The following is a 164,328-nucleotide window of genomic DNA, read 5'->3' on the forward strand; positions in this document are numbered from 1 at the left end:
CGTATTGACGGAGCCGGCGACGACTTTCCGCACCGGGATCAGCGACGGCATCGCCTCGACACTCGATGTCATCGCCCGGGCGCGGCGGCAGCTTTACATCGAAGCGCAATATCTCGCCTCCTTCCGCGTCGCCGACGCCCTTGCCGCGCGTCTCCAGGAGGAAGATGGCCCCGAGATTGTGGTCATCTGCACGCGCCGTTCGCACGGCCTGATTGAAAAACTCGTCATGGGCGGCAATCGTGACCGCGTCATCCGTCGTCTCAAGCGCGCCGATCGCGCTGATCGGTTCAGGATCTATTATCCCGTCGTGCCCGGGCCGCCAGTGCCCGGACCGCCAGTGCCCGGACCGACAGTGCCCGGGCCGCCAAAGGACGACGGGGTGGACGTGCTCATCCATTCCAAGCTGATCATTGCCGACGAAGAACTGATCCGCATCGGCTCTTCCAATCTCAACAACCGCTCGGAGGGATTGGATTCGGAATGCGACATGCTTCTCGAGGCCGACAATGATGAGCATCGCGGCGGAATCGCGGATCTGCGCCATCGTCTGCTGGCCGAATATCTTGGAACGACCACCGAGACCTTTGCGGCAGCCTTTGCGCAGAGCGGCTCGATCATCCAAGCAATCCACACGCTCAATGATGGGCCTCGGGGCTTGCGGGAATTTGCCATCGATCTATCGGGCAGCATTTCGCCGATAAAGGGCACCGCGTTCTTCGACCCGGCCCGGCCCTTCGGGCTCCTAGATCGACTGGGCCTCGGCGCGCTCTTCCGTCTCCTGGTCCGCCCCGCGTGACTGGCGCCGGAAGATCACTTCGCTGATGATGAGAAGCGTGGTGCCGAGCGCCAGCGGAATGAAGAAATAGCTGCAGCGGAACGCAATCAGCGCACCGATCGACGCTTCCTGCGGCACGACATAGGAGACCGTCGCCTCGAGTACGCCGAGACCACCGGGGACATGCGTTGCAAGGATCGCGGAATTGGCGAGCACGTAAGCCGTCACCGACCTGAAGAAGGCAACGTCGCCGAAAACCGAGAGCATCTGGTGCAGGCATGCGGACACCAGCATGAAGTTGATTGTCCCGACCCCGACCTGGGCGAGCGCGATCGAAAATCGCGGCAGCTGAAACGACCAGTGCCAGAGCCGCAGCCGGCCGCGGATGAAATACGCCAACCCCACATAGACGACCGGCACGACGAGCGCCAGCAGGCCGAATAGGCGGGTGCTCGGCGGGTCGATGCGCAGCAGACGCGCGGCATCGCCGGGATTGACGATCAGTGCAAGGCCGCCGAGCGTGATCAACCCTAAGCCGACGGTGACGCCGCAGAACAGGATGATCTTCGCCACGTCCTCGGCCGTCAGGCCCCAGCGGGAATAATAGCGAAAGCGGAAGGCGCCGCTGCTCAGCCCCGCAAATCCGATATTGTGACCGAGCGAAAGGCTAATGAAGGAGGCAAGCACGATCTTCCGGTAAGACAAGGATTTGCCGAGCGAGCGGATCGCCAGCAAGTCGAAACAGCTCAGGCATAGATAGGATGCCGCCGTAAACAGGAGTGCTGTGCAGAAGCTCGGAAAAGGTATGCTGCGGACCGATTGAACGATCTGCTCCAGGCTGTACTGGCGGAAGATCCGATAGAGAAGAAAGCCCGCGATACAAAGGGCGGCAACGAGCAGTCCATTCCAGATTGCGTTTTTCAGACTCATCGATTGTCCGTTTCGAGGTGCGAGCGCGATAACGCGATCAACTGGAACGATCAAAAGAGTTTTGTGTTCCCCTCGGGGAGAACGAACCCTGTCTCTCGAGGGGAGACCAGCTTTAGCGGGCCAATGCCGGATAGATCGATCAAACTCCTGACCTATAATGTGCACAGCTGCATCGGCAACGACCGGAAGCTCGACCCCGGCCGCATCGCGTCGGTCATTGCCGAGGCTGGAGCGGATATCGTCGCCCTGCAGGAAGTCGATGTGCTGAGACATCGGACCGGCGGCGTCGATCAGGCCCATACGATCGCATCGCTGCTGAAGATGCAGGTGCATTTCCATCCGGCGCTCTCGGTTGCCGAGGAGCAGTATGGCGATGCGATCATCACCGCGCTGCCGACAGGCGCGGTCAAGGCCGGCCCTCTGCCCTCCATCGGCGAACAGCGCGGCGCGCTATCCGTCGAAATCCTGGTCGGCGACAGGAAGCTCCTGGTGATCAACACTCATCTCGGTCTTCGCGGGCGCGAGCGCATCCGGCAGATGACTACGCTGTTGAATACAGGCTGGCTGCGCGGCTCGGCGAACGAACCTCTTCCCTGCATTCTCTGCGGCGATTTCAATGCAATTCCATCATCGGCGACGTACCGACTTGCCGCGCGGTCGTTGAAGGACGCCCAGCTCGCGGGCAAGGCCGCCGCGAAAGCGACCTTTCCCTCCCTCTATCCGCTGATGCGTCTCGACCACATCTTCGTCACCGACGATCTCGTCGTCAAAAAGGCCGCCGTCCTGCAAAATCGGCTGACGCGGATCGCCTCGGACCACCTGCCTCTGCTTGCGGAAATCGGTTTCGCCTGATCGTCGGCGTGGCACATCCGGACAGCATGCCGTGGGCGCCGTGGGGGCTTTTATGCATCGAGCCTGCTTCAGGGGTGGATGGATTGCTCCGTCCTCCAATCCTTGAGCCGTTTTCGTAATCTGCCGGCGGCAACGGCCGAGTTCCTAGCCAATGACGCCGTCACCGCCAGGCTTGCCGATCAAGATCATGCAGATCATCGGCGTCATGGACGACATCGCCTTTCAAACCTGCTCAGGAAGAAACGGACAGGCGTGGCGTGGCCGCTGCCTGAGGGGGAGTCAGTGACGGCTGTAGAGCGGCGGCATCACATCTTCGTCTGCGAGATCGGGATAAAGCTGCCTGCGGGTGCGAGCGAGCGCTTCTGCCTCCCGGCGATTCCGTTCCAGCAGAACGGCGGTGACGTCCTTAAAGGGCCCGCCGTCCGACAAGGCGACGCGGACGGTACCGCCCTGCGAGAGGAAGTCGCAGAAGGACCGCATCGAGCGAAGACGCGTCGTGATCTCGATATAGCGGTCGTCATGTCCAGCCATGTTCATCTCCCTTCCAAACCGTAAGATGGCGCGAACACTTCGGCGAGAAGATGGCGCTCGTTTCAGCTATCCGTCGGACATCAATCTCTGGCAAGCTTCCGATTGATCGCGGCGGCCGCCAGGGGCAGCGCCGCGGTCGCCACAGTCCCGAGCGGCAAACGCCGGAGCCCCCTGGTGACGACGAAGGCTGCCGCAATCGCGCCCGCCAGCTTGAGCCATGGCCGGTCACCGAGTTGGGCATGGGCACTGGCATCGGCCCAGCGAGCATTTTCGGTCAGGACGGTCGCGGCCTGCCGCCGGATCACCTGCAAACGGGCCTGGAGGTTTTCAAACTCTTCCCGCAACTCCCGGAGACGGCCTTCCAGAGCATGTCCTTCGGAGGTCTCGACGGTTTCCGCGACATAGGCGTCGAACGGAATTTCCCCACCAAGCGTGGCGAGATAGGCGCGGTATTCAGCCTCGTTCGCGAAGCCCTCGCGCCGGATGAGGTCAGGATTGATATCCGCCTCTTCTTTATTTGCGAGCGGGATGCCGGCGTCGTCGAGGCTGTTGGTGGCGCTAGTGCCGGATTCGTTCTTGAACATGATGCGTCTCCCGTGTTTCCTCACCGCAGAACGCCTGATGGCTCAAATTGATCCCACTCGCCGACCTGGCCCTGCGGGCCCACGCATGTCGCTGCCGAAAACCGCTGCATACTGTTGCGCGACATGCTTCAATCAAAAAGCTCGCCATGTCCAATCTGTTCACGCTTGCCCGGTACCTCGCTGATGATCGGATCGTCGGCAGGGTCGGGATCTTTTCTGTTGGCCTCGTTCAAAAACCGCGCGGCCTCGAGGAATGCGACCGATATTTCCTCGGTCCCCCATCCGGCTTCATTGGCGGCAGCAATCAGCTTTTCCAAGGCGTCGCGTGCAGCAGCGCTCGCTTCTTGGAAGCGCTGAGCGGGAGCCTCGGCTTTCGGCCGTGGAAAGGTCATCGTCTTCCCTCCATAGACTGGCTATCGAGGATGAACGCAGTTCCCGGGAAATGGATGCACCATGAGGACGATTTAGCTGCGGACGTTCCGATTTTCTCTATCAGATGACCGTTCGCAACAGAAACGGGGAAGGCTCCAGCAGACGCTGGGCAAGGATTCTGAGCATCGCCGAGCCCCTTATGCCGGTCGTGGTGCGCGAGCGGCCATCATGATAGACGACCGTCATGACCTGACCACGAATATCATAGCGTATCTGCGCAATCGTCCGGGTGTGAACCGGAAATATAAATTCGTCGCGCTCGGATGTCTGCCCGGAGGTCTTCAAAGTCATCGCCCATGCCCCAACGATGACAGCGCCCCCTCATGTTCCGCGTTTCAGGCGCACCCCGCCTGGAAATCGGAAGCACCGAACGCCCCAATCAAGCACATATTGCCTCCACGGTCACTTGACATGCCGATCCGTGTGGGAAAACTGTTTTATAACAGCAGCTTACGAAAGCACGAGGCACTGTTTAAATCAATGCAAGGTTTTCTCTAGCCCGTGGGCGTGAACGGCTTGCGACCAGCATTCGACAGTGAGTGCGAGCGACCGGACCGCTTCGTCCACCCCAAAAATCACGTCCCTCAACCGTTCGATCTCACGATTGAGTTCATACACCCCCGCTTCGTCGAGATCATCTCCGTCAAGCAGCCGCCTCGCCGTTTCGATCAAGCGTTCCGCCCGTCCGACGATGGCGAGAGCGCTGCGTATGATGATATCGAGCATCCGATTTTCCCTTGTTGCGTGAGAGAGCCTCGGACAAAATCGGGGTGCTGACAATCCTGAAATCTTGTCAGATCCGCTGGCGCATCCAGTCGTAGAAGTCCCTGACGTCTCGCAAGGCGGACGGCCCGCGACGCGGCGAGGAGACGTGATGTGAGGCAAAGGCGAACACACCCGCGACAGCAGTCACGAGCATAACCGTGGCAAGCGGATAATGTTTGACCACGGCCTCGGTCTGATGGATCGCTTTTCCAGCACTGTCCTTTGCCGATCGCCCGGCCTCCAGCACCTGCTGCTTGAGCATGTCGATCTGTTTCCGCAATGTAGTCAATTCCACGCGCAGGTCCTCTTCGGGCTGCCGGGGGACGCCGACGGATGCGGTGTTGGTATCGATAATCGCTTTCGGCACCGGTTCGCCGAGCTTGGCTCGGCTGGTGTCGAGGGTAGTCGTTTCACTGTTCTTGCGCCGCGGCATTTTGACATCTCCCAAAATCAACGTTCCGACCTCGCGGTCCCTCCATGAGAACTTTTTGATAGTCAATTGACAGCGCATGTCGCGACAACGCGCAACCTGCCTCGCGCTCGCGCCTCAATGATATTGTCAGACGCCTAAAGCTCGTCGCTGCGACGCCTTACCGCGTGCTTCAAAGCCAACAAGTGTCTGCGCCTCTCCAGCATGTAGTCGGCATAACCGACGCAGATAAAAAGCAGTGTCGGGCCGGCGTAGATGACGATGAGAGCCAATGCAACAAGGATGAATGCGGTCGTCATGGTCTGTCTTCCATCATGTTGATCCTATGAAGCGACGGACCTCATCCCTTCGGCTAGTTAGTCCGCCGCCAGTCTGCCCCTCACTTCCGCCGCGGGTCGTGGCCGTGGTGGCGATCATGCTCGCCGCCACCGCCGGAGACCTTTCTTTGCGTGCGTTTGTCCGGCTCTGCTGCCGGCTTCTGAATGTCGAGCGGCTCCTTGGCATTTTCATGCGAAGCGCCCGGACCGCCCTGGCGGATGGTCGCGGCGCTCTTCTTGGACGTGGACATCGATGCCTCCTAGCGGTCCTGGTGATGGCCCTGATGGCTGGTATTGATCTTACTGTTGCCTTGCTGACCCTTCTTATCCGGGTCTTCTACACCGCTTGCCATTGCGGCGTCTTCTGCTTTGGTCTTCATCGGCTTGCCTGCGCCCTTGCTGCTGACGTTGCCGGCTGGAACCGGAGGTAGCTTGCTGCTCATCACGTCTCTCCTCAGTCGGGGTCTCGGTTCGAGCTGTGATCCGAATATTGCTCGGTCTGAACCGTCTTGCCGTCCAGGCCGCGCTCCTTGGAATGTTGTGTCTTGTCGCGGTTCGACAGGACCGTATTTTCAGGAAGCTGCTCTTCTTCGAGATCGGTCAAGGCGCCGCTGCCATCGCCTTTTCCCTTCGCGCCAGTGCCGATATGTTTCCGGTCGGCATGTGCCATGGTTTTCTCCTTGGTCGTATCAAACAATCCAGATCCACCGAGGTTCCGGGATCGAAGGCAAATCAGCCGGATGGACCGCCAGGCCGGCCCTCCCGCTTGTCGAGATGCCGTCGCAACTCGTCCTTCTGGACGAAGCGGTCGGTGTTGCCCGGCTCGTGATCGGGATGCGATATTTCGACATCGAGATCATCGGGAAGCGCGAGCGCCTGCCTGGGGTTCATGATGCCGAGAGGGACGCGCCCTTCTTCGGTATCCACCGCGACTTCGACCAGGTGTTTCTTGGAAATCATCTCGGCGATCCTTTTCCTATCTATTCAGAATCCGCCGGCTTCCTATTCGTTCCCTTGCCATTCGATTTTGCGGCCTTTCCTTGCGCATCGCCTCCGTTACGCGCTGGACGAGCGGGCTCGACATCATGTCCTCGAGCGAAACCGACAGCTTCGGCTTCCAATTCGGATAGCTGTCACTCGTGCCGGGAATATTGGTCGGGTTTTTCTCATCGGTGAGATCGGCAAGGCGAACCGCAACGAGAAGGGATGGGGTTCTGGCGATGAAGCGATAAGCGCTGACGGTCAGCTGCCTCAGCGCCTCCCGACTTGCCCTTGCGTCAAGACGCTTCGGCAAGCCAAAACCGGCGGCTCTGAGCGCCGCCTTCAGGCGTCGCCGCTCGCGCTTGCGGTGTTCGAGATGCTTTTCGATAAGATTCGGCGGCACGATGCCGTGGTCGCGCCGGTCCTGGATGTCGGCGCCGCGCCACCAGCCGGCCAGGGTCTGATGATCGTGCGTCGAAATACACGCTAAGGCAAGAATGGGATAGGCAGCCGCCGGCTTGAAGCCGTGATCGTCCTGTTCATAGGAAAGGATCCGATAAGAGAGAATTCGGGCCGCCGCCAGATCATCGGGCAGGTCCTCGGGGATCATCCCCAAGGCTTCGCCGATGACGAGGCATCGATGCTCGGCCGACGTCTCGGCAAGGATCTGCAGGAGCCGATCCTGGGGATAGCGGACATAGCCGCCGCCCTGCGGGCTGGCGCCGAGCGGCACCAGAAAGAGGCGGCGAAGCGCCGGGGCATGATCGATGCGGATCGCACCCGCATAGCGCATGGCCGCGCTCACCAGACGACGAAAGGGAGAGGTTTCCCTTGATGCGATCATGGAAGGCAGATAGCCGGCAAGATGCCAGTCCTGCCCGTCGACGGCGAAGGGATCGGGAGGACTGCCGACGGTGGCCCCGGAAATATAGACTTCCGGCTCACTCCATGTCGCCGATCCGTCGACTGCTTCGCCGACGGCAAGATCAAGGTAGAGCCCGATCCGCATACCGGCCTTCAGCGCCCGCGCGGCCGCCTGCATCAGCTGCTGGTGGGCGAGCCATTGCAGCCACATATGGAAACGCACATCGTCTTCATGTTTGCGCTCGAATTCGGCGACGGCAGCGCTGTCGGCACGCTGGAAGTCGGACGGCCATTTCTGCCAGCCTGCGCCTGCGCCACGAGCGGTCATGGAAAGCGACAGGCATTCGAAAAGAGCGTGCCGCCGCAGGCTGTCGCCGCCTTGCGCGACGAAGGCGTCGAAATCCTGGGGATCATAGGTCTTGTCGGTCGCCGCTCGCGCCCGCCACTCCGGCCAGAGATCCCGCAGCGCTTGAAGCTTGGTTCGTGCGACGCCGGCGTAATCCACGAGCTCTGTTTGGCGAAGGCGTTGCAATTGCCGCTCGAGGTCGGCATTGCCGGCAAAGCCCGGCACCTTGTCGACGGCGATATGGAGCGGGTTGAGATGCTGGCGGCTCGAGGGCTCATAGGGGCTGCAGCGATCAGGATCGGCGAGAAAAGGCGCGTGAAGCGGGTTGAGACCGATGAAATCGGCGCCAAGCGATCCCGCCAGACCTGTCATAGTGGACAGATCCTCGAAGTCTCCAATGCCCCAGTTGCGCGCCGAGCGAAGCTCGTAAAGCTGCAGGCTGATGCCCCAGACGCGCGTGCCGGAGAGAAAATCCGGGAGGTATGACCTTGGGATCTCCTTGAGCGTCGGCTTCGGCTCCTGCCGCGTCCCGGCTGTCTCGCGATCAGCCGCCGCCGAGAGGTCAACCTTCAGTGCCGAAAGCAGCTTGCGCTTAGTGTCGCTGGAGATCGCCACTTCCCGATTGTCGGGACTGGGCCTTGTCGGGCTAATGCCGTGCCGGCGGGCGAGCCTTTCGATCTCCGCGCGCCTCATGGTTCGATCGCCTTCATCTCAGCCCCTTAAAATTTACTGATGCTCCAGATCACCGTCCAAGGCGCAAGATCGCCATCGTCATTGCGGCCGAGACGGAAGATCGTCTCGCCGCCCTCATGCTGAGCGCCGAGCGTCGCGGCCTCGTCACTGAGATTAGCGCTGAAGTGAAGTCGCCGGTTGCCGGCAAACGTCCAGTCCACCGCCACCGCAGTGCCGGCCGACCGGTAAGCCGCATGTCCGGCTCCGCCTTTCAGCAAGGGGATGATTCTTTGATGTCGCAGATCGAGAAGCATCCTGTAGAAATCAAGGGTCTCCGAGGAGGCGCGTTTCGACCAGTCGAGCTTGGCGGCAGCAAAGGTCGACGCCGTCGTCGGGTCGAGAAGCTCGTCGGCATCGAAGCCCGGCAGGCGCGAAAGCTCCTCGCGCCTGCCTTTGCGGACTTTGTCGTTCAGATCCTCGTCGAAATCGCAGAAAAACGGAAAAGGCTCTTTGGCACCCCATTCCTCGCCCATGAACAGCATCGGGATCTCGGGCGCCAGCAGGTAGATTGATGTGACGGCTTTGATGGCATCGGCCGGGCTCGCGGCCATGATGCGGTCGCCGAGCGCCCGGTTGCCGATCTGGTCATGGTTCTGGATAAAGGACACGAAGGCGGTCGGCGGCAGGTGGCCGCTTGGCCTGCCCCGACTCCCGCCGCGGTAGGGCATATGCTCACCCTGGAACACGAAACCTTCGGCCAACGCGCGGCCGAGCTTATCGGCATCGCCGGCGTAGTCGGCATAATAGCCGAAGGTCTCGCCGGTCGCAGCGATATGCAGCACATGGTGCAGGTCGTCGTTCCACTGGGCGGTGAAAAGCCGGGCCGCACCGTTCTCATCGCGCTGCAGCAGGTCGCTGTCGTTCTCCTCGTTCTCAACGATCAGGTGGACCTGCCGGTCGCCGGCCGCTGCCCTGACACGACGGGCGAGCGCATGCAGAAGATGCTCCCTGCTGTCGTCCTTGATCGCATGGACGGCATCGAAGCGAAAACCATCGAGCCTGAACTCGGTGATCCAATAGATGGCGTTCTCGATGATGAATTCGCGGATCATCTCGGAGCCGTCGCCGTCATAATTGACGCCGTTGCCCCAAGGCGTCCTGTGATGATCGGTAAAGAGCGGCGCGTAGGACGGAATATAGTTTCCATCCGGCCCGAAGTGATTGTAGACCGCGTCGAGGAAGACCGAGATGCCGCGCTCATGCGCCGCATCCACCAGCTCCATCAAATCTTCGGGCTTGCCGTAGCTGCTGTCAGGCGCATAGGGAAGCACGCCGTCATAGCCCCAACTATAGCGGCCCGGGAATTCAGCGACCGGCATGATCTGCAGCGCCGTCACGCCCAGTTCCCGCAGCTGGTCGAGACGCTCGATCGCGGCCTTGAAAGTACCCTGCGGCGTGAAGCAGCCAATGTGCATTTCGTAAATGATCATCTCCTCCCAGGGCCGGCCCTTCCAGGCAATGGTCTTCCAGCGGTAGGCAGAAAGATCGACCACTTCGCTCGGGCCATGCGCATCCTCAGGCTGGAACCGCGAGGCGGGATCGGGGACCTCGAGACCATCCGGCAGCACGAAACGGTAGCGCGCGCCGACGCCGGCTTCCGCGACCACGCAACGATGCCAGCCGTTGTCGTCCGCCTGCATCGGACGGCGATCCGCGCCTACGATCCTCAACGATACGCTTTCATGCAGAGGAGCCCAGAGGCGGAACAGAACGCCGTCTTCGCTGAAAGCGGGGCCGAACATCATTTTGGTCAAGGGAGAGCCTTTGATGAATGGACGGGATCTGGGTAACTGCCATGGGAGCAAAAAGTTTCGTCTGCAAGCGGACGTGGGAAAGCGGCCGCCGTCGGCAGTGTTTGGCCTGAGAAAAAGTAGGATTCTATCCTATCATGTGCGATCAAAGATGCAGAAAGATAGGAGTGCAATCGATGCGTTCGACGCAGCAGATGAGCATCACGTTGCCCGTGGAAATGGCGAAGCTGGTTAAACAGCGAGTGTCCAACGGCGAATACGCCTCAGAGAGCGAAGTCATTCGCGAAGGTTTGAGAGCCTTGCAAGAACGCGAAAACGCTGTCGAGCATTGGCTTCGAACGGAAGTTGCGGCCACCTATGACGCATATAAGGCCGATCCCACTAAGGCTAAACCCCTCGATGAGGTCTGGAGGCGCCTTGAAGCGAGCATGGACGAGATCGATCGGGAAAAGGATTGATGAAGCACTATCATATCCGCCTGACCGATGAGGCGGAGCTGGATTTGGTGCGTATCTATGGCTTCGTTCGTAGGAAATCCGCGTCTGCTACCGTCGCCCGCGATTGAGTGGCCCGCATCAGGACCTTCATGGATGGGTCCGAGATGTAATCCCGAACGTGGCAGCCTCCGTGATCATGTTCGCCCAGGCTTGCGTATAGTCGGCTTTGAGCGCCGGGTAAGCGTAGCGTTCGTCGTCGAGCCTACCGAGGTCATTATCATCCGTATCCTCTACGCCGGCCAGCGGTTTGACGAGGAAAGCTAGCAGCTTCTGGACTAGTCAGAATCACGCGCTGCCCGCCTGTCAAATATGATCCGCCCTGCCGCTCGCTTCGTCGACTACGCCGCAGCGACCTTGTCCCGGAGCGCTTCGTCCATGGCCGCCTGAAGCTGCTCTTGAGTGAACGGCTTCGTCATCCTGAGCATCGGGCCGAGCCCCTGGTCCTCGGTAAGCTCGACATAGCCGGAAGCGAGAATAACGGGCAGGTTGGGGAAAGCTCCACGAAGGTGGCGCGCGAGCTCGGCGCCGGTCATGCCCGGCATGGCGTGATCGGTAATGACAAGATCGCACTCCTGTCCGCCGGCGAAGAATTCCAGAGCCTGGGAAGCGGAAGCCGCTTCCCGCGGCAGGTGTCCAAGGTCCTCCAGCATCGCCACGGTTCCGGTCCTGACGAGCGCATCGTCGTCGACGACAAGAATGGCAAGCGATCGCGACACCGGCTTCACGGGTTCCGCGGCCGCCGGCACTAGCGCGGGCTGCGCCTTGGTGAAGCTCTCGGCGACGGGCAGCCAGAGGGAGACGGTGGTGCCCTTGCCTCTCGCGCTCGAAATCTGGATCGAGCCGCCCGATTGCGCTGCCAGGCCGTGCACCATCGACAGGCCGAGACCGGTACCCTTGCCGATCCCCTTGGTGGTGAAAAATGGCTCGGCAGCACGCAGAACCGTCGCCTCGTCCATCCCCTCGCCATCGTCCGAGACCGATATCTTGATGTAATTCCCGCCCGCAAGGCCGGTCGGTCGTGCCTCTTCCGGCGCCGCGGCGACCGTCACCGCACCGCCGCTTTCGAGCGCATCGCGCGCATTGACGAAGAGGTTGAGCAGCGCTAGCTCCAGCTGGTTGCTGTCCACCAGCAGCGGCTCCAGATCCGCCGGGATGCTCTTTCGAATCTCGACGCGCGGACCGACCGCCTTGGCGAGCAGATCCTCGACATTTTCGAACAGCCGGAGGAAGTCGACCGCCTGCGGCTTCAGCTCCTGTCGGCGGGCGAAGGCGAGCAGGCGCTGGGTGAGCGCCGTGCCGCGCTCGGCGGCCTGGATTGCGTTCGTCACCAGGCGTTCGCTGCGCTCATCGGCCGGCAGCCGCTTCTTCAGCAGGCTGAGGCTGCCGAGCACCGCCATGAGAAGATTGTTGAAATCGTGCGCCACGCCGCCGGTCAAATGGCCGATCGTGTCGAGCTTCTGCGCTTCGAAAAGCTGTGCCAGCGCCTCTTCGCGCTCGCGCGTCCGCTGATCGATCCGGTGCTCGAGTTCTTCATTAAGCTGACGCAATTGCGCCGCCGATGTTTCGAGCTCGGCGGTGCGCTGGTGCACCCTCGCCTCCAGCTCGGCATTCAGGCGTTCGAGTTCCCGCGTCTTCCTGTAGAGATCGGCAAAGACCCTGACCTTGGCCCGCAGCACTTCGGGCACGATCGGGACGGAGACGTAGTCGACGGCGCCGACCGCATAGCCGCGCAGCCGGTCAGGCTCGGCCAGCATAACGGCGGAGACGAAGATGATCGGCGTATTCTGATAGCGCGGATGCTGCCGGATCATGCTGACGAGCTCGAATCCGTCCTGTTCAGGCATGCAGACGTCCACGAGGATTACGGCGATTTCGGTGCGCAGCAGGTGCTCGAAGGCTTCGCGGGCCGACTGCGCCTTGATGAGGTTTTCCTCGAGCTCTTCGAGAATGACTTCGTAGCTCAGGAGCTTCGCTGGCTGGTCGTCGACGAGGAGGATGTTGACGGGGTTCATGGGCCGGATCCTCAGCGGTGCAACCACATGCGCAGAGCCGACAGGAGTTGCTCGGTGTTGACGGGCTTCGCCAGGTAATCCGACGCACCCGCCTCCAGGCATTTCTCCCTGTCACCCTTCATCGCCTTCGCCGTCAGCGCCAGGATCGGCAGACGCCGGAAGCGGGGCTCCGAGCGGATGACCTGCATCGTCTCATAGCCGTCCATCCCGGGCATCATGATGTCCATCAGCACGATCGCAACCGAGGGTTCATTGTTGATGATGTCAATGGCTTCGCTGCCGGTCGTCGCCGTCAGCACCCTCATGCCGCGGCGCTCCAGCACGCTGCTGAGTGCGAAGATGTTGCGGGCATCATCGTCGACAAGCAACACGGTCTCGCCGACAAGATCCTCGTCCGAGCTGTGCAGTTCCTGCAATGTCGCCTGCTTTGCCGCCGGGAGATCGGCGACCACCCTGTGCAGGAACAGTGCCGTCTCGTCGAGAAGCCGCTCGGGGGACTCCACACCCTTGACGACGACGCTGCGGGCCATGCTGTGGAGCGTCGCATCCTCCTCCGCAGAGAGCTCCCTGCCGGTGAAGACGACCACCGGCACCTCGCCGATCTCGGCATCGTCTCGTATCTGCTCCAGCACGTCGAAGCCCGACATATCGGGAAGAGAAAGATCGAGCACGACGCAGTCGGCGGAATTGCTCCGCAAAGCGGCAAGCGCCTCGGATCCCGAGCCGACGCTGGTGATGTCGATATCGTCATGTCCGAGAAGCGCAGTGACGCTCAAGCGCTCCGCCTCGTCGTCCTCCACGAGCAGCAACTGCTTGCGGCGCGGCTCGGCATAGGCCTTCAGACGCGACAGCGCCTTGCCCAAACCCTCCGCCGTCGTCGGCTTGCTCATGAAGGCGAAAGCGCCGCGCGTAAGCCCATGCTGCCGATCCTCGTCCAGACTGATGATCTGCACCGGGATATGCCGCGTCTGCGGGTTCTGCTTGAGCTGGCTTAGCACCGTCCAACCGAGCATATCGGGCAGGAAGATATCGAGCGAAATCGCCGATGGCTTGTAATCCTGCGCCAGCGTCAGCGCGTCGCTGCCGCGCATCGCCACCAGCACCTTGAAACCATTGTCGCGGGCGAGATCGACCAGGACGCGGGCGTAATGCGCATCGTCCTCGACGACCAGCAGCACCGAGTCGCCCGTCGCGATCCGGTGTCGATCGTCTGCGACGTGCTCGGCGGGCTTTTCAGCACGGCGGCTTGCCGCCGCCTCGGCGAATTCGACGACATTCGCCGGCGGAACCGGCCTGGGCGCAACCGCCCCGGCGCCAACATAGGTCAGCGGCAGATAGAGGACGAAGGTACTGCCGACGCCGGGCGTGCTGCGCAGCTGGATCTCGCCGCCGAGCAGGTTTGCCAGTTCGCGGCTGATCGCCAGCCCGAGGCCGGTGCCGCCATATTTGCGGCTCGTCGAGGCGTCCGCCTGCTGGAATGCCTCGAAGATGATACGCTGTTTTTCCGGCGGGATACCTATGCCGGTATCGACGACTTCAAAGGCGATCACCGACGGCGCGTGCCGGAGCGAGGGGTGATCCGACGACCAGCCGCTCGTCGCCGATGCGACGCGAAGTGTCACGCCGCCCTGCGCGGTGAACTTGAAGGCGTTCGACAGCAGGTTCTTGAGGATCTGCTGGAGCCTCTTTGAGTCGGTGATAATGCTCTTTGTGACGTCGGTGCCGACCTCGACCGCGAAGGACAGGTTCCGCGTTTCCGCTTCGTGCCGGAACGGTCGCGCCATCACTTCGAGCAGATTGTTGACGAAGATCTCCTCGGCGTCGACCGAGACCGTACCGGACTCGATCTTGGAGAGATCGAGAATATCGCTGATGAGATTGAGCAGATCAGTGCCGGCGCCGTGGATCGTCTTTGCGAACTCGACCTGCTTGCCCGACAGGTTGCCGTCGGGGTTTTCTCCGAGCTGCTGGCCGAGGATGAGAATGGAGTTCAGCGGCGTGCGCAGCTCATGCGACATGTTGGCGAGGAATTCGGATTTGTATTTCGAGGTCAGCGCCAGTTCGGTCGCCTTTTCCTCCAGCGCCCGCCGCGCCTGCTCGATCTCCTGGTTCTTCGCCTCGACCTCGACGTTGCGTTCCTCGAGCTGCTGCGCCTTCTGCCCGAGCTGCTCGTTGGTCTGCTGCAGTTCGCGCTGCTGGGTCTGCAGCTCGGCGGCGAGCTGCTGGGACTGCTTCAGCAGGCCTTCGGTCTGCATGGTCGCTTCGATCGAGTTGAGAACGATGCCGATCGATGTCGTCAACTGGTCGAGGAAAGAGAGCTGCAGCTCGGTGAATTCGCCTGCGGAGGCGAGCTCGATAACCGCCTTCACCTGCCCCTCGAAATGCACCGGCAGCACGATCGCGCTTCTCGGCAGAGTGGTGAACACGCCGGAGCTGATCGGTACGACGTTATCGGGCAGATCGGTGACGAGGATGCGGCGGGCATCGCTCGCGCATTGGCCGACGAGGCCCTGGCCGAAGTCGAGCCGCGGCGGATGCGCCGCCTCGCCGCCTTGCGCATAGACCGACAGCAGCGACAGGAACGGTTGGCTCTCGTCGGCATCCACTTGGTAGATGACGCCCTGATGGGCGCCGACCAGCGGCGCGAGCTCCGACAGCAGCATCTTGCCAACCAGCGTCAGGTCACGCTGCCCCTGCAGCATGTTGGTAAAGCGCGCTAGGTTCGTCTTCAGCCAGTCCTGCTCGGTGTTGCGCTCGGTGGTGAGCCGCAAATTGTCAATCATCGTGTTGATATTGTCCTTGAGCTCGGCCACTTCGCCCCGCGCATCGACCTTGATCGAGCGCGTCAGGTCGCCCTTGGTGACGGCGGTCGCCACTTCGGCGATGGCGCGCACCTGCGTCGTGAGGTTCGCGGCGAGCAAGTTGACGTTGCCCGTCAGATCCTTCCAGGTGCCGGCCGTGCCCGGCACGTTGGCCTGGCCGCCGAGGCGGCCCTCGACGCCCACCTCGCGCGCCACCGTGGTCACCTGATCGGCGAAGGTGGCAAGCGTGTTGGTCATGTTGTTGATGGTTTCGGCAAGTGCGGCCACTTCGCCCTTGGAGGCGACAGTGAGGTTCTGCTTCAAGTCGCCATTCGCGACCGCCGTCACCACCTTGACGATGCCGCGCACCTGCTCGGTGAGGTTGGCGGCCATGACGTTGACGGTGTCGGTCAGATCCTTCCAGGTACCGGCGACGCCCGGCACCTGAGCCTGGCCGCCGAGCTTGCCCTCAGTGCCGACCTCGCGGGCGACGCGCGTCACTTCGCCGGCAAAGGCGTTGAGTTGGTCGACCATCGTGTTGATGGTGTTCTTCAGCTCGAGGATTTCCCCCTTTACGTCGACGGTGATTTTGCGGGAGAGGTCACCGCGCGCCACGGCGGTCGTCACCTCGGCGATGTTTCGAACCTGGGTCGTAAGATTGGCGGCGAGCAGGTTAACGTTGTCGGTCAGGTCCTTCCAGGTGCCGGCGACGCCGGGAACGACGGCTTGACCGCCAAGGCGACCATCGGTGCCGACTTCGCGCGCCACGCGCGTCACTTCGCCGGCGAAGGAACGAAGCTGGTCAACCATGGTATTCAGCGTGTCCTTCAGGAGCAGGATTTCGCCGCGCACGTCGACGGTGATCTTGCGCGACAAGTCGCCATTGGCGATCGCGGTCGCCACCTCTGCGATGTTGCGCACCTGTGCCGTCAGGTTGCCGGCCATCGAGTTGACGCTGTCGGTCAAATCTTTCCAGGTGCCGGCCACACCGGAGACCTGCGCCTGACCGCCCAGCTTGCCTTCGGTGCCGACTTCGCGGGCCACACGGGTGACTTCACCGGCGAAGGCGTTGAGCTGATCGACCATGGTGTTGATGGTGTTTTTCAGCTCCAGGATTTCCCCCTTCACGTCGACGGTGATCTTGCGCGACAGGTCGCCGCGCGCCACGGCGGTCGTCACTTCGGCGATGTTGCGCACCTGGCCGGTCAGGTTGGAGGCCATGGAATTGACGTTTTCGGTCAGGTCCTTCCACGTGCCGGCGACGCCCGGCACCTGCGCTTGGCCGCCGAGCTTGCCTTCGGTGCCGACTTCGCGGGCGACGCGCGTCACTTCCGAGGCGAAGCGGTTCAGCTGATCCACCATGGTGTTCAGCGTTTCCTTGAGCTCGAGGATTTCGCCCGAGACCGACACCGTGATCTTCTTCGACAGGTCGCCATTGGCGATGGCGGTCGAGACTTCGGCGATGTTGCGCACCTGCGCCGTCAGATTGCCCGCCATCGAGTTGACGCTGTCGGTCAGATCCTTCCAGGTGCCGGCGACGCCGAGCACATTCGCCTGGCCGCCGAGCCGCCCCTCGGTGCCGACCTCGCGGGCGACGCGCGTAACCTCGCCGGCAAAGCCGTTCAGCTGATCGACCATGGTATTGATGGTCTCCTTCAGCTCCAGGATTTCGCCCGAAACCGGGACGGTGATCTTCTTCGACAGGTCGCCCTGGGCGACCGCGGTCGCGACTTCGGCAATGTTACGAACCTGGCCGGTGAGGTTGGAGGCCATGGAATTGACGCTGTCGGTGAGGTCCTTCCAAGTGCCGGCGACACCGCGCACATTGGCCTGGCCGCCGAGCCGGCCTTCCGTGCCGACTTCACGGGCGACGCGCGTCACTTCGCCGGCAAAACCGTTCAACTGGTCGACCATCGTGTTGATGGTTTCCTTCAGCTCCAGGATTTCGCCCGAAACCGGGACGGTGATCTTTTTCGACAGGTCGCCATTGGCAATCGCGGTCGAAACCTCGGCGATGTTGCGCACTTGCGCCGTCAGGTTACCGGCCATCGAGTTGACGTTTTCGGTCAGGTCCTTCCAGGTGCCGGCGACGCCGCGCACATTGGCTTGGCCGCCGAGCCGGCCTTCCGTGCCGACTTCGCGGGCAACGCGCGTCACTTCCGAGGCAAAGGCGTTCAGCTGGTCGACCATCGTATTGATGGTTTCCTTCAGCTCGAGGATTTCGCCGGAGACCGAAACGGTGATCTTCTTCGACAGGTCGCCGTTGGCGATGGCGGTCGAGACTTCGGCGATGTTGCGCACCTGCGCCGTCAGGTTCGAGGCCATCGAATTGACGTTGTCGGTCAGGTCCTTCCAGGTGCCGGCGACGCCCGGCACCTGGGCCTGACCGCCGAGCCGCCCCTCGGTACCGACCTCGCGGGCGACGCGCGTCACCTCACCGGCGAAGCCGTTGAGCTGATCGACCATGGTGTTGATGGTTTCCTTGAGCTCCAGGATTTCGCCCGAGACGTCGACGGTGATCTTGCGCGACAGGTCGCCGCGCGCCACGGCCGTCGTCACCTGGGCGATGTTGCGCACCTGGGCCGTCAGATTGCCGCACATGGCATTGACGCTATCGGTCAGATCCTTCCACGTTCCAGCGACGCCCGGCACCAGCGCCTGGCCGCCGAGCTTGCCTTCGGTGCCGACCTCGCGGGCCACACGCGTCACTTCCGAAGCGAAGGAGCGCAGCTGGTCGACCATGGTGTTGATCGCTTCCTTCAGCTGCAGGATTTCGCCGCGCACGTCGACGGTGATCTTCTTGGAAAGGTCGCCGTTGGCAACGGCGATCGTCACTTCGGCGATGTTGCGCACCTGCGCCGTCAGGTTCGACGCCATCGAGTTCACGCTTTCGGTCAAGTCCTTCCAGACGCCGGTCACCTCGGACACCTGGGCCTGGCCGCCGAGTTTTCCGTCGGTGCCGACCTCGCGGGCGACACGCGTCACCTCGGAGGTGAAAACGCTCAGCTGCTTGATCATTGTGTTGACGATATCGGCCGAGCGCAGGAATTCGCCCTTGAGCGGCCGGCCGTCGACGTCCAGCGGCACGGTCTGCAGCAGGTCACCCTTGGCGACCGCGGTGATCGTGCGCGTCACCGCCGTCGTCGGCCACAGGAGATCGTCGATCAGGCCGTTGATCGATCCTTCCATCTCGGACCAGGACCCATCGGAGAGGCCGAAGCGCACCCGTGTGCTGGTTCGCCCATCGCGGCCGACGACCTGACCGACATGTTCGAGCTGCTGGGCCATACGCTGGTTGGCGGCAATAATGTCATTGAGGGCATCCGCGATCTTGCCGGTGACGCCCGTGAGATCAGAGCGCATTCGCACGGAGAAATCACCGCGCCTGACCGCGACCAGAACCTCAAGGAGCGGGCTGGCATCATCGAACGCCATGGTTTTGTGGTCGTGCCCACTGAGGCTCTCTGCCGCGGCGTTGTCACGCGCGAATTCGCTGATTTGGTTGCTCACGAAAATCCCCTTCTTTGACGACTGGTAATTTAGTGCTCAACTTGGAAAATGGTATGGGCCATCCCCGGTAGAGCTTATCATGGTTTGTCCTTCAAAATGAACTTAGTAGCTGCATAAACCTACGCCCTGTACGAAAGCCGGCTTTGCGGTTTTTTGCGCAGGCTGGAACCGTTCTCCGCCGGCCGTCGTTTCCGTCCTGACAATGGAGAGCGACATGTCGAACGTCTCGAGGACCGGCAAGGAAGAGATCAACAACGCGACCAGCCCGACCACCTTTGGAAAATCGGTCGAAAGCCAGGCGCAGATCCAGGATGCGGCGGAAGCCTCGCGCGATGCCGGCGATGAAATGCTCAACATTTATCGGCTGGAACCGATTGCCGCCCCCGACGATCCGAGATGGGACAATGCCCCCGGCCATGGCATCGTTGTCGTCGCCGCCAGAACGCCTGGCGATGCCAGGATCGTCGCCGCAGCGCGCGAACTCGATTTCATGGAAGTGGATGCGGCGCCCGCCGAGGATGTGACGACGGCCAATGCCAGTGCCTTCCGCGATGACAAGCTCTATACTGTCATCGAGGTCGACCGGAACAGGCGCGATATCAAACGCGGCATCGTCGAGGGTACGGTCTCGGTCGACACGATCCGGTCGGTTGAACCGGATTAGAGCCCGCCTCTTTCATTGGAGTTCTCATGAATACCGCCAATCTGCAGCTCAAGGGCCTGATCATGGCGATGGCGTCCATATGCGACGCGATCGTCGAGAAAGAACTGCTCACCCGCCAGGAACTCAATGCCGCGCTGTCGAAAGCCATGAAGGCCATCGAGGAAGACGACGATCATGAGCTGTCGGACGCCAACCGCGCTGCGATCCTGTTTCCTATCCGTGTCTTGCAGCTTGCCGAGCAGGCTGCCGGAAAAGGCGAGCAGCGGACTTTTTCGGACTATGCCAAGCTCGTGGGGAAGCTGAGCTGAGCGTGTTCGAGGGATCACCCTTGACGCTGTCGACGTCGAGGCCGGCTGCGGCGCGGGGCCGGGCATAATCGTGGCAGCCTAACGGCGTCCGAGGAAAACTTCTCAGCACTTTCCCAGGCGATCCAGGCGTCTCTTGAAACCGTGGATATGTCCAGCGCCGCATGCAGGTTGATTTCGTCTGCGATCAGCCCGCCTCTTCGAAAATCCTTGTTGCAATTCGGTCGCAATTGCAGAATAGATAGATACGAGGCTCATCAGCAATGATTGCAAATGCGTCGCATTTACATCGGTGAACTTGTTATCGGCCGCCGCTGTGCGTGCCGAACGGTTGATGAGGCAAAAGAAGGGAATATTCATGCTTAGTTGCCTAAGACGCAAAGTCATAACCGGGATGGTGGCCGTTGCCGCACTCGGCCTGATGGCCGGCGGTGCCGCCGCGCAGGAGAAATTCAAAGCGGTGACCACCTTCACCGTCATTGCCGACATGGCAAAGAACGTTGCCGGCGATGCCGCGATCGTGGAATCGATCACCAAGCCCGGGGCCGAGATCCACGGCTATCAGCCGACTCCGGGTGATATCCAGCGGGCCCAGGGCGCCCAGATCCTCTTGTCGAACGGCCTCAATCTCGAGCTGTGGTTTCAGAAATTTTACCGGAACCTGAAAGATGTTCCCGACGTCGTGGTCTCCACAGGCGTTGAGCCGATGGGCATCAGCGAAGGCCCCTATAGCGGTAAACCCAATCCGCATGCCTGGATGTCGCCGAAGAACGCGATCATTTATGTCGACAACATCCGCGATGCCTTCGTCAAATATGATCCTGAGAATGCAGAGGTCTATAAGGCCAATGCGGAGGCCTACAAGAAGGAGATCGAGGCGACCATTGCGCCGATCCGCCAGAAGCTGGGTACCATCCCCGAGGACAAGCGCTGGCTTGTATCGAGCGAAGGGGCCTTCTCTTATCTCGCGCGCGACTTCGGCTTGAAGGAACTCTATCTGTGGCCGATCAATGCCGATCAGCAGGGCACGCCGCAACAAGTCCGCAAAGTCGTCGATGCCGTCAGGGCCAATAAGATCCCTGCCGTGTTCAGCGAGAGCACGGTGTCGGACAAGCCGGCCCGGCAGGTCGCCCGTGAAACCGGCGCCCATTATGGCGGCGTGCTCTATGTCGACTCCTTAAGCGAAGCCGACGGCCCCACGCCGACCTATATCGACCTGCTGCGCGTCACCTCCGACACCGTCGTCAAGGGCCTTGCCGAAGGCCTGTCGCAATGAACGCGACTGGTTCCCCTGTTTTCCCCGCATCTTCGGATGCGGGGGCCGGCATTGCTGTGACGGATGCCACGGTCACCTATCGCAACGGCCACACGGCGCTGCGAGACGCCAGCTTCCAGACCCCGACCGGCACCATCACCGCGCTTGTCGGCGTCAACGGTTCCGGCAAGTCGACCCTGTTCAAGGCGATCATGGGCTTCGTGCGCCTCGCCAAGGGCGAGATTTCGGTGCTCGGCATGCCGGTCGAACAAGCGCTGCGGAAAAATCTCGTCGCCTATGTGCCGCAATCGGAAGAGGTCGACTGGAATTTTCCGGTGCTCGTCGAGGACGTCGTCATGATGGGGCGCTACGGCCACATGGGGATGATGCGCATACCGAAAGCGGCCGACCACGACGCTGTGTCCAAGGCGCTCGCCCGCGTCAACATGAGCGAATTCCGCAAGCGCCAGATCGGCGAGCTTTCCGGCGGCCAGAAGAAACGCGTTTTCCTCGCTCGCGCGCTGGCGCAGGACGGTCGCGTCATCCTGCTCGACGAACCCTTCACCGGTGTCGATGTCAAGACCGAAGAGGCCATCGTCAAATTGCTCCACTCGCTACGCGACGAAGGCAGGGTGATGCTGGTCTCGACGCACAATCTCGGCAGCGTGCCGGAATTCTGCGACCGCACAGTGCTGATCAAAGGTACGGTACTGGCCCACGGACCCACAGACGAGACCTTTACACAGGAAAACCTCGAGAAAACCTTCGGCGGCGTGCTTCGCCATCTCGTGTTGAGTGGCTCCGGGGGCAAGCCATATCCCGTCGGCATCCTCACTGACGACGAGCGGCCGCTGGTCCTGCGGGAGGGCAAGCTGCTCGCGCCTGCCTCGGCGGACGGAAGCGGGGACCAAGGCTGATGGCCGCCATTCTTGAACCTTTTACCTATGACTACATGCTGAACGCCATGTGGGTCTCGGCTCTTGTCGGCGGTGTCTGCGCCTTCCTCTCCTGTTATCTGATGCTCAAGGGCTGGTCGCTGATCGGGGACGCACTCTCGCACTCCATCGTGCCGGGTGTCGCCGGCGCCTACATGATCGGACTTCCCTTCTCGATCGGCGCATTCTTCTCCGGCTGCCTTGCCGCCGCGGCGATGCTCTTTCTCAACCAGCGCACCAAACTGAAGGAAGACGCCATCATCGGTCTGATCTTCTCCTCCTTCTTCGGGCTTGGCCTCTTCATGGTATCGCTGAGACCGACTGCAGTGAACATCCAGACGATCGTGCTCGGCAACATCCTGGCAATCACGCCCGAGGACACGTTGCAGCTGGCCATCATCGGCTTCGTTTCGCTCGCCATCCTGCTGGTGAAATGGAAGGACCTGATGGTCGTCTTCTTCGACGAGACCCACGCCCGCTCAATCGGGCTCAATCCAACGCGGCTCAAGATCATGTTTTTCACGCTGCTGTCGGCCTCGACGGTCGCGGCCCTCCAGACAGTCGGCGCCTTTCTCGTCATCTGTATGGTGGTGACGCCGGGCGCGACGGCTTACCTGCTGACGGATCGTTTCCCGCGCCTGCTCGTCATCGCCGTAGCGGTTGGGGCAGCGACCAGCTTCGTCGGAGCCTATGTGAGCTATTTCCTCGACGGCGCGACCGGCGGCATCATCATCGTTTTCCAGACGTTGATCTTCCTTGCCGCCTTCTTCCTGGCGCCCAAGCACGGAATGCTGGCGAGCCGGCGCAGGGCTGCTCAAGCGCTGGGGACATCTCCATGAACGGTCTCGCCGCCTTGCTGGTGCCGTTCCAGTTCGATTTTATGATCAACGCCCTGATCATCTCGGTGCTGATCGCCATCCCGACAGCGCTGCTCTCCTGCTTTCTCGTGCTCAAGGGCTGGGCGCTGATGGGCGACGCCATGAGCCATGCCGTATTCCCGGGCGTGGTGATTGCCTATATCGCCGGCTTTCCTTTCGCGATCGGCGCCTTTGCGGCCGGGATGGTCTGCGCGGTTTCCACCGGATTCCTCAAGAATAACAGCCGCATCAAGCAGGACACAGTGATGGGCATCGTATTTTCGGGAATGTTCGGGTTCGGTCTCGTCCTCTATGTGAAGATCCAGTCCGAGGTGCATCTCGATCACATCCTCTTCGGCGACATGCTCGGCATCGGCTTTCCCGACATCGTGGAAACGGGAGGCGTTGCGCTGCTGACGGCCGCCATCATCGCCATCAAGTGGCGTGACCTGCTGCTGCACGCGTTCGACCCGGCGCAGGCGAGAGCGGTCGGGCTGAGGGTGAACCTGCTTCACTACGGCCTGCTCTGCCTGATTTCATTGACGATCGTGGCAGCGCTTCGGTCGGTCGGCATCATTCTCGCCATCTCGCTGCTGATTGCACCAGGCTCCATCGCCTATCTGCTGACGCGCCGCTTCAGTACGATGCTCGCTTTTTCGGTCGTAATCGCGGTGATCACGGCTTTTGCAGGCGTCTATCTCTCCTTCTTTATCGACAGCGCGCCGGCCCCGACGATCGTACTTCTGTTCGCGATCGCCTTTATTGGAGCCTTCCTCCATGCGACGCGCAAGGCCGCACGGATCGAAACGCAAGAGCCAAGCTGAGGATGAACGATCGCCTGCCTCCGGAACGGAGAGCCTTCGCCGCCGCATGTCCGGCACTGTCGATTTTTGCGATAAGTTGATTTAATCGGTCTTGTTTTCCGGCTGCTCCTGTGGCTATACCCCGGCCGCATAACTCACGCACCGGGGATTTCTTCGTGACCAACCTCAAATCGCTCCTGGCCGCCTGCGGCCTCTCCGCCCTGATCGGCCTTGCCGCAACGCCGTCTCTGGCGGGTTCGACAACCTATCCGCTGACGCTGGAAAACTGCGGCGCAGAGGTGACGTTCAAGAAGGCACCCGAGCGGGCGATCGGCCTCGGCCAGAACAGCGCGGAAATCCTGCTGCTGCTCGGCCTTCAGGACAAGATGGTCGGCACCGCCTTCTGGCCGAGCAAGGTGCTGCCGCAGCTCGCCGAGGCCAATGCCAAGGTCAAGCTTCTGACCGTCGAAATGCCGACCTTTGAATCGATGCTTGCCGAAAATCCCGATTTCGTCGCGGCGGCGCTGCCGAGCCTGATCGGGCCGAACAGTAAGGTCGCCAAGCGCGAGGATTTCGACAAGGTGGGCGTCGCCACCTATCTGTCTCCGAGCACCTGCCTCAGTACCAAGGACGTCAAGGATCAGTACGGCAGTCGCGGCGAGCTGTGGAACATGGATCTTCTCTACAAGGAGATCGACGAGCTCTCGCAGATCTTCGACGTCGCCGACCGCGGCCAGGCGCTGATCTCCGATTTCAAGGCGCGTGAAGCCAAGCTGCGCGGAAGGGTTGCGAAGGACGGCCAGAAACTGTCCTACGTCTTCTGGTTCTCCAGCCCCAGCCCGTCGGCCGATGCCTATGTCGGCGGCAAGAACAGCGCCTCCGGCTTCATCGCCGACCTGCTCGGTGGACGTAATGCAATCGACGCGGCAGCGGAATGGCCCACCATCGGCTGGGAAGGCATCATCGCCTCCAATCCCGATGTCCTCGTCGTCGCCAGCCTCGACCGCAACCGCTGGGAGCTCGACAAGCCGGAGGCAAAGATCAAGTTCCTGAACACCGATCCCGCCGTCAGCCAGATCCCTGCCGTCAAGAACAAGGCGCTGGTCGTCATGGACGGCCAGGCGATGAACCCGACCATCCGCACGATCTACGGCGCCGAACAGGTGGCCGAGCAGCTGAAGGCCCTCGGTCTGCTGAAGTGACCGAGGCAGGCCGTCTCTTCCGGCAGCTGGGAGCAGTCACCGCACTGCTTGTGGCTTCCCTGTGCCTCATCGCTGTCGCCATCGGCGTCAGCGTTGGAATCGGCGATCTGCCGATTCCGCTTGCGACCACATTCTCCGCCGTCACCAACCGGCTCGGCTGGACCGCGGTCGACTTGAACCGCATCCACGAGACCGTCATCTGGGATTATCGCCTGAGCCGAGCGCTTGTCGCCGCCTTCTGCGGCGCCGGGCTGGCGCTTTCGGGCGCCATCATGCAGTCGCTGCTGCGCAACCCGCTTGCCGAACCCTATGTGCTCGGCATCTCCGCCGGGGCTTCCACCGGCGCCGTCGCGATCGTCATCCTGGGGCTCGGTGCCGGCGCGGTGTCGCTGTCTGCCGGCGCCTTTGCCGGCGCGTTTGCAGCTTTCTTCTTCGTGGCGCTGCTCTCGAACGGCACGCGCGGAGGCGCGGACCGCACCATCCTCGCCGGTGTCGCCGCATCGCAGCTCTTCAACGCTTCGACTTCCTATATCGTCACCACCTCGGCCAATGCGCAGCAGGCCCGCGACGTCATGTTCTGGCTGCTCGGCAGTTTCGGCGGCGTGCGCTGGCCGGAATTCGCGTTGGTCTCGATCGTTGTCGGCATCGGTCTCGCCGCCTGCCTGTTCTACGCCCGCGTGCTCGACGCCTTCGCTTTCGGCGACGAAGCCGCCTCCTCGCTCGGCGTCAATGTCGGCCGCGCGCGAATGGCTCTCTTCGCGCTCACCGCGATGATCACGGCGACTATCGTCAGCATGGTCGGCTCGATCGGCTTCGTTGGGCTTGTCGTGCCGCATGTCGCCCGCTTCATCGTCGGGCCGCTTCATATCCGCCTCCTGCCGGCCTGCGCCATTGCAGGGGCGATCTTCATGGTGTTCGCCGATATCGCCGCCCGCGCCCTCATTCCCGGCCAGATCTTGCCGATCGGCGTCGTCACCGCCTTGGTCGGCGTTCCCTTCTTCTCGATCATCCTTTATCGGTTTCAGCGCGCGTCATGAGCATCAAGGCCGACAACCTCACCTGGAAAATTGGCAGGAAGACTATTCTGGACGGCGTTTCCATGGAGGCTCAACCTGGCCGGATGCTCGGACTGCTCGGGCCGAACGGCTCCGGCAAGACCTCACTGCTGCGGCTTCTCGCCGGCCTGAGGCGGCCGCATTCCGGCCGTGTCACGCTCGACCGCAAAGATATCGGCAAGATCAGCCGCCGCTCGATCGCCCGGCGCATCGCCTTCGTCGAGCAGCATGCCACGACCAACGCCAATCTGAAGGTCGTCGATGTCGTCAAGCTGGGCCGCTTCCCGCACCGCTCCATGTTTTCCGGCTGGACCAAGGCCGACGAAGAGGCGGTCGAAGCGGCGCTCGCCCGCGCCGGCATGGCGGAGAAGCGCGACGACCGCTGGCAGAGCCTGTCGGGCGGCGAAAAGCAGCGCGCCCATATCGCCAGGGCGCTCGCCCAGTCGCCGCAGGAGCTGATCCTCGACGAACCGACAAACCATCTCGATATCCAGCACCAGATCGGCCTGATGCGGCTCGTCTCCGGCCTGCCGATCACCAGCATCGTCGCCCTGCACGATCTCAACCACGCCGCCATGTTCTGCGATGAGCTTGTTATCATGCAGCAAGGCAGGATCGTCGCCTGCGGCTCGCCTGAGGACGTGCTGAGCGAAAAGCTTCTGCGCAACGTCTTTTCCGTCGAGGCCCGCATCGAAGCCTCGCCCCATCATTCACGTCCTCACATCCATTATCTCAGATGAGAGCGGCTGAAGCCGCCCTCACGTCACGATCTGCAACGGCAAAGCGGTGGTCTTCTTGATCGTCTTCAGGACGATGCTCGACTTGACCGAGGCCAGATTGTCGGTGACCCGGATCATTCTTTCGAGAAACTGGCTGAGATGGTCGAGGTCGCGGGTCATGACCTTCATCAGAAAATCGGCGTCGCCGGTCTGCGAATAGCATTCCAGGATTTCCGGCGCGGTTTCGATGAAGCGATGGAGCCGCTCGTTTCCTCCCTCCGTATGGGCTCTGAGGCTGACAAGCGTATGAGCGACAACGCTGAAACCCAGTTTCGCGGGGTTGAGAATGGCCACGACGCTCTGGATATATTGCTCCTTGCGCATCCTTTCCAAACGGCGTGCGCATTGGGTGGCGGAGAGATTGACCTTCTGTGACAGCTCGCCCTGTGTCATCTCGCTGTTTTGCTGAAGCGCCGCGAGCAATTTGATATCGAACTGATCAAGCATGACTCACCCGTGTTGAGGGGAATTTCTGCATAATATAGCCGTACGGCGCAGAATGTCTGCATATAAATGCTTGAACAGGGAGAGGATCGCAGAAATTCGCCGCCAAACTCAGTTAATCTCCAAGCAGAGTATAGAACGGAGGTGGACCTATATGTTTGAAGAACTGAAGAACCGGCCGGCTGACAGCCTGCTCGCCCTGATCAAGGCCTTCCAGGCCGATGAACGCGCTGGAAAGATCGACCTCGGCGTCGGCGTCTATCGTGACGCGATGGGCCGCACGCCTGTCATGCGGGCCGTCAAAGCGGCGGAACAGTTTCTTCTGGAAACGCAGGACAGCAAGAAATATCTGGGCCCCGAAGGCGATCTGCAGTTCGTGCGCCTGCTGCAGCCAATCGTTTTCGGGAAATCGCCGACTTTCGTTCAGCGTCTTGTCGGCATTCAAACACCGGGCGGCAGCGGCGCGCTGCGTCTCGGCGCGGAGCTCATCCAGACGGCAAATCCATCGGCGAAGGTCCTGCTCGGCACGCCGAGTTGGCCCAACCACGCCCCGATTTTCGGTTCAGCGCGACTGGGAGTAAAGGAATATCCCTTCCTCGACCTCACCTCGCAGCAGGTGAAATTCGAAAGCGTGATCGAGGCTCTATCTTCTGCCGACCCGGGCGATGTCGTGCTTCTTCACGGCTGCTGCCACAATCCGACCGGCATCGATTTCACCATGGAAGAGTGGCGGCAGATTGCCGAGCTCCTCGTTGCGCGGAAGCTAATGCCCTTCATCGATCTTGCCTACCAGGGGCTCGGCGACGGTCTCGAACACGATGCCGCACCGACACGCATGATCCTGGAGACCGTCGACGAAGCGCTGATCGCCTATTCCTGCGACAAGAATTTCGGCCTCTACCGCGAGCGGGTCGGCGCGCTCTATGCCATGGCCCGCACCGCCGATGACATTGGGAAAGCCGAAAGCAACATGGCCGCCCTTGCCCGCGTCAACTGGTCCATGCCGCCGGACCACGGCGCCGCAATCGTCCGGACCATTCTCGAAAGCGCCGAAATGTCGGCAATGTGGCGTGCCGAGCTCGAAGAAATGTGCGAGCGCGTCAACGACAATCGGGCAGCGCTCGCCGCCGCCGCGCCGGATCTCGCCTTCATCAGCCGGCAGCGCGGCCTGTTTTCCAATCTGGCCATGTCGAGGGAGACGGCGGCGGCGCTTCGCGCCAGGCATGGCATCTACATGGCCGATTCCGGCCGCATGAACCTTGCCGGCATGCAGCCGGCCGATGCCGGCGCCATCATCACCGCACTTCGAGCCGAAGGTTGCTTGAAGCAATAGTGACATAACCGTCTCAAGTCATTGGATTTCCAAATGAGCAGTAAAGAAACGACCGGCCAGGCGATCACCCGTTCGCTCATCGCCCATGGAATCGACACGGTTTTCGGCATTCCGGGCGCCCACATGTATGACTTCAATGACGCTCTTTACGGCGCCGGCGACAAGCTTCGATTCATCCATACAAGGCATGAACAGGGTGCCGGCTATATGGCCTACGGCTATGCGAAGTCTACCGGCCGGATTGGTGCCTATACCGTTGTCCCCGGCCCGGGCGTCCTCAATTCCGGCGCGGCTCTCTGCACCGCATACGGTGCCAATGCGCCGGTGCTCTGCGTCACCGGCAACATCATGTCGCACCTGATCGGGCAAGGCAGAGGACAGTTGCACGAACTGCCGGACCAACTCGCGACGATGCGCGGGATTACCAAGGTTGCGAAGCGCATCAACCATCAGTCAGAAGCCGGTCCCGTCATGTCAGAAGTCGTCAGCAAAATGCTTTCCGGGCGGCAGGGTCCAGGAGCGGTCGAAGCCCCTTGGGATGTGTTCGGGCAAACCGGCCCGGAAACCGATCGACCGCTCGGCACCAAAGCCGCTCATCCGGCCGTCGATCCCGATCGGATCGCGGCAGCGGCGACGCTGATTTCAGGCGCTCGGAATCCAATGGTCATGGTCGGCGGCGGCGCGACGGATGCCGGAGGCGAGATCGCGGCGCTCGCCGAGCTGCTGCAGGCGCCTGTCACTTCCCACCGCTCCGGCAAGGGCATCGTCGCGGATGACCACCCGAACCATCTCAATTTCGTCGCCGCCTATGAATATTGGAAGAAGGTCGATGTGCTGATCGGGATCGGTAGCCGGCTTGAGTTGCAGTTCATGCGATGGAAATGGCTGCCGAAGGGCCTCAAGATCATCCGCATCGATATCGACCCGACCGAGATGGTCCGCCTCAAGCCCGATGTCGGCATCGTCGCGGATGCAAGCGATGGAACGCGGGCGCTCACCGATGCGCTGGCAGGCGCGAGACGTGAGGATCGCACCGGCGAGTTTGCCGAACTCAATACAGACGCACGGTCTCGCTTTCATGCGGTGCAGCCGCAGCTTGCTTATCTAGATTCCATCCGCGAAATCCTGCCGAGAGACGGCTTCTTCGTCGAGGAAATCAGCCAGATGGGCTTCACCGCCCGCTTCGCCTTCCCGGTCTATGGCCCGCGCCAATATGTGACATGCGGCTACCAGGACAATCTCGGTTTCGGCTTCAACACGGCGCTCGGCGTGAAGGTCGCCAATCCCGATAAGGCCGTTATCTCCGTTTCCGGTGACGGCGGCTTCATGTTCGGCGTTCAGGAGCTTGCCACAGCTGTCCAGCACAAGATCGCCGTCGTCGCCATCGTCTTCAACAATTCCGCCTATGGCAATGTGCTGCGCGATCAGAAGCAGACTTACGAAGGCCGCTATCTCGGCTCGGACCTCACCAATCCGGATTTCGTCGCCCTCGGCGAGAGCTTCGGTGTCAAATCCTTTAAGGCGACGAGCCCCGGCGAATTGCGTGAGGTATTGGAAAAGGCGCTCTCGCTCAATGAGCCCGTGCTTATCGAGGTTCCGATCGAAAAAGGATCCGAAGCCAGCCCCTGGCCTTTCATTCATCCGGCTCCGCACGCCGAATGAAGCCTGTCAGGGCGACGGTCCTTTGAGAAAGACCGTCGCCAGCGGCGGCAGCGTCAGTGACAGGGAGACGGGCCGGCCGTGGGCGGGGATGGGTTCACTCGAAACTGCGCCGTTGACGAGACCGGAGCCGCCATACTCCCGCGCATCCGTCGTTATCCGCTCGATCCATACGCCATCGTGGGGCACGCCGATCCTGTAGCCGTAGCGCGGCACCGGCGTGAAATTCGAGACGACGAGGACCGAGGAAGAACGGTCAGGGGCATAACGCAGCATACCGAGAACGGAGTTGACGCTGTCGTCGGCAGTTGCCCATTCGAAACCCTCGGGATGAAAATCGCCGAACTGAAGTGCCGCCTCGTCGCCGTAGAGGCCATTCAGATCCTTCACCAGACGCTGGATGCCCATATGCGCCGGTCGGTCCAGTACGTCCCAATTCACTGAGGCGTCATGGTTCCATTCGCCCGGCTGGGCAACTTCGCCCCCCATGAACAGCAGCTTCTTGCCTGGATGCCCCCACATGAAGGCGAGATAGCTGCGCAAATTGGCGAATTTCTGCCACTCATCGCCCGGCATTTTCGTCAGCAGCGAGCCTTTGCCGTAGACCACCTCGTCATGGGAAATCGGCAGCATGAAACGCTCGGAATAGGCATAGATCATGCCGAAGGTCATCGTGCCATGATGGTAGCTGCGATAGACCGGATCTTTCTCGATGTAACTCAGGCTATCATGCATCCAGCCCATGTTCCATTTGATATCGAAACCAAGCCCGCCCTCTGCCGGCGGCTTGGTGACGCCCGGCCAGGCCGTCGATTCCTCGGCAATGGTCATCGCATGCGGGCAGCGCTCGTGAATGATGCTGTTCAGATGCTTGAAGAACTCCACCGCTTCCAGGTTCTCGCGGCCGCCGTAACGGTTGGGAATCCACTCTCCCTCGTTGCGGCTGTAATCGCGGTAGAGCATCGAGGCGACGGCATCGACGCGCAGTCCGTCAACATGGTAGCGCTCGAGCCATTCGAGCGCGCTGGCAATCAGGAAGCCCTTCACCTCGTTGCGGCCGAGATTGTAGATCAGGGTGTTCCAGTCGCGGTGAAAGCCCTCGCGCGAATCCTCGTGTTCGTAGAGCGCGGTGCCATCGAAGCGAGCAAGACCCCAGACGTCGGTCGGAAAATGCGCCGGCACCCAATCGAGGATGACGCCGATCCCGGCGCCGTGGCAGCGATCGACGAAATAGGCGAAATCTTCAGGCGTGCCGTAGCGGCCAGTCGGAGCGAACAGGCCGAGCGGCTGGTAGCCCCAGGAGCCGCCGAAGGGATGCTCCATGATCGGAAGCAGCTCGATATGGGTAAAACCCATCTCGCGCGCATAAGGAACGAGCCGCTGGCTGAGCTCGACCCAGTCGAGCGACCTGTTGCCGTCCTTCTGCTCGCGCAGCCAGGAGCCGGCATGCACCTCGTAAACGGAAATCGCGCCCTCCAGCCTTTCCTGCCTGGACCGGCCTCTCATCCAGGTATCATCGGTCCATCGAAACGGCGTCGAAGACGCGACGATCGAGGCGGTGGACGGAGCGGCTTCGCTGGCTCTCGCCACCGGATCAGCTTTCTGCGGCAGGCAATTGCCATGCGCGTCGATAATCTCGAACTTGTATCGTTCGCCGGAAGCAAGCCTCGGAATGAACAGCTCCCAGACACCGCCCGACTGTCTCAGCCGCATCGGATTTCGTCGTCCGTCCCAGGCATTGAAATCGCCGACCACCGAGACTCGGCGCGCATTCGGGGCCCAAACGGCGAAACGAACGCCCGCGACACCATCGACCGACATGGCCACTGCTCCGAGCGTCCGGCTCAGGCTGTAATGTGTGCCTTCGGATATCAGGTGAAGATCGAGCTCTCCGAGCAGGAGACCGAAGCTATATGGGTCCTCGGTGATCTGCTCTCCATCCGGCCAGTGGATCCGCAACCGATACCCCATTCTCGAGGCCGTGGCCGCCGCAAACAGGCCGGAGGGGTGAGCGACGCTGAATGGCGTCACCACCCTGCCGCTCGATGCGTCGATGAGATCGACCGCCTCTGCTCCTGGCAAATAGACGCGCACCACAGTCATGCCGCCGATCTCGTGCGGACCGAGGATCGAGAAGGGATCGCCATGGCGACCCTCGATCAGGGCCCAAAGCGCATCGTGTCCGATGCCTGCGAGAAGTTCCGAGCGTTCAACATTCATGCATTAACCCCCGCTAAGCGCGATACGATTTCCGTAAGCCCGGCGAGCGGGATCGGTAGCCACTTCGGCCTGTTGCGGGCTTCATAGGCGACTTCATAGGCGGCCTTCTCCAGGAGAAAAGCGTCGAGCACCCGCCTGCGTTGTTCATCCGGCATGGTAAGCGCCTTCGAGGCCGAGACCGCCTGCCAATAGGCATCGAGAAAGGCTGTCTCGGCATTTTGCCCGAAACGGGCGATGGCATAGCGGCGGACCTCGTTTTCATGTTCGGTGACCGCGTCGTTCTCGAGTTGAGCCGTGGCGACCAAATAACTTAACGACCGCAAAAACCCGGCGACGTCGCGCAGTGGAACCGTCTTAGCTCGACGCTCGGCAAGATTTTTCGCGGGTTCGCCTTCGAAGTCGATGATGACCGCATCTCCCTCGCTGACCAGGATCTGTCCGAGATGAAAGTCGCCATGGGTGCGCGTCATCAACGTGCCGCGGGCGCTATTCGCCAGGCTTGCGCCGAGCTCGACGAGTTCGGTACGGCGCTCTATGAGCGGTGCGGCCAGCAGATCTACCCCGGGATCGGCATTATCCTCGCGTTCTGCAAGCTTCGACATCGCATAGGCCACTTCTCCCGCGACGGCCTTCTTGATTGCTGCAACCTCGTCGTCCCCAGCAACGACGGGGCTGAAAGCTTCATCCGCATTCTCTCCGGCGAGCACAACATGCAACTCGCCCAATCTCATTCCAACCATTCCGACGAAGCTGATCAGTGGCTGGAAGACCTCATCGTCCGGCTCAATTGCCGGGTCATTCAGCACGAATTCGTCGGCCGCGCGGCGCAGATTGTTCAGCATCCAGTTCCAGGCGTCGCCCTGATTGCGGATCGCGCCCTGGACGATGATCAGGGTCGAGCGGCGCCCGCTGGAATCGGTATGCGCGACCTCGCCGAGCAGCGGCGCGGTGTGGTCATAGCCGGCCCGGGTGAGGAATCGCGTCATCTCCACCTCGGGGTGGATACCCGGGAAGATGTGCCGGATCAACTTGATCATGGCGATATCGCCGACGATAAGCGAACTGTTGGATTGCTCGGCCGACAGCCAATGCACCGGCATGTCATCGGTGACCTGCAGCCGATCAAGCCGCTCGGTGCCGAGAAATTCCAGCGTGCCCGTGCGCCCGGTGGTGCGCGAGCGGTCGGCGAGCCCACGCAGGATACCGCGCGCCATCGGCTCCACGGCAAATCCATCCGTCAGAAAGCCGACCCGCCTGCCCTGACGAACCCGCCCGAGCGCCAGCTGTTGGGTCAGCGCCGAGGGATGGGCATCGTCCCATGCGACTGTCAGCGGCAGTTGATAGAATTCGGTATGGTCGGGCAGCACCGCTTCCAATTCGCCGAGAACGACACCGTCGACGAAGGGGATCGGCGTCGCGGAGATCAGCCGCGCCGCCTGAAGCGGCTGGTCCTTCGCCCCGAACCACCGCCGCCGCGAGAGATAGGCAGGCAGGATTTCGTTGCTTAGCATGCGCATATGCGCGGGCTCGTCGACGAGATCGAGCAGGCCGCGGCGAATGACCATCGTCACGAGGTCGGGCAACTGTTCGGGCGGCGCCGTGCGCCATGCGGGCGGATCGGCATCGGCCTCCAGCTGGAACCAGAAGAAGCCGTAGGGCGGCAAGGTCAGGAGATAGGTCAACTGCCCGATCGGCGGAAAAGGCGACATGCCGGTCAGCTCGATCGGCACGCGTCCCTCGAAAGCCGAAAGGTCGAGTTCGACCGCCTGTGGGAGCCGGGAGAGATTGGTGACGCACATCAGCGTCTCGCCGTCATATTCCCTGAGATAAGCGAGGATCTTGCGGTTCTCCGGCGAGAGGAAACGCAGAGAGCCGCGCCCGAAGGCAGGATGGCGGCCGCGCAGCGCCAGCATTTTGCGCGTCCAGTTGAGCAGCGAATGCGCGTCGGTGCTCTGTGCTTCGACGTTGACCGCCTCGAAACCGTAGAGAGGGTCGGCGATCAGCGGCAGGACCAAGCGGGCCGGATCGGTACGCGAGAAACCGCCATTACGATCAGGCGACCATTGCATCGGCGTCCTCACCCCATCCCGGTCGCCGAGATAGATGTTGTCACCCATGCCGATCTCGTCGCCATAATAGATGACAGGCGTGCCAGGCATCGACAGAAGAAGGGCGTTCATCAGCTCGATGCGCCGCCGATCACGCTCCATCAACGGCGCCAGCCGCCGCCGGATGCCGAGATTGATGCGGGCGCGCTTGTCGGAAGCATAGGTCTCCCAGAGATAGTCACGCTCGGCGTCGGTCACCATTTCCAGCGTCAGCTCGTCGTGGTTGCGAAGGAAGATCGCCCACTGGCAATTCTCCGGAATCTCAGGCGTCTGGCGCAGAATATCGGTGATCGGGAACCGGTCCTCCTTGGCGATCGCCATATACATGCGCGGCATCAGCGGGAAGTGGAAGGCCATATGGCATTCGTCGCCGTTGCCAAAATATTCGCGCGTATCCTCCGGCCACTGATTGGCCTCGGCAAGCAGCATCACGCCGGGATGGGTCGCGTCGAGGGCGGCGCGGATGCGCTTGAGGATTCCATGGGTTTCCGGCAGGTTTTCGTTGATCGTCCCCTCGCGCTCTACGAGATAGGGGATCGCGTCAAGACGGAAACCGTCAATGCCGGTCTCCAGCCAGAAGCGCATCACCTTCAGCAGTTCGTCCATGACGAGCGGGCTGTCGAAGTTGAGGTCTGGCTGGTGGGAATAGAAGCGATGCCAGTAATAGGCGCCGGCCACCGCATCCCATGTCCAATTCGACTTTTCTGTATCGAGGAAAATAATGCGCGTTTCCGGAAACTTCTGATCGGTATCCGACCAGACATAGAAGTCGCGCTCGGGTGAACCCGCCGGCGCCTGGCGGGCGCGCTGGAACCAGGGGTGCTGGTCGGAGGTGTGATTGATGACGAGCTCAATAATGACGCGGATATTCCTCTGGTGGGCGGCGTCGACGAACGCCCTGAAATCCTCCAGAGTCCCATAGTCGGGGCTGACATTGCCGTAGTCGGCGATGTCATAGCCGTCATCGCGGCGCGGCGAGGGAAAGAAAGGCAGGAGCCAGATGGCGTTGACGCCGAGCGCCGCGATATGATCGAGTTTGGCGTGCAGACCGGCAAAATCGCCGACGCCATCGCCATTGGCGTCGTAGAACGATTTGATATGCAGCTGGTAGATGATCGCATCCTTGTACCAGAGCAGCGGCTCGGTGTTACCGGATTTCAACGTGTCCATTCATGCCTCCGCTGCGCGAACGCGCCAGATTGCAAAGGGCAGAATGTGAGGATTGAGACTGATCGTCTGCCGCTTGCCGTTCCACCTGAAACGATGCCCACCAACCAGATCCTCGGCGTCGAGCGCGCCGCCGTCCCCGAGCGACCACTTCCAGAGCGGCAGTTCGACGTCGCTCTGCTGGAAATTATGGGGGTCGAGGTTGATCGCGATCAGCAAGACGTTATCGCGCGCGCGACTCGCCTTTTCGAAGAACAGGATGTTGTCATTCCAGGCGTTCAGCAGCGTCAGCCCGAGATGCGAATGCAGCGCGATGTTTTCGTTCCGGATGCGGTTGAGCATCCTGATTTCGGCAATGATGTTGCCCGGTCGGTCGTAGTCCCAGGCGCGGATTTCGTATTTCTCGCTGTCGGCATATTCCTTGCGCTTGGCGTCGGGACGTCCCTCGCAAAGTTCGAAACCGTTATAAACACCCCATAATCCCGAGAGGGTGGCGGCAAGTGCTGCGCGGATGAGGAATGCCGGGCGCGGCGCGTTCTGCAGAAAATCCGGATTGATGTCGTGCGTGTTGACGAAGAAATGCGGGCGAAAGAACTCCTTCGGCGCCGTCTCGGTCAGCTCGCGCATATATTGCTCGAGTTCCCATTTGGTGTTGCGCCAGGTGAAGTAGGTGTAGGACTGGGAGAAGCCGATCTTCGCCAGCCGGTACATCACCTTCGGCCTGGTGAAGGCTTCCGACAGGAAGATGACATCGGGGTGGCGCGCCCTGATATCGCCGATCAGCCATTCCCAAAACGGAAAAGGCTTGGTGTGCGGATTGTCGACGCGAAACAGCTTGACGCCCTGGTCGACCCAGAGCTGGACGATATCCCTCAGCTCCACCCATAGGGAGGGCAAGGCGTCCTTCGTGTAGAAATCGACATTGACGATATCTTCGTATTTCTTCGGCGGGTTCTCGGCATATTTGATCGTGCCGTCCGGGCGCCAGTCGAACCAGCCGGGATGCTCAGTCAGCCAGGGATGATCCGGCGAGGCCTGGATGGCGAGGTCCAGCGCAATCTCCAGCCCATGCCGGCCCGCCTCCTCGACCAGCCGGCCGAAATCCTCGAAATCGCCGAGCTCGGGATGGATGGCGTCATGGCCGCCATCTTCCGAGCCGATGGCATAGGGGCTGCCGGGATCGCCGGGTGCTGCCTTCAGGCTGTTGTTGCGCCCCTTGCGGTTGGTCGAGCCGATCGGGTGAATGGGCGGGAAGTAGAGCACGTCGAAGCCCATGCCGCGAATGTCGGCCAGTCTCGGAATGACGTCGTCGAAGGTGCCGTGCCGGTTGGGATCGCCGCTCTGCGAACGCGGGAAGATCTGGTACCAGCTGGCGAAGGCCGCTTCCTTGCGTTCGGCGTCGACAGCGCTTGCCGTTGAGCGAAACCGGAACGGCCGCCTGTCGGCCTTGTTCATCAGTTCGGACGTCTCTGGATCGAGCAGGATCGCCGTGCGCTCGGGATCGGAAGCGTTTTCGAGACTGTCGATCAGAGCCTGCAATCCGGCGCCGAGCGCTGCCGGCGCTTGCCCCTTGGCGGCGTGAACGAGGTTTAATCCCTCCTGGAGCTCCAGCTTCAGGTCAAGTCTCGCATCGTTCTTCTTGGTCAGCTCGTAACGGAAGATCGCGAACAGGTTCTTCCACGCCTCGACCGCGAATTCGTAGCGCCCCATGCGCTCCAGCAGGAATTCGGCCCGCCAGCGGTCGTTCTCGACCAGTTGCATCGGCGTCTCGTTCCACTCCGCCATGGCGTCATGTGGCCGCCAGAGCAGGACGGCTGCGAGCGGGTCGTGACCATCGGCGAATATATCCGCCTCGACGGTGACGCTCTCGCCGACCACGCGTTTGACAGGAAAGCGTCCGTCATCAACCCGCGGCATGATGTTTTCGATGGCAAGCCGCGCCGACGCCGTCGCCTGCTCGACCTCGAGGGCAGGCCTGGATGTGATCGGCTCCGGCGCCTTGCCTTCAATCACCCGGGTCTCGCCTGCCCGCAGGCGCAGGGCTGCGCCATCGGCGGCGACGGGAAGAAAACCGGAGGCGGCCTCGCGAAGCGCGGTTACCGGCGCAGGCGCGCTTCGCCTGAGGTCACGGTTGAGCAGGATGAAGCGCACATCGGACGCGCTGCGAAGATCCTGCGCCTCGGATTGGACAAGCACCGAAACCGGCCCGCTGGCATTGCGGATCAGCCGAAGCGACGGAGCCCGCGCCTTCCTGGCCTTGCCGATCTCGCTGTTGGCGAGACGGATCTCGGATGAGATGTCGAAGGTGAGATCATGACGGAGCTTGCGCAAGCCCGAGCCATCGCCATGCGTCGGATCAAGCGGCGTCGCCGCACCATATTCGAAACCCATGGGAACCATGAGGCCGCCGCCGAGCGAAGCGGCAAGCCGCAGCGCCCGGACGGCGCGCCGCTCGAGGATTTCGCGGCTCTCGGTCCCATGCGCGATACGCCTGGCGAAGGGCGGCTCGGGAAAGGCGATCTGCCAGCCGAGCGGCTCCTGGATACGATGCTCCTCGACGAACCATCTCTCGTCGAGATCCCACCAGGCCATCGATGAAAAACATCCCGCGAAACCCGCATCGGCGATGGCGCTTCTCACCGCAAAATCGGTACCGGGCGTCCAGGCGAAGAATTGCACCTCGGCCTTCTCTAGCACGCCCGCAATCAGCGATTTGAAAAAGGCCGGTGCCGCCCGATCGATCCCGACCACCCTATATCCTGAGAGGCCGGCGTCGGACAGGCGCTGCAGCCGATCGGTCCATTCCACCAGCAGCTGCGACTGCTGCTCCGCCCCCATCGTGGTCATCGGCTCCGGCGGGTCGAACGGCGAGCGCCGGGGGTCGACGGGGCGATAGCCCGCTTGTGGGTCCCGCGCTTTCCCGTCGAGCATCAGGTCCATCATCAAGCCGACGCCACTCTTGCCGGCGACCTCAGCCAGCCGCGACACTCCATCCGCAGCCGCGCTTTCGAGCTGCAGTTCAGGATCGAGGCGATCAAAGTCTTGAGAGGAAAAGACGCTGCATTCCCCGCCTCTGTTAAAAAGGGGCGCCGTCAGCACATGGTCGAAACCGATATCCGCCGCATGGTCGAAAACCTCGCGCCATGCATCGGTCCCTCGGAGGAGCAGCGGATTGACGTAATAGATCCGGGGTGGGGTGCTGAGTGCACCCTGCTTCACAGAGAATAACATCGGCCGCCGCCTCGCGTTTTCTTTTCAGGCAAACTTCCTTTGGCGGAGGTTGTTCCACTCAACCCGTCAATTTACGGCTGCATGAGACATCGCAGGCCGCGATGAGACGGTGGGAGGTGCATGTTCCTGTGACGCGGAAAACGTATCGAACGTCCAATGGTTGCCGTTGGCGGATGGAAAACTCCACGACGCCCTTGTCGTTGCCGATGAATGTGCAGATTCGCCGTCAGGGCGGCGCGATCGTATTTAGCATTCCTCCCGCCCTGTTGAAAATGCTCGGCGTGGAAGTCGGCTCGGAGTTGACGTTGGTCGTCAGCAATGGAGCGCTTGTCGCAAGGCCAACGCGAGCGAAGAAGAGATATACGCTGGCGGAGCTCCTCGATGGGGCGGATGAGATGTCTGAGCTGAACAAGCAGGCTGCCGCCTGGAACGTCAGCCCGCCTGTCGGTAATGAAGCATCCTGATGGTCCGCAGCAATGTTCCGAAGCGTGGCGACGTCTTTCTGGTCGACCTGAATCCGGTTGTCGGGATAAAGGATGCACATCGATGCGTCGTGATCAGCCCTCGCGAGATCAACCTCGTGGGACTGTGCCTCACCGTCCCCATTATTACGGGAGGAGTGTTTACTCGTAAGGCTGGACTGGCTGTGAACATCTCAGGCCACAAGACGACCGGGGTCGCTCTCTGCAATCAAGTCAGAGCTCTCGACATCATGGAGCGCGTAAGACTTGAAACCGCTCGGCTTGTGGATACGTTGAACACCCCCACGACTGACGAGATCGTCGCCAGAGTGGTCAGCATAATCGAACCCGCGTGATCGCGTCGCCTGCGACTATCAACTGTCATTCGGCGGCGGTTGCTCGATGGAGATTCACAGAACTCGGCAAATTCAGTGCGACTGCAAAGGCGATCAGCGTGAACCCAACGATAGAATTGCACTCCCATCCCGGACTCGACGAGCGGATCGTAATCGTCAGGGCGGGAGACGAAGTGGATGCCGTGTTTGTCAGGACCGAGAGGTTCAACGTCCTGATCGATACGCTCGGCACGCCCGAGCTGTGCCGGAGGGCGCTGGATCTGCTTGAGGAAAAACCCGCGGCCCACCCACTGATCGTCGTCAATTCGCATATGGATTGGGATCACTTCTGGGGAAACGCCGCCATTGCAGGGCGTGCTCCCATTATCGCGCATGCCGCAGCACTCGACCGTCTGCGCGATCCCGCGACACAGCAGGTCCTAACGGACAAAGCGGGCGAGGAATCGCGGTTTCGCGCTGTGCAACTCATCGGCCCCGACATCACTTTCTCCGGCTCGATGGTTCTGAACGGCGGCGATCTGACGCTCGAACTCATTCACACGCCGGGACATACGCCCGACCATCTCGCCGTCTGGATTCCCGAATTGCGCATCTGCCTGGCCGTCGACGCGGTGGAATATCCCATTCCTGAGGTCTGGAGCAGAAGCGCTGATGATCTGCGTCTGATCCGCTCCTCTCTCGAGCGTATCCGCAACCTTGATGCGAGGCTGGTCATCCCCGCACATGGCAGGACGTCCTCTCCTTCGACAGTCGATAAGAACCTCGCCTATTTCGAGACCCTGGCCGATCGTGTCGGATCCATGAGCGAGGGCCAGCTCACGGATCCGCAACTCGGCAGTGAAAGCGGCTTCAGGCTGGAAGACTTCGTTGCCATTCCGGACGACATGCCTTCAGATACTTTAGCGTTCTACCGGAACTGCCATGAGACAAATCTCGGCGCCACGGTTCAGGCTCATATCGAAAAACGAAAATCCGCGTCGCTGCCGCACAGGGAGACCAGGACGTGAAGCTGTTGGAGGGCGGGCGGACCGGGCAGATCTGGCGCGACGGCGATAGCGTGATCAGACCATCAGGCGCATGGACGCCGACGGTGCATCGGTTTTTGCGCCATCTCAGGAATAGAGGCTTCCGGGGGGCGCCGGAGCCCATCGCGATATCAGCCGAAGGCCAGGAAGTCGTCGGCTACGTCGCCGGGCGCGTCTGCGAAGACCTCAGCGATCCCCTTGTAGGATCGGAGCGCATGCTGATATCGGCAGCGAGGCTTCTGCGCGAGTTTCATTCGGCCTCCGAAGGTTTTCTGGAATCGGATGGTGAGATCAAGGCATGGATGCTGCCGCCGCAGGAGCCGCGGGAGATCGTCTGCCATGCAGACTTTGTGCCTTATAACGTCGCCACCGTAGATCACGAGGCTGTCGGGATCATCGACTTCGACACTGCCCATCCCGCGCCGCGCCTCTGGGATCTCGCCTATGCGGTCTATCGCTGGGCGCCCCTCTCCGATCCCGCCAATCCGGCTGTTGCATTCGACCTCGACGAGCAGGTGCGGCGGGCGGAATCTTCTGCACCGCCCATGGGGCGACGGTCGAAGAACGGCGCCGGCTTCCGGATATGATCTGCAGGCGGCTTCAAGCCCTCGTCGACTTCATGCTGGCGCGTGCCGCAGCCGGAGACGAGAGCTTTGCCGAGGATGTCTCGGCGGGAGACGCACGCCTCTATCTGAACGACATCGGCTATCTCGGCATGCACCGAAATCGGCTTTTGAAAAGGCTGTCCTGACTAAAGCCACTTACGCCTGCGGAAGAAGGTGAACAGGCTGAGGCAAAGGACGCAGATGACGCCGAGCACTGCAAAATAGCCGTACTGGAATTTCAGTTCCGGCATATCGTCAAAATTCATGCCGTAGATGCCGGCGATGGCGGTCGGAACGGCGAGGATCGCCGCCCAGGCGGCGAGCTTGCGGGCGATCGCGGTCTGTTCCGTCTGGCCGATCATGACGCTCGCCTCGAAGGCGAAGGCCAGCACCTCACGCAGCGCGTCGATATCCTCCTGAACCCGGCGCACATGATCGGTCACATCGCGAAACAGCGACTGCAGCGTCGGGTCCATGCCGGGGAGGTCGATGTGCTCGTATCGCCGGCAGACATCCACCAGCGGCACCACGGCGTTGCGCAGCCGCAAGAGCTTGCGCCGCAACAGGTAAAGCCGTTCGATGTCGGATTTTTCCAACTGTTCGCGCAGCACCAGATCTTCGAGCTTCTCGACCTCCTCCTGCACGACCTCGATGACGGGCATGTAGTTGTCGACGATGAAATCGAGTATGGAATAAAGGATGTAGTTCTCGCCATGAGCAAGAGCGGCGGGCGTTGCCTCGCATCGCTGCCTGACCGCCAGGTAGGAAGAGGACTCTCCATGGCGAACGGAGACAACATAGCCGCGGCCGACGAACAGATGCGTTTCGCCGAAGATGATCTCGCCATCCTTCATATGGGCAGTGCGGGCGACGATAAACATCGCATCCCCGTAAATCTCCAGCTTCGGGCGCTGATGGGGCTGCGCCGCATCCTCGATCGCCAGCGGATGGAGATTGAACTCTGCCTGCACCTGGTGCAGCAGCACTTCATCCGGCTCATGCAGGCCGATCCAGACGATGGCATTCTCGCTGTTGCGCCATTCGCCGGCTTCTTCGATCCTGATGTCGCGAATGCGCTGCCCGTGCTGATATACGGCGGCAGCCACCACGCCCCGCCGCTCATGCCGCGGCGATGCAGCGCCGCCGCCGGCCTGCGAAGTAACACTTTCCGGATCCTTCAACCGTTCCAAATCCTGCCGTCCTCCATTTCCAGACATAGCCCCACCATGGCCGGCCTCCTCGCCGATCCGTGTCGTTGCGATCATAATGCTATTTCAGCCAATATGCATCCGCCTCGATGGAAGCCGATTCGGCGCAGGACGGCATCAAGTCTCCGTGGAAATATCGTCCCAGTCACGGACGGATGCTGCCGCTCTCGGATCATCTGCTGATGTCGGCACGCCTTCCGACTGAAGCTGAGCAATAGGCCGGGCTTTGCGGGCCTGCGCCTCGTCCGGGCTTTGGGAAACGGCCGCGTGTGCCGGAAGTATCAATGCAAGAAGAGCTGAAAATATGCGCTTCATCATGAACTGGTTCCAGTCATCCCTTACCCACTATCGATAGGCATTTTCCTGTCTGAGCGGGCTCATGAACGCAAGGGGCGGCGAGTTTCCGGAAAATTGGTAAACGGCCTTGTTACCTCCCGGAACACATCGTTAAATTTTTCTCGTTACAAAGGGATCACGTGAAGCCGGTATGAGGCCGGGACCGTTCGATGGGGACTTTAATGCGTCGTCCAAACATAAAATCGAGTTTGCTGTTGATCTTCAGCGGCATCGCCCTGCTTTTTGGTCTTGTCGCTTATCTCGCCGTCGATGGTCTTCGAAATACCAACGGTTCCACCGAGGAGATCGCGACCCGCTGGCTGCCGAGCGTGCAGGCTTCGCAGGCGATCAATCTCAACATGACGAATTTGCGCCTCGCCTACCGCGATCACGTCATCGCGCAGACCGAGGCTGAGAAAAAGACGCGCGAAGAGTCCATTGCCGTCGCCGAGAATGCCATTCGCAAATCGGTGGACGCGTATCTTCCGCTTGCTTCGTCAGACCACGAGCGCGAACTGATCAAGACGATCAAGGAGAGCGTTGAGGGCTATATCGCCAGCAGCTCGCAATTGCTCGCCCTTTCGCGCGCCAACAAGACCGAGGAAGCCGGGCAATACCTGGGCGCGGGGATGCGGTCCTACTCGGACAAGCTGAAGGAAGCGACGACGAGCCTCGTCGAGCTGGATGTCAGCGGCAGCAACGAGGCTGCCGAACTCAGCAAGGAAACCTTCGCCTCGATAGAATTCTACCTTCTTGCCGCGATCGGTTTTGCGGGATTGCTCGTTCTCGGCGCCGTCGCCTTCGTGCTAAAGAGCATCGCCAACCCGATCACTGGCATCACCGTCTCGATGCGGCGCCTGGCCGAGGGCGACACTGGCTCGGAAATCCCCTTTGCCGACCGCGCCGATGAGGTCGGCTCGATGGCTGCGGCAGTAGAGGTCTTCCGCCAAGCGGCGATCACGAACAAGCGACTGGCACTGGAAGCCGAAGAAAACCGCAACAAGGCGGAGGCCGAGCGCGCTGCCGCCCAAAAACGGGCGGAAGAAGACGCTTCGGAGCGGCTGCGCATTGCCACCTCGGGTCTTGCCGCCGGTTTGAAACGGCTCGCCGCGGGCGACCTCGCCTTCCAGCTCAACGAGGCCTTCGCTCCCGACTTCGAGGCGCTGCGCCACGACTTCAACCAGTCGGTAACACAGCTGGGCGCGACGCTGAGAGCAATTTCCGAAAGCATCGGCACGATCGACGAAGGCACGCGGGAAATTTCTTCCGGTGCGAGCGATCTTTCCAAGCGCACGGAGCAGCAGGCCGCCTCGCTCGAGGAGACGGCCGCCGCCCTGGAAGAGATCACCGCCAACGTGTCGAATTCCAGCAAGCGGACCGAGGAGACGCGCACGGTCGCCACCGAGGCAAATCGCAGCGCCGGGATCTCCGCAGAAGTCGTCTCCCATGCAGAGGAAGCGATGGAACGCATCGAGACCTCGTCGCAGCAGATTTCCAACATTATCAGCGTCATCGACGAAATCGCATTCCAGACCAACCTTCTGGCCCTGAATGCCGGCGTCGAGGCGGCGAGAGCCGGTGAGGCCGGCAAGGGTTTTGCCGTCGTTGCCCAGGAAGTGCGCGAACTCGCACAGCGCTCCGCGGGCGCTGCCAAGGAAATCAAGGGCCTGATCCAGAACTCCTCGAAGGAGGTGGAAAGCGGCGTCAGGCTGGTGCGCGATACCGGCCAAGCCTTGAAGACCATCGGCGGCTTCATCACTCAGATCAATCACCATATGGATTCGATCGCCACGTCTGCGAAAGAGCAGTCGATCGGATTGAGCGAAGTCAACGTCGCGGTCAATCAGATGGACCGGACCACACAACAGAACGCGGCGATGGTGGAACAGTCGACGGCGGCATCCGACTCGCTCGCGCAGGAGGCCCAGAAGCTTCGCGAGCTGATCAGCCAGTTCAGGCTCTACGATGCGGCCTACGGCCAGTCGGCAGCTCTTCGCTCGACAGCGAGGACGATGGCGCAACCCACAGCCCGCGCGGCCATCCATACGGTCGCGGCACGTCGCTGAACAGGGGCGAATGACGGACCCCTGCCCTGACGACAGCTCACGCAAATACAATAAGAAGGCGCCCGGCCAATACCGGGCACCCTTCATTTCGTCATGACGCGAAGGCCGGATTGCGCCGCGCGCCCATTCTCAGCACGAAATAGATCGCTCCGCCGATGGCAACGCCGAAGAACCAGCCATAGGTGCCCCACCAATCCGGCAGGATCGAGGTGAAGGTCGGCAGGATCGAGGAGAATAGCGCGCCGACCGCGAATGCGATGAAGGCATTGCCGTGCCATCCGTTCTGGAAGCGGAATTCGCCATCCTCGCGGTAGAGCGCTTCGACGTTCAGCTGGCTCTTCCGAATGAGATAATAGTCGACCATCATGATGCCGAAGATCGGACCCATCGTCGAACCGATGAAGTTGACGAAATGCGCCGCACCCGTCTCCCAGGGGGCAAACGGATAAAGCACGAGAGCGATCAGGGCGGCGATATATCCCCCCCGTTTAAAATTGATCTGGCGTGGGAAGACATTGGCGAAATCGAAGGCCGGCGACACGAAATTCGCCACGACGTTGATGCCGAGCGTGGCGACTGCGAATGTCAAAGCGGCAAGCAGCGCTAGGAACCAGCTATCAAATTTCGCCGAGATCATTTCCGGATGCAGCAGCACCTCGCCGTACACGGTGAAGGCGGCCGTGGTCGTGACGCCTGCGACGAGGCAGAAGGCCAGAAGATTGATCGGCAGGCCCCAAAGATTGCCTTTGCGCAGCGCTTTTTCGCTCGTTGCGTAGCGCGAGAAATCGCAGAAATTCAGATAGAGCGCTGCGAAATAGGTAATCCAGGTGGCGGCGACAGCGGCAAGTGCCGCAATCGAGCCGGGTTCACCCGGCACGCCGGCATCCTTGGTCTTCTCGATCAGCACATCGCGCGGGATTTCCGAACCGAACGAGAAGGTGCCCGACTTGACGACCAGATAGACGGCCAGGATCAGCATCATGATCCAGACGGCGGGGCCGGCCCAATCCTGGAACTTGCGAACCGTTTCCATCCCCCGCTGAATGATCAGCAGCTGCAGCGCCCAGACGATGACGTAGCAGATGAGTTCGAGGGTCGAGTGGCCGAGCATGTGGCTGTTCTGATGGAAGGCGAGCAGGCTCTCGTTCCTGATCAGGAGGGCGACGATGGCGCCGGATGCGGCGGCGGTCTGCGCGCCGTACCAGAAGCAGGCGACCACCGCCCGGACGAGTGCCGGGACATTGGCGCCGAAGGTACCGAAGGAGGCCCGCGCCAGAACCGGAAAGGGTACGCCGGTGCGCACACCGGCATTGCCGACCAGGCTCATCAGGAAGAAGATCACCAGGGAGCCGATGCCGATGGCAATGACGAAATTGACGAAGCTGCCGCACAGCAGGAACAGGCTCGCCGCCAGATAATAGCCCCACAGGCTGTGGACATCAGACGTCCAGACGTTGAAGATGCTGAATGCACCCCATTTGCGCTCCGCGGCGGGTGCAAGGTCCTCGTTATACAACGAGGGAGACGGATCTCGAATGCTCATGAATGCCCTCCCATATCCCCTGTGGCGACTCGACCACGGAAGGAAGTTTGCGCTTCATTTAGGCATCTGACAATTTAATCGTCACATTGTACACAATGCTGATGGCCGCATTGTACAGATCCTCCGGAGCGCGCCCGGGCTGCTCATTACGCCCGACGAAACGTCCGGCCAGGCGAAACGGGCTTGCGACTGCGCGCCGAACTTAGCGAGCGACGCGTAGCGGTCGTGCTCCAGCCCGTCCGACGCCTGGATCGACGTTATGTCGATGATCCGTCCTTAGGGTCGGATAGCTCATTCCCGTGCCCTTCCTGCCGGGAGGGACTGAAAATTCGTACTGTTCATAGGTAAGGGTCTCGGACCATGCGCTCCCGAACTCGCCTCGCATGGCATCAGCGCCCCGGACGCTCACCCGGTCGGAGGTGACTCGGAATGAAGCGCCTCATTCAGATGAACCGGCTTGAGAGCCTCCGGCGACGGCCTTGTGGCGCAACCGGGAACATCGTCAGGGCCATCGCCGGCAGCATCGCCGAACCCACTTTCGGCAGCAATTTCAAACGCCGTTTCACTATCGCCCCCTCCGCTTCGAAGCCGAAGGCGCGTTTCAGTGCGCTCATGTCGAGGTCCCACACGCTGTTCCCGCGTGGGATGGCTTTGCTTGCGCCATCCCACGCATTGCGTTTCGGTCCGTGTTGCAAGCCGCGGAGGCATGAGGGGGCTGTCAAAACCTGTCCTCATGCTTCCGCCGCGGCGTGGGCCCGAACCTGCTCATCTCTCGGGATTCTGAACCATGCGACGTAGAGCGCCGGCAGGAACAGCAGGGTCAGCGCGGTTCCGATGACGATGCCGCCCATCATGGCGTAGGCCATCGGCCCCCAGAAGATCTCGCGCGAGATCGGGATCAGCGCGAGTGTGGCCGCCGCCGCCGTCAGCATGATCGGCCGCATCCGGTGTTCCGTCGCCTCGATGACCGCCTGCCATGCAGCGACACCTTCGGCGCGCAGATGTTCGATCTGCACGACCAGGATGACCGAGTTGCGGATCAGGATGCCGATCAGCGCCAAAATGCCGAGGATCGCGACGAAGCCCATGGGGGCATTGCTCAGCAGGAGCGCCGCGACCACGCCGATCAGCGCCGTCGGCGCCACCGCGAAGACAAGGAAGAGGCGACTGAAGCTCTGCAGCTGGATCATCAGGATCGTCGCCATCGTAAACAGCATCAGCGGCGCCACGGCCGCGATCGGCCCCTGGGCCTCGGCGCTGGATTCAACCGCGCCGCCGATTTCCACCTTGTATCCGACGGGAAGGTTCTTCTGGAACTCTTCGACCTTCGGCTTCAGCTGGTCGACGATCGTGGCCGGCTGCGTCGAGCCGATGACGGCTGCCTTGAGGGTGATGGTGGGTTGCCGGTCGCGACGCCAGATCGTCGGCTGCTCGAGCTCGTAGCGGAAGTTCGCCACCGCCGACAGAGGCACGACCTTGCCGTTGGAGGTGGAGAGCTGCAGGTTCTGCAACGTCTGGATGGAATCGCGCTCAGATGCCCTGGCCCGCCCGACCACGTTGACCAGGTAAATGTCGTCACGGATCTGCGTTGCCGTTGAGCCTTCGACAATGCCGTTGAGAGCGGTTGCAATGTCCTCGGAGGAGACGCCGAGCTGGCGCGCCTTGTCCTGCAGGACATCGACCTTCACCACGCGGGAAGGTTCGTTCCAGTCCAGAACCATATTCGACAGCAGCGGATGCGAACCGACCACGCCGGCAAACTGCTGGGAAATGTCGCGCACCTTCTGAATGTCAGGGCCGCTGATGCGGTACTGGACCGGCTTGCCCACCGGCGGGCCGATGTCGAGAAGCTTGACGAAGGCGTCGGTGCCGGGGAAGGTTTTTGTCAGATAGGCCTGCAGATCGGCCCGTACCTTGTCGCGCACCTCGAGCCCCTTAGTGACGATCACCGTCTGCCCGAACGACACGTCCGGCGTCTGCACGTCAAAGGACAGGATGAAGCGCGGTGCGCCCTGGCCGACATAGGTCGTCCAGTGGTCGATGTCCTTGTTGCCGGCCAGCATATCCTTCTCGAACTTGGCCATCTGCCGGTTGGTCTCGGCAATCGAGCTGTTGTGAGGCAGATTCCAGTCGATGACGAGCTCGGTTCTGTCCGAATTCGGGAAGAACTGCTGCTGCACCAGGCCCATGCCGCCGACTGAAAGGGCGAAGACGCCGACCGTCAGCACGATGGTGATCCAGCGCCAGCGCATCGCGAGCTTCAGCAGCCAGGAGAACACGGCAGCGAAGCGTCCTTTCTTCTCGTGATGCGACTTCATCGTCTTCGGCAGGATGGTGACGCCGAGGAGCGGTGTGAACAGCACTGCCACGATCCAGGAAACGACCAGCGAAACTGCGATCACCACGAACAGCGTGAAGGTGAATTCACCGGCGGCGCTGTTGTTGAGACCGACGGGGATGAAGCCCGCAACGGTGACGAGCGTTCCGGTCAGCATCGGAAAAGCCGTCGATGTATAGACGTGGGTTGCTGCCTTCCTGAGATCGTCGCCCGCCTCCAGGCGTGCCACCATCATCTCGACGGCGATCATGGCGTCGTCGACGAGCAGCCCGAGCGCGATGATGAGTGCACCGAGCGAGATGCGCTGCAGCGAAATGCCGGAATATTCCATCACCACAAAGGTGATGGCGAGCACAAGGGGTATGGAGATCGCCACCACCATGCCGGCGCGCAGGCCGAGGCTGATAAAGCTGATGACGAGAACGATGACGATCGCTTCGAAGAGCGCGCGGGTGAAGCCCGAAACGGCTTCGTCGACGACATGCGGCTGGTCGGATACGCGGTGCACATCGACGCCGATCGGAAGATCGGCAACGACGCGTTTCATCTGCGCGTCGAGCCCCTCGCCGAATTCCAGAAGATTGGCGCCCTGCTTCATGCCGATGGCAAGCCCGATCGCCGGCTCGCCGTTGAAGCGGAACAGCGCCGACGGCGGATCGACGTAGCCGCGGGTGATCGTGGCGACGTCGGTCAGCGGGAAGAAGCGGTCGTTGATGCGCAGGTTGATCGACCGCAGGCTATCCTCGGATGTGAACTGTCCGCTCACCCGCAAGGCGATGCGCTCCGGACCGGCATCGACGAAGCCGGACTGCGTCACGGCATTCTGGGCCTGCAGGGTCTGGATGACCGACTGCTGGTCGATGCCAAGCGCTGCGATCTGGCGGGTGGAGAATTCCAGATAAATCGCCTCGTCCTGCGCGCCGATCACGTCGACCTTGCCGACATCCGGCACCTTCAGAACCTCGGAGCGGGCATTTTCGACAAAATCGCGAAGCTGGCGCTGCGTCAACCCGTCGCTCGTGAAGGCATAGATGTTTCCGAACACGTCGCCGAAGCGGTCATTGAAGAAGGGACCGACGACCCCGCTCGGAAAATCACCCTTGATGTCGGCGATCATGTTGCGGATGCGCAGCCATGTCGGCGCGACATCCCTCGCCTTGGTCGTCGGCAGAAGTTCGACGAAGACCGTCGTTTGGCCGGCAACGGTCTCGCTCTTGGTATAGTCGAGCGATTCCAGTTCCTGCAGCTTCTTCTCGATCCGGTCGGTCACCTGCCGCGTCACCTCTTCGGCCGAGGCGCCGGGCCACTTGGCGGTGATCACCATCGTCTTGATCGTGAAATTGGGATCTTCCTCACGGCCGAGGTTCAAGTACGAAAAGGCGCCTGCGAGAATGAAGACGATCATGAAGTACCAGACGAGCGAACGATGTTCGAGCGCCCAGTCGGAAAGGTTGAAGGACTTCACTGGTTGATCTCCTGATCGATCCTGATGGCCTGGCCATCTTCAAGTTTATGCACGCCGGCCACGACCACCCTGTCTCCGGGGACAAGCCCTTCGGTGACGCGGACAGTGCCGCCGTCGACGACGTCGCCCGCGATCTTCACGGGGCGCAGTGACACCTTCTTGCCGGGCACATCGACGATCCAGACGCTCGGGCCGTCGCTGCCCGCAAGAATGGCCGAGGAAGGCAGCACAATCTCAGGCTCCGCGGCGATGGTTGCAGCGGCAGTGATAACCGAGCCGAGCCGGAACGCTTCAGGCGGATCGGCGAGCGCAATTTTGGTTCTGCTGGTGCGGGTGGCAGTCTCCGCCTCCGGCGCGATCTCGCGAACGGCCCCCGACGCGCGGATTGTCGGATCGAGTTGCAGCGTCACCTCGAAGGGCGCGCCGATCTTCAGTTTCTGAGCGGCTGCCTGCGGCACGTCGACGACGGCGTCGCGTTTGTCGGGCCGGGCGATGGTCACAACCGTCTGGCCGGCCGACACGACCTGCCCGACCTCGGCCGACGTCGCCGTCACAACCCCATCGAATTCCGCCCGCAGCTGCGCATAGCCCAACTGCTCCTTGGCCTTGTCGAGATTGGCCTGTGCCTTGGCGACGGCGGCCGCGGCCGTCCGCCTCGCCTGCTCGGCCTCTTCAAGCGAGGCTGTCGTGCCCGAGCGCGATTCCACCAGCGCGCGCTGGCGCTGCTCCGTGGTCACTGCGTTTCGGAGTTGAGCGTCGCTGTTTTCCACATCGGACTGGGCGCTGCGCACGGCAAGCTCCAGCGCCACCGGATCGATGGCGGCCACGACGTCACCCTTCTTGACGACGTCGCCGACATTGACGTTGCGGGCAATCATTCGCCCGAGAATCCGGAAGCCGAGTTCGGTCTCGATCGTTGGTTCGATCGTTCCAGTCAGGCTGAGGCTCGTGGCGGGCGTCTGCCTGACTGTCATCGACAAAACCGGACGAGGCGTGTCCGTCCTCTCTTCTGCCTTCGGCGCACAAGAGGAGACAAGGGCCGTGCCCAGCATAAGTGCGACTATCTTTAGACGAATACTCACTTGGAAGCTTCCTTGACGTAAGACACGATCTCACCGGGCCTGAGGAACTTGGTGCCGTCGGTCACCACGACCTCTCCTGCCGACACGCCCGACTTCACGACGAAGCTGCCGGTCTCGTAGTCGGCGACCTCAATCGTCCTCGCCGAAACCACGGATGATGTGGGATCGACGATCCAGATGGCCGGCTTGCCGTCCTTCGAGGTCATTGCCGACCAGGGCAGCTGGATGACGTCCTGCGAGAGGTAGTTGAACCGTCCAACGACGGGAGCGCCCAGCGGAATGGGAGCATCGCTCGATATTGCGACTTTCACCTTGATGGTGCCGGTGGAGGAATCGATCGTCGGCGAAATCTCACGAACCTTCGCCGTGATCTTCTGCGTCGGATCCGACAGAAGGGCCACGGTGCCGTCGCCGTCGATCGGACGCAGGAAGGCGCTTTCCACCACTTCGAACACAGCATCGCGGTCGCCATCATGGGCAAGGGTGAAGACGACCTGGGCGGCCTGCGCCACCTGCCCGACCTCGGCATTGCGGGCGGTGATCACCCCGTCGGCGTCCGCCTTCAGCTCTGTGTAGGACAGGCTGTCCTGGGCGGTTTCGAAGAGCGCCTGCGCCGATTTCGTCGATGCCTGCGCTGTCAGAAGTGCCTCCTGTGCTTGGTCGAGCGCCGCGCGGGTCGTCACCTGCGTTCGAAACAGGCTTTGCTGGCGGTCGAATGCAAGCTGGGCCTGGGTCTGCTGCGCCTCGGCCGACTGAAGATTGGCCGCGGCCACATCCAGGTCGGCCTTCTGCTCTTCCGGATCGATGCGCGCGAGAAGCTGCCCCGCTTTCACCGACTGTCCGACCTCGGCCAGCCGTTCGATGATCTTGCCGCTGACGCGGAAGGACAGATCGGTCTGGACACGCGCCCTCACCTCTCCCGTGATCGCACCGCCCTGAACCAGCGGCTCAGGCTTGGCGACAACGACACCGACCTGTCGCGGGGTCGGCTCGGCGGGCCCGCTCTCATCGCTACATGATCCGAGACTGATGGCGCATACGATCGCTGTGGCGATCAGAATGGTTCTCATAGTTGACCTCTTGCTCTCAACGGCAGCTTCTATATAATTGACTAACGCATTAGTCAATGAAACTTTGCGCCGCGGGCGCACGCAACAAGGGACGCAGGAAATGGCAACCCAGAAGAAGCTCACGCGGGCGGAACAGAAGGCCCTGCGGCCCGCCCAGATCCTGGACGCGGCCTTCGAGGAATTTGTCAGAAGCGGCTTCGCCGGCACGCGCGTGGAAGACATCGCCGACAGGGTCGGCGTCACCAAGGGCACGGTCTATGTCTATTTCGAGACGAAGGAAAAGCTCTTCGAAGCCATGATCAACCACTTCTCCGTGCCGTTTCATGAACTGCTCGCGATCGCCGATCGCCTCAGCGGCAGCGCCACCGACAGGCTGATTTCCATTCTCGGCCTGTTCTACGAACAAATTCCCGAGGACCGCGCAACGCGTGAGTTGACGCGGCTGGTCATCTCGGAGGGGCAGCGTTTCCCCGACCTGATCGATCGCCACCACGATCAATTCATTGCGCCGATCATCGCCAAGATCGACGCCCTGATCCTGGAGGGCGTGGAGTCGGGTGAATTTCGCCCAATTCCGGTGGAATTCTCCGACATCGTGGTCGCGCCCATTCTGACGACCACGGTTCTGCGACTGATATTCGACGACCGCCGCGTGCCCACTCCCAACAAGGAGGCCTTCCTGCGCACCTATTTCGACCTTCTGTTCAACGGTCTGCTCGCCAAGCCTCACTAATCGGCAATGGCTGCGCCCGCATTCATCGTTCGATTGCGGCAGCGCTGCAGCCGGTTTTCGCCGAAAGCGGAAAAATAGGCTGCGAGGCACGTAGCTTTTCTGAAGTCGTTATGTGAAAACATTGAGTTAGCTCGTGCCTTCAAAGGCGCCACCTGAACTCGTGACGGAATAAAGTGGAACGCAAAGTCAATCTCAAGGATGTCGCGCGCGACGCGGATGTATCGCTGAGCACGGCCTCGCACGCGTTGAATGGAACCGCACCGCTGACGATCGAAGTGCGCGAAAGGGTTCTGGATTCGGCCAAACGCCTGGGTTACCTCGACCGCCGGAGGAAGAAGGCGACGATTGCCGCCTTGCGCGTCTTGCTTCTCGCCATTCCGGGCGATGCTGCTCCGGAGAGCGACCTCAACCTAGTGAGCTGGACAATCCTCAACGGCCTTAGAAAGGAGTGCGAGCGCCGCGGCATTCGAATCGTGCCCTTCGTCAGCACCGGCCGGCGCATCGACGGCGCTGAGGTCCGGCAGATCGCGCTTGCGGAGCACGCCGACGGCATCGTGGTCCTGAACGACGATCAGCCGGAACTCATCCGCAGTCTCGCATCGGCCGATATGCCCGTCGTCATCGTCAACGGCGAGGATCCGACCATGCTGGTCGATACGGTGACACCCGAAAACCGCTTCGGCGCCCGGCTCGGCATCGAGCACCTGTTGGCGCTAGGACATCGCCGCATCCTGCACCTGACCTGGAAGGGGCGCACGACCATCCAGCGCCGATATGACGGCTTCTCCGATGCCTATTTCGCCGCTCAGCTTCCGGTGCCCGAGGAGATGCTCGTCGAGGCCGAGGGATATGAGCCCCGGCACGGCGAGGCTGCCATCAACGCGCTGCTCGATCGCGATCCGACGATGAAAGGCGCTACCGCCGTCTTCTGCGCCGCCGACAACCTGGCGCTCGGCTGCCTGAAGGCACTGGCTGACCGCGATATCCGCGTGCCGGAAGCAATCTCCGTCCTCGGCTTCGACGACATCGTTCCCGGTGAATTCAGCCGCCCGCCGCTTTCCACGATCCGCGTGCCCACCGACAAGCTCGGCGCTGCGGCGCTCGCGCTTATCGAACAGAGGCTGATCGCCAACGACCCGCAACGGCCGGCTCATCGCCTGGAGCTCGGATGCCATCTCGTCCTGCGCGGCAGCGTCGCACCGCCGCGCTAATGTATGTCGCCCGGAAGTGTGCAGCGGTTCCGGGATAACCAATGCATCAAAGCAGGCGAAAGCGAAGTCGCATGAATAATATTTGACGCGACGCGCTTTAAGCCCCGGAAGGGCCTGGATCTCAAAATCCCAAAATTCCAATCAGCGCAAGCGCTCCGCCCGTAGCCGCGTATCCCGCGGGCTCTCACCAAAGGTGCTGCGGTAGACAATGGAGAACCTGCCCGCATGGGAAAAACCCCATATCGCGCAGATTTCCCGGACGGATTGCTGGTTCGTCGGATCCCGCAACTGCTCGCGGGCGGCCTGCAGCCGGATCGTGCGGAGGTAACCGGCCGGCGAGGTCCCCCGAAAGGCTTTGAAGCCCGTCTGCAGCGCGCGCAGGGAAACACCGACATCATCGGCAACCATCGTCATGGTCAGAGGTTCCGCAATATTGGCATGCATGTAGTCGATGGCCCGTCGGACATGCCAAGGTGCAATCAATGCCACTTTCCTTTTTTCCAGATGGTCGGAAAGACGGTGCCGGCCGAATCGGATCACAAGATGAGCGAGAGTTTCGCTCATCGCCGCAGCGGCAAGGGGTGAAGACGGCAACGGACCGCCGTCCCGCATGCCCTGCACAACCGTCCGGGCCAGATTGCCGATGAGTTGCCCGGGCTGGGTCGAGAGATCCAGGACGGGCTCGAGGTCGAGGGATTCGGAGAGCGGCGTCTCAACCAGCGAAGCGAGCGCTCGCTTTACGACCTTCCAGTCCAGGAACAGGACATCCGAGCGATGCGGCCCACCCTGGATCACGCGATCACCGGCCTCATGGTTGTTGGCCATGAGAAGGTGGCCGGCCCCGCTTTCGACCGTTCTCTTGCCAACTGACAAGCGAAAGGAACCTGTATACGGCATGTAAAACGCAAGATGTTGCGGGCTTTCGTCAAGCGTTCGGATTGTCCAGGAACTCTGATATACGGAATGAAACATCGTGAATGCTTCAGTCCTTCTCAAATCCGCCGCCCAGGCAAAACAACGGTCGTTACTCAGCGGCTGCCCGTCAAAAACCCCATAGCCTGCCGAAAAGGCCTGAACCATCGATTCGAAGTTCGCGCCTTCATGCGTCGGCGCAAAACCGTAACTCTCATGCTCGGGAGCGCGGGCCGTATTCTCAGGTCTCAATGATCTCATGCAACTCGATTCTTTTTCCTTGCCACATGACACGTCATCTCGACTGGTATGACCAATCTCGATGAGGTAAGCAGGACCGGCGAAACCACGGATGACTTCCTTGCCCCGCAGAAGCAAAGCGTCCCCTTCACCTGCTTCACACTAACAGTGTAAATCAATATGATCGGAAAATGAAGTACGTTCCTCTGGACCATGTCGCCCCCCATTTTCTGCAAGATACACAACCGCTGCGGGTGGCTTCTCGCAATGAACGGGACGTCTTGCGGTTGATCTGGAAATCACCCGGCATTGAGCGCTCCGACCTGACCGAGCCGCTCGACCTGACCCAGCAATCCCTGCACAGGATCGTCGGACGCCTTCACGAGCGAGGAATGCTCGTCTTTTCTCAGTCGGAGAACCGGCGGGCCGGACCGCCGAGTCCGGAGCTGACGCTCCGAAAGGATTGGTGTCTTACGCTCGGCATCTCCGTCAACGTCGGCTCCATCGGCCTTTGCCTCATGGGGTTCGGCGAGCCGTTGGAGAATATGGAAATTCCGCAGACCGGCTCCTCGCTATCCGTGGAGATGGACCGAATCGAAGCGGCGGTCGAAGAGATTCTTGCCCGTCGCGGCGCCGGGCGACGCGACGTTCTCGGCGTCGGCCTGGCGGTCGCCGGCCACCGCATGCTGGAGACGGCATTCAACTGTCCGCTGCCGCTCGCCCATTGGTCGCTGATCGATCTGGCGCCCGTGCTTGGAGAGCGCCTTCGTCTGCCGGTCTGGGCTGACAATGTCGCCAGGACTGCTGCTTTGGCGGAAGCAATCTTCGGCGTCGGCCGCGATGTCGCAGATTTCGCCTATATCGCCCACCTTCATGGCTATGGCGGCGGCCTGGTTTGCGGAGGCATGCCATTTCGCGGCAGCTTCGGAAACGCCGGGGAATTCTCCGTTCTCTTCGGGCGTCAGGATTACGACGATCGACCCGCTCTCAACCGACTGCTCGAACATCTTCGCACCAAGGGGCGGCTGGGCCTGACCCTGAAGGACCTGAAGAACGAAAACCTAGTGGATTGGGACGGCGTCGAGGAATGGGTCGACCGTGTCACACCGGCCCACAATCGGGCCATCAATGCGATCTGCGCGATTTTCGATCCGGCCTTGATCGTGCTCGGCGGCGAGCTTCCGCATTCACTTGCAAGAATGCTGATCGAACGGACCGAATTCAATAATCTGCCTCGGCACGGCGCATTGCGCGACGTTCCGCGGCTTGCCGTGGCGCAGATCATCGATGCCCCCGGTGCGATCGGCGCGGCCTTGATCCCGCTCTTCGAAACCGTTTTGTGACTTTCCGGCCACTAGAGAGTGCTGGTTGCGGGCATTGGCTCAAACGTGATCGAAGCGGCTCTGGCGATCAAGCCTGAACCGCTCCTGTTCAAATCGGGAGGTCTCCGCATCTCCACCCCGATTGGGCCTGCTCCGGGACTCGCTCACTTCATTCCGGTGCCGGCAATGCCCGTGGTGATGTATTTCTGCAGGAACAGGAAGACGACGGTGACGGGCAGCAGACTGAGGAAGGTCATGGCCAGGATATAGTGCCACTGGACCGAGAACTCGCCCTGGAAGGCGTTGAGGCCCACCTGCAGGGTGAAATTCTCGCGGCTGTTGAGGACGATCAGCGGCCAGAGGAAGTCGTTCCAGCGCCAGAGCACGGAGAAGATTGCGAGAACCGCGAGAGCCGGCGCCGTCAGCGGCAGGATGATGCGCCAGAAGATGCAGAATTCGCTCGCCGCATCGACGCGCGCCGCCTCGATCAACTCGTCCGGTATTGTCAGCATATATTGCCGCAGCAGGAAGACGGCGGTCGGAGAGGCGATCGTCGGCAAGATGACGCCCCAGAGATTGTCGGCAAGCCCTACCCCCACAATGACGAGATAGGCAGGGACCATGACCACAGCGAGCGGGATCATCAGCGTCGAGATGATGATGACGAAAACCGTCGTGTCGCCGCGAAATTTATATTTCGACAGCGCAAAGGCGGCCATGGCGTTGACGATCAGCGTCAGCAGAGTCGCAACGACTGTGACGAACACCGAATTCTTGAGGAAGGTCAGGAAGTTGAAACGTGTCAGCGGATCGGTGTAGTTTTCGGTCGCAACGGTCATGTGCTGCACCGGGGTGATCCCCTTCACGTCGACGCTGACCGGCTGTCCCGGATTTGCGGGATCGACCATCTGGGCCTTGAGGCCGATGCGCCGGACCATCGCCATTTCACGCTGTTGGCCGTCGATTGTGACCTGCCAGATGCTGAGCGGCTTGTCGAAGCCGGTCACGGTCTGCTCCACGGCGGTGCGCGGCAGCAGCGTCGGCGGAAAGCGGGTGATTTCGGCCGCCGGCTTCAGCGAGGAGAGGCCGGCCCAGAGCACGGGGACGAGCACGGCGAGCGTGCCGCCGATCAGCCAGACCCATGACAGAATATCTGTTATGTCGATGCGTCCGGCCCGGCGCGTGCGCGCCATGAAGCGGATCGGATTCAAAGATCTGTTCATCTCAGGACTCCATTCGCTTGCCGAGGCGCAGCTGTATGAGGGTAAGAACCAGAAGCACCAGCCCCATGAGAACCGAGGCGGCCGAGGCAAGGCCGAAAAGGCGAAGATCGCTGCTGAAGGCCATCTGGTAGATATATTGGACGATGAAGCTGTTGGCCGTGCCCGGACCGCCGCCATTCGTCAAAACCCAAGCTTCGTCGAAGATCTGAACGGACTTGATCATTAGAAGGATGAATACGACAAGCAGGTTCGGCGCAAGCAGCGGCAGCGTGATCCTGAACAGGGTGCGGCGCGGCGAAGCGGCGTCGATGGAGGCTGCCTCGTAGAGTTCCTTCGGGATCGCCTGCAGGCCGGCAAGCAGGATGAGCGTGTAAAAGCCCATGTGGAACCAGACCGAAACCACGACGACGAAGAAGCGCGACCAACCGACATCGAGCAGGAAGATTTCAGGGGGAACGCCGAGCATTTGGAAGAAGGCGTTCAGCAGGCCGTTGCGATCGAGGAACCATTTCCAGATCAGACCGATGACGACGGGCGACAGCAGAACGGGGTAGAAGAACATCGCCCGGAAGAAACCGCGCGCAAAGATCGCCCGGTTGAGGATCAGCGCCGTGATCAACGCGACCAGCAAAGTGGCGGTGACGTTCAATGCGACGAACCAGAGCGTGTTCCACACCGCCGTCCAGAATAGCGATTCCTGGCAGGTTCCCGGCTGCAAGTAATTGCCGCAGGAAAGCAGGGCGCGGAAATTGTCGAAGCCGACGAAGGGCCGCTCCGAGACGAAGAGATTGGTGCCGCCGGTGAAGGCGTAACCGACCGCGATCGCGATCGGAAGGAATGTGAAGATGGCGAAGAGAACGAGGTTCGGCGCCAAAAACAGCCAGGGCATGCGCTTGCGGCCGAAGAGGCGCTCGAACGCATTCATCGGCGCCTCGACCACCTTCATCGCCGTGTCGCCCGCCTGGGAGAGCAATGCAGTAGCAGCCATGGTCAGCGCCTCCCCTGCCCTGAGCGGCGGGCAAAGGCTAAGCCCCTTTCGGGATCGAACAGATGGACGCGGGCCGGATCGGCATCGATCATGATCCGGTCGCCTTGCACGGGCGCGAAATGACCGGCTTCATGGATGATGATCTGCTCCTCCTGCCCGGCAAGATTGCCGTAGACATAGGTCTCGGTGCCGAGTCCTTCGTGATACTGGACGATAAACGGCAGGCCGTTTTCGCTTGAACGGGAGAAATGCGCGGGCCTTATGCCGGCGAGAACCTGCTGGCCCACCGAAATGCCGTTGGGCTCGACATCGCTGACGATCCGGCCGCCGTTGGCGACATCGATGGCGATGCCGCCTTCGGTGATGGCGGCGACCTTGCCCTTGATGATGTTCATGCGCGGCGAACCGAGGAAGCCGGCGACGAAGAGGTTGCGCGGATTGTCGAACAGCTCCAGCGGCGCCCCGACCTGCTCGACCCGTCCGGCGCGCAGCACGACGATCTTGTCGGCCATGGTCATGGCCTCGACCTGGTCGTGGGTGACATAGATCATCGTCGTCTTGATCTCGCGATGGAGCTTGGTGATCTCGGCGCGGGTCTGGACGCGCAGCGCCGCATCGAGGTTGGAAAGCGGCTCATCGAAGAGGAAGATATCGGGTTCGCGCACGATCGCCCGACCGATCGCCACACGCTGGCGCTGGCCGCCCGAAAGTTGCTTCGGACGCCGGTCGAGATAGGGTTCGATCGCCAGCATCCTGGCGGCTTCGGCGATGCGCGCCTCGATCTCGGCGCGCTTGAACTTCAGATTCTCCAGCCCGAAAGCGAGGTTCTTGCGCACGCTCATATGCGGATAGAGCGCATAGGACTGGAAGACCATGGCGATCTTGCGCTCGGCCGGCGAGAGCGCGCTGACGTCACGCCCGCCGATCGCGATCTTGCCTGCCGTGACCTCTTCGAGGCCGGCGATGACGCGAAGCAGGGTCGACTTGCCGCAACCGGACGGGCCGACGAAGACGACGAACTCGCCGTCCTTGATATCGAGTTCGACGTCATGCAGGACTTTGACCGTGCCATACGCCTTGTTGACGGTGGAAAGTTTCAGTTCTGCCATGCCCCACTCCCATCAGGTGCCGCCGTTTCCATGACGACGTCGTTTTCGTTCCAGCCTTGCGGCAACGGTGTCGGCCTATTGATCCACACCTCGTTCATCGTGATGCCGGCGACGTCGGCCACATAGGCGGCCGGCATTCCGCCGGGATAGTCCTGCAGGCCGATCACGCGGCCGTCTGCACCGCGGGTCCAGGCGTTGGCGCGTCCGCCGCCATCGGCCCCCGGCGCGAGATCGGCATTGGTCGGACGCAGGTCGTAGGTCCGCCCGGTGCCGAGCTGCCCGGGCTGCTGATCGATGGCGATCCGGGCGAGCGACACGTTGCGGATGCCCGCCGGAGCGGCCGAGATGATGCTGACCGCCCCTTCCATGCGGCCGGTCACGTCTTCGACGATGAGATTTTCGACGGCGCCCGCAGGCCGCTCGGCGATACGATCGACGACGTTGACGGTCAGCGCCTCGCCCGAGCCCCAGAAACCATCCGGCGTTTCCCGGCACTCTACGGCAATCCGGGAAAACCTGACATTTGATATCCGGCCGCCGTCGCGGGAGAAGATGCCGAGCGCCCTGTTGGAAGAGGAAATGCTGCAATCCTCGAACACGACGTTGCTGATATCTCCATGCGTTTCCGTGCCGATCTTCAGCGCGCAGCTGAGGCTCTGAACAGCGCAGCGGCGCACAAGAATGTTCTCGCATCGCCCGATGGCCATACCGTCAGGCCCGATGCTCGTCTTCAGGCATATGCCGTCGTCGGCCGTCGATATCCTGCAATCTTCGACGACGGCGCCGCGGCAGGCGTCGAGCACGATGCCATCGGTATTGGGAAGGCGGCGGTCGTTTTCGATCGTGACGTTGCGGACCGAAAGATCGGTGCAGCCGACGCAATGCAGCGTCCACATCGGCGAGCGGCTAATGGTGATGGAACTGATCTCGACCTCGTCGCAGTCTTCGAAAACGACGACGCGGGGACGGAATTCGGCAGGGATGAAGGTGCCGACGCTCTCGTCATCGCCGATGATAAAGCTCTCGCAGCCGGCTTCGATGCGCCCTTCTCCGGTCAGGCCGATCCGTCGCACGCCCTTGGCGACGATCATGCCGCGATCGGATTTTTCGGCAATCACCGAAACCGTCGTATGCGCATAGGCCGCATAGTCGGGAATGGGACGCAGGATGGCGCCAGCGGCAAGGTGCAGATCGACTCCGGAGCGCAGGCGAAGCCCCCGGCAGAGGTGGATGCCCGCCAGGATCTCCAGGCGCCCCCCGCCGGAAGCTGAAAGACTGTCGATCGCCGCCTGCAGGCGATCTGTGTTGTCGCCGTCGAATGGCTCGATCGCGACGCGGGAGGAGGCACTCATTGGCGTCGTCCGCTCCCGATCAGCACTTCAGTCAAGAGCAGCATGGTCAGCGCCTGGCCGTAGGGCGTCGGCAGGTTCGGGATGCGCCGGTAGAAATCGAGGTCATGGCCCATCGGCGTGCCGTCCGAAACGCCGTGGACGACGCCCTCCTCGTCGATCTGCGCCAGCACGGCTTTCAGCGCGCGCTCCGCATGGACCTTGTCGCTCTCGTCGAGAATGCCGGCGTCGATGGCGCGCAAAATGCCGTAGGCAATGCCCGCCGTGGCCGAGGTTTCCAGCGGCGAAGAGGGATCGTCGAGCAGCGTCGTGAACATGCCGTCCGGCCGCTGATATGCTTTCAGGGAGCGCACCTGGCTGACGAGGACGTTCGATAGGAACCGCCGGTCCTTCTCGCCGAGCGTCGGCACGAGATCGAAGAGTTCGGGAATGGCGACGGTGATCCAGGCATTGCCGCGGGCCCAGAAGGCATTGGCGAAATTGTGCCGGCCGTTGAAGGTCCAGCCGTGATACCAGAGCCCGCTCACCGGGTCGGAAAGATAGCGGGTGTGGATGACGAACTGGTAGACGGCCTCGTCGATCCAGTCGTTGCGCTTGCAGAGCACGCCGGCCCGCGCAAGGAACAGGCAGGCCATGAACAGCGTGTCGTCCCACAATTCGCCGTCGTTGAGGCGTTCCTTGACGACGTGCTGGAAGCCGCCTTCCTCGGTCTTCGGCAATTCCTTGACGAGCCATTCGGCCCAATCCTCGACGAGGGCGCGGAAATCCGGGCGGTCGACATGCTCGACGAGGATCGCGAGCGGCAGCATCGGCGCGGTGCTGTTGATCTGGCGCGGCGGCAGGCCGCGCTCGATCTGCGCGCTGTACCAGGCAACGAGCTCCTGCAGCGCCTTCTGGTCATTGGCGGAAATCGCGCGCCTGAGGAATCCGTAAAGGCCGACGCCGACTTCCCAGTCCCATTCGTCGAACTGGATACCGGAGGCGGCACTATCGGTCACGAGACCTTCCTTGATGCCCCTAAGCCGGCTGAAAGCCGTCGCCACACGATCGATCGTCGTCAGGAGAGCGGCGTTGTCGACAGATGCTATGTTCATGCTGAAATCCTATGTTTTTCTAGGAGTAAAACGGCCCGTCAGCGGCGTCGCCGGAGGCCGCGCTGTCGTGGGTGAGGATTGGGTGCGGCTGGTCATGCGTGAACGGCCGGGGCTCGCCGGCGATCGAAAGACCGTCGGCATAAGAGAGGGAGATCGCCGGACGGCCCGGCGGCGTCAGGGAGAGACGCCGAAGCACGGGATCGAAAGACACCGCCGTCTGGCACAGGCGCTCGAGGAAGACTTTGAAGGCATCGCCGTTGCCGCATCCAACGATGGCCGCCCAGCCGCAGAGCGGTCCGTAAGAACGCGCCTCGCGGCCGGCCGTCGGGCCGTCGGTAACCAGCTCCAGGCCGTTCGATGCCCAGAGGGCGGCAAATCCTCTGCCCGACCGGGCAATCAGCCACTTGTCTTCGACGATCAGATCATCCAGGCCGTCGCGGCCGATATAGGCATGCGTCCATGCATGCCGTGCGTCACCCGTGTCCTCGATCAGCAGGGCGACATCGCGATGCTGGGCGACGCGCGGCAGGATGCCGTTGCCGGCCCAGTAGGACGGCCTTTGATTGCCCCACGGGTCGTCTTCGCCTGGATGGTTGACCCACAGCCGCGCCATCGGATGGCCGGCGAGTCGGATATCCAAAACGTGCTGCTGATGCCCCTTCCGGCCGGTCTTGTGATCGACCACGGTGGAAAGCTGCGCGGCCTCGTTCTTGAAGAGCACAAGCTTTCCGCTCTCCAGCCCCTGGCTGTAACGCGCCTCGATGCTTCTTCCTCGCGACAGCGAAGCCAGCTCGGCGAGATCGGCCGGCGGCTCATAGCCGCCGGCGGAGAACATGGTCAGCGCCGCAACGCCGTTGTTCAGCCAGCCGGTGCCGAAGGCGACCTGGGCAAAGGGCGCAAGCTCGGTCAGCGGGCCGGCGCGAAGCTCCTTGTCGTAGGCGCGACCCTGTGAGCCGGCGGGAACGCCAGCGAGCGTATGGAGCGCGATCATGCGAAAGATGAGGTCGATCTGGCCGCGGGCTCGATCGGCGATTCCGCTCTCAGCCCAGCGCTCCAGCGCCAGGAGGCCGATGAAATCAATCGGGTAATAGGCGGCCGAATTCCACTCCGCCAGCCCATGGGCCTCAACGCTGTCGAACCAGCGCCCGAGCCGCTGAACGGCGAGTTCCGCCTGCTGCCGTCCGGTGCGGCCCGAGGCCGAGAACACCTCGTCGGGCAGGAGAAGTCCGGCAAGCAGCTGACTCGTATGGAAGCAGAGCACATGGTTCTCGCTCCAGAACCACATCGCGTCATTGCCCGGCTCGTCGACCCAGTAGCGGTAGGAGAGGACGGAATGGCGGATGCGGTCGACCGTTGACTCCGGCATCCGATCGCCATAGGCGCCGAGCAGCCACAGGAGGGGCACCATGATGAAATCGGAGCAATCCTCGCGCGCATCGATGGAGGCGAGCGTCGCATCGATGATGCGGTCGAAGCTTTCCTGGTCGAGATGGCCGGTTTCCATCATCGCGATGAGGCGCCCGGCGCGATTGGCGCCGAAGCGGGCGCTGTATTCCAGCGCCTGGCGCTTGCGCGCGGAAAGCGACGCCTCGGCAGGCAATGGCGAGATGCCGCTCATGAAGGCGGCATCGATGACACGAGTGACCGAGCCGGGCCCAGAGCCGATGGTCACGTGGATGCCGTGATAACCATCGGCAATGCCGCAGACATCCCCAGCGATCAACCGGTCCCGCTGAGCGTGAAGCATCAGTTTCGATTGGGCGAGAACCGGCCTCTCGTGGCCGTGGCCGACCACCTTGATCTCCACCGGCAGGTCGCGTTCTGGTGCGGCATCGAAGATGATCTCCAGCGGCTGGTTGACGAAGACGTCGCGGGCCGGGCGCACGCCGCGCACGAGGGCTTCCAGTTCGCGCACCCCATCCTGATCAAGTGCGACCGGCAGCAGAACTGAGAGCGGCTCCTTGTCCAGCATTTCGAGCTCGACGAACCAGGTCGTGTCGCGCTCGGCGAGGTCTTCGGTATGGACGAGAATCTCGTTATCGCCGGCGTCGAGCGGCAGCGCGATCTCTTTTGCGCTCTCGGTGTTGCGCTTGAACGGCTCGAAACGCACCGACTCCTGCCCATTGACCCATATACGAACGCCACCGCAGGTCTTGAGCGCCAGATTAAGGGTGCGCGGGGCGTCCGTCCTGAACGTGCCCTTCAGCCATCGGCTGACATGTGTCGGCACATGCCAGAAGCTGGTGAATTCGACACGGCGGTTCGAGCCGGGAAGATAGAGGCTTTCGGGCGGCCAGGAAGTGTCGGGGGCGAGCTCGCGACCGACCATGGTGGACCAAAAGGCCTTGCGGCACGGCAGGTCGCCGACATCGACGAAACCGTTGATGAAACGATAGTTCACGCGATCTTCGGCCGGGGCCGGCTGGCCGGGAAAATAGCCCTCGATGAGGGCGGAAACGGCCCATGCCGTGATCGTTTGCCCCTCGGCCACGCTGTAGGCTGGCGCCATGTTGTCCGGCTGCATGATGCTTTCCGATTTCACAGATCGCCTCCTCCGCAATCATATGAAAATATTTTCATTGCGTGAATTTGCGCGCGTTATTTCTGAATATTGCTCAAAAACATCGCTATTCGCCTAGAAAATAGCTTGACGGCACGAATGTCAAGTATATGAAATTCGCTTATCGATGGCTGACGCCGCGATTGATGAAAATATTTTCATGGGAGGATGAAAATGAAAACCTATCTCTCAGGGGCTTTGGCACTGGCGCTGGCCACCTTTTCTTTCGCCTGGTCCAGCGTGGCCATGGCCGAATCCCAGACGATCACCTTTCTCTTTACCGACGACGACCAGGCTTATGTCGAGCGCATGGAAGCGCTGAGCAAGGAATTCGAGACCGCTCATCCCGACATTAAGGTGAATTTCGTCTCGTCGGGCTATGATGCCGTCGCCAAGCAGCTGCCGGTGCAGCTTGCCATCGGCGAAGGGCCCGACGTCGCCAAGATCACCGACTGGCAGCTGGCGCCCTATTACCTCGACATGCGCCCGCTGATGAAGGACCCGGACGGCTTCGCCAAGCTGCACGGCGACAGCCTGAACACGCTTCGCTTCCCCGGCGTCAACGATCCGAACTCGATCAACGGCTATGTCGCCTCGCAGACCTTCAATCTGCCCTTCGTCAACAAGACGCTCTTCGAACAGGCAAACGAACCGCTTCCGAAGCCGAACGCCACGCTGAAGGAGATCGTCGAAGCCTCCGCGCGCGTCGCCAAGGCGACCGGCGCACAGATCCCCTTCACGATGGACCGCTCGGGCCACCGCTTCTCCGGCGCGGCCTTCTCCTACGGTTCGAACTACGTCAAGGACGGCAAGTTCTCGTTCCCGGACGATGCCGCCAAGCGCTACATCACCGACCTCTACAACTGGACGAAGGACGGTTCCTTCCCGAAGGAAATGTGGGGCGCGGCCGGCGGAACCCAGTACAAGAACATGGGTGACGAGTTCGTCAACGGCAACGTCGTGACCTATCTCGCCGGCAACTGGATGGTCAATCCGTTCCAGAAGAAGATCGGCAACGCCTTCGACTGGACGGCGATCAGCGCGCCCTGCGGCGATGCCGGTTGCTATGCGATGCCGGGCGGCACCGCGATCGTCGGCTTCAAGCGTACCAAGCATCCTGAGGCTGTCGCCGCTTTTATCGAGTTCCTCGGCTCTGAAAAGATCCAGCGTGAAATCGCCGAAAACTACGTCATCCTAACCGGCGCCGACATCAAGGATCCGCAGTACAAGCTCGAGAGCCAGAATGCCAAGGACGCCATGGCCGTCTTCCTTTCGGCCCGCAACAGCGCGCCGAAGGCAGCCCGCGACCTCGAACGCCTCAAGGGCTCGTCCGCCATCTATCAGCTCATCGTCCAGCGGATGAGCCAGCTGATCGTAGGCGAACTTTCCCTTGAAGACACCTTCAAGGCGATGAGCGCCGACGTCGACAAGGTCAACGTGGCGCTCGCCGCCAACAAGTAACCGGCCGCGCCTGTCTCCCACAGATTGCGCGCTGCATCAGCCACGGCCTCGCAACGGGCCGTGGCTGATCGTTTTTGGGTGCCTCTGACGATCAGCACCCGCCGCGTCAGATTCGCGCGGATAGAAGGGATGGTTTTTGCCGTCGTGACACGGACTTCGCAAGCGGCTATAGGCGTGTCGGCCTGCGCGGCGCGCCGGCGTCAGGCTCAACTTACTGAAGTCGGCAAACCGGCGGCAGTTCACCCCAATGAGGTGCATTTTCCATGCCACTCGGCTCCGAGCATCCGCTGCGAAGGGAACTTCACAACGAGCTCCATGCGCGCCCGTCGCTTTATTTCGATGGCGATACCGATGTCTGGCACGTCGCAATCGTCGTCGAGAACGGCCCTCCTTCGCTGCCCGGTTCCCTGCCGGGATTGGAAGATGTGACCACGACCGGCGAGGGCAACCACGGCATCGGCCGCGTTGGCGACGGCCGGCTGAAATGGGAAGCCCATACCGAGTTTCTGACCCTCACCTTCGTCGTGCCGGCATCGGCCGAACCCGGCAGCAACCCACCGGAAGCCTTTCGAGCCTGCTGCAGCCAGATCGGCGGCAAGATCATCGCCGCCGTGCGAGTGCTGGTGCGTGACGAAAAGGACGGGCGCATCCTAGAAAAACCCAAGCTCGACTATGTCGCCTCGCGGGTCGGCGGCGGCGACGCCGAGGTGCATTCGAACTTTCGACTGACCGATAGCGGCTTCCTCGAGTTCCTGTTCTTCAACCGCAACCTCAACGCCTATCGCACCGGCCGCATGGTTCGGCGTTTCCTCGAAATCGAGACATATCGGATGATGGCGCTGCTGGCGTTGCCGATGGCGCGCGAGACTGTGTCGAAGCTTTCCGCCTTCGACCAGCGCCTCGATCTCCTGATCGTGCATATGCAGAGCGCCGTCAAAGTCGACAAGGCGCTGCTGTCGGAGGTGACGAGGCTCTCCTCCGATGTGCTCAACTTCTCGGCACTTGCCCGCCACCGCTTCGGAGCAACGAAAGCCTATGCCGAGATCGTAGCGAGCAGACTGTCGGAGCTTCGAGAAGAGCGGGTCGAGCAACGGCAAAGGCTCGGCACCTTCATCGACCGGCGCTTCCAACCGGCTGTCCGCTCGGTCTATGCGGCGGAACGGCGCCTCGATGAACTGGCCGAACGCGTCAGCCTGGCCGGAGACCTGCTCAGAACCACTGTGCAGGTTCAGCTCGAAGATCAGAACGCCTCACTACTGACTTCGATGGAAGAGCGGGCGCGCATCCAGGTTCATATCCAGCAGGCGGTCGAAGGCTTTTCGGTCATTGCCATCACCTATTACACCGTCGGCCTGGCGAAGATCTGTCTCGAGAGCGTCTCCGCCTTGGGTGTCGATCCGCACGTAACGAAGCTCGCCGTTCTCGGAGCCATCCCGCTCGTGCTCTTCGCCGTCTGGACCGCGGTTCGCCATGTCCGCAAAAGCATCACAGGCACGCCACATGCTCCGACATCCGGGAGCCAATGACGCGACGTCAGCCGCTCGCTCACCGACGCCCTTTCGGGCGCCGGTATTTGCTTACCCTGTCTCAGAACGTCAGGACGCCATTGCGTAATGGAGGTGGTTGTCCGATGCCCGGCCGCTGCTCGTCCTGAACCTGCGCAGCAGTTCGGCGAGGCTTTCGGTCTCGTGCGTCAGGCTCTGGGCGGCGGCCGTGGTCTCCTCGACCATTGCGGCGTTCTGCTGGGTCACCTTGTCCATCTGGTCGCCGGCGGCCGAGACCTCGCGCAGGCTGGTGGCCTGCTCGCGGGCGGCAACGGCGATCTCGGCCACGGTCGCGTTCATGGCCGTGACCTGCTCGACGATCTGCTTGAGCGAGAGGCCGGATTCGCCGACGAGTTCAACGCCGGTCTTGACCTGCGCCGAGGAGGTGGAGATCAGCTCCTTGATCTCCCGTGCCGCATTGGCGGAGCGCTGGGCGAGCTCGCGCACTTCCTGGGCGACGACGGCAAAGCCCTTGCCGGCTTCGCCGGCGCGCGCCGCCTCGACGCCGGCATTCAGCGCCAGCAGGTTGGTCTGGAAGGCGATTTCGTCGATGACGCTGATGATGTTGCCGATCTTCGACGACGAGTTCTGGATTTCCGTCATCGCCGCGATGGCGCGGGCGACGATCTCGCCGCCCTTTTCCGCGTTGGTGCGGGCCGTTGCCACGACAGCCTGAGCGCGGCTGGCGCCCTCGGCCGTGCCGTTGACGCCTCGCGTCACGTCGCCCAGCGCCGCGACGGTCTCTTCCAGCGACGCCGCCTGCTGCTCGGTGCGGCGAGCAAGATCGTTGGAGGCGGTTGATATCTCCGCCAGACCGGAGCGGATTGTCGCCACCGCGCGGATGACGGAAGCGACCGCCTCTTCGAGGCTTGCCACCGAATTGTTGAAGTGATCGCGGATCCTCACATAGCGGGCGTCCACCTCGCCGACGCGGACGGAGAGATCGCCCTTCGACAGCGCGTCGAGGCCGACGGAAATCTGCCGGAAGGCATGCTCCATCACCTGCGCATCGCTGAGCCGCTCGGCTTCCTGGCGCAGCCGCTCCTCTTCGGCAGCGAGGCGGGCGCGTTCGGCATTCGCTTCGGCGATCAGCTTGGCGCGTCCGGTCTCCTGGAAAACCTTCACCGAACGCGCCATGGCGCCGAGTTCGTGGCGATGCTCGACCCCAGTGATCACGATCGCGTCGTCGCCACGGGCGAGCCGCTCCATGGACTGCGCCATCCCGCGCACCGCCGAGGAAATCAAACGGCCGACAAAATAGGAGAGAATAAGCCCGATGACGATCAGCAAGCCGCTGATGACCAGCGTCGCGCTCGTCGCGGAGGCAACGGTTGCTTCTACTGAACCGTCCAGCTTCTTCTGCGCGCCGGTCACTGTCTCCTGCAAATCCTTGAATTCGCCTGATATTTTCGGAGCGAGTACGCCAAGCTGCATCTGGCGGATATTGCCGGAAGCCTGCAGCACCTCCTTCATGTCGCCGAGACGGGCGGTGTAATTCTGCATGAGCTGGCCGGCGCCCATCAAGCGCTTCCTCTGCAGCTCGTCTTTCGCGGCCTTGGCGGCGGCATCGTTGAGTGCCACCGCTTCGGCGAGCGCTGCCTGAGCCGTTTCGTAAGCGGCAAAATCCTCGGAATGCACGAAGCGTTCGGAGAAATAGAGGCTGCGATTCAATGCTTCCAGCGTCGCTGCCGTCATATGCAGCAACGCGACATCGTTCTGGCGCCAGGCGCTGCGCATGACATCGTTGAGCGCGATGCTGGTCCAGGGCCCGAATTCGGTGACCTTGGAGATCAACAGGTCGCGCCGGGCCTGAAGGGAGACGATCTGTTCGAAGGCCCTGCCATAGGCAGCGATATCCTGGCGGATGACCGCAAGACCGGATTGCAGGTCCTTGTTGCCAGTAAAACGCGGGTCCTCCACCTCGAAGGCCTTCACGCCGGCGCGGAAGCTGTCGACGACGGCCTGCGTCGGCGTGGTGCGGAAGGCTTCGGCCGACATCTGGATCTCGTGCAGCTGCTCGCTGTAATCCGAGATGGCGAGGCTCTGGCCGGCCGTGGCGCGGTAGGAGGCGAAGATCGACGCGAGCCCGTTCATGCCGGAGATCGCGCTGACGGTCAGGATGCTCATCAACAGGATCAGCGGCACGAAGCCTGCGGTGATCTGCGCGCGAATGCCGAATTTATTCCAGAAATGCAACATTATAGGCCTCTTATGCTCACTGGCTCTTCGGCAGGTATTGGGCAATGTTCTCAGGGGTGACGAGTTCGAAAGGAACGTCGTTCTCGCGCGGGACCTTCTCCCTGTTGACGAGCTTCACGGCAGCCTCGACGGCGGCGGCCCCCTGCCCGACAGCGCTTTGAAGAATGGTCACATCGAGATCGCCAGCGACCATGGCGGCGAGTGCATCGTCGGTCGCGTCGACGCCGGCGACAACGACGTCCTTCATCGGCATGCCGGCCTTCTTCATGGCGCGGATTGCGCCCAGCGCCATCTCATCGTTGTTGGCAATGACGGCATCGAACTTGACGCCGGCCGAAAGCCATTCCTGCATCTGCTCATCGGCGTAGTCACGCGACCAATAAGCCGCCTGCCGCTCGATGATCTCGAGGCCCTTGCATTCCGGTGTGGCGATTACGTCTGAAATGTCCTGGGTGCGGGCGCGGGCTGCGGCGTGGAAGGGTTCGCCCATCAGCACGACGACACGACCCTTGCCCTTGAGAAGCGTGCAGACCTGCTTGGTTTCCAGCGTCCCGGATTCCTTCTCGTTGGAAGCGACCACCACCTGGTTTTCAGGGAGATCGAGAAGGTTGGATGGCACGTTGTTGATATAGACCAGCGGAATGCCGGCATCCGCCGCCATCTTGGTCATCTGCGGCCCGAGATCGCCGTCTGATACCGCCAGGATGATCGCATCGACTTTGTCGGCAATGAGCTTCTGAACCTGCTTCTTCTGCAGTTCATTGTCGCCCTTGGCGTTTTCGGTGACGAGTTTGAGGCCTGAGACCGTCTTCCCATGCGAGACGACTCCGTTGAGCAACGCCGTCCTGAATTTGTCGAGATCGGACATCGAAACGCCGATCGTCTGCGCATTCGCAACAGTGACCGACATCGCCAAGGCGATGGATGCAAGCGTGGCCGTTTTCATGAATTCCCCTGCGCATTCGAATGGAACTGCGTTATTTCAAATCATGGTTAAATTTTACTTTGCGTGCGGAAGAGAGAGGTAACGCGGGGGATATAAATCTTGCAGCGGCACGTGGCCGGATTTGAAAAGGCCAATCCGGATTTGATGCAAACAGCATCAAGTCTTTGTTTTTTAGGTATTACCGCCCGCCGAAGCCAGAGCCGACGGTGATGCCCCTGTAGATCACCCGCTGCAGCACGATCGCGAGAATGATGCCCGGCACCATCGATATTGTCGCGCCGGCCATGATGTAGTTCCAGGAGGTGCCCTGCTGGGTCTGGAACAGAGTGAGCCCGAGCGGCAGCGTGGCTTTGTCGAGGCCGCTGCTGGCAATCAGCGGCCAGAGGAAGCTCTTCCACTGGGCGATGAAGGTGAAGAGCGAGAGCAGGCCGATTGCCGGCATGGCAAGCGGCACGATGACGGTGACCAGGATACGCAGGCGCGAAGCCCCGTCCATCATCGCCGCCTCGTCGAGATCCTTGGGAATGCCGAGGATGAACTGCCGCAGCAGGAAGGTGCCGAAAGACGAGAAGGCGACCGGCAGGATCATGCCATGATAGGTGTTGATCCAGCCGAGCTTGCTGACGACCAGGAAGAGCGGAATGACCAGCATCACCTGCGGGATCATCAGCGTGCTGAGATAGGTGAGCAGCAGCCCCTCGCGGCCGGGAAACCTGAGCCGGGCAAACGCATAGGCCGAAAGGCAGGAGACGACGAGTACGATCGCGGTCACACCGCAGGCGACGATGAAGGAATTCATCAGGAAGGTACCGAAGGGCAGCGAAACCAGCGCCTCGACGAAATTACCCCACTGATATTCCTCAGGCAGGATGCGTACCGGCACGGCCAGCACTTCGGTATTGGAGCGCACCGCGTTCGACACCATCCAGAAAAACGGAAAGAGGAAGAGCAGCGCGACCAGCGAAAGGCCGGCATAGCTGATCAAGGTGCCGATCGGCCGCAGGATGCGCGGCCGGTTCCGGGACTGGGAGTGCGGATACCGTGAGGGCGCGTCAGTCGTCATAATGCACCCATTTGCGCTGCATGTGGAATTGCAGGATGGTGAGGCCCATGATCATGACGAACATCACCCAGGCGAGCGCCGAGGCATAGCCCATCTGGAAATTGGTGAAGCCCTTCTGATAGATGGCGAAGCCGAGTGTCGCGGTCGCCGAGCCGGGACCGCCGCGCGTCATCGCAAAGATCTCGTCGAAGACCTGCAGCGAGGTGATGGCCGTCATCACAGTGGCGAAAAAGATTGTCGGTGAGATGAGTGGCAGGCGGATGCGCCAGAAGCGCCGCCAGGGACCCGCGCCGTCGATCATCGCCGCCTCGAGATAGTGCTTCGGCACCAGGTCGAGCGCGGCGTTGAACATCACGACGTTGTAGCCGACATTGGCCCAGAGCGTGACGAGCACGACCGCCTGCATCGCCCAGCTTGAACTCAGCAGGAAATTCGGCAGGCCGAGGCCGAGCCACCGGATGACGCTGTCGGCCAGGCCGTCCGGCGTGAAGATCAGCAGCCACACCACGGAGGCTGCGATCGTAGGCGTGAAGGTCGGCAGGAAGAAGATCACCCGGAAGATCGCCTTGCCGCGCTTGAGGCTCGATATCCACACCGCCAGCGTCAGCGAGACGATGATGTTCAGAGCCAGATATTCGACCGCGAAGAACAGCGTATTGCCGAGGATGGTGTAGAAGGCTGGATCGACGGTGAAGAGCTTGATATAATTCTGAAAGCCGACGAAGGACGGCGTCGTCAGCAGCTGCCAGTTCGTGAAGGACAGCGCCAGCGACGCCAGGATCGGCAGGGCCATGAAGATCATGAAACCGAGGAAGCTCGGCAGCAGGAACAGCATGGCCGTCTGCGTTTCCGGCTTCAGGAAGCGCCGAGGCTGACCGGGCTGCAGGCTGATTTCGGCAACGGCGCTTTCCGACATCTCTTGCTCCATGGGCGGCAAACCCTGCCGCAGCGCTCTATTGCTGCGCGAGGCTCTGGATGGACTCCATCGTCTGCTTGGCGTCGGCGGTGCCGCCGAAGGCCGGCGGGAAATACTGGTTGAACAGGTTTTCCACCGCCGCCCAGTTGTTGGTGATCACATAAGGCACCGAATGCGCCAGCGAATAATCGAGCGCCTCGCCGCCATTGGTGATGTCCTTGGCTGCCACCTTGTACCATGAGGATTGCGAGGCCGAGCGGGCCGGCAGCGCACGACCCTGCTCGGCGAGATATTGCAGCGCTTCGGGGCTCGTCAGCACCTGGATCGCCTTCCAGGCCGCATCCTTGTTCTTGCTCGTCGTGGCGATACCGAAACCGGAGCCCGCCGTGACGGCGGCAAGGTCCTTATCATTTTCGCGCGGCAGGGTGGTCAGGCCGATCTTGAATTTGGCTTTGTCCTTCATGCCGATGATTGACCAGGGTCCGTCGACATACATGGCGACGTTACCCGAATTGAACCGGCCCTGGATGAATGTGCCGACATCGGCGCTCGACGGCACCAGCGGCGCGATCTTATCCTTGGCGGGAAAGCTGATCACCCTGTCGGCGGCGGCAATGGCGCTGGGATTGGTAAGATCGAGTTCTCCGGCATCGTTGACATATTTATCACCCCAAGCCGCGGCCAGGACGGAATAGTTCTGCGGAGTGATCCCGAAGCCGTACTTGCCGTCTTTCGTCAGCTTCTTGGCGGCGTCGGTAAACTCGGCGAGCGTCCAGCCCGGCTTCGGCAGCGGGATACCTGCTGCTTCAAGTGCATCCTGGTTATAATAGACGACCCAGGGACCAACGTCATAGGGTAGACCATAAAGCTGCCCATCAACCGACATGCCGCCGATGATCGATGGCGTAAAGGCGCCGATGTCGAATTTCTCCGCCTCGATCCGTTCGTTCAGAGGTTCAAGCAAGGAATAGAAATTCGGCATGCGCAGCGACTGCATGGAAACGATGTCGGCGAGCTGCCCTGACGCCGCCAGCACAGGCAGCCGCGTCCAGTAATCGACCCAGCCCGTCGTCGTCAGCGTCACTTTGATATCGGGATATTTGGCGGTCACCATGTCGGCCAGGTGCTGCCAGCCCTTGGTATCGGCCTCGGAACCGGTCCACATCTGCCAGGTCAGATTGATCTGTTCGGCCGATGCTGTTGTGGCAAAGAGGCTGCCGCCGACAGCGGCAAGCGAAAGCGCTTTCTTCAGAACCTTCATGGGTTTCTCCTCCCTCCATGACGCAATGAACACGCGAGTGCGACCGAGTTCACGCCTTGAGGACGATCTCGATCACCGGGACGGTAACGTCAGGTCGCCGGACCGGCAGTTCGAGCGTGATCATGCCCTCCGGCACCATCACGCCGATATTGGAATCCACTTCTTTCGTCTGGCTGAGCCAGCGCACTTCGCTGGCATCGTGCAGGAACTGCGCATAGGCGATCCTGTCGGCGAGGCCTTCGATATGAATGTGGCGGTAGGGCCAGTTGTAGACGTGCAGGTAGAGGCGGTTGCCGCGCTGGGTGTAGCGGCAGCCGGCCGGCACCGGAAATTCGGACGGACCGGCGCCATAGATCGAGCGCCCATTGACCTCCATCCAGTTCTGGTAGACCTCGAGCGCGGCAATGGCGCGGGCGTCAAAGGTGCCGCGGCCGGTCGGGCCGACATTCATCAGGAGGTTGCCACCGAGCGCCACGGAATCGATCAGCAGTTGGATGATCTGCTCCGGGCTCTTCCAGCTGTCCTCGTCGCGGTGATAACCCCAGGAGCCGCTGAAGGTGTGGCAGGCTTCCCAGAGTACCCCCTGGCTGGCGATGGCAGGCGCCACGCGTGGGGTATACTGCTCCGGTGTCGTTACGTCGGGCAGCTTGCCCGGCGGCAGGTCGAGTCGGTTGTTAACGATGATTTCGGGCTGCAACTCACGCACCAGCTCCAGCAACCGCTCGCTCTCCCAGTCCGCGCGCCCCTTGCCGGGCAGGCCGCGATATTCGCGGCGGGGATAGCTGAAATCGAACCAGATGATGTCGATGCGACCGAAGCCGGTCAGAAGCTCGCGCACCTGTTCGCGCATATAGGCGGCGTAAATGGCGATGTTGCGCCCTGAGTTCAGCGCCTTGGCATCGGGATGGTTGCGCAGGGGATGGTGGACGTCGATCGGAAAGTCAGGATGGTGCCAGTCGAGCAGCGAATAATAAAAGCCGATCTTCAGCCCCTCGGCGCGAAACGCTTCGACCAGAGGCGTCAGCAGATCCTTGCCGCGGGGCGTGTTCGGCGCCTTGTAATCGGTGACCTTGCTGTCCCAGAGGCAGAAACCTTCGTGGTGCTTGGTCGTCACCACGACATATTTCATGCCGGCAAGCCGGGCGCGGCGCGCCCAGGCCTTGGGATCGTAGAGGTCGGGATCGAAATTCTCGAAATAACGCTGGTAATGGTCGTCGTTCAGCTCTTCGCGGTTCTTCAACCACTCATGCCGCGCCCCGAGCGCATAAAGGCCCCAATGGATGAACATGCCAAGGCGATCATGGCTGAACCAGGCGTGCTTGGCCGCCCCTCCCGATTCAGGATTTTCCGGTTGGCGTTCCGAACTCGTCACAGGTTTCTCCTCCCTGTTTTCCAGCTCGACATCATATCGAACCGGTTCGGCGATTGATCATCTTGCTTGATCACTTGCCTGTCAAGCTGAAATTCTGAAGTCGTGAAACTCATTGTATCGCCGCACATTCTGACTAATTATGGAGGATAAGTTGCGCAGACGAAAGAAATCTGACAAAAGAAGGGCTTTAGAACCGGTTCGATAAATATGACGACGATACGAGATGTCGCGCGCCTGGCGGGGGTTTCGATCTCGACCGTCTCGCTTGCGCTCAACAGCCCGAAACGGGTCGGCGCCGAGACGCTCGACCGCATTCAGCAGGCGATCAAATCGACCGGCTACCGCATCGATCCGGTGGCCCAGACGCTGGCGCGCGGGCGCAGCTCGCTCATCGGTTTCGTGTCGGCCAATCTCAGCAATATGTTCTTCGGCGATATCCGCCGCGAGATCGAGCACCAGGCGCTCGACCATGGCTATTTCGTCCTGATCGCCGACTCCTCCGGCAGGGCCGATCTCGAACGGGCGCTGTTGGAGCGGATGGAAGCGCAGAAGATTGCCGGCATCGCGCTGGCGACAAACGGCCACGGCGCGGAGTACGCGGCCTTCCTGCGCGACTTCAAGACGCCGATCGTGATGTTCGACCAGAAGGTGGAAGGTGCCGAGCGCGATTTCGTCGGCTCCGACAATCCGCTGACGACCACCATCCTGACCGAGCACCTGCTGCAGCTCGGCCACCGGCGTATCGCCTTTATCTCCGGCCCGAGCGGCCTGCACACCGCCGATGAGCGCCTGAAGGGCTTCATGGATACGATGGCGGCGGCCGGCGTCGATGTCGATCCTTCGCTGGTCACCGAAGGCGGCTATACGAGGACGGGCGGCCACGCGCAGGCGATGCGGCTGCTCACCCGCCGCGACCGGCCGACCGCCATCATCGGCGCCAACAACATGATGGGGCTCGCGACGCTGCAGGTAATGCAGGAAATGGGCTTTCGCTGCCCCGAGGACGTATCGCTGGCGATGGTCGACGACGTGCCCTGGAGCAACGTCATCACGCCGCGCATCACCATGGTGGTGCAAGATGCCCAGAAGCTCGGCGAATTGGCGGCGCAGCGGCTGCTGGCAAGAATATCGAGCTCCGCGGCGGCGGCAGAGCCGCCGCAGGATTTCATCCTGACGCCGAGATTCGTGCGGGGGGAGTCGACCAGGCGGCTGTGAGGACTTGGCACTCGCCATTGAAAGATCCGAGAATTTGTCATACATGTGTGATGAATCGTAAATTTCGGAGTGCCGCCGGCATCCGGATCAAGGTCGACGCAGGGGTGAAGGCGTGGTTATGCAGGGGAAGGAGCGCGGCAGGGGCTCGGGGTCTCTGGTCTCACGGGTCGGCGAAAGCCTTCGGCAAGCCATTTTGAGCGGGCAGTATGCCGCCGGCGACAAGCTTCCGAGCGAGCATGAACTAACCGAAACGCACAGCGTCAGCCGAACCGTGGTGCGCGAGGCCGTCGCCGCGCTGCGGTCCGACGGGTTGGTCGAGGTGCGCCAGGGTGCTGGAATTTTCGTGATCAGCCCCGACCCGGCGCTGGCGGGCCGGAAGGTCGACAAGGCCCGCGTCGCTTCCGATCTCGAAGTGCTCGAAATCCGCACGCCCGTCGAAATCGAGGCAGCAGGACTTGCCGCGCTCCGCCGTTCGCCGGCGCAGGAGGAGGCGATCTTCGAATGCCACCGGAAAATCCTCCATTGCATCGAGGCCGATCAATCCATCCGCGAGGCGGACCTGGAACTCCATGTCGCCATCGCCGAGGCGACGAACAATCCGCTGTTCAAACACTTCCTGGAATCCCAGGGCTCGGCGATCATCCCGCAGTCGAGGCTCGTCCCGGAAACCAGAACTGCCGAGCAGACCGCCTATCGCAAGCTGATCCATCGCGAACATGAAGCGATCATCGTCGCGATCTCCGACAGGGACGATCAGGCGGCGCGCAACGCCATGCGCGAGCATCTGGTCGGCAGCCAGGCGCGATATCGCAATCTGCTGCGGGATCTGCGCAGCTTTACGAGCTGAGGGGCGGCGGGAAGCGCCGCAAGCTCTCCGGGAATCGCGAGGCCAAGCCTTCATCCGGCCGCAGCAAGCGAATCTGCTGGCCGATTGCGTCGCCGAGTCTATTGTAGGGTGCTGCGCAGCCCTATCCGCATGTGGCATGGACGTGCGCTCTACCCGTCCGCGGCTGAAAGCTAGTTGAAAGCTTCGGCGTCATAGGAAAAGGCAGCATCGTGGAGGAGACACGGGTCAAAGGTGGCGAGACGACGATGCGGGTAAACCACTAGGAGGAGTTTTCCATGCGTTCTTCACGCAGCCTTTTTCACACCGTTGCTTTTTCCGCCCTCTTGGCCGCGGCATCGCTGACCACCAGCGCCGCCCACGCGGCCGACAAGATCACTATCATGGTCGGCGGCTACGAGAAGCAGATCTATCTGCCCGCCAAGCTCGCCGAATCCCTCGGCTACTTCAAGGACGAGGGGCTCGATGTCGAGCTTCTGAACGAAGCGGCCGGCGTCGATGCCGAAAACCAGCTGCTGGCGGGCGCCGTCCAGGGTGTTGTCGGCTTCTACGACCATTGCGTCGATCTGCAAGCCAAAGGCAAATTCGTTGAATCCATCGTCCAGTTCAGCCAGGCGCCGGGCGAGGTCGAGATGGTGTCGAGCAAGCATCCGGAGATCAAGTCGCCGGCCGACTTCAAGGGGAAGAGCCTCGGCGTCACCGGTCTCGGCTCCTCGACCAATTTCCTGACCCTTTACATGGCCTCCAAGGCTGGCCTGAAGCCCGGCGATGTCGTCACCATTCCCGTCGGCGCCGGCGGCACCTTCATCGCCGCCATGCAGCAGGATCAGATCCAGGCCGGCATGACGACGGAGCCGACGATCTCCCGGATGATCAAGACAGGCGAAGCGAGCGTTCTCGTCGACATGCGCACTGTGGAAGCGACCCGTCAGGCGCTCGGCGGCACCTATCCGGCCGCCTCGCTCTACATGGAAACGTCCTGGGTCGATGAACACAAGGAAGAGGCGCAGAAGCTCGCCAACGCCTTCGTCAAGACGCTGAAATACATCAACACCCATTCCGCCGCCGAAATCGCCGACAAGATGCCGAAAGATTTCTACGTCGGCGACAAGGACGGCTACATCAAGGCTCTCGAAGAGGGCAAGGGCATGTTCACGCCGGATGGCGTCATGCCGGAAGACGGCCCGAAGACCGTGCTTGCCGTGCTCTCGGAGTTCTCCAAGAACGTCAAGGGAAAGCAGATCGACCTTTCCAAGACCTACACGACGGAATTCGTCAAGAACGTCAAGTAAGTCAGCCGCGCCGCTCCCGGCTCCCAAGCGGGAGCGGCCTCCGTTCGATCATGGGCATTGCGTGCGCGCCCTCAAGCACGCCTCAGGTATCACCATGCAACAGGACAACAAACAGGTCCCGGCGATCGAGCTGATCAATGTCAGCCGCCGCTTCGTCTCGCCGACCGGCAAGTCGCTCACTGCGCTGCGGGATTTCAACATGACGGTCGGCCGCGGCGAGTTCGTCGCCGTCGTCGGCCCCACCGGATGCGGCAAATCGACGACGCTCAATCTCGTGACAGGGCTCGCACGCCCCTCCGCCGGCGAAGTCCGCCTGATGGGCGGGCCGATCACCGGCATCGACCCGCGTGTCGGCTTCGCGTTCCAGACCGACGCGCTCTTTCCCTGGAAGAACGTCATCGACAACGTCATGGCCGGTCCGCTGTTCCGCGGCAAGTCGCGCGCGGAAGCGGAAAAGAGCGCCCGCGATTGGCTGGCCCGCGTCGGCCTGTCGAAATTCCTGCACCACTATCCCCATCAGCTCTCCGGCGGCATGCGCAAGCGCGTCTCCCTGGCGCAGACCTTCATCAACGAACCCGAGATCCTGCTGATGGACGAGCCTTTCTCGGCGCTCGACGTGCAGACCCGCACGGTCATGCACGAGGAACTTCTCAAGCTCTGGGCAGAGCGCAAGGCTTCGGTGGTGTTCGTGACCCACGATCTCGAAGAGGCAGTGGCGCTTGCCGACAAGGTCTATGTGCTGACCGCCGGTCCGGCCACGGTTAAGTCGGTCTATACGATCGATCTGCCTCGGCCGCGCGTGGTGTCGGAGATCCGCTACGAGCAGAGTTTCATCGATTACTGCAAGACGATCTGGGAAGACCTGCGCGAAGAGGTCGAGACCAGCTACCGCCGCGCAAGCGAAGCGGCCTGAGGGAGGATATCATGGCACACATCACGCTCGAGGCCGGTTCGGCCGCTCTCTTTCGCCCGGGCACGTCAGACGCCGAGATCGAAGCCTCCGCACTGAGGGCGATGCGTCGGCGCAACACGCTGGTGCGCTTCTGGCAGATCGCCATCCTGGTCTTCGTCATCGGCATGTGGGAGCTTTCTTCCCACTTGCAGTGGATCGACCCGTTCTTCTATTCGAGCCCGAGCGGCGTTCTCGAGCGCCTTTACGAATGGGCGACGGAGGGCACCACCGAGGGATCGCTCTGGTACAATCTCTGGGTAACGATGGAGGAGGCGCTGATCGGCTTCTTCGCCGGCTCGATCACCGGCGTCTTCGTCGGCATCGGCCTCGGCCGCAACCGCTTCCTGTCGGATATCTTCTCCGTATACATCAAGGCGATCAACTCGATCCCCCGCGTCGTCCTCGCTCCGATTTTCATCATGATCATGGGTCTGGGCCTGCCGTCCAAGGTCGCGCTCGCCTTCATCATGGTGTTCTTCGTCGTCTTTGCCAACGCCTTCCAGGGCGTGCGCGAGGCCGACCGTAACATGATCGCCAATGCCCGCATCCTCGGCGCCTCGGACTGGCAGGTGACCCGCACGGTGGTCATTCCCTCGGCGATGAGCTGGATCTTTGCGAGCCTGCACGTCTCCTTCGGCTTTGCGATCATCGGCGCGATCGTCGGCGAATTCGTCGGCGCCCGTTTCGGCATCGGCCAGCTCATCTCGATCGCCAAGGGCACATTCGATGCAGCCGGCATGTTCGCGGCAATTCTCCTCGTCATGGTCGTAACGCTGGTTGCCGAATACATCATGACGCTGATCGAGAACCGCCTGGCGAAATGGAGGCCGCAGCAGCAGCTCGATACGCAGTAACCAGATCGACCTCCCTCCCAAGGCAGATCGAAGGAAGGCCGGGCGCAAAGCCCGGCCTTCGTGCGTTTGATGGCAAAGTCGGTTCCCCTTCGTCGTGCTCGAGCTTGCCCCGAGCATCTGCCTCCATTCGGTAGGGCAGCAGATCCTCGGCACGAGGCTGCACAAGGCCGAGGATGACGCGGGGTAGAGAGCGAGGAGCGTCATTAACCGGTGGTGGGCGCTATACCCGGCTCTCTTCTATTCGATGAGCCTCCGATCTAAGCAAGCGGAAGCCGCACGGTCACCACCAGACCGCCGCCTTCTGCATCACCAAGCGACACCAAACCTCCGGCGCCTTCGACGACCTCGCGGACGATTGCAAGCCCGAGGCCACTCCCCTCGCTTTCGGTCCCCATGATCCGGTAGAAGCGTTCAAACACCTGGTCGCGCTCACTCTCGGGAATGCCTGGCCCGTTATCCTCGACGGTGATGACTGCGCTTCCGTCCGACTGCGTGACCGAAACAGTCACCCGTCCGTCCGCACCGCTATAGCGGATGGCGTTGTCGATGAGGTTGACCAGCATTTCACGCAGCATGGTGCCGTCGCCCCCGACGATGACGGGGCCGTCCGCTTCCAGGCCGACATCGAGGTTGCTTTTCAGCGCCTCTTCGGCATGCGCTTCCAATATCTCACGGGCGGCCTTGCTGAGATCGGTCCCATCTCTGCGCGGGCGCCGGCTCCCGGGCTCGGCGCGCGACAAAGTCAGGAGCTGGCCGGCGAGGCGGGAAATCTGCCGGGTGCTGGCGCGGAGCGCCGCAAGCGCCTCGTCCCGGCGAGCCGCATCCTCTTCGCGGGCGGCCACGCTCGCTTGCGTCGAAATCAGTGCCAGCGGTGTTCTGAGCTGATGCGCCGCATTCGATACGAACCGCCGCTGCGCGGCCATCTGGTTCTGGACGCGCTCCATATGGTCGTTCAGCGCATGGACGAGCGGGCGCAGCTCGCTCTGCACCATCTCCGGCGGCAGCGGATCGAGACGATTGCGGCCGCGCGCTCGCACGGCGTTCCGCAATCTCAACGCCGGCGCCAGGCCGCGCTGCAGCCCGAGGATGGTCACCAGGCTCGCCAGGAAGACGAGCACGAACTGCTTCGAAAAATCCGAAAGCCACAGCTGCTTTCGCATCGCATATTGGCTGTTATGCGTCACCGCGACGGTCACGGAGATCGTGCCGTCATCGGGAAGTCCGACAACGGGATGGTCGAGCATCAGGACGCGCACATCGGCGCCATGGAAGGCTCGATCCTCGCCGACGCGCTGGGCCGCCGGCAGCGGCAAGTCGGGAAAGCCGCTCACCAGATTGCCCCACACGGTGATGACTTGATAGAAGACGTGGTCGCCGAAACCAGTATCGAACATCTCGAGCGCTGCGGGCGGCACATCGACCTGGACATTGCCGCCCTCGTCGACGCGCACCGCCTCGGCAATGACGCGGGCCGAGGCCAGGAGCGTGCGATCCGTCACCAGTTTCGCCGTCGCATCGGCCGACCAAAAGCTGTCGTAGAGATTGAAGCCGATCGCGCCGAACAGCGTCAGCAGCACCAGCGAAAGCAATTGCACCCTGAGGCTCTGGCTAAGCCGGCCGAAGGCGGCGCCGATCTTGCTGTAGACGCTATTGAACATGTCTGAGGAGATAGCCGAGGCCGCGCAACGTCGCGATCTGCACGGAGCTGGCCTCGAGCTTCTTTCGAAGCCTGTGGACATAGATTTCGATGGCGCTCGGATCCGCCTCGTCGTCGAAACCGAAGACGCTTTCGGAAAGGGCGGCTTTCGAGACCGTATTGCCCAGCTTCATGACCAACTGCTCGAGAACGGCATATTCGCGCGGCGTCAATTGCAGCGGCTCGCCTTCGACGAAGAACTGCCGTGTCCCGCCGGAAAAGCGCAGGTTCCCGACCGTGATCTCGGACGATGCCCGGTCCTGCCCGCGGCGCACCACCGCGCGGATCCTGGCTTCGAGTTCGGCGATTTCGAAGGGTTTGGCGAGATAATCGTCGGCGCCGCTGTCGAGCCCCGCCACGCGGCCGTCCAGGCTTGCATTCGCCGTCAGGATGATGATCGGAAGCTTGTTGCCAGATTGTCTCAACCGCTTCAGAAGCGTCAACCCGTCCAGCTTTGGCAGCGAAAGGTCAAGGATCATCGCCGAATATTCCGCCACCTTGAGCAGATGCTCCGCGTCTTCGCCATCATGGGCGATGTCTATGGCATATTGCGCCTGCCGCAGGGCTTTGCCCAGCCAGGCCGCCAGATCCTTGTTGTCCTCCACCACAAGCAGTCGCATCCGATCCCCTTAGCACGTGCGGAGGGGCTCGCGGAAGCGCGCGCATGGAAGGCCGGCAACATTCGATATCGCCTGCCGCTCGCAGTATCGGACCGCTCTCCACCATGAATGGCGCGAAGTGTCCGCTATTTGTCCGGCGTGTGCATTTTCCTCTGTCCTTAGATCGCCGAATATGGCTTCATGATCAACATCCACGGAGCAAGAAATGTCCGGCCATGATACCATCCTTCTCGTCATCGACGCTCAGGAGTCCTTCCGGCAACGCGATTATTGGGATGAAAGCCTCGCATCCGTCTATATCGATCGCCAGCAGGCTCTGATCGACGGCGCGCAGGCCAAAGGAGTACCCGTCATTCAGATCTTCCATGTCGATGGAAGCGGTCCGTTTTCGGAAAACTCGGGCTTCGTCAGAACGCTCGCTCCGCTGAGGGTCACGCCGAACGTGGTCTTCAAGAAGCGCCGTCACAGCGCCCTCGTCGGTTCGGGGCTCGACGTCTGGCTGACCGAGAATGGCGTGCGTCGCATCATCGTCTCGGGCATCCGCACCGAACAATGCTGCGAGACCACGACCCGCCACGCCTCGGATCTCGGCTATCAGGTTGATTATGTCGGCGAAGCGACCCTGACCTTCCCAATGACCGACGCGGCGGGACGCACCTGGAGCGCCGGGGAAATCCGCAGCCGAACGGAACTTGTCCTGTCGGGTCGTTTCGCCAGGATCGCCACCGTCGAACAGGCGCTGGCGGGGCACGGAGAGCCGCTCGCCGCATGACGGACACCGCGCAGCCCTTCGATATCTCCGTCTTCGTCGTCGTGCCGCCGCGCGTGCTGCTGCTCGACGTCGCCGGCCCGATCGAAGTGCTGCGCAAGGCGAATCTCGAACAGCAGGCAGTGCGCTTCAGCGTCACCTATATCGGCCCGTCGGCAACGGTCGGCAGCTCGATCGGCCTTGCCGTCACCGGTGTCGCCGCCCTGCCGGAGCACCTGCCCGATCGAGCGCTCGTCGTCATCGCTGGCAGCGCCGACGCTCCGATGGAGAACAATCGTCCCTGGGACGAGCAGGAGCGCGCTGCGCAGGCCGCCATCGTCGCGTGGCTGAAGCGCGCCATCCGCCCGGGGATTCGATTGGTCTCGATCTGCTCCGGCGCCCTGCTCGCCGCCGAGGCCGGGATGCTCGACGGCCGAGAATGCACCACGCATCACGGCTGCATGGAGGACCTGGCCAGACTCGCGCCCACCGCGCGCATCCGGGACAACCGGCTCTATGTCGAGGACGGCGAGCGTCTGACGAGCGCCGGCATCACTGCCGGCATAGATCTCATGCTGCATATCGTCGCCGAAGCGGCGGGGCATGCCTGCGCGCTTGCAGTGGCGCGATATCTCGTCGTCTATCTCAGGCGCGGCGGCTCGGACCCGCAGCTTTCGCCCTGGCTCGAAGGCCGCAACCATATCCATCCGGTCATTCACCGTGCCCAGGATGCGGTTGCCGCCGACCCCACTCGCGACTGGTCGGTCGCCTCGCTTGCGCACCTCAGCGGCGCCAGCCCGCGGAACCTCTCGCGGCTGTTCAACGAGCAGACCGGCATGAGCGTTACTGATTTCGTCAACCGCATGCGCGTGGCCCTCGCCCGCGAGATGCTCGCCGGCTCGCGGCTGGATATGGAGGCCGTGGCGATGCGCTCAGGCTTCGGCTCGGCCCGGCAGCTGCGCCGGGCGTGGAACCGGCTGCATGAGAGCCCGCCGAGCGCGGCGCGGCCGAAGCCGGCTTTGGGTTCATAGAGGAAGAGAAAGAGCGGCAGGCCCGGCCCGATCTTCGGCAGCGACGGCTGCGGCGCCAAGCGCCTCCGTCCCCCAGATTTCGATCTGCGTCAGCGCCGGAAAGGGCGAACTGTCCTCGGCCTTGATAAGCCCGTGCAGCTCCACCCATTCGACGGTGCAGGGCTCTATCTGAAAACGCTGCGCCGCGCCGGATTTCACCAGCGGAAAAGCGGAGGTCCTGCCGTTCGAGAAAGTGACGCTCGCCTGCTCCCACCATGAATCATGCGGGAAATCGGCCCTGAGGTAGAAGACGACCTCGTCGATCCGGACCGACCGGCCGAACTCCACCGTCAGTGTAGCCTCGGGATCGCGATTGATGCCCCAGCTGGTGTAGGGCCAGAAGCCGTGGTTGTCGTTGGCCTTTTCGCCGTCGATTGCGTTGCGTGCGGCAAAAACCGCTTCGCCACGGGTTTCGACATTGGCGCGTGCATGCGGAAAGAGCGCCCGGTTGGCGTGATCGTCCCAGGGGTTCAAAGCGAGATTGCGCCGCTGGGCGCCCTCGTCGGGCCGCGCGCTTCGCACCGAAAGCCGGTGGATATCGCCCTTGAAGGCGTTCGGCGAGTAGGATTTGCGCTTGTCGCCGAAGGGCACGGCGAGCGAATAGGCGCTTTCCCTGATATAGACCAAAGCGGGATGGACTGCGCTATCGAGCGCGAGGAAGACATGGCCGGGCTCGGAAGCCTCGACGACGACGCGGTCGCCTTCGCGATAGCTCTGGCGATAGACGAGAAAGGTCTCGTCCCGCCCGGTGGCGCTTCCCAGCACGAACCCATCGGCATCCACGATCTTCAGCGTCAATTCCATGTTCGACCTCCTCAGAGCAATGATGCCGAAAAGTGTAAGCGGTTTCCGGACAACATCATGCTCTAACTTTTCAATTTATCTGCAATTTCAGGCGCTTGCCGGCGAGCGGCAGGCGCAGCCGGTAGAGCTTCTCGGGCCAGGCCGATCTCAGCCTGGCGTCATTCACCTCGATCTCGTCGATTTCGATTTCGCCGGCGCCGTCGACAAAAATGCTGCCGAGATCGGCGAGATCGATCCTGTTCCCGGTGATAACAGGCGCGAAGCACGTCATCAGCGACAGCACCGCCGGCCGGTCGCCGTCATGGGTATCGACGATCTCGAGATGGCGCCCCCGCAGCAGGGATACCGTGCGCCGATAGCTGCGCAGTTGCGCCTCCCCGGGATAGGCGCCTGAAATTTCGAGGGATATGCGCGCGCGCGTCTCGCCGAATTCGACCTCGACATCCCTCGCGCCGAAGGCTTCGCCGGCGGACTGCATGACGCCTTCGAATGTCGGCAGGTTGTGATAGGCCGACTGCATCGTCCAGATCTCGTAGCGCCGCGGCGAGAAGGTCCTGGCGGTATAGGTCTCGACGCCGACGTCGATCAGGAAAGGGCGACCGTTCTTGTAGAGCGTCACACTGCCGACATCGTTGTGATTGTGGGCCTCGCCATTGTTGCCGCCCTTGACCGCAAGCGAAAACTGCCCGTCGCGGGAGACGAACAGGCCGATGCCGGAATAGAAAATATCCTGCGCGGACACGGGATTCGGCTCGACCTCCGGAATTGCCGGCCCAGTCAGCAGCTCCTGCACGCGATACCAGAGGTTCCATTCCTCCGGCAGATGCGGGCTCTCGGCCGCCGCCCGGTCGGCTGCGGCGAAGGCCGCGAGCATTTCGGAGCCGACCGCCTTGCCGAACAAATATTCCCGCGCGCTGCAGGGTTCGACCACGGCGGAGGAATCCGCGAAGTTGAAATAATGGCGGCCGGCCACATGCATGTAGGCGATATATTCGGCCATGTTGCGGATCTTCGGCTGCCGCCAGACTCCGTCGAACAGCCCAGGCGCGACGCTATCGAGCACGGTCAGCGCGCCGTGCAGGCAGAGAGCGGCGTGGCGGTAATAGACCACGCCTTCCTCGCAGGCGCCGTCCTCGGCATAGTCCTTGAGGAAAGCATCGAGGCTGCCGAGCGCCTTTTCGATAACGGCGCGGCGCGTCGGCTGATCGGTCTTCAGCGAGAAGGTGGTCAACAGGATGTTCTGGGTTATCCAGGCGGTCCAGTTGTTCATCCGCTCGTCGCCGCTGCCCATCCACCAGAAATGCCGGTCGAGATAGGGCGTCAGGATGCGGGCCTCGATCTCGCGCTTCACACGCGCGGCAATCTCCGGGCTGATGCCGTCGAGCGGACCGCGGAACAATGCGACGATCGTTGCCAGAAGGGCTGACGTTTCGGCGGCGAAGAGATCGACGACCGGCTGCGAATTATCGGGCAGCGGCAGACGCGTGCCGCCACGCCCATAGGCATTATGCGCCGGAAGCTGCCAGCCACTTTCCTCCGCGATCAGGAAGATGCCGTCGACGATTCGGGGCAGGAATCGCCCGCTCCCTTCGACGAGTTCAGCCAGCACCAGATCGTTGAGCATCCGCCGCCGCGTGAAATAAAGCTCCTCGAAGCGCGAACGATTGCCGGTGGCCGTGTATTCCCGGTAATCCGAGGCGGTGATCAAAGGCCATTCGCGCGGGAGCGCGACCTCGGCGTCGCGGACGACCACGTCCCGCACGGCCTGCGGCACCGCTTTCCATCTCTCACGATCAGAGTAGACGGCTCCCGGCGTGAAATCGCCGAGGATGTCCGGCAACGCGCCTGAAATCTCGCTGAACATGTCCCTCCCCGCACTGGAAAAGCATTGACGGGCGTCTGGCCTTCACTCCCACCTATCATATGTTTTTGGTGCTCGCTATAAAATTTGTATGATCTATTCAGAACTTGTTTGACCAATACCGGAGATGTGCTATGTCCTTGGCAGGAGGAAGAACAGGCGGCACCCATCCGCCCGAACGGCTCTGGATTTAGATTAGGGAAACTCAGAAGCCGCCAGCGGAATGCCCGACCAGGAGGAAGCATCGGTGTCCATATCGAATTCGGTCATCGCTAGGGATGGCGCCCCGGCAACGCCACGCCGGAAGGTCGCGGCCCTATCCAAGCGCCAGCGCAAGATCCGCAGCGCGCTCGTCGCCTATTCCTTCATCGCGCCGAATTTCCTCGGTTTCGCCGTCTTCACACTCGGCCCGATCCTCTTCGCCTTCGCACTCGCTTTCATGCACTGGGACGGCTCGAATGCGATCACATTCGCGGGGCTGGATAATTTCTGGCGGCTGTTCGACGACAAGGCCTTCATCGCGGCCTTCTGGAACACGATCATCTATACGGTCGCCTCGGTGCCGGCGACGCTGCTCTGCGCGCTCGGCCTCGCCGTCCTCCTCAACCAGAAGATCGCGGGGCGCAATTTCTTCCGCACGGCGATGTTCTTCCCCTATGTCGCCTCTCTGGTCGCGGTCGCCGTGGTCTGGAACATGATCTTCAATCCCGAGATGGGACCGGTGAACATGATCCTCTACACGCTCGGCCTCGACCCGAAGAATATGCCGGGATGGGCGGCCGACCGCCACTGGGCGATGGTGACGGTGATCCTCTTCGGCATCTGGAAGAACATGGGCTATTACATGGTCATCTACCTGGCCGGCCTGCAGGGCATCAATTCCGAACTCTACGAGGCCGCCGATCTCGATGGCGCGAATTCCTGGCAGAAATTCATCCATGTCACCGTGCCGCAGCTCGGGCCGACCACTTTCTTCGTCACCGTCATGCTGACGATCCAGTCCTTCAAGGTGTTCGACCAGATCTTCATGATCACCCAAGGCGGCCCTGGCACTTCGACGCTCGTCCTCGTCTACCACATCTATAACGAGGCGTTCATTTCCTGGGATCTCGGCTATTCCAGCATGATTTCGCTGGTGCTGTTCTTCCTCGTGCTCGCGGTCACGGTCTTCCAGTTCCGCCGCCAGAGGGAGGACGAGGCATGAGGATCGCCGGACGTAAGATCACCGTCAAAACGGTCCTCCTCTATGTCATCGTCATCACGGTGACGGTGGTGATGCTGATGCCCTTCGCCTGGATGCTCTCGGCATCGCTGAAGCTCAGCCGCGACGTTTTCGCCTTCCCGATCGAATGGATACCGTCGCAGCCGCAATGGCAGAACTACGTCGACATCTGGACGAAGATCCCGCTTGCGCTCTTCATCTACAACACCTCGAAGCTGACGATCATCGTCACGCTGCTGCAGCTTCTGACGTCGAGCTTTGCCGCCTACGCCTTCGCCAAGCTGAACTTCCCTTATAAGAACACGTTGTTCCTCGGCTATATCGCCACCATCGCCATGCCCTGGCAGGTCTATATGGTGCCGCAATTCCTGCTGATGCGCGAATTCGGCCTCAACAACACGCATCTCGCGCTGATCTGCCTGCAGGCCTTCACCGCCTTCGGCGTTTTCCTGATGCGGCAGTTCTACATGTCGATCCCTACCGAACTTTGCGAGGCGGCCCGCATCGACGGCATGAACGAATACCAGATCTGGGCGCGCATCATGCTGCCGCTGTCGAAGCCGGCGCTCTCGACGCTGACGATCTTCACCTTCGTCAGCACCTGGAACGATTTCCTCGGGCCGATGATCTATCTCACCAAGACCGAGCTGAAGACCGTCCAAATCGGCCTGCGCATGTTCATCTCGCAATATTCGGCCGAATACGGGCTGATCATGGCGGCCTCCGTCGTCGCCCTCGTGCCCGTTCTCATCGTCTTCCTCGCTCTGCAGCGCTTCTTTGTCGAGGGCATCGCCTCGACGGGACTGAAGGGGTAAATCCATGAATGCCGTTTCAACAGTCGCCCCGCAGCCGATCACCGACAAGGAAGTGAACGCCGCGCTCGATCTCGCCGTCGCGCAGGTCAGGCGCAACCTTCCTCAGTTTACTTACGCTGCGCAGAACCATTCGAGCGTCAACAACTTCTATCCCGCCGTTGCCAACGACCAGTGGACGGCCGGCTTCTGGCCGGGGGAGCTCTGGCTCGCCTTCGAGCATAGCGGCGATCCGGTGTTCCGGCATGCCGCGCAGATCCAGGTCCAGTCCTTCCTGCATCGGATCGTCAACCGTATCGAGACCGATCATCACGACATGGGCTTTCTCTATTCGCCCTCCTGCATCGCCGCCTGGAAACTCGTCGGCGACGAGGACGGCCGCAGGGCCGCGATCCTGGCCGCCGACCAGCTGATCGAGCGCTTTCAGCCGATCGGCCAGTTCATCCAGGCCTGGGGCCGCAAGGGCAGACCGGAAGAATACCGCTACATCATCGACTGCCTGTTGAACCTGCCGCTTCTCTATTGGGCCACCCGCGAGACGGGCGACCCAAAATACCGCGAGATCGCGCTGACCCATGCCCGCACCACGCTCGCCAATTCGGTGCGGCCGGACGATTCCACCTATCACACCTTCTACATGGACCCGGTCACCGGCGCGCCTGTGCGCGGCGCCACCAAGCAGGGCTACCGGGACGACAGCGCCTGGGCGCGCGGGCAGGCCTGGGGCGTCGCGGGCATGGCGCTCTCCTACCGCTATGAGCGGATCGAGGAATACCGCCAGACCTTCGACCGGCTGCTTGCCTTCTATCTCAACCGGCTGCCTGCCGACATGGTGCCCTATTGGGATCTCGTCTTTTCCGATGGCGACGGCGAGCCGCGCGACAGCTCGTCCGCTTCGATCACCGCCTGCGGCCTGCTTGAGATGGCCGATCTCGTCGATGCCGATACCGCCGAGCGCTACCGCATGCTCGCGCGGCGCATGGTGAAGAGCCTCGCCGATCACTATGCGGTCAAGGATCCCGCAGTCTCCAACGGACTGGTGCTGCACGCCACCTATTCGAAGAAATCGCCCTTCAACACCTGCCGCGGCGAGGGCGTGGATGAGTGCGTCTCCTGGGGAGATTATTATTACATGGAAGCTTTGACGCGCCTTTCGCGCCGCTGGTCTTCCTATTGGTGACGTCAGGAGAAGCCAATGGCCAGCATTTCGCTTAAAGAGCTGAACAAATCCTACGGCGCGCTCACCGTCGTCCACGATATCGATCTTGAGATCGCCGACAAGGAATTCATCATCCTGGTCGGCCCCTCCGGCTGCGGCAAATCGACGACACTCAGGATGATCGCCGGCCTCGAGGAGATCTCCGGCGGCGAACTCCGGATCGGCGGCGACGTCATGAACGATGTCCCCTCCAAGGACCGGGATATCGCAATGGTCTTCCAGAACTATGCGCTCTATCCGCATATGACCGTCTACAAGAACATGGCCTTCGGCCTGCAGCTGCGCAAAGTGTCGCGTGATTTCATCGACAAGCAGGTGCAGGACGCCGCCAAGATCCTCGACATCACCCACCTCCTGAACCGCAAGCCGAAAGCACTTTCGGGCGGGCAACGCCAGCGCGTGGCGCTCGGCCGCGCCATGGTACGCAATCCTGCCGTCTTCCTGCTCGACGAGCCGCTTTCCAACCTCGACGCCAAGCTGCGCGGCACGATGCGCTCAGAAATTACCAAGCTGCACAAGCGCCTCAACGCCACCTTCATCTACGTCACCCACGACCAGGTGGAAGCCATGACGATGGCCGACCGCATCGTCGTCATGAAGGACGGCCATATCCAGCAGGTCGACACGCCGCAGAACCTCTACGACCGCCCCGTCAACATGTTCGTCGCCGGCTTCATCGGCGCGCCGCAGATGAACATGCTGCCCTCGACCATTCGGCGCCGGGGCGAGCGCTATGTCGCAATCTTCGATGGCCGGGAGCTGCCGCTGCCTGATCATTTCGACAAGAGCAGGATCGCGCCGTATGAGGGCCGCGAACTGGTGCTGGGCATCCGCCCGGAGAATTTCCACGAACTGCCGCCGACCGATATCCCTGCCGAAAATCTGGCGCCAGTTAAGGCAGTGGTCGAGCTTGCCGAACCGATGGGCTCGGAGGTGCATCTGAACATGGTCGCCGGCGGGCGCAATCTCATCGCCCGTGTGTCGCCACGCTTCCGGCCCGATATCGGCGAGGAGGCGACGCTTGTCGCCGACATGAGCAATGCGCAGCTGTTCGACAAGGAAACCGAACGATCGGTTCTCTACTGAGCGCCTGAGGAGACGGCCATGCAGTGGTTGCGGGACATGTGGACAAAGGCGGGGCCGGGCATTCCGAAGGATGCGCCTGCGAAGACCGGCCTTGCCCTGTTCGCCGATATCCTCGCCCGCGAATGGTGGGAGATGGTCAAGCTCAACATCCTGTTCATCCTCACCTCGCTCTTCGTGGTGACGCTGCCGGCAGCACTCGCCGCCATGGCGCGCGTCTCGGTCGCCTTCGCCGAAGATCGCAACACCTATCTACTCAGGGACTTCTTGGAAGCATTCCGGCAATATTTCTGGCGCGCCACCGCCTGGGGCCTGGCCTTGGCAGGCGCGCTTGCGATCGGCGTCCATGCGATCGTCACCTATGCCGCCGGCGCGCGGGGCAATTTGATGCTCGCCGCACCGCTGGCGATCGCGCTCGTCGCGACCGCTTTCCTTGCCGTGCTCGCCTGCCATCTCATCGTGTTGATGGTGATGCGCGACCTGCCGGCGCTGCGGCTCCTTCGCCTCGCCGCCCTCGCCTCCGTCGCCCGCCCGCTCCCGGCGCTTGCCGCGCTCGCGGTCAACACCACGCTGTGGCTGGCGCACATCCTCTTCTATCCGGTTTCCGTGTTCATGCCGGCTACCGTCAATTTTTCACTCGGAATGTTCGCCGTCGCATTCGGCGTCCATCGGGCAGCGGTGTTGGTTCTGGACCTGCCAGAGGCAATGCGGCCGCACCGACGCTTCATAAAATAACTGATCCAGAGACGATCCAGGGAAGGAGAACAGGAATGTATTTGGACAAATTCGGGAGGACGGTGAAACTTGCCGTGGCAGGTATCACTCTGGCCACGACGACGGCTGGCGCAGCGCTTGCTCAAGACGCCGTGACGCTGAAATGGGCTTTGTGGGACTGGGACAAGACCGCCTATTACAAGCCGCTGATCGAGGCCTATCAGGCCAAGCATCCGAACGTGAAGTTCGAGCCGATGGATCTCGGCTCGCAGGACTACCAGCAGATGATTTCGACGCAACTGACCGGCGGCTCGAAAGATATCGACATCGTCACCATCAAAGACGTGCCGGGCTATACCAATCTGGTGCGCGCCGGCAACATCGCCGATCTCAGCGGCTTCGTGACGGATCAGAAGATCGATCCGGCGCCCTATGGCGGCCTGATCGAAGAGCTCACCGTCGACGGCAAGATCTATTCTCTGCCGTTCCGCTCCGACTTCTGGATCGTCTATTACAACAAGGACATCTTCGACAAGGCAGGCGTCCCCTACCCCACCAACGACATGACCTGGGCGCAGTTCGACGAGACCGCCGAGAAGCTCGCAGGCGGCATGGGCACCAACAAGACCTACGGCGCACTGCTGCACACCTGGCGTTCGACCGTCCAGCTTCCCGGCATTCTCGACGGAAAACACACGCTGGTCGATGGCGACTACACCTTTCTGAAGCCCTGGTACGAGCGCGCGCTCACCCTGCAGAAGGATGGCGCCATCCCCTCCTATGCCTTCCTGAAGACGTCGAACACGCACTATTCGGCGCTCTTCTTCAACGGCACGATCGGCATGCTGCCGATGGGCACCTGGTTCGTCGGCACCCAGATCGCCAAGGTCAAGTCGGGTGAATCGAAGAGCAAGAACTGGGGCATCGTGAAGTTCCCGCATCCTGATGGTGTGGCCGCCGGCACCACGGCTGCGCAGATCTCGGGGCTCGCAGTCAACGCCAATTCCGCCCACAAGGATGCCGCGCTCGATTTCATCAAGTTCGTCACCGGCCCGGAGGGCGCGGCCGTCATCGCCTCAACCGGCACCTTCCCGGCGCTGAAGACCGCCGATGTCAGCGCAAAGATCGCGTCGACGCCCGGTTTCCCGCTGGATGAGGCCAGCAAGGAAGCGCTGATACCTGCCAAAGCCTATCTGGAAATGGCCGTCAATCCGAACGCCGCCAAGATCGAGGTGGTGCTCAACCGCGCCCATGACGCGATCATGACCGACAATACCTCCGTTGATGACGGGCTGAAGGAAATGACCGAAGGCGTGAAGGCCATCAAGTAGGTCTCGCAAGATACCGGCGGCCGCGGGTCAACATCGGCCCGCGGCCGAATTTGTTTTACGCAATTCCGAGTTGACGATGATCTATGATCCCAGCAGGGCCAATCCGCTTTCCGGCAATCCCCTGAAGAAACGCGACGATCTGGCAACGGCCGTCATCGACCTCTTCGAGCCGCTCCTGCCCTATTTCTCCGAAGGCGGCGCACGTGTGCGCCTCGGCGCAGCCGGCGCAATCTTCGACCGGGCGGCGGCGGATCTGGAAGGATTTGCGCGGCCGCTCTGGGGCATCGTTCCTCTTGCGGCCGGCGGCGGCCATTTCCCGCATTGGGATCTCTATCGGCGGGGGCTGGCAAACGGCACCAATCCCGCCCATCCCGAATATTGGGGTGCTCTGGCCGATCGCAACCAGCGGCTGGTCGAGCTTGCCGCCGTCGGCTTTGCGTTGGCGCTGGTGCCCGAACATATCTGGGAGCCGCTTGCTGACAACGAGAAGACGACGGTCTCCGCCTATCTTGTCGCCGCGCGGAACCTTGAATTCATTGACAACAACTGGAAATTCTTCCGCGTCCTCATCGATCTCGGGCTGGAGCGTGTCGGTGTGGCGTTCGACCACATCAAAACCGTCGCCTATCTCGACGAATTGGAAGCCCTCGATCTCGGCGACGGCTGGTATCGCGACGGACCGGTCAGGCGGGTCGATCACTACATCCCCTTCGCCATGCATTTCTACGGCCTGATCTACGCCGTGCTGGCGCGCGGCGACGAGGCGCGCAAGGACCGCTTCCGCGATCGCGCAAGGACCTTCGCCGGGGATATCCGCCATTGGTTCGGCCCGGATGGCGCAGCCCTTGCCTTCGGCCGTAGCCAGACCTACCGCTTCGCCGCCGGCGGTTTCTGGGGCGCGCTCGCCTTTGCCGGCGTCGAGGCGCTGCCGTGGGCTGAGATCAAAGGCTATTACATGCGCCATATCCGCTGGTGGTCGGCGATGCCGATCGCCGACCGTGACGGCGTACTCTCCATCGGCTACGGCTATCCGAACCTTCTGATGAGCGAGAGCTATAACTCTCCCGGCTCGCCCTATTGGGCGCTGAAATTCTTCCTGCCGCTCGCCCTTCCTCACGATCACCCCTTCTGGGTCGCCGAAGAGGCGCCACAGCCGGAATTCTCAGCGCCGGTGGCTTTGAAGCCGTCCGGCATGGTCGCCATGCATACGCCGGGAAATGTCGTCGTGCTCTCCTCCGGCCAGCAGCACGACAAGATGCGCGGTGCAAACGAGAAATATTCGAAATTCGCCTACTCCACCCGCTATGCCTTCAACATCGAGGCCGACGACCGGAACTTTGCCGCCGCCAGCTTCGACGGCATGCTCGGCCTTTCCGACGATGGGGTCCACTTCCGCATGCGGGAAACCCTCGAAGAAGCGCTGATAGCGGGCGACCGGCTTTATTCTCGCTGGCGTCCCTGGCAGGACGTCAGCATCGAGACCTGGCTCATTCCCGCAAACCCCTGGCACATCCGCATTCACCGCATAAGCACGCCGCGTGCGCTCAGCACTATAGAGGGTGGTTTTGCGATCGAACGCGCCGATTTCAATGCCGATCTATCCGAACAGGCGGAGGGCCGGGCCGTCTGGTACGGACAGACGGATGTCAGCGCCATCGTGGACCTGTCATCCAGTCCGAGGGCCGGCCACGCGATGAGCCCGATCCCCAACACCAACCTCATCCACGCCAAAACCCTGCTGCCGCAATTGCGCGGCGAACTCGGCCCGGGAATCGCCGTGCTGGTCACCGCGGCGATGGCCCTGCCCAGCCGCGAGAACTGGGCGGAGGCGCTGGGCATTCCGCCACCTAGACCGGACATTGACGAGCTGGAGCGGCACTCCCGTGAAACCGGCGTGCGCGTGCCGGCATTCGACCTCCTGTCGTAGCTTAGTTTTGGCAAGACTCAGGCGGCTAACCAGAGGTAGAAAGAGCAGAAAAGCCAGCCGATCTTTAGGTTCAGCCGCAGGGCTATTCGATAAGGTGAGCCTGGCCATTCTGAAGCCGATAAAATCCGGCTTGCGGCACCGGCAGTTCCAGCATTTCCTCTTGGGACAATCCAAGATACACGCCTCGTATCAGCCTCCCCGTCAGGCCGTGGGATATGGCTATCGTCGTGGAGCGAAGCTGTGACAACCACTCCTTGACGCGTGCGCAAGCTGCATCGAATGTTTCTCCATCCGGCGATCGAAAGAACCAGTTGAAAGCATTGGCGCCTTCGAGCATGCCCGGATATTCCATGTCGATTTCATAATGGCTCATGCCATCCCAGGACCCGGTCGTTACCTCCATCAATCGTAGTTCATCGCGGCTGGCCACGGGTACATAGCGCGAGATGCGCGCCGCTGTTTCCTTTGCGCGGCCCAACGGGCTGACGTGGACATCGATTTCACCGGAATGCCGCTCAAGTTCCCGGCCGAGAAGTTTGCCAGCCTGATCCGCCTGCCACCGCCCTCTTTCCGTAAGCGGGGAATCCTTTTGTCCTTGAAACCGACCTGGTGCATTCCAGATCGTCTCGCCGTGCCGAAGGAGAAAAATTATCGTCAATCCTCTGAACCCTTATGGGGCGCTACTGAAATTTGGCACTATCTTCGCGACCCGCCTGCCTAGCCCGTCGCAACGCGCATCTCGTCCGACGTCTCGGCGCCTATCGGAATCCGGAGGGTAACCGTCGTGCCGTTTCCCCGACTGCTCGCCACCTGGATCGTTCCCCCGTGAAGCTCAACTATCTGCTTGACGAGATTAAGGCCGATGCCGGTGCCGGCAATGCCTGTTGAGCTTCTGGCGCGGAAATAACGCTCGAACATCTTCGGGAGGTCGTCGGCATCGATGCCGATGCCCTCGTCGCGCACGGTGATGCAGACGCTTTCTCCTTCCTGCCATCCTGTGACGTGGACGTTTGGAGATTCCGGCGCGTATTTGACGGCATTCGAGAAGAGGTTGCCGAAGACTTGATCGAGCGCGGGGCGATCGCCATAAATGGTCTGAGGAATCCGATCGAGTTCAAGCAGAAAGCGATGGGATCGCCGAATGCTTTCCTGACGCGCGCTGCAGGTTTCGACGATTTCGGCAATTGAGCACGGCTTGGGCACGATGGTGATCCGGCCATGATCCAGCCGCCCGGCAGCAAGAATGCTTTCCATCGGTTCGAGCACAAATTCCGGAAGAGTTTAGCGCTCGACGCTCCGGTTGCATAGGCCCATCGATGGGGATGACGGGAACACAGTATCTGCCGGTGCGTTCAGCAAAGCCGGCCTCAGGAGGTTCCAATGCCAGCCAACGTTGCCACTTCAGCCTCCGATCTCGAACCCCGCAAGGGCAGTCCCAGCCCGCGGCTCGACGAGCATGAATTCAAGCGGCGCTTTCTCAATCAATTTCAGGATCCAGCCTACGGCAAATTGCAGGAAGAGCTTACGCGGCTCGCTTCGGCAGCCTGGGAAGCCTACGCAAATTCGCGAAAAAGCCCGAAGATCCGCAAGGCCGGCCCCGGCTTCGCCGATCCCGATTATGATCTGGCTGAAGACTGGCTGGCGGCCCGCGATGCCATCCGTGACGCGGAAAAGCGGCATGACGATCCGAATGGGCCAACCCGTTTGCTTCTCGTCAACGGCTCGACACGTAGCGAACACACATGCCCTGGCGAGATTTCGAAGAGCTACCGCATGGTCGATATCGCCAGGGAGGTGCTGGAGCGACAGCGCCATGTGAAGATCGAAATCCTCGATTTGAGCCGGCTCGCCTCGGAATACGGCCGGCAGATCCATCCGTGCAAAGCCTGCTTCTCCACTGCAGCGGCTCTCTGTCATTGGCCCTGTTCCTGTTATCCTAACTATTCGCTCGGACAGATCCATGACTGGATGAACGAGATCTATCCGATGTGGGTCGAGGCGCACGGCATCATGATCGTCACGCCGGTGCATTGGTACCAGGCGCCGTCATCCCTGAAGCTGATGATCGACCGACTTGTCTGTGCCGACGGCGGCAACCCGGATCCGACAAGCACCCACGGAAAAAATGCTGACCAGGCAAAACAGCTAGAGATGGACGGATGGCCCTATACCCGACATTTGGAAGGTCGTCTGTTTTCCGTCGTCGTTCATGGTGATACGGAAGGTTCGGAGGATGTCCGGAGGAACCTCTCGGACTGGCTTAGGTCAATGGATCTTTTACCAGCCGGCCCGCTTGCGGAAATCGACCGCTATATTGGTTACTGGGAACCCTACGCGACAAGCCATGCGGCATACGAGAAAGACCAGGCGATGCAGGAGGAAATCCGCAATGCGGCTCGAACGCTATACGAAGCCGCTGCCGCCAGGCGCCAAGGCCGCCAGATCGCTGCCGGCGCCGGCTTGCGGCAGCCGCGTCAGAAATAGCGACACGAACGGCTCTTACCGGCCGGACCTTCGCTGGAGCCGCCGGATGAGAACACCTACTGTCCGTTCTCTATATCGCGTAGCAGATCCAGGCCGCTTTGATATTTTTGCTTGTCTTTGCCGGCCTGCTCGGCCTGGCGCAGATTGTCTTCGAGGTCGGCCCGCTTGACAGGCAAAGCGAGCGGGTTTGCTGCCGCACGTCTGACGAATTCCTCGTCAGGCTCATCGGGCCGCCGGGTCAACGCATCGACAGCAGAGATGATCGCCGGCGGGAAGCCTTCCTCCTTCAACCTGTCGAGCGTCCAGCCATTTCCCTTTTCGGCGACGTCGTGAAGGTAGGCGACGGTTCGCGCCTCGTCGCCCGGCACGAGAAGCGCGACCCGTTGACAGTGCTCGAAGAAGGGCCGGCCGGTTTTGTCCGTCTGGCCGTCATGTGCCTCCATGGCGATCTGCGTGGCGTGGTCGAGATGCTGCATGACGATTACGGTCCTTCGGTCTCTCTGATCTTCTGCCGGGAAGGCTCCTCCCCCGTGGTTATCTCGATATCGCGCGGAGTCGCCCCGGCACCCTGACCAAGTCCGGGGCGCGGCCGGTCGACATCGCCACTTTCCCCGGCGCCTTGAAGCAGCGCCGCGTCGTCCCTGTCGTCTTGATCGAGCAGGTCCTGCAGCGTCTCATGCTCGTCCTCGCCGGCCAGTTCGTCGCAGGCTTGCATCCAATGACGCAGGTCCGCCCCTTCAGGGCGGCCTTCGGCCTCCCAGATTTCGTAGGCCCGCCGGCGTATCTGTTCGTGTTTGTCTGTGGCCATGATCTTCTCCAGTTCCGACCTGACCTCGCGGTTTGACTTCGCCGTATTTCAAGGCGTGTTGATGGTGGGAAGAAAATCCTCCACCTGCTTACGCTCATCCTTTGAAAGCGTCTCCACCCTCTCCTGCCAGAAGCGCTCGGCCGCCGGCGGATCCTCCTCCCATTGGCGAACAGTGGTGATGTTGTCGTCGATCTTGGACCGGCGGCGTCCTCCGAGGCTCAGATACTCTTTCGCGAGTTTCAGGCTTGGAGTTTCAGTGCCGCTGTCGCGATCCGATGTCGAACTCGCATTGTGCCGGGCTGCGTCCGATGCTCGCTGCCGATCGACCTCGGCGCGCTGCGTGTCGAAGGAGCGCGCGTCGTCAGTTCCGCTTTCGGGTGGCATGTTGGTTTTCGAAGTGGTCATGGATCACCTTTCGATGCTGTGATCCATTAACCTTCGGCAGCTGCCAGAGTTCCGCATGCCGGCGATTGATTTGCGCAGGGCAATCAGTGGACGGCCATGCTTACCATACGATAGGGGTGCACGGCTTCGAACTGCGAGATCATCGCCGTCGCCTCGAGCAAGACGCGCTCGGCATTCTCGGGATCGTCGCGAGCGAGTTCGTCGGCGTTGACGCGGATCGCTTCCGCCATGTTGTTCGACAGTACAGCAAAGTGCATATTGCCCTCGACGAGGGCCTCGCGCGCAGTATCCTCGAGCGTGCGAGCGATATCGACGAAGATTTCCTCGCGTTCCTCAATACTGAGGTCTTTAATTATATTGGTCTTCTCTTCCATGTCACTCACTCCTAAAAGACGTGGGACGGTGATCGAGCTCATCGAGCCTCGATCGCCTGAGAGCTAGGAACGCCGAAATCCGGATTCAAGCCGGAGCACAGTTTTAAACTCGTCTTCGAGACGAGGGGACGACCATCGTCATTAGTTCGAACGCGGGAGCCGGTCTTCTGTTCCCCGCGGGCCATTAGCAGTCGCCGGCAGCGAGTGCTAATTTTTCTGCGCCGCCCCTTGAAATTGAAAAACCATCGAACCAGATCAATCCCGCAAGGCGCGCGACCTTGCACCCGCCCGGACCTCGTCATCCGGTCCGGTCTGGCGAACAACATCATATTGTTTGTCGATGGAGGAAGACATGTCGTTCCGACCGCTTCATGACCGCATTCTCGTCCGCCGCGTCGATTCCGAGGAAAAGACCAAAGGCGGCATCATCATCCCCGACACCGCCAAGGAAAAGCCGCAGGAAGGCGAGGTCATCGCCGTCGGTCCCGGTGCACGCAACGATGCTGGCCAGATCCAGGCGCTCGACGTGGAGGTCGGCGATCGCATCCTGTTCGGCAAGTGGTCCGGCACCGAGATCAAGATCAACGGCGAGGACCTGCTGATCATGAAGGAAAGCGATGTCATGGGTATCATCGAAGCCCGGAGCGAAGGAAAGCAGGCCGCCTGAACCCTCAGGACGTGCTCAATGCCAGCTGCCTATGAAGGAGTGAGGACATGGCTGCTAAAGAAGTTAAATTCAACGTCGAAGCCCGCGAGAAGCTGTTGCGCGGCGTCGACATCCTGGCCAACGCCGTGAAAGTGACCCTTGGCCCTAAGGGCCGTAACGTGGTGATTGACAAGTCCTTCGGCGCGCCGCGCATCACCAAGGACGGCGTTTCCGTCGCCAAGGAAATCGAACTCGAAGACAAGTTCGAAAACATGGGCGCCCAGATGGTCCGCGAAGTCGCTTCGAAGACCAGCGACATCGCCGGCGACGGCACGACGACTGCGACGGTTCTTGCCCAGGCAATCGTCAAGGAAGGCGCCAAGGCTGTTACCTCAGGCATGAACCCGATGGACCTGAAGCGCGGCATCGATCTTGCCGTCGCCGCCATCGTCGCGGAGCTGAAGGCCAACGCCCGCAATATCTCCAACAATTCCGAGATCGCCCAGGTCGGCACGATCTCCGCCAATGGCGATGCCGAAATCGGCCGCTTCCTGGCCGAAGCGATGGAAAAGGTCGGCAATGACGGCGTGATCACGGTTGAAGAAGCCAAGACTGCCGAAACCGAACTCGAAGTCGTCGAAGGCATGCAGTTCGACCGCGGCTATTTGAGCCCCTATTTCGTCACCAATGCGGATAAGATGCGGGTCGAGTTCGAGGATCCCTATATCCTCATCCACGAGAAGAAGCTCTCCAACCTGCAATCGATGCTGCCGATCCTCGAAGCCGTCGTCCAATCCGGCAAGCCGCTCCTGATCATCGCCGAAGACGTCGAAGGCGAAGCCCTCGCAACGCTCGTCGTCAACAAGCTGCGCGGCGGCCTGAAGATCGCTGCCGTCAAGGCCCCCGGCTTCGGCGACCGCCGCAAGGCCATGCTCGAAGACATCGCCGTGCTCACGGCGGGCACCGTTATCTCCGAAGACCTCGGCATTAAGCTCGAATCCGTGACACTCGACATGCTCGGTCGCGCCAAGAAGGTGTCGGTCGAGAAGGAGAACACCACGATCGTCGACGGTTCGGGCGTCAAGTCCGACATCGAAGGCCGTATTGCCCAGATTAAGGCGCAGATCGAAGACACTACCTCCGACTACGACCGCGAAAAGCTGCAGGAACGCCTCGCCAAGCTCGCCGGCGGCGTTGCCGTTATCCGCGTCGGCGGCTCGACCGAAGTCGAAGTGAAGGAAAAGAAGGACCGCGTCGACGACGCGCTTCACGCAACCCGCGCAGCGGTCGAAGAAGGCATCCTGCCGGGCGGCGGCGTGGCGCTGCTGCGCAGCGTCAAGGCGCTTGAAAAAGTCCAGACCGCCAATGACGACCAGCGCGTCGGCGTCGACATCGTCCGCCGTGCACTTGAGACGCCGGCCCGCCAGATCGCCGAGAACGCCGGAGCGGAGGGATCGGTGGTCGTCGGCAAGCTGCGCGAAAAGACCGACTTCTCCTATGGCTGGAACGCCCAGACGGGTGAATATGGCGACCTCTATGCGCAGGGCGTCATCGATCCGGCCAAGGTTGTTCGCACCGCGCTTCAGGATGCCGCCTCCATCGCCGGTCTTCTCGTGACGACGGAAGCCATGGTCGCCGAGAAGCCGAAGAAGGATGCCCCTCCGGCAATGCCGGGCGGACCCGGCATGGACTTCTGAGACGAAAGTCGCCGGCCCGCCCCGACACGATGATGTCCGGGCGGGCTGTTTTCCGAGGGAATTAAGATGGTTCAAACGATCACAAAACGATCGCAGGTGCCGCTGGACTCCCGCGATCTTGCAACCTGCCAGCGCGTCTTCGACAAGCTCAGCACCGATTATGCGATAGCAAGGGACAGCGACGAGGCCGAACGAATGGCGAGCATCATAATCGAACTCTACCGACAGGGCGTGCGCGACCCCAACCACCTACAGTCGATGGTCGAGGCGGCCCGCGGACTCTTCGAAGCGGCCGGCGCCGTCAACCGGTTGGCGGCCACGCCGACCGGTTGACAGGCCGCTGACGACGCCTTCCGATTTTCGGGCCAATGCGCTAGTGACAAGGCTCGAGTGCATTCTGAAGGTTTCGAAATGATCCCACGCCTCCAGCCGAAGGCTCCCATCCCGCTTCCCGCCGCGGGTTTTTTCCAGCGGCTCGTCGAGGCGGGATTTGAGGGCGATATCGAGACCGGTGCGGCGAGCCGGACCGTATATTCAACCGACAATTCCATCTACCAGGTTGAGCCGACCGGCGTCCTCTTCCCAAGAAGCGTCGCAGACTTGCGGGTCGTGGCGGCCGTGCTGTCGGAATCGACCTTCCGGGAGATAAGCATCGCGCCGCGCGGCGGCGGCACCGGCACGAACGGTCAATCCCTGACATCGGGCGTCGTGGTGGACTGTTCGCGGCATATGAAATCCATTCTCGACATCGACCCTGTCCGAAGGATTGCGCGTGTCCAGGCGGGCGTTGTCAAGGATGAGCTGAATCGGGCTCTGAAGCCCTACGGCCTGTTCTTCGCGCCCGAACTTTCCACCTCCAACCGCGCCACGATCGGCGGCATGATCTCAACCGATGCCTGCGGTCAGGGTTCATGCCTCTACGGCAAGACCAGCAACCACGTCCTCGGATTGCGTATCGTCCTGATGGATGGCTCCGATTTCTGGTCGCGCCCGCTCGAAGCGGGGGCGCTCGCGGAGATCGGCGCACGAAAGGATCGCGTTGGTGAGATCCACAGGAGAGTCGAACGGATCGCGCTGGAGAAGCGCGAGCAGATCACCGAGATCTTTCCGAAGCTCAACCGCTATATGACCGGCTACGACCTCGCCCATGTTAGGCGTGACGACGGACGCTTCGACCTCAATGCCGTTCTTTGCGGCTCAGAGGGAACGCTGGCGATGATCGCCGAAGCCGAACTCAACCTTCTGCCGATCCCGGCCCATGCAGCGCTGATAAACATCCGCTACGGCGATTTCAACACCGCCCTGGAGGACGCGCGCAACCTCGTGGCGCTGAAGGTCGCCTCGGTGGAAACGGTCGACGAGAAAGTGCTCGGCCTCGCGAAAGGCGATATCGTCTGGACCGGCATCGCCCGCTTCTTTCCCGACGATCCGGGCAGCGCGACGAACGGCATCAACATCGCCGAAGTGCTTGCCGATAATGAAGACGAACTCGAGCGCAAGCTTGCGCAGGTGACCGCCGCGCTCGACACCGGCACGAATGCGCGCCATGCCGGTTATACGATAGCCCGGGGCCATGTCGATGTCGAGGCGATCTGGTCGATGCGCAAGCGGGCGGTCGGCCTGCTCGGCAATGTTGAAGGGCCGGTCAGGCCCGTCGCTTTCGTCGAGGATACGGCCGTTCCGCCGGAGAATTTGGCGGCCTATATTCGCGAGTTCCGCGCGCTTCTCGATGGCGCCGGCCTCTCCTACGGCATGTTCGGCCATGTCGATGCCGGCGTCCTGCACGTGCGGCCGGCACTCGACCTAACCCGCGACGATCACGTCCGGCTGGTTCGAGAGGTCAGCGACGCCGTTGTGGCGCTTACCCGCAAATATGGTGGCGTGCTCTGGGGAGAGCATGGCAAGGGCGTGCGTTCTGAATATGTGCCGGAGTTTTTCGGCGATCTTTATCCCAGCCTGCAGGAGATCAAGCGGGCTTTTGATCCCGAGAATCGGCTCAATCCGGGCAAGATCGCGACCCCTTCCGCGGAAGTGCTGACGAAGATCGACGACCTTCCACTGCGGGGAGATATCGATCGCATCATCGGCAACGAGATCCGCTCCGCCTTCGACAACGCCGCCTATTGCAACGGCAACGGCGCCTGTTTCGATTTCGATGAATCGAGCCCGATGTGCCCCTCCTATAAGGCGACGCGCGATCGGCGCTTTTCGCCCAAAGGGCGCGCCGCCCTGATGCGGGAATGGCTGAGGCTGCTTGCCGAGAGGGATATCGATCCCCGCCAGGAAGCGACGCGCCTGCGGAGGAGCATTCCGTTCGCCAGCCTGGCGCGGCGCGCCTTCAATTCGCTGAACCCGGCAAACCGCGATGACTTTTCCCACGAGGTGCGCGCGGCGATGGACACGTGTCTGGCCTGCAAGGCCTGCGCGGGGCAGTGTCCGGTGAAGGTCAGCGTGCCGGCCTTCCGCTCGAAATTCCTGGAACTCTATTACGGACGCTACCTCCGCCCGCTGAAGGATCCGCTGGTCGCGGCGATTGAAACCACCCTGCCGCTCGTCCGGCGCATCCGGCCCGCCTATAATATGGTCGTGGGCACGCGCGCGGGCAGAGCGATGATGCGTCTCGCCGGGCTGACCTCCCTGCCGCATCTGCCGCGAATCTCACTCGCCAGGGAAGCCGCCCGCCTCGGCGTGCCGCTTGCGATGCCGCAATTGATCGAGGCCTTGTCGCCGCAGGAAAGGCAGCTGAGCGTGGTTTTCGTCGCCGACGCCTTTACCGCCTATTTCGATCCCGATGTCGCGCTCGCAGCGATCGGGCTCGCCCGGAAAATGGGACTGGCGCCCCTTCTTGCGGCGCCCCACGTCAATGGCAAGGCCCTGCATGTTCATGGCTATCTCGAACGCTTCGAGGCTGCGGCCAAGCGGACCGCGCGTTATCTCCGGCGACTGGATGAAACCGGCGTGGCGCTCGTCGGCCTCGATCCGTCCATGACCCTTGCCTTCCGCAGTGAATATAAGGGATTGCTCAAGGCAACGGTCCTGCTTCCACAGGAATGGCTCGCCGCCAACCTCGACCGGCTCACAGCTTCGCCTTCGGCCACAGAGGGCAGCCGTTTCCGGTTGATGGCGCACTGTACCGAACGCACCAATGCGCCAACCTCCGTCGCACAATGGCAAAAGGTATTCGACAGCCTCGGCGTCGATCTTCAAGTGGCGCAAACCGGTTGTTGCGGCATGGCCGGCACCTTCGGACACGAGGCCCGCAACCGACCGATCTCCGAGCGCCTTTATGCGATGAGCTGGAAACCGGAGCTCGATGCGGCTGGCGATGCCGATAACCTCATGGCGACCGGATATTCCTGCCGCTCCCAAGTGAAGGAAATCGACGGCAGGCGCATTCCGCATCCGCTCCAGGTCATTGCCCGGATAGGGTCGGAAAATCCTCCAATCCCACGGTGACACACGGCGTTCCCACCGAACTGACGACGAAGGCATGTGGCCGTGACGCTAGAGGCCCTGCGGCGGCCGAGCCGCTCCGCGAGGTCATGCCACGGCCGCGATCGCCTCGCCGTCACTCGGCAGCAGCCGCGCCACGGCGCTCAGGAGATCGGTCTGCGATATCAGGCCGAGGATCCGATGATCGTCATCGACAATGATGACGGCATGCGTGCGCCCGTCCGTCAGAACGGGCAGCAGCGACAGAGCGGCGTCCGAAGCTCTCGCCACCGCCGGCTTGGAGATCGCATGCGCGATCGTATCGCCGCTCGCGAACAGCTCCCGCAGGCCGACAGTGCCGACGAGACGGCCCTCCGGATCCCTCACCGGCAACGTCCGGATATTATGCTTCAGGAGAAGGTGCCGTGCGGCGTTCGGTTCCGACGTTTCGCCGATGGCGATCACGTCACGCGACATGATATCGGCACAGCTGATCTTGCCGTTCGAGCGGATGGCCGCCTGCAGTTCGACCTGCTGCAGCAGCCGCCCGAGATCGGCCCGATCGATGTCGAAGGTTTCATCGAGCGCTTCCAGTGCAGCGTCGACATCCTCCTCGCGAAAGCCCACCCGCACCGCAGACGGCAGGTCGACCGTCTGATGGGTATTCTCCGCCGGCTTCGGCACGACATGCGGATAATTGCGCTTGGAAAGCTTGTGGAACAGCAGGCCAAGTCCGACGAGAATGCAGGAGTTCAAGGCGACTGGCACGAAAGGAAAGAGGAACCCCCAACCAGCAACGACGGGACCGCCGAGCACCGCGGTCAGCGCCGCTGCCCCTCCGGGCGGATGGAGGGATCGTGTAAACGACATCGCGCCGATCGCCAGTGAAACTCCGACGCCGGTTGCGATAATCGGGTCGCGAATGAAATAAGCGGCAACGATGCCCATCATGGCAGATATGGTGTTGCCGCCGATGATCGACCAGGGTTGCGCCAGCGGGCTTGCCGGCACCGCGAAAAGCAGCACTGCCGAGGCGCCCATCGGTGCGACGATCAAGGGAAGATGTGGCCCCTGACCGAACAGATAGCCGCTGATGACGCCGGTGAGACCGATGCCCAGCAACGCGCCGAAACAGGCGATCAGCCGCTCTCTTAACGTCGCACCGGCCAGGATGGGCGAAAAAAGGCGAAAGCGGCGAAGACGGCTCTGCCCCATCTTTGGGGAAACGGGATATTGCATGCAAAGACCAATTGTAAGCGAGTATTGTCTGGCGGGCGAAGGAGGAAGACGACGAAACTAGTTTGTCGCCAGCCTCATGTCTCTGCCTTTTGTCGCGCTGAGGACTTCATGGAAGGCGCTGAAGGCGCTGGGGCGGTTATCCCTGCGGGACACCAGCAGCGTCTCGACGGGGCCGAGCTGATGGGTCGGAAGAGCCGCCGGCCAGTACATGAGGTCGAGTACGGATTTCGGCATCACGCCTGCGGTATTGCCGGTCGCTACACTCGCCAGGATCGCGTGGTAGGAGCCGAGTTCGCTCGTCGGCAGGGCGCTCGATTCACGCGCCCAGGTTTCGGCGATCCTGCGATAGGTGCAGCCGGGCTCCAGAGCGGCGAGCGCTCCGACACGCAGGTCGGCGGCGGATTTGATGGCCGGATGCCCGGACGGCAGCACGATCAACAGATCTTCGACGAAGACCGTCTCCATTTCCAGCGCCTTGAGCTCGGCATCAAAATCGCGGTCATCTTCGCGCATCGTCTTCGGCGGCCGGGCAATTAAGGCGCAATCCAGTGCGTCGGCCAGAACATCGCGGGCGAGATCGCGGGACGCGCCCATCGTCAGCTGCAGTGACACGTCGGGCCACATCTGGTTGAACTGCGTGAGCGCCGCCGGCAGCCGGCTTGCCGCCGTGCTCTCCATCGTGCCGACCCGCAATGTTCCTGATGGGGCATGGGGCCGCACGGCTTGGCGCGCTTCGAGTGCAAGGGCCATAAGCCGGTTGGCATAGGTGAGAAACGTCTCGCCTTCCCGCGTCAACGTCATCTTCTTGCCATCGCGGCTGAAGAGGGACACACCAAGATCCTCCTCCAATTGCTGGATGCGCGTCGTCACATTCGACGGCACTCGTCCGACGGCTTTGGCCGCCTTCGTCACGCTGCAATCGCTGGCAACGGCGAGGAATATTACGATTGACGAAAGGTCCAATGAAAAGATCTCGTTTTTGGAATTAAGCTGGAGGATAATTCTCCATATAGAAATCATCACCGCTGCTCAAGTCGTAATGCGATATAATTTGGCCGATCAGGCCAGGCCGGGTACACCTGCCGAAAAAACGGTCGTGACGCCGCGGAAATAGCCAAGCAGAGCTCGCCGCTGGCGTTATCGGACGGTAATTTGAAGGCGTACGGCTGGCACGTCGTTTGCATCTGCAATTCCACCAGCAGATTGATCGGCGACGGCCCCATGTTGCAACCTGTCTTGACCTGTCTTCTCCTTAGCGTCGCCTCAGGCCTGAGCATGCGGCGTTTTCTCCTGCCCTATTTCCCAAGCGGCGATCTGGCGGAGAAGTCCGCTCCCGCAACGATGGTCGCCAGCGCCGTCTTTCTGGCGACGATCGCTTTCACAATCTCCGACCAGGAACTTTGGGCGAAATCAGCCATTCTGATGCTCGGCCTTCTGCTGGCGGCGCTGTTCGACGACGGCAGACCCAAACTGACGATCGCCGTCTCGGCGGTCAGTTTGGCGGCCTATCTCGGACTGCGTTCGATTAACTGAGCGAAGACCGGCGGCGAGAAGCACGCCGCCTTCTCTGTTGTCGAAATCCCGGTCGAGGTGCTGCGCTCGAGACCGTCTACCGGCGGGAATCTTCGGACGGTTTTTGGCAATATCGCTCGTTTCGGCCCGAATGCGAGCGGGCTCAGGCTCTGGCATCGCTGCCCTCTGTCCCGGCGCTTAATTCACCCGAGCGTGTGACTGACGAGCGCATAGGTCTTCGGCTCGTGCATCCCTCGACGTCCCGGAACGGGGAGCCAAGGGTCGCCCAGCGACATGCTCGTCACAATATCATAAATGGGAAGACCGCAGCGGGAGAGGAAATCGGCAAATGTCCCGCCTTTTTCGCGTGTGTCGACGCGCAAGAATGCTCCAGCATGCTCGACCGCATGCGGATGGACGACGGCGATCGCATCGGCGTCATTGCTTGCCACGACCGGACCGATGACATGGCCGCGCCCGAACCTTCGGCAAAGCGAGAAGGCCTCGATCCGGCCGGCGCGGATCAGGACGACTCCCTTGGAATTTGCAAGGAGCCGAGCCAGGAGCAGCGTGCGATCGGTGCCGAAGGCCAAAGAATCCAATGCCGCGATCGCCTCCAGGTCATCGGCTTCCACTGCCCGTATCGCGGCACCTGGCGGCAGTTCCACATCCGGCGGCAAGATCGCTTCGCCGTGGCATTGAAACACAGACGCCTCGCGAACAAAATTCAAGGACAGATAAAGGCGCCGCGCCGCCCGCGTCGCGTTCAGCCCGAGATTGCGTCCGGCAACCTGATCGAGCGCGTGGCCCATCAGCCACTGCCCGGCGCCGTTGGCCTGCAGGCGCGGCGAGGTGATGACCATGCCGATCGTCGCGAATCGGCCGCCATAGGGAAACCACATCGCAGAGCCCAAGATACGGCCGATTTCATCGATCGCCGCAATGCCCTGGCCGAAGTCGCGCAAGAACTGCCAGTCTTCGCGGCGATGCGGCCAGGCGACCGACATTGAGAGCGCATGCAGCTTATCGATATCGACGCTGTCGATGTCGGCGATGCGCGTCTCGAAACTGTCGACAAACCTGGATTCGGATGTCAGTGCGCTCACTCCCGCCCTCCTGCCGCGTTTTCTGGCAAAGTCCCCCAGGGAAAGCTGTCCCACAGAAAACTGCTTTATCGAGATTAGGACAGATCGCGCGATACAATTCACTGGCGACGCCCGCGCAAACACAACAATCGACCAAATCCGATGCGCTTTCAGCAAATAAAGCCTGGGCCGGTCTCTACAGTCATTGGCCAGACCCCAACGGGCCGACGGCGCCGTTGACCGCAAGAGCCCGGTTGTACCCCGACATCCCGTGCCGTGAGGACGCCCATGCAGTCAATTGAAATTCTCGAAACGCTGGTCGGCTTTCCCTCCGTTGTTGGTACGCCGAATGGCGAAATCGTCGCTTGGATCCGGCACTATCTGCAACGTCACGGCATCGCCGCCACCGAGCTTCCCGGCCCCGAGGGTGACCGCTCGAACCTCTTCGCGACGATCGGGCCGGTCGAGGTGCCGGGTTATATCCTCTCCGGCCATATGGACGTGGTTCCCGCCGCCGAGACCGGCTGGAGCAGCGACCCGTTCCGCCTGCGCGCCGACGCGGACCGCTACTACGGCCGCGGCACCACCGACATGAAGGGTTTCCTGGCCGCCGTTCTCGCCGCCGTCCCGATGCTCGCGGCGACGCGGCTCCGCCGGCCCATTCATATTGCCTTGTCCTACGATGAGGAGGCCGGCTGCCGCGGCGTCCCGCACATGATCGCACGGCTGCCGAACCTCTGTGCGCCCCCGCTCGGCGCGATTATCGGCGAGCCGAGCAACATGCGGGCAATCCGCGCCCACAAGGGCAAGGCCGCCGCCCGGCTGACCGTCAGGGGCCGGTCCGGCCATTCCTCCCGCCCGGACCAGGGGCTGAACGCGATCCATGCCATGAGCAGCGTCCTGGCTTGCGCCAATGCCGAAGCCGCCCGGCTCGCGCACGGCCCGTTCGAAGATGTGTTCGAGCCGCCCTATTCGTCTCTTCAGGTCGGCACGCTGAAAGGCGGCCAGGCGGTCAACATCATTCCCGACACCTGCGAGGCCGAGTTCGAGGCGAGAGCCATTGCCGGCGTCGATCCGGCCATACTGCTGGCGCCGCTGCGGACCGCGGCCGAGGCGCTGCCGCAACTGGGCTTCGAGGTGGAATGGCGCGAACTCAGCGCCTATCCGGCACTGTCGCTTGCCGCCGATGCGGCGCTTGCGCGCCTGCTTGGCGAACTGACCGGCATCGAACCGCTTGCCGCCGTCAGCTACGGCACCGAGGCCGGCCTTTTCCAGCGCGCCGGCATCGATGCGATCATCTGCGGGCCGGGCGATATCGGTCGGGCCCACAAGCCGGATGAATTCATTCTCGTTGAAGAACTCCTGGCTTGCCAGGCAATGGTCGAAACCCTCGCCGGCCGCTGCGCCGCCTGACTTGAGATCACGGAGCCGATGCAATGACCTTTCTCTTCAATTCCGACGCAAAGCGCGGCGCCATATTCGCCGAAGCCTTCGCGCGCGAACTGCCCGACATCGCCTTTTCCATGAACCCGGCATCGGTCGAACCAGAGGCTGTGCGCTACCTGATCACCTGGAGCGTGCCCGACGATCTCGCGCGCTACCGCAACCTCGAAATCCTGTTCTCGATCGGCGCCGGCATCGACCAGTTCCACATCGATGCCGTGCCTGCGCGGGTCAAGGTGGTGCGCATGGTCGAGGGCGGGATCGTCAGGATGATGCAGGAATATGCGACGCTCGCCGTCCTTGCGCTCCATCGCGACCTGCCGGCCTATCTCGAGCAGCAGCGACGCGGGATCTGGCAGCCGATCCCACCGGTACAGGCCGCAGAACGCCGCATCGGCGTCCTCGGTCTCGGCATGCTTGGAAGCACGGTGCTGGAACGTTTGCAACCCTTCGGCTTCCCGCTTTCCGGCTGGAGCCGCAGTCCGCGCACGATCGGCGGTGTCCGGTGCCTGAGCGGCGGCGAAGGTCTCGACACCCTGCTTGCAACCACCGACATTCTCGTCTGCCTGCTGCCGCTGACGGAGGAGACCCGCGGCTTCCTGAATGCCGAACTCTTCGCAAGGCTGCCGGCCGGCGCCGGGCTCGTGCATGTCGGCCGCGGCGCGCAACTCGATCATCAGGCGCTCGTCGACACGCTCGATGCCGGGCATCTCTCCGGCGCCGTCGTCGACGTCACCGATCCGGAGCCGCTGCCTGCGGGTCACGCCTTCTGGCGCCATCCGCAAATCCTGCTGACGCCGCATATTGCCAGCGTCACGCAGCCTGAAACCGCCGCGGCGGCGGTGATCGACAATATCAAACGGCATCGCGCGGGGCTTGACCCGATCGGGCTGATCGACCGCAGCCGCGGCTACTGAATCATCCACGCCAAACTTAAACCCCGAAAGGAAAGCCATGTCCCTGCTCAAGACGATCGACACCAACCCATCCGAGGCGCCGCGCGAGTCCGCCCCCCTTCCCGAGCGCCTGATCTCGGGCAGTCCCACCTTCAAGACCTGGGCGCAGGATGTTGCCCGTGCAGAGACGGTTCATACCGGCGTATGGGAGGCAACGCCCGGCGAGACGCGTTCGATCAAGGGCGAGACGTTCGAGTTCTGCCACATCCTTTCCGGCCTGGTCGAGCTCACGCCGGACGACGGCGAGCCGGTGATCTACAAGGCCGGCGACAGTTTTGTCATGAAGCCGGGTTTCGTCGGCGTCTGGAAGACGATCGAGACGGTGCGCAAGATCTACGTGACCGTATCGTGACGCCGATGCCGCGCGCCATGCTCGCCTGCGGCGCAGGCGTTTCCCGACCGCAGACAGCGCGGCAAGGGCGCCGGCCACCCGCCGTAGATTTGACTGGCCGCGGCGGGCAAAACGCAATTTTCGGCCGCCGCAGCGCGATCGGTCGATGCATGCTGCTCGCCTTCCCCGGCTAGGTTTGTCCTCGGTTCATTCCGAGGACGCGCAATGACACTCAGCTTCGATCCGAACACGATCTCCCTGCCCGTCGGACATTTTATCGGCGGCCGACTGGTTCCGGCCAAAGCCGTTATCGACATGCATAGGCCGTCCGACGGCAGGGCCTATGCGGGCTGCCCGCTTGCCGACGAGGCCCTTGTCGACCACGCCGTCGAGACGGCCGGAGCGGCGTTGAAGACCAGTAATTGGGGTGGCGTACGGCCGCGGGAGCGCACTAGCGCACTGCAGCGCTGGGCAGACCTGATCGAAGCCGAGGCGGAAACCCTCGCCAGGCTCGAAGCGCTCTCCTCGACCCGCCCCGTCGGCCAGCTCGTCGCCGGCGATATCGCCGTCACCGCCGAGCAGATCCGCTTCTTCGCCGAATTCGCCGACAAGGAAGGCGGCGACCTCGTCCCGACCGACAATGCGAATTTCGGCATGATCGTGACGGAACCCTATGGCGTCGTCGGCGCCATCACTCCATGGAACTTTCCTTTGTCGATGGCGGGGTGGAAGCTTGCTCCGGCGCTGGCGGCGGGCAATGCGGTGGTGTTGAAGCCATCGGAGATGACGCCGTTTTCGACACTCTATCTTGCTGAACTTTCGGTGCGGGCCGGCCTGCCCGCCGGCCTCGTCAACGTCGTCCTCGGCGACGGTCCGACCACCGGAACCGCCATCACCGGCCATCCGGGAATTTCCAAGATCAGTTTCACCGGCTCGACCGCGGCCGGCTCGGCGATCATGGCCAATATCGCCCGCACGGGTGTGAAGCCGATGACGCTGGAACTCGGCGGCAAGAGCCCGCAGCTGGTCTTCGCGGATGCCGATCTCAATCTCGCGGCAGGCGCCATCGCCGGCAGCATCTTGTCCAATGCCGGTCAGGCCTGCGTTTGCGGATCCCGCCTCATCGTCGAGGCGAAGGTGGCGGATGCGCTTGTGACGGCACTGCTTGCCCGGCTGGCGGCAATCCGCCCCGGTCCCACCTGGGAGGAAACGACCGACTATTCGCCCGTCATCTCCGAACGTCAGATTGCCCGTATGGATGGCATCATCCGCGCCGCGATCGACGGCGGGGCCGAGTGCCTCACAGGTGGCCATCGCCTTGACCGCGACGGCTATTTCTACGCACCGACGCTGATTTCCGGCGTGACGGCAACATCACCGGCGGTTCTCGAGGAAATCTTCGGACCGGTGCTGACGATCCAGACCTTCGACGATGAGGAGGAGGCACTGCAGCTGGCCGATCATCCCGCCTATGGGCTCGCCGCCGGCCTCTTCACCCGCGATCTCTCACGCGCCATCCGCCTCACCCGCCGCCTGCAGGCCGGCACCATCTGGATCAACCGCTATGGCCGCTCGCGCGACCATATCCTGCCGACCGGCGGTTACAAGCAGTCGGGCATCGGCAAGGATCTTGGCCGCGAAGCCTATCACGCCAACCGCAAGAGCAAGAGCGTGCTCATCAGCCTTTAAGGAGCTGCGATGAAGACCTACAATATCGCCCTTCTGCCTGGAGACGGCATCGGCCGCGAAGTGACGGAAGCAGCCTGGACCGTGCTCGAAAAGACGGCCGGATCGAGCGGATTTTCTCTCGAGGCAACCCGCCTCCCCTGGTCCTGCGACTACTATCTCGAAAACGGCAGTATGATGCCGGCCGACGGCATCGAGACGCTGCGGTCTTTCGATGCCATCCTGCTCGGCGCCGTCGGGTGGCCGCAAAAAGTGCCGGATTCCGTATCGCTGCATGGGCTGCTGCTGCCCATCCGCAAGGCCTTCGTGCAATATGCCAATATCCGCCCGCACCGACTGTTGCCCGGCGTACAGGGGCCGTTGCGGTCCGACGGCTTCGACATTCTCTGCATCCGCGAAAACACCGAGGGCGAATATTCCGGCGCCGGCGGCCGCGTCCATCAGGGCACGGACAACGAAGTGGCGATCGAAACCGCGATCTTCACCCGCACAGGGGTCGAGCGCATCCTGCGTTTCGCCTTTGAGCAGGCGCGTCGGCGGCGCGGCAAGCTTGCCTCGGTGACAAAGTCCAACGCGCAGAAATATTCGATGGTCTTCTGGGACGAGATCACCCACGGCCTCGCTGCGGATTATCCCGATGTCGAGGTGACCAGCTACCATATCGACGCCATGGCCGCCCGCATGGTCATGGCGCCCGAAAGCCTTGATGTCGTGGTCGCCTCCAACCTGTTCGGCGATATCCTGACCGACCTTGGCGCCGCGATCCAGGGCGGGCTCGGCTTTGCGGCATCCGCCAACATCAATCCCGATCGGTCGGCGCCCTCCATGTTCGAACCCGTCCACGGTTCGGCGCCAGACATCGCCCATCTCGGGATCGCAAATCCAATCGCCGCCGTATGGTCGGGCGCGATGATGCTGGAACATCTCGGAGAGACGGCCGCCGCCGAAAAGGTGATGGCCGCAATCGAAGCAACGACGGCGCGCGGCATCGGCGCAATTCCCGGCAAGGACAAAACCGACGCGATCACGGCATCGGTGCTTTCCGCACTCGGTTAGCGCGTCGCGCAAACTGGGCAGTAATTTAGAAAAGCTTTGACGAAAGGGGAGAAAATGTACGGATTGAGAGATAGCAACCTGCTTCGCCAGCAAGGGCTCATCGACGGCGAATGGTGCGGGGCTGCGGCCGGCCGCACGATCGAGGTGACCGATCCGGCGACGCAACAGGTGCTGGGCACAGTGCCCGATATGGACGGAGCCGATACGCGGGCCGCAATCGCGGCGGCGGAGAAAGCCTTCGGTCCATGGCGGAAAAGGACCCATGCCGAGCGCGCCGCCTTGTTGGAAGCCTGGCATGATCTGATGCTCGACAATATCGAGGACCTGGCGCTGATCCTTACCAGGGAACAGGGCAAGCCGCTTGCGGAAGCGCGCGGCGAAATCCGCTACGGCGCCTCGTTCGTCAAATGGTTTTCGGAGGAAGCACGCCGCATTGGCGGCACGACCATTCCCTCACCGACAGCAGATCGGCGCATCGTCGTTCTGAAGGAACCCGTCGGGGTATCGGCGATCATCACGCCGTGGAATTTTCCCAATGCGATGATCACCCGCAAGGTCGGACCGGCACTCGCGGCAGGCTGCACTGTTGTCATCAAGCCCTCGGATTTGACCCCGTTTTCGGCGTTGGCGCTCGGCGTCCTGGCGGAGCGCGCCGGCATCCCGAAGGGCGTGATCAATATCGTCACCGGCATGCCGGCCGGCATCGGCGACGAACTGATGGCTAACCAGACCGTGCGCAAAATCTCGTTCACCGGCTCGACCCGCGTCGGTTCGCTGCTGATGCGCGGCGCGGCCGACAGCGTCAAGCGGCTCAGCCTCGAACTCGGCGGCAATGCACCCTTCATCGTTTTCGACGATGCCGATCTCGATCTTGCCGTGGAAGGTGCGATTGCCTCGAAATTCCGCAATGGCGGCCAGACCTGCGTCTGCGCCAACCGCCTTCTCGTCCAGTCCGGCGTCTACGAGGCCTTCGCCGCCAAACTTGGCGCGCGGGTCGCGGCCATGAAGGTCGGGGCCGGGACGGATGCCGGCACGGATATCGGTCCGATGATCAACAAGGCGGCGATCGAAAAGATCAAGCGTCATGTGGACGATGCGGTCGAAAAGGGCGCCAGGATCCTCGCCACGGCGGGGTCGATGCCGGCCGGCGATCAATATGCGGCGCCGATGGTGCTTGGCGGCGCGACGACCGAAATGCAGCTTGCCAGTGAAGAGACATTCGGACCGGTTGCCCCGCTCTTCCGCTTCGACACAGAGGAAGAGGCGATCCGCATCGCCAATGCAACCCCCTTCGGCCTTGCTGCATACTTCTACACCGAGAGCCTGAAACGCTCCTGGCGTGTCGGCGAAGCGCTCGAATTCGGTATGATCGGCCTCAACACCGGCGCTATTTCCACCGAGGTCGCCCCGTTCGGCGGCGTCAAGCAATCCGGCCTTGGCCGCGAGGGCGCGCAGTGCGGCATCGAGGAATATCTGGAAATGAAGAGTTTCCACATCGGCGGGCTTTCCTGACCCGTCAAAAACAAAGGGCGCCGGAAATTTATCCCGGCGCCCCTGCTGCATCTATGTTCTGGAAAGATCGAACCGCGCTCGCGTGCGCGCCGCTTACTTGAAGAGATCAAGCGTCTTGTAATAAAGTCCGACCATCGGCAGGAACCACGGCTTGCCGAAATGACCAGGAACGGCGGGCCATTCGATCCCTTTTACCGGATTGCGGTCCGGCTTGCCCATGATCGCGTCAGCCATGATCATCCCGAGATGGGTGGAGAGTTGTGCGCCGTGGCCGGAATAGCCCATGGCGTACCACACGCCATCGACATAGCCGGCGCGCGGATAGCGGTCCGTGGTCATATCAACGAGCCCGCCCCAGCAATAGTCGATTTCGACGCCGGCAAGCTGCGGGAAGATCTCGGCGAGACTGGCGCGCAGAATATCGCCGCTTTTTGCATCCGATCGCTGATCCGACGTTGCGGAAAAGCGGGCGCGACCGCCGAAGATCAGCCGCTTGTCCGGCGACAGCCGGAAATAGTTGCCGATGTTCATCGAGGTGACACAGGTTCGATTTCCCGGCATCGTCACTGCGATCTCCGCATCGCTGAGCGGACGGGTGGCAATCAGGAAACTGCCAACGGAAATGATCCGGCGACGGAAATAACCGAAGAGCGACGGCGTGTAGGCGCCGGTCGCAACCAGCACGTGGTCGGCGGTGACGGTGCCGCGCGCGGTCTCAAGGCTGTGGCGACCGTTACCCTGCCTGTGAGCGGCCACCGCCGCTTGTTCGAAGATCGTCGCGCCGTGGCGGACGGCCGCGGCGGCAAGTCCGACGACATAACGGCCCATATGCATCATCGCGCTCTTCTTCGAGAGCATGGCGCCGTGAAAGGGCGATCCGACCTCGCTCTTCAGCTCATTTGCCGTCAGAAGCGCCGTGTCCGGATCGACTTCCCTGTGCACGGCCTCGAAATTGCGCGCAATGGCTTCGAAGTGCTGCGGCTTGGAGGCAAGCTTCAGCTTTCCGGCGCGACGGAAACTGCAGTCGATGCCCTCCTCGGCGATAATTGCTTCGATCGTATCGATGGAATCGTCGAACGCCCGATAGAGGGCAACGGCGCGCTCCGTGCCCAGTGCGCTTTTGGCGGCCAGGAAGCTATGCGCAAGTCCGTTGTTTAGATGGCCGCCATTACGTCCCGATGCTCCCCAGCCGACGCGTTCGGCTTCCAGCACGACGACCTTGACGCCGGCCTTTGCGAGCTGGCGCGCGGCTGCAAGCCCGGTGAAACCGGCGCCGATGACGGCCACGTCATAATGTCCTTCGACAGGACCTTTGGCCGCCTCCGCAAAAGGAGGGGCCGTGTCGTGCCAGTAGGATTGGAACTGCATCGGCTTGTCTCCGTCAGAGCCCGACGACGCCCGGCAGGCCCGAAATATGCGGGATTTCGACATAGCCGTAATAGGGGTTGGCCGGCTCGTGACCGCGATTGACCCAGACCTTGTTCTTGATGCCGAGATCATGCGCCGACATCAGATCGTAGCGGAAGGAGGACGAGCAGTGCAGCACGTCCTGCGGTCCGCAGCCCAGCATGTCGAACATATATTCGAAAGCCTGGAAGCGCGGCTTGTAAGCATTGGCCTGCTCAGCGGTATAGACCGCGTGGAAAGGTGCACCGAGCTTTTCGACATTCGACATGATCTGGGCGTTCATGGCGTTGGACAAAATGACCAAAGGAATTTCCTTTGCAACCCTGGCAAGGCCCTCTGGTACGTCGCGATGCGGTCCCCAGGTAGGAACACGCTCATAAACCATTTGCGCTGCTTCGTCGCGAAACGTCACGCCGTTGCGCCTGCATGTCCGCTCGAGCGAATTGTGCACCACCTCGGCATAGGGCTTCCAGGCGCCCATGATCTCGTCAAGGCGATAGGCGGCAAAATTCTTGACGAACTCCGCCATGCGCGGCTCGTCGAGCTGGTCGCCGTAAAGGTCGCGCGCTGCTTCCGCCATCTGGAAGTTGGTCAGCGTGCCGTAGCAATCGAAGGTGATGTATTTCGGACGGAACGTGGTCATCTGCATATCCTCGAGCGATCGGAACCAGGGGAAACCTGTTCACAATCATAGGCACCGCTTTGCCCATGGCTTGCCTGAATCCGCGGCTTAGAAAGCAGAATCTATCGTATCGAAACCGGCGTTTGGCAGAAGGTTGCGCGCTCCCGCAGACGGATCATGCCGTCGAGCTCCGTGATCCTCGAAGCGACAACGGGTTCAATCGTGATCGTGATCGTGATGCGAGGGAAGATCGAGACCGAAGGTCTTGACGAGATCGGCCACCTGCTCCGGGCTGAGGAAGCGGGGATTGAGGTTGCGCAGCAGCAGATAGAGCTTCGCGGTTTCCTCCAGTTCCTCGGTTGCGAAGACCGCCGCCTCCAGGCTATCACCGGCGACGACGGGTCCATGATTGGCCAGAAGCACCGACGAATATTTGCCCGCCAGCCCGCGGATCGCATCGGCCACCGCCGGATCGCCGGGGCGATAATAGGGCACCAGCGCCGTTTCGCCGGCGCGCATGAGATAATATGGCGTCATCGGCGGCAAGGCGGCGCGCGGATCGATCTCCGGCAGCATGGTCAGCGCCACCGCATGGGTGGAATGAAGATGGACGATGGCGCGAGCGCTGCCGCGCGTATCGTAGAGGGCCGTGTGCAGCGGGATTTCCTTGGTCGGTTTGTCGCCAGACAGGAGCCGGCCTTCATCATCGAGCCTTGAAATACGCGCCGGATCGAGAAAACCGAGCGAGGCGTTGGTCGGCGTGACCAGCCAGCCGCCGTCCTCCAGCCGCAACGATATATTGCCCGACGAGCCGGGCGTCAGCCCGCGCTCGAACAGCGAGCGGCCGTATCGGCAAATTTCTTCACGCTGGCGCGCGTCGGACATGACACTTCCTCCAATATCAGGCAGTTGCCCCCTCGATCAGTTCAAAGCCGAGATCGACGGCCTGGGGCGGCGCGTTGGCGACGATCAGCTGCGCGGCTATCTCACCCGTTGCCACGCGCGGCGTTCGGATGGTCGACAAGGGTTGCGGTATCGCCCGGCCGATATCGAGGCCGTTATAGCCGAAAATGGCGAGCTGCGACGGGATCGAAATCCCTTGGGCGAGACAATGAAAATAACCGCCCAACGCCATGTCATCATTGGAAAAATAGACGGCATCCAAGGTCGCCCGTGCAAGCAGTCGCTCCAGCCCCAACCTGCCGTTGTCCACCGAGGAAGGACCGGCAAGAATTTCGTGGGCGACGACTGGGGTGCCGGCGGCATCGAGCGTTTCACAAAAGCTGGAAAAGCGTTTCCCGGCGCGGGTATCACGGTTCAGGTCGTGACCGACATAGCCGATCCGCCGGTAGCCGCGCCTAAGCAGAAAGGCGGCGCTCTCCCGCCCGGCCGCGCGGTTCGAGAAGCCGACCGCGATGTCGAGCGCATCCCCATCCAGATCGAGCAGTTCCACGACCCGGCAGCCGCTGGCGCGCAGCATCTTCGCCGTGCCTTCGGTGTGTTCGAATCCTGCCAACATCACCGCCGCCGGCCGCCAGGCGAGCATCGCAGCGGCGAGCGCTTCCTCCTTGCCCGGATCATAGTCGGTGACCGAAAAAACCGCCTGATATCGGTTTTCCTCCAGAACGGCGCTGGCGCCGCGCAGCACATCTGGAAAGACGATGTTGGACAGCGAAGGAATGACGAAAGCAACGAGGCGCGAACCGGTGGAGGCCAGCGTTCCGGCGATTCGGTTCGGCACATAGCCCAACCGTTCGACGGCGGCCATCACCCGCTCCCGGGTCTTGCCTGAAAACGAGCCATGATTGCGCAGCACGCGCGAGACCGTGCTCTCGCCGACGCCGGCCGCTTCCGCGACCTCTGCAAGGGTCACCGTCGCCTGGTGTTTGAATTCCATAGTCAATTTTGAACCCGACATGAGGCAGCTTCCGGCGCGAAGCGGTCTGACAACACCGTCTCTAGGCCGGCTTCATTTTTCACTACTTCAGGCAATAAGCAAGATTTTTTTGGCAGCGCTGCCAATTTGTAGTTGGCAGCGCTGCCAAAATGAACTAACAAGAATGGCAGCGCTGCCAAAAGGCTGAGCGTGCTGCGGGAGGACCTGTCGGAAACCGCGGCAACGATCGGAGGAGAGAATCATGACGCTGCATACAGAGGCGCCAATCGCTGGCGCGTATCCCGCAGAGGCGACGGAAGACTGGGCCTATGGCAAGGTATTCTGGCGCATCGTGCCGTTTTTGATGTTGTGTTACGTCGTCGCTTATCTCGACCGCGTCAATGTCGGCTTCGCCAAGCTGCAGATGTCGAGCGAGCTCGGCCTCTCGGAAGCAGCCTATGGAATCGGCGCCGGCATTTTCTTCATCGGCTATTTCCTGTTTGAAGTGCCGAGCAATATCATCATGAACAAGGTCGGCGCGCGGGTCTGGATCGCCCGCATCATGATCACCTGGGGCGTCATTTCCGCCGCCTTCATGTTCACCTCGTCGGAAACCGTCTTCTATGTCCTGCGCTTCCTGCTGGGCGTGGCCGAGGCAGGATTTTTCCCCGGCATCATTTTATATCTGACATCCTGGTATCCGGCGCACCGCCGCGCCAAGATCATCACAACCTTCATGTCCGCCATCCCAGTATCCGCCATTTTCGGCAATCCGCTTTCGGGCCTTCTGATGGACAGCTTTCACGGAACGCACGGGCTTTCCGGCTGGCAGTGGATGTTCCTGATCGAAGCCGTTCCGGCCATTCTTTTCGGCGTCGCGACGTTCTTTTATCTTGATGATAGGATCGCTGACGCGACGTGGCTGGATGATGAGGAAAAGCGGGTGCTGACGGCCAATATCGAGGCGGAAAATCAGGCCAAGACGGCAAGCCCGCACAGCATCTCGGGCACGCTGACCGACCGTCACGTCTGGCTGATGTGCCTAATTTATTTCTGCTTCGTGCTCGGGCAATATGGCCTGAATTTCTGGATGCCGACCATCGTGAAGGCCTCGGGCGTCAGCGGAAATCTCAATATCGGCCTCATCTCCGCCATTCCCTATATCTGCACATTCGTCGCCATGCTGGCGCTCGGGCGTTCTGCAGACAGGTTGCGCGAACGCCGGTGGCATCTCGTCGTTCCGGCTCTCATCGCCGCCGGCGGCTTCATTGCCGCAACGATCGCGACGAGCACAACGGTGTCGATCATCTGCCTCTCGCTGGCCGCTGCGGGCGCCATCAGCTGCGCACCGCTTTTCTGGTCGCTTCCGACCGCTTTCCTCGCCGGCACGGGCGCTGCGGCCGGCATCGCCTGGATCAATTCGGTCGGCAATCTCGCCGGGTTCCTCGGACCGTTTCTAGTCGGCTATCTGAAGGACTTCACCGGCACCAACAGCGCCGGCATGTATCTGCTGGCGGCCGCACTGGTCATCGGTTCGCTGGCCGTGTTGACGGTCCCGGCGAAAACCGTCAATCGCTAAATTACAGCCCCTCCGGGACGGCTTCCGGAGGGGCAGGGATCTTTCCTCACGAGACTGGAGAACCTCCTCATGACACCGCTTGCTGAAAACCCGGGCCTTGCCGTCGTCGTGGCCGTTATCGGTCTTGGTTCCATGGGGCTGGGAATGGCCCGATCGATGAAGCGCGCAGGCCTCGACGTCATTGGATATGACATAACCCCGGCAGCGGTGGACCGCTTCGCCACCGAAGGCGGGCGCGGCGCGGCGACCCCAGCCGACGCCGCCAAGGACGCCGATATCGTCGTCTCCGTGGTGGTCAACGGCGCGCAGACCGAGACCGTTCTGTTCGGACCGCAGGGCGCTGCGGATACGATGAAGCCTGGCGCCGTCTTCATCTCGTCGGCAACCATGGATCCAGCTATCGCGCGCGATCTGGCGGGGCGGACGGAGGCCCTCGGCCTGCACTATCTCGACGCGCCGATTTCAGGTGGCGCGGCCAAGGCCGCGCTTGGCGAGCTGACGATCATGGCTTCCGGCTCCAGGCAGGCGTTCGATAGGGCCCGCCCCGCCCTCGATGCCATGGCCGGCAAGGTCTACGAGCTCGGCGACGCCGCCGGAACAGGCGCTGCGTTCAAGATGATCAACCAGCTTCTCGCCGGCGTGCACATCGCAGCCGCATGCGAGGCGATAAGCTTTGCCGCCAAGCAGGGCCTCGACCTCGACATGGTTTATGAGGTCATCACCGCCTCGGCCGGCAATTCCTGGATGTTCGAAAATCGCGTCCCGCATGTGCTGGCCGGGGACTATACGCCGCTCAGCAGCATCGAGATTTTCGTCAAGGATCTCGGCATCGTCCAGGATATGGCCCGTTCGCAACGTTATCCGGCACCGCTCGCGGCAGCGGCCCTGCAAATGTACCTGGCGGCGGCAGGCGCCGGCATGGGCCGTGACGACGATTCCTCGCTCGCCCGGCTCTATGCCCAGCTTTCCGGCGCGCAATTGCCCGCCCCGGCCAAAGAACCGCAGAGCCGATAAGGAATATCGATATGCCCGCTTTCGCCGCCAACCTGACAATGATGTTCAACGAATGGGACTTCCTCGACCGCTTCGACGCCGCAGCCGACGCGGGTTTTTCCGCCGTCGAGTACCTCTTTCCCTACGAGGCTGCACCGGAGGCCATTGCCGAACGGCTTGCCCGCAACAATCTGCGGCAGGCTTTGTTCAATCTGCCGCCGGGCGACTGGAGTGCGGGCGAGCGCGGCATCGCGGCCTTTCCCGGACGGTTCGACGACCTCAAAGCGGATGTCGAGCGGGCATTGGACTATGCGGCGGCGACGCGCGTCAGGCGATTGCACCTGATGGCGGGTATCGCCGATCCACACGATCAGGAGGCCGCCTCTTCCTACCGGCGCTCCGTCGCCTACACTGCCGGCCGGCTTGCGGAAAAAGGCATCGATCTCCTGCTGGAGCCGATCAATGGGCGCAACATGCCGGGATATTTCCTCAACGACTTCGCGATCGCCGAGCGGCTGATCGCCGAATGCGGCCTGCCGAATCTGAAGCTGCAGTTCGACATCTATCACCGTCAGATCCTCCATGGCGACGTCACGATGGCATTGCGGCGGCTGCTGCCGATCACCGGCCACATCCAGATCGCCAGCGTGCCGTCACGCAACGAGCCGGACGGGGAGGAGCTGAACTATCCCTACCTGTTCGGCGAAATCGACCGGCTGGGTTATGACGGCTTCATCGGCTGCGAATATATCCCGCGCGGCCAGACCCTGGACGGCCTTGGGTGGTTCAAACCTTTTGCAAGGAACTAGACGATGGCTATATCGCTTGGATCGATCGCAGACGACTATACGGGCGCGTCGGATCTCGCCAACACGCTGACGAAGAACGGACTGCGCACGGTGCAGACGGTCGGCATTCCCGATCCGTCGCTCGCACTGCCGGATATCGATGCTGTGGTCGTTTCGCTGAAAATCCGCTCCGTTCCGGCTTCGGAGGCCGTGAACGCTGCAACCGAAGCTGAGCGCTGGCTGCGCCAGCAGGGCGCAGGCCATGTGCTTTACAAGATCTGCTCGACCTTCGATTCCACCGATGCCGGCAATATCGGCCCCGTCACCGAGGCTTTGAGCGAGGCGGCGGGCGGCGGCGGCGTGCTGGTTACACCGGCCTTCCCGGAAACAGGGCGCACCGTCTATCTCGGCCACCTCTTCGTCGGCGGCCAGCCATTGAACGAAAGCCCGCTCAAGGACCATCCGCTGAACCCGATGCACGACGCCAATCTCGTGCGCGTTCTTGCCCGGCAATCGCGCGGTGCCGTCGGATTGATCGATCTGGCGGCCATCGCCGCCGGAGCGGCCGCCGCCAAGGCGAAGCTCGATGCCCTTGCCAGGACGGGCGCGACCATGGCTATCGCCGACGCGATTTTCGAACGGGATCTGGAAACGCTGGGCGAAATCGCGCTGGAAACGCCGGTATCCACCGGGGCGTCCGGCCTCGGCCTCGGCCTTGCCCGCGCGCTTGTCCGTTCCGGCCGGATCTCCGGCAGCGCGACAGGTGAAGACGTCATTCGCCCTGTGGGCGGGCTTTCAGCGATCATTGCCGGCAGCTGTTCGAAGGCGACGCTGCGCCAGATCGACGTCGCTGAACGAGTCATGCCCGTGCTGCGGCTTGATCCGGAGCGGCTGCTGGCCGCCGGTCCGGATCAGATCGCCGCGGCGATTTCCTGGGCCGGTGACCGCATTTCTGCTGGCCCGGTCGTGGTCGCCGCGAGCGCGGCACCCGAAACCGTATCCCGGCTGCAATCGCAATATGGGCGGGAGGCCTCCGGCCACGCGATCGAGACCGCCACATCGATCATCGCCGCCGAACTGGTGGAGAGAGGCGTGCGGCGCCTCGTGGTCGCAGGCGGCGAAACCTCGGGAGCCGCAGTCGACAGGCTCGCCATTCCAGCCTTTCTGATCGGCCCCGAAATTGCTCCCGGGGTGCCGGTGCTGCGTACGGTCGGCAATACGCAGGGCGACATGCTGCTGGCGTTGAAATCAGGAAATTTCGGCGGCGAGGATTTCTTCGCCGCTGCGCTGGCGATGATGCGGTGACAAGGTTTGCGAAGGGCTCGGTCCTCCAGCATAAGATGCGGCGACCCGTGATCGCAAAGCCATAAGATACTGCCTCAACCACGGCCTTCAGACGATCTGCCCGCCGGCGCTCCGGCAGACTGGCGGGCAGAACATCAAGGACGGCCCATGCAAACACGTCAAATCGAAATCGCCGCGTTCAGGCCCGACCATCTCGACGCCGCCCTCGCGCTCTCCCGACAGGCAGGCTGGCCGCATCGGGTGGAAGAATGGCAGATGGCCCTCTCCTTGAGCGAGGGGATGGTCGCAATCGAAGACAATAGGGTCGTCGGCACCGTTCTCGTCACGCCATACAAGCAAGATTGCGCGACGATCAACATGGTCATCGTCGACGAAACGATGCGCGGCCGCGGCCTCGGCCGCAGCCTGATGGACGCCGCGCTGCAGATCGCAGGCGATCGGTCGCTGAGGCTAGTCGCGACGACGGCCGGCCTGCCGCTCTATCAAAAGCTTGGTTTTCACGAAACCGGAACCGTGCTGCAGCACCAGGGCCTTGCCGGAGACATTCCTGCGCCGGCCGGCACGGACGTCGCCACTGCCGACGATCTCCGTGCCATCATGGCGCTCGATCATCTTGCCTTCGGCGCCGACCGTGAAGACCTGCTCTCCTATCTCGCCAAAGTCGGCGAATTTGCCGTCATTCGCCGCGACGGCGGCGTTTCAGGCTTTGCCTGCCTGCGTGCCTTCGGGCGCGGCGAGGTGATCGGACCTGTGGTTGCCGCGGATATCGAGGATGCCATGAAGCTCATCGAACATCACATCGCCAGGCGGCCAGGACACTTCCTGAGGGTGGATACCACGGCGAAGACCGGACTCTCTCCGTGGCTCGCGGACCATGGTTTCGTCCATGTCGGCGGTGCTATCGCGATGATAAAACCGTCTGCCCATCACGCCGCCGCCCGGGCCGCCACCACATTTGCCCTTGCCAGCCAGGCATTTGGCTGATCGGAGATCCAATGTACAGCAATTCACTCATCGAACTCGATCGCGCCCATCTCATTCATCCCGTGGCCTCCTACCGCAGTCATGAAAAGCATGGCGTGCGCGTGCTTGCGTCAGCCAAGGGCGCAACAGTCACCGATGCCTCCGGCAAACAGCTGATCGACGGCTTTGCCGGCCTCTGGTGCGTCAATGCCGGTTACGGTCACGAAAGCATCGTCGAAGCGGCGGCCCGGCAGATGCGGGAGCTTCCCTATGCAACCGCCTATTTCGGCCTCGGCTCCGAGCCGGCGATCCGGCTTGCCTCAGAACTCGCCGACCGGGCGCCGGGCGATCTCAACCATGTGTACTTCACGCTCGGCGGCTCCGACGCAGTGGACAGCACGATCCGGTTCATCCGTTACTACTGGAACGCCAAAGGGCAGCCTCGGCGCGATCAGTTCATCTCAGTCGAACAGGGTTATCACGGCTCCTCGACAGTCGGCGCGGGCTTGACCGCCTTGCCTGCCTTCCATGCCGGTTTTGGCATCCCCTTCGACTGGCAGCATAAGATTCCGTCTCATTACGCCTACCGCAACCCTGTCGGTGATGATCCGCAGGCGATCATCGAAGCCTCGCTCGCGGCGCTGAAAAGCAAGGTCGAGGCGATCGGGCCGGAGCGCGTCGCCGCCTTCTATGCGGAACCGATCCAGGGTTCGGGCGGCGTCCTTGTGCCGCCGAAAGGCTGGCTGAAGGCGATGCGCGAATTCTGCCGCGCGCACGACATCCTTTTCGTGGCCGATGAGGTAATCACCGGCTTTGGCCGCACCGGGCCGCTTTTTGCCTGCAGCGATGAAGGGGTCGTGCCGGATTTTATGACCACCGCCAAGGGCCTAACCTCCGGCTACGTCCCGATGGGCGCCGTCTTCATGGCCGACCACGTCTATGAAACGATTGCCGAGGGGGCGGGCGCCACCGCTATCGGTCACGGCTACACCTATTCGGCCCATCCCGTCAGTGCCGCCGTCGGCCTCGAAGTGTTGAAGCTTTACGAAAACGGCCTGCTCGACAATGGCGTCAGGGCCGGGGCGCGGCTGATGCGGGGCCTCCAGTCGCTGAGAGATCACCCGCTCGTGGGCAATGTTCGCGGCCGCGGCATGCTCGCCGCCGTCGAGCTCGTCGTCGACAAAATCGACAAGACGCCGCTGCCGGCATCCGCTGAACCCGCCCGCCGGATCTTCGATCGCGCCTGGGAGAACGGCCTCGTCATCCGCGCCTTCGCCAACGGCGTCCTCGGTTATGCGCCGCCGCTATGCTGCACCGAAACGGAAATCGATGCGATCGTCGAGCGCACGCGCATGACGCTGGACGAGACGCTCGATGACCCGGATGTCCGCCGGGCGCTGCGGGCTTGAGAATACCGCGAAAATGCCAGATTCGGTATTTTGTGCCGCTCCATGGCGTCTTTTCGGAGAATCCGGCGCAGCGCAGGTGACAAACTGAAATCAACGAAAGGCCCGGATCCCGACGAATGCGGGCCTTCCATACAAGAGCGGGACAATGATCCCGCCGGGAACAGAATATCTTCTTTGAGAAGCGTGCTCCCATCGGAGCCGAACACAGGGGAATTCACGTGCGCAAGAGCCTTCCGGAATTCAAGTACCTGACCTTCGACGTCGTCGGCACGCTCATTGATTTCGAGGGCGGCCTCAAGAGTTGTTTCGCCGAGATCGCGGCCGAAACGGGAAATGAAATCGATGGCGAACAGGCGCTCAGCCTCTATCGCGAGGCCCGCTACTGCGACGACGCCGACCTCTTTCCCGACGACCTCGTGCGTGTCTACCTCGCGATCGCGCCGAAGCTCGGCCTGCCCACCGACCGCAAATATGGCGAGCGGCTGCGGGACTCGGCGAAAAGCTGGAAGGGTTTCGCAGACAGCGCCGCAGCCCTGGCAAGGCTCGGGCAAAACTACCGCCTGGTTGCGATGACCAATGCCCGCCGCTGGGCCTTCGCCTTCTTCGAGAAGGAGCTCGGCAATCCCTTCCATGCCGCCTTCACCGCCGACGATACCGGGACCGAGAAACCCGATCCCGCCTTTTTCGAGACGGTCTTCGCCTACATTGCTTCGGAAGGCCATTCGAAGGACGATATCCTGCATGTCGCCCAGAGCCAGTATCACGATATCGGGATATCCAGGAAACTCGGAGTGACCAATTGCTGGATCGAACGGCGGCATGCTGAGAAGGGTTACGGCGGCACGATCGAACCAACCGAGTTTACGACACCCGACTATCATTTCACGTCCATGGCCGGCCTTGCCGATGCCGTGGCCGCCGCGCGCGCCGCCTGACTTTTAAAACCGGATCGGGCTCGCCCAGCAAGGCCGCCCGCCACAGAAGAAAAGGGGAATGAGATGAACGACAAGATCACCAATTGGACCAGATCCGACGACGCCATGGTCGAAACCGCCATCCGTCGTGGCGCCACCCGCCGCGAGCTGCTGCATATGTTGCTCGCGGGCGGCGTCGCCATGTCCGCCGGTGGACTCGTGCTCGGTCGCGCCGGCAAGGCGCTCGCCGCCACGCCCGTTTCCGGCGGCGCGCTGAAGGCGGCCGGCTGGTCGTCCTCCACGGCCGACACGCTCGACCCCGCCAAGGCGTCACTCTCCACCGACTATGTCCGCTGCTGCGCCTTCTACAACCGCCTGACCTATATCCAGTCGGACGGTACGCCGCGGATGGAACTCGCCGAATCTGTCGAAAGCGGCGATGCGAAAGTCTGGACGATCAAGCTGCGCAGCGGCGTAACCTTTCATGACGGCAAGCCGCTCACTGCCGACGATGTGGTCTTCTCGATGAAGCGCCATCTCGACCCGGCGGTCGGCTCCAAAGTCGCCAAGATTGCCAAACAAATGACAGGCTTCAAAGCGGTCGACAAACTGACCGTCGAGATTACCCTGGAAAACCCCAATGCCGATCTGCCGACGATTCTCGGCATGCACCACTTCATGATCGTTGCCGACGGCACAACCGATTTTTCCAAGGGCAATGGTACCGGCGCTTTCGTGCGGGAAGTTTTTGAGCCCGGCGTCCGCTCGATCGGGCTGAAGAACAAAAACTACTGGAAGACCAACCACCCGAACGTTGATTCTTTTGAGTTCTTTGCCATCAGCGAGGACAATGCGCGCATTAATGCGCTGCTCTCGGGCGATATTCACCTCGCCGCAGCCATCAATCCACGATCCGTGCGTCTGATGGACGGCAAAGACGGCTTCTTCCTCTCCAAAACGACGTCCGGCAATTACACGGATCTGAATATCCGTCTGGACATGTCTCCCGGCGACAAGAAGGGCTTCGTGGAGGGCATGAAATATCTGATCAACCGCGAGCAGATTCAGAAATCGGCCTTGCGCGGCTTTGCCGAAATCGGCAATGACCAGCCGATATCGCCGGCCAATTTCTATTACAATGCCGACCTGAAGCCGAAGGCATTCGATCCGGAAAAAGCGAAGTTCCTGTTCGAGAAGGCAGGCCTTCTCGGCCAGTCGATCCCTGTTATTGCCTCCGACGCAGCCAATTCCGCGATCGACATGGCGATGATCGTCCAGGCGGCCGGCGCCGAAATCGGCATGAAGCTCGACGTGCAGCGGGTACCATCCGATGGTTACTGGGACAATTACTGGCTCAAAGCCCCGATCCATTTCGGCAATATTAATCCGCGCCCGACACCCGACATTTTGTTCTCGCTTCTCTATGCGTCTGACGCGCCTTGGAACGAGAGCCAGTACAAGTCAGAGAAGTTCGATCGGATGCTGATCGAGGCCCGCGGCTCGCTCGATCAAGCCAAGCGCCGGGAGATCTACAACGAAATGCAGGTCATGGTGTCGGAAGAAGCCGGCACCATCATACCGGCCTATCTCTCCAACGTCGATGCGGTGTCGTCCAAAGTCAAGGGGCTTGAATCCAACCCGCTCGGCGGAATGATGGGCTATTCCTTCCCGGAATATATCTGGTTGGAATCCTGACGAGGCACCCGGCCGGGAACAGGATTGTTCCCGGTCATTCCTCCCCTTTCGTGATAAGCTGTCGGACTTCGGCCGACGGGGAGCATGAAGATGAACAATCCGATCCTGTCCCTTATAGCAAGCAGGCTGCTGATCGCAGTCGTCACGCTGATTATTGTATCCTTCGCGGTGTTCTTCGCCACGACCATGCTTCCGGGCGATACGGCGTCCATCCTGCTCGGGCAGGCGGCAACGCCAGAGGCCGTCGAAGGACTGCGCAAGGCAATGCATCTCGACCAGCCGGCTTTTCTCCGCTTCGTCTACTGGATGATGGGACTGTTGTCAGGCGACCTCGGCACGTCCTACGCCAACGATATGCCAATCGCTGACCTCATCGGCGGCCGCTTTGCAAATTCGATGAAGCTGGCGGGCATCACCGCCTTGTTTGCGGTGCCGATCGCCCTGACACTCGGCATCACGGCAGCCATGATGCGAGGAACGCTCTATGACCGTGCAGTCACCGTGCTTACGATTGGCGTGATATCGGTGCCTGAATTTATGATCGCGACGTCGGCCGTCCTGTTCTTTGCGGTCTATCTGCAGTGGCTGCCGGCAATCTCCCTGACCAATGAAGCGAAAACCTTCACCGATATGCTACGGGTCTATGCGATGCCGGTAATCACACTGACCTTCGGCGTATCGGCGCAGATGATCCGGATGACGCGGGCTGCCGTGATTGAAACGCTGAACACGCCCTATGCCGAAATGGCGTTGCTGAAAGGCGCCTCGCGCAGTCGCATCGTTTTGAAGCATGCATTGCCGAATGCGCTCGGCCCGATCGTCAATGCGGTTGCACTCTCGCTTTCTTATCTGCTCGGCGGCGTCATCATCGTCGAAACGATCTTCAATTATCCCGGAATTGCCAAGCTGATGGTCGATGCGGTCGCAACGCGCGACCTGCCGCTTGTCCAGACCTGCGCGATGGTCTTCTGCGTCGGTTACCTCATCCTCATCACGCTTGCCGACATTGTTGCCATTCTTTCCAATCCGAGGCTGCGATGACATCCCATATCGAACAACGGCCCGCCGCGGCGCGCCGGCTCAGCTACCGCTTCAATCTCGTCGGGCTCCTGGGGCTTGCCGTCATCCTGTTCTGGGCCTTTATCGCGATCTTCGCGCACACGCTCATCCCCTACCCAGTGGGCGAAATCGTCGATTACGACTATTTCGGCCCGATATCCCATCAGTTTTGGATGGGATCGGATTATCTCGGCCGCGATGTCTTCTCGCGCATCCTGATGGGCGCGCGCTACACGGTCGGCATCTCTCTTGCGGCAGTGACGATCGCCTGCTTCAGCGGCGTCGTACTCGGCATGATAGCGGCCGTCGCCGGTGGTTGGCTCGACACGTTGCTCTCCCGTTTCCTCGATGCCATGAATTCCATTCCGTCCAAGCTCTTCGGCTTAGTCGTGGTCGCAGCAGTCGGATCGTCGATCCCGGTACTGATCCTGACGCTTTCGGTGATTTATATCCCGGGCTCCTATCGTTTCGCTCGGGCTCTCGCCGTGAACGTCAACTCCATGGACTTCATCACTGTCGCCCGCATCCGCGGTGAAAGCACCGTTTATCTGATCCGCTCGGAAATTCTGCCCAACATCGTGGGTCCCGTACTTGCCGATCTCGGGCTCCGCTTCGTCTTCATCGTTCTCCTGCTCTCCGGCCTTTCCTTCCTTGGACTGGGCGTGCAGCCACCGTATGCGGACTGGGGTGCGCTCGTGCGTGAAAACATCGGCGGCCTGCCATTCGGGGCTCCCGCCGTCATGTTCCCATCGCTTGCCATCGCCAGCCTCACGATCAGCGTGAACCTTTTGATAGACAACCTGCCGCAGAAGATCCGCGACCGGAGCGCATCATGAGCAACTTCATTGAAATCCGTGACCTCAAGGTCGAAGCAACCACCGATTCCGGCCGCCGCGTCGAAATCATCAAAGGCGTCAGCCTCGATATTGCCGCGGGCGAGATCGTTGCGCTGATCGGCGAGAGCGGCTCCGGCAAGACCACGATCGCCCTGACCCTGATGGGCCATACCCGGCCGGGCTGTCGCATTTCCGGCGGCAGTGTTTCGGTCGGCGGCAAGGATGTGGTCAGGCTCAGCGAAAAGCAGCGCGCCAAAATACGCGGCACCGAGGTCGCCTATGTGCCGCAATCGGCCGCCGCCGCCTTCAACCCGGCCACATCGATCATGGATCAGGTGATCGAGGTCACCCGTATTCATCAGTTGATGTCGCCGGAAGATGCCCGCGCTCGGGCGATCGAGCTCTTCCGAGCGCTGTCCCTACCCGAACCGGAAACGATCGGCAGCCGTTACCCGCACCAGGTTTCCGGCGGGCAGTTGCAGCGTCTCGCCGCCGCCATGGCGCTGATCGGCGATCCGACACTTGTCATCTTCGACGAGCCGACGACAGCGCTCGATGTAACGACCCAGATCGAAGTCCTGCGCGCTTTCAAATCGGTTATGAAGAAGGGGGGCATATCAGGTGTCTACGTCTCGCACGATCTTGCCGTCGTCGCGCAGATCGCCGACCGCATCGTGGTGTTGAAAGGCGGGGAGACCCAGGAAACCGGCACTACCGAAGAGATCCTCAACAATGCCAAGCATCCCTATACCCGGCAGCTGCTTGCAGCCTTCGAGCCGAAACCGCGCGGCGCGGCAGGCCTTGCCGAGAGTGCGACGGCGCCGCTCCTGAAGATCGAGGATGTCGTTGCGGGTTATGGGCAGCGCCAGGCCGACGGCCTTCCTCTCGTACGCGCGGTCGAGCATGTGAGCCTGACACTGGAAAAGGGACGCAACCTCGGCATCATCGGCGAATCCGGTTGCGGCAAGTCGACTCTCGCACGCGCCATTGCCGGCATTCTGCCGGCCGCAGCCGGCAAGATCGTCTTCGACGGCACGGAGCTGCGCTGCAATGCGCGCGAGCGTTCCCGCGATCAGCTGCGCGAGATGCAGATCGTTTTCCAATATGCCGACACCGCGCTCAATCCGGCAAAATCCGTCGAGGACATCCTCGCCAGGCCTCTGGTTTTTTATCACCGCATGGATCGACAGGCGCGAAACACCAGGATCGATCAACTGCTCGACATGGTGCGCCTTCCCCGCAATCTGCGCCACCGCAGGCCGGGAGAACTCTCGGGCGGACAGAAGCAGCGCGTCAACTTCGCCCGGGCGCTTGCCGCCGATCCGAAGCTGATTCTTTGCGACGAGATTACCTCGGCCCTCGACACCGTTGTCGCTGCCGCCGTCATCGACCTGCTCAAGGAATTGCAGCGCGAACTGGGCCTCTCCTACATCTTCATCAGCCACGACCTCTCGGTGGTGGAGGCGATCTGCGACGAGATCGTCGTGATGTACGGCGGCCGGAAAGTCGAGGAAATCACCCCCTCGAAAGTGAAGGCGCCGCAACATCCCTATTCGCAACTGCTCTTCTCCTCCGTGCCGACACTCGACCCGGCCTGGCTCGACGGGCTCCAGCAGGATCCGGAATTGGTGCGGAGCTATTGCCGGCACTGAAGTCAGACGGCTCGCGGTAAACTGCCTTGTCTAGAGCCGCCCACCTGATGCGCGAGACCTTCTTTGATCGCTGCTTTGAGATCAGGATCGCGCAGCATCAAGCCGGCCTGTTTCGAACCGCTGAAGGCCGGTGAACCGCTGGCTTAACTGTGCGCACTTTCTTCAACGTGGGAGCGCGCTTAGTGCGGAGGACATGTGCAGGACACCAAGCTCAGGGCTAGTAAGTACCGACACCGATGCCTCGCTCATTTTATTGAGAGCATTCGCCATCGACGCTTGAGCAAGGACAACCACGTCGACGCTGCCCACGAGTGCGGCGAGGCCTTCACGTATCATTGCATCATGCGCCGCCCTGTCCCCGCTTCGCAATTTTTCAAAGGCGCCATCACAAAGACGACCGGTCACGGAAACCTTATGCCCCATTCTTTCAGCATGGCGTTCAATTAGCCGGGTTGTAGGATTCATGGTCGTAGGCAGAGTTGCAAGGACGCCAATTCGGTTCCCGCGCCGGATCGCCTCAATCGCCATGCCATCATCTATCCGGAAGAGCGGGACGGGGCAGAGCGGCATTGCCGCATCCGCTGCAGGACCGAGTGAGGAACAGGTGACGAGGACCGCCGAAGCCCCTGCATCCACCGCCGACCAAATGTGACCCGCTAGCCGCCGCATAGTTTGAGGTGACAGCGCGCCTTCGCGAATGGTGTTTCCCAGCAGGCTCTCATCTAACATATTGAACGAGCGCCAACCGGGCAGATGGAGACCGACGAGTTCGTTAGACACGGGTATGATCCCGGGAACCGTATGGATCATAGCAAGCGCAGGGCAATCATTAATTTCCGTAGGCATGGCTTAGATCTCTATTTTGGTTGTGCGCGCTCATCAATTGGAGCCGGCAGCAGTCGGTTGATGTGGCCCTGAACCCGGCATCTGTCGTGCTACGACCGAAGTCGATTCAAAACCGTTGTCGTCAGACGATGCTTTACACCTTACCTGCTCAACGGCGGAAGTTTTGACTGTCATGGCGCCGAACACGGAACATTCCGCCGTACCGGCATTTTCATTCGACGCATGCTCCTCGCCTTCCTCCGGTAGCTTCAGCCGAGTTCACTTCGAGGACGCGCCATGACACCAATCTATGATCCAGGCAGTCGCCCCTGCCCACGGCATTTGCGGCCGGCTCGCACCGCTATTTCAACTCGATACGATAGCCGTCATCGGCTCAGATGCTTCTGCCGGAGGGGCAGAAACAGTGCCGTATAAGTCGGTTCCAAATCAACTCAGGTCAGCCTCCATGTCTCCACTCCTCAAACGAATACACAGCGAAGAATCACTCCCCGCCAAGGCGGACGTCGTGGTCATCGGCGGCGGCATCATTGGCGCAACCGCGGCTTTCTTTCTGGCGGAGCGGGGACTCTCGGTCGCTCTGGTCGAAAAAGGCCATGTCGGCTGCGAGCAGTCGAGCCGCAACTGGGGTTGGTGCCGCCAGCAGAACCGGGATGAGCGGGAGTTGCCGCTCTCGGGCGTGGCGCTGCGGCTCTGGGGTGAGTTTGAATCCAAAATTGGCGAGGACGTCGGTTTCCGTCGATGCGGTTTGCTCTACGCTACCGACAATCCGCGGCAATTGGCGGAATGGGAGGCATGGCGTGAGACGGCCCGCCAGTTCAACGTCAATACGAAGATGCTTGGTGCCGCAGAAGCGGCTGCCACAATCCCGGCAAATGGTCGCCGATGGCTCGGCGGGGTCCATTCCATTGACGATGGCAAGGGCGAGCCCGCCATCGCCGCGCCGACCATCGCTGAGGGCGCTCGCAAACTTGGAGCGACGGTCCATCAAGAGTGCGCAGCGCGGGGTCTTGATCTGGCGAATGGAGCAGTAGCCGGGGTGATCACAGAAAAGGGGCTGATCCGGACCCAAGCCGTTCTCTGCGCCGGCGGTGCCTGGACGTCCATGTTCTGTCGCCAGCACGGGGTTCTGTTCCCGCAGGCGAGCGTGCGCCAGACAGCGGTTCGTACGCGGCCCACAGCGAATGTGGGCGAGGCGATCTATACGCCGGACTGCGCGCTGACTCGCCGGTTGGATGGCAGCTACACGCTTGCGATCAGCGGCAGGGCGATGCTCGACATCACCCCACAAGGCATTCGCTACGCCCGCTGGTTCATGCCGATGTTCATGAAGCGTCTGAAAGCGGTGCAGTTCGGCATCGGCAAATCCTTCCTCCAGGGTCCGGAAGCATTCGGAAGCTTGAGCAAGAGTAAACCATCGGCCTTCGAGCGGATGCGCGTTCTTGACCCGCCACCGAGCCGCCGCACGATTGCGGCTGTTTTGAAACGGGTCACCGAGCAGTTTCCTGCATTGGCGGGAGTCGAACTCGCCGACAGCTGGGGAGCCTACGTGGATTTCACGCCGGACGCAGTGCCGGTCATCTCGCCGGCCGACGGTGTGAGAGGGTTCTATTTGGCCGCGGGCTGTTCCGGCCATGGCTTCGGCCTCGGTCCAGGCATCGGCCGTTTGGCGGCCGACCTCGTTGCCAATGATACACCCTGTGTCGACCCCACCCCCTTCCGCCTGTCGCGCCTCCTTGACGGTTCGAAGGTCAAAGTCGGCGCAATCTGATCGTGAGGCCAAAACCGGAGAAGGCTGTGGGGTGCCTGGGAAAAGCTAGCGCAATGGATTACGACGTAATCGTCATCGGCGGTGGGCTGTTAGGCGTATCGATAGCCTGGGGCCTGTCGAGATGCAGACAAAGGGTCGCAATCGTCGACGAAGGCGACTTGGCAAACAGGGCCGCCCGGGCAAATTTCGGTCTCGTCTGGAGCTCAAGCAAGGGCCTCGGCAATGCCGCCTATTCGCGGTGGTCGCGAACCTCGACGGCGAACTGGCATCGGCTGGCAGCCGAGCTCAAGGCAGAAACCGGCATCGACACCGGTTTTGTCCAATCGGGCGGTTTCTCAATTCGACTCACGCCAACGGAACTGGAGCGCGGCGTCGCATCCATGACGAAGCTCGCCAGCCAGCCGGGAATGGAGGCGGAAGGCACTCCGCCGCTCGAATATGAGATACTCGATCAGGCGGAGACACGCCGCCGCTTGCCACTGGTAGGGGAGACAGTGGCAGGCGCGATTTTCAGTCCTCTCGATGGACACGTCAACCCGCTGCGGCTGTTCCCGGCCTTTCACAAGGCGCTTCAGCAGCGTGGTGTTCATTATCTGCCGCATCGGAAGACGACGGCAATCCGCCATCGGGCCGGCGCGTTCGAATTGACTGGGGATGGGTGGAGGCTGACTTCCGGCAAGATTGTGCTTGCGGCCGGCATCGGCAACACCGCCCTCGCGCCGATGGTTGGGCTGAACGTTCCGCTCTCGCCCAGCCGCGGCCAAATTATCGTCACCGAGCGGCTGAAGCCCTTCCTCAGCCATGCCACCGGCTACCTGCGGCAGACAGACGAGGGCTCAGTGCTGATCGGCGAGAGCAAGGAAGCGACGATCGATCACCAGCGGCCGCGCGGGCCGATTACCGCGGTCCTGGCGGAACGCGCTCTACGCACCTTCCCACTGCTCAAGGACGCCCAGGCGGTGCGGATCTGGGCCGCGTTCCGCGTGATGACGCCGGACGGCTATCCCATTTACGAGCAATCGGAAAGGTTTCCGGGTGCGTTCGCATTCTCCTGCCATTCCGGCGTAACCCTGGCGGCGAACCATGCGCTGATTCTGCCGCGGCAAATTTCGGCCGGCGAGCTCTGCGCAGATCTCTCCGCATTTCATTCCCGGAGGTTCCGTGTTCCGGCGGCTGTCTGACAGAAACGAGAGTTCGATTTCATTCACATTCGATGGCGTGCCGATGACGGCCCGCCAGGGCGACAGCGTTGCTGCCGCGTTATTGGCCGCTGGACATTGCTCCACGCGGCAGACACCGGTAACCGGCGCCGCCCGCGGTCCCTATTGCATGATGGGTGTGTGCTTTGAGTGCCTAGTCAGAATTGATGGCCGTTCAAATCGGCAGGCTTGCATGATCGCTGTCACCAACGGGATGCTTGTCGAAACACAGGATGGCGCAGCTGGAGCGGAAGAATGATGCAAAACATTCACAACGCGGCCGATCTCGCTCCTCACTACGACGTGGTTATCGTTGGTGCGGGACCAGCCGGGCTCTCGGCAGCCATCGAAGCGTCGAACCACGGCCTCGTCGTACTGTTGGCCGATGAAAACCAGTCCCCCGGCGGACAAATTTATCGGTCAGTCGAGCATGCATCAGATGCCGATCTCGGCCGCATGGGGCCGGACTACGCTAACGGTCGGTCGCTCCTCGAACGATTCCGGCGAGCGAAGGTGAGCTATGCCTCCCGCGCGACGGTGTGGAGCGTCGGGCCCGCTGACGAGGAAACCGGCGACGGAGTGCATCCGCTCGAACTCGGCATCTCACTCGGCGGCATAGCTCGGCCGATCGCTGCCCATCGGGTGATCCTCGCAACAGGCGCGCTCGAGCGTCCGTTCCCGATCCCTGGGTGGACCATGCCAGGGGTCATGACGGCGGGGGCGGCGCAGATCCTGATGAAGTCGTCGGGCCTCGTGCCCTCTGGACGAACCATCCTCGCCGGGGCGGGGCCGCTGCTGTACTTGCTGGCAAGCCAACTTCTCCGGGCAGGCGTGTCCGTGACAGCGGTCGTCGACACCACGCCGGTCGAGAACCGGCGCTTGGCAATGCCTCACGTGCTTGGCTTTGCCGCATCCTCCTATGCCCTCAAGGGCCTGAAGCTCCTCTTCGAGGTTCACCGTCGAGCCCGTGTCATCCGCGGGGCGACCGCTCTCGAGGCGGTTGGTTCCGGACAATTCAGCACCTTGCGGCTTCATCGTGGCAACAAGTCCCTGCACATCGAAGGCGACCTGCTCCTTCTGCACCAGGGGATCGTGCCCAACCTCAATCTCACACTGGCAGCCGGTTGCGACTACGTCTGGGACGAGCGCCTGGCAGCCTTCCGCCCGGCCGTCGACATTTGCGGCGCAAGTTCGGTTCCGGGGGTTTCGATCGCCGGCGATGCGGCGGGAATTGTCGGGGCGGCTGCCTCGGCTCACCAAGGAGAGCTGGCGGGCCTGACTGCGGCGCTCGATCTCAATCGAATTGGCCAGGGTGTCTACGAACAGCGCCGCAACGAACTGGCGCGAAAGCTCGCGCGAGCCCTCAAAGGCAGGAGTTTCATCGAGCACCGGTTCCGGCCTGACAAAACCTTTCGTGTGCCGGAGGACGACGTCATCGTCTGCCGCTGCGAGGAGATTACGGCTGGCAAGCTGCGTGAAGTTGCGGCACTCGGCGTACCAGGCCCTAACCAGATGAAGGCGTTCACCCGATGCGGAATGGGACCATGCCAGGGCCGGTTATGCGGCCTGACCGCGGCTGAGCTGCTGGCGCAATGCCGTGGCGTAGCGCCCGGCGAGCTCGGTTACTTTCGGCTGCGCCCACCCATCAAACCCGTGACGCTGGGCGAACTTGCCGCCTTGCCGCACACGGAGGCCGCCATCGTCGCTGTCGCCGGATGGGTGGAACGCGCCGCCGAGGAGCGCAGGACATCGTAAATGGGAGTCGCCAATGAAACATGCCCACAGCTTTTATATCGACGGGGAGTGGGTCGAGCCGTCCGTATCGAAAACACTTGAGGTCATCGATCCCTCGACGGAGCAGCCGATCGGTACGATCGCACTCGGCAGTGCCGCCGACGCGGAAAAGGCGGTCGCGGCTGCGCGGCGGGCCTTTGCCTCCTTCTCGCAGACGTCCAATGGCGAGCGCATCGAACTGCTGAAGCGCATTGTAACGATTCTGAAGCGCCGCAACGATGAGCTCGGCGATGTCATCTCACGGGAAATGGGCGCGCCGCTCGCCATGGCCCGGGCCGAGCAGGCCGGCATCGGCGCTACCCATTTCGAACAGACCATCAAGGCCCTCGAGACCTTTGCCTTCGACTACATGCAGGGGACCACGCGCATCATGCACGAGCCGATCGGGGTCGTCGCGATGATCACGCCGTGGAACTGGCCGATCAACCAGATCGCCTGCAAGGTCGCTCCGGCGCTCGCCACGGGATGCACCATGGTCCTGAAGCCTTCGGAGATCGCTCCCTTCAACGCCGTCATCTTCGCCGAGATCATGGATGAGGCCGGCGTGCCGAAGGGGGTGTTCAACCTCGTTCAGGGGGACGGGCCTACGGTTGGTGCGGTACTGGCCAGCCACCCGGATGTGGACATGGTGTCCTTCACCGGGTCGACCCGCGCCGGCATTGCCGTGGCGCAGGCGGCGGCACCGACCGTCAAGCGGGTGCATCAGGAGCTTGGCGGCAAGTCGCCGAACATCATCCTGCGCAGCGCCGACTTCTCAGCCGCGGTCGCCGCCGGCGTCCGCCGTTGCTTCGGCAACTCCGGCCAGACCTGTACCGCGCCAACGCGGATGCTGGTGCCCATCGAGCGAGTGGACGAAGCAAGCGCGATCGCTGAAAGGGAAGCGGCTGCGCTCGTTGTCGGCCCCGCATCTGACCCTCGCACCAACCTCGGACCAGTCGCAAGCGCTGCGCAGTTCAACAAAATCCAGGTCTTGATCGAACGCGGCATCGCGGAAGGAGCGGACCTCGTCGCGGGTGGCCCTGGCCGCCCGTCGCATCTCAACGCAGGTTACTACGTGCGCCCGACCGTGTTTGCTCGCGTCACCAATCAGATGACAATTGCGCGGGAGGAAATCTTCGGCCCGGTATTGTCGATCATCGGCTATGACAGCGAAGAGGAAGCGGTCGCGATCGCCAACGACACGCCCTATGGCCTGGCAGCCTACATTCAGGGCGATCCGAAGGAGGCGCGTGCGCTCGCAGGCAGGCTGCGCGCCGGAACCGTTCGCCTCAACAGCGCCGCCTGGGACAGTGCCGCCCCTTTCGGTGGCTACAAGCAATCCGGCAACGGTCGGGAATACGGGAAGTTCGGACTGCACGAGTTTACCGAGATCAAGAGCATCGTCGGCTTCTTGGAAGAGTGAAAGTTCAAACTTCGGTATGTCCGTTTCAGGATGTCTCCGCAGGGCGCTCTAGTAACAGTCGGTTGGCGGCGGCAGCGTGCCCTTGGTAAGAACGCGCGGCCCTGACGACAGTCACAACGCGGTATTTGGCTATGCTTCCGTCAGCCAGCAGAGCCGGTTCAGGCTTCTGAAGTCGCCTCATCTGGAATTCTCAGCTGCGCCTTTATTCTAGTGGGCGCACCTGAGTTCTGCTGTCACTCGTAAACACAAACGTAGATTTTGCGTGCGGTCTCGATCGTACGCCAAACCCCGACGAACCCAGCCTTCATGACGAAGCTGTCACCCGCACGATAGGTTTTCGTCTCACCGCCGCTCTCCTCGGCGTTGCCGAATAAGGCCTTGCTTCAGTCGTAAATTTCGGAATCTCTCCACGACCCAGCCACACCTGCCGAGTGTTGCGACAGCTGTCACCGAGGAGGCCAAGTGCGGATCATACATGCCGGCGCAATGCGCGCTCTCTAATGCGGAAACAAAGTGGTCAGCGGCATGTGGGCTTTGGTGATCGGCGATTTCAGGACGACGAAGCTGAAATATTTGTCGATGCCGACGTCCATATCGGTGAGCCGCTCCATGATCGTCTGGTATTCGTCGATTCCGGCCGTGACGAATTTCAAGAGATAATCGTAGCCGCCCGAAACCAGATGGCATTCGATCACCTGGTCGACCTTCTCGATTGCCGCGAGGAAACGGGCGAAGTCGATCTGCCGATGGTTTTTCAGGGTGATCTCGGTGAACACGGTCAGCGTCTGCCCGAGTTTGCTGACATTGATCTGGGCCGAATAGCCTTCGATGTAGCCTTCGGATTGCAGCTTCTTAACGCGCATCAGGCACGGGCTCGGCGACAGATTGACCAGCTCGGCGAGTTCTACATTGGTGACGCGGCCATTCTTCTGCAGTTCGTAGAGGATTTTCATGTCGATCCGGTCGAGTTTCATCACGCGCCTTCGTCTGCTTGAGGTCGCTAACGACGCAGCAGATTATGCTGCGACTTTCCAACGTCGAGCTTAACACATAGCAGCGTGGTGTCGATCAGGTTGAGGCACATGACGAAGCAGAAATGGCTGCCGGACTCCCCACAGGACAGAATCTCCTGCTGTCGCCGGCCGATCTCCGGCAAAGGCGAAACGTCGGATCCGCTAGACTAGGGCATGTCGCGCAAAAGAATGCAGCGGTTTTGCGATAACGACGTGCAAGAACAAAAAGCTAAAGCGCGGGCGACGCGCTTCAGGATCGAAACGGAGACCATGCCATGCCCGCACCGCTCACGCGCGTCGACACCACACAGGAGCTGCCTGCTGCCGCCGATGCGGTGGTGATCGGCGGCGGCATTGTCGGCGTTTTCGCCGCCTATTATCTCGCCCGGCGCGGATTGAAAGTCGCCCTCGTCGAAAAGGGGCTTGTCGGCGCGGAGCAATCGAGCCGCAACTGGGGCTGGTGCCGCCAGCAGAACCGCGACGCCCGTGAATTGCCGATGTCGACGAAGAGCCTCGATTTGTGGGAGCGCTTCGCGGCCGAAACCGGCGAGGACACCGGCTTCCGCCGCTGCGGTCTCTTCTATCTCAGCAACAGCGACGAGGAGCTTTCCGGCTGGGCCCGCTGGGGCGAATTCGCCCGGTCGGTCGGCGTCACGACGCATATGCTGAGCAGCGCGGAGGCAACCGAACGCGGGCGTGCGACCGGCGCCGTGTGGAAAGGCGGGGTATTTTCACCGACCGACGGCACCGCCGATCCGGCAAATGCGGCGCCGGCCGTCGCGCGTGCAATCGTCAAGCTCGGCGGCACGGTGCATCAGTCTTGTGCGGCCCGCGGCGTTGACATCGAAGGCGGCAGGCTTGCGGGCGTCGTTACCGAGCATGGCACGATCCGGACAAAGGTCGCGATCCTGGCGGGTGGCGCCTGGGCTTCCTCCTTCTGCCGCCAGCTTGGCATTCGTTTCCCACAAGCCTCGATCCGCTCGTCGATCCTTTCTGTGTCACCAGGTGCGAGCGGCCTGCCGGATGCGCTGCATACATCGGCGGTTTCCGTGACGCGTCGCGGCGATGGCGGTTACACTTTGGCGATCAGCGGCCGCGGCCGCGTCGATCCCACTGCACAGCAGTTCCGTTTCGCGCCCCAATTCCTGCCGATGTTCGCCCGGCGCTGGCGGAGCCTCGCGCCAGGCGGATTGGAGGGAATTCGTTCCGGCCATGAATCCCTGGCGCGCTGGCGGCTCGACGGCCAGACGCCGATGGAGCGCATGCGCATCCTCGACCCGGCGGTCGATGCGGCCACCATTGCCCTGACACATGCGCGGGCGCTCGAGCTTCTGCCTGCCTTGAGGGATAGCGGCATCAGTGCAGCCTGGGCGGGTTATATCGACAGCACGCCCGACGGCGTGCCTGGGATCGGTGAGATCGCCACCCTCCCCGGCTTCATCCTCGCTGCGGGCTTCAGCGGACATGGCTTCGGCATCGGACCCGGCGCCGGTCATCTGATTGCCGACATCGTCACCGGCGATGAGCCGATCGTCGATCCGCGGCCCTACCATCCCAGCCGCTTCGCGGCGTCCGCCTGGGGCAAAGTCGCCGATTTCTAAAGAGGCGCGCCCCAGGGGAAAGACATAGACGCCGTTCAGGAGGCTAGGGCGATCCGCTGGCTGGCGGCCGTTGACGCCCTGCGGCTGTCAGCGGTCTGAAAGCGGGAGATGCGCTCGTTCAGCAGTTCCACCTGCTGCCGCAACCGGTGAATTTCGGCGGTGTTTTCCTCGACCATGGCGGCATTATGCTGGGTGATATGCTCGATGTCACGAACGGCGTTGTTGACCTCGTCGATCCCCTTGTACTGAGTGCTCGTGGCCGTCGAAATGACCTGCACCAGTCCGTTGATCGAGGTGAAGTGCTCCATGATCGCCTCCAGCGCCTCGCCGGTCTCCTCGACGAGCTTGACGCCCGCGCCGACCTGCGATGCGCTGTTGGAGATAAGACCCTTGATCTCGCGCGCAGCGGTGGCGCAACGCTGTGCGAGCTCGCGCACCTCTTGTGCGACAACGGCAAAGCCCCTGCCCGCCTCTCCAGCCCGGGCCGCCTCGACACCGGCATTGAGTGCGAGAAGATTGGTCTGGAAGGCGATCTCGTCAATTACACCGATGATGCTGGAGACCTTGTCCGACGACCGGTTGATGGCATCCATGGCGTCGACCGCCTTGGCGACGACGGCCGCGGAATGCTCCGCCTGCCGATGCGCCTCAGCGACGGAAACCGATGTCTGGCGCGCATTTTCCGCCGTCGTACGGACGCTGGCGGTCAGCTCGCCGAGCACGCGTGAACTGTCTTCGAGAGCGGCTGCCTGCTGTTCCGTGCGCCGCGCCAGATCGTCGGCCGCACCCGAAAGATTGGTGCTCCCCTCGGCGATTTCATAGGTGGTGTTGCGGACCTCGGCGAGTGTGCGGCGCAACGCATCGATCGCCTGGTTGTAGGTCCTGGCCATCGCGACATAATCGGCAGCCAGCTCCTCGCTCATTACAGCAGTGAGGTTGCCGTCGGCGAGTTTGCCGAGCATGTCGGAGAGAGCCTCCAGGGCCTCACCCTGCTCGGCTTCGATGCGTGCCTGCTCGGCTGCGCGGCGGGCCTGCTCCTGTTCTTCCCTCGCCCTGTTCGCTTCAGCGACCTCTTCGAGCCTCGTCTTTTCGAGCGCCTGGTCGCGGAAGACCGTCACGGAGCGGATCATATCGCCGATTTCATCGCCGCGCTTGCCATCGCCGATCGGAACATTGAGATCGCCGGCAGCAAGTCTGGTCATCGTCTGGGTGATCCGCTTCAGCGGTCCGCGCAGCGTCTCGATCAACATCAGTCCGCCGATGATGGCAAGCACCGTGCCGGCAATCATGGCCGAGAGCGACATCGTGGCCGAGCGCTGGCTGATTTCCTTGCCGCTCTCCTGCGCCGTGCTGACGAACTGTTCGAGCGTGTGACTTGCGGCCGCCACCAGCTCGGTCGCCGCCTGCTTATTGCCCTGCCACTGATCCGCGATCGATATCAGTGCCGAGGTCCCCTTTTCGATCAAGGCAAGGGAAGGCTCGATCTTCTTGGCAAGATCCTTCAAAGCGGCGTTCTTGCCGCTCAAGGGCTCGAGCTTTGCAGCGCTTTCGCGCAAGGCTTTCAGATCGACCAGAACCGCATCGCGTGACTCGGCGTCGACGCGCCTGTTCAGTTCGCTCAGGTGCAGTCGCAGATCGTCGATCGATTTGAAAGCAGCATTGACGATCGCCACCATCGAGCGAAGCGTTGCTATGCTCACATCCATGCCGGCAAACCGCTCGATCGCAGTATCCGCATTGCCGGAAGCAAGCTTTGCAAACTGCTCCTCGAGACGCTGCAGATCCTGGTCGACGGGAGTATAGCCTTCGAGCGACAGGTTGGCGCTGTCTTTCGCCATCGCGGCAAGCTTGTCCAGAACCGGCTTCAGCGAAGCGATCTGGCTTTTCGCCTTATCGGAGCCAAGCGCCTCGCTCTCGCCGACTTCCTTGACGAGCGGCGGCAGAAGGCTGCCGATGGCCTGGGCCAGCTTCTGAGGGTCGGCTGCGCCTGCGGTCGCCTTGCGCAATTTCGCAATCCGGCCCGCGACATTTTTGTAGGCCGAGGCGTCGAGAAGCAGTGCCCGGACGAAGGCCTCCTTGCCATCAGCCTGGTCCTGAAGAACATCGAGCTGCTTGCGCGCGGTCTGGCTTTCCTTGAAAAGTTGCGCCACCGCCCCATCGATCGTAAGTTCGGTATTGGCACGCTCCTGCGCCACCGCCCAGAGCGCGTCGGCGCCGCCCTGCATCTTGCCGCCGAGTTCACGCACGGCGGAAATCTGCTGTTTCTGGGCGGGATCGATCAACATGGCATCGAGCGTCGCCGCACCCTTCTGCTGATCGCCGATGCTGGCGACCAGCCGATCACGCGTCGCCGGTGTCGGAAGATCGGTAAAGGCGGTCAGCGACGAGCGCAGCTGCTGGAAGCTGGAAAGCGTATCGATCGTCTGCCGGGTCAGAGTCATCTGGCCATTCAGCGTACCAGCCGTGAAATAACCGAACAGGCCGATGCCCGCGATGAGGATGACGAGAGGCACCACGAAGAAGAGGACCTTCGTCACGATCCGCATACGCTGCAACAGACGATCAATCAACGACATGAAATGGTGGCCCCGCTCAGAAATTCGGCTCTTCACTCCGGCGCCCACCACGCAACAGCACGCTTGCGTGCAAATTGACCATTGTCCTCAATTGGCGGTGGCCGCGTCCGAGGCCATCACGATAGGCATAACTCTTAAAAAAATAGTCAATCGTGTCGAGTTTCGTCGGAGCACAGATGGTGGGACGAGGGTGTGTTTTCTGCGCCCTCGTCGGTCTCAGTCAGCCGATCGCCATAAGGCTGGCATTGCCGCCGGCAGCGGCGGTGTTGATCGAGGTGGAGACCTCTTCCAGCAGCCAGTTCAGGCAATAGGCCTCGGGATCGCTGGCAAGTTCTTCGCTCGTGGCGGCCTGAACCAGGAGAAGCGGACCCGGCAAACCCGCAATCCTTTTGTTGACCGCGTGCACCCTGTCGCGATCCCCCTCGACGAGCGCGCCCGAGAAAGGTCCGTCTTTTTCCCAGTCCGAGGTCCAGGAAATCCGGCTGGCGACCGCCGCCGGAAGATCGGCGAGCACCGATTTCGAGATGGAACCGGCATCCACCGCGACATGATTGCCGGTTGCAAGGGCTGCGGCGATCTGGCGATAGAGCCCGCTCTCCGTCTGCGGCACGAGCAGAATGCGGCCGCGCGGATGCAGCGCGTAAAGATTGCGCTCGCCGACCGGGCCCGTGAGCTCGCGTTCGAGCCCAAGCGCCGAGCGGCCGGCATAACCGCGCGCCGCCTCCCCTTCACCCGACAGGCCCTTCTTGTCGAGCCAGACGATGTAGTCGCGCAGGGCAAGGTCCGTATGAACCGAATCCTGCTGCGGCGGCACCGGGGCGCGCTGCACCAGGCGGCCGATATAGAGCGGACCGCCTGCCTTCGGACCTGTTCCCGACAGGCCGCGGCCGCCGAAAGGCTGGACGCCGACGACGGCGCCGATGATGTTGCGGTTGACATAGAGGTTGCCGGCCTTGATGCGGCTCGTTACATGCGCGATGGTTTCGTCAAGCCGCGTGTGAAGCCCGAATGTGAGGCCGTAGCCCGAAGCATTGATGTCGTCGATCAGGCGGTCGAGACCGTTTCTCTTGAAGCGGTAGACATGCAGGACCGGTCCGAAGACCTCCTTGGTCAGATCCGACAGCGACTTGATCTCGATGATCGTCGGCGGAACGAAGGTGCCCGCCGCAGCACTTGCGGGCAGCTTCAACTGCTCCACTTTGCAGCCTGCGCCGCGCATCTGCTCGATATGCTGATCGATCTCCGACTTCGCGCCATCATTGATGACGGGCCCGACATCGACGCTCAGGCGATCGGTACGGCCGACCGTCAGCTCGCGGAAGGCGCCCTTCAGCATGGCAATCGTCCTGTCGGCGATATCGTCCTGAAGGCACAGAACCCGAAGCGCCGAGCACCGCTGGCCGGCGCTGTCGAAAGCAGACGCAATAACGTCGGCCACCACCTGTTCGGCCAATGCCGAGGAGTCGACGATCATGCCGTTCTGACCACCGGTTTCGGCGATCAGCGGGATCGGCTTGCCGGTCGAAGACAACCGCTCGGCGAGCTGCGCCTGGATCATCCGGGCGACTTCGGTTGAGCCGGTAAACATGACCCCGGCTGTTTCGGAAGCTCCGACCATGCCGGCGCCGAGCCGACCGCTGCCGGGCACGAACTGCAGGGCGCCCACGGGCACGCCCGCCTCATGAAGGATCTTCACGCTCTCCGAGGCGATGATTGGCGTCACGCCGGCAGGTTTCGCCAGCACCGGGTTACCTGCAACCAGCGCAGCGGCCACCTGTCCGGTGAAGATCGCCAGCGGGAAATTCCACGGGCTGATGCAGACGATCGGGCCGAGCGGCAGATGCGACGGCCCGAGGGTCTTGCGCGCCTGTTCGGCGTAATAGCGCAGGAAGTCGATCGCCTCACGCACTTCGCCGACGGCGTTGGCCGCCGATTTGCCGGCCTCGCGCATGACGATGCCCATCAGGGTTTTGATGCGGGCCTGCATGATGTCGGCCGCCCGCTCCAGGCAGGCCGCCCGCTCGGCCGGCGGCACGGCCGCCCATTGCGGTGCATAGTCGGCCGCCATCGCAACGATACGGGCCGCCTCCTCGACCTTCAACTCGGTGACCGTGCCGACGACGTCGCGATGATCGGCAGGATTGAGAACATCGCGGGTTACGCCGTCGGTGGAACCGTCGGCGAGGATCGGCAGCGCATGCCACGGGCTTGCGGCCGTGGCGGCGAGCGCCTGCGCCAGATCCGTCAGCGTCGCCTCGTTCGAGAGATCGAGCCCGTCCGAATTGGCGCGGGCATGGCCGTAGAGCGCCTTCGGCGCAGCGATCTGCACATGAGGAGCGCCGACGACAGGCATAGCCGCAACGGTCTCGGCGGGATCAGCGATCAGCGCCTCGACCGAAACGTTCGGATCGGAGATGCGGTGCACGAAGGAGGAGTTGGCGCCGTTCTCGAGGAGGCGGCGCACCAGATAGGCGAGCAGCGTCTCATGGGTTCCGACAGGCGCATAGATGCGGCAGGGCCGGTCGAGCTTTTCCTTGCCGACGACCTCGTCATAGAGCGGTTCGCCCATGCCGTGCAGGCACTGGAACTCGTATTTGCCGACCGCGAAATCGGGACCGGCCAGATGATAGATCGTCGCCAGCGTCTGCGCATTGTGGGTGGCGAATTGCGGGAAGACGGCATCGGGCGCACCGAGCAGCTTGCGCGCGCAGGCGATATAGGCGACGTCGGTGTAGATCTTGCGGGTATAGACGGGATAGTCATCGAGGCCATCCAGCTGGGCGCGCTTGATTTCCGCATCCCAATAGGCGCCCTTGACGAGACGAACCATCATCCGGCGCCCAGACCGGCCGGCGAGATCGATAATGTAATCGAGCACAAAGGGGCAGCGCTTGCCATAGGCCTGCACGACGAAACCGAGCCCGTTCCATCCGGCAAGCTCCGGCGCGAAGCAGAGTTCCTCGAGCAGGTCGAGCGAAAGCTCCAGTCGGTCGGCCTCCTCGGCGTCGATATTGAGGCCGATATCATAGGTCTTGGCGAGAACGGCGAGCGCCTTGACCTTGGGCAGCAATTCTCCCATCACGCGACCGGCCTGCGCCCTGACATAGCGGGGGTGCAACGCCGAAAGCTTGATCGAAATGCCAGGGCCGTCATAGATGCCGCGTCCGTTCGAGGCCTTGCCGATGGCGTGGATCGCCTTTTCATAATCCTTGAAATAACGCTCGGCGTCGGCGGCCGTCGTCGCGGCCTCGCCCAGCATGTCGTAGGAATAGCGGAAGCCGCGCGCTTCGAGCGGCCGGGCGCGCTTCAGCGCCTCCTCGATCGTCTCGCCGGTGACGAACTGCTCGCCCATCATGCGCATCGCCATGTCGACGCCGCGACGGATGACCGGTTCGCCGGCCCGCGCGATCAGCCGCGTCAGCGCTGCCGACAGGCTGCGGGCGTTGACCGTCGATGTCAGCTTGCCGGTGACGACGAGACCCCAGGTGGCGGCGTTGACGAACATCGATTTGCCGCCGCCGATATGCGAGGTCCAGTTGCCCTCGGCGATCTTGTCGCGGATCAGCGCGTCGCGGGTGTCGGTATCGGGAATGCGCAACAGCGCTTCGGCAAGGCACATGAGCGCCACGCCTTCCTGGCTGGAAAGCGAATATTCCTGCACCAGCCCTTCGACGCCGGTGCCCTTGTGCTTGGCGCGCAAGGCTTCAATCAGCGTGCGGGCCGTGTTGCGGATGTCATAACGCTTCGCTTCGGAAACCCGCGCGGCAGCGACGAGCGGCGGCAGGCATTCCGTTTCCGGACGGCGGTATGCCGCCGTGATCGCCCGGCGAAGTTCCGATTGCGGCCGGATCGGCGGGGCAAAGGCGGCGAACGGCGCGCCGCCGGCGGGTTCTTTGGAGGATGCGGGGTCGATCGCTGCGTTCAACATGGGAGATCCTGATCGGTGAATGTTGCGTCTAACGGATAAATGGAACACCGGGCTCATCATCCCAGGTGGCATCGTCCGTGAAAATCGGGCCGGAATATTCCGTCTCGCGAAGCGGACGTGCATTGCGCTTGTCGCGCTTGAGGGTGAATGCGGCCGCGACCGCTCTTATTGCCACCGGCCGGTAGTGAGCGAGCAGATCCGGTTCTTGATCGCCATCCGCTTTTCTCTCATGCATCCGTGATCTCCCCTTTGCGCGTCGCAGCCATCGACCCGGCAATGCGCCAAGCGGCCGCGCCCTTCCTCCCATTGCCGATGCATAATCTACCACAGTCGCAAATCGCGATCTTACTTGATTTCAACGGCTTTCCAGCTGTATGAACTTATAACTCGTGCAACGAGAGTTCAAATGGCCACAGAAACCGAGTTCTTTAGTGAATTGGACCAGTTCGACAGAAAGATCCTCGCGGCACTCGCCGAGGATGGCAGGCTGTCGATCACCGATCTCGCCGCCCGTGTCGGGCTTTCGAAGACACCGTGCCAGATCCGCTTCAAGCGGCTGATTGCCGACGGCTATATCGAAGGCTTCAAGGCCGTGCTCAATCCGTCGAAAATGCAGCTCGACCACATCGCCTTCGTCGAGGTGAAGCTCTCCGACACCCGCGAGGATGCGCTGAAGAGCTTCAACGAGGCCATCAAAAAGATCCGGGAAGTCGAAGAGTGCCATATGATCGCCGGCCGGTTCGATTATCTCCTCAAGATCCGCACCCGCGACATCGGCCGCTACCGCCGCGTCCTCGGCGAGCGCATCTCGACTCTGCCCCATGTTGCCAACACCTCGACCAACGTCGCGATGGAGACGATCAAGGAAGGCTGGGGCAAGTTCGGGTCGAGCCTTTCGTGAAGGAAGACGGCTGCCGACAGTCCTGCTCAGCCGAAATTCAGCGCCTGAATCTGAGAGCGAGGAACAACATGGACCAAGCCAACAGTCCGAAAGTGTCGGCGAGCGACGAGAGGGAGGGGCGCAGGCTGCAATATCTCCCCTGGGAACGCATTGCGGCAGATCTCGATCATCGCGCCCACCTCGCCCGCAAGGCGGAGCTCAGGCGGTCATGCGGCGCGGAACTGGCCGAGACCTCCTACATCGCCGAAAATGCTGCGATCTTTACCGAGAGCCTGAGGATGGGCGAGCGGTCTTGGATTGCGGGGCATGCGCTTGTCCGGGGCGACGTGATCCTCGGTGACGATTGCTCTATCAATCCCTATGCCTGCGTTTCCGGCAAGGTGTCGTGTGGCAATGGCGTGCGGATTGCTTCACATGCATCGATCGTCGGCTTCAATCATGGATTCGACGATCCCGATCGGCCGATCCACCGGCAGGGCGTCGTCAGCCTCGGGATTGTCATCGGCAACGATGTCTGGATCGGCGCCAATTGCGTGATCCTCGATGGCGTCACGATCGGCAACGGCGCCGTCATTGCCGCCGGAGCGGTGGTCACCCAAGATATTCCTGCGCTTGCGATTGCCGGCGGCGTACCGGCAAAGGTGCTGCGGAGCCGGGGCGCGCCGGCCAGGAAATCCGGGATAGGAGAGATCGAGAATCGGCTGGTCAGACTTGGGCAGAAGGCGAGAGAGCAATGGCCCGATATCCTTGCGCACTGGAAGACACCTGAGGGCTATGAATCGCTGGAAGCGGACGGCGTGAGGCGGCCGGCGATCCGGCATCTCTGCGATGCCATCGAGATCGCCGCCGGCTTCGATCAGCTGCCGCCCGGGCTCGATGCGGCGCAAACCGTCGAGCGTCTCCAGGGCCTTCAGGATCGGGAGACGGGCCTCTTTCCGGAAGCGCATTCGCGTGCACAGGACCGGGCGTTGAGAGAAGATCCGAAGGCGCTCTACAATGTACTCTCGAGCGGCTATGCGCTCGAGCTGCTCGGCTCCGGGCCACAGCACCCGATCCAGGCGGTTCAGATCGATGCTCAGGAGCTGGAGCAATGGCTGAGCGCCCTGCCCTGGTCGAGCAGGGCATGGCATGCCGGTAGCGTCGTGGATGCTATCGGAACCGCGATGTATTTCAACGCCAGGTATTTCGGCATCAAAGGGCCGCGGCAGGCGCTCTTCGAATGGCTGAGCCGCAATGCCAACGGCGTCTCTGGCCTCTGGGGCGAGCCGACGGCGCTGGAGGGATGGCTCCAGCCGGTGAACGGTTTTTATCGCCTGACGCGCGGCACCTATGCCCAGTTCGGCATGCCGCTTCCGCATCCGCTTGCCGCGATCGAGACCGTTCATCTGAATTATCGCAACCACAAAGGCTTCGTTGCCGAGAAATACAATGCCTGTAACCTGCTCGACACGATCCATCCGCTGCTGCTGATCGGGCGGCAGACCGATTACCGCCGGACCGATGGCGAGGCGATCGCCCGCGGTCTGATATCCAGGGCACTCGACAGATGGTGGGATGGCGAAGGTTTCCCATTCGCCGACGGCGGCGAGCCGAGCCTGCAGGGAACGGAAATGTGGCTTTCGGTCATTCACCTAGCGGCCGACTTCCTCGGCCTGGCGGATCAGTTCGCCTTCGTTCCGAAGGGCGTTCATCGAACGGCTACCCCCGGCCTCGGCCTCTGATCAACCGTGCAGCGATGCCGTCAGCCAGGCGGCGGCGAGATCGCGCGCATTGCTGCGCTTGGCTTTGATCGGCACGATGACATTGTAGCGGCCTTCGGCGGCAAGCTCGGTTTCCGAGGCCGGCACCAGTGTTCCGTCCTCCAGGAAAGTGCCGATCAGCATGCGCCAGCCAAGGGCGATCCCCTGCCCCGCGCGCGCCGCCGCGATGCTTTCGGTGTAGTGGTTGAAGCGAAGCGACGGCTTGATCTCGATATTACCGCCGGTCAGCGACACCCATTGCGCCCAGCCATACCAGGAGCGATCGAGCACATCTGTCTCGATGAATTCGTCGGCGGGGCCAAGCGGGCCATGTCCCCGGCGCCGGAGGTGGTCGGGAGAGCAGACGGGGCAGACGACGTCGCCGCGCGAGGCAATGACGGTTCCATCACTGAAGGGAGGCACGCCGTATCGGATCGCCACGTCGATCTCCCCGTCATCAAGACTGATCGGGTTATCCTGAGATATCACCCGCACCAGAATGCCCGGATTGGCCCGGCGGAATTCGGCAAGCCGCGGCAGCAGCCAGAAAGAGGAGAAGGCGACGGTCGCGCCGATCGTCACCACATCCTGGCTGCGCGACTGGATCGCTTCCACGCTCTCGGCGATATCGGCGAAACTCTTCGCCAGTGTCGCGCCGAGGCTGACGCAGGCCGGCGTCGGTTCGATCGCCCTGTGCTTGCGCAGGAACAGCGTCTGGCCGAGCTCCTCCTCTAGCGATGCAATCTGCCTGCTGACGGCCGCCTGAGTGACGCCGAGCTCCGTCGCTGCCAGCGTGAAACTTTTCCTGCGCAGCACCGCTTCCAGCGTCACCAGCGCCGTCAGCGACGGGAGCCGTCTTCGAAACTGCATCTCGAAATCCTATTCACATGAGAAAATATTATGTGAGCGTGATTTTTTATGCCGTTGAAAGCCCCGCGCCGCAACAGCAATCTAGCGAAACTCTCACATAAGGGGTTCTCATGCTAAACAGGCTTCCTTCTTCCATTTCGGCACTTCTCGACTCCCGCGCGGACGGCCATTCGCTGCCGGCCGGGCTCTACATCCGCGAAGACGTGTTCGAAGCGGATATCGATGTCTTCTTCCACAAGCACTGGATCTGCGTCGGCCTCGACTGCGATGTTCCGGAGCCCGGCGACGCCATCGTCGTCGACATCGGTAAGACGAGCCTGATCCTGCTGCGCGACGACGACGGCGAAATCCGCGTGCTGCACAATGTCTGCCGCCATCGCGGCTCCCGTCTTCTCAATCCGGGCAAGACAATCGTCTCGAAGCTCGTCTGTCCCTATCACACCTGGACCTATGAACTGACGGGCGAGCTCAGCTATGCCCCCCATATGGGCAAGGATTTCGAAAAGGACTGTCACAGTCTGAAGCCGGTTGGCTTCAAATCGATCGGCGGCCTGATCTATGTCTGCCTGTCCGACAATCCGCCCGAGGACATTGCCGGCCTCGAGCAGGCGATGGTCGAGCGTCTCGCGCCCTACGACATCCGTAACGCCAAGATCGCCCACCAGACCGACGTCATCGAGGACGGCAACTGGAAGCTGACGATGGAGAACAATCGCGAGTGCTATCATTGCTCCGCGAACCATCCAGAGCTCTGCGTCTCCTTCGTCGATCTCGATTTCGGCTTCGATCCCGAAGCGCTGAGCCCCGAGGACCGGGAACAGGCCGAGGAGCATTTCCGGCTTTACGAGGAACGCACCCAGGCATGGGAAGCCGATGGCTTCCCATCCGCCGCCATCGAGCAGCTCGCCGACTGCGCCACCAACTTCCGCACGCAGCGGCTGATCATCGCTGGCGCCGGCGAATCCCAGACGCATGACGCCACCGCCGCCTCTTCCAAGCTGCTCGGGCAGATGACCCGCAAGGATCTCGGCGACATCCATCTCTGGGGCCATAACAGTTGGAATCATTTCATGGGCGACCATGCCGTCGTGGCAATCGTCATCCCGCTGTCGGCCGGCAAGACGCTGGTCCGCACCAAGTGGCTGGTCCACAAGGACGCCGTCGAAGGGGTCGATTACGACTTCGACAAGCTGACGGATGTCTGGGTCGCAACGACGGATCAGGACGCCGACCTCGTCGCTCGCTCCCATGCCGGCGCTCTCGATCCTGCTTATCAGCCAGGTCCCTATTCCCGCTTCTCCGAGACGAACCTCGACAAGTTCGCCACCTGGTACATCGACCGGATGCGCGCTCATGGATACTAGGAACCCGCAAGCGCCGCTCGCAAAGGCAACCCGTCACGACGTCTGGAATCCGGAGGAAGACGACACACTCGTCTGCCTCGACGTGCAGCAGGAGACCCATGACGTCAAGACCTTCACCTTCGCCTCTCCTGACGGCAAGCGTTTCGCCTTCAAGGCCGGCCAGTATTTCCTGTTCGACCTCGAGCACAACGGCGAGCCTGAGAGCCGGTGCTACAGCATCTCCTCCTCGCCGCACCGCACGAACGCCTTCTCGGTGACGGTGAAGCGCGTTCCCGGCGGCAAGATCTCCAACTGGCTTCACGACACGCTGGTGCCGGGGGCGTCGGTCAAGGCGAACGGCCCCCTCGGCCATTTCGTCCGGTCCGAGGCATCGAAGCCGAAGCTTCTGCTGCTCTCCGGCGGCTCCGGCATTACGCCCGTCATGTCCATTCTTCGTGAACTCGCCGACAGCTGCGCGCCGGCCGACGTCGCCTTCATGCATGCGGCGCGCACGCCGCTCGATCTGATCTTCCGCGACGAACTCGCCTGCATCGCCCGCAGGCTGAAGGGGCTGCGGCTGCATTTCCTGCCGGAAACGGTTGCAGGCGAGCCCTCCTGGTCCGGGCTCACCGGCCGCATTTCGGCGGATTATGTCAGGCTGGCGGTTCCCGATATCGCCGAACGAACCGTAATGTGCTGTGGCCCCGCGCCGTTCATGGCGGCAGCGCGGGGCATTGCCGCCGAACTCTGCGTTCCCGCCGCGCACTATCTCGAAGAAAGCTTCGACGCCGCCGTCATCGACGCGCCTGAAATCCCCGCGATCCAGGAAGCATCCGCCAAGGTCTTCCAGGTCACCTTCCCGAAGCAGGCCCGCAGCATCGAGGTCACAGGCGACCAGAGCGTGCTCTCCTGCGCGAAGAAGGCGGGCGTCAGGATCCCTTACTCCTGCGCCAATGGCGTCTGCGGCACCTGCAAGTCGAAGCTCACCTCAGGCGCGGTCGACATGAACCACAATGGCGGTATCCGCCAGAGGGAGATCGATGCCGGCTTCTTCCTGCCCTGCTGCTCGAAGCCGCTCAGCGATCTCGTCATCGAACGCTGAGCGACACCGCGTCAGTCTTCGATACGGGAACTGCCCGGATATACTGACGCTTCAGTGTGCTCTCAAGGCGGCCGCACGATGCTGCGAGGGCGTCTGCCCGAATGTGCGCTTGAACGTCCGCGTGAACTGCGAGGCGTTTTCGAAGCCGACGTCGAGCGCGATCTCGATGAGCGGCGCCTTCGACTGGGCGAGGATCGATTTTGCCCGTTCCATGCGTACCCGATTGTAGGCCTTGGCGGGCGACATTCCCGTCTTTTCAATGAAGATCCGCTCCAGCTGCCGCCGCGAGAGCCCGACCATGGCGGCAAGCTTCTCGATCGGCATGCTGCCGTCGACGAACTGCTCCATGGTAATCATCGCCGCCTTGACGCGGGCGTCGTCATAGTCATCATAGAGCGGACGCCGCGGCTGAATATCCGATGGCGTTCGAGCCTTCTCGATCTGAAGCACCTCAAGCGCGTTCCTTTCGGCGTCGCGGCTGATGTACTTCCTCACCAGCAATGCCGCCATGTCGGCAGCGCTGCTGCCGCCGGCGCAGGACCCGCGCTGCCGGTCGAGATTGAAGAGCCGGTCGGAGCGGACGGCAAGCTCCGGAAAGCGCTCCCGAAACTCCTTGTAATGCAGCCAGCTGACGCAGGATTCGTGCCGTTTCATCAGGCCCGCCTCTGCCAGGATGAACGAACCGGTGCACACGCCGATCAGCGGCACCTTCTTCGCATCTGCCTGCCGCAGGAAGGTGATTGTCTGCTGGTCGACGGGATTTTCGACCGTCAGCAGGCCGCCGACGACCACGATATAATCGAACCTTGACGGGTCGACAAAATCCGAGGTCGGCGCCACCTGGACGCCGCAGCTGGAGGTAATAAGATGCCGCGTGCTGCCTATCACCTGCCAGTCGGCAAGCACCCTTCCGGAACGATCCTGTTCGTCGCTGGCAAGCCTGAGCGTATCCACGAATAAGGCGAAGGCCGACAGCGTGAAGGAACGCGACAGAACGAACCCCACTTTGAGTCGCGCTGCCTGCTTTGCGCCATCGTCAGCCACCCGATGCTGCTCAGCTCGCATGTTCATCTCCTGCCATGTGGAGCCAGCCGACGGCCGGCATCAGGAAAGCGCCGGGCGGAAACTGCAAGTCCAAACTATTCATGACTTCCTTCCAATTCCCCAAGTGAGCGGCGCTCTGCCATATTCGGTCAGTCACCGTGGTCAATAGCACGATGGCGATTGCTGCATGATTGAGGTCGCGATATCGACCGTCCTGATCGCGCCGCAGAACATTCCTTCGAGCCGGCCTGAACCCGCAATGCCCACGACGACGGCCACGCCGGACGCCGTCGTTAGGCTCAGCTTGATCCGCCATGATGGTCGGAAGCGCAAAGGGAGGACGGATCTTGAACAAGATCGCTGCCGTCTCGCAGAAAGCCTCCCACGAAGTTTTCATTGTTATTACTCCTAGCTTTCGTCCCTTCTCCATCGAAATCTGCAGGCGGTGCTCTTCATTTTCCGCGACCAGGGATCATCCCTCGCGGCCCGCACGCAATTCCTGAAAGCGGATGACCGAGTTGATGCCCAGCCAAGCGATCGGCTCGGGAGGCAATCTCGTCGGTTCCGGCTGGTTCTTGAATTTGTCGAGCTCCGGGCCGGCCACTCCTGTCGCAAGATCCGCCGCCATGATCCCGGCAAGCGTGCTCTTGACGGTGCCGAGACCGTTCTCGCAGCAGGCGGAGAAAAGTCCTTCCTCGACCTCGCCGAACGCCGGAACATGGTTTCGGCTGAGGCAGAGCGCGCCCGCCCAGCTGTATTCCATCGGCAGGCGCTCCAGCCCGGGGAAACGGGCATCGAACGACCGGCGCTGTTCGGCGGCGATGCCGGCGACCCGCTTCTCCGACACTTTGAGGCTCGGGTCGTAGGTGAACCTCGTCCGGACGACGATCCTGGAAAGCCCGTCTTTGGTGAGCTTGCGCACCGTTGCGCCCATGGGATCGGCCGGCAGCAGCGCCCAACGATCGACGCCGGTGACATCGCCACCGAATTCGTTCTGGGAAAAGGCCGATGTCATCGACGCATAGGTGAAGATGTGCATCAGCCGGCCCCGGAAGTGGCCGAAGCTCTGAATATGGCCGTTTACCCCCAGAATGACCTTGGGCGCCGAAACCGAGCCGCGGGCCGTCTTGGCCTTCCAGGTCCGGCCCTCACGGGCAAGCTCCAGGACCGGCGAGTGCTCGTGGATGATCACCTTGGAGGAAATCCCCCGCGCCAGGCCGCGAATATAGTCGGCCGGCTGGATCATCACCGCACCCGGAGTATAGAGACCGCCGAGATAATAACGCGAGCCGGTCATGTCGAGCATCTGAGCTGCATCGAGAACACGATGTTCCTCGCCGATCTTTTCGAGCGACTTTCGGTAATTGTCGTTCAGTCCCATCCCCCGCTCGGAGGCCGCGGCATTCACCTTGCCAGCCGGATCGAAGGTCTCGCGCGACAGGCCATATTCGGCTGCAGCATCGGCCGCGAAGGAGATCGCCAGACGGTTCTGGCGAATCTCGTCCTTCGTCGCCGCTTCGTCGGCGACCGAATACTCGCCCGAGGATAGATTATGCGGCACGTCGATCATGAAGCCGGAATTCCTTCCGGCCGGCCCCTTGGCGAGCTCACGCGCATCCAGGATGACGATCTTGTCCTTGGTCCGCGATTGCGAGAGGCGGCGCGCCGCGGACAGACCGGCAAATCCGCCGCCGATGATCAGCCAGTCTGCCGTAACGTCGTGCTCAAGCGCCGCGATGGGAAAGGTGCGTTCGCTGGTCGCCTCCCATCCCGAAACGCCGGTGTCGGTCGGCAGGTGCTTGATCACATGGCGGCTCATCGGATCGTCTCGTCGACCGACCGTTCGGATATGTCGATCCAGATGGTCTTGAGTTCGCAATAATTGTCGTGAGCGAAGACCGACTTGTCGCGGCCGCCGAAGCCGGACTCCTTGTAGCCGCCGAACGGTGTGGTGGCGTCGCCTTCGCCGAAGCAGTTGACGGTGATCAGGCCGGCGCGGATGTCGCGGGTCAGCCGGATCGCATTGCGTAGGCTGCCCGTATAGACGGATGCCGTCAGGCCGTAATTGGTGTCGTTGGCCAATGCGGTTGCCTCGGCGAGCGTGTTGAATGTCGTGACCGACAGGATCGGCCCGAAGATCTCTTCCTGGAAAAGGCGGCTCGTCGGCGTCACATCCTCGACCAGCGTCGGCTCGATGAAGATGCCATTATAGGTTTCGCCGCCCTGGGTGACCGACAGCTTCTCCGTCTTGGCATCGTCGAGGAAGGATTTGACTTTCTCGAAGTGCGACTTGCTGACGAGCGCGCCGATACGGTTTTCCGGATCGAGCGGATCGCCTGTCTTCCATTCGCGCATATAGGCGCCGATGCGCTTCATCAGCTCGTCCTTGACCTTGGCATGGACGATGAGGCGCGAGGTGGCCGAGCAATTCTCGCCCATGTTCCAGAAGGCGCCGTTGACGACCTGCTCGGCGACGAGATCGAGGTCCTCGGCATCGTCGAGAACGACGGCAGGGTTCTTGCCGCCGCATTCGAGCACGACCTTCTTGAGGTTCGAATCCGCCGCATAGCGCAGGAAGCGGCGGCCGGTCGGCGTCAAGCCGGTGAAGGCCACCATATCGACATCCATATGCAGGCCGATCGGCTCGCCGACTTCGCGGCCGGAACCGGTGACGACGTTGAAGACACCGGCCGGAATGCCGGCTTCGAGGGCGAGTTCGGCGACGCGCAGCGTCGTGAGCGTCGTTTCCTGCGCCGGCTTGACGATAACCGAGCAGCCGGCGGCAAGCGCCGGGCCGATCTTCCAGGCGAGCATTAGCAGCGGGAAATTCCACGGCAGCACGCAGCCGACGACGCCGATCGGCTCACGCACGATCATCGTCAACGCGTTTGCGCCGACAGGAGCGGTGTTGTCGTAGAGCTTGTCGATCAGTTCCGCATGCCAGCGCAGCGTATCAATGGTATCGGGAACGTCGACGGTCTGGCATTCGCGGACCGGTTTTCCGCTGTCGAGGCTTTCCATGACGGCGAGTTCGTGCCTGTTGCGCTCCAGCAACTTGGCAAGCTTCAGCAGCACTTCCTTGCGCTCGCCTGGCGAGCGGAGCCGCCAGCGCCCGTCTTCAAAGGCCTCTCTCGCCTTCTCAACGGCGAAATCGACGTCACTGGAATCGCAGGCTGCGATTTCGGCCAGGACCTCGCCGGTGGCGGGATTGGTCGAGGTGAAAGTCTTGCCGGAATTTGCCGGACGGAATGCGCCATCGATGAAGGCGTTAGTCGGAAGTTGAAGACCGGCGGCAATCGCCTTGTATTCGGTTGCGGTCAAAGGTTCATGCATGGTTGGCTCCCGACGTGATCTGGCCGATCGTGCGCTTCAACGTGGAAACGACGGTCTCAAGGGTTCTTTTCTCTTCGGAGTTCAGTCCGCGCAGCGGCGCTCTCACGGGGCCGGCTTTGAGGCCGATGATCTCGCATCCGTGCTTGATCGACTGGACGAATTTCCCGCATTCGAGGAAGTCCATCAGCGGCAGCATCGCGCTCATGATCGCCCGGCCCTTGTCAAAATTCTTCTCGACAACGCAGGCCTCATAGAGGGCGACATGCTCGCGCGGCAGGAAGTTGGAGCCGGCGCAGACCCAGCTCTTCGCACCCCAGGCGAAGAATTCGAGCGCCTGGTCGTCCCAGCCGCAGGACAACGAAATATGCGGAAACTTGCGGGCGAGCCGGTGAAGGTTGCCCATGTCGCCCGAGCTTTCCTTGATGGCGACGACGTTCTTCGACTTGCCGACGCGCGAGAAATACTCCTCGCCCATCACCACACCCATGCGGGCGGGATAGTTGTAGAGCATAATCGGCAGGTTGGCGGCGCGATCGACCGTCAGGGCGTGAACGGCATTCTCTCGTTCGGTCGGCAACGCATAGGGCGGCGACGACACCAGGATCGCATCCGCGCCGATTTCCTTTGCCGCCCTGGCATATTCGACCGAATCCTCGGTGCGCGTGGCGCCGGTCCCGATGATGAGCGGCAGCCGCGTGCCGATGACCTCTTTCGCATAGGCCGCGAGTTCGAAACGCTCCTGACTGCTCTGCGCGTAATATTCGCCCGTCGAGCCGCCGACGATGATGCCGTGGACGCCCGCTTCGATCAGCGACTCGAGCACGGCGGCAAATCCCGCCCGGTCAATCTGACCATTGCGATCGAGCGGCGTTACCGCCGGCGTGTAGATCCCCTCAAATTTCACGGCGACTTCTCCAATATTTGCGTGGCTGGACCGCCCACGAAGGCGTCCGCCTTGAGGCCCTGCGGAGCGATGAACATCTCCATGTTCTCGCGGGACAATTCCCAGTGTTCAAAAACGAGATCGACGACGGCATCCTCGTCGTGAGCGTCGAGCGCTGCGATAAAGCCGTCGTGATGTTCGACGGCCAGTCGAAGCCGCCGCCTCATATCCTCGTTTTTCGGCCGGAAAAACGTGTGGCCGATGCGCGCGTGGTCGATGAGCAGCCGGCCGAGGCTCGGCTGCATGTAGACGTTGCCCGACATCTCGCCAAAGATTTCGTGAAAGCGATTGTTCTCCAGCACCATCGCCAGAGCGTCCGCATTCTGGCTGGCGGCGCGGAACCGTTCCTGCGTCTGTTTCAGCTCGGCAAGCTGTGCGGGCTTGAAATTCTGCACGGCGAGACGGCCGACCGCCGCATAGATCATCGGCGCAACGAGGAAGAAATTCCGCAGCGTCGAGTGGTTCATCGGGATGACCCGCGCACCCCTGTTTTCGCGGATATCGATATACCCCTCTCCGGCAAGACGGCGGAATATGTCCCGCACCGGCGTCCGGGAAAGCCCGTACCTTTCGCTCAAACTGGCCTCGTCCAGATCAGTGTTCGGGTCCAGTTCCATCGTCAGAATCTGGCGTTTCAGATCTTCGTAGAGATTGCTCTTCGGTGTCTTCGCCATCGTCGATTTCCAGCCATTCGTTGCTCTACGACGGGGACGATGACACGCCTCCCGGCAGGAGTCAACAATTGTGTACTTTGCGTACACAACTAGTATTCGACGAAAACACAATTCCCTCGGCGCCACGACAGTTGCGATGATCGAAGACGGAGCCATCCGCGGATGTGAGTGCGCAGGCCCCGCGGCGCTCGACGCATCGCGCAGTCTTCTCCAAGCTGATTGTCGTAGCAAAGTGTGGAAAAGCCGGCGTCGCGGCAGATTATCGGACGTCGGAAGCGCCGCGGACAAACCGGCGGAGCGCTGGGGCAACATGGAACGTCTATCGTCCAGTGCCCGACTTGATCGGGGAGCACCGGGGTCGGCGCTCCCCGGGAAATTCAGGCGGCGAGCACACCGCTCTTCTTGGCAGTCCAGGTCGCGATATAGTCCATCAGGCCGGGCGACAGGCAATCATAAGGTTCGAGGCCCGAAGCCTTCAGCTGCGCCCTGACCGCGTCCATCTTGGCGGGATCGAAGCCGCTTTCGATGATCGATGAGACGAAGGCGGCAAAGGTGGGCTTGGCCCAGCCGCTTTCCTGGAAGCGCTCCGGATGGACGAATGACAATCCCTGGAACGGATGTTCGCGCTCGACCGGCCCGTACATATGCACGCCGCATTGCTTGCAGGCGTGCCGTTGGATCAAGGCAGCAGGATCGACGATGGCGAGCTTGTCGCCGTTCTCCAGCACCTCGACGCTCTCGGTCGGGGCGACCGCCACGACCGAAAAGACCGCTCCCTCTGGCTTCCAGCACTTGGTGCAGCCGCAGGCGTGATTGTGGGCGATATCGCCCTTGATCCTGACCTTGACGGGATTACTCGTGCATTTGCACACGAGCGTCCCGCCTGTGAAAGCAGCGTCAGTCGCTCGAAAGCCTGAATCCACTGCCGGATGAATGGCTATGCTGCTCATTGCTTGTCTCCCTTCCTCCCTGGCCGTTTGCGTTATGCCCGGCCGAGCTCGCTAAAATCAGTTCTCCAACCTCTGCGCGTGCCAGCGCAGATGATCGTCCATGAATGTCGAAATAAAAAAGTAGGAGTGTCCGTAGCCTTCTTGCATGCGCAGCCTGAGGGGAATACCCGCCGCCTCGCAGGCCTGCCGGAGTTCATCGGGACGCAGCCCATCCTCCAGGAAGCTGTCCGCCGTCCCCTGGTCGACCAAGAGCTCGGGGAAGCGATGCCCGTCTTCGATCAGCGAGCAGGTGTCATAGGCCCGCCAGGTGTTTTCGTCGGCGCCGAGATATTTCCGCAAGGCCGGTTTCGACCAGCCGGAAACCGAGGGGTGGCTGATCGGCGCGAAGGCCGAGCAGCTGCGGAACCGGTCGGGGTTCTTGAGCGCGATGGTGATCGCGCCATGACCGCCCATCGAATGGCCGAAGATCCCCTGGCGATCCATGTCGACGGGGAATTCCGCGGCAAGCAGGCGCGGCAGCTCGTCGGTGATGTAGCTGTACATGCGATAATTCGCCGAAAACGGCGGCTCGGTGGCATCAACATAAAAGCCGGCGCCCTTGCCGAACTGCCAATTGTCGGGCTCGTCGGGAACGTGATCCCCGCGGGGGCTGGTATCCGGGCAGACGACGATCAGCCCGAGCTCGGCGGCAAGCCGCCGATACTCGCCCTTGTCCATGACATTGGCATGCGTGCAGGTCAGGCCGGACAGGTACCACAGAACCGGGCGCTTGCCCTCGGCTGCCCGCGGCGGCACGAACACCGCAAAGGTCATGTCGCAGTCACAGGCCTCGGAGCGATTGATATAGACGCCCTGAGTGCCGCCGTAAGACTTGTCGATCGAGGTGGTTTTCATGGCTTAGTACACGACCACGCCGCGGATGCTTTCACCCTTGTGCATCATCTCGAAGCCGTTGTTGATGTCTTCGAGCGGCATGGTGTGGGTGATCATCGGGTCGATCTGGATCTTGCCCTGCATGTACCAGTCGACGATCTTCGGCACGTCGGTGCGGCCGCGTGCGCCGCCGAAGGCGGTGCCCATCCAGTTGCG

Annotated in this window: 140 protein-coding genes and 6 pseudogenes (1 of these 146 cut by a window edge); 71 read left to right on the top strand and 75 right to left on the bottom strand. The window is 62.0% G+C overall.

Going from position 1 to position 164,328, the window contains the following annotated elements:
* A protein-coding gene (locus GGI60_RS16475) for a phospholipase (RefSeq protein WP_183934689.1) crosses the window boundary here: on the top strand, positions 1–796 show its 3' portion. 737 nt of this gene lie to the left of the window's left edge; only the last 796 of its 1,533 coding nucleotides appear in the window; its start codon lies off the left edge, out of view; the stop codon is at positions 794–796.
* Here GGI60_RS16475 and GGI60_RS16480 read toward each other — a convergent pair.
* On the bottom strand, positions 743–1,705 hold the full coding sequence (locus GGI60_RS16480; RefSeq protein ID WP_183934690.1) for a lysylphosphatidylglycerol synthase domain-containing protein: 963 nt from the start codon (positions 1,703–1,705) through the stop codon (positions 743–745). The two genes, GGI60_RS16475 and GGI60_RS16480, sit on opposite strands and share 54 nt — an antisense overlap.
* A 123-nt stretch (positions 1,706–1,828) precedes the next feature.
* Between GGI60_RS16480 and GGI60_RS16485 the strand changes: the two genes are divergently transcribed.
* A complete protein-coding gene (locus GGI60_RS16485; protein WP_183934691.1) occupies positions 1,829–2,557 on the top strand; it encodes an endonuclease/exonuclease/phosphatase family protein in 729 nt (242 codons plus the stop codon).
* A gap of 279 nt (positions 2,558–2,836) precedes the next feature.
* Here the strand turns inward: GGI60_RS16485 and GGI60_RS16490 are convergent, their stop codons facing one another.
* The 13 genes from GGI60_RS16490 to treZ all read right to left on the bottom strand — a co-directional run bounded on the left by GGI60_RS16490 (position 2,837) and on the right by treZ (position 10,284).
* Positions 2,837–3,088 carry a hypothetical protein gene (locus tag GGI60_RS16490; protein WP_183934692.1) on the bottom strand — a complete coding sequence of 84 codons (252 nt, stop codon included), beginning with the start codon at positions 3,086–3,088 and terminating at the stop codon, positions 2,837–2,839.
* A gap of 80 nt (positions 3,089–3,168) precedes the next feature.
* On the bottom strand, positions 3,169–3,672 hold the full coding sequence (locus GGI60_RS16495) for a hypothetical protein (RefSeq protein WP_183934693.1): 504 nt from the start codon (positions 3,670–3,672) through the stop codon (positions 3,169–3,171).
* A gap of 128 nt (positions 3,673–3,800) precedes the next feature.
* Positions 3,801–4,064, bottom strand: coding sequence for a hypothetical protein (locus GGI60_RS16500; protein ID WP_010026897.1), 264 nt, complete (start codon positions 4,062–4,064; stop codon positions 3,801–3,803).
* Positions 4,065–4,164: 100 nt separating this feature from the next.
* Positions 4,165–4,395: a hypothetical protein gene (locus tag GGI60_RS16505; protein ID WP_183934694.1), complete on the bottom strand. Its 231-nt coding sequence runs from the start codon at positions 4,393–4,395 to the stop codon at positions 4,165–4,167.
* Between the two features lie 186 nt (positions 4,396–4,581).
* Positions 4,582–4,830, bottom strand: coding sequence for a hypothetical protein (locus tag GGI60_RS16510; RefSeq protein WP_183934695.1), 249 nt, complete (start codon positions 4,828–4,830; stop codon positions 4,582–4,584).
* Between the two features lie 67 nt (positions 4,831–4,897).
* Positions 4,898–5,302, bottom strand: coding sequence for a hypothetical protein (locus GGI60_RS16515; RefSeq protein WP_183934696.1), 405 nt, complete (start codon positions 5,300–5,302; stop codon positions 4,898–4,900).
* A 134-nt stretch (positions 5,303–5,436) separates the two neighbouring features.
* Positions 5,437–5,598, bottom strand: coding sequence for a hypothetical protein (locus GGI60_RS16520; RefSeq protein ID WP_170964797.1), 162 nt, complete (start codon positions 5,596–5,598; stop codon positions 5,437–5,439).
* An 80-nt stretch (positions 5,599–5,678) separates the two neighbouring features.
* Positions 5,679–5,867: a hypothetical protein gene (locus tag GGI60_RS16525; RefSeq protein WP_183934697.1), complete on the bottom strand. Its 189-nt coding sequence runs from the start codon at positions 5,865–5,867 to the stop codon at positions 5,679–5,681.
* A gap of 9 nt (positions 5,868–5,876) precedes the next feature.
* Positions 5,877–6,059 carry a hypothetical protein gene (locus tag GGI60_RS16530; RefSeq protein WP_183934698.1) on the bottom strand — a complete coding sequence of 61 codons (183 nt, stop codon included), beginning with the start codon at positions 6,057–6,059 and terminating at the stop codon, positions 5,877–5,879.
* An 11-nt stretch (positions 6,060–6,070) separates the two neighbouring features.
* The gene (locus GGI60_RS16535) at positions 6,071–6,286 is read right to left on the bottom strand and encodes a hypothetical protein (RefSeq protein WP_183934699.1); all 216 of its coding nucleotides are present in this window, start codon (positions 6,284–6,286) and stop codon (positions 6,071–6,073) included.
* 62 nt (positions 6,287–6,348) lie between these two features.
* Positions 6,349–6,576, bottom strand: a complete 228-nt coding sequence (locus tag GGI60_RS16540; RefSeq protein ID WP_183934700.1) for a hypothetical protein — start codon at positions 6,574–6,576, stop codon at positions 6,349–6,351.
* A gap of 16 nt (positions 6,577–6,592) precedes the next feature.
* Positions 6,593–8,500 carry a 4-alpha-glucanotransferase gene (gene malQ / locus GGI60_RS16545; RefSeq protein WP_183934701.1) on the bottom strand — a complete coding sequence of 636 codons (1,908 nt, stop codon included), beginning with the start codon at positions 8,498–8,500 and terminating at the stop codon, positions 6,593–6,595.
* Positions 8,501–8,526: 26 nt separating this feature from the next.
* Positions 8,527–10,284 (bottom strand): malto-oligosyltrehalose trehalohydrolase, encoded by a 1,758-nt coding sequence (gene treZ / locus GGI60_RS16550; RefSeq protein WP_183934834.1) that lies wholly within the window; start codon positions 10,282–10,284, stop codon positions 8,527–8,529.
* Between the two features lie 182 nt (positions 10,285–10,466).
* Between treZ and GGI60_RS16555 the strand changes: the two genes are divergently transcribed.
* A complete protein-coding gene (locus GGI60_RS16555; RefSeq protein ID WP_183934702.1) occupies positions 10,467–10,748 on the top strand; it encodes a type II toxin-antitoxin system ParD family antitoxin in 282 nt (93 codons plus the stop codon).
* A 377-nt stretch (positions 10,749–11,125) separates the two neighbouring features.
* Here GGI60_RS16555 and GGI60_RS16565 read toward each other — a convergent pair whose 3' ends face one another.
* Together GGI60_RS16565 and GGI60_RS16570 are read right to left on the bottom strand one after the other, a co-directional pair.
* Positions 11,126–12,799, bottom strand: coding sequence for a response regulator (locus GGI60_RS16565; protein WP_183934703.1), 1,674 nt, complete (start codon positions 12,797–12,799; stop codon positions 11,126–11,128).
* A gap of 11 nt (positions 12,800–12,810) precedes the next feature.
* The gene (locus tag GGI60_RS16570) at positions 12,811–19,110 is read right to left on the bottom strand and encodes a HAMP domain-containing protein (RefSeq protein ID WP_183934704.1); all 6,300 of its coding nucleotides are present in this window, start codon (positions 19,108–19,110) and stop codon (positions 12,811–12,813) included.
* Between the two features lie 214 nt (positions 19,111–19,324).
* On the opposite strand from GGI60_RS16570, the gene GGI60_RS16575 reads away from it, so the two are divergent.
* Positions 19,325–19,774: a hypothetical protein gene (locus GGI60_RS16575; protein ID WP_246720414.1), complete on the top strand. Its 450-nt coding sequence runs from the start codon at positions 19,325–19,327 to the stop codon at positions 19,772–19,774.
* A gap of 26 nt (positions 19,775–19,800) precedes the next feature.
* Positions 19,801–20,082, top strand: coding sequence for a hypothetical protein (locus tag GGI60_RS16580; protein ID WP_064685541.1), 282 nt, complete (start codon positions 19,801–19,803; stop codon positions 20,080–20,082).
* A gap of 102 nt (positions 20,083–20,184) precedes the next feature.
* On the opposite strand, the gene GGI60_RS16585 is transcribed toward GGI60_RS16580, so the two are convergent.
* Entirely contained in the window at positions 20,185–20,439 is a 255-nt protein-coding gene (locus tag GGI60_RS16585) for a hypothetical protein (protein WP_183934706.1), read from the bottom strand.
* Between GGI60_RS16585 and GGI60_RS16590 the strand changes: the two genes are divergently transcribed.
* From GGI60_RS16590 to GGI60_RS16620, 7 genes are all read left to right on the top strand, one after another.
* A complete protein-coding gene (locus GGI60_RS16590; protein ID WP_183934707.1) occupies positions 20,438–21,355 on the top strand; it encodes a metal ABC transporter substrate-binding protein in 918 nt (305 codons plus the stop codon). The genes GGI60_RS16585 and GGI60_RS16590 overlap by 2 nt on opposite strands.
* Positions 21,352–22,251 (top strand): manganese/iron ABC transporter ATP-binding protein, encoded by a 900-nt coding sequence (locus GGI60_RS16595; protein WP_183934708.1) that lies wholly within the window; start codon positions 21,352–21,354, stop codon positions 22,249–22,251. The genes GGI60_RS16590 and GGI60_RS16595 overlap by 4 nt, the downstream gene beginning before the upstream one ends.
* Entirely contained in the window at positions 22,251–23,108 is an 858-nt protein-coding gene (locus tag GGI60_RS16600) for a metal ABC transporter permease (protein WP_183934709.1), read from the top strand. The genes GGI60_RS16595 and GGI60_RS16600 overlap by 1 nt, the downstream gene beginning before the upstream one ends.
* On the top strand, positions 23,105–23,950 hold the full coding sequence (locus GGI60_RS16605; protein ID WP_183934710.1) for a metal ABC transporter permease: 846 nt from the start codon (positions 23,105–23,107) through the stop codon (positions 23,948–23,950). The genes GGI60_RS16600 and GGI60_RS16605 overlap by 4 nt, the downstream gene beginning before the upstream one ends.
* A gap of 155 nt (positions 23,951–24,105) precedes the next feature.
* Positions 24,106–25,131 carry an ABC transporter substrate-binding protein gene (locus GGI60_RS16610; protein WP_183934711.1) on the top strand — a complete coding sequence of 342 codons (1,026 nt, stop codon included), beginning with the start codon at positions 24,106–24,108 and terminating at the stop codon, positions 25,129–25,131.
* Positions 25,128–26,168, top strand: a complete 1,041-nt coding sequence (locus GGI60_RS16615) for a FecCD family ABC transporter permease (RefSeq protein ID WP_183934712.1) — start codon at positions 25,128–25,130, stop codon at positions 26,166–26,168. The genes GGI60_RS16610 and GGI60_RS16615 overlap by 4 nt, the downstream gene beginning before the upstream one ends.
* On the top strand, positions 26,165–26,926 hold the full coding sequence (locus GGI60_RS16620) for an ABC transporter ATP-binding protein (protein ID WP_183934713.1): 762 nt from the start codon (positions 26,165–26,167) through the stop codon (positions 26,924–26,926). The genes GGI60_RS16615 and GGI60_RS16620 overlap by 4 nt, the downstream gene beginning before the upstream one ends.
* Before the next feature lie 18 nt (positions 26,927–26,944).
* On the opposite strand, the gene GGI60_RS16625 is transcribed toward GGI60_RS16620, so the two are convergent.
* Positions 26,945–27,412: an Lrp/AsnC family transcriptional regulator gene (locus GGI60_RS16625; RefSeq protein WP_183934714.1), complete on the bottom strand. Its 468-nt coding sequence runs from the start codon at positions 27,410–27,412 to the stop codon at positions 26,945–26,947.
* 151 nt (positions 27,413–27,563) lie between these two features.
* Between GGI60_RS16625 and GGI60_RS16630 the strand changes: the two genes are divergently transcribed.
* Both GGI60_RS16630 and GGI60_RS16635 read left to right on the top strand, forming a co-directional pair.
* Positions 27,564–28,742 (top strand): amino acid aminotransferase, encoded by a 1,179-nt coding sequence (locus GGI60_RS16630; RefSeq protein ID WP_183934715.1) that lies wholly within the window; start codon positions 27,564–27,566, stop codon positions 28,740–28,742.
* A 33-nt stretch (positions 28,743–28,775) separates the two neighbouring features.
* Positions 28,776–30,404, top strand: coding sequence for a thiamine pyrophosphate-dependent enzyme (locus tag GGI60_RS16635; RefSeq protein WP_183934716.1), 1,629 nt, complete (start codon positions 28,776–28,778; stop codon positions 30,402–30,404).
* Positions 30,405–30,410: 6 nt separating this feature from the next.
* On the opposite strand, the gene glgB is transcribed toward GGI60_RS16635, so the two are convergent.
* The 3 genes from glgB to GGI60_RS16650 are packed head-to-tail and all read right to left on the bottom strand — an operon-like array spanning position 30,411 to position 39,127.
* The gene (glgB, locus tag GGI60_RS16640) at positions 30,411–32,621 is read right to left on the bottom strand and encodes a 1,4-alpha-glucan branching protein GlgB (protein WP_183934717.1); all 2,211 of its coding nucleotides are present in this window, start codon (positions 32,619–32,621) and stop codon (positions 30,411–30,413) included.
* On the bottom strand, positions 32,618–35,899 hold the full coding sequence (treS, locus tag GGI60_RS16645; RefSeq protein ID WP_183934718.1) for a maltose alpha-D-glucosyltransferase: 3,282 nt from the start codon (positions 35,897–35,899) through the stop codon (positions 32,618–32,620). Before treS ends, glgB begins: the two co-directional genes overlap by 4 nt.
* Positions 35,900–39,127: a maltotransferase domain-containing protein gene (locus GGI60_RS16650; protein WP_183934719.1), complete on the bottom strand. Its 3,228-nt coding sequence runs from the start codon at positions 39,125–39,127 to the stop codon at positions 35,900–35,902.
* A gap of 173 nt (positions 39,128–39,300) precedes the next feature.
* Between GGI60_RS16650 and GGI60_RS16655 the strand changes: the two genes are divergently transcribed.
* From GGI60_RS16655 to GGI60_RS16670, 4 genes and pseudogenes are all read left to right on the top strand, one after another.
* Positions 39,301–39,591 (top strand): AbrB/MazE/SpoVT family DNA-binding domain-containing protein, encoded by a 291-nt coding sequence (locus tag GGI60_RS16655; RefSeq protein WP_246720415.1) that lies wholly within the window; start codon positions 39,301–39,303, stop codon positions 39,589–39,591.
* A complete protein-coding gene (locus tag GGI60_RS16660) occupies positions 39,591–39,944 on the top strand; it encodes a type II toxin-antitoxin system PemK/MazF family toxin (RefSeq protein ID WP_183934720.1) in 354 nt (117 codons plus the stop codon). Before GGI60_RS16655 ends, GGI60_RS16660 begins: the two co-directional genes overlap by 1 nt.
* A gap of 98 nt (positions 39,945–40,042) precedes the next feature.
* The gene (locus GGI60_RS16665; protein WP_183934721.1) at positions 40,043–40,951 is read left to right on the top strand and encodes an MBL fold metallo-hydrolase; all 909 of its coding nucleotides are present in this window, start codon (positions 40,043–40,045) and stop codon (positions 40,949–40,951) included.
* Positions 40,948–41,720 (top strand): annotated as a pseudogene (locus GGI60_RS16670) (phosphotransferase enzyme family protein). Before GGI60_RS16665 ends, GGI60_RS16670 begins: the two are co-directional and overlap by 4 nt.
* Here GGI60_RS16670 and GGI60_RS16675 read toward each other — a convergent pair.
* Both GGI60_RS16675 and GGI60_RS16680 read right to left on the bottom strand, forming a co-directional pair.
* The gene (locus GGI60_RS16675) at positions 41,721–42,764 is read right to left on the bottom strand and encodes a magnesium and cobalt transport protein CorA (protein WP_183934836.1); all 1,044 of its coding nucleotides are present in this window, start codon (positions 42,762–42,764) and stop codon (positions 41,721–41,723) included.
* Positions 42,765–42,965: 201 nt separating this feature from the next.
* Positions 42,966–43,100: pseudogene (locus GGI60_RS16680) on the bottom strand (DUF4272 domain-containing protein); the annotation flags it as partial.
* 200 nt (positions 43,101–43,300) lie between these two features.
* Between GGI60_RS16680 and GGI60_RS16685 the strand changes: the two are divergent.
* Entirely contained in the window at positions 43,301–45,184 is a 1,884-nt protein-coding gene (locus GGI60_RS16685; protein ID WP_183934722.1) for a methyl-accepting chemotaxis protein, read from the top strand.
* A 91-nt stretch (positions 45,185–45,275) separates the two neighbouring features.
* Here the strand turns inward: GGI60_RS16685 and GGI60_RS16690 are convergent, their stop codons facing one another.
* The 6 genes and pseudogenes from GGI60_RS16690 to GGI60_RS16710 all read right to left on the bottom strand — a co-directional run bounded on the left by GGI60_RS16690 (position 45,276) and on the right by GGI60_RS16710 (position 52,682).
* Positions 45,276–46,727, bottom strand: a complete 1,452-nt coding sequence (locus tag GGI60_RS16690; RefSeq protein WP_183934723.1) for an NCS1 family nucleobase:cation symporter-1 — start codon at positions 46,725–46,727, stop codon at positions 45,276–45,278.
* 81 nt (positions 46,728–46,808) lie between these two features.
* Positions 46,809–47,000: pseudogene (locus GGI60_RS32785) on the bottom strand (hypothetical protein); the annotation flags it as partial.
* Between the two features lie 170 nt (positions 47,001–47,170).
* On the bottom strand, positions 47,171–47,356 hold the full coding sequence (locus GGI60_RS16695) for a hypothetical protein (protein ID WP_183934724.1): 186 nt from the start codon (positions 47,354–47,356) through the stop codon (positions 47,171–47,173).
* 102 nt (positions 47,357–47,458) lie between these two features.
* Positions 47,459–50,530, bottom strand: a complete 3,072-nt coding sequence (locus GGI60_RS16700) for an efflux RND transporter permease subunit (protein ID WP_183934725.1) — start codon at positions 50,528–50,530, stop codon at positions 47,459–47,461.
* Positions 50,527–51,612 (bottom strand): efflux RND transporter periplasmic adaptor subunit, encoded by a 1,086-nt coding sequence (locus GGI60_RS16705; RefSeq protein WP_183934726.1) that lies wholly within the window; start codon positions 51,610–51,612, stop codon positions 50,527–50,529. The genes GGI60_RS16700 and GGI60_RS16705 overlap by 4 nt, the downstream gene beginning before the upstream one ends.
* Positions 51,609–52,682, bottom strand: coding sequence for an efflux RND transporter periplasmic adaptor subunit (locus GGI60_RS16710; protein WP_183934727.1), 1,074 nt, complete (start codon positions 52,680–52,682; stop codon positions 51,609–51,611). The genes GGI60_RS16705 and GGI60_RS16710 overlap by 4 nt, the downstream gene beginning before the upstream one ends.
* 100 nt (positions 52,683–52,782) lie before the next feature.
* Here GGI60_RS16710 and GGI60_RS16715 point away from each other — a divergent pair, with 100 nt between their 5' ends.
* Positions 52,783–53,415: a TetR/AcrR family transcriptional regulator gene (locus tag GGI60_RS16715; RefSeq protein WP_183934728.1), complete on the top strand. Its 633-nt coding sequence runs from the start codon at positions 52,783–52,785 to the stop codon at positions 53,413–53,415.
* A 173-nt stretch (positions 53,416–53,588) separates the two neighbouring features.
* Positions 53,589–54,626 carry a LacI family DNA-binding transcriptional regulator gene (locus tag GGI60_RS16720; protein ID WP_183934729.1) on the top strand — a complete coding sequence of 346 codons (1,038 nt, stop codon included), beginning with the start codon at positions 53,589–53,591 and terminating at the stop codon, positions 54,624–54,626.
* 141 nt (positions 54,627–54,767) lie between these two features.
* Here the strand turns inward: GGI60_RS16720 and GGI60_RS16725 are convergent, their stop codons facing one another.
* Positions 54,768–55,799, bottom strand: coding sequence for an AraC family transcriptional regulator (locus tag GGI60_RS16725; protein WP_183934837.1), 1,032 nt, complete (start codon positions 55,797–55,799; stop codon positions 54,768–54,770).
* Positions 55,800–55,969: 170 nt separating this feature from the next.
* On the opposite strand from GGI60_RS16725, the gene GGI60_RS16730 reads away from it, so the two are divergent.
* Positions 55,970–57,121: an ROK family transcriptional regulator gene (locus tag GGI60_RS16730; RefSeq protein ID WP_183934730.1), complete on the top strand. Its 1,152-nt coding sequence runs from the start codon at positions 55,970–55,972 to the stop codon at positions 57,119–57,121.
* A gap of 143 nt (positions 57,122–57,264) precedes the next feature.
* On the opposite strand, the gene GGI60_RS16735 is transcribed toward GGI60_RS16730, so the two are convergent.
* Genes GGI60_RS16735 through GGI60_RS16760 form a run of 6 tightly spaced genes read right to left on the bottom strand, consistent with a single transcriptional unit; the run spans position 57,265 to position 65,405 of the window.
* Positions 57,265–58,311 (bottom strand): carbohydrate ABC transporter permease, encoded by a 1,047-nt coding sequence (locus GGI60_RS16735; protein ID WP_409527269.1) that lies wholly within the window; start codon positions 58,309–58,311, stop codon positions 57,265–57,267.
* A 13-nt stretch (positions 58,312–58,324) separates the two neighbouring features.
* On the bottom strand, positions 58,325–59,311 hold the full coding sequence (locus GGI60_RS16740) for a carbohydrate ABC transporter permease (RefSeq protein WP_183934732.1): 987 nt from the start codon (positions 59,309–59,311) through the stop codon (positions 58,325–58,327).
* A gap of 2 nt (positions 59,312–59,313) precedes the next feature.
* Positions 59,314–60,420 carry an ABC transporter ATP-binding protein gene (locus tag GGI60_RS16745; protein ID WP_183934733.1) on the bottom strand — a complete coding sequence of 369 codons (1,107 nt, stop codon included), beginning with the start codon at positions 60,418–60,420 and terminating at the stop codon, positions 59,314–59,316.
* Positions 60,408–61,772: a glycoside hydrolase family 28 protein gene (locus GGI60_RS16750; RefSeq protein WP_183934734.1), complete on the bottom strand. Its 1,365-nt coding sequence runs from the start codon at positions 61,770–61,772 to the stop codon at positions 60,408–60,410. The genes GGI60_RS16745 and GGI60_RS16750 overlap by 13 nt, the downstream gene beginning before the upstream one ends.
* The gene (locus GGI60_RS16755) at positions 61,769–62,863 is read right to left on the bottom strand and encodes a glycoside hydrolase family 105 protein (RefSeq protein WP_183934735.1); all 1,095 of its coding nucleotides are present in this window, start codon (positions 62,861–62,863) and stop codon (positions 61,769–61,771) included. The genes GGI60_RS16750 and GGI60_RS16755 overlap by 4 nt, the downstream gene beginning before the upstream one ends.
* Before the next feature lie 19 nt (positions 62,864–62,882).
* Positions 62,883–65,405, bottom strand: coding sequence for a hypothetical protein (locus GGI60_RS16760; RefSeq protein ID WP_183934736.1), 2,523 nt, complete (start codon positions 65,403–65,405; stop codon positions 62,883–62,885).
* Between the two features lie 192 nt (positions 65,406–65,597).
* Between GGI60_RS16760 and GGI60_RS16765 the strand changes: the two genes are divergently transcribed.
* On the top strand, positions 65,598–66,884 hold the full coding sequence (locus GGI60_RS16765; RefSeq protein ID WP_183934737.1) for an ABC transporter substrate-binding protein: 1,287 nt from the start codon (positions 65,598–65,600) through the stop codon (positions 66,882–66,884).
* Positions 66,885–67,147: 263 nt separating this feature from the next.
* Positions 67,148–68,410, top strand: a complete 1,263-nt coding sequence (locus GGI60_RS16770) for a DUF3422 domain-containing protein (protein WP_183934738.1) — start codon at positions 67,148–67,150, stop codon at positions 68,408–68,410.
* 69 nt (positions 68,411–68,479) lie between these two features.
* Here the strand turns inward: GGI60_RS16770 and GGI60_RS16775 are convergent, their stop codons facing one another.
* From GGI60_RS16775 to GGI60_RS16800, 6 genes are all read right to left on the bottom strand, one after another.
* Entirely contained in the window at positions 68,480–70,627 is a 2,148-nt protein-coding gene (locus GGI60_RS16775) for a methyl-accepting chemotaxis protein (RefSeq protein WP_183934739.1), read from the bottom strand.
* A gap of 16 nt (positions 70,628–70,643) precedes the next feature.
* The gene (locus GGI60_RS16780; RefSeq protein WP_183934740.1) at positions 70,644–71,573 is read right to left on the bottom strand and encodes a substrate-binding domain-containing protein; all 930 of its coding nucleotides are present in this window, start codon (positions 71,571–71,573) and stop codon (positions 70,644–70,646) included.
* A 178-nt stretch (positions 71,574–71,751) separates the two neighbouring features.
* Positions 71,752–72,636 (bottom strand): carbohydrate ABC transporter permease, encoded by an 885-nt coding sequence (locus GGI60_RS16785; protein ID WP_183934741.1) that lies wholly within the window; start codon positions 72,634–72,636, stop codon positions 71,752–71,754.
* Complete coding sequence (locus GGI60_RS16790; protein WP_183934742.1) at positions 72,626–73,552, bottom strand: carbohydrate ABC transporter permease; 927 nt, start codon at positions 73,550–73,552, stop codon at positions 72,626–72,628. The genes GGI60_RS16785 and GGI60_RS16790 overlap by 11 nt, the downstream gene beginning before the upstream one ends.
* Before the next feature lie 37 nt (positions 73,553–73,589).
* The gene (locus tag GGI60_RS16795) at positions 73,590–74,813 is read right to left on the bottom strand and encodes an ABC transporter substrate-binding protein (protein ID WP_183934743.1); all 1,224 of its coding nucleotides are present in this window, start codon (positions 74,811–74,813) and stop codon (positions 73,590–73,592) included.
* A gap of 49 nt (positions 74,814–74,862) precedes the next feature.
* Complete coding sequence (locus GGI60_RS16800; RefSeq protein ID WP_183934744.1) at positions 74,863–76,185, bottom strand: alpha-L-fucosidase; 1,323 nt, start codon at positions 76,183–76,185, stop codon at positions 74,863–74,865.
* A 207-nt stretch (positions 76,186–76,392) separates the two neighbouring features.
* Here GGI60_RS16800 and GGI60_RS16805 point away from each other — a divergent pair, with 207 nt between their 5' ends.
* From GGI60_RS16805 to GGI60_RS16825, 5 genes are all read left to right on the top strand, one after another.
* Entirely contained in the window at positions 76,393–77,400 is a 1,008-nt protein-coding gene (locus GGI60_RS16805) for a LacI family DNA-binding transcriptional regulator (protein ID WP_183934745.1), read from the top strand.
* 118 nt (positions 77,401–77,518) lie between these two features.
* Complete coding sequence (locus tag GGI60_RS16810) at positions 77,519–78,247, top strand: FadR/GntR family transcriptional regulator (protein WP_183934838.1); 729 nt, start codon at positions 77,519–77,521, stop codon at positions 78,245–78,247.
* 275 nt (positions 78,248–78,522) lie between these two features.
* Entirely contained in the window at positions 78,523–79,536 is a 1,014-nt protein-coding gene (locus GGI60_RS16815) for an ABC transporter substrate-binding protein (protein WP_183934746.1), read from the top strand.
* A 94-nt stretch (positions 79,537–79,630) separates the two neighbouring features.
* On the top strand, positions 79,631–80,449 hold the full coding sequence (locus tag GGI60_RS16820) for an ABC transporter ATP-binding protein (RefSeq protein WP_183934747.1): 819 nt from the start codon (positions 79,631–79,633) through the stop codon (positions 80,447–80,449).
* 11 nt (positions 80,450–80,460) lie between these two features.
* A complete protein-coding gene (locus tag GGI60_RS16825; protein WP_183934748.1) occupies positions 80,461–81,342 on the top strand; it encodes an ABC transporter permease in 882 nt (293 codons plus the stop codon).
* Positions 81,343–81,599: 257 nt separating this feature from the next.
* Here the strand turns inward: GGI60_RS16825 and GGI60_RS16830 are convergent, their stop codons facing one another.
* Together GGI60_RS16830 and GGI60_RS16835 are read right to left on the bottom strand one after the other, a co-directional pair.
* Positions 81,600–83,000: a sensor histidine kinase gene (locus GGI60_RS16830; protein WP_183934749.1), complete on the bottom strand. Its 1,401-nt coding sequence runs from the start codon at positions 82,998–83,000 to the stop codon at positions 81,600–81,602.
* Positions 82,990–83,658, bottom strand: coding sequence for a response regulator (locus tag GGI60_RS16835; protein ID WP_183934750.1), 669 nt, complete (start codon positions 83,656–83,658; stop codon positions 82,990–82,992). The genes GGI60_RS16830 and GGI60_RS16835 overlap by 11 nt, the downstream gene beginning before the upstream one ends.
* 205 nt (positions 83,659–83,863) lie before the next feature.
* On the opposite strand from GGI60_RS16835, the gene GGI60_RS16840 reads away from it, so the two are divergent.
* Positions 83,864–84,430, top strand: a complete 567-nt coding sequence (locus GGI60_RS16840) for an isochorismatase family protein (protein ID WP_183934751.1) — start codon at positions 83,864–83,866, stop codon at positions 84,428–84,430.
* Positions 84,427–85,437, top strand: coding sequence for a GlxA family transcriptional regulator (locus GGI60_RS16845; protein WP_183934752.1), 1,011 nt, complete (start codon positions 84,427–84,429; stop codon positions 85,435–85,437). The genes GGI60_RS16840 and GGI60_RS16845 overlap by 4 nt, the downstream gene beginning before the upstream one ends.
* Here the strand turns inward: GGI60_RS16845 and GGI60_RS16850 are convergent.
* Together GGI60_RS16850 and GGI60_RS16855 are read right to left on the bottom strand one after the other, a co-directional pair.
* The gene (locus GGI60_RS16850; RefSeq protein WP_183934753.1) at positions 85,432–86,280 is read right to left on the bottom strand and encodes a carbohydrate-binding protein; all 849 of its coding nucleotides are present in this window, start codon (positions 86,278–86,280) and stop codon (positions 85,432–85,434) included. The genes GGI60_RS16845 and GGI60_RS16850 overlap by 6 nt on opposite strands.
* Before the next feature lie 70 nt (positions 86,281–86,350).
* Positions 86,351–88,144: a heparinase II/III family protein gene (locus GGI60_RS16855; RefSeq protein WP_183934754.1), complete on the bottom strand. Its 1,794-nt coding sequence runs from the start codon at positions 88,142–88,144 to the stop codon at positions 86,351–86,353.
* A gap of 220 nt (positions 88,145–88,364) precedes the next feature.
* Here GGI60_RS16855 and GGI60_RS16860 point away from each other — a divergent pair, with 220 nt between their 5' ends.
* The 7 genes from GGI60_RS16860 to GGI60_RS16890 all read left to right on the top strand — a co-directional run bounded on the left by GGI60_RS16860 (position 88,365) and on the right by GGI60_RS16890 (position 96,449).
* Positions 88,365–89,345 (top strand): carbohydrate ABC transporter permease, encoded by a 981-nt coding sequence (locus GGI60_RS16860; protein WP_210314477.1) that lies wholly within the window; start codon positions 88,365–88,367, stop codon positions 89,343–89,345.
* A complete protein-coding gene (locus tag GGI60_RS16865) occupies positions 89,342–90,178 on the top strand; it encodes a carbohydrate ABC transporter permease (protein WP_064685982.1) in 837 nt (278 codons plus the stop codon). Before GGI60_RS16860 ends, GGI60_RS16865 begins: the two co-directional genes overlap by 4 nt.
* Positions 90,179–90,182: 4 nt before the next feature.
* On the top strand, positions 90,183–91,355 hold the full coding sequence (locus GGI60_RS16870) for a glycoside hydrolase family 88 protein (protein ID WP_183934756.1): 1,173 nt from the start codon (positions 90,183–90,185) through the stop codon (positions 91,353–91,355).
* 15 nt (positions 91,356–91,370) lie between these two features.
* Positions 91,371–92,480 (top strand): ABC transporter ATP-binding protein, encoded by a 1,110-nt coding sequence (locus tag GGI60_RS16875; protein WP_183934757.1) that lies wholly within the window; start codon positions 91,371–91,373, stop codon positions 92,478–92,480.
* An 18-nt stretch (positions 92,481–92,498) separates the two neighbouring features.
* On the top strand, positions 92,499–93,212 hold the full coding sequence (locus GGI60_RS16880) for a YesL family protein (protein WP_183934758.1): 714 nt from the start codon (positions 92,499–92,501) through the stop codon (positions 93,210–93,212).
* Positions 93,213–93,247: 35 nt separating this feature from the next.
* Positions 93,248–94,522, top strand: coding sequence for an ABC transporter substrate-binding protein (locus tag GGI60_RS16885; RefSeq protein WP_183934759.1), 1,275 nt, complete (start codon positions 93,248–93,250; stop codon positions 94,520–94,522).
* Between the two features lie 76 nt (positions 94,523–94,598).
* Positions 94,599–96,449, top strand: coding sequence for a DUF2264 domain-containing protein (locus tag GGI60_RS16890; protein WP_183934760.1), 1,851 nt, complete (start codon positions 94,599–94,601; stop codon positions 96,447–96,449).
* Between the two features lie 82 nt (positions 96,450–96,531).
* Here the strand turns inward: GGI60_RS16890 and GGI60_RS16895 are convergent, their stop codons facing one another.
* Together GGI60_RS16895 and GGI60_RS16900 are read right to left on the bottom strand one after the other, a co-directional pair.
* Positions 96,532–97,107: a histidine phosphatase family protein gene (locus tag GGI60_RS16895; protein ID WP_183934761.1), complete on the bottom strand. Its 576-nt coding sequence runs from the start codon at positions 97,105–97,107 to the stop codon at positions 96,532–96,534.
* Between the two features lie 59 nt (positions 97,108–97,166).
* Positions 97,167–97,703, bottom strand: a complete 537-nt coding sequence (locus tag GGI60_RS16900; protein WP_246720418.1) for a sensor histidine kinase KdpD — start codon at positions 97,701–97,703, stop codon at positions 97,167–97,169.
* Positions 97,704–97,829: 126 nt separating this feature from the next.
* On the opposite strand from GGI60_RS16900, the gene GGI60_RS16905 reads away from it, so the two are divergent.
* Entirely contained in the window at positions 97,830–98,933 is a 1,104-nt protein-coding gene (locus tag GGI60_RS16905) for a flavodoxin family protein (protein ID WP_183934762.1), read from the top strand.
* A 56-nt stretch (positions 98,934–98,989) separates the two neighbouring features.
* Here GGI60_RS16905 and GGI60_RS16910 read toward each other — a convergent pair whose 3' ends face one another.
* The 4 genes from GGI60_RS16910 to GGI60_RS16925 form a co-directional block, all read right to left on the bottom strand.
* Positions 98,990–99,409 (bottom strand): metal-dependent phosphohydrolase, encoded by a 420-nt coding sequence (locus tag GGI60_RS16910; RefSeq protein ID WP_183934763.1) that lies wholly within the window; start codon positions 99,407–99,409, stop codon positions 98,990–98,992.
* A 5-nt stretch (positions 99,410–99,414) separates the two neighbouring features.
* Entirely contained in the window at positions 99,415–99,741 is a 327-nt protein-coding gene (locus GGI60_RS16915) for a DUF2934 domain-containing protein (RefSeq protein ID WP_183934764.1), read from the bottom strand.
* Positions 99,742–99,789: 48 nt separating this feature from the next.
* Entirely contained in the window at positions 99,790–100,146 is a 357-nt protein-coding gene (locus GGI60_RS16920; protein WP_183934765.1) for a hypothetical protein, read from the bottom strand.
* A gap of 83 nt (positions 100,147–100,229) precedes the next feature.
* On the bottom strand, positions 100,230–100,520 hold the full coding sequence (locus tag GGI60_RS16925) for a hypothetical protein (protein WP_183934766.1): 291 nt from the start codon (positions 100,518–100,520) through the stop codon (positions 100,230–100,232).
* Positions 100,521–100,872: 352 nt separating this feature from the next.
* On the opposite strand from GGI60_RS16925, the gene groES reads away from it, so the two are divergent.
* From groES to GGI60_RS16945, 4 genes are all read left to right on the top strand, one after another.
* On the top strand, positions 100,873–101,187 hold the full coding sequence (gene groES / locus GGI60_RS16930; protein WP_183934767.1) for a co-chaperone GroES: 315 nt from the start codon (positions 100,873–100,875) through the stop codon (positions 101,185–101,187).
* Positions 101,188–101,234: 47 nt separating this feature from the next.
* Complete coding sequence (gene groL / locus GGI60_RS16935; protein WP_183934768.1) at positions 101,235–102,863, top strand: chaperonin GroEL; 1,629 nt, start codon at positions 101,235–101,237, stop codon at positions 102,861–102,863.
* A gap of 66 nt (positions 102,864–102,929) precedes the next feature.
* Positions 102,930–103,196 carry a hypothetical protein gene (locus GGI60_RS16940; protein ID WP_183934769.1) on the top strand — a complete coding sequence of 89 codons (267 nt, stop codon included), beginning with the start codon at positions 102,930–102,932 and terminating at the stop codon, positions 103,194–103,196.
* Positions 103,197–103,274: 78 nt separating this feature from the next.
* Positions 103,275–106,319: an FAD-binding and (Fe-S)-binding domain-containing protein gene (locus GGI60_RS16945; RefSeq protein ID WP_183934770.1), complete on the top strand. Its 3,045-nt coding sequence runs from the start codon at positions 103,275–103,277 to the stop codon at positions 106,317–106,319.
* An 84-nt stretch (positions 106,320–106,403) separates the two neighbouring features.
* On the opposite strand, the gene GGI60_RS16950 is transcribed toward GGI60_RS16945, so the two are convergent.
* Both GGI60_RS16950 and GGI60_RS16955 read right to left on the bottom strand, forming a co-directional pair.
* Positions 106,404–107,534, bottom strand: a complete 1,131-nt coding sequence (locus tag GGI60_RS16950) for an HPP family protein (protein ID WP_183934771.1) — start codon at positions 107,532–107,534, stop codon at positions 106,404–106,406.
* A gap of 57 nt (positions 107,535–107,591) precedes the next feature.
* Positions 107,592–108,497 (bottom strand): LysR substrate-binding domain-containing protein, encoded by a 906-nt coding sequence (locus tag GGI60_RS16955; RefSeq protein ID WP_183934772.1) that lies wholly within the window; start codon positions 108,495–108,497, stop codon positions 107,592–107,594.
* A gap of 258 nt (positions 108,498–108,755) precedes the next feature.
* On the opposite strand from GGI60_RS16955, the gene GGI60_RS16960 reads away from it, so the two are divergent.
* On the top strand, positions 108,756–109,067 hold the full coding sequence (locus tag GGI60_RS16960) for a hypothetical protein (protein WP_183934773.1): 312 nt from the start codon (positions 108,756–108,758) through the stop codon (positions 109,065–109,067).
* Between the two features lie 182 nt (positions 109,068–109,249).
* Here the strand turns inward: GGI60_RS16960 and GGI60_RS16965 are convergent, their stop codons facing one another.
* Positions 109,250–110,152, bottom strand: a complete 903-nt coding sequence (locus GGI60_RS16965; RefSeq protein ID WP_183934774.1) for a GNAT family N-acetyltransferase — start codon at positions 110,150–110,152, stop codon at positions 109,250–109,252.
* Positions 110,153–110,419: 267 nt separating this feature from the next.
* On the opposite strand from GGI60_RS16965, the gene argE reads away from it, so the two are divergent.
* The 6 genes from argE to GGI60_RS16995 all read left to right on the top strand — a co-directional run bounded on the left by argE (position 110,420) and on the right by GGI60_RS16995 (position 117,115).
* Positions 110,420–111,544 carry an acetylornithine deacetylase gene (gene argE, locus GGI60_RS16970; protein WP_183934775.1) on the top strand — a complete coding sequence of 375 codons (1,125 nt, stop codon included), beginning with the start codon at positions 110,420–110,422 and terminating at the stop codon, positions 111,542–111,544.
* A gap of 23 nt (positions 111,545–111,567) precedes the next feature.
* Positions 111,568–112,491 (top strand): 2-hydroxyacid dehydrogenase, encoded by a 924-nt coding sequence (locus GGI60_RS16975; protein ID WP_183934776.1) that lies wholly within the window; start codon positions 111,568–111,570, stop codon positions 112,489–112,491.
* Positions 112,492–112,528: 37 nt separating this feature from the next.
* Positions 112,529–112,882, top strand: a complete 354-nt coding sequence (locus GGI60_RS16980) for a cupin domain-containing protein (RefSeq protein WP_183934777.1) — start codon at positions 112,529–112,531, stop codon at positions 112,880–112,882.
* Between the two features lie 204 nt (positions 112,883–113,086).
* On the top strand, positions 113,087–114,550 hold the full coding sequence (locus GGI60_RS16985; protein ID WP_183934778.1) for an aldehyde dehydrogenase: 1,464 nt from the start codon (positions 113,087–113,089) through the stop codon (positions 114,548–114,550).
* A gap of 9 nt (positions 114,551–114,559) precedes the next feature.
* Positions 114,560–115,603 (top strand): tartrate dehydrogenase, encoded by a 1,044-nt coding sequence (locus GGI60_RS16990; protein ID WP_183934779.1) that lies wholly within the window; start codon positions 114,560–114,562, stop codon positions 115,601–115,603.
* 54 nt (positions 115,604–115,657) lie between these two features.
* Positions 115,658–117,115 (top strand): NAD-dependent succinate-semialdehyde dehydrogenase, encoded by a 1,458-nt coding sequence (locus tag GGI60_RS16995; RefSeq protein ID WP_183934780.1) that lies wholly within the window; start codon positions 115,658–115,660, stop codon positions 117,113–117,115.
* 93 nt (positions 117,116–117,208) lie between these two features.
* On the opposite strand, the gene GGI60_RS17000 is transcribed toward GGI60_RS16995, so the two are convergent.
* From GGI60_RS17000 to GGI60_RS17015, 4 genes are all read right to left on the bottom strand, one after another.
* The gene (locus GGI60_RS17000; protein ID WP_183934781.1) at positions 117,209–118,483 is read right to left on the bottom strand and encodes an FAD-binding oxidoreductase; all 1,275 of its coding nucleotides are present in this window, start codon (positions 118,481–118,483) and stop codon (positions 117,209–117,211) included.
* A gap of 13 nt (positions 118,484–118,496) precedes the next feature.
* Complete coding sequence (locus tag GGI60_RS17005; RefSeq protein WP_183934782.1) at positions 118,497–119,165, bottom strand: haloacid dehalogenase type II; 669 nt, start codon at positions 119,163–119,165, stop codon at positions 118,497–118,499.
* Between the two features lie 195 nt (positions 119,166–119,360).
* Positions 119,361–120,029 (bottom strand): aldolase, encoded by a 669-nt coding sequence (locus GGI60_RS17010; RefSeq protein ID WP_183934783.1) that lies wholly within the window; start codon positions 120,027–120,029, stop codon positions 119,361–119,363.
* Between the two features lie 16 nt (positions 120,030–120,045).
* Positions 120,046–121,041, bottom strand: coding sequence for a LacI family DNA-binding transcriptional regulator (locus GGI60_RS17015; RefSeq protein WP_183934839.1), 996 nt, complete (start codon positions 121,039–121,041; stop codon positions 120,046–120,048).
* Positions 121,042–121,282: 241 nt separating this feature from the next.
* Between GGI60_RS17015 and GGI60_RS17020 the strand changes: the two genes are divergently transcribed.
* The 11 genes from GGI60_RS17020 (at position 121,283) to GGI60_RS17070 (ending at position 134,213) form a co-directional block, all read left to right on the top strand.
* Positions 121,283–122,599, top strand: coding sequence for an MFS transporter (locus GGI60_RS17020; protein ID WP_183934784.1), 1,317 nt, complete (start codon positions 121,283–121,285; stop codon positions 122,597–122,599).
* 69 nt (positions 122,600–122,668) lie between these two features.
* Positions 122,669–123,613 carry an L-threonate dehydrogenase gene (gene ltnD, locus GGI60_RS17025; protein ID WP_183934785.1) on the top strand — a complete coding sequence of 315 codons (945 nt, stop codon included), beginning with the start codon at positions 122,669–122,671 and terminating at the stop codon, positions 123,611–123,613.
* 11 nt (positions 123,614–123,624) lie between these two features.
* The gene (gene otnI / locus GGI60_RS17030) at positions 123,625–124,401 is read left to right on the top strand and encodes a 2-oxo-tetronate isomerase (RefSeq protein ID WP_183934786.1); all 777 of its coding nucleotides are present in this window, start codon (positions 123,625–123,627) and stop codon (positions 124,399–124,401) included.
* Between the two features lie 3 nt (positions 124,402–124,404).
* Positions 124,405–125,685, top strand: coding sequence for a 3-oxo-tetronate kinase (gene otnK / locus GGI60_RS17035; protein WP_183934787.1), 1,281 nt, complete (start codon positions 124,405–124,407; stop codon positions 125,683–125,685).
* A 147-nt stretch (positions 125,686–125,832) separates the two neighbouring features.
* Entirely contained in the window at positions 125,833–126,669 is an 837-nt protein-coding gene (locus tag GGI60_RS17040) for a GNAT family N-acetyltransferase (protein ID WP_183934788.1), read from the top strand.
* Positions 126,670–126,680: 11 nt separating this feature from the next.
* A complete protein-coding gene (locus tag GGI60_RS17045; protein ID WP_183934789.1) occupies positions 126,681–128,057 on the top strand; it encodes an aspartate aminotransferase family protein in 1,377 nt (458 codons plus the stop codon).
* A gap of 218 nt (positions 128,058–128,275) precedes the next feature.
* Positions 128,276–128,992 carry an HAD-IA family hydrolase gene (locus GGI60_RS17050; protein ID WP_183934790.1) on the top strand — a complete coding sequence of 239 codons (717 nt, stop codon included), beginning with the start codon at positions 128,276–128,278 and terminating at the stop codon, positions 128,990–128,992.
* Positions 128,993–129,055: 63 nt separating this feature from the next.
* A complete protein-coding gene (locus GGI60_RS17055) occupies positions 129,056–130,666 on the top strand; it encodes an ABC transporter substrate-binding protein (protein WP_183934791.1) in 1,611 nt (536 codons plus the stop codon).
* A gap of 90 nt (positions 130,667–130,756) precedes the next feature.
* A complete protein-coding gene (locus GGI60_RS17060) occupies positions 130,757–131,707 on the top strand; it encodes an ABC transporter permease (RefSeq protein ID WP_183934792.1) in 951 nt (316 codons plus the stop codon).
* The gene (locus tag GGI60_RS17065; protein WP_183934793.1) at positions 131,704–132,561 is read left to right on the top strand and encodes an ABC transporter permease; all 858 of its coding nucleotides are present in this window, start codon (positions 131,704–131,706) and stop codon (positions 132,559–132,561) included. The genes GGI60_RS17060 and GGI60_RS17065 overlap by 4 nt, the downstream gene beginning before the upstream one ends.
* Entirely contained in the window at positions 132,558–134,213 is a 1,656-nt protein-coding gene (locus GGI60_RS17070) for an ABC transporter ATP-binding protein (RefSeq protein WP_183934794.1), read from the top strand. Before GGI60_RS17065 ends, GGI60_RS17070 begins: the two co-directional genes overlap by 4 nt.
* Before the next feature lie 162 nt (positions 134,214–134,375).
* On the opposite strand, the gene GGI60_RS17075 is transcribed toward GGI60_RS17070, so the two are convergent.
* Positions 134,376–134,993, bottom strand: a complete 618-nt coding sequence (locus GGI60_RS17075; RefSeq protein WP_409527267.1) for an aspartate/glutamate racemase family protein — start codon at positions 134,991–134,993, stop codon at positions 134,376–134,378.
* Positions 134,994–135,504: 511 nt separating this feature from the next.
* Here GGI60_RS17075 and GGI60_RS17080 point away from each other — a divergent pair.
* Genes GGI60_RS17080 through GGI60_RS17100 form a run of 5 tightly spaced genes read left to right on the top strand, consistent with a single transcriptional unit; the run spans position 135,505 to position 141,222 of the window.
* On the top strand, positions 135,505–136,827 hold the full coding sequence (locus GGI60_RS17080; RefSeq protein ID WP_183934796.1) for an FAD-binding oxidoreductase: 1,323 nt from the start codon (positions 135,505–135,507) through the stop codon (positions 136,825–136,827).
* A gap of 53 nt (positions 136,828–136,880) precedes the next feature.
* Positions 136,881–138,008, top strand: coding sequence for an FAD-binding oxidoreductase (locus GGI60_RS17085; protein ID WP_183934797.1), 1,128 nt, complete (start codon positions 136,881–136,883; stop codon positions 138,006–138,008).
* Entirely contained in the window at positions 137,989–138,285 is a 297-nt protein-coding gene (locus tag GGI60_RS17090; RefSeq protein ID WP_183934798.1) for a (2Fe-2S)-binding protein, read from the top strand. Before GGI60_RS17085 ends, GGI60_RS17090 begins: the two co-directional genes overlap by 20 nt.
* Positions 138,282–139,781: an NAD(P)/FAD-dependent oxidoreductase gene (locus GGI60_RS17095; RefSeq protein ID WP_246720420.1), complete on the top strand. Its 1,500-nt coding sequence runs from the start codon at positions 138,282–138,284 to the stop codon at positions 139,779–139,781. Before GGI60_RS17090 ends, GGI60_RS17095 begins: the two co-directional genes overlap by 4 nt.
* Before the next feature lie 13 nt (positions 139,782–139,794).
* Positions 139,795–141,222, top strand: a complete 1,428-nt coding sequence (locus GGI60_RS17100) for an aldehyde dehydrogenase family protein (protein WP_183934799.1) — start codon at positions 139,795–139,797, stop codon at positions 141,220–141,222.
* A gap of 233 nt (positions 141,223–141,455) precedes the next feature.
* Here the strand turns inward: GGI60_RS17100 and GGI60_RS17105 are convergent.
* Positions 141,456–141,581, bottom strand: a pseudogene (locus GGI60_RS17105) (cupin domain-containing protein); the annotation flags it as partial.
* Between the two features lie 138 nt (positions 141,582–141,719).
* The gene (locus GGI60_RS17110; protein WP_183934800.1) at positions 141,720–142,196 is read right to left on the bottom strand and encodes an Lrp/AsnC family transcriptional regulator; all 477 of its coding nucleotides are present in this window, start codon (positions 142,194–142,196) and stop codon (positions 141,720–141,722) included.
* A gap of 314 nt (positions 142,197–142,510) precedes the next feature.
* Here GGI60_RS17110 and GGI60_RS17115 point away from each other — a divergent pair, with 314 nt between their 5' ends.
* Entirely contained in the window at positions 142,511–143,836 is a 1,326-nt protein-coding gene (locus tag GGI60_RS17115; protein WP_183934801.1) for an NAD(P)/FAD-dependent oxidoreductase, read from the top strand.
* A gap of 35 nt (positions 143,837–143,871) precedes the next feature.
* Here GGI60_RS17115 and GGI60_RS17120 read toward each other — a convergent pair whose 3' ends face one another.
* From GGI60_RS17120 to GGI60_RS17130, 3 genes are all read right to left on the bottom strand, one after another.
* Positions 143,872–146,412: a methyl-accepting chemotaxis protein gene (locus GGI60_RS17120; protein ID WP_183934802.1), complete on the bottom strand. Its 2,541-nt coding sequence runs from the start codon at positions 146,410–146,412 to the stop codon at positions 143,872–143,874.
* A 220-nt stretch (positions 146,413–146,632) separates the two neighbouring features.
* Entirely contained in the window at positions 146,633–150,340 is a 3,708-nt protein-coding gene (gene putA / locus GGI60_RS17125; protein ID WP_183934803.1) for a trifunctional transcriptional regulator/proline dehydrogenase/L-glutamate gamma-semialdehyde dehydrogenase, read from the bottom strand.
* Between the two features lie 28 nt (positions 150,341–150,368).
* Entirely contained in the window at positions 150,369–150,575 is a 207-nt protein-coding gene (locus tag GGI60_RS17130) for a hypothetical protein (RefSeq protein WP_183934804.1), read from the bottom strand.
* 171 nt (positions 150,576–150,746) lie between these two features.
* Between GGI60_RS17130 and GGI60_RS17135 the strand changes: the two genes are divergently transcribed.
* Both GGI60_RS17135 and GGI60_RS17140 read left to right on the top strand, forming a co-directional pair.
* Positions 150,747–151,241 carry an Lrp/AsnC family transcriptional regulator gene (locus GGI60_RS17135; protein WP_183934805.1) on the top strand — a complete coding sequence of 165 codons (495 nt, stop codon included), beginning with the start codon at positions 150,747–150,749 and terminating at the stop codon, positions 151,239–151,241.
* 68 nt (positions 151,242–151,309) lie between these two features.
* Entirely contained in the window at positions 151,310–152,962 is a 1,653-nt protein-coding gene (locus GGI60_RS17140) for an acyltransferase (protein WP_183934806.1), read from the top strand.
* Here GGI60_RS17140 and GGI60_RS17145 read toward each other — a convergent pair whose 3' ends face one another.
* Positions 152,963–153,850 carry a LysR substrate-binding domain-containing protein gene (locus GGI60_RS17145; protein WP_183934807.1) on the bottom strand — a complete coding sequence of 296 codons (888 nt, stop codon included), beginning with the start codon at positions 153,848–153,850 and terminating at the stop codon, positions 152,963–152,965.
* Positions 153,851–153,960: 110 nt separating this feature from the next.
* On the opposite strand from GGI60_RS17145, the gene GGI60_RS17150 reads away from it, so the two are divergent.
* A complete protein-coding gene (locus GGI60_RS17150) occupies positions 153,961–155,214 on the top strand; it encodes an SRPBCC family protein (RefSeq protein ID WP_183934808.1) in 1,254 nt (417 codons plus the stop codon).
* The gene (locus GGI60_RS17155; RefSeq protein WP_183934809.1) at positions 155,204–156,295 is read left to right on the top strand and encodes a hybrid-cluster NAD(P)-dependent oxidoreductase; all 1,092 of its coding nucleotides are present in this window, start codon (positions 155,204–155,206) and stop codon (positions 156,293–156,295) included. Before GGI60_RS17150 ends, GGI60_RS17155 begins: the two co-directional genes overlap by 11 nt.
* A 51-nt stretch (positions 156,296–156,346) precedes the next feature.
* Here the strand turns inward: GGI60_RS17155 and GGI60_RS17160 are convergent, their stop codons facing one another.
* From GGI60_RS17160 to GGI60_RS17200, 9 genes and pseudogenes are all read right to left on the bottom strand, one after another.
* A complete protein-coding gene (locus tag GGI60_RS17160) occupies positions 156,347–157,360 on the bottom strand; it encodes a GlxA family transcriptional regulator (protein WP_183934810.1) in 1,014 nt (337 codons plus the stop codon).
* A gap of 85 nt (positions 157,361–157,445) precedes the next feature.
* Positions 157,446–157,703 (bottom strand): annotated as a pseudogene (locus tag GGI60_RS17165) (proline/glycine betaine ABC transporter permease); the annotation flags it as partial.
* Between the two features lie 108 nt (positions 157,704–157,811).
* Positions 157,812–159,158, bottom strand: coding sequence for an FAD-binding oxidoreductase (locus GGI60_RS17170; RefSeq protein ID WP_183934812.1), 1,347 nt, complete (start codon positions 159,156–159,158; stop codon positions 157,812–157,814).
* The gene (locus GGI60_RS17175) at positions 159,155–160,672 is read right to left on the bottom strand and encodes an aldehyde dehydrogenase (RefSeq protein ID WP_183934813.1); all 1,518 of its coding nucleotides are present in this window, start codon (positions 160,670–160,672) and stop codon (positions 159,155–159,157) included. Before GGI60_RS17175 ends, GGI60_RS17170 begins: the two co-directional genes overlap by 4 nt.
* Positions 160,665–161,576 carry a dihydrodipicolinate synthase family protein gene (locus GGI60_RS17180; RefSeq protein WP_183934814.1) on the bottom strand — a complete coding sequence of 304 codons (912 nt, stop codon included), beginning with the start codon at positions 161,574–161,576 and terminating at the stop codon, positions 160,665–160,667. The genes GGI60_RS17175 and GGI60_RS17180 overlap by 8 nt, the downstream gene beginning before the upstream one ends.
* Positions 161,573–162,289, bottom strand: a complete 717-nt coding sequence (locus GGI60_RS17185; protein WP_183934815.1) for a GntR family transcriptional regulator — start codon at positions 162,287–162,289, stop codon at positions 161,573–161,575. Before GGI60_RS17185 ends, GGI60_RS17180 begins: the two co-directional genes overlap by 4 nt.
* A 377-nt stretch (positions 162,290–162,666) precedes the next feature.
* Positions 162,667–163,239, bottom strand: a complete 573-nt coding sequence (gene gfa / locus GGI60_RS17190) for an S-(hydroxymethyl)glutathione synthase (protein WP_183934816.1) — start codon at positions 163,237–163,239, stop codon at positions 162,667–162,669.
* Between the two features lie 57 nt (positions 163,240–163,296).
* Complete coding sequence (fghA, locus tag GGI60_RS17195) at positions 163,297–164,133, bottom strand: S-formylglutathione hydrolase (protein WP_183934817.1); 837 nt, start codon at positions 164,131–164,133, stop codon at positions 163,297–163,299.
* A 3-nt stretch (positions 164,134–164,136) separates the two neighbouring features.
* Positions 164,137–164,328 (bottom strand): annotated as a pseudogene (locus GGI60_RS17200) (S-(hydroxymethyl)glutathione dehydrogenase); the annotation flags it as partial.

This window comes from Rhizobium lentis, assembly GCF_014200175.1.
Lineage (GTDB): Bacteria > Pseudomonadota > Alphaproteobacteria > Rhizobiales > Rhizobiaceae > Rhizobium > Rhizobium mulingense.

Coding starts and splice junctions, on each gene's coding strand:
- GGI60_RS16480 (WP_183934690.1), bottom strand. CDS start 1,705: ATGAGTCTGAAAAACGCAATCTGGAATGGACTGCTCGTTGCCGCCCTT.
- GGI60_RS16485 (WP_183934691.1), top strand. CDS start 1,829: ATGCCGGATAGATCGATCAAACTCCTGACCTATAATGTGCACAGCTGC.
- GGI60_RS16490 (WP_183934692.1), bottom strand. CDS start 3,088: ATGGCTGGACATGACGACCGCTATATCGAGATCACGACGCGTCTTCGC.
- GGI60_RS16495 (WP_183934693.1), bottom strand. CDS start 3,672: ATGTTCAAGAACGAATCCGGCACTAGCGCCACCAACAGCCTCGACGAC.
- GGI60_RS16500 (WP_010026897.1), bottom strand. CDS start 4,064: ATGACCTTTCCACGGCCGAAAGCCGAGGCTCCCGCTCAGCGCTTCCAA.
- GGI60_RS16505 (WP_183934694.1), bottom strand. CDS start 4,395: ATGACTTTGAAGACCTCCGGGCAGACATCCGAGCGCGACGAATTTATA.
- GGI60_RS16510 (WP_183934695.1), bottom strand. CDS start 4,830: ATGCTCGATATCATCATACGCAGCGCTCTCGCCATCGTCGGACGGGCG.
- GGI60_RS16515 (WP_183934696.1), bottom strand. CDS start 5,302: ATGCCGCGGCGCAAGAACAGTGAAACGACTACCCTCGACACCAGCCGA.
- GGI60_RS16520 (WP_170964797.1), bottom strand. CDS start 5,598: ATGACGACCGCATTCATCCTTGTTGCATTGGCTCTCATCGTCATCTAC.
- GGI60_RS16525 (WP_183934697.1), bottom strand. CDS start 5,867: ATGTCCACGTCCAAGAAGAGCGCCGCGACCATCCGCCAGGGCGGTCCG.
- GGI60_RS16530 (WP_183934698.1), bottom strand. CDS start 6,059: ATGAGCAGCAAGCTACCTCCGGTTCCAGCCGGCAACGTCAGCAGCAAG.
- GGI60_RS16535 (WP_183934699.1), bottom strand. CDS start 6,286: ATGGCACATGCCGACCGGAAACATATCGGCACTGGCGCGAAGGGAAAA.
- GGI60_RS16540 (WP_183934700.1), bottom strand. CDS start 6,576: ATGATTTCCAAGAAACACCTGGTCGAAGTCGCGGTGGATACCGAAGAA.
- malQ (WP_183934701.1), bottom strand. CDS start 8,500: ATGAGGCGCGCGGAGATCGAAAGGCTCGCCCGCCGGCACGGCATTAGC.
- treZ (WP_183934834.1), bottom strand. CDS start 10,284: ATGATGTTCGGCCCCGCTTTCAGCGAAGACGGCGTTCTGTTCCGCCTC.
- GGI60_RS16555 (WP_183934702.1), top strand. CDS start 10,467: ATGCGTTCGACGCAGCAGATGAGCATCACGTTGCCCGTGGAAATGGCG.
- GGI60_RS16565 (WP_183934703.1), bottom strand. CDS start 12,799: ATGAACCCCGTCAACATCCTCCTCGTCGACGACCAGCCAGCGAAGCTC.
- GGI60_RS16575 (WP_246720414.1), top strand. CDS start 19,325: ATGTCGAACGTCTCGAGGACCGGCAAGGAAGAGATCAACAACGCGACC.
- GGI60_RS16580 (WP_064685541.1), top strand. CDS start 19,801: ATGAATACCGCCAATCTGCAGCTCAAGGGCCTGATCATGGCGATGGCG.
- GGI60_RS16590 (WP_183934707.1), top strand. CDS start 20,438: ATGCTTAGTTGCCTAAGACGCAAAGTCATAACCGGGATGGTGGCCGTT.
- GGI60_RS16585 (WP_183934706.1), bottom strand. CDS start 20,439: ATGAATATTCCCTTCTTTTGCCTCATCAACCGTTCGGCACGCACAGCG.
- GGI60_RS16595 (WP_183934708.1), top strand. CDS start 21,352: ATGAACGCGACTGGTTCCCCTGTTTTCCCCGCATCTTCGGATGCGGGG.
- GGI60_RS16600 (WP_183934709.1), top strand. CDS start 22,251: ATGGCCGCCATTCTTGAACCTTTTACCTATGACTACATGCTGAACGCC.
- GGI60_RS16605 (WP_183934710.1), top strand. CDS start 23,105: ATGAACGGTCTCGCCGCCTTGCTGGTGCCGTTCCAGTTCGATTTTATG.
- GGI60_RS16620 (WP_183934713.1), top strand. CDS start 26,165: ATGAGCATCAAGGCCGACAACCTCACCTGGAAAATTGGCAGGAAGACT.
- GGI60_RS16625 (WP_183934714.1), bottom strand. CDS start 27,412: ATGCTTGATCAGTTCGATATCAAATTGCTCGCGGCGCTTCAGCAAAAC.
- GGI60_RS16630 (WP_183934715.1), top strand. CDS start 27,564: ATGTTTGAAGAACTGAAGAACCGGCCGGCTGACAGCCTGCTCGCCCTG.
- GGI60_RS16635 (WP_183934716.1), top strand. CDS start 28,776: ATGAGCAGTAAAGAAACGACCGGCCAGGCGATCACCCGTTCGCTCATC.
- glgB (WP_183934717.1), bottom strand. CDS start 32,621: ATGAATGTTGAACGCTCGGAACTTCTCGCAGGCATCGGACACGATGCG.
- treS (WP_183934718.1), bottom strand. CDS start 35,899: ATGGACACGTTGAAATCCGGTAACACCGAGCCGCTGCTCTGGTACAAG.
- GGI60_RS16650 (WP_183934719.1), bottom strand. CDS start 39,127: ATGTTATTCTCTGTGAAGCAGGGTGCACTCAGCACCCCACCCCGGATC.
- GGI60_RS16655 (WP_246720415.1), top strand. CDS start 39,301: ATGGAAAACTCCACGACGCCCTTGTCGTTGCCGATGAATGTGCAGATT.
- GGI60_RS16660 (WP_183934720.1), top strand. CDS start 39,591: ATGGTCCGCAGCAATGTTCCGAAGCGTGGCGACGTCTTTCTGGTCGAC.
- GGI60_RS16685 (WP_183934722.1), top strand. CDS start 43,301: ATGCGTCGTCCAAACATAAAATCGAGTTTGCTGTTGATCTTCAGCGGC.
- GGI60_RS16690 (WP_183934723.1), bottom strand. CDS start 46,727: ATGAGCATTCGAGATCCGTCTCCCTCGTTGTATAACGAGGACCTTGCA.
- GGI60_RS16710 (WP_183934727.1), bottom strand. CDS start 52,682: ATGAGAACCATTCTGATCGCCACAGCGATCGTATGCGCCATCAGTCTC.
- GGI60_RS16715 (WP_183934728.1), top strand. CDS start 52,783: ATGGCAACCCAGAAGAAGCTCACGCGGGCGGAACAGAAGGCCCTGCGG.
- GGI60_RS16725 (WP_183934837.1), bottom strand. CDS start 55,799: ATGAGATCATTGAGACCTGAGAATACGGCCCGCGCTCCCGAGCATGAG.
- GGI60_RS16730 (WP_183934730.1), top strand. CDS start 55,970: ATGAAGTACGTTCCTCTGGACCATGTCGCCCCCCATTTTCTGCAAGAT.
- GGI60_RS16740 (WP_183934732.1), bottom strand. CDS start 59,311: ATGGCTGCTACTGCATTGCTCTCCCAGGCGGGCGACACGGCGATGAAG.
- GGI60_RS16745 (WP_183934733.1), bottom strand. CDS start 60,420: ATGGCAGAACTGAAACTTTCCACCGTCAACAAGGCGTATGGCACGGTC.
- GGI60_RS16750 (WP_183934734.1), bottom strand. CDS start 61,772: ATGAGTGCCTCCTCCCGCGTCGCGATCGAGCCATTCGACGGCGACAAC.
- GGI60_RS16755 (WP_183934735.1), bottom strand. CDS start 62,863: ATGAACATAGCATCTGTCGACAACGCCGCTCTCCTGACGACGATCGAT.
- GGI60_RS16765 (WP_183934737.1), top strand. CDS start 65,598: ATGAAAACCTATCTCTCAGGGGCTTTGGCACTGGCGCTGGCCACCTTT.
- GGI60_RS16770 (WP_183934738.1), top strand. CDS start 67,148: ATGCCACTCGGCTCCGAGCATCCGCTGCGAAGGGAACTTCACAACGAG.
- GGI60_RS16775 (WP_183934739.1), bottom strand. CDS start 70,627: ATGTTGCATTTCTGGAATAAATTCGGCATTCGCGCGCAGATCACCGCA.
- GGI60_RS16780 (WP_183934740.1), bottom strand. CDS start 71,573: ATGAAAACGGCCACGCTTGCATCCATCGCCTTGGCGATGTCGGTCACT.
- GGI60_RS16785 (WP_183934741.1), bottom strand. CDS start 72,636: ATGACGACTGACGCGCCCTCACGGTATCCGCACTCCCAGTCCCGGAAC.
- GGI60_RS16790 (WP_183934742.1), bottom strand. CDS start 73,552: ATGTCGGAAAGCGCCGTTGCCGAAATCAGCCTGCAGCCCGGTCAGCCT.
- GGI60_RS16795 (WP_183934743.1), bottom strand. CDS start 74,813: ATGAAGGTTCTGAAGAAAGCGCTTTCGCTTGCCGCTGTCGGCGGCAGC.
- GGI60_RS16805 (WP_183934745.1), top strand. CDS start 76,393: ATGACGACGATACGAGATGTCGCGCGCCTGGCGGGGGTTTCGATCTCG.
- GGI60_RS16810 (WP_183934838.1), top strand. CDS start 77,519: ATGCAGGGGAAGGAGCGCGGCAGGGGCTCGGGGTCTCTGGTCTCACGG.
- GGI60_RS16815 (WP_183934746.1), top strand. CDS start 78,523: ATGCGTTCTTCACGCAGCCTTTTTCACACCGTTGCTTTTTCCGCCCTC.
- GGI60_RS16820 (WP_183934747.1), top strand. CDS start 79,631: ATGCAACAGGACAACAAACAGGTCCCGGCGATCGAGCTGATCAATGTC.
- GGI60_RS16825 (WP_183934748.1), top strand. CDS start 80,461: ATGGCACACATCACGCTCGAGGCCGGTTCGGCCGCTCTCTTTCGCCCG.
- GGI60_RS16830 (WP_183934749.1), bottom strand. CDS start 83,000: ATGTTCAATAGCGTCTACAGCAAGATCGGCGCCGCCTTCGGCCGGCTT.
- GGI60_RS16835 (WP_183934750.1), bottom strand. CDS start 83,658: ATGCGACTGCTTGTGGTGGAGGACAACAAGGATCTGGCGGCCTGGCTG.
- GGI60_RS16840 (WP_183934751.1), top strand. CDS start 83,864: ATGTCCGGCCATGATACCATCCTTCTCGTCATCGACGCTCAGGAGTCC.
- GGI60_RS16845 (WP_183934752.1), top strand. CDS start 84,427: ATGACGGACACCGCGCAGCCCTTCGATATCTCCGTCTTCGTCGTCGTG.
- GGI60_RS16850 (WP_183934753.1), bottom strand. CDS start 86,280: ATGGAATTGACGCTGAAGATCGTGGATGCCGATGGGTTCGTGCTGGGA.
- GGI60_RS16855 (WP_183934754.1), bottom strand. CDS start 88,144: ATGTTCAGCGAGATTTCAGGCGCGTTGCCGGACATCCTCGGCGATTTC.
- GGI60_RS16860 (WP_210314477.1), top strand. CDS start 88,365: ATGCCCGACCAGGAGGAAGCATCGGTGTCCATATCGAATTCGGTCATC.
- GGI60_RS16865 (WP_064685982.1), top strand. CDS start 89,342: ATGAGGATCGCCGGACGTAAGATCACCGTCAAAACGGTCCTCCTCTAT.
- GGI60_RS16870 (WP_183934756.1), top strand. CDS start 90,183: ATGAATGCCGTTTCAACAGTCGCCCCGCAGCCGATCACCGACAAGGAA.
- GGI60_RS16875 (WP_183934757.1), top strand. CDS start 91,371: ATGGCCAGCATTTCGCTTAAAGAGCTGAACAAATCCTACGGCGCGCTC.
- GGI60_RS16880 (WP_183934758.1), top strand. CDS start 92,499: ATGCAGTGGTTGCGGGACATGTGGACAAAGGCGGGGCCGGGCATTCCG.
- GGI60_RS16885 (WP_183934759.1), top strand. CDS start 93,248: ATGTATTTGGACAAATTCGGGAGGACGGTGAAACTTGCCGTGGCAGGT.
- GGI60_RS16890 (WP_183934760.1), top strand. CDS start 94,599: ATGATCTATGATCCCAGCAGGGCCAATCCGCTTTCCGGCAATCCCCTG.
- GGI60_RS16900 (WP_246720418.1), bottom strand. CDS start 97,703: ATGGAAAGCATTCTTGCTGCCGGGCGGCTGGATCATGGCCGGATCACC.
- GGI60_RS16905 (WP_183934762.1), top strand. CDS start 97,830: ATGCCAGCCAACGTTGCCACTTCAGCCTCCGATCTCGAACCCCGCAAG.
- GGI60_RS16910 (WP_183934763.1), bottom strand. CDS start 99,409: ATGCAGCATCTCGACCACGCCACGCAGATCGCCATGGAGGCACATGAC.
- GGI60_RS16915 (WP_183934764.1), bottom strand. CDS start 99,741: ATGGCCACAGACAAACACGAACAGATACGCCGGCGGGCCTACGAAATC.
- GGI60_RS16920 (WP_183934765.1), bottom strand. CDS start 100,146: ATGACCACTTCGAAAACCAACATGCCACCCGAAAGCGGAACTGACGAC.
- GGI60_RS16925 (WP_183934766.1), bottom strand. CDS start 100,520: ATGGAAGAGAAGACCAATATAATTAAAGACCTCAGTATTGAGGAACGC.
- groES (WP_183934767.1), top strand. CDS start 100,873: ATGTCGTTCCGACCGCTTCATGACCGCATTCTCGTCCGCCGCGTCGAT.
- groL (WP_183934768.1), top strand. CDS start 101,235: ATGGCTGCTAAAGAAGTTAAATTCAACGTCGAAGCCCGCGAGAAGCTG.
- GGI60_RS16940 (WP_183934769.1), top strand. CDS start 102,930: ATGGTTCAAACGATCACAAAACGATCGCAGGTGCCGCTGGACTCCCGC.
- GGI60_RS16945 (WP_183934770.1), top strand. CDS start 103,275: ATGATCCCACGCCTCCAGCCGAAGGCTCCCATCCCGCTTCCCGCCGCG.
- GGI60_RS16950 (WP_183934771.1), bottom strand. CDS start 107,534: ATGCAATATCCCGTTTCCCCAAAGATGGGGCAGAGCCGTCTTCGCCGC.
- GGI60_RS16960 (WP_183934773.1), top strand. CDS start 108,756: ATGTTGCAACCTGTCTTGACCTGTCTTCTCCTTAGCGTCGCCTCAGGC.
- argE (WP_183934775.1), top strand. CDS start 110,420: ATGCAGTCAATTGAAATTCTCGAAACGCTGGTCGGCTTTCCCTCCGTT.
- GGI60_RS16975 (WP_183934776.1), top strand. CDS start 111,568: ATGACCTTTCTCTTCAATTCCGACGCAAAGCGCGGCGCCATATTCGCC.
- GGI60_RS16980 (WP_183934777.1), top strand. CDS start 112,529: ATGTCCCTGCTCAAGACGATCGACACCAACCCATCCGAGGCGCCGCGC.
- GGI60_RS16985 (WP_183934778.1), top strand. CDS start 113,087: ATGACACTCAGCTTCGATCCGAACACGATCTCCCTGCCCGTCGGACAT.
- GGI60_RS16990 (WP_183934779.1), top strand. CDS start 114,560: ATGAAGACCTACAATATCGCCCTTCTGCCTGGAGACGGCATCGGCCGC.
- GGI60_RS16995 (WP_183934780.1), top strand. CDS start 115,658: ATGTACGGATTGAGAGATAGCAACCTGCTTCGCCAGCAAGGGCTCATC.
- GGI60_RS17000 (WP_183934781.1), bottom strand. CDS start 118,483: ATGCAGTTCCAATCCTACTGGCACGACACGGCCCCTCCTTTTGCGGAG.
- GGI60_RS17005 (WP_183934782.1), bottom strand. CDS start 119,165: ATGACCACGTTCCGTCCGAAATACATCACCTTCGATTGCTACGGCACG.
- GGI60_RS17010 (WP_183934783.1), bottom strand. CDS start 120,029: ATGTCCGACGCGCGCCAGCGTGAAGAAATTTGCCGATACGGCCGCTCG.
- GGI60_RS17015 (WP_183934839.1), bottom strand. CDS start 121,041: ATGGAATTCAAACACCAGGCGACGGTGACCCTTGCAGAGGTCGCGGAA.
- GGI60_RS17020 (WP_183934784.1), top strand. CDS start 121,283: ATGACGCTGCATACAGAGGCGCCAATCGCTGGCGCGTATCCCGCAGAG.
- ltnD (WP_183934785.1), top strand. CDS start 122,669: ATGACACCGCTTGCTGAAAACCCGGGCCTTGCCGTCGTCGTGGCCGTT.
- otnI (WP_183934786.1), top strand. CDS start 123,625: ATGCCCGCTTTCGCCGCCAACCTGACAATGATGTTCAACGAATGGGAC.
- otnK (WP_183934787.1), top strand. CDS start 124,405: ATGGCTATATCGCTTGGATCGATCGCAGACGACTATACGGGCGCGTCG.
- GGI60_RS17040 (WP_183934788.1), top strand. CDS start 125,833: ATGCAAACACGTCAAATCGAAATCGCCGCGTTCAGGCCCGACCATCTC.
- GGI60_RS17045 (WP_183934789.1), top strand. CDS start 126,681: ATGTACAGCAATTCACTCATCGAACTCGATCGCGCCCATCTCATTCAT.
- GGI60_RS17055 (WP_183934791.1), top strand. CDS start 129,056: ATGAACGACAAGATCACCAATTGGACCAGATCCGACGACGCCATGGTC.
- GGI60_RS17060 (WP_183934792.1), top strand. CDS start 130,757: ATGAACAATCCGATCCTGTCCCTTATAGCAAGCAGGCTGCTGATCGCA.
- GGI60_RS17065 (WP_183934793.1), top strand. CDS start 131,704: ATGACATCCCATATCGAACAACGGCCCGCCGCGGCGCGCCGGCTCAGC.
- GGI60_RS17070 (WP_183934794.1), top strand. CDS start 132,558: ATGAGCAACTTCATTGAAATCCGTGACCTCAAGGTCGAAGCAACCACC.
- GGI60_RS17080 (WP_183934796.1), top strand. CDS start 135,505: ATGTCTCCACTCCTCAAACGAATACACAGCGAAGAATCACTCCCCGCC.
- GGI60_RS17085 (WP_183934797.1), top strand. CDS start 136,881: ATGGATTACGACGTAATCGTCATCGGCGGTGGGCTGTTAGGCGTATCG.
- GGI60_RS17095 (WP_246720420.1), top strand. CDS start 138,282: ATGATGCAAAACATTCACAACGCGGCCGATCTCGCTCCTCACTACGAC.
- GGI60_RS17100 (WP_183934799.1), top strand. CDS start 139,795: ATGAAACATGCCCACAGCTTTTATATCGACGGGGAGTGGGTCGAGCCG.
- GGI60_RS17110 (WP_183934800.1), bottom strand. CDS start 142,196: ATGAAACTCGACCGGATCGACATGAAAATCCTCTACGAACTGCAGAAG.
- GGI60_RS17115 (WP_183934801.1), top strand. CDS start 142,511: ATGCCCGCACCGCTCACGCGCGTCGACACCACACAGGAGCTGCCTGCT.
- GGI60_RS17120 (WP_183934802.1), bottom strand. CDS start 146,412: ATGTCGTTGATTGATCGTCTGTTGCAGCGTATGCGGATCGTGACGAAG.
- putA (WP_183934803.1), bottom strand. CDS start 150,340: ATGTTGAACGCAGCGATCGACCCCGCATCCTCCAAAGAACCCGCCGGC.
- GGI60_RS17130 (WP_183934804.1), bottom strand. CDS start 150,575: ATGCATGAGAGAAAAGCGGATGGCGATCAAGAACCGGATCTGCTCGCT.
- GGI60_RS17135 (WP_183934805.1), top strand. CDS start 150,747: ATGGCCACAGAAACCGAGTTCTTTAGTGAATTGGACCAGTTCGACAGA.
- GGI60_RS17140 (WP_183934806.1), top strand. CDS start 151,310: ATGGACCAAGCCAACAGTCCGAAAGTGTCGGCGAGCGACGAGAGGGAG.
- GGI60_RS17145 (WP_183934807.1), bottom strand. CDS start 153,850: ATGCAGTTTCGAAGACGGCTCCCGTCGCTGACGGCGCTGGTGACGCTG.
- GGI60_RS17150 (WP_183934808.1), top strand. CDS start 153,961: ATGCTAAACAGGCTTCCTTCTTCCATTTCGGCACTTCTCGACTCCCGC.
- GGI60_RS17155 (WP_183934809.1), top strand. CDS start 155,204: ATGGATACTAGGAACCCGCAAGCGCCGCTCGCAAAGGCAACCCGTCAC.
- GGI60_RS17160 (WP_183934810.1), bottom strand. CDS start 157,360: ATGCGAGCTGAGCAGCATCGGGTGGCTGACGATGGCGCAAAGCAGGCA.
- GGI60_RS17170 (WP_183934812.1), bottom strand. CDS start 159,158: ATGAGCCGCCATGTGATCAAGCACCTGCCGACCGACACCGGCGTTTCG.
- GGI60_RS17175 (WP_183934813.1), bottom strand. CDS start 160,672: ATGCATGAACCTTTGACCGCAACCGAATACAAGGCGATTGCCGCCGGT.
- GGI60_RS17185 (WP_183934815.1), bottom strand. CDS start 162,289: ATGGCGAAGACACCGAAGAGCAATCTCTACGAAGATCTGAAACGCCAG.
- gfa (WP_183934816.1), bottom strand. CDS start 163,239: ATGAGCAGCATAGCCATTCATCCGGCAGTGGATTCAGGCTTTCGAGCG.
- fghA (WP_183934817.1), bottom strand. CDS start 164,133: ATGAAAACCACCTCGATCGACAAGTCTTACGGCGGCACTCAGGGCGTC.